The sequence below is a fragment of the Dyadobacter sp. HNCC25DJ184 genome (assembly GCF_056895215.1).
Window position 1 is genome coordinate 1 of sequence record NZ_JBXHAQ010000005.1, and the last position, 230,686, is coordinate 230,686.

Annotated in this window: 200 protein-coding genes and 1 tRNA gene (1 of these 201 cut by a window edge); 100 read left to right on the plus strand and 101 right to left on the minus strand. The window is 42.9% G+C overall.

From position 1 onward, the window contains the following. Nucleotides 1–424 precede the first annotated feature (424 nt). The 4 genes from dxs to mutL all read right to left on the minus strand — a co-directional run bounded on the left by dxs (nt 425) and on the right by mutL (nt 6,104). Complete coding sequence (gene dxs, locus AC1XUD_RS08820; RefSeq protein ID WP_483360613.1) at nt 425–2,353, minus strand: 1-deoxy-D-xylulose-5-phosphate synthase; 1,929 nt, start codon at nt 2,351–2,353, stop codon at nt 425–427. A gap of 89 nt (nt 2,354–2,442) precedes the next feature. Next, the gene (locus tag AC1XUD_RS08825; RefSeq protein ID WP_483360614.1) at nt 2,443–3,360 is read right to left on the minus strand and encodes a rhomboid family intramembrane serine protease; all 918 of its coding nucleotides are present in this window, start codon (nt 3,358–3,360) and stop codon (nt 2,443–2,445) included. A 10-nt stretch (nt 3,361–3,370) separates the two neighbouring features. Further along, complete coding sequence (locus AC1XUD_RS08830) at nt 3,371–4,156, minus strand: rhomboid family intramembrane serine protease (RefSeq protein ID WP_483360615.1); 786 nt, start codon at nt 4,154–4,156, stop codon at nt 3,371–3,373. A gap of 58 nt (nt 4,157–4,214) precedes the next feature. Beyond that, nucleotides 4,215–6,104 (minus strand): DNA mismatch repair endonuclease MutL, encoded by a 1,890-nt coding sequence (mutL, locus tag AC1XUD_RS08835; RefSeq protein WP_483360616.1) that lies wholly within the window; start codon nt 6,102–6,104, stop codon nt 4,215–4,217. A 231-nt stretch (nt 6,105–6,335) separates the two neighbouring features. On the opposite strand from mutL, the gene AC1XUD_RS08840 reads away from it, so the two are divergent. Beyond that, nucleotides 6,336–6,518, plus strand: coding sequence for a hypothetical protein (locus AC1XUD_RS08840; protein WP_483360617.1), 183 nt, complete (start codon nt 6,336–6,338; stop codon nt 6,516–6,518). Between the two features lie 75 nt (nt 6,519–6,593). Here AC1XUD_RS08840 and nagB read toward each other — a convergent pair whose 3' ends face one another. After that, complete coding sequence (gene nagB / locus AC1XUD_RS08845; protein WP_483360960.1) at nt 6,594–8,534, minus strand: glucosamine-6-phosphate deaminase; 1,941 nt, start codon at nt 8,532–8,534, stop codon at nt 6,594–6,596. A 393-nt stretch (nt 8,535–8,927) separates the two neighbouring features. On the opposite strand from nagB, the gene AC1XUD_RS08850 reads away from it, so the two are divergent. The 5 genes from AC1XUD_RS08850 to serS all read left to right on the plus strand — a co-directional run bounded on the left by AC1XUD_RS08850 (nt 8,928) and on the right by serS (nt 14,575). After that, nucleotides 8,928–10,232: a serine hydroxymethyltransferase gene (locus AC1XUD_RS08850; protein ID WP_483360618.1), complete on the plus strand. Its 1,305-nt coding sequence runs from the start codon at nt 8,928–8,930 to the stop codon at nt 10,230–10,232. 230 nt (nt 10,233–10,462) lie between these two features. Further along, nucleotides 10,463–11,164 carry a tetratricopeptide repeat protein gene (locus tag AC1XUD_RS08855; protein ID WP_483360619.1) on the plus strand — a complete coding sequence of 234 codons (702 nt, stop codon included), beginning with the start codon at nt 10,463–10,465 and terminating at the stop codon, nt 11,162–11,164. Between the two features lie 95 nt (nt 11,165–11,259). After that, nucleotides 11,260–11,751, plus strand: a complete 492-nt coding sequence (gene ribH, locus AC1XUD_RS08860) for a 6,7-dimethyl-8-ribityllumazine synthase (RefSeq protein ID WP_483360620.1) — start codon at nt 11,260–11,262, stop codon at nt 11,749–11,751. 64 nt (nt 11,752–11,815) lie between these two features. Next, nucleotides 11,816–13,174, plus strand: coding sequence for an aspartate kinase (locus AC1XUD_RS08865; protein WP_483360621.1), 1,359 nt, complete (start codon nt 11,816–11,818; stop codon nt 13,172–13,174). Nucleotides 13,175–13,282: 108 nt separating this feature from the next. Then, complete coding sequence (gene serS / locus AC1XUD_RS08870) at nt 13,283–14,575, plus strand: serine--tRNA ligase (protein ID WP_483360622.1); 1,293 nt, start codon at nt 13,283–13,285, stop codon at nt 14,573–14,575. 89 nt (nt 14,576–14,664) lie between these two features. Here the strand turns inward: serS and AC1XUD_RS08875 are convergent, their stop codons facing one another. The 3 genes from AC1XUD_RS08875 to AC1XUD_RS08885 all read right to left on the minus strand — a co-directional run bounded on the left by AC1XUD_RS08875 (nt 14,665) and on the right by AC1XUD_RS08885 (nt 18,552). Beyond that, on the minus strand, nt 14,665–15,975 hold the full coding sequence (locus AC1XUD_RS08875) for a MutS-related protein (protein WP_483360623.1): 1,311 nt from the start codon (nt 15,973–15,975) through the stop codon (nt 14,665–14,667). Between the two features lie 61 nt (nt 15,976–16,036). Next, on the minus strand, nt 16,037–17,284 hold the full coding sequence (locus AC1XUD_RS08880) for a hypothetical protein (protein WP_483360624.1): 1,248 nt from the start codon (nt 17,282–17,284) through the stop codon (nt 16,037–16,039). Next, nucleotides 17,281–18,552 (minus strand): hypothetical protein, encoded by a 1,272-nt coding sequence (locus tag AC1XUD_RS08885; protein WP_483360625.1) that lies wholly within the window; start codon nt 18,550–18,552, stop codon nt 17,281–17,283. Before AC1XUD_RS08885 ends, AC1XUD_RS08880 begins: the two co-directional genes overlap by 4 nt. A gap of 292 nt (nt 18,553–18,844) precedes the next feature. On the opposite strand from AC1XUD_RS08885, the gene AC1XUD_RS08890 reads away from it, so the two are divergent. Beyond that, entirely contained in the window at nt 18,845–19,984 is a 1,140-nt protein-coding gene (locus AC1XUD_RS08890; RefSeq protein WP_483360626.1) for an acyl-CoA dehydrogenase, read from the plus strand. 173 nt (nt 19,985–20,157) lie between these two features. Then, entirely contained in the window at nt 20,158–21,087 is a 930-nt protein-coding gene (locus AC1XUD_RS08895; RefSeq protein ID WP_483360627.1) for a helix-turn-helix domain-containing protein, read from the plus strand. A gap of 68 nt (nt 21,088–21,155) precedes the next feature. Here AC1XUD_RS08895 and AC1XUD_RS08900 read toward each other — a convergent pair whose 3' ends face one another. Next, nucleotides 21,156–21,593 carry a nuclear transport factor 2 family protein gene (locus tag AC1XUD_RS08900; protein ID WP_483360628.1) on the minus strand — a complete coding sequence of 146 codons (438 nt, stop codon included), beginning with the start codon at nt 21,591–21,593 and terminating at the stop codon, nt 21,156–21,158. Between the two features lie 189 nt (nt 21,594–21,782). On the opposite strand from AC1XUD_RS08900, the gene AC1XUD_RS08905 reads away from it, so the two are divergent. Beyond that, nucleotides 21,783–22,181, plus strand: coding sequence for a hypothetical protein (locus tag AC1XUD_RS08905; RefSeq protein WP_483360629.1), 399 nt, complete (start codon nt 21,783–21,785; stop codon nt 22,179–22,181). Nucleotides 22,182–22,186: 5 nt separating this feature from the next. Here AC1XUD_RS08905 and nadD read toward each other — a convergent pair whose 3' ends face one another. From nadD to AC1XUD_RS08940, 7 genes are all read right to left on the minus strand, one after another. Beyond that, nucleotides 22,187–22,759 carry a nicotinate (nicotinamide) nucleotide adenylyltransferase gene (gene nadD / locus AC1XUD_RS08910; protein WP_483360630.1) on the minus strand — a complete coding sequence of 191 codons (573 nt, stop codon included), beginning with the start codon at nt 22,757–22,759 and terminating at the stop codon, nt 22,187–22,189. A 126-nt stretch (nt 22,760–22,885) separates the two neighbouring features. Then, the gene (gmk, locus tag AC1XUD_RS08915) at nt 22,886–23,455 is read right to left on the minus strand and encodes a guanylate kinase (protein WP_483360631.1); all 570 of its coding nucleotides are present in this window, start codon (nt 23,453–23,455) and stop codon (nt 22,886–22,888) included. A gap of 10 nt (nt 23,456–23,465) precedes the next feature. Next, complete coding sequence (locus tag AC1XUD_RS08920; protein WP_483360632.1) at nt 23,466–23,756, minus strand: phosphohydrolase; 291 nt, start codon at nt 23,754–23,756, stop codon at nt 23,466–23,468. 81 nt (nt 23,757–23,837) lie between these two features. After that, a complete protein-coding gene (locus AC1XUD_RS08925; RefSeq protein ID WP_483360633.1) occupies nt 23,838–24,425 on the minus strand; it encodes a sigma-70 family RNA polymerase sigma factor in 588 nt (195 codons plus the stop codon). 207 nt (nt 24,426–24,632) lie between these two features. Next, complete coding sequence (locus AC1XUD_RS08930; protein WP_483360634.1) at nt 24,633–25,136, minus strand: hypothetical protein; 504 nt, start codon at nt 25,134–25,136, stop codon at nt 24,633–24,635. Further along, the gene (mreC, locus tag AC1XUD_RS08935; protein ID WP_483360635.1) at nt 25,133–25,972 is read right to left on the minus strand and encodes a rod shape-determining protein MreC; all 840 of its coding nucleotides are present in this window, start codon (nt 25,970–25,972) and stop codon (nt 25,133–25,135) included. Before mreC ends, AC1XUD_RS08930 begins: the two co-directional genes overlap by 4 nt. Before the next feature lie 65 nt (nt 25,973–26,037). After that, on the minus strand, nt 26,038–27,063 hold the full coding sequence (locus AC1XUD_RS08940) for a rod shape-determining protein (RefSeq protein ID WP_483360636.1): 1,026 nt from the start codon (nt 27,061–27,063) through the stop codon (nt 26,038–26,040). A gap of 175 nt (nt 27,064–27,238) precedes the next feature. Between AC1XUD_RS08940 and AC1XUD_RS08945 the strand changes: the two genes are divergently transcribed. From AC1XUD_RS08945 to AC1XUD_RS08955, 3 genes are read left to right on the plus strand one after another with little or no spacing between them, the layout of a single operon-like run. Next, nucleotides 27,239–28,744: a GH3 auxin-responsive promoter family protein gene (locus tag AC1XUD_RS08945; RefSeq protein ID WP_483360637.1), complete on the plus strand. Its 1,506-nt coding sequence runs from the start codon at nt 27,239–27,241 to the stop codon at nt 28,742–28,744. Nucleotides 28,745–28,755: 11 nt separating this feature from the next. Further along, the gene (locus AC1XUD_RS08950; protein WP_483360638.1) at nt 28,756–29,919 is read left to right on the plus strand and encodes a 1-deoxy-D-xylulose-5-phosphate reductoisomerase; all 1,164 of its coding nucleotides are present in this window, start codon (nt 28,756–28,758) and stop codon (nt 29,917–29,919) included. Next, the gene (locus AC1XUD_RS08955; RefSeq protein WP_483360639.1) at nt 29,920–30,369 is read left to right on the plus strand and encodes a hypothetical protein; all 450 of its coding nucleotides are present in this window, start codon (nt 29,920–29,922) and stop codon (nt 30,367–30,369) included. Between the two features lie 9 nt (nt 30,370–30,378). Here AC1XUD_RS08955 and AC1XUD_RS08960 read toward each other — a convergent pair whose 3' ends face one another. The 5 genes from AC1XUD_RS08960 to AC1XUD_RS08980 form a co-directional block, all read right to left on the minus strand. Beyond that, a complete protein-coding gene (locus AC1XUD_RS08960) occupies nt 30,379–31,143 on the minus strand; it encodes a glycosyltransferase family 2 protein (protein WP_483360640.1) in 765 nt (254 codons plus the stop codon). A gap of 57 nt (nt 31,144–31,200) precedes the next feature. Then, nucleotides 31,201–32,010 (minus strand): glycosyltransferase family 2 protein, encoded by an 810-nt coding sequence (locus AC1XUD_RS08965; protein ID WP_483360641.1) that lies wholly within the window; start codon nt 32,008–32,010, stop codon nt 31,201–31,203. Nucleotides 32,011–32,064: 54 nt separating this feature from the next. Next, nucleotides 32,065–32,883 carry a phytanoyl-CoA dioxygenase family protein gene (locus AC1XUD_RS08970; protein ID WP_483360642.1) on the minus strand — a complete coding sequence of 273 codons (819 nt, stop codon included), beginning with the start codon at nt 32,881–32,883 and terminating at the stop codon, nt 32,065–32,067. A gap of 210 nt (nt 32,884–33,093) precedes the next feature. After that, nucleotides 33,094–34,029: a hypothetical protein gene (locus AC1XUD_RS08975; protein ID WP_483360643.1), complete on the minus strand. Its 936-nt coding sequence runs from the start codon at nt 34,027–34,029 to the stop codon at nt 33,094–33,096. A gap of 152 nt (nt 34,030–34,181) precedes the next feature. After that, a complete protein-coding gene (locus AC1XUD_RS08980; protein ID WP_483360644.1) occupies nt 34,182–35,063 on the minus strand; it encodes a class I SAM-dependent methyltransferase in 882 nt (293 codons plus the stop codon). A gap of 210 nt (nt 35,064–35,273) precedes the next feature. Here AC1XUD_RS08980 and AC1XUD_RS08985 point away from each other — a divergent pair, with 210 nt between their 5' ends. Next, nucleotides 35,274–36,482 carry a M20 metallopeptidase family protein gene (locus AC1XUD_RS08985; protein WP_483360645.1) on the plus strand — a complete coding sequence of 403 codons (1,209 nt, stop codon included), beginning with the start codon at nt 35,274–35,276 and terminating at the stop codon, nt 36,480–36,482. On the opposite strand, the gene AC1XUD_RS08990 is transcribed toward AC1XUD_RS08985, so the two are convergent. Beyond that, nucleotides 36,445–37,203, minus strand: coding sequence for a polyprenol monophosphomannose synthase (locus tag AC1XUD_RS08990; RefSeq protein ID WP_483360646.1), 759 nt, complete (start codon nt 37,201–37,203; stop codon nt 36,445–36,447). The genes AC1XUD_RS08985 and AC1XUD_RS08990 overlap by 38 nt on opposite strands. A gap of 40 nt (nt 37,204–37,243) precedes the next feature. After that, nucleotides 37,244–37,564 (minus strand): DUF4296 domain-containing protein, encoded by a 321-nt coding sequence (locus tag AC1XUD_RS08995; RefSeq protein WP_483360647.1) that lies wholly within the window; start codon nt 37,562–37,564, stop codon nt 37,244–37,246. Between the two features lie 111 nt (nt 37,565–37,675). Between AC1XUD_RS08995 and AC1XUD_RS09000 the strand changes: the two genes are divergently transcribed. Genes AC1XUD_RS09000 through AC1XUD_RS09015 form a run of 4 tightly spaced genes read left to right on the plus strand, consistent with a single transcriptional unit; the run spans nt 37,676 to nt 41,121 of the window. After that, nucleotides 37,676–38,563 (plus strand): DUF58 domain-containing protein, encoded by an 888-nt coding sequence (locus tag AC1XUD_RS09000; protein WP_483360648.1) that lies wholly within the window; start codon nt 37,676–37,678, stop codon nt 38,561–38,563. Further along, complete coding sequence (locus AC1XUD_RS09005) at nt 38,560–39,519, plus strand: hypothetical protein (RefSeq protein WP_483360649.1); 960 nt, start codon at nt 38,560–38,562, stop codon at nt 39,517–39,519. Before AC1XUD_RS09000 ends, AC1XUD_RS09005 begins: the two co-directional genes overlap by 4 nt. Nucleotide 39,520: 1 nt before the next feature. Next, nucleotides 39,521–40,540, plus strand: a complete 1,020-nt coding sequence (locus tag AC1XUD_RS09010; RefSeq protein ID WP_483360650.1) for a VWA domain-containing protein — start codon at nt 39,521–39,523, stop codon at nt 40,538–40,540. Then, nucleotides 40,540–41,121 carry a ribonuclease HII gene (locus tag AC1XUD_RS09015; RefSeq protein ID WP_483360651.1) on the plus strand — a complete coding sequence of 194 codons (582 nt, stop codon included), beginning with the start codon at nt 40,540–40,542 and terminating at the stop codon, nt 41,119–41,121. The genes AC1XUD_RS09010 and AC1XUD_RS09015 overlap by 1 nt, the downstream gene beginning before the upstream one ends. 9 nt (nt 41,122–41,130) lie before the next feature. Here the strand turns inward: AC1XUD_RS09015 and AC1XUD_RS09020 are convergent, their stop codons facing one another. From AC1XUD_RS09020 to AC1XUD_RS09050, 7 genes are all read right to left on the minus strand, one after another. After that, nucleotides 41,131–41,646: a DUF2480 family protein gene (locus AC1XUD_RS09020; protein WP_483360652.1), complete on the minus strand. Its 516-nt coding sequence runs from the start codon at nt 41,644–41,646 to the stop codon at nt 41,131–41,133. Nucleotides 41,647–41,799: 153 nt separating this feature from the next. Next, nucleotides 41,800–42,492: a tRNA (adenosine(37)-N6)-threonylcarbamoyltransferase complex dimerization subunit type 1 TsaB gene (gene tsaB, locus AC1XUD_RS09025; protein ID WP_483360653.1), complete on the minus strand. Its 693-nt coding sequence runs from the start codon at nt 42,490–42,492 to the stop codon at nt 41,800–41,802. A gap of 48 nt (nt 42,493–42,540) precedes the next feature. Then, a complete protein-coding gene (locus tag AC1XUD_RS09030; protein WP_483360654.1) occupies nt 42,541–44,196 on the minus strand; it encodes a S41 family peptidase in 1,656 nt (551 codons plus the stop codon). Between the two features lie 6 nt (nt 44,197–44,202). Next, nucleotides 44,203–44,616: a ribonuclease P protein component gene (gene rnpA, locus AC1XUD_RS09035; RefSeq protein ID WP_483360655.1), complete on the minus strand. Its 414-nt coding sequence runs from the start codon at nt 44,614–44,616 to the stop codon at nt 44,203–44,205. Nucleotides 44,617–44,711: 95 nt separating this feature from the next. Beyond that, nucleotides 44,712–44,870: a 50S ribosomal protein L34 gene (rpmH, locus tag AC1XUD_RS09040; protein ID WP_215241093.1), complete on the minus strand. Its 159-nt coding sequence runs from the start codon at nt 44,868–44,870 to the stop codon at nt 44,712–44,714. 160 nt (nt 44,871–45,030) lie between these two features. Next, nucleotides 45,031–46,446, minus strand: coding sequence for a hypothetical protein (locus AC1XUD_RS09045; RefSeq protein ID WP_483360656.1), 1,416 nt, complete (start codon nt 46,444–46,446; stop codon nt 45,031–45,033). Nucleotides 46,447–47,108: 662 nt separating this feature from the next. Then, a tRNA-Met gene (locus AC1XUD_RS09050) sits at nt 47,109–47,181 on the minus strand. Between the two features lie 106 nt (nt 47,182–47,287). On the opposite strand from AC1XUD_RS09050, the gene AC1XUD_RS09055 reads away from it, so the two are divergent. The 4 genes from AC1XUD_RS09055 (at nt 47,288) to AC1XUD_RS09070 (ending at nt 52,295) form a co-directional block, all read left to right on the plus strand. After that, nucleotides 47,288–49,243, plus strand: a complete 1,956-nt coding sequence (locus AC1XUD_RS09055; RefSeq protein ID WP_483360657.1) for an LTA synthase family protein — start codon at nt 47,288–47,290, stop codon at nt 49,241–49,243. Between the two features lie 33 nt (nt 49,244–49,276). Then, nucleotides 49,277–50,212, plus strand: coding sequence for a GTPase Era (gene era, locus AC1XUD_RS09060; protein WP_483360658.1), 936 nt, complete (start codon nt 49,277–49,279; stop codon nt 50,210–50,212). Nucleotides 50,213–50,272: 60 nt separating this feature from the next. After that, nucleotides 50,273–51,583: a ribosome biogenesis GTPase Der gene (gene der / locus AC1XUD_RS09065; protein WP_483360659.1), complete on the plus strand. Its 1,311-nt coding sequence runs from the start codon at nt 50,273–50,275 to the stop codon at nt 51,581–51,583. 322 nt (nt 51,584–51,905) lie between these two features. Next, complete coding sequence (locus AC1XUD_RS09070) at nt 51,906–52,295, plus strand: hypothetical protein (protein ID WP_483360660.1); 390 nt, start codon at nt 51,906–51,908, stop codon at nt 52,293–52,295. A gap of 72 nt (nt 52,296–52,367) precedes the next feature. Here AC1XUD_RS09070 and AC1XUD_RS09075 read toward each other — a convergent pair whose 3' ends face one another. The 5 genes from AC1XUD_RS09075 to AC1XUD_RS09095 form a co-directional block, all read right to left on the minus strand. Then, nucleotides 52,368–53,204, minus strand: coding sequence for a fumarylacetoacetate hydrolase family protein (locus tag AC1XUD_RS09075; RefSeq protein ID WP_483360661.1), 837 nt, complete (start codon nt 53,202–53,204; stop codon nt 52,368–52,370). 127 nt (nt 53,205–53,331) lie between these two features. Then, a complete protein-coding gene (gene uvrA, locus AC1XUD_RS09080) occupies nt 53,332–56,190 on the minus strand; it encodes an excinuclease ABC subunit UvrA (protein WP_483360662.1) in 2,859 nt (952 codons plus the stop codon). Between the two features lie 96 nt (nt 56,191–56,286). Continuing rightward, nucleotides 56,287–57,768: a hypothetical protein gene (locus tag AC1XUD_RS09085; RefSeq protein WP_483360663.1), complete on the minus strand. Its 1,482-nt coding sequence runs from the start codon at nt 57,766–57,768 to the stop codon at nt 56,287–56,289. 45 nt (nt 57,769–57,813) lie between these two features. Then, complete coding sequence (locus AC1XUD_RS09090) at nt 57,814–58,602, minus strand: cysteine hydrolase family protein (protein ID WP_483360664.1); 789 nt, start codon at nt 58,600–58,602, stop codon at nt 57,814–57,816. A gap of 40 nt (nt 58,603–58,642) precedes the next feature. Then, nucleotides 58,643–59,194: a hypothetical protein gene (locus AC1XUD_RS09095; RefSeq protein WP_483360665.1), complete on the minus strand. Its 552-nt coding sequence runs from the start codon at nt 59,192–59,194 to the stop codon at nt 58,643–58,645. Between the two features lie 243 nt (nt 59,195–59,437). On the opposite strand from AC1XUD_RS09095, the gene AC1XUD_RS09100 reads away from it, so the two are divergent. The 3 genes from AC1XUD_RS09100 (at nt 59,438) to AC1XUD_RS09110 (ending at nt 62,445) form a co-directional block, all read left to right on the plus strand. Then, entirely contained in the window at nt 59,438–60,415 is a 978-nt protein-coding gene (locus tag AC1XUD_RS09100; protein ID WP_483360666.1) for a glycosyltransferase family 2 protein, read from the plus strand. Between the two features lie 11 nt (nt 60,416–60,426). Further along, a complete protein-coding gene (locus tag AC1XUD_RS09105; RefSeq protein WP_483360667.1) occupies nt 60,427–61,164 on the plus strand; it encodes a DUF5672 family protein in 738 nt (245 codons plus the stop codon). Nucleotides 61,165–61,254: 90 nt separating this feature from the next. Beyond that, complete coding sequence (locus AC1XUD_RS09110; RefSeq protein ID WP_483360668.1) at nt 61,255–62,445, plus strand: OmpA family protein; 1,191 nt, start codon at nt 61,255–61,257, stop codon at nt 62,443–62,445. Nucleotides 62,446–62,506: 61 nt separating this feature from the next. On the opposite strand, the gene tpiA is transcribed toward AC1XUD_RS09110, so the two are convergent. Then, nucleotides 62,507–63,268 (minus strand): triose-phosphate isomerase, encoded by a 762-nt coding sequence (gene tpiA / locus AC1XUD_RS09115; RefSeq protein ID WP_483360669.1) that lies wholly within the window; start codon nt 63,266–63,268, stop codon nt 62,507–62,509. A gap of 279 nt (nt 63,269–63,547) precedes the next feature. Between tpiA and AC1XUD_RS09120 the strand changes: the two genes are divergently transcribed. The 5 genes from AC1XUD_RS09120 to AC1XUD_RS09140 all read left to right on the plus strand — a co-directional run bounded on the left by AC1XUD_RS09120 (nt 63,548) and on the right by AC1XUD_RS09140 (nt 70,504). Beyond that, nucleotides 63,548–64,816: a pepsin/retropepsin-like aspartic protease family protein gene (locus AC1XUD_RS09120; RefSeq protein ID WP_483360670.1), complete on the plus strand. Its 1,269-nt coding sequence runs from the start codon at nt 63,548–63,550 to the stop codon at nt 64,814–64,816. A gap of 83 nt (nt 64,817–64,899) precedes the next feature. Beyond that, complete coding sequence (gene mnmC2, locus AC1XUD_RS09125) at nt 64,900–65,553, plus strand: tRNA (5-methylaminomethyl-2-thiouridine)(34)-methyltransferase MnmC2 (protein WP_483360671.1); 654 nt, start codon at nt 64,900–64,902, stop codon at nt 65,551–65,553. 18 nt (nt 65,554–65,571) lie between these two features. Then, entirely contained in the window at nt 65,572–66,153 is a 582-nt protein-coding gene (lpcA, locus tag AC1XUD_RS09130) for a D-sedoheptulose 7-phosphate isomerase (RefSeq protein ID WP_483360672.1), read from the plus strand. Between the two features lie 40 nt (nt 66,154–66,193). Then, nucleotides 66,194–66,631, plus strand: coding sequence for an NUDIX domain-containing protein (locus tag AC1XUD_RS09135; protein ID WP_483360673.1), 438 nt, complete (start codon nt 66,194–66,196; stop codon nt 66,629–66,631). A 90-nt stretch (nt 66,632–66,721) separates the two neighbouring features. Next, on the plus strand, nt 66,722–70,504 hold the full coding sequence (locus AC1XUD_RS09140) for a DEAD/DEAH box helicase (protein ID WP_483360674.1): 3,783 nt from the start codon (nt 66,722–66,724) through the stop codon (nt 70,502–70,504). Nucleotides 70,505–71,090: 586 nt separating this feature from the next. Here the strand turns inward: AC1XUD_RS09140 and AC1XUD_RS09145 are convergent. Beyond that, nucleotides 71,091–71,666: a 5-formyltetrahydrofolate cyclo-ligase gene (locus AC1XUD_RS09145; RefSeq protein WP_483360675.1), complete on the minus strand. Its 576-nt coding sequence runs from the start codon at nt 71,664–71,666 to the stop codon at nt 71,091–71,093. Between the two features lie 170 nt (nt 71,667–71,836). On the opposite strand from AC1XUD_RS09145, the gene AC1XUD_RS09150 reads away from it, so the two are divergent. From AC1XUD_RS09150 to AC1XUD_RS09165, 4 genes are all read left to right on the plus strand, one after another. Then, on the plus strand, nt 71,837–73,048 hold the full coding sequence (locus AC1XUD_RS09150; RefSeq protein WP_483360676.1) for an NADP-dependent isocitrate dehydrogenase: 1,212 nt from the start codon (nt 71,837–71,839) through the stop codon (nt 73,046–73,048). A gap of 179 nt (nt 73,049–73,227) precedes the next feature. After that, nucleotides 73,228–74,475, plus strand: a complete 1,248-nt coding sequence (locus AC1XUD_RS09155; protein ID WP_483360677.1) for a BamA/TamA family outer membrane protein — start codon at nt 73,228–73,230, stop codon at nt 74,473–74,475. A 169-nt stretch (nt 74,476–74,644) separates the two neighbouring features. After that, nucleotides 74,645–75,871: a pyridoxal phosphate-dependent aminotransferase gene (locus tag AC1XUD_RS09160; protein ID WP_483360678.1), complete on the plus strand. Its 1,227-nt coding sequence runs from the start codon at nt 74,645–74,647 to the stop codon at nt 75,869–75,871. A 158-nt stretch (nt 75,872–76,029) separates the two neighbouring features. Continuing rightward, nucleotides 76,030–77,091, plus strand: coding sequence for a 2Fe-2S iron-sulfur cluster-binding protein (locus AC1XUD_RS09165; protein ID WP_483360679.1), 1,062 nt, complete (start codon nt 76,030–76,032; stop codon nt 77,089–77,091). A gap of 68 nt (nt 77,092–77,159) precedes the next feature. Here AC1XUD_RS09165 and AC1XUD_RS09170 read toward each other — a convergent pair whose 3' ends face one another. The 6 genes from AC1XUD_RS09170 to AC1XUD_RS09195 form a co-directional block, all read right to left on the minus strand. Continuing rightward, nucleotides 77,160–79,031 carry a M56 family metallopeptidase gene (locus tag AC1XUD_RS09170; RefSeq protein WP_483360680.1) on the minus strand — a complete coding sequence of 624 codons (1,872 nt, stop codon included), beginning with the start codon at nt 79,029–79,031 and terminating at the stop codon, nt 77,160–77,162. A gap of 2 nt (nt 79,032–79,033) precedes the next feature. Then, entirely contained in the window at nt 79,034–79,408 is a 375-nt protein-coding gene (locus AC1XUD_RS09175; protein WP_483360681.1) for a BlaI/MecI/CopY family transcriptional regulator, read from the minus strand. Nucleotides 79,409–79,637: 229 nt separating this feature from the next. After that, nucleotides 79,638–80,762: a DNA polymerase III subunit beta gene (gene dnaN, locus AC1XUD_RS09180; protein WP_483360682.1), complete on the minus strand. Its 1,125-nt coding sequence runs from the start codon at nt 80,760–80,762 to the stop codon at nt 79,638–79,640. 106 nt (nt 80,763–80,868) lie between these two features. After that, nucleotides 80,869–82,524 carry a gliding motility-associated ABC transporter substrate-binding protein GldG gene (gene gldG / locus AC1XUD_RS09185; protein ID WP_483360683.1) on the minus strand — a complete coding sequence of 552 codons (1,656 nt, stop codon included), beginning with the start codon at nt 82,522–82,524 and terminating at the stop codon, nt 80,869–80,871. 61 nt (nt 82,525–82,585) lie between these two features. After that, nucleotides 82,586–83,482 carry a 3-keto-disaccharide hydrolase gene (locus AC1XUD_RS09190; protein WP_483360684.1) on the minus strand — a complete coding sequence of 299 codons (897 nt, stop codon included), beginning with the start codon at nt 83,480–83,482 and terminating at the stop codon, nt 82,586–82,588. A 122-nt stretch (nt 83,483–83,604) separates the two neighbouring features. After that, on the minus strand, nt 83,605–84,090 hold the full coding sequence (locus tag AC1XUD_RS09195) for a GAF domain-containing protein (RefSeq protein WP_483360685.1): 486 nt from the start codon (nt 84,088–84,090) through the stop codon (nt 83,605–83,607). Nucleotides 84,091–84,292: 202 nt separating this feature from the next. Between AC1XUD_RS09195 and purU the strand changes: the two genes are divergently transcribed. Beyond that, nucleotides 84,293–85,102: a formyltetrahydrofolate deformylase gene (purU, locus tag AC1XUD_RS09200; RefSeq protein ID WP_483360961.1), complete on the plus strand. Its 810-nt coding sequence runs from the start codon at nt 84,293–84,295 to the stop codon at nt 85,100–85,102. Between the two features lie 142 nt (nt 85,103–85,244). On the opposite strand, the gene AC1XUD_RS09205 is transcribed toward purU, so the two are convergent. The 13 genes from AC1XUD_RS09205 to ilvD all read right to left on the minus strand — a co-directional run bounded on the left by AC1XUD_RS09205 (nt 85,245) and on the right by ilvD (nt 100,190). Beyond that, nucleotides 85,245–86,399 carry a 2-isopropylmalate synthase gene (locus AC1XUD_RS09205; protein WP_483360686.1) on the minus strand — a complete coding sequence of 385 codons (1,155 nt, stop codon included), beginning with the start codon at nt 86,397–86,399 and terminating at the stop codon, nt 85,245–85,247. Nucleotides 86,400–86,666: 267 nt separating this feature from the next. After that, nucleotides 86,667–87,737: a 3-isopropylmalate dehydrogenase gene (leuB, locus tag AC1XUD_RS09210; protein WP_483360687.1), complete on the minus strand. Its 1,071-nt coding sequence runs from the start codon at nt 87,735–87,737 to the stop codon at nt 86,667–86,669. A gap of 16 nt (nt 87,738–87,753) precedes the next feature. Beyond that, nucleotides 87,754–89,316, minus strand: coding sequence for an alpha-isopropylmalate synthase regulatory domain-containing protein (locus AC1XUD_RS09215; RefSeq protein ID WP_483360688.1), 1,563 nt, complete (start codon nt 89,314–89,316; stop codon nt 87,754–87,756). 82 nt (nt 89,317–89,398) lie between these two features. Beyond that, nucleotides 89,399–89,995 (minus strand): 3-isopropylmalate dehydratase small subunit, encoded by a 597-nt coding sequence (gene leuD, locus AC1XUD_RS09220; protein WP_483360689.1) that lies wholly within the window; start codon nt 89,993–89,995, stop codon nt 89,399–89,401. Between the two features lie 105 nt (nt 89,996–90,100). Then, the gene (leuC, locus tag AC1XUD_RS09225) at nt 90,101–91,507 is read right to left on the minus strand and encodes a 3-isopropylmalate dehydratase large subunit (RefSeq protein WP_483360690.1); all 1,407 of its coding nucleotides are present in this window, start codon (nt 91,505–91,507) and stop codon (nt 90,101–90,103) included. A 433-nt stretch (nt 91,508–91,940) separates the two neighbouring features. Then, the gene (locus tag AC1XUD_RS09230) at nt 91,941–92,789 is read right to left on the minus strand and encodes an AraC family transcriptional regulator (protein ID WP_483360691.1); all 849 of its coding nucleotides are present in this window, start codon (nt 92,787–92,789) and stop codon (nt 91,941–91,943) included. Nucleotides 92,790–92,858: 69 nt separating this feature from the next. After that, a complete protein-coding gene (ilvA, locus tag AC1XUD_RS09235) occupies nt 92,859–94,127 on the minus strand; it encodes a threonine ammonia-lyase IlvA (RefSeq protein WP_483360692.1) in 1,269 nt (422 codons plus the stop codon). Nucleotides 94,128–94,221: 94 nt separating this feature from the next. Beyond that, the gene (gene ilvC / locus AC1XUD_RS09240) at nt 94,222–95,268 is read right to left on the minus strand and encodes a ketol-acid reductoisomerase (protein WP_483360693.1); all 1,047 of its coding nucleotides are present in this window, start codon (nt 95,266–95,268) and stop codon (nt 94,222–94,224) included. 179 nt (nt 95,269–95,447) lie between these two features. Further along, nucleotides 95,448–95,981 (minus strand): acetolactate synthase small subunit, encoded by a 534-nt coding sequence (ilvN, locus tag AC1XUD_RS09245; RefSeq protein ID WP_483360694.1) that lies wholly within the window; start codon nt 95,979–95,981, stop codon nt 95,448–95,450. A gap of 59 nt (nt 95,982–96,040) precedes the next feature. Continuing rightward, nucleotides 96,041–97,798 (minus strand): biosynthetic-type acetolactate synthase large subunit, encoded by a 1,758-nt coding sequence (gene ilvB / locus AC1XUD_RS09250; protein WP_483360695.1) that lies wholly within the window; start codon nt 97,796–97,798, stop codon nt 96,041–96,043. Between the two features lie 15 nt (nt 97,799–97,813). After that, nucleotides 97,814–98,278, minus strand: coding sequence for a DUF6036 family nucleotidyltransferase (locus tag AC1XUD_RS09255; RefSeq protein ID WP_483360696.1), 465 nt, complete (start codon nt 98,276–98,278; stop codon nt 97,814–97,816). Then, nucleotides 98,278–98,490 carry a hypothetical protein gene (locus AC1XUD_RS09260; protein WP_483360697.1) on the minus strand — a complete coding sequence of 71 codons (213 nt, stop codon included), beginning with the start codon at nt 98,488–98,490 and terminating at the stop codon, nt 98,278–98,280. Before AC1XUD_RS09260 ends, AC1XUD_RS09255 begins: the two co-directional genes overlap by 1 nt. Before the next feature lie 14 nt (nt 98,491–98,504). Then, entirely contained in the window at nt 98,505–100,190 is a 1,686-nt protein-coding gene (gene ilvD / locus AC1XUD_RS09265; protein WP_483360698.1) for a dihydroxy-acid dehydratase, read from the minus strand. Between the two features lie 326 nt (nt 100,191–100,516). On the opposite strand from ilvD, the gene murQ reads away from it, so the two are divergent. Both murQ and AC1XUD_RS09275 read left to right on the plus strand, forming a co-directional pair. After that, entirely contained in the window at nt 100,517–101,320 is an 804-nt protein-coding gene (gene murQ, locus AC1XUD_RS09270; RefSeq protein ID WP_483360699.1) for an N-acetylmuramic acid 6-phosphate etherase, read from the plus strand. A 200-nt stretch (nt 101,321–101,520) separates the two neighbouring features. Beyond that, nucleotides 101,521–101,958, plus strand: coding sequence for a hypothetical protein (locus tag AC1XUD_RS09275; RefSeq protein ID WP_483360700.1), 438 nt, complete (start codon nt 101,521–101,523; stop codon nt 101,956–101,958). Nucleotides 101,959–102,062: 104 nt separating this feature from the next. On the opposite strand, the gene AC1XUD_RS09280 is transcribed toward AC1XUD_RS09275, so the two are convergent. The 3 genes from AC1XUD_RS09280 to AC1XUD_RS09290 form a co-directional block, all read right to left on the minus strand. Continuing rightward, on the minus strand, nt 102,063–103,073 hold the full coding sequence (locus tag AC1XUD_RS09280; protein ID WP_483360701.1) for a quinone oxidoreductase family protein: 1,011 nt from the start codon (nt 103,071–103,073) through the stop codon (nt 102,063–102,065). Nucleotides 103,074–103,100: 27 nt separating this feature from the next. Continuing rightward, complete coding sequence (locus AC1XUD_RS09285) at nt 103,101–103,886, minus strand: NIPSNAP family protein (RefSeq protein ID WP_483360702.1); 786 nt, start codon at nt 103,884–103,886, stop codon at nt 103,101–103,103. A gap of 108 nt (nt 103,887–103,994) precedes the next feature. After that, nucleotides 103,995–105,023, minus strand: coding sequence for a PorP/SprF family type IX secretion system membrane protein (locus tag AC1XUD_RS09290; protein ID WP_483360703.1), 1,029 nt, complete (start codon nt 105,021–105,023; stop codon nt 103,995–103,997). Between the two features lie 283 nt (nt 105,024–105,306). Between AC1XUD_RS09290 and AC1XUD_RS09295 the strand changes: the two genes are divergently transcribed. The 3 genes from AC1XUD_RS09295 to AC1XUD_RS09305 all read left to right on the plus strand — a co-directional run bounded on the left by AC1XUD_RS09295 (nt 105,307) and on the right by AC1XUD_RS09305 (nt 109,840). Next, the gene (locus AC1XUD_RS09295; RefSeq protein ID WP_483360704.1) at nt 105,307–108,126 is read left to right on the plus strand and encodes a PKD domain-containing protein; all 2,820 of its coding nucleotides are present in this window, start codon (nt 105,307–105,309) and stop codon (nt 108,124–108,126) included. 76 nt (nt 108,127–108,202) lie between these two features. Then, nucleotides 108,203–109,228, plus strand: coding sequence for a Holliday junction branch migration DNA helicase RuvB (gene ruvB / locus AC1XUD_RS09300; protein WP_483360705.1), 1,026 nt, complete (start codon nt 108,203–108,205; stop codon nt 109,226–109,228). 177 nt (nt 109,229–109,405) lie between these two features. Continuing rightward, the gene (locus tag AC1XUD_RS09305) at nt 109,406–109,840 is read left to right on the plus strand and encodes a (deoxy)nucleoside triphosphate pyrophosphohydrolase (protein ID WP_483360706.1); all 435 of its coding nucleotides are present in this window, start codon (nt 109,406–109,408) and stop codon (nt 109,838–109,840) included. 9 nt (nt 109,841–109,849) lie between these two features. Here AC1XUD_RS09305 and AC1XUD_RS09310 read toward each other — a convergent pair whose 3' ends face one another. After that, a complete protein-coding gene (locus AC1XUD_RS09310) occupies nt 109,850–111,211 on the minus strand; it encodes a dihydroorotase (protein ID WP_483360707.1) in 1,362 nt (453 codons plus the stop codon). Between the two features lie 71 nt (nt 111,212–111,282). On the opposite strand from AC1XUD_RS09310, the gene AC1XUD_RS09315 reads away from it, so the two are divergent. Beyond that, nucleotides 111,283–111,975 (plus strand): ComF family protein, encoded by a 693-nt coding sequence (locus AC1XUD_RS09315; RefSeq protein WP_483360708.1) that lies wholly within the window; start codon nt 111,283–111,285, stop codon nt 111,973–111,975. 57 nt (nt 111,976–112,032) lie between these two features. Here AC1XUD_RS09315 and gldJ read toward each other — a convergent pair whose 3' ends face one another. Beyond that, nucleotides 112,033–113,280 carry a gliding motility lipoprotein GldJ gene (gldJ, locus tag AC1XUD_RS09320; protein ID WP_483360709.1) on the minus strand — a complete coding sequence of 416 codons (1,248 nt, stop codon included), beginning with the start codon at nt 113,278–113,280 and terminating at the stop codon, nt 112,033–112,035. A gap of 96 nt (nt 113,281–113,376) precedes the next feature. After that, nucleotides 113,377–116,724, minus strand: coding sequence for a transcription-repair coupling factor (mfd, locus tag AC1XUD_RS09325; RefSeq protein ID WP_483360710.1), 3,348 nt, complete (start codon nt 116,722–116,724; stop codon nt 113,377–113,379). A 199-nt stretch (nt 116,725–116,923) separates the two neighbouring features. Here mfd and pnuC point away from each other — a divergent pair, with 199 nt between their 5' ends. After that, the gene (pnuC, locus tag AC1XUD_RS09330) at nt 116,924–117,535 is read left to right on the plus strand and encodes a nicotinamide riboside transporter PnuC (protein WP_483360711.1); all 612 of its coding nucleotides are present in this window, start codon (nt 116,924–116,926) and stop codon (nt 117,533–117,535) included. 3 nt (nt 117,536–117,538) lie between these two features. On the opposite strand, the gene AC1XUD_RS09335 is transcribed toward pnuC, so the two are convergent. From AC1XUD_RS09335 to AC1XUD_RS09345, 3 genes are all read right to left on the minus strand, one after another. Continuing rightward, nucleotides 117,539–117,982, minus strand: a complete 444-nt coding sequence (locus tag AC1XUD_RS09335) for a barstar family protein (protein WP_483360712.1) — start codon at nt 117,980–117,982, stop codon at nt 117,539–117,541. A gap of 45 nt (nt 117,983–118,027) precedes the next feature. Next, nucleotides 118,028–118,438 (minus strand): ribonuclease domain-containing protein, encoded by a 411-nt coding sequence (locus AC1XUD_RS09340; RefSeq protein ID WP_483360713.1) that lies wholly within the window; start codon nt 118,436–118,438, stop codon nt 118,028–118,030. Between the two features lie 68 nt (nt 118,439–118,506). Continuing rightward, nucleotides 118,507–118,803, minus strand: a complete 297-nt coding sequence (locus AC1XUD_RS09345; protein ID WP_483360714.1) for a muconolactone Delta-isomerase family protein — start codon at nt 118,801–118,803, stop codon at nt 118,507–118,509. Nucleotides 118,804–119,085: 282 nt separating this feature from the next. On the opposite strand from AC1XUD_RS09345, the gene AC1XUD_RS09350 reads away from it, so the two are divergent. The 7 genes from AC1XUD_RS09350 to AC1XUD_RS09380 all read left to right on the plus strand — a co-directional run bounded on the left by AC1XUD_RS09350 (nt 119,086) and on the right by AC1XUD_RS09380 (nt 125,661). Then, nucleotides 119,086–119,655 (plus strand): RNA polymerase sigma factor, encoded by a 570-nt coding sequence (locus AC1XUD_RS09350; RefSeq protein WP_483360715.1) that lies wholly within the window; start codon nt 119,086–119,088, stop codon nt 119,653–119,655. Next, on the plus strand, nt 119,627–121,150 hold the full coding sequence (locus tag AC1XUD_RS09355; RefSeq protein WP_483360716.1) for an outer membrane beta-barrel protein: 1,524 nt from the start codon (nt 119,627–119,629) through the stop codon (nt 121,148–121,150). The genes AC1XUD_RS09350 and AC1XUD_RS09355 overlap by 29 nt, the downstream gene beginning before the upstream one ends. 41 nt (nt 121,151–121,191) lie before the next feature. Next, a complete protein-coding gene (locus tag AC1XUD_RS09360) occupies nt 121,192–122,427 on the plus strand; it encodes a serpin family protein (RefSeq protein WP_483360717.1) in 1,236 nt (411 codons plus the stop codon). A gap of 187 nt (nt 122,428–122,614) precedes the next feature. Next, nucleotides 122,615–123,916, plus strand: coding sequence for an LVIVD repeat-containing protein (locus AC1XUD_RS09365; protein WP_483360718.1), 1,302 nt, complete (start codon nt 122,615–122,617; stop codon nt 123,914–123,916). Between the two features lie 123 nt (nt 123,917–124,039). Continuing rightward, on the plus strand, nt 124,040–124,393 hold the full coding sequence (locus AC1XUD_RS09370) for a DUF6970 domain-containing protein (RefSeq protein WP_483360719.1): 354 nt from the start codon (nt 124,040–124,042) through the stop codon (nt 124,391–124,393). A 119-nt stretch (nt 124,394–124,512) separates the two neighbouring features. Further along, nucleotides 124,513–125,088, plus strand: a complete 576-nt coding sequence (locus tag AC1XUD_RS09375; RefSeq protein WP_483360720.1) for a hypothetical protein — start codon at nt 124,513–124,515, stop codon at nt 125,086–125,088. 111 nt (nt 125,089–125,199) lie between these two features. Further along, complete coding sequence (locus tag AC1XUD_RS09380; protein ID WP_483360721.1) at nt 125,200–125,661, plus strand: META domain-containing protein; 462 nt, start codon at nt 125,200–125,202, stop codon at nt 125,659–125,661. Here AC1XUD_RS09380 and AC1XUD_RS09385 read toward each other — a convergent pair. Together AC1XUD_RS09385 and AC1XUD_RS09390 are read right to left on the minus strand one after the other, a co-directional pair. After that, on the minus strand, nt 125,594–126,742 hold the full coding sequence (locus AC1XUD_RS09385; protein ID WP_483360722.1) for a glycosyltransferase family protein: 1,149 nt from the start codon (nt 126,740–126,742) through the stop codon (nt 125,594–125,596). The genes AC1XUD_RS09380 and AC1XUD_RS09385 overlap by 68 nt on opposite strands. A gap of 3 nt (nt 126,743–126,745) precedes the next feature. Next, nucleotides 126,746–127,609: a UDP-2,3-diacylglucosamine diphosphatase gene (locus AC1XUD_RS09390; RefSeq protein WP_483360723.1), complete on the minus strand. Its 864-nt coding sequence runs from the start codon at nt 127,607–127,609 to the stop codon at nt 126,746–126,748. Nucleotides 127,610–127,798: 189 nt separating this feature from the next. Between AC1XUD_RS09390 and AC1XUD_RS09395 the strand changes: the two genes are divergently transcribed. The 5 genes from AC1XUD_RS09395 to AC1XUD_RS09415 all read left to right on the plus strand — a co-directional run bounded on the left by AC1XUD_RS09395 (nt 127,799) and on the right by AC1XUD_RS09415 (nt 134,916). Then, on the plus strand, nt 127,799–129,253 hold the full coding sequence (locus AC1XUD_RS09395; protein WP_483360724.1) for an energy transducer TonB: 1,455 nt from the start codon (nt 127,799–127,801) through the stop codon (nt 129,251–129,253). A 131-nt stretch (nt 129,254–129,384) separates the two neighbouring features. Continuing rightward, entirely contained in the window at nt 129,385–130,248 is an 864-nt protein-coding gene (locus AC1XUD_RS09400; RefSeq protein WP_483360725.1) for an SPFH domain-containing protein, read from the plus strand. 1 nt (nt 130,249) lies between these two features. After that, nucleotides 130,250–130,417, plus strand: a complete 168-nt coding sequence (locus tag AC1XUD_RS09405) for a type II toxin-antitoxin system antitoxin (RefSeq protein WP_483360726.1) — start codon at nt 130,250–130,252, stop codon at nt 130,415–130,417. A gap of 135 nt (nt 130,418–130,552) precedes the next feature. Further along, entirely contained in the window at nt 130,553–132,736 is a 2,184-nt protein-coding gene (locus tag AC1XUD_RS09410; protein ID WP_483360727.1) for a S9 family peptidase, read from the plus strand. Between the two features lie 176 nt (nt 132,737–132,912). Further along, nucleotides 132,913–134,916: a T9SS type A sorting domain-containing protein gene (locus AC1XUD_RS09415; protein WP_483360728.1), complete on the plus strand. Its 2,004-nt coding sequence runs from the start codon at nt 132,913–132,915 to the stop codon at nt 134,914–134,916. Between the two features lie 16 nt (nt 134,917–134,932). On the opposite strand, the gene AC1XUD_RS09420 is transcribed toward AC1XUD_RS09415, so the two are convergent. After that, nucleotides 134,933–135,733, minus strand: a complete 801-nt coding sequence (locus tag AC1XUD_RS09420) for a hypothetical protein (protein ID WP_483360729.1) — start codon at nt 135,731–135,733, stop codon at nt 134,933–134,935. A 183-nt stretch (nt 135,734–135,916) separates the two neighbouring features. Here AC1XUD_RS09420 and AC1XUD_RS09425 point away from each other — a divergent pair, with 183 nt between their 5' ends. The 5 genes from AC1XUD_RS09425 to AC1XUD_RS09445 all read left to right on the plus strand — a co-directional run bounded on the left by AC1XUD_RS09425 (nt 135,917) and on the right by AC1XUD_RS09445 (nt 140,006). Then, nucleotides 135,917–136,306, plus strand: coding sequence for a hypothetical protein (locus AC1XUD_RS09425; RefSeq protein WP_483360730.1), 390 nt, complete (start codon nt 135,917–135,919; stop codon nt 136,304–136,306). Nucleotides 136,307–136,448: 142 nt separating this feature from the next. Then, nucleotides 136,449–136,586 (plus strand): hypothetical protein, encoded by a 138-nt coding sequence (locus AC1XUD_RS09430; RefSeq protein WP_483360731.1) that lies wholly within the window; start codon nt 136,449–136,451, stop codon nt 136,584–136,586. 292 nt (nt 136,587–136,878) lie between these two features. Continuing rightward, nucleotides 136,879–137,181, plus strand: a complete 303-nt coding sequence (locus AC1XUD_RS09435; protein WP_483360732.1) for a hypothetical protein — start codon at nt 136,879–136,881, stop codon at nt 137,179–137,181. 215 nt (nt 137,182–137,396) lie between these two features. Next, a complete protein-coding gene (locus AC1XUD_RS09440) occupies nt 137,397–139,109 on the plus strand; it encodes a hypothetical protein (RefSeq protein ID WP_483360733.1) in 1,713 nt (570 codons plus the stop codon). A 99-nt stretch (nt 139,110–139,208) separates the two neighbouring features. Then, nucleotides 139,209–140,006 (plus strand): class I SAM-dependent methyltransferase, encoded by a 798-nt coding sequence (locus tag AC1XUD_RS09445; RefSeq protein WP_483360734.1) that lies wholly within the window; start codon nt 139,209–139,211, stop codon nt 140,004–140,006. 61 nt (nt 140,007–140,067) lie between these two features. Here AC1XUD_RS09445 and AC1XUD_RS09450 read toward each other — a convergent pair whose 3' ends face one another. The 6 genes from AC1XUD_RS09450 to AC1XUD_RS09475 all read right to left on the minus strand — a co-directional run bounded on the left by AC1XUD_RS09450 (nt 140,068) and on the right by AC1XUD_RS09475 (nt 148,472). Then, nucleotides 140,068–141,597: a M28 family peptidase gene (locus tag AC1XUD_RS09450; protein ID WP_483360735.1), complete on the minus strand. Its 1,530-nt coding sequence runs from the start codon at nt 141,595–141,597 to the stop codon at nt 140,068–140,070. Nucleotides 141,598–141,658: 61 nt separating this feature from the next. After that, entirely contained in the window at nt 141,659–142,456 is a 798-nt protein-coding gene (locus AC1XUD_RS09455) for a class I SAM-dependent methyltransferase (RefSeq protein ID WP_483360736.1), read from the minus strand. A 45-nt stretch (nt 142,457–142,501) separates the two neighbouring features. Further along, the gene (locus AC1XUD_RS09460; protein ID WP_483360737.1) at nt 142,502–145,789 is read right to left on the minus strand and encodes a S41 family peptidase; all 3,288 of its coding nucleotides are present in this window, start codon (nt 145,787–145,789) and stop codon (nt 142,502–142,504) included. Nucleotides 145,790–145,931: 142 nt separating this feature from the next. After that, nucleotides 145,932–146,906 (minus strand): porphobilinogen synthase, encoded by a 975-nt coding sequence (hemB, locus tag AC1XUD_RS09465; RefSeq protein ID WP_483360738.1) that lies wholly within the window; start codon nt 146,904–146,906, stop codon nt 145,932–145,934. 258 nt (nt 146,907–147,164) lie between these two features. Next, nucleotides 147,165–147,659, minus strand: a complete 495-nt coding sequence (locus AC1XUD_RS09470) for a YdeI/OmpD-associated family protein (protein ID WP_483360739.1) — start codon at nt 147,657–147,659, stop codon at nt 147,165–147,167. Between the two features lie 126 nt (nt 147,660–147,785). Next, nucleotides 147,786–148,472: a response regulator transcription factor gene (locus tag AC1XUD_RS09475; RefSeq protein ID WP_483360740.1), complete on the minus strand. Its 687-nt coding sequence runs from the start codon at nt 148,470–148,472 to the stop codon at nt 147,786–147,788. Between the two features lie 256 nt (nt 148,473–148,728). Here AC1XUD_RS09475 and AC1XUD_RS09480 point away from each other — a divergent pair, with 256 nt between their 5' ends. The 3 genes from AC1XUD_RS09480 (at nt 148,729) to AC1XUD_RS09490 (ending at nt 151,708) form a co-directional block, all read left to right on the plus strand. Next, complete coding sequence (locus tag AC1XUD_RS09480) at nt 148,729–149,748, plus strand: alpha/beta hydrolase (protein ID WP_483360741.1); 1,020 nt, start codon at nt 148,729–148,731, stop codon at nt 149,746–149,748. A 91-nt stretch (nt 149,749–149,839) separates the two neighbouring features. Beyond that, nucleotides 149,840–150,661, plus strand: coding sequence for an enoyl-ACP reductase FabI (locus AC1XUD_RS09485; RefSeq protein WP_483360742.1), 822 nt, complete (start codon nt 149,840–149,842; stop codon nt 150,659–150,661). 267 nt (nt 150,662–150,928) lie between these two features. Further along, nucleotides 150,929–151,708 carry a hypothetical protein gene (locus AC1XUD_RS09490; protein ID WP_483360743.1) on the plus strand — a complete coding sequence of 260 codons (780 nt, stop codon included), beginning with the start codon at nt 150,929–150,931 and terminating at the stop codon, nt 151,706–151,708. Nucleotides 151,709–151,775: 67 nt separating this feature from the next. On the opposite strand, the gene AC1XUD_RS09495 is transcribed toward AC1XUD_RS09490, so the two are convergent. Then, nucleotides 151,776–153,317: a YifB family Mg chelatase-like AAA ATPase gene (locus AC1XUD_RS09495; RefSeq protein ID WP_483360744.1), complete on the minus strand. Its 1,542-nt coding sequence runs from the start codon at nt 153,315–153,317 to the stop codon at nt 151,776–151,778. A 161-nt stretch (nt 153,318–153,478) separates the two neighbouring features. Between AC1XUD_RS09495 and AC1XUD_RS09500 the strand changes: the two genes are divergently transcribed. Genes AC1XUD_RS09500 through AC1XUD_RS09510 form a run of 3 tightly spaced genes read left to right on the plus strand, consistent with a single transcriptional unit; the run spans nt 153,479 to nt 155,411 of the window. Continuing rightward, nucleotides 153,479–154,468, plus strand: coding sequence for an N-acetylmuramoyl-L-alanine amidase family protein (locus AC1XUD_RS09500; RefSeq protein ID WP_483360745.1), 990 nt, complete (start codon nt 153,479–153,481; stop codon nt 154,466–154,468). 31 nt (nt 154,469–154,499) lie between these two features. Continuing rightward, nucleotides 154,500–154,910 (plus strand): DUF1801 domain-containing protein, encoded by a 411-nt coding sequence (locus AC1XUD_RS09505; protein ID WP_483360746.1) that lies wholly within the window; start codon nt 154,500–154,502, stop codon nt 154,908–154,910. A gap of 33 nt (nt 154,911–154,943) precedes the next feature. Further along, complete coding sequence (locus AC1XUD_RS09510; protein WP_483360747.1) at nt 154,944–155,411, plus strand: SgcJ/EcaC family oxidoreductase; 468 nt, start codon at nt 154,944–154,946, stop codon at nt 155,409–155,411. Between the two features lie 109 nt (nt 155,412–155,520). Here the strand turns inward: AC1XUD_RS09510 and AC1XUD_RS09515 are convergent, their stop codons facing one another. Both AC1XUD_RS09515 and AC1XUD_RS09520 read right to left on the minus strand, forming a co-directional pair. Beyond that, nucleotides 155,521–156,369: a TIGR01459 family HAD-type hydrolase gene (locus AC1XUD_RS09515; RefSeq protein WP_483360748.1), complete on the minus strand. Its 849-nt coding sequence runs from the start codon at nt 156,367–156,369 to the stop codon at nt 155,521–155,523. 37 nt (nt 156,370–156,406) lie between these two features. Continuing rightward, nucleotides 156,407–157,447 carry a hypothetical protein gene (locus tag AC1XUD_RS09520; protein ID WP_483360749.1) on the minus strand — a complete coding sequence of 347 codons (1,041 nt, stop codon included), beginning with the start codon at nt 157,445–157,447 and terminating at the stop codon, nt 156,407–156,409. Nucleotides 157,448–157,708: 261 nt separating this feature from the next. Between AC1XUD_RS09520 and AC1XUD_RS09525 the strand changes: the two genes are divergently transcribed. Continuing rightward, the gene (locus tag AC1XUD_RS09525) at nt 157,709–158,689 is read left to right on the plus strand and encodes a 1-acyl-sn-glycerol-3-phosphate acyltransferase (RefSeq protein ID WP_483360750.1); all 981 of its coding nucleotides are present in this window, start codon (nt 157,709–157,711) and stop codon (nt 158,687–158,689) included. A 150-nt stretch (nt 158,690–158,839) separates the two neighbouring features. Here AC1XUD_RS09525 and AC1XUD_RS09530 read toward each other — a convergent pair whose 3' ends face one another. Further along, on the minus strand, nt 158,840–159,895 hold the full coding sequence (locus tag AC1XUD_RS09530; protein ID WP_483360751.1) for a VOC family protein: 1,056 nt from the start codon (nt 159,893–159,895) through the stop codon (nt 158,840–158,842). 155 nt (nt 159,896–160,050) lie between these two features. On the opposite strand from AC1XUD_RS09530, the gene AC1XUD_RS09535 reads away from it, so the two are divergent. The 5 genes from AC1XUD_RS09535 to AC1XUD_RS09555 all read left to right on the plus strand — a co-directional run bounded on the left by AC1XUD_RS09535 (nt 160,051) and on the right by AC1XUD_RS09555 (nt 163,878). Continuing rightward, on the plus strand, nt 160,051–160,479 hold the full coding sequence (locus tag AC1XUD_RS09535; RefSeq protein WP_483360752.1) for a thioredoxin family protein: 429 nt from the start codon (nt 160,051–160,053) through the stop codon (nt 160,477–160,479). A gap of 109 nt (nt 160,480–160,588) precedes the next feature. Beyond that, nucleotides 160,589–160,798 (plus strand): DUF4266 domain-containing protein, encoded by a 210-nt coding sequence (locus AC1XUD_RS09540; protein ID WP_483360753.1) that lies wholly within the window; start codon nt 160,589–160,591, stop codon nt 160,796–160,798. 5 nt (nt 160,799–160,803) lie between these two features. Next, complete coding sequence (locus AC1XUD_RS09545) at nt 160,804–162,027, plus strand: DUF3570 domain-containing protein (protein ID WP_483360754.1); 1,224 nt, start codon at nt 160,804–160,806, stop codon at nt 162,025–162,027. Between the two features lie 164 nt (nt 162,028–162,191). After that, a complete protein-coding gene (gene aroB, locus AC1XUD_RS09550; RefSeq protein WP_483360755.1) occupies nt 162,192–163,226 on the plus strand; it encodes a 3-dehydroquinate synthase in 1,035 nt (344 codons plus the stop codon). An 82-nt stretch (nt 163,227–163,308) separates the two neighbouring features. Further along, complete coding sequence (locus AC1XUD_RS09555; protein WP_483360756.1) at nt 163,309–163,878, plus strand: DUF4136 domain-containing protein; 570 nt, start codon at nt 163,309–163,311, stop codon at nt 163,876–163,878. A gap of 55 nt (nt 163,879–163,933) precedes the next feature. Here AC1XUD_RS09555 and mraY read toward each other — a convergent pair whose 3' ends face one another. Further along, nucleotides 163,934–165,148, minus strand: a complete 1,215-nt coding sequence (gene mraY, locus AC1XUD_RS09560; RefSeq protein ID WP_483360757.1) for a phospho-N-acetylmuramoyl-pentapeptide-transferase — start codon at nt 165,146–165,148, stop codon at nt 163,934–163,936. Nucleotides 165,149–165,344: 196 nt separating this feature from the next. Beyond that, nucleotides 165,345–166,601, minus strand: a complete 1,257-nt coding sequence (locus AC1XUD_RS09565) for a peroxiredoxin family protein (protein WP_483360758.1) — start codon at nt 166,599–166,601, stop codon at nt 165,345–165,347. Between the two features lie 139 nt (nt 166,602–166,740). On the opposite strand from AC1XUD_RS09565, the gene rsmH reads away from it, so the two are divergent. The 4 genes from rsmH (at nt 166,741) to AC1XUD_RS09585 (ending at nt 171,802) form a co-directional block, all read left to right on the plus strand. After that, on the plus strand, nt 166,741–167,655 hold the full coding sequence (gene rsmH, locus AC1XUD_RS09570; RefSeq protein WP_483360759.1) for a 16S rRNA (cytosine(1402)-N(4))-methyltransferase RsmH: 915 nt from the start codon (nt 166,741–166,743) through the stop codon (nt 167,653–167,655). Nucleotides 167,656–167,754: 99 nt separating this feature from the next. After that, complete coding sequence (locus AC1XUD_RS09575; RefSeq protein WP_483360760.1) at nt 167,755–168,165, plus strand: FtsL-like putative cell division protein; 411 nt, start codon at nt 167,755–167,757, stop codon at nt 168,163–168,165. A 10-nt stretch (nt 168,166–168,175) separates the two neighbouring features. After that, entirely contained in the window at nt 168,176–170,320 is a 2,145-nt protein-coding gene (locus AC1XUD_RS09580) for a penicillin-binding transpeptidase domain-containing protein (RefSeq protein ID WP_483360761.1), read from the plus strand. A gap of 12 nt (nt 170,321–170,332) precedes the next feature. Beyond that, on the plus strand, nt 170,333–171,802 hold the full coding sequence (locus AC1XUD_RS09585; RefSeq protein WP_483360762.1) for a UDP-N-acetylmuramoyl-L-alanyl-D-glutamate--2,6-diaminopimelate ligase: 1,470 nt from the start codon (nt 170,333–170,335) through the stop codon (nt 171,800–171,802). 73 nt (nt 171,803–171,875) lie between these two features. On the opposite strand, the gene AC1XUD_RS09590 is transcribed toward AC1XUD_RS09585, so the two are convergent. Beyond that, entirely contained in the window at nt 171,876–173,351 is a 1,476-nt protein-coding gene (locus AC1XUD_RS09590; protein WP_483360763.1) for a xylulokinase, read from the minus strand. A gap of 398 nt (nt 173,352–173,749) precedes the next feature. Here AC1XUD_RS09590 and AC1XUD_RS09595 point away from each other — a divergent pair, with 398 nt between their 5' ends. The 3 genes from AC1XUD_RS09595 (at nt 173,750) to AC1XUD_RS09605 (ending at nt 177,161) form a co-directional block, all read left to right on the plus strand. Beyond that, complete coding sequence (locus AC1XUD_RS09595; protein ID WP_483360764.1) at nt 173,750–175,213, plus strand: M28 family peptidase; 1,464 nt, start codon at nt 173,750–173,752, stop codon at nt 175,211–175,213. 138 nt (nt 175,214–175,351) lie between these two features. Next, nucleotides 175,352–176,161 (plus strand): 4-(cytidine 5'-diphospho)-2-C-methyl-D-erythritol kinase, encoded by an 810-nt coding sequence (locus tag AC1XUD_RS09600; protein ID WP_483360765.1) that lies wholly within the window; start codon nt 175,352–175,354, stop codon nt 176,159–176,161. A gap of 385 nt (nt 176,162–176,546) precedes the next feature. Next, nucleotides 176,547–177,161, plus strand: a complete 615-nt coding sequence (locus AC1XUD_RS09605; protein ID WP_483360766.1) for a cytochrome c oxidase subunit 3 — start codon at nt 176,547–176,549, stop codon at nt 177,159–177,161. On the opposite strand, the gene AC1XUD_RS09610 is transcribed toward AC1XUD_RS09605, so the two are convergent. Then, the gene (locus tag AC1XUD_RS09610) at nt 177,155–178,375 is read right to left on the minus strand and encodes a TCR/Tet family MFS transporter (RefSeq protein ID WP_483360962.1); all 1,221 of its coding nucleotides are present in this window, start codon (nt 178,373–178,375) and stop codon (nt 177,155–177,157) included. The genes AC1XUD_RS09605 and AC1XUD_RS09610 overlap by 7 nt on opposite strands. A 107-nt stretch (nt 178,376–178,482) precedes the next feature. On the opposite strand from AC1XUD_RS09610, the gene AC1XUD_RS09615 reads away from it, so the two are divergent. Both AC1XUD_RS09615 and AC1XUD_RS09620 read left to right on the plus strand, forming a co-directional pair. Beyond that, a complete protein-coding gene (locus AC1XUD_RS09615; protein WP_483360767.1) occupies nt 178,483–179,655 on the plus strand; it encodes a helix-turn-helix domain-containing protein in 1,173 nt (390 codons plus the stop codon). Nucleotides 179,656–179,762: 107 nt separating this feature from the next. Continuing rightward, nucleotides 179,763–180,941 carry an acyltransferase family protein gene (locus AC1XUD_RS09620; RefSeq protein ID WP_483360768.1) on the plus strand — a complete coding sequence of 393 codons (1,179 nt, stop codon included), beginning with the start codon at nt 179,763–179,765 and terminating at the stop codon, nt 180,939–180,941. 137 nt (nt 180,942–181,078) lie between these two features. On the opposite strand, the gene AC1XUD_RS09625 is transcribed toward AC1XUD_RS09620, so the two are convergent. From AC1XUD_RS09625 to AC1XUD_RS09660, 8 genes are all read right to left on the minus strand, one after another. Continuing rightward, entirely contained in the window at nt 181,079–182,671 is a 1,593-nt protein-coding gene (locus AC1XUD_RS09625) for an OmpA family protein (protein WP_483360769.1), read from the minus strand. A gap of 40 nt (nt 182,672–182,711) precedes the next feature. Beyond that, nucleotides 182,712–183,314, minus strand: coding sequence for an LOG family protein (locus tag AC1XUD_RS09630; protein ID WP_483360770.1), 603 nt, complete (start codon nt 183,312–183,314; stop codon nt 182,712–182,714). 132 nt (nt 183,315–183,446) lie between these two features. Then, on the minus strand, nt 183,447–184,829 hold the full coding sequence (locus AC1XUD_RS09635; protein ID WP_483360771.1) for a UDP-N-acetylmuramate--L-alanine ligase: 1,383 nt from the start codon (nt 184,827–184,829) through the stop codon (nt 183,447–183,449). A 134-nt stretch (nt 184,830–184,963) separates the two neighbouring features. Next, nucleotides 184,964–185,623 carry a bifunctional 4-hydroxy-2-oxoglutarate aldolase/2-dehydro-3-deoxy-phosphogluconate aldolase gene (locus AC1XUD_RS09640; protein ID WP_483360772.1) on the minus strand — a complete coding sequence of 220 codons (660 nt, stop codon included), beginning with the start codon at nt 185,621–185,623 and terminating at the stop codon, nt 184,964–184,966. Between the two features lie 182 nt (nt 185,624–185,805). Next, nucleotides 185,806–186,801 carry a PfkB family carbohydrate kinase gene (locus AC1XUD_RS09645; RefSeq protein WP_483360773.1) on the minus strand — a complete coding sequence of 332 codons (996 nt, stop codon included), beginning with the start codon at nt 186,799–186,801 and terminating at the stop codon, nt 185,806–185,808. A gap of 188 nt (nt 186,802–186,989) precedes the next feature. Then, nucleotides 186,990–188,411 (minus strand): glucuronate isomerase, encoded by a 1,422-nt coding sequence (uxaC, locus tag AC1XUD_RS09650; RefSeq protein ID WP_483360774.1) that lies wholly within the window; start codon nt 188,409–188,411, stop codon nt 186,990–186,992. A gap of 59 nt (nt 188,412–188,470) precedes the next feature. Then, nucleotides 188,471–189,664 (minus strand): mannonate dehydratase, encoded by a 1,194-nt coding sequence (gene uxuA, locus AC1XUD_RS09655; RefSeq protein ID WP_483360775.1) that lies wholly within the window; start codon nt 189,662–189,664, stop codon nt 188,471–188,473. 167 nt (nt 189,665–189,831) lie between these two features. Beyond that, nucleotides 189,832–190,443: an RNA polymerase sigma-70 factor gene (locus AC1XUD_RS09660; RefSeq protein ID WP_483360776.1), complete on the minus strand. Its 612-nt coding sequence runs from the start codon at nt 190,441–190,443 to the stop codon at nt 189,832–189,834. Nucleotides 190,444–190,722: 279 nt separating this feature from the next. On the opposite strand from AC1XUD_RS09660, the gene AC1XUD_RS09665 reads away from it, so the two are divergent. Next, a complete protein-coding gene (locus AC1XUD_RS09665; RefSeq protein ID WP_483360777.1) occupies nt 190,723–191,775 on the plus strand; it encodes a LacI family DNA-binding transcriptional regulator in 1,053 nt (350 codons plus the stop codon). On the opposite strand, the gene AC1XUD_RS09670 is transcribed toward AC1XUD_RS09665, so the two are convergent. Beyond that, complete coding sequence (locus tag AC1XUD_RS09670; protein WP_483360778.1) at nt 191,759–193,036, minus strand: DUF349 domain-containing protein; 1,278 nt, start codon at nt 193,034–193,036, stop codon at nt 191,759–191,761. The genes AC1XUD_RS09665 and AC1XUD_RS09670 overlap by 17 nt on opposite strands. A 70-nt stretch (nt 193,037–193,106) precedes the next feature. Between AC1XUD_RS09670 and ettA the strand changes: the two genes are divergently transcribed. Together ettA and AC1XUD_RS09680 are read left to right on the plus strand one after the other, a co-directional pair. After that, nucleotides 193,107–194,774 (plus strand): energy-dependent translational throttle protein EttA, encoded by a 1,668-nt coding sequence (gene ettA / locus AC1XUD_RS09675; RefSeq protein WP_483360779.1) that lies wholly within the window; start codon nt 193,107–193,109, stop codon nt 194,772–194,774. Nucleotides 194,775–195,337: 563 nt separating this feature from the next. Further along, nucleotides 195,338–197,620, plus strand: a complete 2,283-nt coding sequence (locus AC1XUD_RS09680; protein WP_483360780.1) for a T9SS type A sorting domain-containing protein — start codon at nt 195,338–195,340, stop codon at nt 197,618–197,620. 163 nt (nt 197,621–197,783) lie between these two features. Here the strand turns inward: AC1XUD_RS09680 and AC1XUD_RS09685 are convergent, their stop codons facing one another. Next, complete coding sequence (locus tag AC1XUD_RS09685) at nt 197,784–200,426, minus strand: valine--tRNA ligase (RefSeq protein ID WP_483360781.1); 2,643 nt, start codon at nt 200,424–200,426, stop codon at nt 197,784–197,786. A gap of 87 nt (nt 200,427–200,513) precedes the next feature. Then, a complete protein-coding gene (locus tag AC1XUD_RS09690; protein WP_483360782.1) occupies nt 200,514–202,310 on the minus strand; it encodes a sensor histidine kinase in 1,797 nt (598 codons plus the stop codon). Nucleotides 202,311–202,488: 178 nt separating this feature from the next. Between AC1XUD_RS09690 and AC1XUD_RS09695 the strand changes: the two genes are divergently transcribed. The 18 genes from AC1XUD_RS09695 to AC1XUD_RS09780 all read left to right on the plus strand — a co-directional run bounded on the left by AC1XUD_RS09695 (nt 202,489) and on the right by AC1XUD_RS09780 (nt 222,726). Further along, nucleotides 202,489–203,286, plus strand: a complete 798-nt coding sequence (locus AC1XUD_RS09695) for a T9SS type A sorting domain-containing protein (protein ID WP_483360783.1) — start codon at nt 202,489–202,491, stop codon at nt 203,284–203,286. 158 nt (nt 203,287–203,444) lie between these two features. Further along, nucleotides 203,445–204,011 carry an adenylate kinase gene (locus AC1XUD_RS09700; protein WP_483360784.1) on the plus strand — a complete coding sequence of 189 codons (567 nt, stop codon included), beginning with the start codon at nt 203,445–203,447 and terminating at the stop codon, nt 204,009–204,011. Between the two features lie 40 nt (nt 204,012–204,051). Then, nucleotides 204,052–205,041: a GTPase ObgE gene (obgE, locus tag AC1XUD_RS09705; protein ID WP_483360785.1), complete on the plus strand. Its 990-nt coding sequence runs from the start codon at nt 204,052–204,054 to the stop codon at nt 205,039–205,041. 198 nt (nt 205,042–205,239) lie between these two features. Continuing rightward, the gene (locus tag AC1XUD_RS09710; RefSeq protein WP_483360786.1) at nt 205,240–208,305 is read left to right on the plus strand and encodes a T9SS type A sorting domain-containing protein; all 3,066 of its coding nucleotides are present in this window, start codon (nt 205,240–205,242) and stop codon (nt 208,303–208,305) included. A gap of 152 nt (nt 208,306–208,457) precedes the next feature. Further along, the gene (locus AC1XUD_RS09715) at nt 208,458–210,581 is read left to right on the plus strand and encodes a T9SS type A sorting domain-containing protein (RefSeq protein ID WP_483360787.1); all 2,124 of its coding nucleotides are present in this window, start codon (nt 208,458–208,460) and stop codon (nt 210,579–210,581) included. Between the two features lie 193 nt (nt 210,582–210,774). Continuing rightward, nucleotides 210,775–211,149, plus strand: a complete 375-nt coding sequence (locus AC1XUD_RS09720) for an NADH-quinone oxidoreductase subunit A (RefSeq protein ID WP_483360788.1) — start codon at nt 210,775–210,777, stop codon at nt 211,147–211,149. Between the two features lie 30 nt (nt 211,150–211,179). Continuing rightward, a complete protein-coding gene (locus AC1XUD_RS09725; protein ID WP_483360789.1) occupies nt 211,180–211,722 on the plus strand; it encodes an NADH-quinone oxidoreductase subunit B in 543 nt (180 codons plus the stop codon). Between the two features lie 3 nt (nt 211,723–211,725). Next, nucleotides 211,726–212,226 (plus strand): NADH-quinone oxidoreductase subunit C, encoded by a 501-nt coding sequence (locus tag AC1XUD_RS09730; RefSeq protein WP_483360790.1) that lies wholly within the window; start codon nt 211,726–211,728, stop codon nt 212,224–212,226. Between the two features lie 22 nt (nt 212,227–212,248). After that, complete coding sequence (locus tag AC1XUD_RS09735; RefSeq protein WP_483360791.1) at nt 212,249–213,475, plus strand: NADH-quinone oxidoreductase subunit D; 1,227 nt, start codon at nt 212,249–212,251, stop codon at nt 213,473–213,475. A 71-nt stretch (nt 213,476–213,546) separates the two neighbouring features. Further along, complete coding sequence (gene nuoE / locus AC1XUD_RS09740; RefSeq protein WP_483360792.1) at nt 213,547–214,044, plus strand: NADH-quinone oxidoreductase subunit NuoE; 498 nt, start codon at nt 213,547–213,549, stop codon at nt 214,042–214,044. A 32-nt stretch (nt 214,045–214,076) separates the two neighbouring features. After that, entirely contained in the window at nt 214,077–215,417 is a 1,341-nt protein-coding gene (gene nuoF, locus AC1XUD_RS09745) for an NADH-quinone oxidoreductase subunit NuoF (RefSeq protein WP_483360793.1), read from the plus strand. Between the two features lie 92 nt (nt 215,418–215,509). Further along, complete coding sequence (locus tag AC1XUD_RS09750) at nt 215,510–216,625, plus strand: NADH-quinone oxidoreductase subunit G (protein ID WP_483360794.1); 1,116 nt, start codon at nt 215,510–215,512, stop codon at nt 216,623–216,625. A gap of 14 nt (nt 216,626–216,639) precedes the next feature. Next, on the plus strand, nt 216,640–217,719 hold the full coding sequence (gene nuoH, locus AC1XUD_RS09755; protein WP_483360795.1) for an NADH-quinone oxidoreductase subunit NuoH: 1,080 nt from the start codon (nt 216,640–216,642) through the stop codon (nt 217,717–217,719). Between the two features lie 107 nt (nt 217,720–217,826). Continuing rightward, nucleotides 217,827–218,420: a NuoI/complex I 23 kDa subunit family protein gene (locus AC1XUD_RS09760; protein ID WP_483360796.1), complete on the plus strand. Its 594-nt coding sequence runs from the start codon at nt 217,827–217,829 to the stop codon at nt 218,418–218,420. 38 nt (nt 218,421–218,458) lie between these two features. After that, the gene (locus AC1XUD_RS09765; protein WP_483360797.1) at nt 218,459–218,977 is read left to right on the plus strand and encodes an NADH-quinone oxidoreductase subunit J family protein; all 519 of its coding nucleotides are present in this window, start codon (nt 218,459–218,461) and stop codon (nt 218,975–218,977) included. A gap of 224 nt (nt 218,978–219,201) precedes the next feature. Continuing rightward, nucleotides 219,202–219,672 carry a MarR family winged helix-turn-helix transcriptional regulator gene (locus AC1XUD_RS09770; RefSeq protein WP_483360798.1) on the plus strand — a complete coding sequence of 157 codons (471 nt, stop codon included), beginning with the start codon at nt 219,202–219,204 and terminating at the stop codon, nt 219,670–219,672. A 23-nt stretch (nt 219,673–219,695) separates the two neighbouring features. Then, nucleotides 219,696–222,101, plus strand: a complete 2,406-nt coding sequence (locus AC1XUD_RS09775) for a 3-hydroxyacyl-CoA dehydrogenase/enoyl-CoA hydratase family protein (protein ID WP_483360799.1) — start codon at nt 219,696–219,698, stop codon at nt 222,099–222,101. A 181-nt stretch (nt 222,102–222,282) separates the two neighbouring features. Next, on the plus strand, nt 222,283–222,726 hold the full coding sequence (locus AC1XUD_RS09780; protein WP_483360800.1) for an RrF2 family transcriptional regulator: 444 nt from the start codon (nt 222,283–222,285) through the stop codon (nt 222,724–222,726). Here AC1XUD_RS09780 and AC1XUD_RS09785 read toward each other — a convergent pair. From AC1XUD_RS09785 to AC1XUD_RS09820, 8 genes are all read right to left on the minus strand, one after another. Further along, the gene (locus AC1XUD_RS09785; RefSeq protein WP_483360801.1) at nt 222,715–224,352 is read right to left on the minus strand and encodes a hypothetical protein; all 1,638 of its coding nucleotides are present in this window, start codon (nt 224,350–224,352) and stop codon (nt 222,715–222,717) included. The two genes, AC1XUD_RS09780 and AC1XUD_RS09785, sit on opposite strands and share 12 nt — an antisense overlap. A gap of 7 nt (nt 224,353–224,359) precedes the next feature. Beyond that, nucleotides 224,360–225,307 carry a glycosyltransferase gene (locus AC1XUD_RS09790; protein ID WP_483360802.1) on the minus strand — a complete coding sequence of 316 codons (948 nt, stop codon included), beginning with the start codon at nt 225,305–225,307 and terminating at the stop codon, nt 224,360–224,362. A 64-nt stretch (nt 225,308–225,371) separates the two neighbouring features. After that, nucleotides 225,372–226,448 (minus strand): NAD-dependent epimerase/dehydratase family protein, encoded by a 1,077-nt coding sequence (locus AC1XUD_RS09795; RefSeq protein WP_483360803.1) that lies wholly within the window; start codon nt 226,446–226,448, stop codon nt 225,372–225,374. A 297-nt stretch (nt 226,449–226,745) separates the two neighbouring features. Beyond that, the gene (locus AC1XUD_RS09800; protein WP_483360804.1) at nt 226,746–227,120 is read right to left on the minus strand and encodes a hypothetical protein; all 375 of its coding nucleotides are present in this window, start codon (nt 227,118–227,120) and stop codon (nt 226,746–226,748) included. A gap of 246 nt (nt 227,121–227,366) precedes the next feature. Continuing rightward, a complete protein-coding gene (locus AC1XUD_RS09805) occupies nt 227,367–227,705 on the minus strand; it encodes a PadR family transcriptional regulator (RefSeq protein ID WP_483360805.1) in 339 nt (112 codons plus the stop codon). 263 nt (nt 227,706–227,968) lie between these two features. Beyond that, complete coding sequence (locus AC1XUD_RS09810) at nt 227,969–228,877, minus strand: sugar phosphate isomerase/epimerase family protein (protein ID WP_483360806.1); 909 nt, start codon at nt 228,875–228,877, stop codon at nt 227,969–227,971. A 109-nt stretch (nt 228,878–228,986) separates the two neighbouring features. Then, nucleotides 228,987–230,465 carry a c-type cytochrome domain-containing protein gene (locus AC1XUD_RS09815; RefSeq protein ID WP_483360807.1) on the minus strand — a complete coding sequence of 493 codons (1,479 nt, stop codon included), beginning with the start codon at nt 230,463–230,465 and terminating at the stop codon, nt 228,987–228,989. A gap of 38 nt (nt 230,466–230,503) precedes the next feature. Further along, nucleotides 230,504–230,686: the 3' end of a DUF1501 domain-containing protein gene (locus AC1XUD_RS09820; RefSeq protein WP_483360808.1), read on the minus strand. 1,293 nt of this gene lie beyond the right edge of the window; 183 of the gene's 1,476 nt are visible here — the last part of the coding sequence; the start codon falls outside the window, past its right edge; its stop codon occupies nt 230,504–230,506.

Consider the following 230,686-nt stretch of genomic DNA (forward strand, 5'->3'; position numbering starts at 1 on the left):
GTATTTAGGATAACCTTATTGCTTAGACCTTCCGGTTATAAATCTCATTTTCATTTGAAATGGTCTCGATGGCATAGAAATAGAAGCTAAAAGAATTCTCGTACTAATTCATACGACCTCAATTGTCTTTCTAATAGAGCGATCTACCTTTGCATAGTACTCATGCCCAGTGGAAGTGCAAAAGTCACTCTAGCGCCAGAAATGGCGGGTTTATTTACGTGCTGGATTGGAGATTTGCTGTTTATAGCTTGTGTAATTGATGGTCTTAGATAGTTTGGATACGCTAAAGTTGCCTCTCCTGTCAGACTCTTGAAGGATTTTTTCGTCAGCTATTGTAGAAGGGAAATCAATACCTGAAAGACAGGAATTGACTAAATACAGGAAAGAAAAATAGCAGATGATTATTGTTAGCCGTCCTAATAGATTATTTTACCGCTGTAAAGGCAAGCATCGTTTCTACACAATTGACAATTCCGGCTACATCTAAGCCACATTCTTTGTATAGGTCAGAAGGTTCGCCGTGTTCGACGATCGTGTCTGGGACGCCCAAACGTTTGATCTGATTCGTAAAATCGTTGTCAGCCATAAATTCGAGCACTGCGGAGCCGAAACCGCCTTGTAATGACCCGTCCTCTATGGTGATAATCTTGTGATAAGAATTCAAGACATTTCTTAGCATGGTTTCGTCAATGGGCTTCGCGAAACGCATGTCATAGTGGCCAATTGATATCCCCTTCGATTCAAGCAGCGAAGTGGCCTTTTTTACGTGGTTTCCCAACGGGCCAAAGCTCAATATGGCTATATCCTCTCCTTCCCTAATCACACGTCCTGTACCCACTTTCACTTCATGAAATGGAGTTTTCCAGTTCGGCATCACACCGTTTCCACGAGGATATCTTATTGTGAAGGCAGATTTTCCTTCCTGAATTGTATTAGATTGAGCTGTATACAACAAGTTCCGGAACTCCGCCTCGTCCATTGGTGAGCTCACGATCATATTAGGAATGCATCTCATATACGAAATATCATACACGCCGTGATGCGTCGGACCATCCGCACCTACCAGCCCGGCTCTATCCAAACAGAAAATGACAGGCAATTCCTGGATGCAGACGTCGTGAATGACCTGATCATACGATCTCTGCATAAAGGTGGAATAGATATTACAATATACTGCAAACCCCCTTGTCGCCATTCCTGCGGAGAAAGTGACGGCATGTTGTTCAGCGATACCTACGTCAAAAGCCCGATCCGGCATTTTTTCCATCATGATATTGAGGGAGGACCCGGAAGGCATTGCAGGCGTAACACCAATAATTTTTTCGTTCTTTTCCGCTAGTTCTACGATCGTGTGACCAAATACGTCCTGAAACTTCGGAGCTTGCGGAACATCGTATACCTTCTTTTGAATCTCACCAGTTATTTTATCAAAAACTCCTGGCGAGTGCCATTTGGTCTGATCCTTTTCAGCGGGCCCATAGCCTTTTCCTTTCACCGTAAGGCAATGAAGCAGCTTTGGACCGGGAATATGCTTTAAATCGTTTAGAACCTCTGTTAAATGGCTTATATCGTTTCCATCAATAGGGCCGAAATAACGCAGCCCTAAGGATTCGAACAGATTACTTTGTCTCAGTAACGTGGCTTTCAGAACAGACTCAACTTTCGAAACCACTTCTTGCGCACTTTTACCGAAAGTGCTCAGTTTTCCAAGAATATTCCAAACCTCGTCCCGAACCTTGTTATAAGTTTGAGAAGTGGTGATATCTGTCAGGTATTCTTTCAGCGCACCTACATTTGGATCAATCGCCATACAATTGTCGTTCAAAACAATCAGAAGGTTTGAATCTGTAGCCCCGGCATGGTTCATTCCTTCGAACGCCATCCCGGCTGTCATGGCTCCATCGCCGATGATCGCAATATGTTGCCTTTGATAGTTTTTTTCAAGAGCAGATGCTACCGCCATCCCCAGCGCGGCTGAGATGGAAGTGGAAGAGTGCCCTACGCCAAAGGCATCGTATATACTCTCCTTTCTTTTTGGAAAGCCGGATAAACCACCGTAGGTACGGTTGGTATGAAAATCATCTCTCCTGCCTGATAATATTTTATGACCATATGCCTGATGACCCACATCCCATATCAATTGATCGTCGGGTGTATTGAAGACATAGTGAAGTGCTACGCTTAGTTCTACTACTCCTAAACTCGCGCCAAAATGACCACCATATACAGAGACATTGTCAATAATGAATTGTCTCAATTCGTTGCAAACCTGTGGCAACTGTGATCTATCCAGCTTTCTTAGATCAGCAGGTGAATCTATTTTTGCAAGCAGTTTTCCGGGGGATATCAGCATCTTAGTGTAGGCCTGTGAACATTCAGAATATCAAGTATTCGTTGAGCTTATGGATGCAAAATTAACGAAATTGAAATAGACTCTGCTATTTATTTTTGCTGACTGGCTCTGAACAACTTTTGCTTTTCTTCTTTGGTCAGGCTTTCGTAACCGGACTTCGAAATTTTGTCAAGAATTGTATCTATTTCGTTTTGGTCGAGGGCTTCAACAGAATTGGATGCGGATGTTGATGAATACACACTTGTGCTGCGGTAGACCTGTCTTTCTCTATATGTTACCTGCATGGTAGTTTTTTTTCTGAACAAACCACTCCAGCCATTCATAACAGCATATATAGGTCGTCCGAGATCTGTCCCGTTTTGCAAAAGTTTGATGAAAACATACCCAATCAATGCGCCACCTAAATGCGCCAGATTACCGCCCGCATTAGGGCCAACAACATCTGCAAGCGAGAGAACGATATAAAAGAGGGCGATAAATTTAATCCGGACCGGGCCAAGAAAAATGAGGTTAAATGTATAGTTTGGCAATAATGTGGAAGCACCAACCGCTACGGCAAAGGCCGCAGCCGATGCACCGTACAAATAAGATGATTCTACGACAGGACTGAAATAAGGGATTATATTGTAGATCAGCATGAATGTAAGTCCTCCCGCGATACCTCCAAGAAAATACAGAGCCACTACCCTTTTCGCACCCAGATATTCGTCTACCAACCGGCCAAACCAATATAAAAACAGCATATTGAATAAAATATGCAGTATATCAATGTGAATAAAGAAATTGGTCAACAAAGTCCAGGGCCTGACAATAAACCCTTGTGTGGATCCCGGTAAGAATAATTGATGAAGGGTTAGGTCGTATATGCCTGAGGCTTTGGAAAAAGTAAATATGATTTTTACTATAAGCAAAACCAAAAAAACGGCTACGTTGACCAAGATGATCTTAACAAGCGCATTATCTGACTTGGCAAATTCCCGTTTGATATCGTCTATTATATTGCTCATTTTTCAGCTCTCAGTAAAAATTTGACTTGTGTATTTTCCAATACCGAAGTAAAATATAGGCAAATAACATACCTCCAATGTGGGCAAAGTGAGCGACGTTATCTGTCTGTGCATTCTTTATTCCGGCGTACAATTCATAAAAACCATAAATCGCCACAAAGTATTTCGCCTTTATGGGAAATGGGAAAAATAAGAGGAAAAGTTCCGTGTTAGGGAATAATAACCCAAATGCCATTAAAATACCAAAAATAGCACCTGAAGCTCCTACCATCGGTATGGAAATCACGTAGTTATAATATCCTTGAACAAGGGAAATACTATTTTGAATATACTGAGAATCCTTTGGATTATCTTCAAATTGGTTTAAAAAATCGAGGCTAGCTGAATATAAAGCCTTCGCATGCTTGCTAAGTAAGTCAACCAGCCCGTCAGGTGTAGGATATTGTGTATAAATCGCTACGGCGTCCCTCAATTGAGAGTTCTCAAAATAGTCAATACCTGAGAAAAGAAGGCCTGCTCCTATACCTGTGAAAAAGTAAAAAAAGATAAATCGCTGAGAGCCCCACATTCTTTCCAGTAACGGACCAAACATGAACAATCCGAACATATTGCTCAATAAGTGCGAAAATCCACCGTGCAGGAACATATAGGTCACGAACTGATATGCGGCAAAGTCGGGCGATAGAGTAGATCTTAACGCAAACTTACTGCTTAGTGGTAGCACATATGAGTCAATCAGAAAAAACAGGACATTCAGTATTAGTAAGTTTCTGACAGCAGGAGTTATAGAAAGCATATTTTAATCGATATCAATAATTACAGATAATAACTGTTTGAGGTCCGTATTTGTTTCACTAGTTTTTGAAAATGGATGCAAGTTTATCCATCGTCAACAGAACAATAATGGCGTCACCACCAGGAGTTCGGTTTGGATCGGTTGAAGCAAACAACTGATTGATCAGCGTATGAATCTCTACCGTTGAAAGTTTCACAGTATATCGAACCGCAAAACGCCGGGCTAGTGACCTCGACAAGCTTTCTGGCTTGTTTAGTTTAAGGTCGGAATAACTTTGTTTAAGTTGCTCCAACAGCTCCTCAAAAAGATCCTGTTCACTTTCTTCCGGCAAGTCGGCGGGAATACCCCTTATCACCAACTGGTGTTGCCCGATTTCATCAAACTCAAATCCAAGACTGCGAATTTCTCTTTTTGTTTCGAAAACCAGTTGCATATCCGACGGTGTCAGCCGTATCGTCTTTGGGAATAACAGCTGCTGGCAAGCCCCGTTTCTGTTGGTCAGCATCTTACGATACCGTTCGTAGAGAATTCTCTCATATGCCGCTTTCTGGTCTATGAGCATAATTCCTTCCTTCACTTGTGAAAGAATATACCTGTTATGTAGCTGAAATAGAACGGCATCCACATCCGGCGCAACCACGACCTCGGAAGCCATCCTGTTCACCTTACTTGCGATGGTCCTTGATTGTTCCTGATAATGAGACGGTCTGGATACTGTCGACGTGTTCATTTCAAAAGCAACAAGCTCTTTGCTTCTGTCGTCAGCGGATTGCAATCCTTCAAAAAGCTTGTTCCAGTTGGTCAAATTTGATTTGGAAGATTCAGAAGGTGATTTTTTTGACTGTGCCGCCCAGTCGGGCATTACAGTTTTTGGTGTCAGATTTTGACCTGGCTCAGGAGATGAAGTATTTAAAAAATTTATATTATCTTCAAAATCAATGGATTGGGAGAGGTTATACACCCCGACAGCTTTTTTGACAGCAGCCAGAACAATTGCATATACCGATCTCTCGTCATCAAATTTGATTTCCGTTTTAGTCGGATGGATATTGATATCAATATGAGACGGGTCTATTTCGAGGAACAGTACATAAAAAGGGTGACTTCCCTCGGGTATTGTTCCGTCAAATGCGCTAATGACCGCGTGGTGCATATAGTTATGCTTGATATACCTGTCATTCACGAAGAAATATTGCTCCCCTCTCGTTTTTCTCGCAAACTCAGGCTTCCCGATATAACCACGAACCGTTACGTACGAAGTTTCCTCCTGGCAATAGGCGAGCTGTTCGCGGTAACTCTTGCCATAGATATCCACGATTCGACGCACCAGTTTCCCGGCAACGAGGTTAAAAACCTCCGTATCGTTATGGATCAGTGATAGGTTTACTTCGGGGTGGGCAAGTGCTATTCTTTGAAACTCATCCAGCACATGTCGCATCTCGACTGAGTTGGATTTCAGAAAGTTACGTCTTGCCGGAACGTTAAAAAAAAGATTTTTGATAGAAAAACTAGTGCCGTCCGGACAAGCCACAGCCTCCTGTGATTTGATTTCAGAGGCCTCAATTTTAATCAAAACGCCTAATTCGTCTTCCTGCCGTTTCGTTTTTAATTCCACCTGGGCCACAGCGGCAATAGATGCAAGTGCTTCTCCACGAAAACCCATCGATTTGATCTTGAACAAATCCTCAGATTTTCTTATCTTCGAAGTTGCGTGTCTTTCAAAAGATAATCGTGCATCGGTTTGGGACATACCCATTCCGTTGTCAATAATTTGAATCAGCGTTCGACCGGCTTCACGAAGTATAACCTGTATTTGTGTTGCTTTCGCATCAATAGAGTTTTCCAGCAACTCCTTCACAACGGAAGCAGGCCGCTGAACAACTTCCCCTGCTGCAATTTGGTTGGCAATTGAATCTGGTAATAACTGAATGATGTCGGAAGACGGCATAACCATAGTGTTAACGATACTATAACAAAATAACAAAATTTTTTTTACAGCTCTGGATATTTCGGTAGGTAGGAGTGGGCAGGCAGACTCTTTTGTCATCCTGTTGTTTGTAAAATAATATTATATATTGAAATTATATATAAATAAAAACGTTCTTAAAATAGAGTTGAAGTTTTAAAGTATTGATGATCAAAGAAGTGTGTTGTTAACCTTTAACCTACCACAAAAATTATGAAAGCTCCCTTGATGAAAAGATTCAACTATACCATGGCGTTACAGTGGTTTATCTTTCTCCCTGTGATTCTTCCCCTTTGCGTCGTGTTTGGAGCTGTCCAGGGCGTGGTGAACATGATAGAGAAAATGGCGCAACGGATGTGGACGGATATTGAACTGGGTAAAGGCAATTTGTCATAAGATATAGATCAGTAAAGATATAGAATGAAAAAAGGGCCAAATCAAGGCCCTTTTTTCATTCTTATAAGATTCAGGTTATAGCTTCCAACGTACGAATGCTTCCATCGCTTCGTAGTCTGCCAGACCCAGGCCATGATATAAAAGCGCAGTGCCACGGTTTCTTTCTTCTGCACGCTGCCAGAATTCACGGGCATCGTCTCCCTGGAATACCACACCATCCTTTTGCGATTGGTGCTTGAATATACCCTGGCGTTTTTTCAAAACCTGATCCGGGCTCATTGGCACAGCCATTTCGATTTCATATATATCCCACTCAGCCCATGCACCGCGGTACAACCATACCCAGCAATCTTTCATGAACTCTTTGTTTTTAGATCTTTCCAATGCTGCTTCGATGGCGTCCCAGCAAACTTTATGTGTTCCGTGTGGATCCGCAAAGTCGCCTGCTGCATATATCTGATGTGGTTGGATTTTTTCGATGAGATCTTCAACAATCTGAATATCAGCTTCCCCTATCGGTTTTTTCTGAACAGTACCGGTTTCGTAGAACGGCATGTCCAGGAAGTGAGCCTGCGAAGTTGGAATTCCTACAAATCGGCAGGTAGCCTTCGCTTCACCTCTTCTGATCAAACCTTTTACTTTCCGGATCTCCGGAGTATCTATTTCACTGTCTTTGGTATGGCGCAAGAAGTTTTTAGCATCTTGGAATAATTGCAGTGTTTCAGGGCTTTCTATACCGAATCCATTGTCGAAGTCAACAACGAAATCAATGAAGCGAAGTGCTTCGTCGTCGGCAACAGCGATATTACCAGATGTTTGATATGCAACGTGTACTTCGTGCCCCTGATCAACCAATCTTTGGAAAGTACCACCCATTGAAATGATATCGTCATCCGGGTGCGGACTAAAAATAAGTACGCGTTTTTTCGCTGGTTCTGCACGTTCGGGCCGATGGGTATCATCAGCATTTGGCTTTCCTCCCGGCCATCCGGTGATCGTATGCTGAAGTTGATTGAAGACGCTGATATTGATCTCGTATGACGAACCATATTGAGCAAGTAAGTCGCTCATACCGTTGTCGTTATAATCTTTGTCAGTCAGCTTAAGAATCGGTTTTTTGAGGTATTGCGATAAATGAGCAAGCGCTTTCTTGATCATTTTATTGTCCCAAACTACAGTATCAACAGCCCAAGGTGTTTTCACCCTCGTTAGTTCAGACGCAGCACTTTCATCCAAAACAAAAGAAACATTCGGATGAGCCTGAAGATATGAAGCGGGATTTAATTCTGTAACCCTTCCCTCAACGGCACTCAAAATCACCGGTGCTTTTCTTTCGCCCCAAGCCAAAAGAACAATACGACGTGCATTCAATATCGGTGCCACACCCATGGTAATGGCCTTACGAGGCACTTTGTGCAGCCCGCCAAATTCCATCGAAGCGGCAGCGCGCGTCGAATGATCAAGCGTGATAAGTCTTGTATGTGAATTGATCAAAGAACCCGGCTCATTGAAACCGATATGTCCGTTACCGCCAATTCCTAAAAGTTGGAAATCAAGGCCGCCAAGCGCATTGATTTTGTTTTCATATGAAGTACAGAAGTCTCTCAACAAATTTGGAGGCACCGTTCCGTCTGGCAAATAATAGTTCTCTTTTGGAATATCCACAAGGTCGAACAGCTGTTCTTTCATGAACCTGTGATAGCTGTGAATAGAATCAGGCTCCATCTGATAGTATTCGTCGAGGTTGAAGCTGATAACGTTCTTGAAGCTCAGTCCTTCTTCTCTGTGCATGCGTACGAGTTGAGCGTAGACAGTCTTTGGAGATGATCCCGTAGCAAGACCAAGGATACAAGGCTTACCTTCTTTTTGCTTTTGGCGAATCAGATCTGCAATTTCCTGAGCTACTGCGCCAGACGCTTCCTTTGAATTGGCGAAGATTTGGGTAGGAATTTTCTCGAAGGTAATCGGTTGACCAATTGTTCCGTTGGTACTCTGCGGACTATCTGTTATTTGCATGAGAATGGTTTGTGTATTAAGCACCTGCTGATCCATGTGTACAAAGTTGTTTTATCAAGAGTTTTCGAATTGCAACAAAATAAGAACCTTCCTTTAAAGCATTTTTACTTTACAAAGTATGGCAAAATATATCGATCGGGCAATATTATTTGTGAACTATCTTCGCTTTACAAAAGTACAATGAAAATCAACATTATTAAAAAAAATTAAAAAGAGTGTGCCCGAACACGCATAACATAAACGCAATATTAGCATAATTCCAGGCTCAATAACTCTGTTGTTTGAACTGAGGCAGGAATTTTAGTTGAAGTTACATTTTCATAACACGATAAATGCTTGTATTTTTGCGTTTTATTTAATTGAAACATCTTCTTTAATATTCCCGACAATCCCATGTCTACACTAACAAGCGTTGTACGTGACACAACTATCTTTGATCTTATCAATAGAGAAAAGTATCGACAAGAGTCTGGCATAGAGCTGATTGCGTCTGAAAACTTTACTTCTCAGCAAGTAATGGAGGCATCAGGTAGCGTGCTTACTAACAAATATGCCGAAGGACTTCCGGGAAAACGCTATTATGGCGGATGTGAAGTAGTTGATGAAATCGAGCAGATTGCAATTGACAGATTGAAGGAGCTTTTCGGAGCTACCTGGGCAAATGTTCAGCCGCACTCAGGTGCACAAGCTAATACAGCTGTATTTTTGGCTTGTTTGAATCCGGGCGATAAAATAATGGGTTTTAACCTTGCTCACGGAGGTCACTTGACCCATGGATCACCGGTTAATATTTCAGGAAAATATTTTCAACCGGTTTTTTATGGCGTGGAAGCAGAATCGGGTTTGATCGACTGGGATAAAGTAGAGGAAACGGCGGTAAAAGAAAAGCCGAAATTGCTGATTTGCGGTGCCTCCGCATATAGCCGTGACTGGGATTACGAGCGCCTTCGTGCAATTGCCGATCAGGTGGGTGCACTTTTGATGGCGGATATCTCTCACCCTGCGGGCTTAATAGCCAAAGGGCTTTTGAACGATCCGTTCGATCATTGCCATATCGTGACCACTACAACCCACAAAACCTTGCGTGGACCGCGTGGTGGTGTTATTATGATGCGCAATGATTTTGAAAACCCATTTGGAATCAAAACTCAGAAAGGTGCACTTAGAACCATGTCTTCATTGTTGGATTCAGGCGTATTCCCTGGAACTCAAGGTGGACCATTGGAGCATATCATCGCTGCAAAAGCAGTTGCTTTTGGCGAAGCGCTAAGCGAAGGATATTACAACTACGCAACTCAGGTTTCAAAAAATGCGCAGGCTATGGCTAAGGCATTTGTTGATAAAGGATATAAAATTATCTCAGGCGGAACAGATAACCATTTGATGTTGATCGATTTAAGAACCAAGAATGGTATCGAATCGGGTCTTACAGGAAAACTTGCAGAAAATACTTTGATCAAAGCGGATATCACTATCAATAAAAATATGGTACCGTTTGATGATAAATCACCAATGGTAACTTCTGGGATTCGTGTAGGGACAGCTGCGATGACAACCCGCGGTTTGCTTGAAACAGATATGGAGCGTATCGTTGATTTCGTTGACACGGTATTGATGAACCATGACAATGATTCTAAAATTCAGGGAATTAAAAGTGAAGTGAATAACTGGATGAAACAATATCCATTGTACTCGTAATCTGGATTTTTATCATATTTGCAGAAAAATGAAATAGCGCATCCGGTCATTCTGATGCGCTATTTCGTTTAAAATTTATACCTGTTTTGTTGGCGCGTATAGGCTGGAAGGGACAATGGCGATTTGTCCCGGTCTATTTTCTGTGAAAAGAAGATAAAGAATTGTGCTATAACTTGTTTTGACTTTACAAAGTTTTCATAACTTTGCACTCCAAAATCGAATTAATTGATATGAGCAAGAAAAACACGGATGCATCCGGGCTTGAAATAATTGAAAATCCGGAAGCGCTCGCAGGGCAGATTAGTAAAGCGGAAATTTTCTTTCTTAAAAACAGAAACCTGGTTTTAGGTTTTGCAGGAGCTGTTCTTTTTGCAGTAGCCGCTTACGGTGGATATCGCGTTTACATTGGCAGTCAGGAAGATAAGGCTCAGAATGCGCTTGCTGGCGTAGTTTATGATTTTGAAGCAGATTCATTGCAGAAAGCATTGAACGGAAGTGGAGGTAACGAAGGTCTTTTGGCAATTGCTGACGGATATAAAGGTACTGACGCAAGCAACCTCGCAAATTTCTACGCTGGTGTTGCATTGTTGAAACAAGGTAAATATGATGAGGCAATCAGCCACCTCGAATCTTTCAGTTCGTCTGATCTGTTGGTTGAAGCTCGTGCAAAAGCATTGGTTGGGGACGCATATCTTGAAAAAAATCAAGCTGCTGAAGCAATCACTTACTATAAGAAAGCTGCTGATTACGATAAAAATGAATTTTTTACACCAGTATATCTGATGAAACTTGCGTTGGCTCAGGAAAAGGCGAACCAGGCTGCGGATGCTGTGTCGACATATAAACGTATTGTGGACGAATTCCCACTTTCTTCGGAAGTGGTGAACGCCAAGAAATACATGGGATTATTAGAGGGACAGGTCGGCAAATAATGATTAATCATTGCTGTTCCCGAAAAGGATAAAGCCGACAAAGGCTTTATCCTTTTTTTGTTTTACGTTTTTAATAAGGTCTAAATCAAAGTAATATGTCAAGTGCAGACAAAAATCTAAGTATTTTTTCAACAGAAGGTCTTCCTGATATCAGTAACAGCAAGTTTGCGATTGTGGTGGCAGAATGGAATGAAGAGGTGACGGGTAAGCTGTTTGAAGGGGCATATCAGACCTTAATCAAATATGGCGCAAAACCGGAAAATATTGAAAAAGGGAATGTTCCTGGCAGTTTTGAATTAACACTTGGCGCTTATTGGTATGCTCAAAGAGCTGATATAGATGCAGTTATTGCATTGGGTGTTGTAATTCAAGGCGAAACAAAGCATAATGATTACATCAATCACGCTGTTGCTCAGGGAATTACAAATGTGAGTATTAAGACAAACAAGCCAGTCATTTTCGGAGTCTTGACACCTAACAATATGGAACAAGCGCTCGAAAGAGCAGGCGGTGTTCATGGAAACAAAGGTGACGAAGCTGCCATTACAGCTGTGAAAATGCTGGGTTTAAAATTAATAGCAGGCTAAGCTGAAAAAAGTCTTTCAGCCAACAGCTAAATTAAATCAGTTAACAACCATTAATTATCCTTTTATGCAAGTCTGGAAATTTGGCGGTACTTCGGTGGGAAAGCCTGAACGTATGCATTCAATCCGCGAACTCCTGAACAATGATGCCAATCGTAAAATTGTTGTATTATCAGCTTTATCGGGGTCAACTAATGCGCTTATTGCGATTGGTGAAGATGCAAAAGCGAATAATGACAGCGAGGCAACAGCGAAAATTGACGAGCTAAAAGCGCATTATGACGCTTTTATCGCGGAGCTATATTCTACCGAAACCGGACTTGCGAAAGGGAAGGAAGTGGTGGAAAGTGAATTCGGTTTCATCCGTTCTTTGGTAGGCATTAAGCCGTTTGCGCCAAAGCATGAAAAAGAATTGGTGGCTCAGGGTGAACTCTTGAGTACCAAAATGTTTCAGGAATACCTTGCAGAAAAAGGAGATAGCTCGGTATTGTTTCCTGCATTGGAGTTTATGCGAATAGACGCCGACGGAGAGCCGGAATTAAACAGTATTGAAGAGCGCCTGACAGCGATGTTGGCTCAGCATCCTGATACGCAGACTATCGTAACTCAAGGATTTATCTGCCGCAATCCGAGAGAAGAAGTTGATAATTTGAAACGTGGCGGATCTGACTATACTGCTTCATTGATCGGCGGAGCTATTACTGCGGATGAAATTCAGATATGGACGGATATCGACGGAATGCATAATAATGATCCACGGATTGTTAAGCGTACTTTCCCGATCAGAGAATTAACTTTCGAGGAAGCTGCTGAACTGGCTTACTTTGGGGCGAAAATTTTGCACCCAAGTACCATCACGCCGGCGAAATTGAGAGGTGTTCCTGTTCGTCTGAAAAATACGATGCAGCCGGAAGCTCCCGGCACATTGATAGCGAACTCTACCAGCGACCGTGAAATCAAGGCAATCGCTGCAAAAGACAATATTACGGCGATATATATCCATTCTACCCGTATGCTGAATGCTTACGGCTTCCTTCGTAGAGTATTTGAGATTTTCGAAAAATACAAAACGCCGGTGGATATGATCACTACCTCAGAAGTTTCAGTTTCTGTTACAATTGATAACTCAGAAAATCTGGAGGCGATCAGTGCTGAACTACGTGAGTTTGCTGATTTAGAAGAACATGACCGCGATCAGAATATCATTTGTGTGGTTGGAAATTTCAGTGCCGACAAAGAAGGGATTGCTTTGAAAGTGCTGGATGCGATGAAAAATATTCCTATACGAATGATTTCGTACGGAGCTTCAGAGCATAACCTTTCGCTTTTGGTTCACTCGAAGTACAAAGCAGAGGCTTTGAATGTTTTGAATGAGCGTTTGTTCTACTACGAAGACGCAATGAAGGACATTTTCACAGCTCCATAAATAAAACTGAGCTCAGGATTGGGAATGGTCCGATGTCATTTCAAATCGTTGACAGCTAATATCTCATTACTTAAATACGACTTGGGTTAGTAGCCAGGTTTTGACGAAATGTTACAAACAGCCTTCATACGCGAAAATAAAGACCTTGTTATCGCGGGACTGAATAAAAGAAATTATAAAGACGCCGAGCAGGCTGTGGACCTGGTCATTGAGCTGGATCGTGCCCGCCGCGAATTTCAGCAGGAGTTGGACGATGTATTGGCCGCGTCTAACGCCAAAGCCAAGGAAATCGGAGCTTTGATGAAGTCTGGACAGAAGGAGGAGGCAGAAACAGCGCGTGCCGAGACATTCGTTTTGAAGGAGCGCTCAAAATTATTGGAGGAAAAGCACAAGGAAGCGGAAGAAGCATTGCATAGTGAGCTTGTGAAACTACCAAATGTTCCAACTGAAAAGGTACCTGCAGGCCGCACAGCTGAGGACAATATCACTGTTTTGGAAAGCGGAATTAAACCTGAACTGCACGAGAGCGCTTTGCCTCACTGGGACCTGATCAAAAAGCTGGGACAAAACAATGCTCCGATCATTGATTTTGAACTTGGCAATAAAATTGCGGGGGCTGGTTTTCCGGTATATAAAGGAAAAGCGGCACGGCTTCAACGCGCTATGATCGCGTTCTTTTTGGACGAGGCAGCCAAAGCTGGGTATATGGAGATTCAACCGCCGATTGTTGTAAATGCAGATTCCGGATTTGGAACAGGACAACTTCCTGACAAAGAAGGCCAAATGTATCACGCAACTGTTGACGATCTGTATCTGATCCCGACTGCCGAGGTGCCTGTTACCAATTTATATCGAGATGTGATCGTCAACGAATCTGAACTTCCGATCAAGAATGTAGCATATACGCCTTGTTTTCGCCGTGAAGCAGGCAGCTGGGGAGCTCATGTTCGCGGGCTGAACCGTTTACACCAGTTTGACAAAGTGGAGATCGTACAGATCAATAAACCGGAGGATTCTTACAAAGCATTGGATCAGATGGTGGATCATGTGAAAGCGCTTTTGGAAAAACTGGAGCTTCCATATCGAATTCTGTTGCTTTGCGGGGGTGATATGGGGTTTACATCCGCTATCACTTACGATTTCGAGGTTTGGTCTGCCGGTCAAAAGCGTTGGTTGGAATGTAGTTCTGTTTCCAATTTTGAAACTTATCAGGCCAACCGACTGAAATTGAGATATAAGAATGCCGAGAAAAAAACCATCTTGCTGCATACCCTAAACGGTTCAGCACTGGCTCTGCCAAGAATCCTGGCCACATTGTTGGAAAACAATCAGCAGGAAGATGGAACGGTAAAAATCCCGGCGGTTTTGGTACCATATTGCGGTTTCGATATCATCGAATAAGATTTTTATTCTGACACAATTATAGGGCACCTTTGCGAAAGCGGAGGTGCTTTTTTGGTTGTGTGTCTTTGTGGAAATAGCATATCAGGCTAATAATTCAGGAATAAGGATTTTTCCAGAATCATCGTTCCTATTTTCTCTGAGGCAATTCCGTTTTCAATTCTGAAAGTATTTTCAAAGTCAAATCCAGTAATTTTTGTTTTGAAGCAACGAAAGGAAATGGTGTCGATAGCCAAGAGTTCCTGGAGCAACTCAAATAAATGGGTGGATATCAGAAATATAGAATCCGGATGCTTGCAAAAACCATTTAATACCAGTCGCGAACAATTTAAACCATCCTCGGTATTGGTCCCTCTGAAGAGCTCGTCGATAATTACAAAGCAATTTTCGCCTTTATTCACTGCTTCTGCAATATCCCTTATCCGCATTACCTCACTAAAAAAATGGCTGTGACCCAAACTCATATCATCTGACAACTGGATGGACGTAAATAACTTATTCAGAAAAGGAAGTTTCAGTTTTTGTGCAGGAACGGGCCATCCGAGATGAGCCAGGTAGACTACCATCCCGCAGTTTTTAAGAAAAGTGGTTTTGCCACTGGTATTTGCTCCTGTCAATATGCAAAGGTTATGGCCACTGTCCATCGACAAACTGTTGGATACTGCATTCATTATCAAAGGTTGCCAAAGTCCGTAGGCTTCAAACGCCCCATTATAATTGTCGAATTCAGGAAATATTAGGTTGTAAATTGTTGCTGTTTTGGCAATTGCGAAATACGCGTCAAAGCGATAATAGATATCTATAATTTCCCTGAAGGCCTTTCGGTGTTTAATTCGAAGATAATAGTCGAGGTAAAAGACACGGCTTTTAGATATTTTGTGGGGAACTACCTCGGTGAGCGATTTGACCGTTGATCTGGTGAAAAAAGATTGAATCTTTTCAATATCTGGTATTAGTCCCTCAGGCAAATTATCAAGATCATGATTATCGATCAATTTTCGAAAAGCTTGAAGAAACTGAATACTTGCCGATAAGCCGCTTTGAACTTTGGAGAATTCGGTGGGGTGCAACTGAGAAAATATCAACGAATCGATCCAGTGTTTAAAAACGTCCTGGGACATGGTATAACTGATAGACGAGCTATAATACAATTCGGCCGCAGCAATATATGAACGGGCAACCCCAATTTTCCATGTTGAAATGTCGCCTGCCAGAAGTTTAATGATATCCTGAAAGGCGGTAATTTCTGAGACAGATTTCAATGGTTTCTGAATCAGAATTTTCAGTGTATCCCGACCTCCCTGAGTGTGGGTATGATCAAAGAAACTGAGCATGCTGGCCTCACTCCGATCGGATAAGATATGTAATTCTTTAAGTGTGTGTGGTGCTACAGGATCCATCCTAGAGAAGTATTTTTCTCAAAGATATTGTGGTTGGGAAGACCGGGTGAGTTAAAAGATGTTAAAGATCAGCAGTATTTCTCTTCGGAAAAGCGAGCCAGATGAAGTATATCGTCAGTAAAACAATTGCTGTTTGCATTAAATAATCAATCAATAATTCAGACGAGGATACGATGTCTTTCGTAGTTAGATAACATGGCATACCAAGGCGCCACCAGTAAGATGGATGGATTACGCATAAAATATTGAATATCAGCAATAATGTAACCTGTGTCCAGCTCTTCCAATTGATAACAACGAAGATTAACGGAATCAGAAAAAGAAAGATATAATTGGAATATGCACTTTGTTGTACGATCATCATCGTAGCATAAATGACCACCCAAACTCGGGATATCATCAGCCGGAAATCCTCATTTCGAAGTCGCCACGTCGCCCATATGCCCAGGCCCAAAGAAGACAGCAGTCCAAGCCAGTTCCAAAACTTTTGCCCCACCCCAATAGTATTGTGAAAAAGCGGATTGATAATCGACGGGATATTAGGCGCACGAAGTGTTTGCGCTTCATCAAGCGGTTGCAAAAACTCCCAGCCGACCAGCCAATATAGTATTCCAAAAGAAGCGGCACCGATAAGCACCATCGGAATCAGAAACCTTATTTTCTCCTTTTCTAAAAAGAATAACGGAACCAATATCAAGACAAAAATGGCTTTTGTCATCAATAACCCGAAGGCAAGTACTATTGAATACAACGCAACCTTCAATGTTTTTTCGCGAACCAGATACGCAAGTACAACGAAAAGCCACATCCACACATCCTCCTGTGCCGCAACCACACAGAGAACTAGTGATCCAGGTAATAGCAAATAGATGAACGAGTAAAAAACAAGTTTTCCCGACGCGAAAAATGGCCGAAAAAAATGCCAGGAAACCCATAGTGCGACTCCGTCCATCACTGTCATCACGAATACGATCATCTTCGGACTATACCAAAGTTTAAGCCAGCTCCCGATGAAATAGGCGTAAAATGGTGAGTAGGGTGACCAGAAGTCTTTATAGACGATTTGCCCCATGGAAGCTTTACTTGCTTCGTCCCAAAATCCGTTAACGTCGGATGTCGGCTGGCTTCCAAGAACTATATATAGGGCAACAAATGGCAAAAGACGGGTCAATATCCAGCCAGCGGATATCATTAACTTCCAGTTTTGCGTTTCAAGCCATTCTGAAAGTTGATTTTTTTTCCAAAGCAGAACTAAAACCAAAAAAGTACTGAGCAGACTTATCGCCAGTTTTCCGTATACGACACTCATGCAAGTATAGGTTTAAGAGGACTTGTCACTTTAAGATATGCTTGTCGCACGATCCAGCAAAAACCCAGGAGATTCAGTATTTCAAGGCTATATTCCAGCAAGTTCATCGGGTCAGCGAACATAATAAACGATAAATATTTCGGTTGTCCGATCGACACCCAAACGAATGGCTGAACAACAGTAAGCCAGTTGATTAAAATCAAAATAATAAGGTGAGACCGCTTGCTGATTTCAAAACAAACGAAAAGCGCCGCCATCAGATAGCAAACGATATACGCTCCCATAGCACTCGCCTGGAAGATCATCATGGAGGCAAAACAGGTGACGAACAATGCCGGAAGAATTTCGTTAATATGGCGTTTCCGTCCAATGTAAGCTAGCGTGACAGGAACAAACAGGGTAAAAAGAAGTCCAACCCAGTTGAGCATCATGGATTTCTTTTCATCCACGTGAAAAACCAGTTCGATAAAAGGTCGGCTTACTGAAAACAGGTTTGGCGTCATGAGCTGTTCCGTATGCTGAATTGGCATCAAGAACAAATCGCCAATTTGCCAATATAGAAAACCAACTGCAGGTAATCCAATTGCTGCCATCGTTAGCAACATCTTAATCGGGCGATTGACAACGACCAGCAAAGCTGGTAACAAAAGAATGAACGTAACCTTAATCGTTAATAGAGCGATGGCATAGATTATTCCGATGCCAACCTCGTAATTTACCGGTTTTTTAATGGTATATCTCCATATTAAGAGGGCCGCACCCCAAAACCATACCTCTTCCTGGCCATCTACAAGGATATACATAAACGCAGCTGGCAGCAGGAAATACAATATCGCATATTGCAAAGCGCGTTCGGATTTGTTTTTCAACGTTTGATAAGTCAACCACAGAATTCCGGCTTCCATAAACACCATAAACAGCACAATGGCTTTGGAATCATGCCAAAACCAGACCGGCAGGCTAATGATATAGGCATATAGAGGTGCGTGGTAAGACCAGAAATCGCGATATACAAAACCTCCTTTTAGAGCAGCTTCGGCTTTGTAGAAGAAAAATGGGATATCGCCCCTGGGTGTTTCATTGAGAATTAAGAAAATGGCAATCCAGGGAATAATACGCAATACCAAAAAACCTGCTCCGAAAATTAGCTTGTCTATAGTTTGCTGCCATTTTTTAAAAAGTTCGGTACGACTCACTACCCAGAACGTCCCAATGGTAAGTGCGAGGTTGATAATCAGTTTGATATAAAAGACAATCAGAATAGACATAAGGAAAATATAACCTGATAACAGCGTGCCAAAGTGTGTGAAAGAATAGTAAAGTATATACCAGTTACCGAATTTATAATGTCGTCATTTGTCTAAGGCGGCTGGTTTTCAGTTTAGATGAGGAAATAAATTAGTCGCAAAACTAAGACAAGTTTCAATTAAAATGGTTACTGTCGATTAAGAATTGGCATATCCGATAATCGTATGCTTGCATACTTTTATTTAAATATCTATTTTGGTTACAAACGTTTCGTTCGGTTCAATGTTTTAACAATGATCAATATCTAGAAAAATGGATTTTAATTTGAGCGAAGAACATTTGGCTGTCAAACAAATCGCACACGATTTTGCGAGGACTGAATTACTTCCGGGAGTAATTGATCGCGACAAAAAAGAAGCTTTTGACAAGGTCCTGCTCCAGAGGATGGGAGAGCTCGGTCTCCTGGGTATTATGGTTTCACCCGAATATGGGGGCGCTGGAATGGACACGCTGGCCTACGTGATTGCTTTGGAAGAGGTTTCCAAGGTAGACGCTTCTGCAGGTGTAATTATGTCTGTAAATAATTCGCTTGTCTGCTGGGGTCTTGAAAAGTTTGGCACGAGCTATCAAAAGGAAAAGTATTTACGCCCACTTGCGACCGGGGAAATCATAGGAGCTTTCTGCCTGTCGGAGCCGGAAGCTGGTTCGGATGCAACCTCACAACGAACTACGGCGGTTGAAGACGAAGACCATTACATTCTGAATGGAACGAAAAACTGGATTACTAATGGAAATACATCCTCGGTTTGTCTCGTGATGGCCCAAACGCATCCTGAAAAGCAGTATAAGGGAATCAATGCCTTCATATTAGAAAAGGGAATTGCAGGTTTCGAAGTCGGTAAAAAGGAAGATAAGATGGGGATCAGGGCGTCTGATACGCACACGTTGATGTTCAGCGACGTGAAAGTTCCGAAAGAAAACAGAATCGGACCGGATGGATTTGGTTTTAAGTTTGCGATGGCAACGCTGGATGGAGGTAGAATTGGTATTGCCGCTCAGGCATTGGGTATCGCTGCGGGCGCGTACGATCTTGCGATAAAGTACTCAAAAGAACGTCAGACTTTCGGAAAACCGATTTCTGCGCACCAGGCAATTCAATTCAAATTGGTAGAAATGGCTACCAAAATTGAAGCTGCACGAAATCTGGTATACAAGGCGGCTTGCGTTAAAGACAGTGGGGAAGATTATGTTCAGGCGGCGGCCATGGCAAAATTATATGCTTCTGAGGTAGCCATGGAGGTAACAACGGAAGCCGTTCAGATTCACGGGGGTTATGGATACGTACGCGAATACCATGTCGAAAGAATGATGAGAGATGCAAAAATTACACAGATTTATGAAGGTACCTCAGAAATACAAAAACTCGTAATCGCCCGACAGTTGTTAAAATAGAGAGCTTTCGGGCCAAGATCTGTGTTTTATTTTATTGCCGGTGACAAAATCGGCTCAAAATATCATTTTTTTTGAAAATTTTGTCAATACAGACTTGTATTAGTTTTGTACAATTTATTAGATTTGTACAAAATTAGAATGAACGGCAGATAAGCCTTTAAATATATTCAAGCATGGAAGACTATAATAAGATTATTGAGTCGTTGGGTGTCAAATTTGTGAAGGCCCGTCATATCCGGATTTTGCAACCCATCACTATAAAAAATTTTTACGACGTACAGAACTCATTAACAATCCTGTATGACGGCGAGGTTTCTTTCGGAGGCGATGAGCTGCAAAAGGTAGAGGAAGGTGACATGCTTTTTATTCCAGGAGGAAAACACGCCACTGTAACCTATGGCAATATACAAACTGCCAAACAGGTTTCAAATGAGGAGTTTATGACTAACCGGGATAATTATATAGAAGCAGGGCATGATCCTGCTGTTATAGGCAAAATCCCTAACTCATTTGGCCTTATTTCTTTTGAAGCTAAAGTTTTTGATACAGTTAATTTCTTCACTTCTCTAGATGTTCCTCCTTTTCTGATCAAAAGAGACGACCAGATAGCTGCGACGATCAATCAGATATTGACGGAAGATATGCTGGATACGCCTGGTAAGGGACGTATAATCAAAATCAAAACGGAGGAAGTCGTAATTGAGATCATCCGTTATATCCTGAAAAACAAGTTGTTCGTTGAGCAGCTGGTGACCAACAGTACTTATTTCAAAGATCCTCGTTTGATCGATATTTTTGCATATATCAAAGATAATCTGGGAGGCGATCTTTCTAACAAGGTGTTGGCAAATGTTGCCAACGTTTCTGAAGACTATGTGGGTCAGTATTTCAAGATGCTTACCGGTATTAATCCACAGGACTATATCGAATATCAACGTATGGAGAAAGCAGTTGATTTGCTGAGAACTTCGAAAAAGAGCATCCGTGCGATCGGTTCGGATGTTGGTTACAAAGATACGGCTTATTTCTGCCGTCGTTTCAAGATGATGTTCGGAATTCCGGCGGGTAAAATGCGTCGCCGCGAATCACTTATGAATGTTTAGACACCAATTATATCAAGAAAAAGGAGCGGATTTCTTGTGAGATCCGCTCCGTTTATTTTAGGCCAATCTTATTTTACAGGTGTCAGCTGAACAGCGGCAACCTTCCAGATCCCCGCAGTTTTCGTGCAGATAGTCATAAAGGAGACTTCACCCATGAAAGAATTGTTTGCGATTGTTGCCGAGACATTCCACGAACCGGTTACGACCGACACATCCGTATAGTTTTTAACCTGCACGTTTGAGATCATTCCACTCTGGACTACCACGTAGCCTTCTGAAATGGCCTGAAGCAAGGTGCTTTTATCGACCGCCTTACCATCCATCCCAACGACGGAAAAATCCCCTGAAAGCAAGCCGTCGAGCGATTTGTCGTCTTCTTCCAGCAGACCGGCAAAAAATCTGCTATTACAGCTGGCTGCGTCAATAGGTTGTTGGATATTAGATTGTGAATAGCCTGCCAGACTCGTGAAGAGAAATAATAGGATGAATACTGATGTTTTTTTCATTGTTAACCGTGCTTCGTGTGTTGATTGGGTTTTACGTTTCAAACTTAGAATAAGGTTTTGTAACTTCAAATCTACCATTATAAACTTCTGATCAATAGTGAATTCAAAAATAGGTATACGTTGTGATATCTGTTTTTTAAACAATTTGCCATTCTGTGATTACTTTCGTGTCCATAAATCAAATTTAAAATGAACCGTATTCTTAGATTCTTCACTATATATCTGCCTTTCGTTGGTATTACACTGGTAGCCTGTTCGTCAGCACCTGATAAGCTTGGTAAACTGGACTTAAAGAAATGGCGGTCGGATCGTGGCGCTTGCAAAAATGAGAGAACCGCATTAGTTGCAGACTTCAAGGCAGAACAAGAGCAACTCTTAGGTAAATTTAGTGATGATATCGGCAAACTTCTGGGCCGACCGGATATAAACCAACTCGGCGATAGAAACCTGAAATTCTATGTCTATTTTTTAGAGAAAGGTCCACAATGCAACGATATCACAGGGAAGTCTGATGCCCAAAAAGTAATATTGAAATTCAACGCCGTTGGGCTTTTATCGGAAATAACTTTTCAGGAAAAGGCTTTGTGAAAAATCTATAAATAAAACTTCTTCAACCGAATTGTAGTCTCTACCTGCTCTGGCACGAGATACTTGATGGATTCTCCTTTTTTGATCTTGTTTCTTAGAAATGTCGCTGAGATATCGAGTAATGGAGCTTCGACGAATTTTACGGATTCGTGATTTTTAAAAGCGTGTACTTTTGAACCGGGTCTTGGATATACGTAAAGGCCAACATATTCAAGAATCTTATCATAATTTTTCCAGTTCGGGAATTGTGCCAGATTATCTTCCCCCATGATGAGCTTGAATTCGTGCTGCGGGAATTTTTCCTGGATCCGAACAAGGGTATCTATCGTATAGCTGGGCTTTGGCATATGGAACTCCACATCCGTCACTTTCAGTAAATTATTGTCTGAGATGGCACGTTGTACCAAGTCGTATCGGTCAAATTCGTGAAGCAGGCTGCTGCTCTTTTTAAAGGGATTTTGTGGACTTACGACAAACCATACCTGCTCGAGATCCGTAGCGGTTGCCATTGTATTGGCGATGATCAGGTGGCCAATGTGAATTGGGTTAAACGATCCAAAAAATAGGCCTATCTTCATTTAAATATGATAATGGTATTTATGAGAATGGTATGAAAATCCAAGCTCAATGCATCCAAAATTAATCATAACGACGAAAGACTTTAGCGTTACGATAAAAAACTATTCGAAATGAAAGGATAATGACTAAGATCCGATAAATTGAGTTACCAGTTCCTCTGCTTTTATTAAGGCTGGTTCCAGGTCGTCATTTAAAAGAACGACATCAAATTTGTCCTCAAAGCTTAGTTCGTAGCGAACCTTTCCAAGGCGGGTTTCCAGGGATTTTTCATCTTCGGTGCCTCTTCCACTTAGTCGGCGAATGATTTCTTCTTCCGTGGAGACTTTCACAAATACTGCAAGGGCCTGATCGCGGTAGGTTTCTTTGAGTTTTAAACCACCTTTTACGTCTACATCGAATAGCACCGTCTTTCCTTGGTCCCAAAGCCTCTGAATCTCTGATTTGAAGGTGCCGTAATAATTACCGGCATAGACTTCTTCCCATTCTGCAAACTCATTACTGCCGATTCTTTCCCGAAATTCTTTTTTGGGAATAAAATAATAATCTTTTCCATGAATCTCGTGGGCACGTTTTTCGCGTGTGGCCGCAGAAACAGAAAACGCTAATAGATCAGGAAATTTGTTTAGAAGGTGACGGACTACCGTCGTCTTTCCGGAACCGGAAGGAGCAGAGAAAATGATGAGCTTGCCTTTCACGCCAACTGGCTTAACTATTGATTTTTGAAACGATTGTTTTGAATATACTTTCAGGACAAGGCTTCTTTACGAGCTTAAAATTCAAGGAATCCTTAATGCACTTTTCAAGCTTGTAGGCTTCGATACATGGTATACATTTATCCATGTTTGCCCTAAAATGGTCCTTCTCAGCTTCCGTGGCTTCGTCATCCAAAATTGCCTGAATAATCTTCATACATTCGGCATGATGCTCGCAGGTCTGCTTCATTTGGAGGTTTGGCACTTCGTCCTTTACCGAAGGCGTATTCAAATTGTCATTCATCACAATATTAAAGTAAGATATTTGGTATAATAGCACGCTTGTACCCTATAACCGAATTGATTACAAAAAAAGTTTCATCGTTTAGGAATCATATCCCATGGAACTTGCATAACTTTTTAATTTTTCTTTCAACAAGTTACGTGCGCGGTGCAGTCTTGACCGAACTGTACCGATTGGTATATCCAAAATCTTAGCCATTTCCTCGTAAGTAAATCCTTCAATATCACACAAAATGATAACGGTCCGAAAGTCAACTGGCAAGGCATTCAAGGCGTTTGCCACTTCGTCTCCAATCAGTTCCTGAACGGCATCGGCACGTAAATCGACGGTATAGGTAGTATCAGAAGCTTCTTCAGAATTATAGGTAGTTTCAACTTCCTGATAATCAACTTTAGATGGTTCCTTGCTTTTTTTACGATAGTCGTTTATGAAACTGTTTTTCAGAATTCTGAAAAGCCAGGCCTTGGCGTTAGTACCGCGCTCGAAAGATGAAATAAAACGAAATGCTTTTAAATAAGTATCCTGCACTAAATCATTTGCATCGTCCTCATCCATGGTAAGGCGAAATGCAAAATTGTACATGGAGTCAATATGCGGCATGAATTCACGGTTGAAAACCTCATAACGGAGATCGTCTGCATATTCATGGGTCGTGAGTGTGTCTGACATGGCAACTAACATAGGAAAGCTGAATTTACAAAGATTAACAACAGCTCCAAATCGTTCAAAGTAAAATTTGACAAATGGCTATTGAAGCTGAATGAATGCCATCTTTTAACGGACAAGTTCAATACTTGCGAATTTGCCTTGTGACGCTAATTAATGTTTAAACATCAAATTTCAGACCAGCGCATTTTGTTGCGACAAATTGGCAGGTCATCTTTTGGAAAATAGTTCCAAAACCACAATGAAGACTAGCGTGAGAAGAGCACTGGCCCCAATACGGATCGCAGTGTAGAAAATCATATCCAGGTTGTTCATTTCCATCAGGAATAAAACCGAATGATGGATCAGGATGAGAGGGAATATATAGCTCAGAAATTGAATGAATCCCTGTCGGCGAATCCCGATATCCAATCGTTCCACTCCTCTGGAGACCATCAGATATTGTATTAAAAAAGGGCGCAAGTAGGCGATGAGCACCGATGCAGCTGCATGAATACCGAATGTATTGGAAAAAGTATCGACTGTAAGCCCGACAGCAAATCCTATCAACAACAGATACATCCGGTCGATTTCGGATGGCAGCAGCAGAATAGCCGCTATATACACAAAACAAAAAGCATAATTGAACAACACCACATTTCGCAAAAGAAAAATCTGCAGAACGAGGTATAGCAAAACCATCAGAGTGGACTGTATTGCTTCGCGTAAACTCATTTGGGTGTCTCTATTCTTTGTTTAAGTTTTTCCTGTTCCTCGAGCTGGTTATTTTTAACCACATATACGTACGAAAGATTTTGAAAGTCGGTGGCTAATCTTAAGGTAATATTGTAAAAAGTCTGATTCGGGTTGACCGTGACGCTTTCAACTTTTCCGACCATAATACCGGATGGGAATACAGAGTTTTGGTCAGAAGTAACGGCCGAGTCACCTTTGTAGACTTTCGTATATTTCGAAACGTCGACCAGGTCAATGACATCAGGATTTTTTCCGGACCATTTGGCATATCCAATTTCCTTGCTGCGTATCAGTTTGGACGAAACCATGAACTGGGAGTGCAAAATCGACGTAATCACCGAAAAGTGTTCCGAGCAAAACCGGACTTTCCCGACAACGCCTGTTGCAGAAATGACGCCCATTCCAGGTGTAATACCATCCAACGACCCTTTATCTATCGTAATGATATTGTTTGGATTGGTGGTTTCGTTATCTACTACCTTGGCGATCGTATAAGTGAATCTCGCAGCAAATGAAGAATCCGGAACGTACCCAGCCGGAGCATCAGCAGGTTTCTGCTGGCTCAGTTTGGCAACGATGGCGTGTAAGTGCGCATTCTCGTTGGCAAGGTGTGCATTCACTTCATTGAGCTGTGTATATTCCTTCGCAGATTTCGATACAGACAGCGTTTTTGCAACGTAATAGTTGGAGGTATTCAAATAAGTAGCTCCCCAGTAGTTATTATTGCGCACGACCATCCAGATACTGAGGATTTCCAGCAACACGAATACCAGAAAGAAGCGATTTCTGATAACGAAATCTACAAGTTGGAGCATGGGATTTTAGTGTTTCTCAACAGGATGCCGTTCTAAAAAAACAGCATCCTGGGAAAAATCTAGTACTAAGATATCAAAACAGGCTTATACAGCTCAAGATTTTTGAGCACTTCCCCTGTTCCTTTTACAACGGCCTTTAATGGATCGTCTGCAATATGAACCGGAAGTTTTGTTTTTTGTGCAATTCTACGGTCTAAACCGTGGATAAGCGCACCACCACCTGTAAGATAAATACCATTTTTGAAGATATCAGCAGAAAGTTCAGGCGGAGCAATTTCAAGCGCCTTCATAACACCTTCTTCAATTTTCGATATTGACTTGTCTAACGAGTAAGCTATTTCACTATACGTAACGCGTATTTCCTTAGGAATACCCGTCATCAAATCCCGTCCACGGATGAGGTAGTCATCCAACGGAACTTCTAATTCAGGGGAGGCAGATCCAATCGCCATTTTGATCAGCTCGGCAGAACGCTCACCAATCAAAAGGTTGTGTTCACGACGCATATAGTCTACGATATCTCGTGTGAAAACATCACCGGCGATTCTCACCGACTGCTCACAAACGATACCGGAAAGAGCGATAACCGCAATTTCCGTGGTTCCACCACCGATATCGACGATCATAACGCCATTTGGCTGAGTAATATCAATGCCGATACCAATAGCCGCAGCGATCGGTTCATGCACCATATATACCTCTTTTGCACCTGCGTGTTCACAAGAATCTTTAACCGCACGTTTCTCAACTTCAGTAATACCTGAAGGAATACATACGACCATACGGTGTGATGGGGTAAAGAAACGACTCCCGGTATCAATCATTTTGATCATACCACGGATCATCATTTCGGCAGCCGTAAAATCGGCGATAACTCCATCTTTCAAAGGACGAATTGTCTTGATATTTTCATTCGTCTTTTCGTGCATTTGCATCGCTGTGTGACCTATCGCAAGTACTTTGCCGGTGGTTTTATCCATGGCGATAATCGAAGGCTCATCAACAACTACAGTATCTTTGTGGATTATGAGTGTGTTCGCTGTACCAAGGTCAATAGCTATATCACTCGTTAAAAAATCAAATAATCCCATATATATATATTAAATATTTTTTAGCGTCCTAGTTTTCGGTGTGCAAAATTACAGATTATTGCCCACAAACAAAGGCATTTAGTAAATTTAGAAAAATGCTCATTGTAAACGCAGGAATCCGGCGGTTACGTATTCGAATGTAGAATTTATAAAACCTGTGTACCTTTGTTTTACTATGGGAATCAGATCATTTTTAAGCGAGCCGCTCGCGAAATTTATAGTAAAACAGCAGCAAGACTGGGTTCTGAAAAGTGAAGAAATTCAGGAAAAATGGCGTCAGAAACTGGTAAAGCAGGCGATGAACACCAAATTTGGTATTGACCACAATTTTAGCGATATCAAATCCTACACTGAATTCAAACGCGCTGTTCCGGTAACTGATTACGAAGGATTGAAAGGATATATAGCGGAGGTGAAGGAAGGTAAGGAAGATATCCTTTGGCCAGGCAAGCCATTGTACTTTGCCAAAACGTCGGGAACTACTTCGGGAACTAAATATATTCCAATTTCCAGGGATTCCATATCCAATCATATTGACTCAGCGCGGAACGCGATCCTGAATTATGTTGCGGAAACGGGCAAAGCTCAATTTCTGGATAACAAACTGATATTCTTATCCGGCAGCCCGATTTTGACTGAGACCGGTGGCGTGTTGACTGGCCGTTTGTCCGGAATTTCCACCCATCATGTGCCAGGCTATCTTAGAACGAATCAGTTGCCGAGCTACGAAACCAACTGCATAGAAGATTGGGAGACAAAAATCGAAAAGATCATCGACGAAACCATCGATCAGCGCATGTCGCTGATTTCAGGCATACCGCCGTGGGTTCAGATGTATTTTGATAGAATCATTGAAAGAACAGGTAAGCAAATCAAAGAGGTGTTTCCTGACTTTTCTTTATTTATATACGGAGGTGTAAATTTTGATCCATATCGTGCCAAATTATTTGAGTCAATCGGTAAGCCGGTAGACTCTATTGAACTATATCCAGCGTCAGAAGGATTTTTGGCCTATCAGGATTCACAGTATGAAGAGGGGCTTCTGTTGCTTTTGAATACGGGGATATTTTACGAGTTTATTCCGGTAGAAAACTATTTTGATGAAAATCCTGTACGTCTGTCAATCGGCGAGGTGGAAGTTGGTAAAAACTATGCGTTAGTTATCAATAGCAATGCCGGTTTGTGGGGATATTCGATTGGAGATACTGTGAAATTTGTTTCAACGAATCCATATCGAATTATTGTAACGGGGCGCATCAAACATTTCATTTCGGCATTTGGAGAACACGTGATTGGCGAGGAAATAGAAAAGGCGATGAAATTTGCGTTGGCAAAGCACCCCGAGGTGGAAATCACGGAGTTTACCGTCGCGCCGATGGTGAGTCCGCACGAAGGATTACCATATCATGAATGGTTAATTGAGTTTGGAAGCGAACCTGAGGATTTTAATACATTTGCCGCCGATCTGGATAGCCAGTTAATGAAGTTGAATACTTATTACGATGACCTGATAACAGGAAGCATTTTAAAGCCTTTGGTAATCACCAGCCTCAAAAAGAACGCATTTATAGACTATATGCGGAGTCAGGGAAAACTGGGAGGGCAAAATAAAGTACCGCGTCTATCCAACGACCGGAAAATTGCAGACGAGCTGGTGCAGATGAAAATTGCGGGTTTTTAATGAGAATTGATATGAGTAAAAAGGGAATTGCCATCTTAGGTTCTACCGGTTCCATCGGAACGCAGGCTCTGGACGTTATCGCGGCGAACATAGACCGGTTTTCAGTGGAAGTATTAACGGCACAAAACAACGCGGATCTGCTGATTGAGCAGGCGATTCAGTTTGTTCCGTCCGTAGTCGTGATTGGTAATGCCGACTTATTGAGTAAAGTAAGCCTTGCTCTGAACCATTTGCAGATTAAAGTTTATGCCGGATCGGAAGCCTTGAGCCGGGTCGTGGAGATGGATTCTGTAAATATGGTTTTGACCGCCATGGTTGGATATTCGGGGCTAATTCCTACGATCAGTGCCATCAATGCAGGTAAAGATATTGCCCTTGCTAATAAAGAAACGCTTGTGGTTGCAGGCGAACTCGTGACGGCCTTGGCAAAGGAAAAGGGAGTTCGTATATATCCTGTTGATTCAGAGCACTCTGCAATTTTTCAATGCCTTGCGGGAGAAGAACAAAATCCAATAGAGAAAATAATACTAACAGCTTCCGGCGGGCCCTTTCGGGGAAAAAGCCGGGAATTTCTGTCGACGGTAACACTTCAGCAAGCTTTAAAGCACCCAAATTGGAGTATGGGTGCAAAAATTACGATCGATTCAGCTACCTTGATGAACAAAGGGCTCGAGGTGATCGAAGCGAAATGGCTTTTTGATTTGACACCAGAACAAATTGACGTCATTGTCCATCCACAGAGCATCATTCACTCACTGGTTCAATTTCAGGATGGGAGTATCAAAGCGCAGTTGGGATTGCCGGATATGAAACTGCCTATTCAATATGCGCTCGGATATCCGGAGCGGCTACTGTCTGATTTCCCAAGATTTGATTTTATAAATTATCCGAACCTGACTTTTGAAAAACCGGATCTTGAAACGTTCAGAAATCTGGATATGGCATATGAGGCATTGAGAAAAGGAGGGAATGCGGCTTGTGTTTTAAATGCAGCCAATGAAATTGCAGTTGATGCGTTTCTAAAGGAGAGGATAGGTTTTCTGGAGATTTCAGACGTGATTATTGATTGCGTTGCTAAGATAACGTTCATAAAATCCCCGTCATTAGACGATTTTATTCATACCGACAAAGAGACCAGAAGGTTTGCGTCAGAAATTATTCAGGTCAAAATTTAAATGAAAAGTGAATTGTTAAAATATTTGTCGGTGGCATTGGCCAGCGCACTCAAGTTTTTCGGAGGTCCGATTACTGGTGTTGTTCTAAAATTGAATTGGGTGGAAACAGCCTTCTGTTCTGCGGCGGGCATGATGTTCTCAGTTTTTTTGCTAACCTATGTTGGGAAAGCAATCCAGAAGTACCTCGCTCAAAGGCGAAAAAGTGCTCCGAAACTTTTTAACAGAACAAACCGGTTGGCGGTGAGGATATGGAGAAAATTCGGAATAATAGGGATTGCGTTTCTTACACCTCCGTTATTCACGCCCATCTTCGGGCCAATTCTGGCGGTTGCCTTTAAGGTGCCAAGAGCATCCATCTTTCTTTGGATGTCTGTCAGCGCAGTGGCGTGGGGATTGGGGATATCCTATATCGCCCACAAGATGACCTTCGTGCAGGAATGGTTCAGGTAATCTGGTCGATTACCTGCTTACAACTTTCTTCGGTGCGTTAGATTTTTTCATGAAATCGCCTTGAGAAAAATATTTCTCAATGAGGCAGTACATCAGGATAAAGAAGTACCGGCTGCCCATCTCTTTGATTTTCAGCTTCGACTCACCATATTTCCGGTTTGTCCAGCTATTTGGTACCACCGCAAAGTTATATCCCCTTACCATCGCCTTCAATGGAAGCTCAATCGTCAGGTTGAAATGCGGTGCGAGAAATGGCTTAATACCTTCTATCGTTTCTCTTTTATATAACTTAAAAGCGTTCGTTGTGTCGTTGTATTTGATACCCATCACCATTTTTACAATGAAATTGGCGACCCGGTTAATCACTTTTTTCAAGGCAGGATAATCGATAACCTTACCGCCTTTTTCCCACCGTGATCCGAATACGCAGTCGTAATCGCCTTCCAGCATCTTGTTATAATATTTCACAAGATCTTCCGGATCGTCAGACATGTCGGCCATAAAAACCGCCACGCAGTCGCCGCTGAATCGTTCCAGCCCATACCTAACCGCATATCCAAAACCATTCGGGCCAGTATTCGTGTAATAAACAAGCTCAGGAATTTGTTCTGAAAGGCTCTGAAGTACCTTTAACGTACCATCTTTTGAATTGTCGTTGGTGACGCAAATCTCGTGAGGGATATTGTATTTTTTTAATGTGCCATGAAGAGAGGTGAGGGTGTGAGTAATAGACTCTTCTTCGTTATAGGCTGGTATTACGACGCTTAACTTCATTAGGGTTAATTAGTATAAAACATTACAAATTAAAGATTATTAATCTGAAACACCAATTTAGCCCTCCGCTAATTGGCGCGTATATCGTTCAATCGTTTCAGAAATAATACTGTCATACTTGTAGTCCAGCCAGTTATTGACGTTTTCAAACATCTCTTTCCGGTTCTTTAGAAATATTTTGTTGGTCTGCGCATGTACATTGCTTAAACCTGCACTGTGTTTTCTGTAAACTCCCATTACATCAGGGATATATCCGATTGGGCCTTGAGCAGCGAGCTGAATCATCAATGCCCAGTCACCGGCAGCGGCCTTTGCGTGCCAATCTGCGAAATCGTGGTTTTTAAAATGGTTTCGATACAACCAGCTGGCAGTAGCGAAAAACCATTTATCTTTTAGGATATCAGTAATATCTGAAATGAGTGGCTGGTTTGCATCATTGAAAGTATGCGACGGCGACCCGTCTTCATAAGTAACAAGGATGTTGTGATGACAAACGTAAAAATCCGGATGGCTGTCTAAAAAATCGACCTGCTTCTGGAGTTTATAGGGATCGGTCCAATAATCATCTCCCTCGCACATTGCAACATATTCGCCTTGGCAAGCCTTAACGATACCGAGCACATTGTTTCTGCCGGCAAATTCCTTCGGTTCGGCTGGCCCCTGATTTTCCGTATGTAGAAAGGCACGGATTCGACCCGGATTATTTTGAATATATCTTCGGATAATATCTGCATTGCCGTCCGTTGAACCATCATCGCCAATCACGATTTCAAAGGAGAAATTGGTTTTTTGGGCCAATGCTCCATCCAACATCTGCGCGATGTATTTTTCGTGATTATATGTGGGAACGCAAACAGATACCTTCATAAAAAAATGGGCATTGACCTTTGGAGCCAATGCCTGATAATGAGTTGATTAATTTCAGCTAAAAACCTCCTGTAACTGAGAAACCGTCGGGAACTCGGGCGTTACCAATTCCTTTTCTGGCTGATATATATAAGCCATCGGATACCCTCTTTCAATAAAAGTAGGCTCATCGAGGTTGTTATACCTTAATTGTACCGACCAGCGGATATTATTCGTGATATTATTTCCTGACTGGTGTATCAGAAACGCAGAAAAGACCAGAATATCACCGACGTTGAATTCAGTTTGAATAAATTCACTTTCGTTCAGATTTGCGGTGATTCCTCCCTGATATCCCGATGTGGAAGATTCCAGCAATCCGATCTTATGGCTTCCAGGAATAACCTGCAATGCGCCAATATCCGCACCGGCGTCCACCATTGGAAACCATATTACCGTACTGTCCAATGATCCCTGACCGGTCCGCCAGTCCTGATGCGCATCTAGTTTCCAATGTTTGCTTCCGTCTTTTGAAAGAAAACGGCTGTTAAATTGCATTGCTGGTCGAGCACCAATACTTGGGTTAGTCACTCCGATTTCGTGCAAAATTCCAGCGATTTGCGGATCAACTCCCAAACGGTGTAAAGAGAAAGAATGCTGAACGGTTTTTCCTGTACTTACAAATCCAGAAAAGTCCTTTTCGAAAAACTCGAACATGGCATTTTCGAACGCATCACGATCATCGATATCCACCGATTTGCCTGTAACTCTTTTAATTTGAACAGCGAAGATTTTACGAGCCTCGGTATAAATATTATTTACGACTTCTTTATCCAGAAAATTTCTCAGCAGAACAAAGCCTTCCTCGTAAAACTGTTTCCGTATTGCACTCATTGGTTTCTTGTTTTAAAATTGAACCTAAAAGGAATAATTTACTTTACTTTTTTCATCAAAAATATTCGCCAATCAGTAACGTCTTTATGATATTCATCAGCCGAAAACAGAATATGTTCCCGCTTCATCCAAGAGTCAATCGTACCAGGCTTTTCAAGGGTGACCAAACAATCGAATGACCATTTCCTGACAAAGCCCGCCAGCAATCATCTAGTCTTCCCAAATCGCATATCCAAACCCTGCTGCCCCGAATCCGTTACCATTATACAACAGATATTTTTTTCCATTGTGTTCATAACGATATGCGTAGTCAATCATTTGATAGTCAAAATCCTCCGGGTTTTCCGACTTCGCAATTCCTACCAGATTGTCTTTTCGTTCCCAGTTAGTACCGTCTGTCGACTCGGCATATCCCAGTCTGTAACTCTGGTTTCTGTCTGTCCGGTAGTCACGGGTATGGCGGTAAGAATAGAACATTTTATAAATGCCATCTTCTTTAAATACGCTCGGGCGACCTACAGCGTGAAGAAAATCGTCAAAATCGAGTGCCGGAATATCACTGATTTCCCAGTGGATACCGTCTTTCGAAATCGCTGACTGACCCCGGTAATATGGTTCAGGATATCCGTGAATGTACTCGCACTTATGTCCGGAAATATACCACATCCTCCAGGTGCCGTCTTCGTCTCGTAACACCGATGGCTGTGCAGCCCATAGTGGATTTTGGATGCTACGATCCATAATCGGTCCACGAAACATTTTTGTGAAAGTCAGTCCGCCATCATGGCTCACTGACAATCCCATGGATAGTCTGTAAGAATTATGCGTCCGGTTCCAGCCGGTATAGTACAACCATATGTCACCATTGGGCATATCTACAAACCAGGCGGGCATAGCGCCGGTTTCATCATATTCTCCCGGGCCACCCAGCTCAAGAACCGGCTTGTCATGGATATAAAGGATCTTTTTAGGATCGTCATAGTCCACATCAATAAATGTTGGTCTTGAATAACCTTCGTCGTCTCTGGATGAAAAATAGATCCGGAGAAAATCCTTATGTTTATATGCAAAAGGTACCTGAGCGTGAGATCTGCTGTGCGCCAGGCTTCCGTCTGGCTTATATATTACTCCTTGTTTTTTCCACATGGGTAGCTGCTGGCTATTAGCTTTTGGCGATCGGCTGTTAGTTTAACCTCCTCATTTCAAATCATTTCTGTCGAATGAAAAGCTAGTTATACTAATTAAGATATCGCAGTTGGTTATTCAAATTTATTTGTTAGGCCCAAAGTCCAACCGAATTAATCAACGGCTTTTTCGGCTCGAAGCTTCCAGTTGTCTACAAAGTCTTTTCCCGGCATTGGCAATTCGATATCGATTTCCGGCTCGGTTTCCGATACTCTGAATTCCATTACATAAAAGGCATTACCAAAAATGTAGTGCAATTTGAAATCGACAATATTAGCTGGTACATCTTCCAAAGGTACTTCTGCCCTGAAAAGCGGGTTTGCTTTCAATAGAGTTGCATATGATTCTTTATTTCTTAACCAAGGAGCAACGCTTTCGTCTCCAACGACCACCTTTCCTCCAGGACGAACAACGCGAGTCAATTCTGCAAATGCTCTTTTTCTTTCTGAGAAAGTATTGATTCCACCAAAATGAAAAACTGCATCGAAAGTATTGTCAGCAAAAGGAAGGTAAGATCCGTTTACCAACGAAAAATGAAGGTTGACGTCGCTTGACGACAGTTTTTCCTGCGCTCTTTTCAGCATATTAGGTGAAAGATCAGACAGAACAGCCGTTCCTCCCGGGCTCACCCGGTCGACAATCAAAGCAGAATCTTTTCCGGTTCCTGCTCCCACTTCGAGTGCTGTCATTCCCGGCTTCAGCTCCATTAAATCAATGAAAAACTTTCGGGTTGCTGCTTCGTCCGAGTGGTTCAAAGTTTCAAAAACCCATGAAACGCCTCTGTCATATCTTAAAACTGCCTGATCGTAAAGATGTTGTTCACGAGCGTCATCAGGAAGTAGCTCCTTGGGATAGAGCATGTTAACAATTCCCGTGTCTCCGATTTCATATATAGTGCCATCTTCACTGGTAAGCGTTTTGCCATCTGCGGCTATTGTAAGAGGGCCGCCTGTCAGAGGGCAGACTAACGCTTTAAGGAAATCCTGATATGTCATTTCGTGTTTGCTAAATTGATATATATCGTCAAAATTACTTTTTTTTCTTAAAGTACTTTCAATGTGGACAGGCTTATTAGGCAATGGTCACAGCATAGGGCTATAGATTTCTGGTTCAGTCAATAGCGTCGCGGGCGTATTTACTTTGTACCTTTGCACACTGATATTGAAGTGGATCATTCTGAAAAATCTAAAATATAGTATCAAATTATGTTTGAGTTGCAGGAAAAAATAAAGGCTCTCGCCAAGCAGCAATGGGCACATGTGGTAGCTAACAGACAGCATTTACACAAAAACCCGGAGTTGTCTTTTGAAGAATTTAAAACAGCGCGATTTGTAGCAGATGAATTGAAGGGGATGGGGCTGTCGCCTCAGGAAGGTGTTGCCGGAACCGGCGTTGTTGCGCTGATTGAAGGTAAAAACCCAATGAGCCGCATTATCGGACTGAGAGCAGATATGGATGCCCTGCCTATCCATGAAGCTAATAATGTTGCGTACAAATCTGTTAATGAGGGTGTTATGCACGCATGCGGTCACGATGTGCATACTTCTTCTTTACTTGGAACAGCCAATATACTTCGTCAACTTACTAATGATTTTGAAGGTACGATAAAGCTGGTTTTCCAACCAGCCGAGGAAAAAGCGCCAGGCGGAGCGTCGTTGATGATCAGAGAGGGTGTATTAGAAAACCCGAGACCGGCAAGTATGATCGGGCAACATGTTGCTCCCAACATTCCCGTAGGTAAAATCGGCTTCCGGGAGGGGATGTATATGGCCAGCACCGACGAACTTTATTTGACTGTAATTGGAAAAGGCGGGCACGCTGCGGCACCACATCAGCTCGTTGATCCGGTTTTGATGGCTTCACATATCATCGTTGCCCTTCAGCAGATTATCAGCAGAAATCGCAATCCGGCAAATCCAGCTGTTTTGTCTTTCGGAAGATTTATCGCCGATGGTGTGACGAATGTGATTCCCAATGAAGTGACGATTCAGGGCACATGGCGTTGCATGGACGAGGAATGGAGAGAGGATGGATTGAGAAGAATGAAAAAAATGGCAGAATCAATTGCTGAAGCAATGGGCGGTACCTGCGTTTTCGATGTGGTGAAAGGATATCCTTTTTTGAAAAACCATCCTGAATTGACGAGAAGGGTGAGAACCGCAGCGACCAGTTATATGGGCGAAGAAAACGTAGTTGACCTCGATTTGTGGATGGCTGGAGAAGATTTCGCCTTTTATTCTCAGGTGGTAGATTCGTGTTTTTACAGACTCGGTACCCGAAACGAACAAAGAGGCATCATTTCGGGTGTTCACACGCCGACCTTCGATATAGACGAGGCCGCTTTGGAAGTATCAACTGGCCTGATGAGCTGGATGGCTATTTCTGAACTTGCTGAGAAGGGATATACCGCTTAAACAAGCTTTGGATTTTTAGGCCGATCACACCAAGTATCGCCTCTTTGAATATACCCGCCGACATTTTGGAGGTTCCTTTCGTACGATCTGTAAAAATGATAGGGACTTCCACGATGTTGAACCCAAACTTCCAGGAATTGAATTTCATCTCGATCTGGAACGCATATCCGATAAATTTGATATTATCCAGATCCAGCGTTTTTAGCACCTTGCTTGTGTAGCAGACAAAGCCTGCGGTTGGATCCATAATTGGCATACCAGTAATCATCCGGACATAATATCCTGCAAAATAAGACATTAGTACCCTGTTTATAGGCCAGTTAACAACATTCACGCCGGTAATATACCTGCTTCCGATCGCGACATCATTGCCTTCCACCGCACATGCGTGATGCAGGCGGATTAAATCATCCGGTGGATGGGAGAAATCGGCGTCCATTTCAAAGACATACTCATAACCTCTTTCCAAGGCCCATTTAAAGCCATGAATATATGCTGTTCCAAGCCCTAGCTTGCCTTTCCTTTCTACCAAGTGAAGACGGCCTGGAAAATTCGGGATCAAATTCCTTACTACGTTGGCTGTTCCGTCTGGTGAACCATCGTCGATTATAAGAATATGTGTAGAAAATGATAAACCAAAAACCGCATGGATGATTGCGTTTATATTTTCAATCTCATTAAAGGTGGGTATTATGACAACACTGCTGCTTACTGGTCTCATTCAGTTAAAATATATATCATAGGCTAATTTATACCATAGCTTATAGCTTGATATTTTTCGTTTTTTCTCTTGCCTCCAGATTTTTGGTCACCTTATCGTAAATCTGTTTCATCTTTTTAGGCTCTTTTATATAATACGCATAGCTGCTGCTATATACCGCAGTGTCCACTTTGTATTTTTTCCAGATGTCGCTTTTCAGCTTGTCAAAAATCATAATTGACGAGTCGGTCGATTTGAGCTGGAGCCTGGTGACCCTCGATTCGGCGAGGTGAATATCGGCTAAAATTTTAGCCATCTTGTCTTGATCATAAGTACCTGCAGGTGCATTTTCTTCCTGAGAACAACCCCAAAGAGATATCATCAGTACTAAAACCGGGAAGAAGGGAAGACTGTATCGGCGACTAAATATCAAAATAGCTATATTTGTTTGCGTCTATATAGTCGCAAAGATGGATAATTTTTTTCAAAACCTATGTTTGAACGGTTTCTTGGGAAGTTGCGGAAGTATGAGATCAGGATGCGGAAAGCAGTCACAAGTGAGCGGCACGGCAATTTCCATTCCGTGTTCAAAGGATCGGGTCTGGAATTTGATGATTTGCGGCTATATCAATATGGAGATGATGTCAGAGCGATAGACTGGAACACTTCGGCAAAAGGCCACGGTACTTTTGTAAAGATATTTAAAGAAGACAAGGAGCAGACGGCGTTTTTTATGCTGGATGTCAGTGCTTCGCAGAAAGTGGGTGAACCGGGTTCCATGAAAATTGATGTTGCTAAGGAAATCTGTGGCGTATTGACGCTTTCCGCAATACAGGAAGCCACCAGGGTTGGTTTACTGTGTTTTTCGGATCGGAATGAACGCTATATGCGTCCGTCCGAAGGGATGAAGCACGGTTATCGGCTGCTGTCCGAACTTTATAAGCTGACACCATCTTCTTTGAAAACCAATATCTCAGAGGCGATTATGGTTTGCTTTAACGTATTAAAAAGAAGGAGCCTGGTCTTTATCATTTCTGATTTTATCGATCGCAACTACGAACCTAACCTCAAAGCACTTGCGATCAAACACGATTTGATCGTCATTCATTTATATGACTCGCGGGAGACCAATTTGCCGGGCTTGGGTATTATTCCGTTGTATGATGCTGAAACACAATCCACTTTTTGGGTAAATACTTCGTCCAAAAAATACAAAGAAGAAAACGTCAATCGTTTTCAGAAGCGAAGTGAGGAATTGCAACGACTCTGTATTCAAAACCGCGCGGACTATATTTCGATCAATACGCAGGAGGATTACGTTCCGGCCCTGATTCATTTGTTTAAAGTCAGAAGATATTCGAAGGGGTCCGCAGCAAAATGAAACAGCGAATAATAGGGCAGACGAACTTCATATCAGCACATATCTCGAGATCTGTGATCAAAGCATTTTTGACGATTGTTTTTTTTTCCACTATCTCAGAGGTCTGTTTTTCACAGAAAATAATTACCAAAGGAGAATTTTTGATTGACAGCATTGACGTAGGAAAACCTTTTTTTTACTCGCTGAGCGTCCTTCACAAGCCGACCGACGAAATTTTTTTCCCGGATACCAATTACAACTTCTCTCCTTTTCAGATCCTTTCGCAGAAAATATTTAATTCTTCTACCAGCGAAAAAGGTACATTAGACAGCGCGATATATCAGTTAATAAGTTTTGATGTTTCACCCAAGCAGGTGATCAAGGTTCCTGTTTTTGTTTTCGGGAGAGTTGATTGTACAGAAGTATGGACGGCAACCGATACCGTTTTTTTAAAAAACGATGATCTGCAGGTAATTAAAAATCAGAAAGAACTGGCGTACGATACCGTTCTTTTCCAGCTCGGAAGCGAGTTCAATTTTTCAAAACTGTTAGGTATTATCGCAATTGTAATTACCGTTGCAGGAAGTATATATTGGGTTTTTGGACGGGATATTTACAAACAATGGCAGCTGCTTAAATTACAGAGAAGGCATATAGAATATACCCGGTCATATAACAGGCTGCTTAGAAGTGCACGTGATAAGGGCAATATCAAAGACGCTGAAAAGGCAATTATCGTCTGGAAAAAATATTTGGAACGTTTAGAAAACAAACCTTTCGCTACTTACACAACCCGCGAAATTATGGACAATATGCCTGACGAGGAGTTGGCCGAGGCGTTAAAAAATATGGATGGTGTAATATACGGTCAGGCGAAATCAATGAAAATGGAAGGGTCGCTGGAAATGTTGAAAAAAGGAGCGACAAAAATTTATAAAAACAGACGCCGTCAGATTCTGGATCGGCCGATATCATAATATGGACCAATGGATATCTTTTAAATGGTTTGGATACGATGCGTTTAGCTCGTTTCAATGGGTATATCCATACTTTTTATATGCCATCCCCCTGGTGCCGCTGTTGTTTTGGTTAAGAGGCGCGCTGCATCGGAAAAGGAAGCAACGGCTGGTCATGACATATCATCCGTCCCAAAGCGGCTGGGAATGGCTGGCAATGTTGCGTTTTGTGCAGCCTTTTCTGGTTTGCGCGGGAATTATGTTGATCCTGGTATGTCTTGCCCGGCCCCAGGTTGTGTCGGAGCGAACGGATCGCTATTCAGAAGGTATTGATATCATGTTGCTGCTGGATATATCCGACTCGATGACAGAGAAAGATCTGAGTCCAAACCGACTGGAGGCTGCTAAAAAAGTAGCGCGTGATTTTATCAAAGGACGCCTGCAGGACAGGATTGGACTTATTATCTTTGCAGGAGAAGCTGTATCGTTGTGTCCGTTGACGGCAGATTACGAGTTGTTATATGGGTTTTTGGATGAGATTAAGCCTAATATGATCCCTATCGCCGGAACTGCAATCGGAAGTGCCCTGGCGGTGGCTGTTAATCGAATGAGAGATACTAAGGGCGAAAGTAAAGTCGCGATCCTGATCAGTGATGGTGACAATACCTCCGGAACCCTGGGACCGACCACGGCAGCCCAACTGGCGAAGGCTTTTGGAATAAAGATTTACGCCATTTCAGTGGGAGTACCGAAGGCTGCTTCGCGTTCGGATTCCACCGGTACAATAAACTCCTTTATGGATGAAGGAGAGTTGTTAAAAGTGGCGGGCATTGGAAATGGAAAGTTTTTCCGGGCCACGGAAAATAAGGCTCTGGGAAATGTTTTTCAGCAAATTGATCAGCTGGAAAAGATAAAATACAAAGACGTTATTTCGAGGGAAGTGACTGACTATTACAGGATTTACCTCTATTGGGCTGTTACTTTCTTTTTATTGGCACTCGCTACCAAAAGTACTTTTATGTCGAATATTCTTGAAGATTGATGTTAAGACCATTTTACAATCATAGCGTAATTGAGGCCGGGCTGGATGAGGTAGGAAGAGGGTGCCTGGCCGGACCTGTTGTGGCCGCTGCTGTAATTTTACCATCCGATTACAAACATGAATATCTGACTGACAGCAAACAACTTACAAAAGCACAGCGTGTTGAAGTTCAGAGAGATATATTACGTGAAGCCGTAAGCTGGGCCATTGCCGAAGTAGATAATGTTGAAATTGATAAAATCAATATCCTCAGGGCCAGCTTTTTGGCAATGCACCTGGCTGTGGATCGGCTTGTGACAAGACCGGAACACTTATTGGTCGATGGAAATCGCTTCGTGCCTTATCAAATGATCCCGCATACTTGCATTGTAAAAGGCGATAGCAAGTTTTTATCCATCGCTGCGGCGTCGGTTTTAGCCAAAAACTATCGTGACGAACTAATGGCAGACCTGGCTAAAATTCATCCGCATTATGGGTGGGAAGATAATGTCGGCTATCCAACCGCACGTCACCGAAAAGGTATCAGTACCCACGGAACCACGACCTATCATCGCCTTTCCTTTCGTTTGTTGAAAGAATAAGGTCAGACCCTACTGATTTTTCGGCTTTTTATAAACAGGAACTGTGCTGCAAGGCTCTCCGAACATGAGGCTTTGAACAACAGGTTTCAATAGCTTACTCACGGCCATATATGCAGACATCGGCACATCGACTTTACTGCAACCTTTTACAACGACTTTCTTACCTTCAAACTCAGATATATTCAATTGGCTGATTGCCTTATGGTAAAGCACATCTTCCAGGTTTTCAAGCGAGCCGAAAGCAATTTCGTTTGCGTACGGCTGCAGATGTGTGGCAAGTAACATATATGCCCAAGTCGGAATGATGGCGTCTTCGGAGCAAGTGATTGCTACATTCTTACCGGTATATTGAGTCCAGTCATGGGTTTTCAAAAAGTCGCGAAAATCCTTTTCCCGCAAAATCATTCCCTGAAAAAGATTGTCTTTCAAATCATATAAAACCCTTTCACCGGGATGATATAAATCTTCAAGATCCAATGAAACGATACCGCTGGTGGCAACTCTGTTAACTATTTCTGCTTCCATAATTTTTGAATATGAAGGGTTAACATGAAAATCGACAACAATGTTTTTGAGAGGAGCTCTCAGGTGTTAGCTTTTAGGGATTATTTTTTGGTAGTTGGCTTATTTTCAGCAGGTTGAATTGCAAAAATAATTGCCTGAAATAATTTTAATATCTCAGTTTGACAATGCTTTCTTTTTTGGAGCCGGGCTCATAAAGTCTTTCAGGTAATAGGGCTCGAATGACGCCAGATCTTCAAATTGTTGATTCGCAAAAGCTTTCTGGGCAAGTATGCCCACTGTTTTCGCTGACGGTTTGATATTTTCAGTTAAAAATACCGCCTGCGGTGATGTAAATAGCGATTGGCATTTATTCGATCCGTCGCCGAAGAATACTACTTTTTTAGTATTGAGTTCGTTTTCGAAAGAGTTTTCCTGAAGAATCAATGCTTCGGTTGGTTTTACCGTATCCCCGACAAAATCATATACAGCACAATACACTTCCATCCGTCGGGCGTCAATCATTGGGCAAAACAGGAAGTCTTCTGAAAAGAAACCTTTTACTTGTAAGTACATCGCTTCCAGCGTATTAATGGCAATAAGCGGTTTCGACAAAGCAAAACAAAGTCCTTTCGCTGTAGATACTGCTACCCGTAAGCCGGTATATGATCCCGGACCTTTCGCAACAGAGATCGCGTCGAGTTCAGGAAGGCTGAATCCGGAATTTGTAACAATGTTCTCGATTAGAGTCGTAAGCATGGCCGACGAAGATCTGTCCGTAAACAGATCATATCCAGCTACAAGTTCTGAGTGATGGTGAAGCGCTACGGAGCATCCTCTGGTAGAAGTATCAATGCTAAGAATCAGCATGTTATAAGATATAATAGCTGCCGGAAGAATTTTCTGGCAGCTATTCGGTTATTTTTTATTTTTTAAAATTTCGTTGTATCGGGCCGGATCTTTGAAGAGTGCCAGCGCGGACTTGACCTCCGGGTCTTCCTGGAATGAAGCCTCTCGCATACCTTTTTCAAGGTAATAATGCTTGATAATTTCTTCCTCCAATATGCTTTTAATCTCTGCTTTATGAAGTTGAAGATCGTTGTCTTTGTTATGTGTCAACTTTGATTTTAGCGCTTTAATCTGATCTTCAATTGCATCCAGCGATTTTTCCTTTTTGGCCGAGGCCTCCAAATCATTCAAATCCCGCTCAACCTGCGTTGTATAATCATACTCTTTACCTCCAAGCCATTTGATGAAAGCAGCATATTCCTGATCAGACAGATGAAATTCAGAGGCAGGTTTGATGCTAGTGTGCTCGAAGCGGTATTTCACTGCATAATCAAAAAAGAGGCGGTTGCGCCCCAGGCTTATCGCCAAAGGAGAAAACGTTTCTTTCTCAGTAACGATATCCGGCAGTATACCACCTCCGTCATAAACAACACGGCCGTTATGGGTTTTGAAAGCAGTCATCAGCGTGTCAGGAATTTTGCCCACACTACCGTCTTCATTTCTGTGGCTGTAATCAATTGCCTGAATGCATCTTCCGCTCGGAATATAATATTTGGCAGTGGTAATTTTCATTTTGGTATTATACGACAGATCGCGGGTGGTTTGAACCAAACCTTTCCCATAGGTTCTTTGACCAATCAAGACGCCACGGTCATAATCCTGAATTACGCCGGATACAATTTCTGCGGCAGAAGCACTCCTGTTGTTGGTCAAAACCACCATCGGAATTTCTGTATCCAATGCCGGACTGTTGGCAACATATGTTTTATTCCATTCAGTAACTTTACCTTTGGTTGATACGATTTCTTCTCCTTTTGCAACAAAGATATTGGAGATCTCTATCGCCATATTCAACAACCCGCCCGGATTATCCCGAAGATCAAGAATGACCGATTTCATCCCTTTTCCTTTCAATTCCTGAAAAGCATTTTGTACTTCACGGGAGGCGGTAGCTGTAAAATCCTTCAAATCAATATATCCTACATCTTCGCTGATCATGCCATAATAAGGGACGTTTGTAACCTTCACAATATCACGGTTCAAAGTGATTTCAACCGGTTTCGGAATTCCGTAGCGCTTGATCGTCAGCTTAACGTTTGTCTGGGTCTGGCCTTTTAGCAATTTTCCTGTATCAAAATCCTCACGGGTAGAAATATCCACGTCGTTAATCTTGAGAATTTCATCTCCCAATAACAGTCCCGCTTTTTGAGCTGGAGTATCCTCATATACCATCATCACCACATGCTTGCCGTCCGAAGAACTTACCATGGCACCAATGCCATTGTACTTTCCGGTCGTCATGGTCATATAATCCTCAATATCGTCTTCGGCGTAGTAGACAGTGTATGGATCAAGGGACCGAAGCATTTGGTCTATGCTGGTCTTAATCAACTGATTAGGGTTGATATCGTCTACGTAATACGCATTCAGCTCTTTAAAGAGCGTGGCATATATATCAAGGTTGCGGGCAATATCGAACAGCCGATCGTCCTGACGGAAAGAGACAAATGCCAGGCCTGCTACTACGGGAATAGCGAACCAAGCTGAGCGGATATACTTTTTCATCGAGTTTCAGGAATTAATACCGGATTGCGGGGCGGGAGGGAGTTTACTTAATCTTTTCAGGGATTGTCCCATTGCCTTTTCAATAACGCTGAAAGTACTGGTTTCTTTTGCAAGATACAAAAAAGCAATATAGGAGGGGCGAACCTCGGGAGGAGTAGAAAGTAAAACTTCTTTTTGCAGTCGGTAAGCTTCGCGGCAACGGCGGCGAATCAGATTACGGTCAACGGCTTTTTTGAAATTTTTTTTAGATACAGAGAAAAGTACCTGGGGGTATTCAGGAGGAGTTGGGGTATCGTATATATACAGTACCCTAAAAGGAAAGAGGTAGAACGTGTGCACTTCCGTACTACCTCTTTGAAACAGCCTGCCAATGAGCTTGGGGCTGCATAAACGTTCTTTTTTGCTAAAAGTTTGTTTCAAGGTTTTGGCGATAATATGTCTTCAAGTTTGAAAATATCTCACTTGTCTGACGTTGAGAGCAAAGCCCCCTTTATCTCAAAACAATCAAACTCGGCTTATTGCTTGTGACGTTTTTCGTCAGATACTGTCAATTTCCAACGTCCTTTTTTTCTGCGGCCCGCAACTACTTTGCGTCCGTTTGCAGTGGACATTCTCTCACGGAAACCGTGTTTATTTCTCCTCTTACGATTCGATGGTTGATACGTACGTTTCATCTTTATATCAATTTATTGCGCTATAAAATCTACTTTATCCAGAATTTGGGCTTGCAAAGGTAGGAAAAGAATATTGTTTTGTCAAAACCACTTTAAAAAAATATAGGAAAACAGATGATAATCAATGAGAAACCATCAATTTGGCTATTTTTTTAACAACTCATTTGTAAAAAAACTTCTTTTTGAAGTACCATTCTGCACATCCGTTATCATATTCTACTGATGCCCAGGCCGCATCTGTGATAACATTCGGGCTTAAAATGGTGTGCGGAATGTTCACAAGTTTGGGCACAAACACCTCACGTTCCTTCGCTGATAATACCATTTGGGTCCTGTTTTCCATCTCCTGATAATACCTTGCTGCTCTTCCGGTAGCGAGGTCGGAAATTGCTGAGCGAAAGTTAAAATTGCTCAGATATATACTCAGAAAATAGAGCCCGATCGCCCAGGAAAATATTCCCAGTCGTGGAATCGTGATCTGATGATATCTTTTGAGTATCCAAAAGGTAATTACAAAGATGTTGAACGTCCAGCCGAGTAAGGTCCAGAAAGTGATCAGTCCCTGTCCTCTCAGATTTGGCGGCTCAGCAATGGACCAGTAAGTTGGGAAATAAGTGATATACAAGCATCCGAAGAATATAAAGCATGACAGAAATGGGTGAATGTTGAGAAATCGCAATTTATCTTTCGGACTTAGTTTATAAAGTTGCGCTGCGATGGGCATCACTACGATCGCATAAATGAATAAAGTGGGTGCCATTTTTGCGAAATTATGAATTGCCCAAACCACGCTGTGTTGCAGTGAATAGATCAGGTTATATTTCAAAGGAGTTGGATATAACCCGGAATCTGCCCTAACGGCATTCCCCGGAGCGGTTACGGATAGAATACCTGCAGCCAGCGCTACAAGAAAGATGACCAGCTCGTGCGCAAGAAATTTCTTTTGAACAAAACTTCCGAACACGAAAAGCGCGCCTGTGAGCGACACCAGCCATACCAGTGAGTATTCGTTCATCCCGATGATAATTACCAGTGATATACAGATGATAGCGGTTTTAGCAGTCTCCTGACGATTGTAATTTTTAAAGAAATAGGAGAATAGATATAGGGTACATATATCGGCGATGGTATAGTAATATCCCGTATACCAGTAGAAATAGCCCGCTACGGTTGGGATTTCAGCAATAAATATAAACAGGAACAGAAATGCCACAAACAAGGGCTTCCAGCGGGGAAGCCAAGGTGACAGCACCGACGACATAAACGTATATGCTGCATGTCCATATGCAGCGAAAATGACAATAGGTAAAAGCTTATAGCCAATATAAGAGCCGTACGCCAGTGGCTGGGTAGCGGAAATTAAAGTCCCTACATATCTGCCAGACCAAGTATTCCAGTAATGTGCCTGATACTTCCAGTAGCCCATTTCAATCACAGCGAGCGCATGACAGTAATCATCAGTAGAGGGAAAAGCGTAAAATGATAGAAGGAGAAACGGTAATAGCAAGAGAAAAAGCGCAAAGAAAGCTGCTCTGAATTTTTGCTCGGGAGTTTCAAGCCACGTAAACATTTTCATTGTTTAATATAGGTTGTGTGAGTGTGAGATCTCCAAAACTATGAGAAATTTTGGAAGATTTGTGATTTGGGGGAGGAGAATGTGGTCAATAAGGGAATCGGAAATGTTCAATTTTCCAACCCGCAAGTTCTTTAAAACCGAACAAGTCACTTGTTAATGAGCCCTTCTTTTTGATGCGGTAAGAGGTGGAGTGGATTGCCCCTGACTACGTGTCTCGCTCGAACCAGCGACCTTTGGATTATGATCAAGACGCGCCGTCCGGAGTCGCTCTTGACCCGGGCGAGCTAGCAACCGGGCTAATAATGAAAAAAGCCACTCTTTAAAGTGGCTTTTTCTTCTTCCGAAGTAGCGGGAGCTGGACAGGATCGCCTGCCGCTCGAACCAGCGACCTTTGGATTATGATCAAAACGCGCAGTCCGGAGTCGCGCTCGACCCCGACGAGTTACCAACTGGGCTAATAACGAAAAAAGCCACTTTTTAAAGTGGCTTTTTTTTCTTCCGATGTAGCGGGAGCTGGACAGGATCGCCTGCCGCTCGAACCAGCGACCTTTGGATTATGATCAAGACGCGCCGTCCGGAGTCGCGCTCGACCCCAGCGAGTTGCCAACCGGGCTAATAACGAAAAAAGCCACTCGTTAAAGTGGCCTTTTCTTCTTCCGATGTAGCGGGAGCTGGACTCGAACCAGCGACCTTTGGGTTATGAGCCCAACGAGCTACCAACTGCTCCATCCCGCGGTGTTGTTGAATTGGAGTGCAAATATACAACGGTTATTAATTAATAAACAACTATTTTTGTGAAATATTTGAGAATGACCCCTCGGGCTGACACCGCTTTTGCTACATGAATTATGATTTAAGAACTTCCGGAACAGGAAAAAGTATCCATATAGTATTGATTTCCAGATTACTATGTATAATGTTTCTGTTCCTGATTTGCCGAGTACTATTTTACACTTTCAACAAAATTTATTTTCCCGGAATAGATTTACATGGTGCATGGAGGCTGTTCGTAGGCGGTTTACGCTTCGATACGTCGGCTGTTTTGTATACCAATATTCTCTATATCTTTTTGATGAGTATCCCTTTCACGTTTAAATACAGAAAGGGGTATCAGAAAGGATTGGATCTTTTATTTGTGTTTACCAACAGTGTCGCACTCCTCGCTAACTGTGCTGATTTTATATACTACCGCTTCACCATCAAAAGAACTACCTGGAGTGTCTTGAAGGAATTTTCCAACGAGCACAATATGCATTTGCTGGTTGGCGGCTTTATCGTTCGATACTGGTATGTGGTTCTGATATGGTTGGCCATGATTGCCGTTTTGATTCTGATTACTAAAAAAGTCGTAGTTGGAAGGAAGCCCGCTTATCAGCTTTGGCAGTTCTTTCTTGTGCATAGTGTACTGATGGCCGGTATCGTCTACCTTTTTATTGCCGGAGCCCGCGGAGGTTTTTTACATAGCACTCGCCCCATTACGCTGAGCAACGCGGGCGAATATGTAAAAAGGCCCAAGGAGATGTTTATTGCACTCAATACACCTTTCTGTATCTATCGCACGATTCGCTCACGGGACTATGAACGCGCAAATTACTATTCGGATCAAAAAGAAATGAGAACGGAGTTTAATCCGATACATCAACCGGATTCGCTGATTGCGCCTTTTAAACCAATGAATGTTGTGGTGCTCATTTGGGAGAGTTTTGGAAAAGAAATGGTGGGCGGATATAACCATGGTCTGGAAAACGGTACATATAAAGGATATACTCCGTTCGTGGACTCGTTGATGACGCAAAGCAAAGTTTTCTGGTATTCTTTTGCCAACGGAGCTAAGTCGATTGAGGCGATTCCCTCCGTGTTGACAAGCATACCCGGTATCAAAGAGCCATTTATCACAACACGATATACTGATAATACGCTGCCAAGTATGCCGAAAATGCTGGCAGAGAAAGGATATCATACTTCATTTTTCCATGGTGCGCCGAATGGTTCGATGGGTTTCCAGGCTTTTGTGAATTTGATTGGCGTTCAGCAATATTTTGGAAAAACGGAATATGCCAATGATAAGGATTACGACGGAATCTGGGGAATATGGGATGAGGAGTTTCTTCAATTTTGGGCAAAAAAGATGAATACTTTTCAACAGCCTTTCCAAAGCACGCTGTTTACAGTTTCCTCCCACGACCCATATAACCTGCCGGATCGTTACAAAAATAAATTTCCGAAGGGGGCGCTGCCGGTTTACGAAACGATGGGCTATTCAGACCACGCGCTGAAACGGTTTTTTGATATTGCGAAAAAGATGCCGTGGTATAAGAATACACTGTTTATCATCACTGCGGATCATGCGGCTACGCTGGCGCATTACCCTGAATATCAGACATCTGTAGGGAATTTTTCTATCCCCATCCTTTTCTTTTGCCCTTCGGATAGCACAATGAAGGGAATTGATCGTTCGAAGTTGGTTCAGCAAATAGATATTCTACCTTCGGTGATGGGGTATTTGAACTATGATAAACCCTACTTTGCCTTTGGTAAAAATGTATTTTCGAAGGACAGTAAAAACTACGCGGTTAACTATGATGGCGTATATCAATGGTACAATGGGCCTTACGTTTTGCAATTTGATGGACAGAAAGCCGTAGGTTTGTATAATTATCAGAAAGATAAGTTGCTAAAACAAAATCTCGCCGGCACGTTGCCACAAGTTCAGGCACCGATGGAAGCGGAGGTTAAAGCTTTTATCCAACAGTATGTGAACGGAATGCTGGACGACAAGCTGACAATAGGGAAATAGCAGACTGTTTATCAGTCTTAAAAATGAATAGAAATGGAAAATGAAGAAGTAGGTTCGGAGCTACAGGGTTCGGAATCAGTTAATTACAGGGCGGGGTTTGTGAGTATTATCGGGAAGCCGAATGTGGGCAAGTCAACTTTGATGAATGTTTTGGTAGGAGAGCGCATGTCAATTATTACCTCGAAGGCCCAGACAACCCGCCACCGTATTATGGGGATATTGAACGGTGAATTTGAAGGAAAACCGTTTCAATTGGTATACTCCGATACGCCTGGTGTCGTAAAACCGGCATATAAGCTGCACGATTCGATGATGACCTTTGTAAAAGGGTCTCTTGAAGACGCAGACGTGGTTTTATTTGTTACGGAAATTGGTGAGAAAGCTGCTGAGCATGAAGTACTTCCTTTATTGAGAAGAACGGACGCGCCAGTGATATTGGTTTTGAATAAAATTGACCTTTCCAACGAAGAAGAGGTTAACAAGAAAATAGCAGAATGGCAGGAAGCAATTCAACCAGCGGCGATCGTTCCAATCTCGGCGATGTTGAATGCTAACATTGCTACTTTATTCAATGAAACAGTTGGAAGGTTGCCGTTTCACCCGCCTTATTTCGCTGAGGATGAACTAACCGACAAGCCTGAGCGTTTCTTTGCTTCGGAAATTATCAGGGAAAAAATATTTCTGAACTATCGCCAGGAGATTCCATACAGCTCCGAAGTGGTCATTTCTGAATTCAAGGAAAAGGAAGATATTATCGTCATTCGTGCCGAAATATTGGTTGAGCGTAAAAGCCAGAAAGGAATAATTATCGGAGAAAAAGGAGAGATGTTGAAACGAGTAGGCACCCAGGCCCGCCACGATCTCGAAGCTTTTTTTGGTAAGAAAGTCTTTTTGGAACAACATGTAAAAGTAGAACCGGACTGGCGCAGCAAGGAAGACAAGCTGAGACAGTTTGGATACGAAGATTAATAAAATGAATGGAGGAGGGGAACAGTTTCTCTCCGGATCAATTAAAAGTTAAGCGTAAAAATGGCAAATATAATATCAATAGTTGGGCGCCCGAATGTTGGAAAATCCACGTTTTTTAACCGTCTGACAGAAAGCCGTAAGGCTATCATGGACAACCAGAGTGGAGTAACGCGGGATCGTCACTACGGATATGGTGAATGGACTGACCAGTATTTTACTGTGATCGATACAGGCGGATACGTGGTAGGTTCAGAGGATATTTTTGAAGGAGCTATCCGCGAACAAGTGGAGCTGGCAATCGAAGAATCGACAGTAGTTTTATTCATGGTTGACACCATGACAGGACTTACTGACCTTGATAAAGATTTCGCAAACGTACTTCGTCGTTTCAATAAACCGGTATTTCTGGTTGCCAATAAGGCAGAAACGACTGAAAGATATCAATCGGCAGGTGAGTTTTATGAGCTTGGGATGGGCGATGTCGTATATGCCATTTCGGCACAAACGGGCTTCGGAACGGGTGAGTTGCTGGATGAGGTGATCAAACATTTTGAAACGGCGGGAATTGAAGATCCGGAAGCTGGTATTCCAAGAATTGCGATTATGGGACGTCCAAACGTTGGGAAATCTTCTTTTCTTAATGTTTTGACCGGTTCTGAACGTAGTATCGTGACGAACATTGCAGGAACGACAAGAGACGCGATACACACGCATTATAATGCGTTCGGGATGAATTTCATTCTGACGGATACTGCAGGAATTCGCCGCAAATCTCGGGTTAAGGAAGATATTGAATACTATTCAACACTTCGTTCTATCAAAGCGATGGAAGAATCGGATGTCTGCATCATTCTATTGGACGCAACCCTCGGTTTGGAAGGTCAGGATCTGAATATCATCGGACAGGCTGATAAGGCGAAAAAAGGTATTGTAATCATGGTAAATAAGTGGGATCTTGTTGAAAAAGATTCCAAAACAGCAGATACCTACAAAAAACAGTTGCTGGAGCGCCTTGCGCCAATGAACTACATGCCCATCATTTTTGCTTCCGTAGTTGAAAAACAACGGATTCACCAGGTGATGGAGAAGGCAATGGAGGTATATGCGAACAAAACGAAGAAAATTACGACTTCAAAATTGAATGAGGTGATGCAGGCCGAGATCGAAAGATATCCGCCGCCGGCAGATCGTGGAAAGTATATCAATATCAAGTATATGATCCAGCTTCCGACGCCTTCGCCTACTTTCGTCTTCTTTAGTAGTAATCCAAAGCATGTGAAGGATCCATATCTGAGATATCTTGAAAACCGGATGAGGGAGAATTTCGATTTTTCCGGTGTTCCCATCACTATATTCTTCCGCGAGAAATAAGCGTGAAAAAAATTACCGAAACGTCGGCTGGAGTAATTCAGTCGGCGTTTTTTTGTTTCATCCGTCTGATTCGTCAGTTTGGTCACAAATTTCGACCATTTGATCATTTTTACTTTACCGATGCAACGTATTCGGATACTTTTGCATCTATCGATCAGTGAGAGGGAAAGTGGAAAAAGGGGTGAAAAAAAATTTTTCAAAAAAAATGTTAAAAACAAGGTACTATGTATTGCAAGATACCTAACAAAACATATATATTTGTACAGTCAATTAGTTACATAAATTATCAGGTCAGAATTTCTAACAATTGAAAGATATAGCCATGAGACTTTTAACCATCCTTCTTCTTTTCTTATTCGTAAGCTTCCAATCTGGAGCAACTGGATATTCTTACAATATGTTTGTTGCTCACAAAAAACTGCAGACTGTAAAAGAGTCGAAAAAAGCATGCACGAACGACGTGAAAACTAAAAAGCCGATGAAGATAGCGGTTGTTAAGGCAACACCTGCGACACAATCATTTACTAACCAGCTGTCTGATAAAATGGCAAAAATGGTAACTTTGAACGAGCGTATTATCGCTGAAGGCCCATCATTTCTTTTTGAATCGGAGGAAGAAACTGCTTCTAAGAGTGTAGTTTCGAAAGTATCAGTGATTGTTCAAAAGGCTTTTTACAGTATGATAGGATCGCAGATGATCGGAAAAGAATAGGGATATGACTTTGATAAATAAATAAAGGGCCGAAAGCGATGTGTTTTCGGCCCTTTTGTTGTTTATAGCGGCTCAGGCGACAGTATTAGTCAGTGTGCCGATAGGTTCAAGCGTTATATAAACAATATCTCCTGATTGAAGCGTAAAGTCTGATCCGGGAATAATACCGGTTCCAGTCATCAGGTAACAGCCCGTTGGGAAGGACATTTCCTTAAACAGATATTCCAGAAGTTCGCTGGGCGTGCGTTTCATCTGAGAAAGTGTGATTTCTCCATTGAAAACCTCTTGACCGTCTCTTATAATGGACAAATCGATAACGGTATCGGGAGACAATGCGTCTTCTGTCACATATAAACAGGGGCCAAGTGCTGCACTTCCAGTATAAGATTTAGCCTGCGGCAGATATAGCGGATTTTCACCTTCAATACTTCTGGAACTCATATCGTTTCCAATGGTATATCCGACGAGCTTTCCAGACGAGGTGGCAAATAAAGTTAGCTCAGGTTCCGGCACATCCCAAGTCGAGTCTTTACGGATTCGGACCAGCCCTTGATGACCAATGACCCGCCAGCCGGCCGATTTGAAAAACAATTCAGGACGTTCTGCACTATATACTCTGTCGTAGAAACTCCCACCACCTGCTTTTTCTGATTCTTCCATACGCGCGGTGCGGCTTCTGAAATATGTAACACCAGACGCCCATACTTCTTGGGAACCAATCGGAGCCAGAAGCTCAGGCATAGGAAACTCGTCCGAAAACGTGACAGGGATCAATTCTTTGATTTGGGCCCTGAGCCAGGCATATAGGTCGTCGCGATTTACAACCTCATCCCACGCAGACTCATGCAGGCGATATAGTATGTCTTCATTTTCCAGCAGGATTCCATGTTCCGTTTTGTATAATTTCATGGGTAGTTTCAATTAATGTTTCAAGATTTAGAAGTGCTTTTCGGCACCTCTATACTCTATAATCAATTACGAATGCAAACGGAATATGGGCTATTGTTTTCTACGAAATGCATGAATGGGCCTTGGGTCATATTTTCTCTTTCAAAAAATCTGCCGTATGGTTTCCTTCCAATTTCGCCATTTCTTCGGGAGTTCCTGCGAAGGTCAGATATCCGCCATCTTCACCGCCTTCAGGCCCCAGATCAATGATCCAGTCGGCGCATTTGATCACTTCCATATTGTGTTCGATGATGATGACGCTGTCGCCTTGTTCAACCAGCGCATTGATCGCTTTCAACAATTTTTTGATATCATGAAAATGAAGCCCCGTCGTTGGTTCATCAAAAATAAAGAGCGTTTTGCCTTTGTTAGAAGAACCTTTTCCTAAAAACGAAGCCAGCTTCACCCGCTGGGCCTCTCCGCCGGATAAGGTATTGGAAGATTGACCCAAACCAACATATCCCAATCCAACTTCCTGCAGCGGACTTAATTTTTCAACCAGTTTGGGTTCTGATTCTCTGAAAAACTCAATCGCCTCATCCACAGATAGATCCAGGATTTCTGCTACGTCTTTTCCGTTATATTTTACTTCCTGAATTTCTTGCTTAAATCTTTTCCCGTCACAGCCTTCACATTTCAGATATATATCAGCCATGAACTGCATTTCGATCTTCACCTGACCTTCACCCTGACAAATCTCACAGCGACCACCATCCACATTAAACGAAAAATGAGAAGGTTTGTAGCCACGACTTTTAGAAAGCGGAAGGTCCGACATCATTTGTCTGATGTGGTCATATGCCTTGATATATGTCACCGGGTTCGATCTTGACGATTTTCCAATCGGATTCTGGTCAATCATTTCAATTGCGGCTATGCGATCTATACTGCCCGACAACTGATCGAAACGTCCTACATCCTCACTGAATTCACCTTTAATACGCATTAAAGCCGGATATAGAATCTTCCTTATCAAAGTTGATTTTCCCGAGCCACTAACGCCGGTTACGACTGTGAGGTTGTTTAATGGGAATTTTACATCAATATCCTTAAGATTGTTTTCCCTCGCCCCGGAAATCTCTAAAAAATGCAGTGATTTCCTTCTAATCTGTGGAACAGGAATTGAATCCAGATCCAATAAAAAGTTAAGCGTATGGCTCTTATGATCGCTTGCTAGGAAACTGGCCCTTTTTTCAGGATCCAGCAATTCTTTCCAATTTCCCTGAAAAACAAGGGAACCTCCACCTATTCCGGCCTCTGGGCCAATATCTATAATCTGATCTGCCGCATGCATCACTTCTTCCTCGTGCTCTACTACAATAACAGTATTGCCTAAATCCCTCAAGGATTCCAATACTCCCACCAGTCTTTTCGTGTCTCTTGGATGCAAACCGATACTTGGTTCATCGAGAATATACATGGACCCAACAAGAGCGCTTCCCAATGATGTAGCTAATTTGATACGCTGAAATTCACCACCAGAAAGGCTATTCGTCAGGCGGTTTAAAGTCAGATATCCTAAACCAACTCGGCAAAGATATTCCAAACGAGTTTCAATTTCGGTTAATACGCGCTTACCGATTTGGCGATCATGCTCGCTGATATCCAGGGTTTTAAATAATTCAGACACGTCTTTAATCGGCATCAGCACCAGGTCTGTAATAGAATAACCCGCCACTTTTACATATGCAGCATCTTTACGCAGGCGTGAACCCCGGCAATCCGGACAAACGGTTCGGCCGCGAAAGCGGGAAAGCATGACGCGATATTGAATTTTATGCGTTTGCGCCTCCAGTTCGGCTATGAAATCGTTGATACCCTGAAAATACTGGTTTCCAGTCCAGATTAGAATTTGCTCCGCTTTAGTTAGATCCTTAAATGGACGATGAATTGGAAAATCGAATTTCGCGGCATTCCGAACGAGCGGAGTAAGCCACTCACTCATTTTTTCTGTTCTCCACGGCGCGATAGCACCTTCATATACCGAGAGATTTTTATCAGGGATAATCAGGTCAGGATCAATTCCCAGCACTTTTCCAAAACCTTCACATCGTTTGCAAGCACCATATGGGTTATTGAAACTGAATAAGTTAACCGACGGTTCTTCGAAAGTAATGCCGTCGAGTTCAAACTTATCTGAAAATTCTTTTCTTTCTCCACCAACCACTTCGACAATGCAAATCCCGTCTCCTTCGAAAAAAGCGGTTTGAACAGAATCTGAAAGGCGATATTGGGTGTCTTCGTCGTCTCTTTTTACGGCCGCGCGGTCAATCAGGATATATATTGGTTCTTTACCGTTACTTTCTGCTTGCGAACCTTCAAGCCAGTCTTCGATGGAGATGGTTTCCTGATTAAGTATAATTCGGTTGTAGCCTTTTGAAAGCAGGATTTTCATCTCTTCATTCAAAGAACGTCCTGGCGTAATTAATAGCGGTGCCAAAATCAAGACTCTGGTACCATCTTCGTGGCTCAACATAAAATTCACCACGTCAGACACGGAATCTTTTTTAACTGGCTGCCCGGATGTCGGTGAAAAAGTATGGCCGATCCTCGCAAACATTAATTTTAGATAATCGTAAATTTCTGTTGAAGTTCCGACCGTTGACCGCGGATTCCGGGTGTTTACTTTTTGCTCAATCGCTATGGCCGGGGATATACCCTTGATATACTCAACCTCCGGCTTTTCCATTCGACCTAAAAATTGGCGTGCGTAGCTGCTCAGACTTTCCACGTACATCCGCTGCCCCTCCGCAAAGAGCGTGTCAAATGCAAGAGACGACTTTCCCGAGCCTGATAGGCCGGTGATTACCACCATTTTGTTGCGGGGTATGGCAACGTCGATATTTTTGAGATTGTTGACTTTTGCTCCTTTGATCAGGATATATTGTTTGGGACTGAGCGTATCAAAATCCGATACGTCATTCCTAAGCACACTTATTTCGGCCATATGAACTTGATGTCGATTTTAAAGGCCACAAAAGAGCGGCCGTATCTGATGAGTAACCCAAAATTCATGTTTTTAGTTTGGGAATCCTAACACGTATTATGGTTCTAACCGACGTTTATGGGGGTGAATTATGCTTTTATATATAGCAAATCTGCCGTCAAAGAAATGAAGCTTGAAAAAAGGAATTGTTTTCTTGCCCGCCTTTGGATAGAAGGGTTCAGAACGGAAAAGGTAGTCCATCAGTATGAATTGTGCTCCATGGTTTTTTGCCCAGGTTGCAAACTTATCGGTGGTCATATTCTTTTTCCTGGATTCGATGATGTAGTTCTCGTTTGCCAATAAGCGTGGATACCGACTATATTCATTGTAGAAAAAAGTAAGAGGAACCAGCCCCACTTGCGTCGAATCAAGTTTAGGACGGAGATTTTGATAGGAAACCGGTAAATATTCCATCGACAGGTTTCTCTGAATAATTTGAATCGACCCATATATGCCAATCACGAAGTAAACGGCAATCAGCAGTTTGAGTGTCCGGTTGAAGCGCATATCCATTACAAATAATTCAAATATGAGCGCAAACATGAACGGCATGAAAAGAGGCATGTATAAAGCGCTGTTCGCTTTGGTAATAAACCAAAAAAGCAGGAATATCAGCAAAGAATATGTTCTTAATCCGAAAGGAATCTGACGCAGATTCGCTCGTTGCTTCCACAGAAAATGAACCAGCAATACTGAAAGCGCAATTTGTTCAGGTGAATGAAAAAATAACCGCGGATAAGTAGCAATCTGAATGAGTTTGGATTTAAATCCAAAAGCGTCTTGAGTTGCCGGATCGTTACGGAACTGATGCCACCACGCTTCAAATCCGTTTTCTACCAAAACAATATCCGTGAGATAAAAAAGACAAGTTGTTCCGCACACGAGCGTATATATGGCAAGATCCCGATATCTTTTCAGCAAAAGCAAAAGACCGAAACCGGCAAGGACATATATCACGCCGTTGAGATGGGCAAGAAAAGCAAGGCCAGCTAAGAGTCCGGCAAAAATGACCTGATATACCCTGACGTTTGATTTGTTCAGCAGTAAAAAAGAGCCGAAACCACAAGCAGCAAGAAGCATCTCCGGGCGATTTTCAAAACTCATTTTAATGAGTAGTCGATTGGCGAAAACCAGGATCAGTATTGTGATAAGGAGTTCCTGGCTTGAAACAGGTCTGCGGCTCTTGATATAGGAAATGATTTCAGCCACCATGATGACGAAGAAAATAAGTCCCATGAATTGTGGTATAGGTGCCTGAAATCCAAGAAAATGAGATAAAATTGCGCCGAGAACAATGAATAACTTGTGACTAACCAACAGCTGGTTTTCCCAGTTTGCAATCCCGCGGAAATATTCTGACCGAATAACACCTGTCTTTTCAAGCCAATAAGATTGTTCTGAAAACCATGCGTCGTCTCCGCCAGGAGGTCTGTGGTAATATGTAATAGCAGTCAGGCAGACAAAGAATATTAAAATCGCATAGCGTTTCGAAAGCGAAACATACTTCATAAGTTTTGTCAGGTCTGCGTAATCACTCAAAAGTAAGCAACTTTAAGCTTGGAGACAGTATATAATTACATGGTTTTAGTGGAGTTTTAGAATATCTGAAGTGATAAATTCGGCACGCTGCGCCGCCGCTGCCTCAAATATAGGATCTGCGAGGTATCCAAAATTGGTTACATCGGACATGCAATCGGTTAGTATTGTCAGCTTGGAAACTAGTTGTGGTGCATGTTCAAGAACTTGTTTTACACTCGTTGCAACACAGTGTGACCTTGCCTCACCCGTGACCAGTATTCGGTCATATCCTTCAAGTTGTTCAAGAAAGCCAGTATTTATTTGAGTGGTAATATCTGCTGCAATCGGGACCTGAGCCTTAAAAACGCCAAAATGTTCGGTCAGAGGATTTTGGCCTTTGATAATGGCAGTATAATCCTTATTATTTCTATGACACCAAAATAGTAATGCATTGGAAATTGTCTGGTCCAGGGCGGCACCTGGCGTGCCAATCAAACAATGCTCCGGCCAGATAAAATGTTTGAATTCACCTTGTTTCTCCAGTGTTTCGAGGTATGAGTTTACATATTCGGGATCATATCTTGGTCGGAATTTCCCTTTTGCAATTGCATCCGGCGTAATAAGTGTAAAAGGCGCAACAGTATATCCCTGAGCGTCTTCCCAAAAAAGTGGATGCGCAATATCCAAAACCTGATGGGTATCCAGTGTGACAAAAATGGCATCGATTGCTTCGGAGTGTTTGGTAATTAATGCAGCAATTCGTTCGACGTCATCAGGCGCTCCCGGCACAAAAAGAGAACCATTTGGATCGCAAAAATCATATTGGGCGTCAATGATGAGCAAGGCTGTTTTCATAACGGAAGGTTCTCGGTTAATGCAATTTTAAAATGAAGTTTCAAATCTCAATGCTTTCTGGTATCCCCAGCTGCTTTGCATATATTTTCGAACAAATTCTGTGAACATATTCCAGCATTTTATTGGTATCGGAAAGATAATCAACAAGATAATCTTCATTTAGCTTGCTCAAAGCGGTTAAAATTGTACTCGCTTTTTTGGCAATATACAGTGCGCAAGTGTCGGATCTTGATGAATATTTGGTCAGCATTTGTTCATGTTTTTCAATGAAGGTAAGCATCAGATATAGGTTGAGCTCAATTCCTCCCATTTTGTCTTTGGTCACTTTGACGTGGTAGCTGATATCGCCACTCAAATTCCGCATATCCATGAGTACCCAACCCGGAGTGTCCTGATTAAAACGCGATACCCTTTCGATACGCGACTTAATTTCTTCCTTTCTCTCATCAATCGTAGACGATTCCTCGATCAGTTCGAAATTCAGGCGGTCGACCAATGTCGAATCTTTGGCAACCAATCTGAGCAAAAGTTTATCTTTTTCCTTAACCGACATTTGGACGATTGCTTTTTTAAGATTTTCCGGAAGTGCCATTTAATATAAAGTTGGTATTAAGGTTCGAAGTTGTCTGACGGTGCAGTTTTTGTACTGACAAAATTATTAGATAGGCGGCAATATTCATTATTCGACAGACATCTTAAGAATGTTGTAGAGCAGTGTAAATGCATGTAACTGTGCGAAATAGTGACTGTGAAAATATACTTTACAGATTTAGAAATGCCGATATTTGCCAATAACTTGCGCTTAAAAAGCACTCATTAACTTTCAAAATAGAGTATGATTTCAGTAGCTATGTGCACGTTCAGCGGAGCCAGATATTTGCTCCAGCAGCTGGAAAGCATTGCTAGTCAGACGGTTCCGGTAGATGAAGTGGTAGTGTGTGACGATGGTTCCACAGACGACTCCATTCAAATACTAAAAGCATTTGCAGCAGAGTCAGGTATACCTTTCAGGATATTTCAAAATGAAGTGAATCTGGGGTCTACCCAAAACTTTGAAAAATGCCTCTCTCTTTGCGAAGGGGATATTATATTTCTCGCTGATCAGGACGATATATGGCGTGAGGACCGGGTAGAGAAGCAGGTCAATTTTTTGAATGAACATCCCGACAAAGATGCCGTTTTCTCTGATGCTATGATGATCGATGACAACTCTCAACCAATCGGTAAAACGATATGGGAGGAAATTGAATTCAATAAGTCGCTCAGAGACAAATGGTTGGACGGAAGGTCTCATGAGATACTCTATAATGGCTTTGTTGTAACGGGCGCAACGCTTGCAATCAGAAAAAGCTGTTTACCCAGATTGATGCCTTTTCCAACACATGTGCCCGATCTTATTCATGATGCATGGATAGCGATGGTGTTAAGTTTGGAGGAAAAAATATCCTTTATTCCGGAAAATTTAATTAGCTATCGTATCCATTCCCACCAGCAGGTTGGATTTGGCAGTAAGGTGGAATATGTGAGTATGAAGGATCGCATCCTGAGGGGCCGGCAGCAGAAATTGATTCCATTGGAGGAGAAAGCGCATAAATTGCATGAACTGTACCTTTTGCTCAGATCAATACCTTACGTTCCCAGAGAAAAGCTGATCAAATTATATCTTTCTCAAAAGCATTTTTACAAAAGAGCGACGCTTCCTGAAAACAGGATACTGAGAATAACGCCGATCGTTAGCCATGTTTTGAGGGGATATTACCGATTTAGCAGTAAAGATTGGTGGTTACCTGCCATTGGCGACCTTCTCGAATAAACCCCTGGACTGTGAAATCACTGGTAGCTGTTGTCATCCCAATATACAAGGCCGATTTAAGCGTATCCGAGGAAGTGTCTCTTCGTCAGTGTCTGGACGTATTGGGCGATTACCCGATCATTATCGTAAAGCCTGATTCTCTGGATATCAGTCCGATTATTTCCCGGTTCCCACAGATCAAACAGGTTTCGTTTGAGGACAGATATTTCACCGGCACGGATGCCTACAATGAGCTACTCGCGTCCAAATTTTTTTATCGGGCTTTCACAGATTACGAGTACATCCTGATTTATCAGCTGGACGCATATGTTTTTCGAAATGAGCTCGTTGCGTGGTGCAATAAAGGATATGACTATATAGGTGCACCTTCCATTCACCTGTCTGAATATGACAGACTTTCGGCGGACGAGTCAGAGGTATTTGCCAATGCACTTTCTTCACCTTCGACGCGGGTTGTATATAATGGTGGTTTGTCTTTAAGACGCATTTCAGCCATGCTTAGTTATTTAACTATTTACGATATTTTTTATCCTAAATGGAAAGGGAATGAAGATATGCTCTTCTCGCAGGAAGCCACCCGGCTCAAACCGATGAAGCTCTTTTTAAAACTTCCTCCCTGGAAGGAGGCGCTTTCTTTTGCCTTTGAAAAAAGCCCATCGGCTTCGTATATCATTAACAGCCAGAAGCTTCCATTTGCGTGTCACGCGTGGGAGCGCTATGATCCTGAATTTTGGAAAAAGTATTTCTGATCGACTTTAACAATTTTTAACAAACTATCGGAGCTATATCAGCGTTTCTTTTTCGTCTTTTGGAATTTTAAGATGTCATTAGAAATGAATATGAAAAGGATCAGCCTGGCAGTATCGATCATAGCCTTTTTTGCGCATACTGCTTTTGCTCAAGTTACCAGTACGCCCAAAGTTGAGGAGCAGTCCGCTCCTTATGTCAAGATAAAAAAGGTCGAGTTAACAAAGGAATTTACAGTTATCTATCTGCAATTTGTCGAAAATGGCAAGCCAACTCCGTTTGACCAATTCCCAGACCTTAAAATGCAAATGGGGGGCTCTACGATTTCATTAAATCCGGATACCCGGCTATACAAACCGGGAGACGTTAATACTAAATTCAAATTAATTAAAACGGAAAATATCCCAACGGATAGCCGCATGAAAGTCACTTCTGGAGAAAAGATAGACTTCGTTGCGTATTTTGAAAAACTACCTCACGGAATGGAAGTGTTTGATTTTTATGAAGGCAGGCCTACAAGCAAAATGGAACAGACCTGGAATTTTTATGGTGTGCATATTGATAACCCCAAGAACCCCACTGCTAAAAAGCAAGTACCTGTAAACCAGTCTCCAACAGCGAAAGAAAAACCGAAACCTGTAGTTGAGAAGGCGCCTGCAACTACTTCCGAGGCGGTATATGGCGTATTAAAAGGACAGGTTTTTGATGCAAAAACAAAAAAACCTATTGCTGCGGAAATTGAATATGTTGAGGCGAAAGATACGTTGCAGGTCGTTTCCAATTCGGGTAAGTATCGGATCGGGCTGGATTTGAAAGCGGCATACGACATCCGAGTAAATGCGAAGGGGTACTTTGGGGATGTTTATAGCATTAATCCCGCTGATTCGGCAGGGAAGGCCGATTTTGTTAACGATTTCTATCTGATTCCATTAAAAGTTGGAGAAAATATTGCTTTGCCAAATATCTATTTTGAAACCTCGCAATTTAAGCTTCTGCGGGAATCATATAGAGAACTTGATCGTCTGGCAAATCTGTTGAAGGAGAATAAGTCGATTAAAATAAAAGTGGAAGGTCACACTGATAATGTAGGTGATTTTGACAAAAACCTTGAACTTTCTACCAAAAGAGCAGAATCTGTAAAGGAATATCTGGTAAAAAGCGGGATCGACGACGACCGGATTGAAGTGCAAGGCTACGGATCCACACGACCATTGGTAAAAAGCGGAACCAGTGAACAACGCCAGAGTAATCGGCGCGTAGAGTTTGTCGTGACTCAGATGTAGACGAATGAGATTGATAAATAAAGAGCCCTGGCTTCATTTCGAATTCAGGGCTCTGTTATTTTTATCTTGCTTTGATAATGTTCGTAAACTCGCGGGACTTCAGAGAAGCGCCTCCTACAAGTCCACCATCTATATCCGGAGCTGCAAACAATTCGTCAGCCGTAGCTGCAGAAACGCTACCTCCGTACAAAATTGAAATTTCATCAGCCACAGACTCACCGTATTTCGAAGCGATGTGCTTGCGAAGTTCCAAATGCATTTCCTGCGCTTGTTCTGAGCTTGCTGTCAAACCAGTTCCAATTGCCCATATTGGCTCGTAGGCCACAATAACGTTAAGAATTTGTTCTTCCGAAAGATGGAACAAACTTTCAGTAAGCTGGTTTTTTACAAAACCGATATAATCCTCGTTCTGACGTTGGTCAAGAGACTCTCCGCAGCAGAAGATTGGAGATATGCCATTTGCAAGCGAGACATTGACTTTTTCAGCAAGCAGGGCATTGTCTTCATTAAAATACTGACGACGCTCACTATGACCGATCAGGACATACTTCACACCGATTGAAGCCAACATCGGAGCCGATATTTCTCCTGTAAAAGCGCCAGAGATTTTATCTGAAACATTTTGTGCTGCCACTGCAAAATTAGGAGCAGTTTCTATGTATTTCTGTATAGTAGTAAGGTAAATTGCCGGAGGACAAAGGATGATTTTTGCATCATTTGTGACCTCATCTTTGGCCATATTTACCAGCTCCGAAGTGAGTGCAACTGCCTCATCCAGAACCTTATTCATCTTCCAATTGCCTGCAACTATTTTTTTGCGCATGAGTTAATTTTTATTGTGAGAATTCATCGTTTGACGCAACAAAATTATCATAATTTCACTATATACCGTATTCTATATTTTATTGAAAAAAAAGTTAAAAAAATTTGGACATATAAAGAATTATTTGTGTTTAAATTAGTGTATAAGTATTAATTTTGACTTATGAAACCGTTTTTTAATAATCGGTTACTATATACGGAATGCGAAGGGTATGTTTGGCTTTAGAGCTTTGGGATGATGTAATTGTTACTAACAAAATTTAAAGAAAAGGAGGCCACTATGAAAACGTCTAAGTGGTTATTTGTAATTCTACTCACATTGGTATGCAGGGTTGCGTATGCAGGAGACAAAGACGTTCCTCCCGTTTCGGAGGAAAAGTATGGATATTTTTTAGACAAGAATAAAAAGACAGCCCGGATTCCTTTTGAGCTGCATTCCAATCTAATTCTACTTTACGTTAAAATCAACGATACTGATTCACTGCGATTTATTCTTGATACCGGAGTAAGTTCTATTATTATAACCGATCCGCTAGCACTGAAACCAGACAGGCTGCAGCTGACAAGAAAAGTGAAACTGTCGGGAGCTGGAGAGGGCAAGTCAATAGTGGCTCATGTGGCGATTGACAATAGTTTGTCCATGGGCAAGCTAAGAGCAGCACATCAGAATATTGTCGTGCTGGAGGAGGATTTTCTTCATTTGTCGGAATATGTTGGCGTGCCTATTCATGGAATTTTTGGATATGAAATCTTCAACAATTTTGTAACAACCATCGATTTCGCGAAGAAGGAGCTTGTTTTGATGCATCCTGATAAGTACAAATACAAGAAATCGCATGGTGAGAAGTATCCGCTTTTCATACAGGATACCAAACCCTTTACTGACGTAGTCACACTTTTTGCGGATGGTCGTGAACGCCCGATCCGGGTACTCATTGATACGGGAGCCGGACACGCGCTTCTTGTGAATAACAGTCCGAAGGAAACTTTACGTTTACCTGAGAAAGTAATCAGAGCGCAGTTGGGCAGGGGTATGAACGGAATCATTAATGGCAATTTAGGTCGTATCGAAAGGGTAAAGCTGGGAAAATACGAAATGGATAATATAGTCGCCTCGTTTCCTGACAGTGCAGGATTTGGTGGTAAGTTAGGGCCAAATGCCGATCGTCAGGGTAATATTGGTTGTGAGCTGCTCAGAAGGTTCAGGGTGACCATGAATTACAGTGATGGTTATATGGTGCTGAAGCCAATCAGAAGCCGGTTGAAGGAAAAATTTGAACACGATATGAGTGGAATGGAACTGCGCGCCGGAGGTTCTGACCTCAAATCTTACTACGTCAATCATATTGAATTAAATTCACCCGCAGCAAGGGCAGGCCTGTCAGAAGGCGATCAATTGTTATTTATCGACGACCGAGCCGCAGCAGACATTAATATCAGTGATATTTATAAAGTCATGCAGCGGGGTGATGGCCGGAATATCGATCTGCTTGTAAAAAGAAAGGGAGATATTTTCTTCACCCGACTTACGTTGAAAAGAATGATTTAGTTACTTTGCCAGCGATTTTGAATCCATAACGAACGGGCTATTGGCTAACCGCCGATAGCCCGTTACTATAAAATATATCTAATTTGGAACGCCTTATCACCACAGAAGACGGTTCACACTCTCTTTTTAGTCCAATATATAATCAGCAATATCATTCTCTGCAAGGCGCGTTGATGGAGTCATTGCATATCTATATTCACCTTGGAATGATACCACAGTTGGAGGAAAAACCAAGTTTACGGGTATTCGAGATGGGATTTGGCACGGGGCTGAATGCATATCTGGCCTGGAAAACGGCAGATGAATGTCAAAAGCAGGTTGAGTATACTTCGGTCGAAGCATTTCCCGTTTTAAGCGAGGAAGCTGAAAAGCTCAATTATGCGTCTAGTGTGGGCAAAAGTGGATTCATGGAACTGCATCATTGTTTGTGGTCTGAAGAAAATCAGCTTTCTCCTTTTTTCAGGTTCAGGAAGGAAAATACTACTTTGCAGGATGTGAAACTGGACGGGGCCTATGATGTCATATTTTATGACGCCTTTGATCCTCGTGCCCAACCTGAACTTTGGACAGAAGAAATTTTTGCCAAAATAGCGGCCCATACTCGTCCAGGCGGCGTATTAGTCACATATTCATCCAAAGGAATCGTGAAAAGGGCGTTGGCAGCAGCGGGGTTTGAAGTGAAAAGACATCCGGGACCCGGTAGGAAGACGCACGTTTTACGAGCCACAAAAATTTGATCATTTTTTAAAGTAAACATGAATTTAAGTAATCTCATCAGTGCTGAACTGGAAGAAGCGAAAAGTGTTCTTGATGCATTTTTAACAGACCCTGTTCAGATCAGTAAAATAGAGAATGCCGCAATATTGATGGCTGATGCTATCAAAAATGGCTCCAAGATCATTTCTGCCGGAAATGGAGGATCTCATTGTGACGCCATGCATTTTGCAGAAGAGCTTTCAGGAAGATACCGTAACAACCGAAAAGCATTGCCGGCCATCGCGATTTCCGACGTGAGCCATATCAGCTGTGTTGGTAACGACTATGGTTTTGACTATATTTTCTCAAGATTTATTGAAGGCTTAGGTAGTGCGGGAGATGTTTTCCTGGGTTTGACAACAAGCGGAAACTCCGCCAATATTGTCAACGCAGTGAATGCGGCCAGGGAAAAGGGCATGAAGGTTATCATTCTAACCGGCAAAGATGGCGGCAAACTCGCGGGGCAGGCCGATGTCGAAATTATAGTACCTCATTTTGGCTATGCCGACAGGATACAGGAGATTCACATTAAAGTAATTCATATTTTTATGTTATTGATCGAGAAGCTCGTTCTCGAATAGACGAAGGATTTTCCTGACTTATATTACACTTCTCATCGCTATGAATGTACGCCCGTCCGCAGTTATTGTCAGAGATCAGACCGTATTGACGCTTCGATACAGATACCAGTCGACAGATGTATATGCCCTCCCGGGCGGCAACCCTGATCCCGGGGAGAACGTGCGGGAAACGTTGGTGCGTGAGTTGAATGAAGAGCTTGGTATTCATGCTGAAATCGACGAACTGGTGGCTTGCGGGGAAGTAATATGGACTGAGATTAAGAAAGAGTGTCTTCATATGGTTTTTAAAGCAGAAACTGATGAAATTCCTGTTATAGATCCCAAAGAAACAACGGCGCTCGAAGTAGTGTGGCTACCCATTTCCGAGCTTGAAAATTATCTTCTTTATCCCAATATCGGGAAACAAATAAAAAAGTATTTAGACGCCTCTATACCAGTCGGCTACATTGGAGCCATTCAGCAGCCATATATCCGCTGATTCCATTTTTTTACCTTTATAATTTGCGCGGTTATTTCTGAAAAAGGGAAACATCCCGTACTTTTGCATTTTTTAAAGGCAATCGTGTAAATGGAAAACGAAAGGAAGGAGAAACTATCAAATTTCTTGATACGTCGGGCTGAAAAAGATGTTTTGTCAAGAGGTCGTTCTATTTACAGCAGCGGAGCATTAAAAGTTGCCAAGCTTGAATACCAGGGAACCGGAAATGCCGAGTTCAAGGTCAAAAGCGACTACTCTATTCAGTATTATCAGATCCAGATCAAGGATTTTCTCACCCCCAATATATCCGCAGTTTGTACCTGTCCTCATAATCAGGGCCTTTGCAAGCACCGTGTCGCAGCCATATTGTACATTTTGGACAAAATGCCGATCATCAAGCAGGTTGTTTTTGAAATGGAAAATACGGTCGTCGAACTTCCTGATCTTAAGGAATATCTGCTCCGAAACCTCGTATTGGATGAAACCTGGAATAATCGGGAAAAGATCAATCAGATAGAGGTATTATCAGCCAAGGACGGCGTTGCAAGCTGTACGGTTTCGGTCGATGACCAGCAATATGCGGTAACTTTCAATAGAGTGAAAGGCACTCGTCAACTGGAAACTTCCTGTTCCTGTAATCAGAAACTGTACGTTCCGCTCTGTGAGCATAAACTTGCCGCTTTGCTGAAGTTACGATACGATTTGGGGGAACGAGCGTTTGAAGTCATGCGAGATTTCACCGTTGAAAAGTCGAATCTTTTGCAGGAATATGGATATACGTTAGAAGATAATTTCAAAGATAAATTTGATTTCCGGATTGATGAACTGGGTGCGCTAACGCTGTTGCGGCTCGATCCGTCGATACAAAAAGTAGGAACTTTTCAGGACTGGGTTAGTCTGCGGGAGAAGATACTGCCCGAGAAATCAGAGATATATGAGGCATCAGTTCTGGATTCTGAGCAAGAAGAAGAAGATCGGATTACGCTGTTTTCTTTCTGGCCAAAGGGGATCGACAAACTGATGGATTTCGGTTTTGGAGTCTACTCCGCGAAATACAACGCTAAAACAGAGAAACTTACCAACATTAAAACCATTGCCGGAGGTACCGGACAGTACTATTCAGCTGACGATGTACCGGTTTTATCGGAAGCAGAGGCTAGACTGGTTAGAGTTTCAAGGACTCTGGAGGATGGTCTGCAGAAATTCTTGCGTAAAAAAGGATGGTCATATAATGCATATCTCAACGATACGGATGTGACGTTCCAGCAACGTGAGGATGCCAGAAATTACGTTGGAAAGATTATCAAAAAGATTTTCCAGGATTTAAGCGAAGACCGGATTTTCATAGCAGACGGTGATTATGTGACCAACAACAATCAGTTGGAGGAAGTGTCGCTTTGCCGTAAGCCTGTGAAATTGTTTTTCACATTGTCGGAGGATAAAGAGTTCATTTCCTTAACGCCGTATGTCGAAATTACGCCGGGAAATCCGCTCGAATTGCAGCTTGTCACTGCTTTTGACAGTTTTTGGTTAGGTTTATACCAAAACAAGACTTTGTTCAGATGGGGAGGAATGGAGGATGCCGAAATGGTGCAGTACCTCCGTCAGAATGGCTACAAAGTAAAGGTGAAGAAAGAATATGCCGAAAACTTCCTAACGGATTGGGTAGTACCAGTAACAAAGCATTTTGACGTTATATTCCAAACACGACATCTGACTCACGCGAAATCTTTGGAATTTGAAAAAGCAAAGATTTATCTGAGAGAAGACGATCATAACCTGCTCTTTATTCCTGCTTTTGTATATAAAGACGGCACAGATGGCACTTTAAAGGAATTCAACAATGACCGACGCGGCAACGAAATCGATTACGCTGACGGTCAGATTACAATATTGGAACGTGACGCCAAAAGGGAGGCTGAGATTTGGGATTGGGTGAGGTCGTTGCACGTGAATTTTCAGAATCAGGATTCACAATCGTTCTTTTACCTACCTTTTGATCAAATCATGAAAGGTGGCTGGTTGTATACTTTCTTCGAAACTGTCGAGGCGAAAGGATATGACTTGCTTGGGTTTACGGACCTGAAAAAAATGAAATTCAATCCAAACCGCGCGAAAATTCAGGTAAGAGCGTCGTCTGGAATCAACTGGTTTGATATTGACGCGGAAATCAGTTTTGGAGATCAGAGGGTTTCGTTGGCTGAGGCCAAGAAAGCGATCATGAAGAAACAAGACTACGTTCAGTTGAAAGACGGAACCTTGGGAATGTTGCCGGAAGAATGGATTCGAAAGCTGGAACCGGTTTTGAAATTCGGAAGTGTGAGTGGAGATCAGGTACATCTTTCAAAAATTCATTTTTCATTGATCGACGAACTCACTGAGGAATTGGCGAATGAGGAAATAGAGAAGGAGCTTTGGGAGAAGAAGCAAAAGCTAATGAACTTCAAACAAATCGAGAATGTACCGCTTCCGACTAATATCAAAGCAACGCTGAGACATTATCAGGAAGAAGGGTATAAATGGATTAATTTCCTCGATGAGTTCAAATGGGGCGGTTGCCTTGCCGACGATATGGGGCTTGGAAAAACGCTGCAGATATTGACATTCCTTCAACATCAGAAAAACGAAAAACCTGAGTCTACGAGTCTTGTCGTAGTTCCTACTACGCTGATTTTCAACTGGCAGGCTGAAGCAGAAAAATTCACGCCTGACTTGAAATTATATGTGCACAGGGGAATGACTCGCCGGAAGGATATCGAATTCTTTTCTCAATATGATATCATTCTCACAACATATGGGACTATGCGCAGCGATGTTGAGCTACTTCGGGAGTTTGAATTCAACTACATTGTTCTGGATGAGGCGCAGGCTATCAAAAACCCGGAATCGCTTACATCCAAGGCGTCCAGATTGTTGGTATCGAACAATCGTCTGACGATGACGGGAACGCCGGTTGAGAACAATACTTTTGACTTATATTCTCAATTTGAGTTTCTGAATCCTGGAATGTTGGGCAGCGCCGACTTCTTCAGAACGGAATATGCGACGCCGATTGACAAATATCAAGATAAAGAAAAGTCGGAGGAATTGCGCAGGCTGGTATATCCGTTCATGCTCAAACGAACGAAAGAGGAAGTTGCGACCGATTTGCCGGACAAAACGGAGACCATTTTGTTTTGTGAGATGGGTAAAAAGCAACGGAAGGTCTACAATATCTATCGCGAAAAATACAAAACTGAAATCGCCGAGAAATTGGCGACTGAGGGCTTAAACAAAAGCAGTTTCCTGATTTTGGAAGCGTTGCTAAGATTAAGGCAAATATGCGATTCGCCGGCATTGTTGGGCGGGAATCAGGACCACGGAAATGAATCTGCCAAGCTGGAAGAAATTGTTCGGGAGATTGAGGAAAATGCTTCTAATCATAAGATATTGATATTCAGCCAATTTTTGGGGATGCTTGATTTGATAAGACAGCATCTTGAAAAAGTGAATATTCCTTATGAATACCTGGACGGTCAAACGGTTGACCGTGCAAACCGCGTGAATCGATTCCAGAATGATAAAAATTGCAGGGTATTCCTGATGAGTTTGAAAGCCGGAGGCGTAGGGCTCAACCTTACAGAAGCCGACTATGTATATCTGGTCGATCCTTGGTGGAATCCGGCCGTAGAGCGACAAGCGATTGACAGAACCCACCGTATTGGGCAGGTTAAGAAAGTTTTTGCCTACAAGATGATCTGTAAGGATACGATCGAGGAGAAAATTCTTTTGTTACAACAGAGAAAACAAGACCTGGCCGAAGATTTGGTGGGTGGAGAATCCGGGTTTATAAAGAAATTAACTCAGGAAGATATAATGGCATTGTTCAATTAATATCAAATTGCCGATTGCCACGAAGGCACTAAGACACGAAATGGATTTTGTCCAATAGTTGATCTTAGTGTCTTTTTTCTGCTTCAGAATATGAGAAATAGATACGGCAGCTTTTTTAGGTAGAATTTTCGTCAACGGTAACCACTAAATGGTTTGTCGTCCCTGTCCATCGCCTGACAAAAAGATTTGTTAAGGATAAAAGATCTTAGGCTAACCTAGTTCTTTAAAAGAATTATATCTGATGCCAGAGGATAGCTAACTGTAGTAACTTGCGGAATTAATGCAAGAGAGTCCTTGGCGCTTGAAAGTTCTGCGCCGTTATCAACGAGTTTGCTCTTTTCAGACAAAGGTTTTTCAGAAGAGTTAAGTTGCTGTAAATCACGTTCTTGCGACTTTTTTTCGTACAGGCATAGTCCGAAAAGTACAAGGCAAATGAATAGAGCGGGTAAAGATTTCATAGCTAATAGGGCAATTATTTTCGGGGAATAGTTACAAATCTATTACATAGAGCACAATAAGTGTTGAAAAGTTGGAATGAAGATGAAAAAAAATTTATAAAAATAGTTTGAGTACAAGTAAAACTATTTTATATCCAGCTAAAATTCTGGGCGGGAGTGAGGCAGATATCCAAAGGAATATCATATAGATTTTTGTCTTCAATATCATTCACAGGCGGAAAGCAGGATAATCCGATTTTAAGAATATCAGTTTTGCATTGTGGTAAAAATCGGTCATAAAATCCACCGCCATATCCGACGCGATATCCATTTTTGTCAAACGCCAGCAAAGGAATTATAATCGCCGAAATGTCCGAAGGGCACAATTCGATTGCAGTGCCCGGGTCAGGTTCTGGAATACCCCACTTATTTTTAACTATCGTATCACCTTCCCGCAGGATATAGTGCTTCATTTCTGATGTACCTGGAACAATATATGGGCAGCAAACCGTCAATTTCTGAGACCAAATCCACTTGATTATGGGCCATGTATCTATTTCTACTGACTGTTCGCGAGTCAGATAGGTATGGGTCGTCTGGATATTCCGACTCCGAATCAACTCAATTGTTTTGTCAGTAAGAATCTGATCAAAAGCCTGTTTTTCCGGTATTGTTAGCTCGTTTCTTTTGTTTTGAAACAATCTTCGGAGAGCACTTTTGTTCATAATAAAAGTGGAAATTAATTGGCAGTGAAGGTAGTATAATGATTTCAAGGTTAAAAAAATATCTGGCAAATCATCTTTTTCACCACGTGTTTTTCACCACATTTTGAGTGATTGTTTGTACTTTCACGGTCTGATTCCAAAATGTTTAACTACTGTTTAGAAATAAAAACATGAGCAAAATTAAAGTTGCAAACCCAGTCGTAGAGCTTGACGGGGACGAAATGACCCGTATCATTTGGAAATTTATCAAGGAAAAATTGATATTGCCTTATCTGGATGTTGATGTAAAGTACTATGATCTTGGCGTTGAATACCGTGATGAAACTAATGATCAGGTAACTATTGATGCTGCTAACGCCATCAAGGAATATGGCGTTGGTATTAAATGTGCTACCATTACTCCCGACGAAGACCGGGTTAAGGAATTCAACCTTAAACAAATGTGGAAGTCGCCGAACGGAACAATTCGTAACATCCTGGATGGTACTGTATTCCGTGAACCAATCGTTATGGAGAATGTGCCAAGATTGGTTACAAACTGGACTGCCCCTATCATCGTAGGTCGTCACGCATTCGGAGATCAATACCGTGCAACTGATTTCGTTGTTCCTGGAAAAGGAAAATTGACTATTAAATTTGAAGGTGAAGACGGAAAAGTTATTGAGCACGAAGTATATCAGTTCCCGGGAGCTGGTGTAGCGATGGCTATGTACAATCTCGACGAGTCAATCCGTGGTTTTGCACGTTCATGCTTCAATGTGGCATTGGGCAAAGGATGGCCGCTATACCTTTCTACAAAAAATACGATTCTTAAAAAATACGACGGACGTTTCAAGGATATTTTCCAGGAAATTTACGATGCTGAATTTGCGGGCAAAGTTCACTACGAGCACCGTCTGATCGATGATATGGTTGCTTCTGCTCTTAAATGGGAAGGTAACTTCGTTTGGGCTTGTAAAAACTACGATGGAGACGTTCAGTCGGATACCGTTGCGCAAGGTTTCGGTTCCCTTGGTTTGATGACTTCAGTTTTGGTTACGCCTGATGGCAAAACTCTTGAAGCTGAGGCAGCACACGGAACTGTAACTCGCCATTATCGCGAGCACCAAAAAGGAAGACCAACTTCTACGAACCCGATCGCTTCTATCTTCGCTTGGACGCGTGGGCTTGAATTCCGCGGAAAATTGGATGGAAACCAGGAGTTGATCGACTTCTGCCAGACATTGGAAAAAGTTTGTATCGAAACTGTTGAAAGTGGTAAGATGACAAAAGATCTTGCAGTTTGTATTCACGGAAACAACGTGCAGCACGGCGAGCATTATCTTTACACTGAAGAATTCCTTGAGGCGATCAATACAAATCTTCAGGCTGCATTGGCATAATTGCGGTCGAATAAGAAATATAAGAGCCGGAATCTCGCAAGAGGTTCCGGTTTTTTTTGCAGCTTATTCAATAGGTCGTAGTGGGTTAGAAAATTGTTAGATTTAATTGAGGAATGTATAACTATCTACATTTGAGCTAATTTTGAAAGCCTGAAGTGGTACACTCAAAAAAAAGGCAGATGCCTCAAAAAAAGAAGAATCTCAAAGTATCGATTTGGCTGGTTGCTATTTTTATGGCGAGCTCAGGATTTGCTCAAGGTGTTTCAGACTCGCTGGGGGCGAGTAGTACGCTAAAATCATCGGTTGATACGACTACTAAAAAAACAGAAGAAAAGGATATCGTTGACGTAATCAGACAGTTACGGGGCAAAGAGCCGGATACTACAAAGAAGACTGAGCCGATCCAAGGTAAAGTACTTTACTCGGTAGTACCCGCAGTGGGATATACGCTGTCGACAGGATTTACTGGTATTTTAAGCGCCAATGCAGCTTTTTATCTCAGCAACCCCGCAACGACGAATATCTCAAGTGTTAGTTCCAGCTTCAATTATACGCAGTATAATCAGATAACCGTTCCGGTTTTGGCCAATATCTGGACGAAAGACAATGGCTTCAATATTGTCATCGACTGGCGTTACTTCAAGTATCCTCAGGACACCTACGGATTGGGAGGATACACTAATATTGAGGATGCAGATAAAATAGATTACAAACATATAAGATTGCATCAGTCAGTTCTGAAGCATCTGGGGAATTCTTTTTATGCCGGAATAGGCTATTTCCTGGACTACCGCTGGAAGATCAAAGAATATGGCAGCAACGCGGATGTCGAAAAGTATGGCCTGACAACCAGGTCGATGTCGTCCGGAATGATTGCTACTTTCTCATATGACAATCGGAAGAATTCGATTAATCCGGAGAAAGGTTTGTTTGCCAATATTCAGTACCGGCCAAATATGACCATTCTCGGAAGCAATACCAACTGGCAGTCGCTGACATTAGATGTACGCAGGTATGTAAAACTATCACCGCACAATAAAAACGTACTTGCCTTCTGGAGCTATACCTGGCTGACTTTAACTGGAAAGCCTCCATATCTTGATTTGCCAAGTACTGGTTGGGATCCGTTTAACAATACCGCTCGGGGGTATATCCAGGGAAGGTTCAGAAGTCCGAATATGCTTTATTTGGAAAGTGAGTATCGTTTTGGTGTCACAAGAAACGGGCTCATTGGCGGGGTGGTTTTTGCTAATGCGCAAAGTTTCAGTAACTGGCCTGGCGGTGGTTTTAGCAATGTGACACCTGCCGCCGGCCTCGGTCTTCGTGTCAAAGTGAATAAAAGATCGAGAACCAATATCGCCGTTGATTATGGTTTTGGAGTTAAAGGCTCCAGAGGATTGTTTGTAAATTTGGGGGAGGTATTTTGATCTGTTTTACCTAAAACCGTAAGTGAAAGTTTAATGCATGGGATTGTTCGAAGAAATTTTGAATATATGTAAAGATTTCAATATCAAACCTTCTGAAAAAACAGTACCTTTGCGGGCAATTTGTTGATACAGATCACAATATCCTTTCTTTAACTTAATTATTGTTGCAATGTCCGCAGTAGCAGAGCAAACCCGGTTGGAAACTAGGTTGGCCGACCGCATCAATGCCCTCGAAGAATCTTCGACGTTGGCGATGACAAAAATGGCACGTGAATTGGCTGCCCAAGGCCATAAAGTGATTAGTCTGAGCGTGGGTGAGCCAGACTTCAAGACGCCCGCACATATATGTGAGGCAGCCAAGAAGGCAATTGACGACGGATTTCATGGATATTCGCCAGTGGCAGGGTATCCTGATTTGAGAAAAGCGATAGCAGATAAGTTAAAGCGCGATAATAATATCGATTGGAAACCTGAGAATATTGTGGTTTCGACGGGAGCTAAGCATTCATTGGCTAATGTGATTCAGGTTTTGGTGAATCCAGGTGACGAAGTTTTGATTTTTGCTCCGTATTGGGTAAGCTACTCAGAAATGGTGAAGCTTGCTGAGGGAAAATCAGTAATCGTGGATGGTGCTTTCGAGAACGGGTTTAAAGTAACGGCCGCTCAACTTGAGGCTGCGATTACTCCTCGTACGAAAGTGGTGATGTACGCATCTCCCAACAATCCAACCGGTGCTGTTTATTCTGAAAAAGAGTTGAGAGAAATCGCAGCGGTTTTGGAAAAACATGAAGATATATATGTACTGGCTGACGAAATTTACGAGTATATCAACTTCACAGCAGAAGGACATTTCAGTATGGGTTCAATCCCTGCTCTGAAAGATCGTGTGATCACTGTGAATGGAGTTGCAAAGGGTTTTGCGATGACAGGATGGAGAATCGGATTTATTGGAGCGGCAAAATGGATCGCTGACGGCGTCGAAAAATTGCAGGGACAAGTCACTTCCGGAACAAACTCAATCGCCCAAAAAGCCGCAACTGCTGCGTTTAACGGCCCTTTGGAAGCAACTCGGGAAATGACAAAGGCATATGCGCGTCGTCGTGACCTTGTAGTTGGTCTTTTGAAAGAAATTCCGGGTTTCAAAGTGAACGTTCCGGATGGCGCATTTTATGCCTTCCCTGACGTAAGCTACTACTTCGGAAAATCGGACGGTGAAAACCTGATCAAAGATTCTGACGATTTTGCAAACTGGTTGCTTAACAAATCATATGTGTCGACAGTAGCTGGCTCAGGATTTGGAGCACCAAACTGTATCCGCATTTCAACTGCTGCTGCTGACGAAGCTTTGGCAGAAGCGGTGCAGCGCATCAAAGATGCGGTAGCAACCTTGAAATAATCAAGAGATATAGAATTGAAAGCCTCATGGTTGAATTTATTCCCATGAGGCTTTTGTTTTGTAAAAGTGTAGGAACATTATCTATTTGAGGATCATCAGAACAGTCTGTTCCATTTAAAAACTAACAGCTGATAGCTAATGGCTAACAGCTCAAATCCATGAGTAAGTACTATTTTCTAAAAATTAAGGAGATTGAAAAGGAAACGGAAGATGCGGTTACGATCCATTTCTGGCACCCTTTGAATGAAGTGATAAAATACCGCCCCGGGCAGTTTCTGACGCTTTTGATTCCGCAGGGAGATCAGAAAGTTCGAAGATCCTATTCCATGTCAAGTTCTCCATATACCGATGTGTCCATTGCCATTACCATCAAAAGAGTGCCTGGTGGTTTTGGATCAAACTATTTGCTGGATGAATTAAAAGTGGGTGATGTGATCGAGGCGATGGAACCAGCTGGAAATCTTCTCCCGATACAGGCTGATGATCAGACAAGACAGGTAGTATTCATCGGAGCCGGAAGCGGAATAACTCCTCTTTTCTCAATATTGAAGTCTGTCTTGATAGTTGAACCGGAAAGTGAAGTATTTTTAATATATGGGAGCCGAACAGAAGAAAGCATCATTTTCAATCCGAAATTAAATGTTCTGAAGGAGAAGTATGGAGAAAGGTTTCAGGTGGTTCATACATTGACCCAACCTTCCGAAAACTGGTCGGGGGAAACGGGCCGGTTGAATAAAAGCCATATTCTCAAAATAATGGAAAAGCTTCCAACACTTCATAAAAAGACTGCGGAGTATTACCTGTGTGGCCCTGACGATATGATGGAGGAGGCACACCGGGCATTGTCGATTTTAGCAGTTGCTGATACCCAAATCAGAAAGGAAAGTTTTTTGACAAGCACATCGTCTAAACCTGGAGAAGTGTCTTTGGAAGACAATTCATTGAAAACCAGAGAGATTACATTATTCTACGAGGGTGCAGAATACAAGCTTCCAGTAAAACCGCACGAAAGCGTACTGGAAGCAGCGCTGAATATGGATATCGATTTACCATATTCCTGTCAGGCGGGTATGTGTACTGCTTGTTTGGGTAGATGTGTTTCCGGAAAAGTGCATCTGGACGAGGAGGATGCGCTTTCGGAGGCGGAGTTGAAAGAGGGATTTATATTGACCTGCGTGACGCATCCAATGAGTGATGATGTTGTGATTGAAGTTGAATAAATAAGATCAATATATATCAAAAAGGGCTTCAAATCACGGAAGCCCTTTTTTTGATATATATATATACCCTATTTTTTAACAGGTGGAACCGGTGCCACAGGCGGAACTCCAGCTTTTGCTGGTTTTGGGGGTGCTGGAGCTGCACTGGGAGTGGCGGGCTTTGGCGGTTTTGGGGCTCTCGGTTTAGCTTTGGGACCTGGCGCAACAGCAGGTTCTGGCGGTGGTGCTATCCATTCGAACTTTTCGGCAATGTTTGCCTCAACTTCGATTTGTTCCTGAATTTCTTCCACAGAGTTCTGCACTTGCTCGATCTGTAATTTCAGGTTCTTCATTTCCTGGCTTTCTCTCAATTCCACAGCCTGCTTCCTTATTTGAGCAGCCTGAACATTAACTGCCTCAATTTGAGCTTCCTGATCTTTAATTTGAGATTCAAGCTGATCCATTTGTTTTTCCAACTCAGCTTCTGAAAGTTGTGGCTTTCCTTTTTTCGGATTATTATCCATCAAGGCCTGCCGCTGTTCCAGGATTTTGTTTCGGGAATCGAATACCTTATCTCTTTTCCAGTCAAGCTTCTGCATCTCACGGTCTAAGCGTTCCATCTGGAAGTTCTGAATTTCCATTTTCCGGTTAAGATCTTCCATTTGGCTATGAAGAGGCTCCATTTTTTCATGCAGCTTTTCCATTTTCTGGTGCTGCTCTTCCAGCTTTTTGCGGTTCACGGTGTCGGAAGAAAATGCGGCTAAGGCAAATTCTGAGTCAATATTAAAAGGCTCGGTAGGTGGTTCAATTTCGCTTTCGACGTCAACTTTAGGCTCAGACAATTCATCGTCATTGGTTTCAACAGATAATGTCTGGTCTTTTTGCTGGACTGTAGGTTTTGCCTTACGGGGTGTTGTGGTGTTTTGTTTTTGTCCTACCGCAAAAATGGAAAGACTAATAAATAACGGAACAAATAAGATTGAGGCCATCCAGTTTACTTTATAAGGGCTTTGTTTCGGATTTACACCTAACACACGGCTAATGCGGTGTAGAAGGTTTTTTTTAGATGCGAATGCCATCGCAAGTGTTGGAGAGGATTGCCATTCGGCGACTTTAACCAGTGCATGGGCATACGTCATCTTGTCCCCGCATACTGAAATCGCGATATCGTCACAGCAATGTTCTCTCTCCGTGCGGATTCTTTCTGATAACCACCATAAGGCCGGGTGGAAGAAAAAGACAACCTCCACAAACGACTGCAAAAGATTGACGAGATAATCATTTCGACGGATGTGCGCCAATTCATGCGAGAGAATAGCCTCTACCTGCGACATTGAAAACCCGGATAGCAAGCCAATCGGAAGGAGAATGACCGGCTTAAAGGCTCCAATTACAATGGGCGTCATCACTTTCGCCGTTTCGCGTAGCTCAACAGACTGGGAAATATTCAATTTGGCGACCAATACTCCAAAACGTACGAGCCATGTTCTATCTCTTATCGGAGAAGATTGAGAACGAAGAATTCTGGTATATACCCACGCACCTGCAAAACGTATCATCAACAATGAAGCGCCTATTAACCAGCATATTACAAGCTCGCTGATGTGCCCGGTTATCCAAATGTTCACCATCTTTCCGAATGAAACGGTTTGATGAATATCACGAACAGGTACCACCGTTGCAGTGGTTGAAATGGATTGGGATAATGAAAGTGAAGTACGAACGGGAGCAGGGGTCTGCATTAATTTATAAAACATAAATGTCCCGACAGATATCAAGACTTGAAGAAAAAGTAACCCCACGCCAATGTTATATCGGATGGACGCGTTTTTCTTGCCTGTGATTTGGAACAGGCAAACCGTAACCGCTGCGATAATAGTACCCTGCCAAAGGGAATGCACTAATGTCCAGCCGAAAGCAATAAAGGAAGCGTCAGAAAGTAGATCGAAAACGGGTCTCATGGCTATTGATTTTTTTCGAGTGAGTTAAGTAATTCTCTTATTTCATCCAATTCTTCTTTCGAAGTGGTATGATTACCCAGTGCCTGCATTACCATTTGTGCCGCCGAACCTTGAAAAGCAGTTTCCACTAATCGACCTAGAAGGTTATGCTGGGTTTCTTCTTTTCCAAGTAGGGCTACATAGATATGCGAGCGTCCTTGCTCCGTGCGATACAAAAGACCTTTGTCGTGCATAATTTGCATCAGTTTCAAGGTCGTAGTGTAACCAACATTTTTTGTTTCTGAGAATGATTCATGAACCTGGCGAACGGTGCTCGGTCCATGCTCCCATAAGTAGTTCAGGATCTCTAATTCGGATTCGGTGGGCTTGATATACATGGCAAACAGTTATAGTACGACGATCTTCGTATCAAAGGAATACGAAAACTATCGTAAATGCAAGATCCTTGTACGAATTTTTTCGTAATAAATGTTAAATGTTTGATTTATAGTATGTTGGGAATAGGGGCCACGCGAGAATAGTTGCCTAATCATATCTATCAAATATGTCCGGACACAAAAAAACCGGGCGGTAACGCCCGGTTTTTTGATTTTCAAAGTTGATATCCTAAACGTATGTATTCAGCATAACAGGCATTACCAACATCAATATATCTTCGTTTGCCTCCTGGTCTATCGGGATGATCAACCCGGCTCTGTTTGGTGCAGAAAGTTCGAAGGTAACGGTTTTGCTGCTTAGATTTCCCAATACTTCGATAAGGAATTTTGCGTTAAAACCAATCTCCATATCGTCCCCGTTATATTCGCACATCAGTCTTTCGTTTGCTTCGTTTGAATAATCCAAATCTTCGGCAGACACCACTAGGTCGTTCAATGACATTTTCAAACGCACTTGATGGGTGGTACGGTTTGAATAAATAGATATCCTTCTCAAAGAGCTCAGGATTTCCATTCTGTTAATCGTCAACGAATTCGGGTTGTTGGAAGGGATTGCGTTTTCGTAATCCGGGAATCTTTCGTCGATCAGACGGCAGATCATACGGATATTACCAAAGCTGAAAAACGCATTTGAACTTGTGAATTCTGCTTTCACAGGAACATCGTCAGCTGGTAGACATGATTTCAGCAAATTCAACGCTTTACGTTGAATGATCATTGAAGTATCAATATCAGACTTGATATCTGTTCTGCGGTATCTCACCAACCGGTGTCCGTCGGTTGCAACGAAAGTCGCGCTTTCAGCACCCATTTGAACGAAAACCCCCGTCATCGCCGGGCGAAGGTCGTCGGTGCTTGTAGCAAAAAGTGTATTCGCAATTGCTGCTCCCAAAGAAAGGGAAGATAGATCAACAGCTTGTCCGCGGTTTACAGAAGGTGTTTTTGGGAAATCGATCGGATTTTCCCCCGACAATTTATAGCGTCCGTTATCGGATATAATCTCCGTTCCGAAAGTCTCATTATTGACCTGAAGTGTAATTGGTTGTTCCGGAAGACCCCTTAAAGTATCTAGAAGGAGTTTGGCAGGAATAGCAATGGATCCCTTTTCAGCGGATTCGACTTCTATTTCCGTGATCATAACCGTTTGTAAATCAGATGCGGTCACCGTCAATTTGGTGCCTTCCAACGACAAAAGGAAATTCTCTAATATGGGTACAATCGGGTTCGTAGAAACGACACCATTTATAGCGGCGAGCTGTTTAAGCAGTACTGATGACGAAACGACAAACTTCATAATTCGTGACGTAAGTGTTTAGATATAAATAGATTATGTAAAGACAGACGGTGGAAAATCTGTTTTGTAGGATACAAAAGTAGGAAAAATTACCCGTAAAGCAGCCTTATCGGGCGAATTTTCGGCTTCTTAGATAATATCTTATACCTCCAAAAATGGCAATTACCAAAATAGGAAGCAAAATATTGAGTACCTGCCAAAATCTTTTGTTTTCCTGAATCTGTATTTTATCAAGTTCCCTCACAGCAATCTGTTTATTTCTGGCTGTGATCAAGCCGTTTGAATCGGTCAGGTAATCGAGAGCATGCAGTATAAAATCCTTATTTCCATAGGTATTACCTGTCAGTCGATCATAACCCAAAGGCAGCGGGGCATTTCTTTTGTAATCAAAATCATTGACTGCTATGTCACCGTCCGAACATATAATTACCTTGCCACCACTGCCACTTTCGACGAAAGATTTAGCGCGAGGATCGGATGAAAGGATCCGGTTTTGAAAAAGTGATTGAAACGAGCCTTCGATAAGTATAGAAGCCAGTTTTGCGCCACTTTTATATTCCTCTGGTGAGGGTTCTTTTTTTGCTTCGTTATATCCAACTAATGCAGGAGTGTTGAGGGTTTGAGTATATGGCGAGGTAAGGAGCAATGGCGTCTTTGAGAGTTCGTTATTACCTCCGACTGTATCAATCGAGCTCAAAAAGCGGGTATATACCGCGTTGATGTTTCTGGTAATGATATGATCACCAAAGTGATTTAACAAAGGGAAAAATCGCCACGGAAGGGGCTGCAAATTAGGCTTGTCGCCCATTGCGCCAACATTCAGCATAATTTTCGCACAATTCAGATCCTTAACGAGATTGGTGTTAACTCTCACGCCCCATTTGTAATACAAATCTTCCAGGTTTAGCATAAGTGGTTGAGCGTAAGTGCCTTCCATGCTGATACTGTCTACTTTGGAGCCATCGGTAAAGAATATAGCCTTTCCACCTTTGATTATATACTGATCAAATTTGTATTTGTCCGCGTCTGAAAATGCGCTATCAGGTTTTAAAACGAGTATAGCATCTAACCCGTCGTATGATTCCGGATTGTTGACATCCATGAAAATATCATAGCTCTGCTGAATGGTTGCGATGATATCACTCAGGCGCGCCGGCGATATTTTGGTATGACTGACGACAAGACCAACTTTTTTGCGTTCCTGCTGATTAAGGAGTTTGATGGCCGAGGCCAGTTCAAATTCAACGCCTTCATATGATTGATTCAATTGTTCTTCCGGAGTTGCGGTTTTATTCCCTTTCAACAATTGAACAGGTACAGATAAAGTATCCTGAGAAACGATCGCGCCGGGAAAAATAATTTTCTCGGTACGTTTTCCATCTTCATTGGCAAAAAGATTGGTTGGGATTAATCCTCGTTCGATGAGATTATTGTATTGCGTTTGTCGCTTTTCCTCACTGATTGCGTCGGAGGGATCAGTAAAAGTGTAAGTAAGTTTTCCGTTGGAATAGGATTTGAATTCTTCCAGTGTTTCTTTGGTCGCGGTTTCCAGTCGTTCAAAACCGGGCGGAAAATCTCCTGACAAATAGACGTTTACATGTACTTCCTTGTCAAGATTGGCAAGCATTTCCTTGGTGGCGTCGGAAATAGAATACCGTTTATCCTCTGTAATATCCCATCTGAAATACACGAACGAAGCCAGAATATTGAGCCCAATCAGTATTGCAGTCAATATTAAAATACGAACACCAGTTTTTTTCATGAACCTAAAACGCCTGTTTTCTTGCAAAAATATAAAACTAACAGGAGTTTATAACAGGGTGCTATTTTCTGTATTTACACGTTGCCCGGTCGTCGGCGACATAATATGATTTGTAGTTGATGGCTTTCGGATCCATACAGCCTTTGAGGTTCAAAACTTCGATATTGCGGAAGTCGATGGGGTGACTTTCTGCTTGAAGTGCAATATATCCTGAGCCCAGAGGGGTGCCGTCTTTTTTGATCCATTCTTCCTCGCTTCCAACTTTGCCGTCTTTGAAAGTATGGTTTTTTCCAACATAGCCACCGCCAATTTTGGGTTTTGTAAAAGTAAGAACCGTGTCGCCGCCGATGATATGATGCACGATTGAGTCGCCCAGTACAATGGCCTCTGCGTCAACCCATTGGTCTCCGTTGTAAGTTTTAGAAGTTGAGTTGATGCAATGAGCTTCTGCAAGTTTACCGTCAATATCAACTATAGTACCAGGAGTGCAAAGGTTTCCGGTTGTACGTTCTCCGGCGTTTAATCCGCCAAGAAACTGCATTTCCAGAGATATCGGGAAATCCTGATCGAGACCAAGGCTTGCTGCGGACTGAGAATGGAGCATTATACCGCTATTCCGAACATTCCATGAAGCACCTCCTGGAACCTGGTTGCCTGTGAAACGGTATTGAAGTTTGATTTTATAAAATGAAAATGGCGTTTGATAATACATATGACCATATTCAGTTGTGAATTTGTCATACTCTTTATAGTTGACACGGATCATACCATCTTCAACTATGAACGTGTTTTTGTAGTTATCGTTAAGTTTTCTTTCGGCAATTTTAATATCCCAACCCTTCAGATCTTTTCCGTTGAACAACGAAAGCCATTCTTCCTTAGAAGCCGATTGGGCGAAGAGTGATCCGGTTAAAACCAGAATAAAAGCAGCAGAAAGCAGAAGCGACTTGAAGTTCATTATGTGTTGGATAAATAGCGTTTACTTGCAAGGTAAAGGCAAATCCACATGCTATTTACTTCAAAAGCGATGGTTTTGAACGCTCTATATTGGCTGAAGGTGATTAAGTGAGAAGTTTAGGGCTATAATTTTCTTTCCAAAACCTTCAAAATGAGTGACAAACCATTTTGGTCGTCCTCGTTGAAATCATCCAATTGGTCGCTATCGACATCCAGAATCATGGCAACGGTTCCGTTTCTATGAAAAACGGGAAGTACAATTTCTGATCGGGAAGCTGAACTGCAAGCAATATGGCCAGGGAATTGGTCAACATCGGCAACAATAATGGTTTCCTGACGGGAATATACAGCACCACAAACGCCCTTGTGAAAAGGAATACGCGTGCAGGCAATCGGCCCCTGAAACGGCCCTAACACCAGTTCTCCCTCCTTCACAATATAAAAACCGACCCAGAAGAAGCCGAAAGCTTCTTTTAAAACCGCAGAAATGTTAGCCAGGTTGGCAATGAGATCACTTTCTGTACTTATTAGAGCTTCAATTTGAGGGAAAATGGTTTTGTAGATTTCTTTTCTGCCAACTCCCTTCGGTATGATTAATTCTTCGGCCATTGCATTGTTGATATAGTTGTAAAGTCAACAGGATTGGCATTGAAAAAGTTACGGACGTTGTGAAAATGTTAATCCCGAAAAACGACTTTTTGTAATTAGACGTGTAACTATTTGATATAAAATCTGATAAAATACGTTATTTCGCGTTCAACGTTTTTTGGAGGCTAACATATTAACAATGACCGAACGCCACATTCTTTTAATGGACGGCCCTGACCATAAGGGGCTGATATATCAGGTTACACGTATCTTATTTGAACACAATCAGAATATCATCCGTAACGATGAGTATGTGAGTCCGTCAGGCTATTTCTTTATGCGCACGGAATTTGACGGCGAGGCTGATATCTCAACCTTACTTCAAACTTTGAAAAAGGAACTGCCGGCCGGACTAAACCTGCGCATCAATCCAAATAAGAAAAAGGATATTGTGGTGATGGTTACCAAGGAACATCACTGTTTGGGCGAGATGTTGATCCGATATGCCTTTGATGAACTAGACGCTAATATATTGGCTGTCGTGAGTAATTATAATACGTTACAGCCACTGGTTGGGAAGTTCGGCATTCCTTTTCACTACATTTCGCACGAAAAGAAAACAAGGGAAGAACATGAAGAAGCGATACTAAGAACTTTGGATATTTATAGGCCAGAATATCTGGTTTTGGCCAAGTATATGCGGGTTGTTACTCCCGAATTCGTCAGCCACTTTCCTGACAGGATTATCAATATTCATCATTCTTTCTTGCCTGCATTTGTTGGAGCTAACCCTTACCGCCAAGCTTATGAACGAGGTGTAAAAATCATCGGGGCTACTGCCCATTTTGTAAATAACGATCTGGACGAAGGTCCGATCATTGCACAGGATGTAAAGGAAGTTGACCACCGACAGACGGCCGCCGACATGGCAACACTCGGAAGGGACACGGAAAAAGGAGTGCTTTCGAAGGCGTTAAAACTGGTTTTTAATGACCGGGTTTTTATTTATAATAACCGCACCATTGTCTTATAAAAATAGAAAAAAGCCCTTAGTCAGAATCACCGAGGGCTTTTTATAATCTGATGGATGTTATTGAATATGTAATGTTACAAATAAATCTTCAAAACATCAAATTCATTTTCAGGCGATTAACCTTTTCTAAGTGCTTTCTAATTTATACAGAAGCGAAGGCGCGAGTCAGTTCTACCAAATCCGCATCATTCACCTCTTTCTTAATATCGGCTACATCCAGGAAGCGGGTATATAACTCATCCACGGCTTCTTTTTCGTAAGAAAAACCTAACAATTCAAGTCTGTGTTTCAAAGCGTGGCGTCCGCTGCGGGCTGTCAAAACGATATCGGATTTGTCTACCCCCACATCTTGAGGATTCATGATCTCATAGTTAAGATTATGTTTCAGGAAGCCGTCCTGGTGAATACCGGATGAGTGGGCAAATGCATTACGACCCACGATCGCCTTATTCGCCTGAACGGGCATACGCATCATCTTAGAAACAAGCTGACTTGTCGGGTAAATGTACGGCGTATTGATACCCGTCTCCAATCCTAATTCTTTATGGACATTTATGGCCATTACCACTTCTTCAAGAGAAGTATTTCCCGCTCTTTCTCCTATTCCGTTGATCGTAACTTCCACCTGGCGTGCGCCTTGGCTTAGTCCTGCTATGGAATTGGCAGTTGCAAGACCCAAATCATTGTGACAATGGATGGATATGGTCGCTTTATGAATATTCTTAACGTGTTCGAAAATGTATTTGATCTTTCCGCCGTATTCGTCCGGAAGGCAATATCCGGTAGTATCGGGAATATTCACAACCGTCGCTCCTGCAGCGATCACGGATTCAACGAGTTGGGCAAGAAACACCAAGTCCGCACGGCCAGCATCTTCGCAGTAAAATTCAACATCTTCCACCTTGCTTTTTGCATATTTCGTTGCTGCAACGGCTCTTTCGATGATCTTTTCGCGGGTAGTGTTGAATTTATATTGAATATGGATATCGGACGAGCCTATACCTGTGTGGATGCGACCTCTTTTAGCATACTGCAACGCATCTGCAGCAGCATCTATATCGCCCACAACCGCCCTGGAAAGCGCACAAATGATAGGCTCTCTTACTGCCTTTGAAATTTCCACCACGGACCGGAAGTCGCCGGGGCTTGACACAGGAAAACCTGCTTCGAGGACATCTACTCCTAGCTTCTCGAGTTGTTTGGCTACAACGATTTTTTCATCCGTTGTTAACTGGCTGCCTGGAACTTGCTCGCCGTCTCGTAAAGTGGTATCGAAGATTTGAACTCTTTGACTCATGGGTATGATGGAATTGTAACTGGATTACTAATTTACAAATATTCAATAAATATAAAACCCTTTCTCGGATAGAGAAAGGGTTTCGTGCGACTCGAAGACATACCTTTCTCTCTTTCAGACAACCAGGAAGAGTCGTTGGGTAGGTTCAAAATCGAAAAATTTCATCGTTGGACTTTTTGCGAAATTTCGCTATGTGCGATTTTCTTCTGCAAAGAAAACACAAGTTTTGCTTCCAACAAATATTCTTTGGCAAAAACTTGAAAAAAATTAAATTCTTTTCAATAATTCTTCCCCGGCGGCTTCTGTGTTCAAAATCTTGTCAGCAGGAGTCGTACTGTCTGCGATATCTTTTGTTCTGTAACCGTCTTTCAACAATTTATCAACCGCTGCAATAATTGCGTCCGATTCTTCTTTTAATCCAAAAGAAATATCTAAAAGCAAAGCAGCAGAAAGTACCGAAGCCAATGGATTAGCGATACCTTTTCCTGTTATATCGTGAGCTGAACCGTGGATCGGCTCATAAACACCCGTTAGGTCACCAACAGAAGCCGAAGCCAGCATACCCATAGAACCAGCGATTTGACTTGCTTCGTCTGTAAGAATATCTCCAAATAAATTGGCTGTAACCACAACGTCAAAGCGACGTGGATCTTTGATCAACATCATTGCCGCTGAATCAACGAATTGGTGTTCAACTTCTACATCAGGATATTCCGGAGCGAGCGCCTGAATTACTTCTCTCCACAAACGACTGGTTTCTAGGACATTAGCTTTATCAACAGAGCACAATTTCTTGCCGCGTGTGCGTGCAGCTTCAAATGCTTTCCGTCCGATACGCTCAACTTCGTAGCGGCTATATTCCGCGATATCGTATGCAGTATTGTTATCGTTCTTGCGACCTTTTTCTCCAAAATAGATATCGCCCGTCAATTCACGGAAGAAAAGAATATCCGAACCTTTCAGAATTTCAGGTTTGATGGAAGATGCTCCTAACAATTCGTCGAAAAGTTTGATCGGGCGAAGGTTGGCATATAGTCCAAGCTCTTTCCGCATTTTCAAGAGACCCTGCTCAGGGCGTACCTTGGCAGAAGGATCGTTATCATATTTCGGGTGACCAACTGCTCCAAAAAGAACTGCATCAGACGCCTTCATTTTTGCAAGAGTTTCGTCGGGAAGCGGATTTCCAGTCGCTTCAATTGCTACGTGACCAATCAGTGCTTCGTCATATGTGAATTCGTGACCGAATTTTTCAGCAATTCGTTCAAGAACTTTTTTTCCAACAGCGGTAACTTCCTGTCCGATTCCGTCACCTGGGACAACTAGAATATGTTTTTTCATTATTGAATTTGAATAGTTATTTTCTTTTATGACTTTGGAGTGTGCCGCCCGTAAGCTTGTCTCCCAATATATTCAGCATTTTTTGCGTCGCCTTGATCGCAGATACAGTTTGATCTGAGTCTAATCCTCTTGTTTTTATTTCTTTGTCGAGAATCTTCCAGGTGATGATCGTTTCGCAAAGCGCATCGGTGTTTCCTCCAGGAGGGATACGAACTGCGTAGTCTATCAGTAATGGAAGCTGCATGCCGTGTTTTGCATATATCATTTTCAAAGCATTCATAAAAGCGTCATACTGACCATCTCCCTGAGCGCTTTCCTCATATACATTACCGTCCAACTGAATCTGCAACGTGGCAGATGGTTTCAGATTTCGGGCATGCGTAAGCACGTAGTTCAGAACGACAACTTTTTCTTCTATGCTGCTGCTGTCCAATACATCGGAAATGATATATGGAAGATCTTCCGGCGTAACGGCTTCTTTTCGATCGCCCAACTCAATAATTCGCTGAGTTACCAACTTCAGATCCTTATCCGAAAGCGTGATTCCTAAATCCCTAAGGTTATTCTCGATATTTGCTTTGCCAGAAGTTTTCCCCAGCGCATATAGTCGCTGACGACCGAAACGCTCAGGCATTAACTTGCTGAAATACAGGTTGTTCTTTTTGTCTCCGTCGGCATGAATACCGGCAGTTTGCGTAAAGACACTTTCACCGATTACCGGCTTATTTGCGGGAATTCTGATACCTGAAAATGATTCTACCAGCTTACTGATCGAGTACAAAGATTGCTCCACAACGGAAGTCGTAATTCCGGGCATGAAGTCCTTGATAACCGCGATGGTACTGGCTAAAGGTGCATTTCCCGCGCGTTCGCCCATACCATTTACGGTAAGATGAAGGCCTTTTGCTCCCGCACGAATCGCTTCCATTACGTTGGCGACGCTCAGGTCGTAGTCGTTGTGCGCGTGAAATTCAAAGTGATGCTCCGGATAGCGATCTACAATTGCCTTGGTATAAACGTAGGATTCCGCGGGAGTAAGAATACCCAGCGTGTCCGGTAGTAGTATACGCTTGATAGGAAGTGTGGCCAGGAAATCGACAGCGGCAAAAACGTAGTCGGGAGAATTTCGCATTCCATTGCTCCAGTCTTCCAGATATACGTTGCAATCAATTCCTTTTTCCTGAGCAAGTTCCACCACTTTTTTAATATCGGCAAAATGCTCCTCGGGAGTTTTTTTGAGCTGATGCGTTAGGTGATTTAAAGAACCCTTTGTTAAAAGGTTCATGACACGTGCACCGGCGTCGATCATCCAGTTGATGGAAGCTTCTCCGTCTACGAAAGTCAATATCTCAACCTTGTCAAGATATCCGTTTTCACGAGCCCAGGATGTGATTTTCTGTACAGCGTCAAATTCTCCCTGCGAAACGCGGGCAGAAGCAACTTCAATACGATCGACTTTTACCTCCTGAAGGAGATATCTGGCAATGGTTAATTTTTCAGAAGCAGAAAACGACACACCGCTGGTTTGTTCCCCATCACGGAGTGTCGTGTCCATTATTTCAATACGGCGGCTGTTCATAGAGGCTCTCGGCCATCAGCAATCGGCTGTCGGCATGGATCGGAAAGAGCCCGATTACCGACAGCCGATTGCCGACGGCCATTTAGTAAATTCTTGCGGCTTCAAACTTTTTGATATCTTCTTTCATGGCCTGTAGATAATCGATATCATCAAAGCCATTGGTCATATTATGTTTTTTATAACCGTTGATATCAAAAGATTCCTGCTCGCCGGTTGCCACGATCGTGATCGTTTGCTCGGGAAGATTTACTTCAAGCTCGGCATTTGGATCAGCTTCAATTGCCTGGAAGATTTTATCTAAAAATTCAGGACTAACTTGAACAGGTAATATACCTATGTTCAGAGAGTTACCTTTGAAAATGTCTGCAAAAAAGCTGGAAACTACGCAGCGGAAACCGTAATCGTAAATTGCCCATGCAGCATGCTCACGGCTCGATCCACTTCCGAAATTGTGACCGCCAACCAGAATTTTACCTTTGTAAATCGGGTTGTTCAACACGAAATCCTGTTTCGGGGAGTCGTCGCCGTTGTAGCGCCAGTCTCTGAAAAGATTATCTCCAAAACCTTCACGTTTTGTAGCTTTAAGGAAACGCGCCGGGATGATCTGATCCGTATCCACGTTCTCGATCGGCAAAGGAACTGCCGTACTTTTTAATATGGTGAATTTATCGTAAGCCATTTTGTTGAGCTGTTAGCGATTAGCTGTTAGCATTGAGTTTCTGTAACAGCATTTACTTTCAGCGTTTAAATTCTTAATTAATAATTTACTAACGGAACTTTATTACTAAGCCAACAATTCCCTTGGATCGGTAACTACCCCAGTTACCGCAGCTGCGGCTGCAACGAGCGGACTGGCCAAAAGCGTTCTTGCTCCCGGCCCCTGACGACCTTCGAAGTTACGGTTTGAGGTACTTACGGCATATTTCCCGGCAGGTACTTTATCGTCGTTCATAGCCAAACAAGCAGAACATCCTGGTTGACGCAGTTCAAAACCTGCTTCTGTCAAGATATCCAGAATTCCCTCTTCTTTGATTTGCGCTTCAACGATATGTGATCCCGGAACGATCCATGCAGTTACGTTATCAGCTTTCTTACGACCTTTTACGATCGATGCAAATGCACGGAAATCTTCGATACGACCGTTGGTACAGCTTCCGACAAATACATAATCTATTTTCTTGCCAAGCATTGATTCGTTCTCATGGAAACCCATGTAATTCAACGACTTGTCGTATGTAGCTTTCCCACCTTCAACTTGTTCAGCAGTAGGGATATTCAAAGAAATTCCCTGACCCATACCCGGATTGGTTCCGTAAGTGATCATCGGCTCGATATCCGCTGCGTCAAAAGTATATTCTTTGTCAAAAACAGCACCTTCGTCTGTTTTCAAAGTTTTCCAATATGCCAACGCTTTATCCCATTTCTCGCCTTTAGGAGCTTGTTCGCGACCATTGATATATGCGAAAGTGGTTTCGTCCGGAGCGATCATACCGCCACGTGCACCCATTTCGATACTCATGTTACAAACCGTCATACGGCCTTCCATGCTCATATTTTCAAAAACATCACCTGCATATTCAACAAAATATCCTGTTGCCCCTGCCGTAGTCAGTTTTGAAATGATATATAGTGTTACGTCTTTTGGCGTAACCGCTTTGCCCAATTTACCATTTACGTTTACACGCATTTTCTTTGGCTTAGGCTGCATAATACATTGTGAAGAAAGTACCATTTCAACCTCAGAAGTACCAATACCGAACGCAATCGCACCGAAAGCGCCATGTGTTGAAGTATGTGAATCACCACAAACGATGGTCATACCCGGAAGCGTGATACCATTTTCTGGCCCTACAACGTGAACGATACCATTTCTTGCATTGCCCAGACCCCAGTGAGAGATACCATATTTTGCAGAATTTTCTTCCAAAGCCTTCAACTGGTTAGCTGAAAGTGGATCCTGAACCGGCAAATGCTGATTGATGGTAGGGGTGTTGTGATCGGCCGTAGCGAAAGTGCGTTCCGGATAAATAACACCGATATTTCTACTTTCCAGTCCAAGGAAGGCAACCGGGCTGGTCACTTCGTGGATAAAATGACGGTCAATGAAAAAAACATCCGGGCCATCTTCAATTTTGCGAACTACGTGTGCATCCCACACCTTGTCGAATAACGTACTTGCTTGATTACTCATATTTTATCAATTAAAATTTCGCCTCTTCATTCTTCGGCAACATTGAGCCACAAAAGAAATGAGGCTACAAATTACCATAAAATAAAGGGAATAAGTATAACGGGAAACGTTCAAAAAATAGTGATTTTGGTTTTTTGAGGGTTGTTGGGCGGGAATTGGTATTTGGGCGAAGAAATGGAGAGTTAGTTAGCTTATCTGTGGAATATTAAGGAATCTCAAATAAGTAGGAAATATCAACCGTTTTTAAAGACTACCGCGCCATTTTGCCGTATTCGATTATTATTCCAAAAAGTTTGTAACTCATTTTTTTTAGAACTCCCTCATCGAAACTTTCCCTAGGGATTCCCTAATTATCGGCGCTTCGATTTGATAAAATCGATTCAGTAGAAATTCTTTTTCTTTTCTGTCCATTTAAGTTGCCTCGAAATTCTAGTCACCCCTGTTTCTTAGGAGTCACTCCAAACCGCTCCTTATATGTCTTTATAAAATGAGAAACGCTCTCGTATCCAATATCTGTACTTATCTCGGAAACATTTTTGGTACTGTTGCGGAGTAGGAAGTCAGCGTAGTCAAGGCGCTTGTTCTTGAGCCAGGCGGCTGGCGATGTATTGAATTCGTCCTGAAAGTCTCTTTTGAAAACGGATAGGCTTCTTCCCGATAGTCTGGCCAGCTCGGTAAGTGTCAAAGGTTTGAGATAATAGCTGTTCATCAAAAATGACAGGTCCACTTTTTCGCCTTTATAAAGGCTATACAATATCGCTCTTAATTGTTTGGAGCTATCCAGTTCCAGCAAATGAAGCAATAGCTCCTGGAATTTGAGTCGTAAGAAGTGGTTTTTTAATTCTGTCCTCGATCGGAAATATGGAAAGACAGAGTCAATGAATTTCTGGAAATTATCGTCGGATTTGAGGAGCAGAATCGGATTGGCGAGCACTGTTGTTGATTCTTCGGTATTAAAGAGCTCAGGATGAAGACCGACGAATTCTTTCAAAAGCTTTTCATCAAAAAAGAAAACCAAGCTTTTATATGACTCATTGATTGATTCCGACATAAGGTAAAAACCTCTCTGAACAAACAAGATATCACCTTTTTCAACATGTACTTCCTGAGTGGGGCTGGTGAATTTCTTTTCTCCTTCCAACACCACAATTACTGCATGTTCTTCAAAGAAAACATCATATTTCGATGGATATACTTCGTTACGATATGCCACAAAGGTCATATCCTGAATCTTCAGTGATTCAAATTCCTGAGAACTGATATCGGATGGAACGCGTAGCAATGGTTAATTCTCAGTTAGTGAAGCGTATTGTATTTCTTTTTTTCTTCGCAGAACAAACGGAGACCCTTCTTACACCAAAAACTGAAACAAATCAGGCTGATCGTTCAGATATTCATATGCGATTTTGCCTTCGTCCATTCTTTCAATCAAGGGCTGAAAATCTTCTCTGTTTTTGAGCTCGATACCAACTAAGGCCGGACCTTGTTCCCGGCTGGTTTTTTTGACATATTCGAACCTTGCGATATCGTCATTTGGGCCCAAAACATTCAAAAATTCACGGAAAGCACCCGAGCGTTGTGGAAAACGGATGATGAAATAGTGTTTCAGTCCTTCATAAAGCAGTGACCGTTCCTTAATTTCCTCAGTGCGGGTGATATCATTATTACCGCCGCTGATGAGCGCAACTACATTTTTGCCTTTGATTTGATCTTTTACAAAGTCCAACGCAGCCACTGTAAGGGCTCCGGCTGGTTCTGCAACGATCGCTTCTTCGTTATATAGCTGAAGAATCGTTGAACAAACTTTTCCTTCGGGTACCAGCAATACTTCATCCAGACTTTTACGGCAAACTTCAAAAGTGATATCTCCGGCACGACGAACAGCTGCGCCATCTACGAATTTGTCAATATTGTCTAATGTAACAACATGCCCCTCGGCTATCGATTTTTGCATTGTTGGCGAGCCAAGAGGCTCTATACCAATGAGTTTAGTATTAGGGGATAATTGCTTAAAAACGGTCGATATACCGGCAGCAAGTCCACCACCTCCAATTGCCATCAGTAAATAATCTATCCGAAAATTCGCGTCTTTGAATATCTCCAATCCCACAGTTCCTTGTCCTTCAATAACTTGAAGGTCGTCGAACGGGTGTACAAAGGTGGCGTTATTAGCAGTCTGATATTCAACAGAGGCGTGATATGCATCATCATAGGTGTCACCGATCAGGTGTACTTCAACCCATTCTTTTCCAAACAGGCGAACTTGTTTTACTTTTTGAGCGGGTGTAGTAGTTGGCATAAAAATCGCCCCTTTCACTTCCATTTGTCGACAGGCATATGCAACGCCCTGGGCATGATTTCCTGCGCTTGCACATACAATACCGCCTGCAAGAGCTTCCGGGCTCAGGCTCGCCATTTTGTTATATGCACCTCTGATCTTGTATGATCTTACGGTTTGCAGATCTTCTCTTTTAAGATAAATATTCGCCTCATATTGTTCTGACAAATGAGCGTTATATAGGATAGGAGTGTGATTTATAACTCCCCGAAGCCGCTCAGCTGCCAGAAAAATGTTGTCTAGCGTTGGTGTCGTCGGAGAATTATCAGCCGAATTTTTCATAGTAAAAAGAAAAAAGCCTTACGATTGATCGTAAAGGCTCAAATTTAGTAAGAAAGACTACGCGATATCACTCGCGTAGTCTTCTGAAATAATATTAGCTTCTTTCAGGACGAAGGCTACGTACAGTTGCACCAGCTCTCCACATTTCTGATTCGCGAAGTTCAGCCAATTCAGCTTCCAATTTCACGCGGTAGTCAGACTGTGAGTTACGAGTGATAGAAATTTTAGCTTGCTCGCCGCTTTTTACAGAATTGTAAAGTTGTTCGAAAACAGGCTTGGTTGCGTCGCGGAAAGGTTTCCACCAGTCAAGAGCACCACGCTGAGCAGTAGTCGAACAGTTTGCGTACATCCAGTCCATACCGTTTTCAGCAACAAGTGGCATCAACGACTGAGTCAATTCTTCCACTGTTTCGTTGAATGCTTCTGATGGAGAGTGTCCGTTGGTACGCAATACTTCATATTGAGCAGCAAAGATACCTTGAATAGCACCCATCAGAGTTCCACGCTCGCCAGTAAGGTCAGAAGTAACTTCACGGTAGAAATCAGTTTCGAACAGATATCCTGAACCAACACCGATACCCATAGCGATACATTTCTCACGAGCTTTACCCGTTGCATCCTGGAAGATAGCGAAAGAAGAGTTCAAGCCTTTTCCTTCTACGAACAAACGACGAAGAGAAGTACCTGATCCTTTTGGAGCTACAAGGTAAACATCCACGTCGGCAGGAGGAACGATACCAGTTTGGTCTTTATATGTTACACCGAAACCATGTGAGAAATACAATGATTTACCGGCAGTAAGGTGTTTCTTAACAGTTGGCCAAAGTTCGATCTGAGCAGCGTCAGAAAGAAGGTAGCAAATGATTGTTCCTTTTGCAAGCGCTTCTTCGATTTCAAAAAGCGTTTCGCCAGGTACCCAGCCGTCTGCAACAGCTTTATCCCAAGATGCACCACCTTGACGTTGTCCAACGATTACGTTGAAACCATTGTCACGCATGTTAAGGCTCTGGCCAGGGCCTTGTACGCCGTATCCGATTACAGCAATTGTTTCGGTTGAAAGTACTTCACGCGCTTTTTCAAGAGGAAACTCTTCACGGGTTACTACTTCTTCTTCGAGCCCGCCGAAATTTAATTTTGCCATTGATTATTGATTGGATGATTGATTACTATTAAATAAAAAACAATACTAAGTAAAATTTTGAAGCTGTTAGCCATTAGTTTTTAGTGATTAGTGTTGAAATAAACTTATAGTCAACTTGTTATTTGTTGTTGGGAAGATGACACTCAGCGCACTAAAAACTAACCCCTAATAGCTGCTCGCTACTGATAATATTCCCATTCAGCTTCAGGCAGGTAATCCACCAATGTCTGAGGCGATTTGCTCACCGCTACACGACCTGAGCGAACGAACTCAAGGATCCCGTGTGGTTTGATATAGTCAAAGAATTCAAATATCTCTTCCTCCGAGCCGGTTTTCTGAATAATGACATATGTCAGATGCCAGTATACCACCCATGCCTTATGCACTTTGTTGATCGTTTCGATATCGATTGGTTTTGCTCCAATCGGCGTTGATATCTTGAAAAGAGCGATTTCGTTGAAGGCGATATCATCATTCAGATATCCGAAAACAGCCAATACTTCAATAACCTTACGAATCTGACGAACCAACTTTTCAACTGCTTCTCTGGACTCGTGACGAATGACGATCGTGAAACGGGATATCCCTTTGCGCTCCGTTTCCGATACCGTCAGACTATCGATATTGATACGTCTTCGGGTCAGAATCGTCGTAATTTTATTTAATATCCCAATTGTATTTTCAGTGAAAACACAAATAGTGTAAGTTGTCATGATCTTATATTTTATAGTTTCAAATGTAAAATGATGGCTTAAGTCAATCAGTTTTACATTTACTCTAACCGGATATCTGCCACGCAAGCACCTGTTGGTACCATCGGGAATACGTTTTCTTCTTTTTCAACCAATACTTCCAAAAGATATGGTTTATCCGAAGCGAGCATTTTATCCAACGAATCGTTCAGATCTTCTCTCGCGCCACAGGTATGCCCATCGATACCAAAACCTCTCGCGATTGTGACAAAATCAGGGTTCTGAAGCTCCACAAACGAATAGCGTTTCTGGTGGAAAAGCTGCTGCCACTGCCGTACCATTCCCAAGAAATTGTTATTCAGGATGATAATTTTAACCGGCAAACCGCTCTGTGCAATCGTACCCAATTCCTGAATAGTCATCTGGAAACAACCATCGCCGATAATGGCTACAACTTCGCGATCCGGCGCACCAACTTTTGCTCCAAATGCCGCTGGTAAGGCATATCCCATTGTTCCTAAACCACCGGAAGTGATAAATGAACTTGGCTTTTTGAATTGATAGTAACGCGCTGTCATCATTTGGTGCTGACCCACATCGGCTACTATTACCGCTTCGCCTTTTGTTTTATTGGAAAGTGTACGAATCACTTCCGCCATTTTTATTTTTTCTGTAGTCGGTGCTAGTTCCGGTTGCGTGATCTTCTCATCTTCGATGACCTCGAACTTTTTGAACTCGTTTCTCCAGGCTTCATGACTGTTTTCATTGACAAGTGGAAGCAATGTTTCCAAAACTCTCTTAGCATCACCCACAACCGGAGCGTCCGCCTTCATAATTTTGTCGATTTCGGCCGGATCGATTTCGATATGGACCACTTTTGCCTGTTTGGCATAGCGGCTAAGATCCCCTGTTACACGGTCATCGAAACGCATTCCGACAGCAATGATCAGGTCGCACTGGTTGGTAAGTACGTTTGTACCGTAGTTACCGTGCATTCCCAACCAACCCACATAATTAGGATGATCCACTGATAGCGACGAAAGACCAAGCAGCGTTGAAGCCGCAGGAACGTCCGTTTTTTCAATGAATTTCAATAATTCTTGCTCTGCTCCTGAAATCCGAACGCCGTGCCCAAAGAAAAGGAATGGCTTTTTGGCTTCATTAATTAATTTGGCAGCCGCAGCGATCTGTTCAGGTTTTGCTCCCAAACGAGGTCGGTAACTGATCAGGCTTTCACATTTTTTATATGAAAACTCTTTTGTCATCAGTTTTTGCTGAGCATCCTTCGTGATATCGATTAATACTGGTCCCGGGCGTCCTGATTTTGCGATATAAAATGCCTTCGCAATGATCTCAGGAATTTCGTCCGCGCGTGTGACCTGGTAGTTCCATTTTGTGATCGGAATGGTTACGCCGATCACGTCTGTTTCCTGAAATGCATCAGTTCCGAGCAAATGAGACGCTACTTGTCCCACGATACAAACCATTGGTGTTGAGTCGATTATAGCATCAGCAATACCAGTTACCAGGTTAGTTGCACCAGGCCCGGAAGTAACCATACAAACACCAACCTCTCCAGTAATTCTCGCAAATCCTTCTGCCGCGTGTGCTGCACCCTGTTCGTGACGGACGAGGATATGATTGACCTGATCCTGATAGTCATAAATAGCGTCATACACTGGCATAATAGCTCCGCCCGGGTAACCAAAAATGGTTTCCACTCCTTCCGCAATCAGCGATTGGATAAGAGCATGAGATCCGTTTACAAGCTGAGGCTCTACCACCACCACTTGCTCGTTCAATTCGGATGTTGCTGTTTGTTTTTCGTTAAATTCCATGACTTTCGTTTTTATTTAGTCGGACGAATTTTCAAGATTTTCAATATCATTAATGTCTCTCGCTCTTCCCGCTGCTTTTTTTGCAGTGATTAGATCGTTATAATGAATCAACCTAACTGTTATATTTTCAACAATATGATTGGATGCGTTTTGGTTTGCGAATTCAAATTCCAATCCTTTAAGTTTTGTTATGATGTCAATGGAAACCGGAGGTCGACCAAAAGTAAAAACGTCAAAGTCTGGATTCGCCAAAAAATTGGTCTCGGTCATATCGAACAATGGCATCCCAAACCTTCGAAAAGCCCTGACGATTTTTGTGTAATTATCTTTTGACTTTCTAACCCAAATGTCCATATCTCCGGTCGTTCTGGTATATCCATGCAGGATAACCGAATAACCACCTACCAGAATATATTCAACGTTGTGTTCATTAAACGATCTCAAAAAATCCTGAAAATCATCATTGAATATATTTGCCATTACAAAACATGTTTTCTCATTGAAAACACAGTTTTATCCATTTTTGGAGGATTATTCAAATCAAATTGGAAAGCCACACTGTTCAGATAATTTGCCGCCTGCAATCTTTCACTCAAAGACTTAGGCTGATTTCTGGAATAGTATTTTTCCGTTTCTTCATGTGTTCCCGCATGAAAAACAGATCTGTCCAATTTGAATTGATTTCCTTCCATTCTTTTTCAAGTTATTACGCTTCGTCAGTCACGCAACCTTCACTGGCAGACTTCACCGTGCGGATATATCTGCCTAACATTCCTTTTGTAAAACGTGGCGCTGGCTGAACCCATACCGCTTTTCTTGCCGCCATCTCTTCATCAGATATATGGAGAATCAATTCGCGCGTATTTGCATCTATTGTAATTCTGTCTCCGTCTTTCACAAGGGCGATTGGTCCTCCGTCAAAAGCTTCCGGAGTGATATGGCCTACAACAAAACCGTGTGTACCTCCCGAGAAACGACCGTCGGTGATCAAAGCAATTTTGTCTCCTAATCCCGCTCCCATCACTGCCGAAGTTGGTTTTAGCATTTCCGACATACCTGGGCCTCCTTTTGGACCGGCATTACGGATAACCACCACGTGGCCTGCTTTAATTTCCCCTTTTGAAAGCATGGTAATGATTTCAGACTCATGCTCGCAAACTTTTGCTTCACCGTCGAAAGTCAAACCTTCTTTACCTGTTATTTTGGCTACCGAACCGGTTGGGGCAAGGTTACCATATAGTATTTGAATATGTCCCGTGCTTTTTATGGCTTTATCAACCGGAAACACGATTTTTTGAGTATCAAAATTAAGATCCGGAGCTTCCGCCAAATCTTCCGCTAATGTTCTGCCGGTTACTGTCAGACAGTCGCCATGAATCATGCCGAGAGAATGCAGATATTTCATCACTGCAGGAACCCCACCGATTTGCAGCAAATCTTCCATGAAGTATTTTCCACTTGGCTTGAGGTCGGCAATAAACGGAACACGGTTTGAGATTTCCTGAATTTCGTCCAGCGTTAAAGAAAGGCCTGCGGAACGGGCAATTGCCAGAAAGTGTAGCGTAGCATTGGTTGAACCTCCCAAAGCCATTACTAAAGTCAAAGCATTTTCAAGCGACTTTTTGGTAATGATTTCTTTTGGCGTGATGTTTAGCTCCAGCAATTTCTTCATCGCTGCACCAATTTTTTTACATTCCTCTTGTTTGCCTTCATGCGTAGCAGGATATGAGCTACTGAAAGGCAAACTTAATCCCATCGCCTCAATAGAAGCAGCCATTGTGTTGGCAGTATACATACCACCGCAAGCACCCTGACCTGGAATTGAATTTTGTATAACTCCCTTGAAATCTTCGTCAGAAATATTGTTGGCAAACTTTTTACCCAAAGCTTCGAAAGCAGAAACGATATCCAGTTTTTGACCTTTATAATGTCCTGAACGAATCGTTCCACCATATACCATAATCGCAGGGCGCTCCAAACGGGCCATTGCCATTACTGCTCCCGGCATATTCTTATCACAACCAACCACCGCAATTACACCATCATACCATTGTGCGGAAACAACTGTTTCGATAGAGTCAGCAATGATATCACGGCTTGGAAGAGAATATCTCATTCCATCATTTCCGTTTGTCATACCATCGGAAACACCGATTGTATTAAAAATAAGACCTACCATATCATTGGCAGTGATGCCTTGTTTCACATATACGGAAAGGCCGTTCAAGTGCATATTACAAGGATTGCCTTCATAGCCCGTACTGGCTATACCGATCTGTGGTTTGGCAAAATCTTCTTCTTTCAGCCCGATGCCGTAAAGCATAGCCTGAGCGGCAGGATTGGTTACTTCCTGGGTAAGGGTTTTAGAGAATCTGTTTAATTCGTTCGCCATGGTGATGTTTAAAAATAAAGCACCTCACTCAGTGCGGTGAGTGAGGTGCAAGTATATGACTACATCATCCCACTCACGCCTTTGGCGTGACTACCTTTAGGACTGGAATGAGAATAGTCGTTATCATAAATTCGAGCGTAAACTTTATTAGCAGCGAAATTTCGCTAAATGTTGATTGTTAGTACAAATTAGAAGGGTATCTTTTTATTTTCCAAATATTCGTCGAATTATTTGTTGATTATCTTCGATAAATACCAAATCTTTCTTAATTGAATGAAGGTTTGGGGAAAAGAATTAATTTTGATATCGAAAAATGACCATATTCTATGCTTACTACTGAATCGGAATCCTATTATAACAACCTCGAGAGAATGAGCGTTGGCGATATTCTCACCTCAATTAATAAGGAAGATAAAACGGTTCCCTTGGCTGTGGAGCGGTCACTTCCTCAGATTGAGGCACTTGTGGAGCAGATCGTCCCTAGGATGAAAGCGGGTGGGCGCTTGTTTTATATTGGTGCAGGAACCAGCGGGCGACTGGGTGTCGTAGATGCTTCTGAATGTCCGCCCACCTTCGGAGTTCCGTTTGACCTTGTAGTGGGCATTATCGCCGGGGGTGATAAAGCGATCAGAAAAGCAGTTGAAAATGCAGAGGATGACTGGAATCAAGCCTGGCTCGACCTTGTGCCATATAAGCTAAATACAAATGATACACTTATCGGAATAGCTGCTTCGGGCAGAACGCCATATGTAATTGGCGGATTGAATGAAGCGCAGAAAGCTGGCCTGTTGACTGGCTGTGTTGTATGCAACAGCGGATCTGCAGTTGCAGCGGCTGCGGAATTTCCGGTTGAAGTAGTTGTGGGCCCGGAATTTTTGACGGGCAGTACAAGAATGAAATCGGGCACTGCTCAGAAACTGGTGCTTAATATGATTTCAACTGCAGTGATGATCCGTTTAGGAAAAGTGAAAGGGAATAAAATGGTTGATATGCAGTTGACCAATGAAAAGTTGGTAGGCAGAGCCATTCATATGATCATCGACGAACTGGGCGTATCACCTGACGAAGCAGAATCGCTTTTGGAAGAACACGGTAGCGTAAGGAATGTGATTAATGCGGTGAGGAAGTAGCCTATCATGCCTGTTTGTAGCCGCAGTCGAAACACTGGCACGTCCTTCAAATCATTGCTGATACGAATGGGACATCATCCCTTTCGAGGAATTCATATATCTTCCTTGTGGCAAATTCAGCCTATTAACGTCTTAGCTTCAGAGTTATAGATAACTTATTGCTGTAGCTCGACCTATAGAACGATAAATATTCTAATCATATGGACGAAGTTCACGAGTCGTATGTTTTAAACTCAATGAAAAGCCAATATCGCGTTGAACTGTTGAGTTCGGAAAATGGGAAACAGTATGTTACGATTAATCAAAGAACCCAATCTAACCTCAGGTCGGATATTTTCAGTGAAGTAAAAATTCATCCAGATGTATTGGATGATTTCATTGATTCACTGCAAAAAATCCAGAAAAATATCGCTGAAACCGCTCCGAAGAAAACACGAACATATTTAGAAAGAAATAAGGGAGAAGTCATTTATAGATACTTAAATAAAAAATTGGAGCTGGAAGAACTTGCGGTCCAATTTCGCTGCTCCGTTGATGATATAAGGCTTTTCTTGGAAAAAGAAGGAATTCCTGTAATGACCAATAAAATGCCTTCTCCCAGCAAAAGAAGTTGGCGACGAAAACGACGAAGTAGTTAACAGCTTGCTTTTACCAGTTTATACAGGACGTGTAATGATCTCAACCTAATGTCCAGTTCCTGACAAAACCTGACCAAGTCATTCTATTCAAAATACCGCCTGATCTATATACCCAACACAATCTTCCCAAACTGCTGACCGGAGTCCATATATCTTAGTGCTTGCTCGGCTTCTTCAAGTGGAAATACTTTGTCAATTACGGGGACGATTTGCTTTTCTTCGACAAACCTGACCATATCTTCAAATTCCTTTTCAGTACCCATTGTAGTTCCCAGAATATTAAGTTGTTTGAAAAATATTTTGGCTGGAACAAGATCTGTGATGTTTCCGGTACCACCACCGTAAAAGCAAATTCGGGCGCCGGGTGCCGCGATATCAATTAGCTTTGAAAACCCTGAACCTCCTGCACTATCAATAATGACATTAAAATACCCCAGTTTAGTACCTCTCGCCTTTACCAACAGGTCGCGAAACCAGGTTGGATTTTTGTAGTTGATACCACCTTTTGCACCCAATTGAACTGCTTTGCTGATTTTTTCATCCGAACCTGATGTTACCCAAACTTCGGCGCCGGCAGCAACCGCCAGTTGAACGGCAACGAGCGCAACTCCCCCGCCGGCACCGGTTATCAGAACTTTATCGTTTGCTCTTAATTCGGATCTGGAAAACAATGCCCGCCACGCAGTCAGGCCAGCCATTGGTAGACAAGCGGCTTCTTCGAAACTCAGATGAGCTGGCTTGGGCACCAGATATTTGGATTCGATTTTTACGAATTCAGCAAATGTCCCGTTGTCGGGCATTCCCAAAATTTTGTGATCTTCGGAATAATGGGAAGTGCTATCTCCCCAATTGTGGGAAGGATTGATGATCACTTCCTTTCCAACCCATTCGCTTGAAACGCCTTCCCCAACTTCAGATACAACACCGGCTCCATCTGAGCCGACAATGAGCGGCGTTATAATTCGGGGATATAATCCTTTCTGGATCCAAACATCACGGTGGTTAAGAGAAGCAGCTCTCAGGTTGACGATTACTTCGCCTGCTCCTGGTTTTGGTTGCTCTACTTGCTGTATATGAAGAGGTTCGTGCAGTGTATGGAGAATGGCGGCTTTCATTGGATTGAAAATTAAGATACCACAGTATTAAATATCAGAGTATTCTGTTGGAAACAAAAAAAGCTGGATGTTTTTGGAAACATTGTTCTGATATTCCGGCATCACTTTCACCTTATTCCATTCCGGATCGTCGGTAAATGATTTCCAGTGCGCATCACGGGACGCTTTATCTGAAAAGGTGGTCAGATACATCAGGTTCGGCATAGTTTTTCCAGCAATTACTTCCCCGTAGAAAACAGGATTAAAGCCAAGACGGTCAAAAATTCCAACTTCATTTCCGTCGTTGAACATTTTTACTTTATTCCGGTAAATTTTTTCTGTGTGACTTTGATAACTTCTTAGCTCATATATCCGGTCTTTTTTCGGTGAATCCAGTTTCGGAAGTGCCAAATTCGGACGAAGTTCAAATGCCTGAAGTACAGTGCTTTCTATTCTTTGATAAGGAATATTGTTGTAAGCCGCGTCGATATAGTCCTTTCCATCAGCCAAATATTTCTGATCTTTTGCCAGTTTTTGAGGCAGAGAAAGAAGCTGATCCAGCGATTTCAAGGGTGTTAGTACATATATTAATTTACCCGCAGCTGTATCCGTGGCGACGGGTTTAAAAACACCGATCGTTTTAACTCCTGCACGGTGCATTGCCGGAATATAGGCGTCGCGAAGATAATTTTCTACACGAGTTTCCTGGTCACTGTTGGCGACGCGATACATTTTAATCTCGTAATATTCTCGCTTGGGAGGTGCTGAAAAAGCAGCAATAGTTAGTAATGCGAACACAAACGTCGCAAGTGGTCTGAAGGTATTGGCAGGCATGTAAAACATTTTTTAAGAGAAATTCGTAACTTCTCAATAAAGCGGCATATGGCACGACCTTACTCTACCTTTCAGGATTCTGTACTACTCGGTTGAAGTTTTAACCCGCTAGAATTTAGGGCAGGATAGCTGATGCTTTTGAGTTTTCGGCCTTTTAGGTTTTGAATTTAGGGGCTCGAAAATATAGGATAGTGATATTTCATGAGCACCGCCGCTGCCCGCTCCCAGCGTGGAAATGGTAAGGTCATAGCTATATCCGATCGAGAATTTGTCTTGCCGGAAACCTGCCAAAAATATCAACGACTCGTGATTGTTGATACTCTGCTCATATTTTTTGAAAGGAATACCACGATACCAGGCACCCAATACCAAAGGTTCGATTGTTACATATAAGCCTGCATCCAACTGATCGAATTTCCCCTGTTTTTTATATAGAATGGCAGGTGATATCGTTTTTTCCTTATTGATTTCGTTCCCCAAAAATGTATAACCGGCAAAAGGAATGCGCAAGCCTGCTTGAAGACTTGCTTTTACAGGGAGTCTTGCAGGATTATCGGAAAACGATTGATCCGGACGATTGAGGTGGTGGGCTGAGGCTCCAATCCAGTACCAATCAGAATACAGCATTCCGCCTGCAGAAAAATCTGCATAAAAAACATTCGGTCCGCCTACTCCAAACGGATCCTGAGTGGGTTGCCCGGTTAAGCCATTGTTGTCGTACTGGTCTCCGAATGTCAGACCGTAGTAATCAAGTGTTCTGGAGGCAATTCCGCCTTGAATTCCCAGTCTCAGAGATGTGGTTTCAGTAATTCCAATTTGATAAGAATATTGTAAACCAGCTTCTGTGGATTTCAAATTGCCCAATCCCTGGCTATCCATTGTAACCAGCACACCCAGCCCGCTATTGTAATTCGGGAGGAATACATCGGCTCCGAATGTGGTGGTAACAAAGTTTGCTGAAAGCGAAGGCCACTGATTTCGATAGTTGATAGTTGCACGCGGTGCAAGCGCACCACCTGCAAGAGCAGGGTTGAGATACAGCGGGTTAGCATAAAATTGTGAAAATTGTGGGTCTTGACTCCAACCTTTCACAGAGATTAATGTCAATATCAAAAGTGCGAGTATACGCTTTGTCATATAGTTCCTAAGTAAACGTCTCCTACATCCGTCTGAAAGCCAGAAACGGGGTTCAAAAATTAGCAATTATTTTCACAAATTATCGTCAAATTGCGTACTATTATTCAAGATACGGACATATTTTATGATTTTAGGTCACAAAATTTTAATGTGGAAATTTCGTTAGGATGATTGTGAAATATCCACATCTTATTTGACGGGATTAGGGGCGTTTGATTTAGTAACGAACATGAGTCAACATTATAATATAATCCAAAGGAATTTTTATTGGCTTTTGCTTCTTATGACGCTGGCAGGGAGACTTGCCAATGCTCAGACGCCTTTTTTAGTGTCCGGGCAATGTATGCAAAACCCGGACTGCCAGGCGGATTCTACCTCATTCAGGGATACCGTCAGCACTGCAACCGCCTGGCGGTGGACTTTTGGTGAAGGGACAGCCACTGACAACCGAAAGGCGCCGCAATATTCATATGCCTCGCCTGGTACGTACACGGTCACGCTTGCAAGAACATTGAAGAACGGTTCTGTCGAAAACGTTACTCAGAGTATACTCATCGGCGCATTACCTCCGGCATTTCAACAATGGAGAACTGATACTACAATTTGCCCTGGTGATACGATTACCCTGGATCCCTATCCCAATGGTGCGCCTGAAGGAGCAAAATATATATGGTATCCGAAGGGTGATACTACCCAAACGCTGCGAGTCGACAGTTCCGGTTGTTATTCGGTTGAAGTGATCATAGATGGTTGTAAAATACAAGATAGGATTAATGTCAAGATCTGTATGGAGCCGGCCGCACAGGAAGGTTCCAAATGGTACTTTGGAGGAAATGCAGGTCTTAATTTTTCGAGTTCACCACCGGCTCCTCTAACGGACGGAAAGGCCAATGCTCCGGAAGGGGTTTCGTCCATTGCCAATTCTAAAGGAGTACTACTCTTTTACTCGGATGGAGTCAAGATATACAATAAAGATCACGAGGAAATGACCTGTTTCGGGCTCGCCAATTGCGAGCCACTCAAGGGAGGGCCAAATTCCACGCAGTCGGTTCTTATTGTGCCGCAGCCGACTTGTAAAGGTTGCGAATACCTTTACAATGTATTCACAACATCGGATATCAATGGGCAGAAGTTGCTGACTGTGAGTGTTGTAGATATGCGGAGAAACAATGGAAAAGGGGCTATTATTGAGCAAAATACCACTTTACAACAACCGACAACGGAACGTATCGCTTCGGTTCGAAATGATCGTGATAGTACCTATTGGGTTGTAACTCACGATTATGGGACAAATCTTTTTCGGGTTTATCATGCTACCACAGGAGGACTTGTAGAATCAGGAACTTTCCCGTTGGGTATGGTTCAGGATACAACAACCGAAGCGGAAGGGTATATGAAATTTACGGCGGCGGATACGTTGACTGGAGAACGTACTTTGGCAGTGGTTGTACCAGGCCCACCAGAAAACCATGTGGAGCTGTTTAGTTTCAATGACTCTACTGGTGTTCTCACCTATAAAAAAACACTGGATTTAGGACCGGCTCCCCCCACGGCATATGGTGTTGAGTTTTCGCCAAGTGGTGAAAAGATGTATGTTACATTTCAGGGAAAGGATGGGACGAGCAGTTATTTAAAGCAATATGATCTCACATTGCCCGATTCGCTGATTGTTGAAACGGCGATTACGATCGACAGTTCTGCTACTGAAAAGTTTGGAGCGCTGCAGATTGCGTCGGATGGTAAGATATATATGGCCATTCAGGATAGCGAGTACCTCGCCGTCATCAATGAGCCTGAACGTGATTCTTATAGCACGATCGAGTATGAGCGGGAAGGGGCAAATCTTGGTGGTAAAAACAGTTCCCTTGGATTGCCCAATATGGTTCAGGATTTTACACAGGACGCCTCCGGGCCCGGCTTTGAAGCCGACGGGTTTTGTACCAATGAACCTACAACTTTTACTGCCAGTCCGATTTGTGACCCCAAGAAGGATACCTATCAGTGGGATTTTATGGGGGATGGCAATTTCTCGGCACCCACTCAGGAAACGACTGCGAAATTTACCTACACCAAAGCAGGTACTTATATGGTAGGTCTGAAGGCAAGCAATGAATGTACAGATACACTTATTATCCAAGAGGTTACGATATATGACACTCCCGCGGCCATTGATTTAGGGCCGGATAAAGATACCTGCGGTGCGTATGTTCCTTTGGATATCAAGGTACAGGCCGAGAATTATTTGTGGTTATATAGAGGAAGAGTGGTGAGCCGTCAGCAAAAGTATAATGCAACAGCAACCGGTAGATATATCGGCGTTGCATATAGCGATCCGGATGGAGATTGTTTCGTAGCCGACACTATTGAAATTACTTTGAGAAAACCGCCAGCCTTTGATATCGGGCAGGATACCACCCTTTGTCGCGACAGCTCAATTGTGCTGAGTGTGGAAAGTCAGAGATGGATTGAATTTGCGTGGAGTACTGGTGAAACCACAAGAGATATTACGGTAAGAAACCCCGGCTCATATTTTGTTGTCGTGAAGGACCGTAATGATTGTTACAATTCTGATACGCTTCTGGTGGGGGAAAGACCTTCACCGATATTGAATTTGCCACCAGAGTATATCATTTGTCTTCCAGATGGTAATTCCGTTATACTAGATGCCGGGGGAGTCGGTGATCTCGAATATGACTGGCCGGCTTCTGGTGATACTACAAGGACAATCACTGTAAATAAGGAGGGGACCTACACCGTGTTGGCCACCAATAGCGAGGGATGTGTTTCGCAAAAATCTACGGCGGTAATCGATAAATGTGAGCCAAGATTTTTTATTCCGGAAGCATTCACGCCGGATGGAGAAGGTAATAATGAAGTTTTAAACGTCTACGGAGCATATTTTACGAATTTCAATATGCGGGTTTACAGCAGATGGGGAGAAGTGATATTTGCTACTGACAGTGCAGAAAAGAGATGGGACGGAACATATAAGGGGTTAAAAGTGCAGCCGGGTGTATATGCATATGTCATCAGCTACGAGGCCCTGTATTTCCCGGAACGTGCACCAATTTTGAAAAGAGGCTCTATACTCTTGATTCGTTAATAGTTCGAAAATCACTAAAAAACGGTTATTTTTGGAGTTGTAAGGGTTTTCCCTTACCCAAATTAAACGTGTAAATATGCGCCAGGATTATATGACCGGAGATAAGGAGAAGCTTTCCAATACGGAAATGGAGGTAGAAAAGGCGCTCCGGCCATTGACTTTCGACGACTTTAGTGGACAGGATAAAATTCTTGAAAACCTTAAGATTTTCGTTCAGGCCGCCCGGCAACGAGGCGAAGCCCTGGATCATGTGCTACTTCATGGACCTCCGGGTTTAGGCAAAACAACCCTATCCAATATCATCGCAAACGAGCTCGGGTCGGGGATTAAAATTACGTCAGGTCCAGTACTGGATAAACCAAGTGATTTGGCTGGTTTGCTTACCAATTTGCAGGAGTTTGACGTCCTTTTTATTGATGAAATCCACCGCCTGAATCCGGTTGTGGAAGAATACTTGTACTCCGCAATGGAAGATTACAAGATCGATATCATGCTCGACAGCGGACCGAATGCCCGAAGTATTCAGATCGGTTTGAATCAGTTTACGCTGATTGGGGCCACCACCCGTGCCGGTATGCTCACTTCTCCGCTTAGGGCGAGATTTGGTATCAATTCCCGGCTGGAATACTATGACGCAGTATTGCTTACGAAGATATTAAAACGCTCGGCAGCTATATTGAATACTCCTATCGAAGACGACGCGGCTTATGAAATTGCACGCCGAAGCCGCGGAACTCCTCGTATTGCGAACAATCTGCTCAGGAGAACCCGCGACTTCGCTCAGGTAAAAGGCGACGGACGCATTACAATTCCAATTGCTGAAATGGCCTTGGCTGCGCTGGACGTGGATCAGAATGGGTTGGATGAGATGGATAATCGGATATTAAGTACGATTGTACATAAATTCAAAGGCGGACCGGTAGGCTTATCGACCATTGCAACTGCCTGCGGTGAAGAGGCTGAAACTATTGAAGAAGTTTATGAGCCTTTCCTTATTCAGGAAGGTTATATGAAACGTACTTCGCGTGGTCGTGAAGTTACTGAAAAAGCTTTCCGACATTTGGGAGTGATGCCCAGACATCGGTCGGGAGAGTTATTTTAAGGTTTCGATAATTACTTTTTATCGGCGATTTTTGACTTCTCGTCAACCGGGGAGTCAGAAATCGCTTTTTTATGAAAACCTGAGCAGAGAATATTGGCATATACTTTTGGTAACCAGCTTTATAATTGACTCAGATGTAGTACTTTTGCGGTTAATTAAGCGTTGACCCACCAACATATGATCGAGACCATAGTTTCTGTAAAGCTGATTGTGAGAGTTCCATGTGCTGTGATAGAACATAATGGTAAGGTCTTGGCTGCTCAAAGGAGAAGAGATTTCTCTTTCCCTCTGAAATGGGAATTTCCCGGAGGTAAACAGGAAGACAACGAAACCGACGAGGAAACCCTTTACCGGGAAATTAAAGAAGAGCTCGATGTCGAAATCGAGATATTGGATAGACTTCCTGAAACTCCAAAAGATCAGGGCTGGCGCGAGATCATTCTTGTCCCATTTGTTTGTCGCCTCAGATCGGAAAGAATAAGCCTTACAGAGCACGAACAGATACAATGGCTTGAGCCTTCGGAGTTATCTGACCTCGACTGGACGGAAGCGGATCTCGACGTAATCGAGAACTATAAAACCTACATGAAGTCTTACTCAACCTTGAGATGATAACTTTTGCTATCTGTTGAAATTGAGTCTTTTCCCATTCACAGATTCATCGAAAGTACCATTTTCGTAAGCAACGTGCCCCGACACGATAGTATGCGTTACTTTTGAATGGAAGTTGACACCTTCGAAAGGTGACCAACCACATTTAGAATATATATTTTCCGGAGAAACAGAGGTTTCTTTCTCTAAATCGACAAGCGCAAGATCAGCCCAGTAACCTTCGCGAATATATCCTCTATCAGAAATCTGGAAACAGTCTGCGACAGAGTGCGCCATTTTCTCAACAACTTTTTCGAATGAAATTTTTCCTTGTTTGACCAACTCAAGCATCACATTCAGCGAATGCTGCACAAGTGGCAAACCTGAGGGAGAGCTCCAGTAGGGTTGTGCTTTTTCTTCGATCGTGTGGGGAGCATGATCAGTTGCAATTACATCTATGCGATCATCCAGCAACGCTTGCAATATCTGCTCTTTATGGTGCGGAGCTTTGATAGCCGGATTGCATTTGATTTTATTACCTAGTGTACGATAATCTTCCGAATCAAACCAGAGATGGTGAACACAAGCTTCGGCGGTAACCAATTTCGGCTGACCGTCGGCCAGAACTATACTTCCGTTTTTGCGAAACCCCTTTTCGAAAAGTACAACCTCGTCGCCTGTTGATATATGTAGTATATGCAGTCTGGTACCATGCTTGTGAGCAAGCGCGCTCGCAAATGAAGAAGAAGTAAGACAAGCCTCTTCGTTCCGGATCAAAGCGTGAATATTATAAGGCACATTGTCCCCGTAGAGCTCTTTGAAGTATTCCATACGCTGTCTGACAGTCGGCTCGTCTTCGCAGTGCGTGGCGATGATACAAGGGGCATTCGCGAATAGCCTTTCCAATACGTCCGGTGCGTCAACCAGCATATTACCCGTGGAAGAGCCCATGAATATCTTAATACCACATACGTGCTGTTTGTCCGTCTTCATTACTTCCTCATAATTATCATTGGAAGCACCCATAAAAAATGAGTAGTTGGCAAGCGATGATCGTGAGGCGATTTGATACTTATCTTCCAGTAAGGATTGCGTTAGCGCGTTCGGAACAGTATTTGGCATTTCCATAAATGAGGTAGTACCGCCTGCAACAGCGGCACGTGCTTCCGTATGGATAGTAGCCTTATGCGTCAAGCCGGGCTCACGAAAGTGTACCTGATCGTCGATGATCCCAGGAATGAGATATTTTCCTTTGGCATCAATCACCTTATCTGCCGAGAGGCTTTGCAAATCCCTTCCTATCTTCTCAATGTGACCGTCACTTATAAGTACGTCAGATTCCTGAATGACATTTTCATTGACAGTACGGGCATTGAGGATAAGCATTTTCATAGACAAGCGGGAAAAGTTATGTCGCAAAGGTATTGACCCTTTTGATTTTTGCCTAAAAGAGCTGAATAAATATGAATCTAATTTCCATTTTTCAGGATTTCGTGGATCTGGTTTTTCCAAGGACTTGTGAGGCATGTGATGCCTCACTGATAGGAAACGAAATGCTGATATGCACGAGTTGTCGCATCAATCTGCCTCGTGCCAGCGATGAAAGCCTACATGCAGGAAAAGTGAATTTAAAATTTGTCCATTTTCCTGAAGTGATATCAACCAAAGCGTTCTTATCATTTAGTAAAAAAGGTAAAGTTCAAAAGCTTCTGCACGGAATCAAATATGAAGGCAGGAAGGAGACTGCCTTACTATTAGGGCAGATGTTTGGAGTGGAAATGGAAACAAATAGCAAGATTTCCACGTCAGCATTGATCGTATCTGTTCCCCTCCACCCCAAGAAATTGAAGAGCAGAGGGTATAATCAAAGCGATTTGATTGCGGAAGGGATATCCAAAGCGACAGGAATACCGTGGTCAGGAACGGTATTGAAAAGGATTAAAAATACAGAAACTCAGACTGGCAAAGGAAGAAATGAACGGCGGGAAAATGTCAAAGGGGTGTTTGAGTTGAACGAAGCTATATCCGAGAAGTGCATTATCATTGTCGACGATGTTTTGACGACTGGAGCTACTTTGGAAGAATGTATGGAAGTTTTGAAAGCGGCAGGATGTACATCATTTCATGTCAGAGCAATCGCTGTAGCGAATCATTGATATAACAAAAAAGGGTTGCCATTGAGGCAACCCTTTTTTGTTATATCAATTTTCTTATTACTTCTTTTTTCCAGTTTGGCCGGTAGCAATCATTGCACAACGGAAACCAACCATAGCAGTTGCAGAATCCTGATCCATGTAACGACGAGTTCCAGGAGATAGCCAGTAGGCTACGTCAGCCCACGATCCACCTTTATACACTCGTAGTTTATCATCAACCATAGAGTTACTGTTTTTGGTATCATAATTTTTAGCCTCATCCTGATATCCATTGCGACGGAATGAGTTAAGATCGTTTACATCGCTGTTTGACAAAGGACGGTAAACATCATATACCCACTCACTAACGTTACCTGCCATATCATACAGACCATTGTCGTTTGCAGGATATGACCGAATTTCCTGAGTGATGATAGCTCCATCGTTAGATTTACCTGCTATACCGGCATAATCACCAGGGCCACGTTTGAAGTTGGCAAGCATCGTTCCTTGTTTACGGCCACGAGGCTGACGCATTGTGGAACCATCCCAAGGGTAAATTCTTGAATTAGCCTGATTTTCATCAGCGTATTGAGTTCCGATCATTGCCATCGCAGCATATTCAAATTCTGCTTCGGTTGGAAGACGGTATGGCGGCATTACATATCCACTTTCAATAGTCATTTGAGGAGCAGCTGCTGCGACTTCAGCGTTCACTGCTTTTTTCTTCTTGCCGAATGAAAGCCCTTTTTTCTTGCCTGATGTAGAGCCTTTGCTATTGTTAGCCATCTGAACGGCAGATGTACGCCAAGCGCTGTAATCATTGGCTTGAACCCATGAAACTCCGACTACTGGATACAGACGGAAGCCAGGGTGGCGCAGATACATCGTTACATATGAGTCGTTAAATGACAACTCGTTGAACCATACAGTTGTATCAGGCAATGCTTTTGAATAAAACTCTTCTGACGAATCTTTCTGAACAGCGTTCAAATATTCAAGATAGTGAACATTTGCAACCTCTGTCTCATCCATATAAAAAGACTGGATACTTACAGTTCTCTTCGGGTTGTCACGTCTAATCATTACATCTTCTTCAAGTGAACCCATCGTGAAACGGCCACCTTCGATGTAAATCAAATCCGGACCTGCCGGCAATGCTTTGTATTGCTTCACCTGAAAACCATCTTTTCCATTGTAATCAAGACCAGTTTTTGAACTGGTTTTACCTGGTTTAAGGCTGGTTTCCTTTTTCTTGCTACACGCGGTAATTGCCAGTAATACAATCAGAATCAGCGCGATTGACCTGGTACCTGTCTTATACATGCAAATCATTGCTTTAAAGTGACTTTAATGGATGGTTTTTATAGTATGCGAATCCGCAAATTTATGAAATCAAATCAAATATTCCCTTAAAAATTGTCAAAGCGTCATTTCTGCCAATATCTTTTCCGCCTGCTCTATACTTTTCACATTTTCACATGTCAGGATCAACTTGCCTTTTTGATCTTTCAATGAGCTTTCTTTGGGATGTGTTTTAATAAAATCGATAACCTTGCCGAACTTCGAAGACTGAAAAAACTCATCGTTCTGCGAAGTAACGAAGTATCCTTTCAAGGTATTGCTCTTAAGCGTAAGTTTTTCCATATGAAGGCGTTCTGCCCCCCAACGGAGCCGAACTGTTTTCAAAAGATCCTCCACTACTCCGGGTATCGGACCGAAACGATCCATCACCTCTTTTTCAAACTTAGCCAGTTCTTCTTTCGTCTCAATATTGTCAAGACGCGTATATAACGAAAGTCTTTCTGAAATATTTTTTACATAATGATCAGGAATCAAAGTAGCAAAATCCGTTTCTATCTGGCAGTCAGGTAATAACTTGGCTGGCAATCCTAGCGATGTAGCAAAGAGATCTTTGAATTCATTGTTCTTCAATTCTGATACGGCTTCGTCCAGCATTTTGTGGTATAGCTCATATCCCAAGTCATTGACAAACCCACTTTGTTCTGCTCCTAACAAGTTACCCGCACCACGGATATCAAGATCCCGCATGGCCACTTTGAAACCGTCACCCAGCTCTGAAAACTCTTCAAGCGTCTGAAGCCTTTTCTTGGAATCGCTGGCCAATGTGGAAACTGATGGTGTCAACAGATAGCAGAAAGCTTTTCTGTTCGACCGGCCAACGCGCCCTCTCATCTGGTGGAGATCAGACATACCGAACATATGCGCTGAATTAATGATAATCGTATTGGCATTCGGAATATCAATTCCTGATTCAATGATATTGGTGGAAACCAGAATATCATATTCACCCTCAATGAAACTGACCATCACTTTTTCAAGTTTGTCGCCATCCATCTGGCCGTGAGCCACACCGATTTTTACATCAGGCACAAGTCGCATGATGATATTGGCAATGGATTCGATGTCATTAACCCGATTGTGTACAAAGAAAACCTGACCCCCCCGTTGCACTTCAAAGCTGATGGCGTCGCGGATAAATTCTTCACTGAATGAATGGACTTCGGTCGTTACTGGTTGCCGGTTTGGCGGCGGAGTGGCGATGACAGAAAGGTCCCGCGCGCCCATGAGGGAAAAGTGAAGAGTTCGTGGAATCGGTGTGGCAGTTAGCGTTAACACATCCACGTTGATTCTCATTTCTTTAAGCCGGTCTTTTGCCTTCACACCGAATTTTTGCTCTTCATCAACGATCAATAAGCCAAGATCCCTGAATTTCACATCCTTATTCAGAATCCGGTGTGTCCCTATAAGAATATCAATTTTCCCTTCCTCGGCCTGTTTCAACGTTTCCTTAATTTCCTTGGCAGACTTAAACCGGTTGATATATCCAACACGAGCGGGAAAATCTGCAAGTCGTTCGCTGAATGTCTTATAATGTTGCATGGCGAGAATGGTCGTTGGCACCAATACCGCAACCTGCTTACTGTCGCAAACGGCTTTGAAAGCTGCACGAATTGCGATTTCCGTTTTTCCAAACCCAACATCACCGCACACCAGGCGGTCCATTGGGTGTTCTTTCTCCATATCATCCTTCACATTGGCGGTCGCTGTCGCCTGATCCGGCGTATCTTCATATATAAAGGAAGATTCCAATTCGGCCTGCATATAGTTGTCAGGAGAAAACGGGAATCCCGGAGCCTGCCTTCTTTTGGCATAAAGTGATATTAACTCATGGGCAATATCCTTCAGCTGCTTCTTAACCCTGGATTTTTTAGCTTCCCATTCGCCGGAGCCTAGTTTGCTCATGGTAGGAGGTGTCCCCTCCTTGCCGGTATATTTGGCTATTTTATGAAGGTTGTGAACACTGACGTACAGCAGGTCATTGTCCCGATATATTAACCGGATCGCTTCCTGCTCTTTACCATTCACATCTTTTCGCTCTAAACCGGCAAACCGACCGATTCCGTAATCGACGTGGGTCACAAAATCTCCCGGATGAAGAGATTTTAACTCTTTTAGCGTGATCGCTTTCGACTTGCTGAATTTTTCCTTGAGTCGATATTTATGAAATCTGGCAAATATCTGGTGATCAGTATAGCAGGTGATTTTAAGATTTTCATCCACAAAACCCTCTTTCAGAGAGATATGCATCGGTCTGAATTTGATAAACGGATCCAGATCTTCGAATATCCTTTCGAGGCGATCGAGCTGTTTGGGTTGATCGGAGGTGATAATATTCACAAACCCTTTCGACTGATTTTCAGACAAATCGTCGAGCAATCTTTTGAAATCTTTGTTAAAAGACGGCTGTGGTTTGGATTGATATGGAAGCTTAGCCTCTGTCTTGAAATAAAAACGTCTTCCGAATTCAATCGTTTTAAATTGTTTGATCTGATTGAGAAAACCTCTTCTGGTTTCAAACAACTCGTTTGGATTGGATACGATCTGAATACCGCCGCTCGTAACTTCCTGTAAAGCCTTCTCAGCTTTTTCAAAGTTATTTTCAATGACTTCCAGCGTAAGCTCTGCGTCTTTAAACCAAAGGATGGTATTGTCGGGGAAAAAGCTGAGAAACGATTCGCGTGTTTCATGAATCAACTTTTGCTGAATATCCGGAACAACATTGATATGGTTCACACTTTCAATCGAAAGCTGGGTGTCCGGATCAAAGGATCGGATACTTTCCACTTCGTCACCAAAAAGTTCGATCCGGAAAGGATGTTCATTGGCAAATGAAAAAACGTCCAGAATCCCACCTCTGACCGAGAATTGCCCTGCCTCGAAGACGAAATCGGTGATCTCGAAACCATAACTATTCAGAAATTCGGTAAGAAATGACGGATCCAGCTTTTCTCCTACCTTGACAGGAAAAGTATTGGCAGAAAGCGATCTTTTGTTGATTACTTTTTCAAAAAGCGCCTCCGGATAGGTGACAATCTGAATCGGACCAGGTTTGGCCACGTTCAGTTTGTTCAGGATTTCGCCACGCATCAGCACGTTCGCGTTTTCTACTTCCTCATAATGATATGGTCGCTTGTAAGATGTGGGATAGAACAATACATCTGTTTTCCCCAACAAATTCTGAAGGTCATTCTGGAAGTACGCTGCCTCATCCCGATCACTGAGGATATATATAGATGGCTTCAATTTGGTTTGCTGAGCTGCGGCGCATACCACTGCGTCGAGGCTTCCGACCAAGCCTTTTATCTGAATATGAGCCGATTGGGGTTTGTCGGATTCAAATTCGGTAATAAATGTTTTAAGGTAGCTATCGCCTTTATATAGTGTTAAAAAATCTTTTACTTCCAATGCTTTTAAAGCTAAAGTTTATCAAAAATGCGGTGTTCGTATGGTTTGTGTAAAAACACAAAAAGCCGTTTCAGGAAATTTCCCGTCCGGCATAGATGATAACAAGAGTTTTTTTGCTTTTGTTTACCATAAATTCTGATTTACAAAGTTAACTGACTCAAATCGGTTTTACTTTTAAAAATATATCTTTTTAGCTGTAATGATCGATTGGCTTAATCATACCATATCCCTCGTAGGGCTGGTTACAACACCGCTTGAAATACTCGGTTTCATAACCGGTGCTATATGCGTTTACCTCAACACGAGGCAAAATGTTTTAGGCTGGTTTTTCGGGATTATCAATGCAATACTATATGCGGCCGTTTTCTGGCAGGTGAGGCTGTATGCCGATATGAGCTTGCAGGGGTACTATTTTGTAACGAGCATCTACGGTTGGTGGATGTGGCTATATGGTGGAGCAAATCATGATACCCTTCCGGTTACCAGAACACCGCGCAAATTGTATCCGGTTTTCACGGCCATATTCATCGTCATGACATTGCTTTGGGGATATTTACTTGGCCAATATACCAACGGAAGTATGACTTACGCCGACTCTGCGCTTACAGTCGCAAGCCTGATCGGACAGTGGATGATGGCGCGTAAGTATTTGGAAAACTGGCTCTTATGGATTGCCGCTGACGCCTGTTACGTTGCTATGTATTTTTATAAAGACCTTCACCTGACCGCAATTCTATACTTCGTTTTTCTGGTATTGGCAGCAATGGGGTATATTAGTTGGAAAAAAGATATCAAAGTCCTGACGACCTGAATCTTAGAATTCTCCAAAAGGAATTTCCTGTTCTTCCAAAATCCTTCTGATTCTGTCAGAGTCCTGAAATATGATTTTCAATTCTTTTTTATCACTTTCCTCGTCCTCTTCATCCATCCATTTCCAGTCTTCGGCAGTAGCATCCAGGATATCAATTACAGTCAGTACTTTTTCCTCATTTTTTTCTTTGCTAAGCCATTCGGCTGAGTTTTTAATGAAAATAACGACAGTGCTTTCTTCGATCCAGTCGAGGTCATTCAACATTTCGTCAAACGCGTCCAAATTTTGCCCTGACTCCTCAGGAAAAAGAAGTACTTCAGCTGATTGCGCGAAAAAATCTTTCAAAGAGCCGGATTTTTTACCGTCTATTTCGCCAATAAATGCATCGGGAAATGTGGTGCGGATATTAGCTCCTTCAGTGGCGATCAAAAAGTGTGTATTTTTCATAAATCAGGGAATCGGAGGTGCGTTTGATATGGGTCAACAAAGATATTATTTGATTTCAATAAATGAGTCATAATGATCGGGGGTATACCAGGCCTGATCAGAATCGCTTGTCACCAGACGTTCCTTTCCACGATTTTTTCCATGAATTTTCGGGTTAACGTCCCACTCTTTATATTTTATTTTCTTCCCATTTTGATCAAATATCGGCAGAAGCTTTTCGAAATTGCCAAATTTCCGGCCTCCTTCATATCCGTCCGGTGCCCGGTGATTTGTTCTGACATATTCTAGTACTTTGAGGACTTTCTGAGGAATTTGCTGGCGTTCAGATATCTTTGGTTTTCTCTCGTTAAGACTCGTGTATTCTGATTGCTGATCAGAGTTACATCCTGTGAAACAGAGTGATATCAACGAAAATAAAGAAACAAAATATAGAATTTTGGAGAAAATGGTCTTCATATTTTAAGTGTGAGGTATAAAAAACCTCGCCACTCAAAAGAGCGGCGAGGCTATAAATTTTGCAATTTTTAATTCAATGAAAACATGGGTAATCTGAGCGCCACCACATTATTGAACATTAGTTTGCTAATTTTCGGATCCATATACTCGATTAACGGAAACTCCGAAACTACAGACATCACTTCATACTCACTCTCCGCCTTTACCACACACCAAAGTTTTGAGTAATCGTCCGAAAGCGCATAAGACATGAGTCGTCCCTGTTCCATCAGCTCGTTAATTTTCTTTCTTTGAGCAGGTATCCTTGCTGTAAAATCTTCCGACATAACGGCCGGAAGCGTAATTTCGACCATATATTGACTCATGACACTGTAGGAGTTAGGTGAAAACTATTACCCTTTTTTTCCTTTTGACTGCATATAAAATGTTATGTCTCGCCTAATAGTTCCTTTGACGATCAAAGCATCATCGGCACAATCTAAGATTAATTTTCAAACGATTCCAACTAATACAGTGTTTTATTTGTCAGTAAAGTGTGACGCAAGCACGAGGAAGCCAAAAGATGTAACCGTAAGCGAGAAATCATGAACAAGAAAATCTTTTGGTATGAAAAAGTATGAACCGATCGAAGCACCCCTAAACTTCGGATGACCTTTAACGAACAGGAATTAGTAGCAGGCTGTAAACAGCGGAACCGTGCTGCTCAAAAACAATTATATGATGTTTTTGGGGGAAAGCTGTTTGCTATATGCCTCAGATACACTAAAAACCGGTCAGATGCGGAGGACGTTTTGCAGGAAGCATTCATTAAAATTTATGAATACATCCACACTTTCAGAAGCGATTCTCCCATCGAATTCTGGCTTAGAACCATAGTGGTAAATACGGCTCTCAATCATTTGAGGCAACAAAAGCACTGGAAAGAACTCGATGATATTGACTTACACGAAAATGGACTGACCGACCGGGAAACGACGCTAAGTGGTTTTCAGATGGATCAGCTTATGGAATTGATTCAGGAATTACCGCCGGGGTGCCAGGCTATTTTTAACCTGTATGCCATAGAGGGGTACCAACATAATGAAATAGCAGCCAAACTCGGAATATCGGAGGGAACGTCAAAATCGCAGTACGCAAGAGCAAGAGGAATTTTACAACAGAAATTAAATAAGGAAAATAAGTTAGATAATGGATCCGTCCAAAGAAAACAATTTTGAAGATCAGTGGAGAGCGCTCTTCAATGATGCTTCCGAAACACCGCCCAATTCTGTTTGGGCGCGGGTTGAGGCGCATCTTGATGAGGAGGAGGATAAAATTGTTCCGCTGATCTGGTGGCGCTCACGAAAACTTTGGTTAGCCGCTGCTTCTATTGCCGCTATATTAGTAACCGGTGGAGTATATCTCAACCAGCAATATTTCCATGCCTCCAAAGGAATCAGCAAGGTAGCGGTGCCAGCTTCCGATAGCGAAACGACCGTCGCCAGTGCCGAGCAAACAGCTATTACTAAAAGTGATTCTTCAAACAATCAGGGTAAGATAAGTAGCGAACCTTCGCCTGTAAATGATGGTGATAATCTCCCAAAAATACAGGAAAGGTTAGCGACTGCTTCTCCTCTAAGTGAACCAGGTTTGACTAAGGCAAAAGGAGATATCGCTGTTAGTTCTTCAGAGAAAACGAGAATAGCAAGTGCACGATCATTTTCAAAAACGCAGGTTGTGCAGGATGAAGAGATTGGTGATGTTATTGCCAGCAGAACGTTTGTTGAATCGAATATTCCTCCTGCCACCACAGCAAGCGCTTCGTCCGTGACAGATCAGATGCAGCTTTCGGAAGCCGGAAAAAGCATTGCGTTACTAACGCCTTCCGAAGTAGAGGAACTGGATGTTTATATGCAAAAGCGGTATGTATTCTTCAAGCCTCAGACTATCAAAGAGGAAAATATCGTCAAAAAGAATAAGGAATACTATGCAGCGTTGAGCTTCATGCCGGCGACATTTAATCCGGATTTGAAAGTGAGTGCTGCTCCTCAGAGTTTTACGACCGGTGCTTATGCTAACGTAAAGTCAACAAGTGGATCGAGCAAATCAGGAACTTCATATGCTTATCAGACCATGGGTGGTGTGAAGATATCGAAACACTGGTCGGTGGAGCTTGGGTTAAATTATTTGCAGGGAAATTCGACATATGAGGGGGGAGGATATTTGATAAGCGCAACATCTAACGGTCGGGCGTCCAATGTACTGGAGTCTGCATATGCTGATTTGTCGAATAAGAATAGTCAGGCAAATCCTGGCCCGACATACGGATTTTCAAGTGGTTTGAACAGCGTTTATGTGGACGTGTCAAAAGATATCCAGAACAATTACCGATTCCTGCAGATGCCATTGCAGGCCGGATATACGCTGAATCCGGAAGGCAAACTGAGCTATGGCCTGGTTGGTGGTTTGATGACCAATTTCTTTTTGAAAAACGAGCTCGAATCGGCCAATGGCTACACGATCACAACCAAAGCGGATGACGATGTCTACAAAAGCATCAATTTGGCGGCGACAACCGGTTTGCGTTTCAGCTATCGTTTCTCTCCGAAATGGAGAGCAAATCTGACAGGATCGTATCAGAAAGCATTGAATTCGACGCTGAAATCGAACAGCAGCCTGGATTCGCATCCGTACTTGTACGGGGTGTCGTGGGGAGTGAGATATACTTTTTAAGAGTGCATTTTAAGGTTGTTTAAAAAAATAATCTGTTAGCCATGAAATTGAACTTCAAACTGTTATCGGCAACTGTGCTACTTTCTGCCAGCGTTTTTTACAGCTGTTCGGATAGTGTTGTAGAAGCTGTCGACGAGGTGCAGCCCGTCGAAATTCCGGCAGCGATATCGAACGGGACGACTGAGTTTGCCATTAAATTTTTCTCAAACCTTTTGCAGAGTGAAAAGCCGGCAGATAACCTTTTCGTATCCCCGCTAAGCTTGCATATGGCGCTTGGAATGGTGCTTAACGGTGCTGACAGTCAGACCGAAACCGAGATTATGAATACCCTCGAAATGCAGGGGATATCCCTGGATGAGGTTAATAAATCATATAAAACCCTAATCGAACAGCTTCCGCAAGCTGACAGCAAAGTCAAATTGGGATTGGCCAATTCACTGTGGTATAACTCGGGTTTCACGGTTGAAACGGGATATCAGAACTCGTTGAAGGAAACTTTCAATGCGGATATAACCGGCTTGCCTTTTAATAATGAAGCAGTTGGTAAGATCAACAAATGGGCGAGTGATAAAACCAACGGCAAGATTGATAAAGTGCTTGATCAGCTGGATTCCGATTTGGTGATGATCCTGATGAACGCCCTTTATTTCAAAGGAGACTGGAGTAACAAATTCGATGTGAGCGATACGAAAGATACGCCATTCAAACTGGCGGATGGTTCGACCAAGACTGTGAAGATGATGTATGAGGAGGAGAATTTGGGTTATTTATCGAGTGAGAAATTTGATGCCGTTCAGTTGCCCTACGGAAACGGACAATTTAGCATGACGGTAATTGTTCCAAAAGGCGATAACGCCATTGATAAAGTGATGGCCGAAATACCCAATGGTGAGCTTAAAACCATTGTCGCAGGAGGTATTAGTGCCTCAAAAGTGGAAGTAGGATTACCCAGATTTACTTTGAAATACAATATCGAACTGAACTCGATCTTAAATAGTATGGGTATCAAAAGAGCTTTTGTGCCCACTGGGGAGTTCAAGAAAATTAATACTGCTGTTAACGATCTCGCCGTAGGTTTTGTAAAACAAGACGCTTACCTGGGCATAGACGAGAAAGGGACAGAGGCTGCTGCGGTGACGACAATAGGATTTACCACTACAAATTTGCCTGAAAAAAGATCAGTCATTGCGAATCGGCCATTTGGCTTGATTATCAGCGAGAAAACATCCAAAACGATATTGTTCATGGGTCGTATCATGAATCCGGATAGTAAATAGCGGCTGTGAACGCCAGTCGCTAAAAGGAAAAACGTCGGTCTCCGGCGTTTCGGGGTGCGTTATCGTCCGAAGGTTTTACTTTCGGACGATTTTGTTTTATAACCGTTACAACCTTTTTGGTTTCAATCGGGTCTTGGATTTGCAGGTGAAATTATATGATGATATTCCTAACAAAATCTATAAGCTCATGAAAACAAGATGTTTACAATTTTTGGTTTTGCTGGTCTCCACCGGATTTTGGGCGTGTAATGATCAATGTAAAGAAACCCGCGTCACCAGAACTTTTGTACCTGTTACCCGTTCGCTGAAAGAGCTTCGTACTGGCGTAAAAGCCGAGTCGGCCCGAGCCTTGCAACGGCCGGGAAAGATGTATGTAAAAGGAAGTTATCTTTTTATAAATGAAATAAAGGAAGGGATACACGTCATCGATAATAGCAATCCTGCAAGCCCACAGTTCATATCATTCATCAATATTCCAGGCAACGGTGATATATCCGTACGTGACAATATACTTTATGCCGATAGCTATTCGGATCTCGTTTCAATAGATATTTCGGATCCCGCACAACCCAAAGAATTAAATCGGATCAACGACGTATTCCAATGGGGACAGTTTGACGGTGCCAGTTGGAACTTGAACGCCTCTATTGGCGCCATTCAGGATAATGAGGTTACATATGTTACCGAGGTTGTGAACACGAATTGCGAACAAACTATATCCCCTACAAACTGGTGGCGGGCGGGTGTTGCCAGTTTTGCTGATATGGCCAGTTTCAGCGGTTTGGGAGTTAAATCGTCATCACCCGGTGGCACGAGCGGACAAGCTGGTTCTATGTCCAGATTTGCGCTGTATAGTAATTTCCTATATGCGGTCACTCAAAATAGTCTGCATCTTTTTGATGTAACAACTCCTTCAAAACCAACTGATTACTTATCGATTAATTTTGGATGGGGTATTGAAACCATTTTTCCATATCAGGACAAATTATTCATCGGCTCAAATACCGGAATGTTTATCTTCGATAACAGCAATCCCTCTGATCCGAAGCAACTCTCGTCTTTCCAGCATGGTCGTGCATGTGACCCGGTAGTGGTTCATGAGAATATTGCATATGTTACAATCCGGAGCGGAAATGCCTGCGCGGGATCACAAAATCAGCTGGATCTTGTGGACGTAAGCAACCCGACTGCACCGCAACTGATCAAAAGCTACCAAATGGAGAACCCGCATGGGCTAAGTGTTGATTTCCCAACTCTATATCTCTGCGAGGGAAGTGCCGGTTTAAAGGTTTTTGATGCTTCTGACAAGTATAAAATCGCCGATCATCAGTTAGCGCATTTTAAAAATATGGACGCCTTTGATGTCATTTCGATGGGTAAAAATTTGCTGGTTATTGGCAAAGATGGTTTTTATCAATACGATGCTTCGGATCCAAAGAATATCCGGTTTTTGAGTAAACTGGCGGTGAAGGCTAGTAATGTTGAATGAGAGAATGTTGGCTGAAACCGATTTGCAATCGGTTTATGATGGTTTCGCGTTTGTAACGCGAGAGTGGATTGCGAAGTCCTTTTATTTTTAGCAAAGATTTTAGAATTCATTAAGTGTATAGCTATGAGATGCTTATCATTCATTTTGCTCCTGGCATTTGCAAGTCTTTATAGTTGCGATAATTCCAAAATTGCCAAGGGAACGCCGGATTGTATATTGGAAAGGATTAAGCAACTCAAAGCAGCTCCCGTTTCCAATCCTCCTATGGAGATTTGGAAGTATCAATATCAGGGTCGAACGGTATACTATCTCCCACCGCAATGCTGTGATATCCCCAGCGTGCTTTTGGATGAAAATTGTAACCGGATCTGTTCACCGGACGGTGGTTTTGGAGGTGGGGGTGATGGCAAATGCAGCGATTTTTCCAAAACCCGCACGGACGGCGAGTTGATTTGGAAGGATGACAGAACGAAATAATTTTGAACAGTGCACGCAAAGCAAGATAAGTTAAGGCAACGCTGCTAAGTCGAAGAATTCCACTGAATCAGCCATATGACGGACACTAAAGCCTGAACGCTAAAAGCCAATAGCTAAAAATGAAAGACTTGATACTAATTGGAGTTTTATTTTTAACTTCTTATCTCGCGATAGCTCAGGAAGTTAAATACAAACCAAGATATACAAACCATACCGAGGCAGGTGGTCTGTTTGGGAGGGTGAAATATGATAACTTCGGATCGGACGTCTCGGAGAGCAAACAGAGCCTGACCCTTCAGACTTTTAATGGTATTCAGTTAAACCCTCGCCTTTCGGCAGGTTTGACACTAGGAATGGACTGGTATAAGGCGGCGCTCATAAATCCCATTTCGGCGGGAATGAGATATGACTTAACAAAAGGAAAATCGGCCAGGTTATTTACGACTTTGGATGCGGGATATGGTTTCGCGTGGTTTCATCAGGATAATGATGGATATAAAACAAAAGGTGGTCTGATGTTAAATCCAGGAATAGGAATGCGCTACGGAAAATTGGGCGGTACTAACTTTACGATGGTTTTATCGTACAAAAGACAAGTGGCGGATGTCGACGAACCATTGTTATGGAATCAGGTAGAACGATCCGAAAGCCGGGTTTACAACCGATTGGGGATCCGAATTGGAATGAGTTTTTAATTCAACCATCGTTAACACCCCGCAATTTTTGGAGATATGCAGAATAGCTCAACTACCTGATAATATGCCTGCCTTACTAATTACTAAAAGCTAATAGCCAACTGCTAAAAAATGAAACATTTCAAATCAATATGCCTGATAATAGCGATCTCGGCGTTATTTGCATTTCAATGCGATAATAAAAGAGATTGCTGCGTGCCACCCTTGTGCAGCGAAAAGTCCACTTTAACGGGAGTCTGGAAATTAAAAGGTTTTCAAAATCCGGATACTGGAAATATTCACGAAAATCCGGATCCAAAAAACAGAGGGGTTGTATTTACTTTTGCCGACGATGAAAAGACTGGTACCATCAGTGGCCATACGGTGGCAAACCAAGTTTCAGGAACTTATGAACTAAAAACCGGTTGCACGATTTCCTTTATAGCATTCGGAGGAACCAAAGTGGGTGAAGAAGGATGGAGTGCCCAAGCCTGGATTCCGAGTGGCAAAACGGGTTTTTATCAAATCATTGGAAATTCTCTGGTGCTTTATTTTGACGATGCCTCGAAGCGGATGATTTTTGAGAAGAATTAGTCGGCACCAGTGCTTCTATCTCCTGAAGAATAGTTTTGCGTCCTACATGATACCAGTTTCTGAATTTGGCAGACTGGTCTATGTGAGTTGGCAGATATTCAAGCAGCACCGATAAGTTGAAGGTTTGGGATGATATACCTGCACCGGATATGACACCGTCCAAAGCGTTGCAAGTCTGTTCAAAGTGATTCGGCACTGGAACCATCATCACCGGTTTTCCCAAATACAAAGCTTCACAAACGGACTCGAATCCGGCGGTCGTCACCAAAGCCTTGCACTTGGACAATGACTGCAAATATTTTTCACTATTGATCTGGTGGAAAGTAAGATTTTCGTCAAAAGTCGTCACCTCGGGCTGATTGGGATTATCCCAAAAGCATTGCAGCTCGACTTCCGGATGCCTGTTATGCCACTCAATAATCGACTCACTCAGACTATGGTGTGTCATATATACGAGCAGGAAATTTCCAGCTGATGACCTTAACAACTGAATTTCCTCTCTTAATAATGGTGGCACAACCACAACACCATTAGCCGAATTATTTGCAAAACGGCGGAAGGAAAGAGCCAATTTGGTAGCACTTCGCCAAGATGTAAGCCGTGAATTAAAATTAATAAGTGCCTGATCCAGCCTGCTTTTCGGTGGAAATGTGAAATCAGGGTGCAACAGCAGATATTGATGTGCAACGCTGACAACCGGGACACGATGGGAGTATATATTTAATAAGCCACCGAAAAGCTCGTAAAAGTTGACAATCAGATCAGGCTGTTTTTCCTTGATCACGCTGTGCACATATTGCAAGCTCTTGATATACTTATAGCAATGTGTCAGGTGGGTAAATATGGTTTTCTTCAAATTAATACCCCGCCCGCCCGCATTGTAAATGATATTGGGCGCAGCAAATTCTCTCACAGGAGCGCCAATTTGTTCTTTAAAAAACGATGGAATTTTTCTATCCGGAGATTTTCCGACCAGAACCTCTATCACCTCATGCGAACCTTCTTCCAGAATTTGCTTCAAAGCAATGGCCTGTGTCAAATGCCCGCGACCTTCTCCCTGAACCAGAAAGATAATTCTCATATATCAACCCAGTCGGGTATTAGGTTTTGGCGGAATCGGACTGAAAGCAACCTGCTTTTCTATATATCTGTAATCGTCGCGAAAAGGGGGCTCGTCGACAGAAATGTCTTTATTCTGACTGATGCTTTGATTATAATAAAGGAGGCTCCAGTTCCCGTCAAAATCTTCCACAAGGGCACTCAATGTCTCGACCCAATCGCCCGAATTCATATACATAACACCATCGATTTCACGGATGGCTGGATGGTGTATATGCCCGCAGATGACCCCGTCGCAGCCGCGTGAGCGCGCAAGCTCTGTCAGTTTCTCCTCAAAATCAGTCATATAGCTTACTGCAGACTTAACCGATTGCTTGATCTTTTGAGAAAGAGAATAATATGGCAGACCTCTCCAAGCCCGGTAGTTGTTGTAAAATTTATTCACCCAAAGTAAAAAAGTATATCCGATATCGCCTAAATAAGCAAGCCATTTCAGGTGGGTCGTAATGGAGTCAAAGACATCGCCATGCGTAACGTAAAAACGCTGGCTGCCTGATTTAAGGATATAGTCAGTGCGGATTTGGAAATGCTTGCCCAACCGAAGCGGCAAAATCTGATCCAGAAAGTCGTCGTGATTACCCCTTAGGTAAATAACCTTGGTATCATTTTGCTCGATCATTTTCAATACGCGCTTGAAGAACATCGTGTGCTTTCGTTTCCAAACGCCGTATTTTTTGAGTTGCCACCCATCGATAATATCTCCGTTGAGGATCAATTTTTTGCAGGAATAGCTTTTCAGAAAAGCAGTGACCTCTTCCGCCTTCGAACCACTGGTGCCCAGGTGTAGATCCGATATGACGATGGTCTTGAAATGAGTTTTAGCTTGCATGATACAAATTTTCTCATTTCATATTAACCTAGTATTATTTGCAGATTATCAATAGGTTAAGTTGTAGAAATAATGGGAGGCGGGCCATTGAAAGTTCGTAAAAGAAGCAAAATTCCGTCAAAGGTTGTAATATTACTTTATTCAAAATGGTCTGTTAAGTCAATTTCAAAAACCACTCATCAACTCAATATGAAACCGATACTATTTCTATTTTTCCTTTTTTCCACGCCGATTTTTGCGCAACAAGTTTATCAGCCAAATGAAGTTGATACCAAGGCAGAGCCTTCAGGGGGAAATATGGCCTGGATGCAGTTTATTAATGCCAACATTGAGGTGCCCTTCCGGCGTCAGATATCCGGGATCGACAGCAAGGTTGTGATCAGGGGAATAGTAGAACCGGATGGCTCGATGAATAACTTGTCGGTACTTCGCGGAGTGGACGCAGAGTGCGACGCAGAAGCACTAAGAATATTGAAGCTTTACAAAGCATGGAAGCCCGCCAAGTTGGGAGAAACCAAGGTAAGGCAGGAGCAGGTTGTATTGATACCTTTAAAACTCGCTCCATTGACGGGTTTCGACACCTCGCTACATGCTTTTGTCGATTATTTTGATGAAAAGTTTATTCTGACAAACGACATGAAGGCCGCCGCTTTCCGACGGGTCCTTCCTGTTGACTCGAGCGGTACGATGCTGGCAGACGTGGTATATGAAATGAAGAACGGCAAAAAATGGAAAAATCGGTATACTGTTCCTTTGCAGAAAAAGGACACAACTTACATACCTTCTGTGAATGGATCGACCAACGAACCGGTCCGCGCTCTCCATGTTTATGCCAAAGATGAAAATGGAGCTAATTATGGGTTCAGCTCAATTAAAATGCAGGATGCGACGCCGTTGGCATATGCTGTTTATGATATCGGGAATAAGATGATACTTGAGAAAAAACATGATATTTCTGGCCTCGTCAGAAGCGTTTCCGTCTTTAACGATAGTACTTATAAGGAATTGGGTTTTTACGAAAATGGCCTGGTGATGTATCAACGGGAAGTACCAATTCCGCAGCAAGCCAAGACATCAAAGAACATCCGATGGATTGCTTGCTGGAGCTCAGACGGAAATCAATTACTGAAGGAAGGAAATGGATATTGGAGGATTCCAGCCCGCGTGGATGGAAAAGACATTTTCATGGAAGAGGGCGGTGTCACAAATGGAAAGAAAAACGGCATATGGACCGCGAAGGCGGCAGATAGCACGATTTACTATCGTGAAGTTTATGAAGCGGATGTGTTAAAAGAGGGATATGTCATGCAGAACGGCCAAAGGATCACATACTCTAAACCAACGATATATCCTGAATTTGAGGGGGGTATAAATCAATTTTACCGATTCCTGGCGTCCAATATACACTATCCGGTGGGTGCGCTTCGGCGCGGTGCCGCGGGTGGCCGTGTGGTAGTGTCGTTTACAGTTTGTGAGGATGGAAGCCTGTGCGACTACGAAGTGTTGGAAGGCGCAGGTTCAGGTTTTGAAAAGGAAGCAGTGAGGGTAGTTAAAAAATCGAGTGGGAAGTGGGTGCCCGGTATGTTACGTGGACAAAAAGTGAGAGTAAAATATCGACTGCCTATCAATTTTGCCCGTCAATAATTTTGACTGCCACCATTTGTCAATCCCCCGCGCCATTCATCGGTTCGGGGGATTTTTTGTAACAAAAAATAAGGAAAATGTTACATAGCATGATAATATTGTGATATCAATTTAATATCACATCCAAAACTATGAATGAGAGAGAATTACGTTCGATATCAGGTTATCTGCTTCTGGCAATCGGCCTGCTGATGTTGTTTGGAGGTCCTGTTTACATCATTATTACAGGACAACCCCTGGTTGGAATTCCCATCGCAATAATTGGTTTCGTTGTGCTGATCGGTTTGACGGTGATCAATCCAAATGAATCTGTGGTGACGACGTTTTTTGGAGATTATATGGGAACGATGAAACAAACAGGTTTACGCTGGGTGAATCCTCTTTTTCGCAGAAAGAAAATGACCTTGCGGGCGCGTAACCTCAATGGTCAGAAGTTAAAAGTGAATGACAAACTAGGGAACCCGATCGAGATTGCAGCGGTGGTGGTATGGCGTGTGGGAGATACGGCCAAAGCATCTTTTGAGGTAGATGATTATGTGAAATATGTAGAAATTCAGTCGGAAGCGGCGGTGCGCCACTTGGCGGGAATATATGCTTACGATAGCATGGAAGACGATAATAGTGCAATAAACGAAGTAACGCTGCGAGACGGTAGTGGTAAGATCAACGAAATGCTGGAGGGAGAATTGACAGAGAGATTGAGCCGTGCAGGTATCGATATTCTGGAGGCAAGGATTAGTCATTTGGCTTATGCTCAGGAGATTGCGGGTGCGATGCTGCAAAGACAGCAAGCTTCTGCCGTAGTCGCTGCGCGACGCCAGATTGTAAATGGAGCAGTTGGAATGGTGGAAATGGCATTGGCACAATTATCCGAAAAGGGAATCGTCACACTCGACGAGGAACGGAAAGCGGCTATGGTAAGTAACCTTTTGGTAGTGCTTTGCGGCGAAAAGGCAGCCACCCCGGTGATTAATGCGGGCACTCTATATCCCTGATATGGCTGAGAAAAAATCTTTTGTATTACGCGTGAATCCTGATATGCTCAAGGAACTGGAAACCTGGGCACAGCAGGATTTCCGTAGTTTGAACGGGCAGATTGAATACCTGTTGAGCGAGGCATTGAAAAAACGCAAGTCAGGAAAACGAAAGGAGTTAGACGATTAGAATGAATCGGTAATTGCAGAACGATAGTACGATGTTACGCCTGTTTCGGTCAACGGGAAATCGGATTTTGGAATTCTATATATTAACATTGTATTTATTTTATTGGTCCACCAAATTCAATTCCTGAAATTTTTCATGAAATTCTTACTCAAATTAGGGTTCCTTCTACTTCTTTCCTTTCAGATTTTTGCCCAAATTCCTTCCAATTTTCAGTGGCTTTCCGACGGCTCAGGCTATCGTGATGTAGAACAGGGCGAAATTGTTCAGGTTACTTTACCAGCTGAACAGCAGAAAGTTATCGTTTCAAAAGCAATGTTGACGCCAAGTGGTGCATCAGCATCTTTGCCTGTCAGAAGTTATACCATGACCAGTGCTGGTGATAAGGTATTGATTTACACTAATACCAAACGTGTGTGGAGATATGATACCCGCGGCGATTACTGGGTTTTGGATTTGAATACCAAGGTTTTAAAGCAACTTGGTACAAAACTTCCGGCTTCTTCGTTGATGTTTGCCAAGTTTTCACCTGATGGGAGCAAGGTAGCATATGTGAGCAAGCACAACCTATATTCTGAAGATTTACAGAGCGGCCAGGTAACCCAGTTGACAAAAGACGGAACTGATCGAATCATTAACGGTACTTTCGACTGGGCATATGAAGAAGAATTCGATTGTCGCGACGGTTTTCGCTGGAGCCCGGATAGCAAGTCGGTTGCATATTGGCAGCTGGATGCTCGTAAAATCCGTAACTTCCTGATGATCAATAATACAGATTCTATCTATTCTTTCAATATCCCGGTTGAATATCCAAAAGTGGGCGAAACGCCTTCTCCTTACAAGATTGGAGTAGTGGCTGCAAGTGGAGGGGAAACCAAATGGATGAGTATCCCGGGTGATCCGCAAAATACCTATTTGCCAAGAATGGAGTGGTCGGGGCAACCGGGAGAATTGGTTGCGCAACAATTGAACAGAAAACAAAACCAGAGCACTTTATATTATATTAATGCTGCGACGGGCACTGCAACTCCTTTTTATACAGAATCGGATGATGCGTGGATCGATATCAAAAGCCGCTGGGAAGATGACCCGATGGGCTGGGATTGGATCAATGGTGGCAAAGAGTTTTTGTGGGTAAGCGAAAAAGACGGTTGGAGACATACCTATCGCATAAGTCGTGATGGTAAAAAGGAAACTTTGGTGACTGTAGGTAACTATGATATGATTTCCCCTGTCAGAATTGACGAGAAAAATAATGCATACTATTTTATCGCGTCGCCTGACAATGCCACACAGAGCTACTTGTACAAAGCGTCGTTGGACGGAAAAGGAGCTCCAGTGCGTCTTTCACCGGTGAGCCAAACAGGTTCACACAGTTATGAGATCAGTCCGAATGGGAAATTTGCAAGCCACCGTTTTTCAAATGCTAAAACTGTTCCGTTGACCGAATGGATCGCCTTGCCTTCGCATAAGGCGCTGAATGCAGAAAATTCTATTGAAAAGCACAGCAGCAAAATCAACGCGGCAGGTGAGAACATCGAGTTTTTCAAAATCAAAACTGCAGAAGGTGTGGAAGTAGATGGCTGGATGGTGAAGCCAACCAATTTTGACGCAACCAAAAAATACCCGATCGTATATATGGTATATGGTGAGCCAGCAGGCAGCACTGTTAAAGACACCTATGGAACCGGTCGCAACCGACTTTATGACGGCAGCATGGCGAACGACGGATATATCTACGCTTCAATTGACAATCGCGGAACTCCGTCGCCAAAAGGACGTGCGTGGCGTAAGGCTATTTACCGTGGAATCGGACAAATTAATATCCGTGATATGGCTGGTGCTGCAACAGCAATGTTTGCCAAATATCCGTTTATTGATACATCCCGCGTGGCTGTTCACGGATGGAGTGGTGGCGGTTCATCGACGTTGAACCTTTTGTTCCAATACCCTAAAATATTTAAAACCGGTATAGCTGTTGCAGCTGTTGGAAACCAGTTGACTTACGACAATATCTACCAGGAACGTTATATGGGTGTGCCACAGGAAAGCCGGGAGGACTTTGTAAAAGGATCTCCCGTAACACACGCACAAAACCTGGTAGGAAATCTGTTATATATCCACGGAACAGGCGATGACAACGTTCATTACCAAAACGCAGAGATGCTGTTGAACCAGTTGATAAAATATAATAAGGTATTCCAGTTTATGGCATATCCAAACCGTTCGCACAGCATTTCGGAAGGCGAAGGCACAAGCCGGCACTTGAGAACGCTTTGTACAGAATATCTCAAAAGAAATTGCCCTCCGGGAGGAAGGTAACAGGTATTTAAAAAATAAACTATTACGATCCCGAAGCGTCTGAACAGGATGCTTCGGGATTTGTTTTTTGTAAGTTTATAGCGCATCAAACTATCATGACGAAGATGACCAGATGAAACCAATCAGTAATTTTTCGTCTTACACTTTTACCAATTTTCGTCTTCGGACAATATCAGATGCGAACCTCGACTCGATTTTCCCTTGTAATATTCTTCCTATTAGTTTCCAGCTATGCGATCGCGCAGGACTATGGCCCTTTTCATTTCGACCAGTTACCCGCAGACCAACAGCTTTTTGCCAGGAGAGAAAATAATCTCGGCGAAATAACGGTCGCCGGGCGGGTACACTCATCGGAATTCAAAGCCATTTCGGTTGTAAAATTGCGAAGCAATATCATCAATGGATATCAGAAGGCTAGCCTGACATATGGCAATGGAAACGATGCGACATTCAATTTCAAAACGCTGATCAAGGCTGAGTTGGCTGAATATACATTGGCAATTTATGGTCTAAAATCAGATCGTGATTCAGTACTGATCGTGCATCGCGACAATCTGGTTGCAGGGGATTTTTATCTCATATATGGCCAATCGAATGCCGTGGCGTGGGAAGTAGATTATCAATATCGCAATGAGTTTTGCAGGTCTTACGGGGTTATTCCTCAAAGCGGCCAGAATTGGGGTCTTGCCAATTCAATCATTCCAAGATCGGGTACATTTGGTATTGAATTTCAAAAGCAGATAGCGGAAAAATATCATATTCCCACTTGTGTGATCAACGGTGCATTGTCAGGTGCTTCCATAGACTTTCTGACTCAGCGGACAGAGGGAAATCATGCTGATGAGGGCAATGCATACGGCCGCACGCTGCATTTGGCTCAGCAATCTGGTTTGTTGCCGTGGCTCAAAGCTATTATATACTGGCAGGGAGAAACAGAGGCGGCGTCCAATGATCCGCTAACCTGGGCACCGTCGTTTGACAAATTGATTGGGCAATGGAAAGAGGATTACCCGATGCTTGAAAAGATATATTTGTTTCAACTTCCACTTTTCGGAGGCTCACATTACGAGGATCGAGTTGGAGTTTTGCGGGAGCAGCAGCGGACAATGAATCTTAAATATCCCATTGTCCAACCGTATGGTGTATTGGGGGCTCCCGGGTGGAATGGATTTCATTATGGAGAGGTCGAGGGGTATCTGAAAGTTGGCCAGGAACTGGCCGAGATGGCGGGCTATTTTCACTATGGCGAAAAGGAAAAAATTACATCACCGAGCTTCCAGAATGCCTTTTATTCCAATGCGAAACACGATGAAATCACAATTGTTTTTGAGGACTATCAGGAAATGGTTTTCCCGAATGACACCATAGCAGACAATATAGAAGGTACCGTTCCCGCACAGTCAGTTTATTCCCTCAAAGATTTCTTTTTGGTGGACGATTCCTGGCAAAAAGTGAAGGCGGCAAGAGCAGAAGGCAACAGGGTAATTGTCACGCTGAAAGAGGCGGGACAACATACGCATATCAAATATCTGCCATCGGTTTATCCGTATGTTGGCCTTCCAACCGCACCCTGGATTTATATCGGCCCATTTTTGAAAAATACAAGGGGATTTCGCGCTATGGCTTTCCATCACAACTACATATATCCTTTTGAAGACTTGGAGGAAATAAAAATTGTAGTGAATGATGCAGATAATCAGGTGAATATCAGTTGGAACAAATTGAGTAACGTCAACGGATATATACTTGATATTATTGATCGTAAAGATTCAGCGGCGAGGCACGAGGTTATAAAAGTCGCAAAAGATATCTCCAAATATGTTTACAGCGGAGCGAAAAAAGGAGTCAACAATACTTACCGGATTCGGGCTTACACGGATCATGCCGAAACGAATATCTCCTCTGTCGATTTTATCAAAAGTGGAGAGGATGCAAAGGATCCTGAAAATTGGAAAATCTATCCAAATCCCGCGTTTGACCATATTACCGTCGAATCCCAAAACGACAAAATAAATGGGATTGAAGTTATTAATGCAAGAGGTGTGATTGTGAGAAAAGAAGCATATTCAGGTCAGCTTACCGCGGATGTTGACCTCACAAAATTGCCGTTCGGGAATTATTTTTTGAGGATAAGCGCTGGCGATAAGCAGACCGTACAGCAGATTATCATTGCAAAATAATCTGCTGTATTCTCAATCATATGATAGCAGCAAGCTGACCTATCGGTAACGAATCCTTTAACTTGGTAGTTACAACTCCCAGCAGTGCAGTTCCAAGAGTACTAGCCAACATGCTGATTTCTTTGTTATTATCTTTTTGTTTGATCGCAATACCTGTTAGTGCTGCAATAATGGTAAGCAGATAGTAAGGGTCGTTTAGTTTGTTTGATACCCATAAGCTAATCCCAGTCGTTACTGGTAATGCACCCAAGGTCCAGTTTTTTGCTTTTTCTCCTTTTGTGGCGTACCCAGCTTCCTGCACCAGCGTCGTTGCGCTTATCGCACTCGCGGCGGTTAACCAGCCCGTATACAGACTAACTGATTTTTGGATTATATTTTCCGCACCTTCAACTTCAGTACTTCCAATTTCCAGTGCTTTGTGCAAACCAATCGCCGCGGGAAGCATACTGATGGTTGTGATTGCAGCTCCGATTCTACTTTTCTTATCAGACGATGCGAAGAAATATCCGAATATAGCCGTCAGGATATAGTTTAATCTGAGCCAGGGCTGAGCTTTGCGATATCGCGGATTATCCAATTGCGAGGGCAGTGCCTGATGGACGGCAAGCGCAATTGTGCCGGCATATATCACACCCCAAACGATGCCAAATGTTTCGTTTGCCGGAGTGACCAGATTTCGGTCGACTTTTCGTTGTCTTTTACTTCCCAAATCGGTCTGAATTCCGTTTTTTGGCCGGCTACTGAAAAGGTAAGTTCCGACAATTCCTCCCAATATAATGGCCGCGGTTACATATCGGCCAGCTTTTGAATCCTTCATGTTCGTAATTTTTAAGGTAATTGATCACCTACTAAAATGTTAAAATACCATACCAAGCATAATTGTATATCAAGGATTGAAGAAGATAAAGCTATAACCATCTGACCATTAGGTATTATTAAGATTTACGACTAAAATTGTAAGTGCTTTTCCCCAAATGACGGAGAACAACTTCCTAATCAAATGACTAGACTCCAGACTGACAGATTCAAACTTCCAATATACAATTGGTTGCTATTGCTGTTTCTGTCGATCGGAGCTTCATTTATTGAAGGAAATCGCGAAAGTTACATTGCTCCGATTGAGGCCGTCGATATCGGCATCCGTAGTTTTGACAGGCCCAAAATTGAGTTTGCGTACGTTGAAACGAGGAGTAGCGTTTATCATAATTGGGAAAAGCAGAACAATGCGGCCTGGATATCTCTACTTTCAGATCATCATACTGACCAAGCGATCGTTTGTATTAAATCTCAGATGTCATTAAGTGAGCGTGTTATTACAGTAGGTATCGCGCATTTAACTCAAATCAAGCCTCGCAACTTTTCAGAAAGCTTCTCTGATTTCCTTTCCTGAGCAGAATTTCTTCTGCTATATCTGAATTTTTTCAGAAATCCGGAGCACTTGTCTGCTCTTAATTCCCTTTTTCATTTCCCGCGAAATGAGATATGGGCATGTTTTATCTATTGATTTCAGGAAAATGAATATACAAACCATAATGCCAGTACTCATCAAATGGGTCAGGCGGATAGCACTTGCTTACATGTTGGGTTTTGCAAATGTATTAAACCAGGAAACCAAGATGCCTGATGATACATTCTTTAAAATTGAGCAAACTTCCGAAGATGAAAACTGAGGGATATTTTAGTAACCAGTTATATCCTTAATCTTGCTAAAATATAATTTATAGAGTATATATACTTGTTGTAAAGCTATTATACGTGTTTTTAAAAAGGCGTCTTTTAACGCTAAAATTTGAAGTATTGAGCGTTTAAATTTACTAAAACATATTTCAAGGGAAAGACAAATTCAAGAAGAGGTACAGTTAGGCCAATGCGTATTTGTTGGAAAAATATAATTTCTTGATTGCCATACCGACCAAGTATGATTGTGAACAATTTATCTAATCAGTATTAAAAAACATCGTTATGGCAAATGTAACAAGTTACAGTATCCTCGTTTATGGCGGACCAGACGGATACCAAACCAACAGATCTCAGATTCAATTGATGAATGGTAATACAGTGGTCGCCTGGCTGCGTTTCAACGATCCGGGTATGGCTTTCGAAGCAGATTCCATGCTGAGTGATATTATTCGAATGCACCTTCCAACCTCTATGTTCCAAAGCGTGCTTGATATTTTGAGAAATGAGAAACCGTTAAATATATACTTTGCCCAAAATCGCGGCTTTTTTGGAACAAGCACCGAGCCTATTGGCGAAGGCGAATAGTGAAGTTGAACGAGGGACACTCTGTGTGTAAAGTGTTGTATATGAGTCGGAATTGAAAAAGTTATTTTTCAGTTCCGACTTTATTTTTGTGATTTTAAAATTTCGAGAATTCTGTTATCGGCTGTTTTACACCATTTTCAAATACCTGTATCGGTTAAATTCTGTATTAGAATAAACAGGCAAGGGGCTTTTGTAAAGAAACTCAAACGGTTATCATGAATAGGAGGGATTTTGTAAAAATTGGCAGTCTTGTTTCCATTGTTTCGGTAAGCTCATTTGATGCTATTGCTGGTCTGAACGACAATCCATCACCTCCCGCATGGTTAAAACCTTTAATAAAAAAAGCTGACGAGGCCGTTATTTCCCTGATGGCACTGCAGGTTTCAGATCCTTCCGACAAAAATTATGGAGGCATAAAAGACGGCACAGATATCCTGAATCCGCACAGCACCGCGGCTTTGATCCAGTATGGTTCGTGCGCTGTTTTTGGAAATCCTTCCGGTGAATATGATACCTCGAAAGTCTTGTCGGCCATGGGCGCGGCTGCCTCATATCTCACTCGTATTCAGCACAGTGATGGTACGATCGATTTACTGTCGACCAACTTCCATTCTACTCCTGATACCGGATTTATTGTGAAACGGCTGGCCAACGCGTATGAACTTCTGGTCAAATCAAAAGTGGAAAACGTGGATATTGTCCTGACTCCGCTTAAACAATTTTTATTGAAAGGCGGCGAGGCGTTGATTGCCGGGGGCATTCATACTCCAAATCACAGATGGGTAGTCTCCGCCGCATTGGCAAGGTTGTATGCACTTTGGCCGGATGAGCGATATAAAAAGAGAGCGGAACAGTGGTTAGGCGAGCATATAGATGTCGACAGCGATGGGCAATATAATGAGAAAAGCACGCTCATATACTCGCCTTTGACCGACCGGCTGTTAATCACCATTGCACGCGATTTTAAGAAACCCGAATTGTTGGCGATCGTTCGCAAAAATCTGAGCATGACGGAATATTATGTTCATCCCAATGGAGAGGTGGTCACTGATGCATCTGGCAGACAGGATAAAGCGTTAGTCGGAACGATGGAGGGATACTATTTCTCATATCGATATCTCGCGATAATGGATAAAAGTGCCGAGTACAGTGGAATGTGCAAGCTGATCGAAACGACTGCTTTTGATAAACTAGCCGGATATCTAGATTACTTGCTGAACAGTCCTGAATTATGGAAGGAACTTCCGCCAGCTTCGAGTCCTCCTGAAAATTACGTGAAGTCTTTTCCGAACTCGGGTCTGGTTCGGATCCGCAGAAACAATTGGGATAGCACAATTATTGCTATGAATCCGGTTTGGTGCACTTTCATGAACGGAAATGCCGTGCTGCAGGGCATCCGGCTGGCTTCCTCATTTTTTGGTAAAGGTCAGTTTGTGACTGAAAAGGTTGAACAAAAGGGAAATCAGTGGATTTTGATCCAGAAGTTGGAAGGGCCTTATTATCAACCAATTGCTAAGAATTTGATTGTTCCGGATGGAGATTGGAATAAAATGCCGAGAGATAAACGGCCGCAAAGTGAGGTTCAAATCCTTACTGCACAAATCATCATTGAGGAAAGACCAAAAGGGCTAAATATCAGTATCTCGATGGAAGGAACAGAGGGAGTGCCGGTGGCCCTGGAGTTTTTCTTCCGGAGTGGCGGGCAATTTTCTGGTCCGATAAAGGCGGGAACCAACGATAATCAATGGCTTTTGCCGTCGGGAATGGGTAAATATAGTTTTGGAAAAGATAGCATATCATTTGGTCCGGGGCAGGCTTTGCATAAAAATATTGCGTTGCGCGGTGCATTGCCAGCGGTCGACGCACCGACTGTTTTCATGACGGGATTTACACCTTTCAAACAATCTGTTGATATTCTGGCAGAATAATTTGAGTTTGTCACCCCTTGATAACTAGGAGTTTGCGACTTATATGGCAATTATTTATTTATATATTGTGAAAATTTAATCCGTCAAACAAACTACGTTATGAGTAATTCCAACAATGATTTTTTGCTTTATCTGGGAGTTTTGAAGAGAATTACTCATACAATGACATTAGGCTTGCTTTCATCTGATAGCCGCGAAAAACTGCTCGCTTTATATAATCATAACCATAAGGGCCAAACCGACGCGGTAGTCATTCCCGAAGATCCATATATCATTCCAAAAACAGATATATTCGAATTGCTGGATCTTAATCTTGCTGAATATGAGGGAGTTTACGAATGTGGATTTGGGCACACAACGGAATTTGAGTTGAAAGTAATCAGCAATCTGGTGAAGAAATGGAATCCGAAAAGGATTTTTGAAATAGGAACTTTTCAAGGAAGAACGACTCTGAATATGGCCATGAATAGTGGCGATAATACGGAAATAATTACGCTGGATTTGCCTGCTAATCAGCTGAGTTCGACGCAAATGGAAATAGAGGCGGAAGAGGTAATGTATGTTGATAAGCAGGTTTCCGGAGAGCGTTTTATCAATCATCCATTAAAAAGAAAAATCAAACAAGTATTTGGCGACTCCGCCAATTTTGATTTCTCTCCTTATAAAAATTCTGTAGATTTTGCCTTCATCGACGGCTCTCATGCATATGACTATGTATTGAACGACAGCGAAAAAGTATTGTCCATCATGAGGCCTGGCGGCATCATTCTGTGGCATGACTATACCAACTGGGACGGTGTTCTTTCTGCGATGAACAAGCTATATACCTCCGACAACAGGTTCAAAAACATCCGGCATATCGGAGGGACCAGCATAACGGTAATGCAGGTTGAATAAAATCAAAAAAGTCAGCCAGATACTATTTTGATCTTTAGTATCTGACTGATAATCAATCACATCAATTCCCGTATAATGCCTTTGCGGCGTCTTCATATTTGTCTCCTGCTGACCATTTTGGTGAAGTTGCCATATTGGCAATAAGGCGTGCTGCGTAGGTATATGCCTGCGAGAATTTCAAGAGATAGTTAAAGTCAATCGTCTCCGGATTGTCGGAAGCCTGGTGGTAATATTTCATGATATCACCGCTGAATTCCTTAAAGCCGGGAGTAAATGTTGGAGCCGGAATACCTTTCTTCGCAAAACTTACATTATCCGATCTGTCAAACAAACCCTGTTCCGGTGAAGGATCTGCAAATATGCCTAATCCAAATGCTTTGGCAGCGGTTTCAATTTCCAGTCTCGCGCCGGTCCTTTCCAATCCCATCACGGAAACGATGGTCGTATCGTTGTATCCCGCGCCGTCCGAATTGATATTAAAAATGCATTTGTTTAGAGGGAGCATCGGGTGCGCCGCATAATACTGACTTCCTAACAGACCCATTTCTTCGCCGGTTAAAGCAACGATCAATACGGATCGCTTTGGCGGTACTTTCGAAAATGATTCTGCCGCAGCGAGCAAGGCCACGATGCCCATGGCATTGTCGCGGGCTCCGTTGAATATAGAATCTTCCGGGGTATATGCTTGCCCACCCTGCTTACCTACGCCTACATGGTCAAAATGGGCGGTCAGCAGTATATACTGATCTTTCAACTTTGGATCAGATCCCTCGACAAGACCGACTACATTACTGCTCGAAATGATATACGCTGGCCGTCCGCTCGTGGTAAACTGAACCTCTTTGGCGCCACGAAGTGCTCTGGTCAGATTTGCTTCTTTTCCATTCACCCATGCATGTGGAAGGGTGGATTTTTCGGCAGATTCGGTAGCCAGCGCTGTTTTTTCGCCAAGAAAATTCTTGGTTACAATATTCCACGGTATAGGTGCGCTAAAAAGTTCTATCACTGCAACAGCACCTTTGCTTTGGGCAATTTTCCTTTTTTCTGTGGAAGTATTGATGATTTCTCTTGGGGTTTGTACATCTGGCGTTCCGCTTTGAACCAAAACAATTTTCCCTTTGACATCCAATCCTTTATAATCATCCCAATTTTTGTCGGCATTTTCCAGACCAAAACCAGCATACACTATTTCGGCGTGAATATCAGTCGGGCCTCCATTCATCAATAACCAGTCTCTCCCGAGCGTCATAGTCTCCGCATCCGCTTTGATTTCTCCCGAGACAGTTGCCCCCATTTTTTCCAGAGGTACGGCTTGAAAATAGCCATTATTAACGGATGCGGTGCTGTTCAACGGTTTTATTCCCAGTTTTCGGAATTGCTCGGCGATATACCTGGCGGCGACCGCATTTCCCGGATCACCTGTCCGGCGACCGGCTAATTCATCCGCAGCAAGAAATCGCATATGGGCTTCTGTCTCGGATTTTTGAATCGTAAATTCCGGAAAGGGAGCTTTCTTTTTTTGGGCATCGGCGGGAAAATGCAGTGCCATTCCCGCAGCCACAATGGAGGTGAGTAGTAAATTATTTTTCATACTTCTTTTATATCAGCAGGTTATAAGAGTGAATCATTATAGGGTCAATAAGCTTTCAATGTTATTTGTGACCAGAAACAGCACTCAGGTGCATTTTCATAGACAATGCCTTATGCTGCATCCACTCGTCATATTCTTCAATCGCTTTCAAACGCCCGGCTTCGTCGATATATCCGTCGTCCACCAGCTGTTTGCCTCTGGTTTCCGCAACTTTCTTCCAGATACTGATTTCTTCGATGAATTCGGTTGCGCCTTTTTGGCTGCGTTCTGACAGATCTTCAACGGTGATATTCTTCAATCCCAGCCTTTCAAACATTGCGGGAATGTGATCGGCAATGGCATTGTCCATACCCGAATCTTGACGCCACTTTAAAAAAGCATTATAAAAAATCTGCATACTCTGGGGCACCTCGGGTGTCCATTCGATTTTGGTATGATTGTAATCCAGAACAGTCAATGTGCCATCGTCTCTCAACAGATTATACATTTTTCCTAAAACTTCTTCAGGATTAGCGAGCCATTGAAGCACACGAGCCGCAGACGCCACATCGAAAGGTTTGGTCGTCGTGTAAGTATTGATATCTGCCAGTTCAAAGCTTAGATTCGGGATATTCGAATAGGTTTCAGTGGCCAATTTGATTAAATGTTCGCTCGGATCAATACCCTTAACCGACCCAGTTTTGCCAACCAGATCGGCGATACCATGCGTGATAGCACCAGACCCGCAACCCATATCCAATACAGAATCGCCAGCTTTCACAATCTCCAACAGGTTTCTGTTTGCATTATGCACGGACCGTCTGGCCAATACCGAATGCGTTCCCTTTGGCATTTTTGCCTTTTCTGATGCCGTTGACATATGCTTTACTTTTTAAAAAAGGGTTTATTAATTCAAAATGGATAATTACTTGCCCGATTTATTTGGAAAGGGGGGGATGGCAGGCACGCCTTTCGGTCCGGGCTCAGTAAGTTTCTTTTTGAGCTCGTCAATGGCACGATCCAATTGGGTATCGTTTCCAAGGTATTCCTGATGCGGGTCGTTCACAACTTCAATATCGGGACTAACGCCTTCACCTTCAATAATGAACTTTGAGCCATCGGCAGCGAAATGGGCAAATTCTGGTTTTCGCAAGTCGCTTCCATCAATGAATGGCAACGAGCCACGGATCCCGACAACCCCGCCCCAGGTACGTTGCCCGATTAAAGGGCCGATACCATAAAATTTGAACTGGTATGGGAAAAGGTCACCATCCGACGCCGAATATTGGTCAACCAAACACACTTTTGGACCAACTTGCGCATCGGGTTTGATGGACGATGATTTGCTGTTTCGCATCATTGTCCCAAGGCCAGGCACGCGGCGCAAACGTTCAATGATCATTGGAGAAACATTGCCACCACCGTTTCCACGGTCATCGATGATCAATGCTTCCTTGTCCAGTTGCGGATAGAAATATCTGGCAAACTGATTTAAACCTACCGGCCCCATATCCGGAATGTGAACGTAACCAATTTTCCCTCCCGACGCTTTGCTTACACGGGCAATATTGTCCTGTACCCATTCGTGGTAATATAGCTCCGCTTCGTCAGCAATCGGTTTTACATATATCTTCTTCGCTCCTTTTTCGGAAGCAGTGCTGTTAACAGTCAGCTCAACAATCTGATCTGCTTTGCCAATTAAACCTTCATATAAGTTGGTGAAATTCTTGACATCGTTACCGCCGATTTTGATAATAAAATCACCGACTTTGACATCCGCTCCAGGTGTACGCAAAGGCGAAACCAGCGATTTGTTCCAGCTTTGGCCTGACAGGATTTTATCGATTCGGTAATATCCACTCTTATCGCGGCTGAAAGTAGCACCCAACAGACCCATCTTAACGCGCTCAATTTCAGGGCGGTCTCCCGGGTTGGTATATGCGTGGCCAATATTAAGTTCGCCGATCATTTCTCCGATCAGGTAAGTCAAATCGTTGCGATGGTTTACGTATGGAAGCAATACAGCATATTTGTCATGCATCGCTTTCCAATCTACACCATGCATATTCGGATCGTAAAAGTAATCCCGCATCTGCCTCCAACTTTCATCAAATACCTGCTTCCACTCTGCTCTGAGGTCGGTTTTGACCCTCAACCCATCAAGATTTAATTTGTTTTTCGGTTCAATCTGACCGCTATACAGGTTTTCAATATACCAATCGGCCATTTTTTTGAACAAGATCTTTTTCCCGTCGCTACTCACAACATATCCGTCAAAGTCACCGACTTCGCTTTCTTTTTTATCTTCCAGGCTGTAAAAACGGAAAGCTCTTTTCTTATTCGCGGAACCCGAAGTATAGTATATACCCTCTTGTGAAGGTACGAGGCGGTTGTAAAAGCCAGCCGGTACGGGCAGACTTTCGATACGGTCGGCGAGGCCTTCCTCGTCCACTTTGACCAGCTTGCTATCTGGTTCTTTAGCTGGTTCTGGTTTTGCGTCTTTCTTTTTTGCGTCAGATGCCGGTTTTTTGGTAGTCGAGGTGGTATCTGATTTTATCGCAACTTCATCATTTTCTATCTGGAAAGATGATTTGGCATCTTTCGATAGCCTTACCACATAAATCTTGTCCATATCCACATATGCGTGGTTCCATTCCGTATTGGAATAGGTTGGGTTAAAATCGCGGGAGGAAACGAAATAGAGCAATTTTCCGTCCGGACTAAATGCCGGTTGTGCGCTGTTATACCAGTTATCGGTAACTGCTACAGACTTTTTATTATCAATATTAAATAGCCTGATGATATCAAACTGACGGGCTTTCCCGGGCTCGGTATATGCGATCCATTTGCTGTCAGGTGCGAATACATAGTCGTCTATTTCCCGGAAATCGTTGTGAACGATCATCGTTTTGCTCCCGTTCACAACATCTACGTAAAATAAATCCTGGTTTCTGTCACCCAGCAAAAGATATTTGCTGTCCGGACTCCAAACCGGATTGAATTTATAACTGCCCCCACCTTTTGTCAATTGTTTTGCAGGTTCAGACCCGTCTTGTTTTTGGACATATAGCTCATCCTCGCCAGTCCGGTCAGAAACGAAGCTAATCCATTTGCCATCGGGGCTCCACTCCACATTCCGGTCGTGAACACCGCTGCTTTGTGTAAGATTCCGCGTTACGCCGCTATTGCCGGGAACAGTGAAAACATCACCACGAGCGCCAAAGGCAGCCCTTTTTCCATCGGGAGCAATGGCATAACTGTCAATGAATTTGGAGGCATCGATCAGTTTATCACGACCTGAAGAAAAATCCTCGGAGATATTGATATTCAGCTTGTCTGCTTTTCCGGTTGCAATGTTAAATAAGTAGATATATCCGCCATTTTCAAAAACAATTGCGTCAGTTCCCAAAGATGGAAACTTACAGTCAAATTCCTTAAAATCAGTTAGTTTCTTCGTTTGTTTAGACTGTGTGTCATATTCAAAAAGATTCATCGTCCGGTCTCGGTCGCTCAGGAAATAAACCTTTGTTTTGTAATACATCGGGAAAATATCCTGCGCCGGATTGTTGGTCACGTTTTCGCTTGCGCCGGTTTTGGTATCATAGATCCAAACGTCGTCTGCCATTCCACCTTTGTAATATTTCCAGGTTCTGAATTCACGGAAAACGCGGTTCATCGCGATTTTAGAACCGTCTTCATTATAGCTAAGCCACCCAGCAACGCTAAACGGCAATTCCTGAGGCAAATCTCCCGATACTGGTGCCAGATATAGTTTTCCTTTAAACGGATTGAATGACTTTGCCCTACCGCGGTATATCACATTTTTGTCGTCGTTGCTCCAACCCATCACGACGTTATTCGGACCCATCCGGTCTGCCACATCATCTCTTCCCAAGGTTGCGGTATAAGAAATGCGCTTTGGTTCTCCGCCGGTTGCAGGCATCAGAAAAACTTCGGTATTTCCGTCATATTGGCCTGTAAAAGCAATTTGTTTCCCATCATGGCTAAACTTTGGGAAGGTTTCATATCCTGGATGGCTGGTAATTTTCCTGGCAGTTCCGCCTTCCTTACCGACGCTATATAAGTCGCCGGCATATGAAAAAACAACCTGACTGCCATGCATGGCAGGAAAGCGCAGCAGACGGGTTTCCTGTGCAAAGGTCGGAGCTTGAATTAAACTGGTAAGCAGGAGTGCGGATAGCAGGTTTTTCATAAAATGATCGAGCCAATAGGTTTAGTGCGAACAGGAACGGCAATGATTTTTACCCATTTTTAAAAGAAAAAACTCCGGCGTCGTGATATATACGCACCGGAGTTCAAAAATAGAAAATAATGACGGTTATAAGCGATATCAATTATTTACCGTTGAGAATTACTGCAGCTTCTTTGGCAAAATAGGTCAATATACATTTCGCACCGGCGCGGCGGATACTCAACAGGATCTCCATCATCGCTCGCTGGCCATCTACCCAGCCGTTTTGTTCGGCGGCTTTTACCATTGCATATTCTCCGGAAACGTTATATGCGGCGATAGGTATATCGAAATTGTCGTTCAGTAATTTGATGATATCCAGATAAGAAAGAGCGGGTTTAACCATCAGCATATCAGCACCTTCTTCAAAATCCAGCATCCCTTCAATCAATGCTTCGCGACTGTTGGCAGTATTCATTTGGTAGGTTTTCTTGTCGCCAAATTTGGGAGCGGATTCTAGTGCGTCGCGGAACGGCCCATAAAATGCGCTGGCATATTTGGCGGTATATGACATGATACTTACGTCTTCCAAATGGTTGTCGTCCAGCAGGTTGCGGATATATCCGATACGCCCGTCCATCATATCACTAGGTCCTAGAATATCCGCACCAGCTTTTGCCTGTGCGACAGCCATTTTACCTAAAATTTCAAGAGTTGCATCATTGAGAATCTTCCCGTTTTCGACCAGTCCGTCGTGTCCGTCTGAACTATAAGGATCCATTGCTACGTCGGTCATAATCACCAGCTCCGGATATTGATTTTTTACGGCCGAGATTGCCTTCAGATAAAATGTATCTTCCTTATAGCTTTCTGTTGCCGTCTTGTCCTTTTTTGCTTCTGGATAATTTGGGAAAAGATCAATAGCCCTGATTCCCAGATCAGTAACTTCTTTCAATTCTTCTAATAATGTATCGATGGAATATCGGTATATCCCCGGCATCGACTTGATTTCTACCTTTTGAGAGATCCCTTCCTGGACAAACATGGGGAATATGAAGTCGGATACCTGAAGAGTCGTTTCCTGAACAAGGTCGCGTATCGCGGAAGATTTTCTATTGCGTCGTGGTCTGCGTAGCATTTGGAACAAAATTAACTATTGGCACATGGCCGGAATAATACTTTTAGAACAACAAAGCAAGATCAGAAATGTTTTCAAAACAAGCGTTTATTTTCTGGGGCACGTTTAAACGCGGAGTACGCGGAGGGTTGCGCAGAGCGCGCGGAGGCTTTTTATTTTATTCTAAATCACGATATTGATATGGTTACTGGGGTATTAGGTTTTGGCAGCAATGATAAAATGAGCCATCACTAACACCTAAATGCCAACAGCTCCTGTTCACTTCACATTCATAAAATCCCCGAATTTCTCTTTACCTTCTTTCAATTTCTTGATGTTTTCAATGATCCGGACGGAGCGTTCAATCCTGAGTTGAGTGCTTTTTAAATTATTGATGTAGATCAGGATATACCTTTGCTTTCCGGGCGCCAGATTTTGAAATCTTCTGTTTCCTTCTTCATCCTGTTGCAAAACTTCGGCGAATTCGCCGGGCATTTCTACCCCAAACTCACTGGTATCGGGTTTTAGAGATACCTGGACCGTATCTCCTTCTTTAAGTTTGAGCTTTTTCAACTTGGGTGAGGCGATGGATATATAGCCGCTGCCATTGCCATGCGCAACCATACCGCATTGCCACGAAAGTGTATCATTGGCGGTGCATATCAACCGGATTTTCAGCCCGCCTAATTGAGCAACAACATAGGCCGGAATGGCTAAATAATAGCCCGACAAATGTTCAAGCTTGTGAATTTCAGTGTCGAAAACAATCTCCATTGCTTATATAGTCATGAATGGTCAGGAAATGGTCATTCATTGGTCAAATTACCGAAGCGTTTGCCTGAAAGAACTAGTCCGATAATGTGCTGGATCTGAACCGACAGCTGAACGTCGATCGCCAATTTATCCTACCATTAATTTAAAACCCTCTCCATGCAAGTTCATGATTTGAATAGAAGGATCCTCCCGCAGGAATTTTCGGAGTTTGGTAATATAGACATCCATACTTCTTGCATTGAAGTATGAGTCGTCGCCCCAGATGGTTTTTAGTGCAAAGCTGCGACTAATAGGCTGGTTGATATTCTGGCAAAATAATAGAAGCAATTCCGACTCTTTGCTCGTCAATCGCGCTGATTTTCCGTCGTTGTTGAGTTGCTGGTGCGCGTAATCAAAAGTCAGTTTACCGATCTGAAATATTTTGGACTCTTCGGTATTTTCCGGCTGCTTCCTGTATCTGCGCAATATGGCTTCGATTCGCAATAGCAATTCTTCCCGATCAAAAGGCTTGGTAACATAATCGTCTGCTCCGACGCGAAAACCCTGCATGGTATCTTCCTTCATCGACTTGGCTGTCAAGAAGATAATCGGAACATCGCGCCCGCTCATTCGTACTTCCTTTGCCAGTGAAAAGCCGTCTTTACGGGGCATCATGACGTCGAAAATGCACAAGTCGTATGTATTGTCGACAAAGCTCTGCCATCCTTTCACTCCATCGGTGGCGAGGTCGGTCGGGTATCCTTTATCGGTTAAATATTCCTGAAGAAGCGTGCCGAGGTTGTTATCATCTTCGACGAGCAGTAAATTGGCCATTGGCGTTAGGTTGTACCGGTTGATCTATGGTCTATGACGCTATATCCAAAGAGTTAGTTGCAATATGCTTTTTCCTTGCCTACTTTGATTTACATTAGTAGCCTATACGATTAATTTTCAAGTAGAATTTCGTAAAAGTGGCTTACAATTGTTTCTGACAGTAAGAATGAAAGGCAACAAGACAATTAGAAAAGGTATATTCAAAGCTTAAAACTACTCAACTTTCAACATCGAAAATTTTTAAGGCTCTTAAATTATGTTAAAAATCGTGTTATGGTTACTGGTTTTCTTCGCGGTATTGGTAGTTACCTATTTGGCTGGCCCGCGTGTTCCTGAGGCAATATTTGATCCCGCGTTACCGGAAGTTACTCAGAATCTGCCTCTTCTTGAAAAAGAAATCCAACAGACCGAACTGTCAACAAAAGGGCTGAAAAAAGATAACGAAGCCAGAATTGTATGGGCTGACAGCCTAAAAAAGAATAAAACGCCATACAGTATCGTGTATATCCACGGGTTTGGGGCAAGTGGAGCCGAGGGTGATCCTATTCACCGCGATATTGCCAAACGATATGGAGCCAATTTGTACATCGCGAGGCTTCAGGACGCCGGAATCAGCGATCCTAATGCTTTTGAAAACCTTACGCCAGAGAGCTTCATGGAAGGCGCGAGCAAAGCGCTGGCTATAGGTGAGGCGATCGGGGATTCGGTAATAGTGATGGGTACTTCCGCCGGTGGATTACTGACCGTATATCTTGCATCGGTTCATCCGGAAATCAAGGGAATTGTACTTTATTCACCTTGTATGAAAGTAGCGACACCCGCCATGAACCTCATTACCGGTCCTTGGGGTAAAGAAATATTGAAAGGTATTCTGGGCGAACGCCGCACTCCTGTGGACGCCGACCCGATTGTCGCCAATTACTGGCTGCAGAGTTATAGCAGCAAGGGATTGATCGTTTTACAGCAGACGATCAACGCAGTTGCGCGGCCGGAGGTATATAGCAGAGTCAAAATGCCGGTGTTCCTGGGTTACTATTATAAAAACGAAAAAGAACAGGATCAGACAGTGTCAGTGGCGGCAATGCAGGAAATGTTTCCGTTACTGGGCACTCCCCCGCAATTGAAAACAGAAAAGGCATTTCCCAACGCTGGCGACCACGTGATTGCTTCCTGGTTAAGATCTCGGGACGTAAAAGGAGTATATCAGGCGACAGATGTTTTTTTTAAAGAAAAACTTAAACTTCAACCGGTTGGCCCTGAGCCCACATCGCTTTGATTTGAGCAGAAAAGCGTAGAATAAGAGATTAAAAATGCTTTACTTTGCCGCCTTGAAAAGACAATATCGAAATTAACCAATTATAAAAACCATGGCTTACGGTTTATTAAAAGGAAAAAGAGGAATCATATCGGGTGCTTTGGACGAAAACTCCATCGCATGGAAAATAGCTTTAAAAGCAAAAGAGGAAGGCGCAATCTTTACGCTCACCAACGCACCAATTGCGATGAGAATGGGCGCTATTAATGATTTGGCGAAACAATGTGATGCGCAGATCATCCCGGCAGATGCAACTTCCGTTGAAGATATAGAAAAACTTTTTTCTCAGTCGACCGAGATTCTTGGTGGCAAAATTGATTTCGTGTTGCACTCAATCGGTATGTCCCTTAACGTTCGCAAGAGCAAGGAATATGGCGATCTGAATTATGACTGGATGCAAAAAGGACTCGATATCTCAGCGATTTCGTTACATAAATTTTTGCAAGTAGCTGAGAAACAGGATGCTTTGAGCGAATGGGCTTCAGTAGTTGCACTTTCATATATCGCGGCACAAAGAACTTATTCTTTCTACGGAGATATGGCTGAAGCAAAAGCAATGTTGGAAAGCATCGCCCGTAGCTACGGATATCGTTATGGTAAATTGAAAAACGTGCGTGTTAATACGATCTCACAATCTCCGACTAAAACAAAAGCAGGTTCTGGAATCGACGGATTCGACGCATTCTATGACTTTGCTCAAAAGATGAGTCCTCTGGGAAATGCTACGGCAGAAGATTGCGCGAACTACGCAATTTCACTTTTCTCTGATTTAACAAGATATGTAACCATGCAAAATCTATATCACGACGGCGGATATTCGTCGACTGGTATCTCCGAAGAGCTCGTTCAAATGATTCAACAGCAAAATCAATAAGCGCTGTCGACGTTATCGTATATTGATACAATCCCTTTAAGTCATTGTGATTTAGAGGGATTTTTCTTTGTGAATAAAATTATTTGGGATAATCGTTCGTTTGGCGTGGTATGGTATTTATGAACATACTAGTTTCGTAGAAAAATTTGTAAAATCCCGGGAAGCACAAACCCAGGAAGCATGGAATGAGCCATTAGGAATCATCGATAAAAATCGAAAGTTGTTTTGGGCAAATTCCAGAGGATCATAAAAATATTATAGAAACACATGAAATCTCGGATAAGAACTGGCTTTTATTCATTTATCATATTATCAGCATTCTTGTTTGCCTGCGGAGGCGAGAAAGAGACGCAAGCCGTGCCTGACGCGCCCGTAACCACGCTGATATTTCTGGACAAAACGCAAAGCGTTAATGTCAACAAAGCATATGTTGCTGACAAATATCGTCAGGCGTTGACTGATATTATCCAGAACAATATGAAGAACAAAGGCGATAAGCTCGAAGTATATTTTATCCATGAAAATACCTCGAAGGCAAAGGCACTTTCCCTGACCGTAAGAAGTGAAAAAGATAATCTGGAAGGTACAAATGCCACAGATCGTGAGGGAATTGAAACAGCATATGATCTTTCTCTTCAAAAGGAAAAAAGTATTTTTTTGAGACAGGCAATGCTTAAACTGAATCAGCAAAATACGGGCGCATCTAACTTGTCGACGGATATATGGGCAAGTTTACCGGTGATCGCGAAAGCTGGCGAAGCAGGATCGCAAGTAAAGGTTTATTATTTCAGTGATATGATCGAAAGCGTAAAAGGGGCTGATCGCCGCGACTTCCATACCAACCCGCCTATAAGCGACGAGCAGGCTGAGGCAGACGCCAAAATAGACATGAAGAAATTACAGCAATACGCAATCGGTTCACCACAGGTAACAATAGTATCACCTTTCGAACCAACAGCTTCAACCAAAGAAAACAACCCGCACGTGACGCATTACTGGCAGACGTTGTTTCAGGAATTGGGTGGGGTTACTGTGGAGGAGATGTAGGAGAGCCATCAAAATAGCAACTCAGTGGCCCGGCTTTCGGGCCATTTTGCTTGACGAAAGAAGGGTTTCACCCCGCCCAACTCTCCCGATCCAAACTCCGGTATTGTATCGCTTCCGCAAGGTGTTCGATTTTAATATCCTCGCTGTCAGCCAGATCGGCGATGGTTCTTGAGACTTTTAAGATACGGTCATATGCTCGTGCCGATAGCCCAAGTCGATCCATGGCTTTCCGGAGCAGGGCTTTTCCGGCTTCGTTGATCACGCAAATCTCTTTCACAAGCTCTGGCGGCATCATAGCGTTGGAGTATATCTCTTTTTTGTCTGTAAACCGTTCGGTTTGCTTTAAACGCGCCGCGATTACCCGCTCGCGAATGGCTGCGCTGCTCTCGGATTTTCGGGTGGATGATATCTGATCAAAAGAAACCGGCGTGACTTCAACATGCAGATCGATGCGATCCAGCAGAGGACCGCTGATTTTGTTAAGGTATTTTTGAACTACCCCGGGGCCGCAGACACATTCTTTTTCGGGGTGATTATAATATCCGCACGGACAAGGATTCATACTTGCAATCAGCATAAAATTAGCCGGAAATTCCACGGCCATTCGTGCTCTCGATATACTAACCTTCCGCTCTTCCAGCGGTTGCCGCATCACCTCCAGAACAGTTCGTTTAAACTCCGGAAGTTCATCTAAAAACAACACGCCATTGTGTGCAAGGGATATCTCACCGGGCTGCGGAAAACTTCCGCCACCGACCAATGCCGCGTCGCTGATCGAATGGTGCGGTGCTCGGAAGGGTCGGTGAGATACCAGATTTGCTCTTGCACCGAGCTTCCCGGCTACCGAATGGATCTTGGTGGTTTCCAGTGCTTCGGGTAAACTCAAAGGAGGAAGTATGCCGGGAATCCTTTTCGCCAGCATGGTCTTTCCTGCACCCGGGGGGCCGATCATGATGGCATTATGGCCACCGGCGGCTGCAATTTCAAGCGCTCGTTTTATATTTTCCTGACCTTGAACATGCTCAAAATCAGCTTCGTAGACGTTTTGAGATGAAAAGAAAATATCCCGGGTATCTATTACCACCGGCTGGATTTCGTTCTTACCCTCGAAAAAACCAATCGCATCCGCCAGCGTTTCTACCGGAATTATATCAATATTGTTAACTATTGCCGCTTCCTGTGCGTTTTCGGCAGGGAGTACAAAGCCCTTAAAACCTTTTTTTCGGGCTTCAATTGCAATAGGTAACACACCTTTGATCGGGCGAAGGGTACCGTCCAGCGACAATTCGCCGAGAATGATGTAGTCGGAAAGATTTTTTTGCGAAGACAATTGATCGGAAGACTCCAATATGCAAAGCGCGATGGGCAAGTCATATGCCGAACCCTCTTTTCGGATATCAGCCGGAGCCAGGTTCACCACCATTTTCTGGCGGGGCATTTTGTAGTTAAAATATTTAAGCGAGGCTTCCACTCTTTGCTGACTTTCCCGCACTGCACTATCAGCCAGCCCCACCATAAAAAATCCAAGTCCCTGCGTAACAGTTACTTCAACGGTAATCATTGAGGCATTCACGCCGTAAACGGCACTTCCAAAGGTCTTAGCTAGCATGTTGATGAAGATGTGAAATCCGAATTCAGTTATTTTCTTATTTCATGAATATTTGTCAAAAATAGCAGGAAATTAAACAAAAGGATATTCTTCTGAGTAAATGCCGTTGGATACCTGTATTTTAGGATTACTTACTCCATACTATTTCAGCCAATACCGTCATGCTTAAATTATTCTCACTGATTTTTTTACTGCTTTTAAATACCATTACATTTTCCAGAAATTTAGATAATGTACTGACAAACAAAGTGATATGCATAGATCCGGGGCATGGAGGTACAGCTGCAACAGATCATTATCGGGTTGGGAAGGCTGGTGAAAGAGAGGAATGGATCAATCTGCGTGTCGGACTATTATTGAAAGGAATGCTGGAAGAAAAAGGTGTCAAAGTGGTGATGACGAGAACGGAAGACAAATTTGTTCCGCTTCTTGATCGGGCCAAAATTGCAGTGGATAACAAGTCTGATTTGTTTGTTTCCATACATCATAATGCAACGGCAGATTCCTCGGTCAATTTTCCGATTATATACTTTCATGGCAATGCATCAGAAAATGTAGCGAGTGTTGATATGGGCAAGCTGCTGGCGAATTATTTGCAAAAACTGATGTATAAGTCAAAAACCAATATAAGTCTGGTTTCGGATTACACTGTTTTTGCGGAATCGGGGGCGTCTGTGTTGAGGAATACTTATGGAATTCCGGCGATTCTGGCCGAAGCGTCTTTTTTTACAAATTTAGAAGAAGAGCAAAAATTAAAGATAGAGGAGCACAATGTGGACGAAGCCAAAGCATACACAATGGCGATTGAAGAATTTTTTAAAAAACCGGTTGGAAAAATAGCAGCAAAGAACTCAATCTTGCCAGTGATCCCACCCTTTAAAGTATTTCAGGAAGCAGAAAGGATGACGCCTGTGGCAAAAAAATGGCATCAGGACTTTCTGGAAGGCAAGAAATTAGTATCAAAAAGAGATACGGCGGCACTTCATCAGGCATATGATTTACTCACCCGCTCGGCGCGTTCTTTTCCCGATTCTTATGTGGCCGCTCAATGTCACGAATACAGATCCGAAATTTTGAAATCGTTTGGTAAACCGGTGGAAGCGGGGCAGGAGGCACAGCGGAGGAGAGAATATTATGTAATAGTGAAGTGAGGTACTTAATTTCTGAAATTTATCGGCAAAAATGGCAAAGGCAAAACTAAATGATACTGAAAAGGTAACCGAACTGATCCAAAAACTTGAAAAGCCATTTGGTGATTTGGTGGAAATTGTCCGGCAGGTTATCCTAACCTCCGACCACGAAATTGGTGAGCAGATCAAATGGAATTCACCTGCTTTTTATTATACAGGAGAAATGAAACCCTTTGATCCAAAGGAATATAAGCGGGATATTGTGGTGATGAATCTTCGGAATAACAAAATTTTACTCATTTTCCCAACTGGTGCGGTAATCAACGATACGATGGGGATTTTGGAAGGCAGTTATCAAGACGGACGGCGGATGGTTACGATATCAGATATGGAAGACATGAAATCCAAAGAAGCGGGACTACGAGCGGTTATCCAACAGTGGATAAGTTTGGTGGACAAGTAAAAGTTATCAACAATCAGAAGCTAAAATAATTATATGAGGATAAAATGCACAGGAATTCTGAGGTTGTTATTCATATTGTCGGCACATTTTAGCTTTGGACAAGCGAATCAGAAAGGCTACGAAAAGGACGTAGCCGCAGTGATCAACCAATATAGTCTGGCAAGAGAAAAACAGGATACGCTGTTGTTGAAGAGCATATTAACAGACGATATCGACCAGCTGGTATCTTCCGGCGAATGGCGCTTGGGAGTTGGCACAGCTGTAAAAGGAATGATACAAAGTTCGAAAACAAATGAGGGAGCACGAACAATTATGGTGGAAAAGATGCGTGCATTGAGCAAAGACGTAGTTATTGCCGATGCACGATATGAAATTAAAAGCCCGGCTGGAAGCCCAGCTGGAGAAATCCGGAAAATGTGGAGCACATTCTTGGTAGTCAGAAAGGATAAAAAATGGAAAATTTCTGCCATAAGGAATATGGCTCCAAAGCCTGGTCCATGACAGAAATTTATGCATTATTTTGCCACTAAGTCACAAAGAAACCAGGACTAAAGTATTGATTTTGTGCCTTGGAGTCTTTGTGGCAATATCATATTAATGCAGTACCGATTTACTCCACAACAGCCGATACTGAAATATAGGTCGGAATAATACCAGCAGCACGAATGCGCACTTCGGCATCTTCTGCCTGCGTGTTTCCTGTCAGTACCAAAGCAGTATCAAGCCCGAATTTATTACCGCCGAGGATATCCGTATGCAGCGTATCACCCACCATCAAAATGTTTCTTTTGCTGACATTCGGGTAGTCGCGGATATGTTGATATGCAAATATAAACATTTGAGGATCAGGCTTTCCGAACCGGATAAATTGTCTGCCGATGGTATCTTCCACCATTTTGGCCAAAGCACCAACTGCAATCGAAAGCCTGCTTTTGGAAGCTGGATAGGTTTTATCAGTATTCGCTACGATAACGGGAATATTACGTCTACGCAGTAAATTTAAAGTTTTCGTGAGATCAGTATTCCAGTCAAATCCTTCATCATCCAGGAAAACAAGCGCCTGAATATCTTTTGAATCGTCCAGATCGAGGTCACGGATAGATACCGTGTGAATATCGGGCGTCTCGATATATTTTGCAGAGTTTTCGGTGCCAACGTAAGCCACAAGTCCTTCCCTGACTTTCAGATCCAGATATTCCCTCGCGAGCATACCGGAGGAGATGATACGATCAGGTGTTACGTCGTCAATTCCCAGTTTTACATAAGATTGCGAAAGTTGCTCCGGGCCGCGAGACGCATCGTTGGTCACCACATAAAAGTCCTTTCCCGTTTCTCTCAAGTAAGCAAATGTTTTATCAATACCCGGAATCAACCCGTTGTAGGTTTTTAGAACCCCAAAGGCATCGAAGAATATGACGTCGTATTTAGAAAGAACTGACTTGAAATTATCGAGAATCATAATTGGTGAGAATTGGTAGTTCGTATTATTTGGGATATTATAGGTTCAAAGCCCTTAAAATTTTTGAGGCGTCGAATCCGTCTATTGATGGGAAGTAGATCTCATATGCCTCTTTTTGAAGCTTTGCTGAATAGGTGCGATGGAAAAAATATTTGCCGTATTTGATCACATAATTTAATATAAAGAAGCGGTATGCCTCTTTAATGAAGAGTACTTCACGTTCCGTTAGTGGATATACTTTGTGATATTCCTGCAAAAATATCATAAAACGATCCTCCGTAAGTGTGCTCATCAGGTAGCTAAAAACTGTCCTGTCTCCAACATTTGAAACGACACGGCTAAAAAAATAGAAATCCATTATCCGTGTTGAAACCCTGAACCAGTCATAATCCCATCTGGAATAAAGTTTCATGTCGTCCGTAACTGAGAAATTTCCAATATTCCAGTCTACAAACACCGGCATCAAATCAAAAGAACTGACATTGAGCCGCTGGATATTCTTCATGAAAATATCACATTGCTTTTTCAGGATATTGATTTTGCCTCGGTGCTCAAACTGTCCGGTATCAGTTTCCAGAATGTCAAGCAAATGCTGAATATCGGTTCGCAGGTTTTTAGACGATTTCGGTACCGACTTCCCAACTCTGAAGCACGCCTGATGAAACTTGGCCATTTGCTGGCCAAATCCACGAATATGGTGTTCGTCCAGCCGGCGAGGCATCCTGTTCATGGCCCTGATCGGATTATAAAAAACGACCCATGTATCTATAAAATCCTCCTGATACCGATAGGTAAAAACCTGGTTATTCTTGACAAGGGATTTTGCCAAAACATTTTCAAAAGGATAAAGCAGGTTATTGGATACCGCATGGATAATTCGGTGGTCTTCCTTAAAGTGCTCATACTTACCGAAATATGAGAGTTTTGCAACCACCTGATCGTCGTTATCCAGCGTAACCCGAAAGACGTGGTTCGTGGATACCCGAGCACTGATATCCTCAACAGATTTTACCTTAATAGAGTCGTCAAAGGCTTCCCAGGCCTTCCTGATAATTGCTGGATAATCTTTTATACGCATTAGAAAACTGCAAAGAATTGTCTGACGAACCTTAGGCGGGCTCCTGCCGTGTTTGAACCATAAAGGTAAGCAGATAAATTTAACCTAGGTCGAATCAGACTTTGTTGTATAATAAATGTAACGCTATTTCTATAAACGGAAGACATACAGTTGCGTTAAACTACTTGTTGCATGCTTCCCGATTCCTAATCAGCGGGGTTTGAAAATTGAATATATTTTCAACTTTTAATTTAATTTTACGTAAAAATTATACCCGACATTTTGTTCTACGCATTTTCACGTTTTTTGATCCGGCTGGCCCTGCCTATTTATCTAAAAAGGCTTATTGTCATAAATTTCAAAGGATTGCCCGAAAAGTCGCCGCTTCTGATCGCTTCCAATCATGCGGGGTCCTTTTTCGACGCGTTGGTTATCGGGTCTATTCTCAAAAAACCAATTCATACACTTACTCGTGGGGACGTTTTCAAAAAGCCGGCTGTTGCTTTCTGGCTTCGACAAATCAATCTCATACCTGTGTTCAGGGGCTCAGAGGGGCGACAATATGTTAAAAATCATGATGTTACCGCGCAAGAAAGCCACGATGCTCTGTTGAAAGGCGGCTCAGTGGTTGTCTTTTCGGAAGGTATATGTGTTCAGGAATGGAACCTGAGGCCACTTGGGAAAGGTACGGCAAGAATGGCACATCAGATATGGTTCGGAGCGGGAGCGCTATCCGATATGCAGGTAATTCCAACGGGTATGAACTATGAAAATTTTCGTGGTCCCGGCAAGCGTGTTATGCTGAGGTTTGGGAAAGGAATTCACCATTCTGAAATCAATACGGATCCGGAGGATTATGAAAAATGGCTTCGCGAGTTTAATGACCTTCTGGATTCACGCATGAAACAGGAGATTCTTCATATTCCTGCAGATACCCCTGCCAACGAAAGGCAAAAAATTCTGGACAATTTCTTCGGAGGGCAAGCCGATTGGGGTGGGTCAAATTTCCTGGCCAGAGGTCTCGGCTGGTTCGGGCGATTGATTCACTGGCCACTATATTCATTTTTAAAGAACAAAATTGCAAAAGTGACTGCAAGAACCGTTTTCTACGATTCAGCTCTTTTTGGGTTACTGGTCTATATATATCCGTTATTTGTCTCACTGATTGCTTTAATTCTCACATTTACAGTGTGTTGGCAGGTAGGCCTTGCCACTTTTGTTGCACTTCCTGCTTTGGCCTGGTTTGGAGGGAATTACAGGTGAGCTGTCAGACTGAATTGGCGAGATCTCTGTCTGTTTGAAATAAAGAAAATTGTAGAAATCATGTTTTAAAACCAAAAGCCTGCAGAAAGATCTATCTCTCCGCAGGCTTTTTTGATATCAACCAGGCCAAACCGTTTACCCTTCAACTATTTATCCCTTCACCCGATTCAACCCCATCGCCTTCAACATCCAGTCTGGAAGCGGTTTTTGATGTTTGCGTTTTTGAATATCTAAAAACCAGCCTATTTTTTTCAGAACCGGCACTTTATGAGTTTCTACCAGCTCGATTAACGTTCCGTCAGGATCTTCAAGGTAAGCGAAACGACCAGCCGCAGATTCCATTCCGAAGGAAGATTCGCTGTCAACCGTGAAAGGATATCCCTGCGATTGCAGCTTATCTTTCAATGTTGGCATATCAATCGTGTCGAAACATAAGTGTATATATCCACAATCACCCCAGTAACGGTTTTCAAAAAGTTTTTTCGGAGTACGATCCAGTGCTTGAAGGAGCTCTATCTGAGTGTCACCCAGTAATTTAGAGAATGCACCATATGGTGTGAATTTCTTCCGAAGCAATACTCTCCTATATTTTTGGCCGGAAATGGAAGTTGGTAAATCCTGAAACTCTCCGGTTTTATCATAAACAATATCCATTGGGCCCAGCAAATTCATATAAAACGGAATGGCCTTATCCATATCTGAAACGCCGACAATCACTCCCGCAACGCCACCGATCGCATGGCCGGTTTTTTGGAACCAGGTATTGTCAGAAGTGACCTGAAATATATTGCCGTAGGGGTCATATCCCCAAAAACCTTCACCCTCGGGAAGTTTGGTTACTTGTCCCACGGCTTCCTTTGAATTTGATTTCACCCATTCGTGCGCTTTGCGCACATCAGGCGCTTTGAATCGGATTGCATTGATACCAAGGTCGCCCAATTCCATTTTGAAATTGAGAGGCTGAGAAACCCTGCTTGTAAACGACCATATCTCCAGTCCACCGCCACCAGCCATATTGAGTACCAAAGCCGCTTGCCGGGACTGCACTTTCCCTCCTGTATATGGCGTCATCAACGGAGCATCCGCTTTTTCGTCAAAAACGGGCACGTCGAAACCAAGTACTTTTCTATACCACGCCCAAGCTTCCGGCACGTTTTGAACGCCAATACCTATTTGCTGAATTCCCGATATCAGTGGATTACTCATCAATGAATGGTTAAATGTTTATTAACTGGTAGTTAAAAATTAAAATCAAGGCGCAATTTTACGAAAATAATAAAGAAATTGGACGCCGGTAAACCTGATTGTTTGTAACAATATTGGAGAAGAAATGTGAGTTGTCTAGTATATTTTGTAACACTATGATCATATCTATTTTGACGCTGATGCTGAATTTGATCTCATTGAATCCGCAGAGTCAGACCACCGAGACCATTATCACACACACAGAAGTTGTTCCGAAGAGAAAGCTGATCGTCTTTTCGGGCTCCGACTGGTGCAAAAACTGCATCAGGTTTAAGGAAGAGGTGTTGTCGAGCGAAGTCTTCAAAGACTTTGCCAAAGATCATATCGAAATTATCACCGCCGATTTCCCGCAACGCACAAAACTTTCAAAAGAAACCATAGCAAGAAATGAGGCTTTGGCTGAAAAATTTAACCCTCAGGGGGAATTTCCGAGGCTGGTATTGCTATCGCCGAATGGAGAAGAGGGTAAAGTAATCCCGTTTACAAGCAATCTGAACGCCACTGAATTCGTCGGAGAACTCCGTGATTTTATACAGGAAGATTAGGGGAAAGCTTGATGTTTGTCAGTATATCTAACGATATCTCATTGAAAATTAGGAAGCTACGTGTAGCTTCAGACAAGGTATTTATACTCCGCAGACTTATCAATTGAATATGCCTGGAAAAATTTTCATCGTCGGCGTGATCCTCGGACTGGTTTCCTGTCGGCCGGTGAAACCATATCAAATGGTGTATATCAATGATTCAGAAATGCAGATGAGCGGTAGTTCCGGGAAAAAGTTTGAGCAGTACAGCGAAAGTATCCGGGAGGGCGCTACGCCTGCAACGGCTGCGAAGTCGAGTGGTGGTTGCGGATGTAATTGACGATCATGAAGAAAAAACTACTGACTGCTGCTGTTCTGTGTTTTGCCTTGATGCAAAAAGCTAAGTCGCAGGATAGTTTATATCAAAAAAAGTTGGTTTCGAAAACTGATATTGAGCTGATATATTCTCAATACTTGCAGGACGGAAATAATTCCGCCGTAACAGGGGGCAAAGGCACCGAAAATCTGAAAGTCTTCGCTCCATCACTCAAGGTTTCACATAATTTTAGGGATTATAATACCATAAATTTTGTCGGAGGGGTTGATGCAATAACTTCTGCCTCTACGGATAAGATCGACTATGTGATGTCTTCCGCTTCAAAAAAGGATTTGAGATCTTATTTTAATCTGAATTATGATCGGCAGCTGAAGAAAAAGGATATTACGATCGGAGTTGGATCAGGCATGTCCATTGAGTCAGATTATCTTTCCATTCCAGTTTTTTTAGCGGGCCAATATATCACGCCGTCAAAAATGTCCACTTTTAACTTCGGAGTTCAGGCGTATTTTGATGATTTGCGTTGGGGGCGATTAAATGAAGATTACCATCGACCGGTTGAACTGGTATATCCCATCGAACTTCGGGATACTGCCTGGTTTGATATCTATCGGCGGACTTCATTAAATTTTAAATTTGGTTGGACGCAGGTGGTTAACAAACGACTGATTGCGGGTATATATCCCGAATTCACTTACCAGAGAGGATTATTGTCGACACCTTTTCATCGGGTATATTTCAGAGACGGTCCGTTGCGAGTTGAAAATCTTCCGCGGGAGCGTTATAAGTTTCCGGTTAGTTTTAAAGTAAATTATTTTTTGGGAAGTCGTACCGTTCTCCGGTTTGACTACGGGTTTTATTGGGATAGTTTTGGTGTTCAGGGGAATAGTGCAGCGCTTGAGGCCGCCTTCAAAATAACGCCAGGTTTTGCGATTACACCGTTTGCCCGAATATACGGGCAGTCTGCTGCCAGGTATTTTAATCAATATAAAACGCATTCTGTCTCCGAAATCTTTTATACTTCTGATTACGACCTTTCACAGTTCACCAGCTACAAAGTTGGAATGAACTTAAGGTTTATACCAGTTCACGCTAGAGGCGCAGCTTTTGGAGAGGTCAGCGTCAGGTATAGCTACTACTACAGGTCCAATGGACTTGACGCTCATATTGTAACACTTTCGATGAGATTTCACCGCGAAAAGTATCGTTCTGGCTTTGGGAAGAGGCAATAAAGTCTTTACGAACAAATAAATTTGATTTCCGGATCGTCGGGAGGCACTTAATTATTATTATATTTAAACTGCCATTTGCGAAATTTTATTTTAATTTTTTTACAAACGCATCCATTTTAAGATCGGTACCGTATATGTACTGAGCTTAGTTTCAATTGATAAGAATGAATCAATCTGTAATTATTGCCCCGGTTTCGGAAAGTTTAAAAGCGTATCTCACTTCATCAAGTTATTCAGACATCATAGTTATTGCAGATACCAATACCAAAAAGCATTGTTATCCATTGTTGAAAGATATCCTGCCTAAACACAGGGTGATCACAATCAAAAGTGGAGAAGAGCATAAAACCTTGGAAACTTGCCAGCATATCTGGGCTGAAATGACGAAGTGGGAGTTGGACAGACATGCATTGGTAGTCAATATCGGAGGGGGAGTGATCGGGGATATGGGTGGTTTTTGCGCGTCAGTATACAAGCGGGGAATTGATTTTATCCAGATGCCAACGACGCTTTTGTCTCAGGTAGATGCCAGTGTGGGAGGTAAGCTGGGAATTGATTTTCAAGGATTTAAAAATCATTTAGGTGTTTTTAAGCTTCCCGAAAGTGTTTTGATTGATCCGGAATTTTTGAAAACGCTTTCTGAAAGAGAATTGAGATCGGGTTTTGCAGAGGTTATCAAGCATTGTTTGATCGCCGATGGAGAAAAGTGGAAAGCGATAAGCAGTGTAGATTTTGAAAATCAGAAATGGGCTGATTTGATCGCGCATTCTGTGAAAATAAAAAGTTGGGTAGTAGAACAGGATCCGACAGAAAAAGGACTTAGAAAAATATTGAATTTCGGGCATACGCTTGGTCATGCTGTGGAGACACATTTTTTGTCTAAGCCTAAGGGACAGAGACTGTTACATGGAGAGGCGATTGCGGTTGGCATGATTATGGAGAGTTACCTCTCGTTCCGCAGAAAATTGATTTCAGAAGAGTTGCTTGGGGAGATTGAGGAATTTATTTTTGCAACATATGGCAAGGTAAAAATAGGTCATGATGAAGTGGATGCGATCATTAATCTTACTCGTCAGGATAAAAAGAATAAAGGCAGTGAAGTACGGTTTTCGCTCATTAAGGGTGCCGGAGAGTGTTCATTTGATATTGTAGTAAATGCAGCGGAAATGCGAAAAGCAATAGCCTACTATATAGCATAGTCAAATATGTAGTGGGCTAAGAGTGATTTTGAAAGTTTCAGAACGATTTAAATCTATTATCTCACCCCATAATTTGAATGCTATGCGTAGATTGATTTTACCAATTGCTACCTTGTTTGTTGTGCTGATTGTGTCAGGATGTTCAGGGGGCCGGAAGGTCTTTGTGGAACATGATTACAGTTATGAAACCAACTTTAAAGATTATTCTTCCTATACCTTCCTGGAATGTGAAAGAGACACGAACAATCTTTGTACCGAGATTTATGAGGCTATAAGGCGTCAAATGCAAGTAAGGGGGTATAAACTTACTGCCGAAAAACCCACACTTTTGGTCAATTATGGTATATTCTATGATAACCTCAGGTATCAAGGATATATGCAGCCGGTGATAAAAAACTGGGTGGACACTGAAAACGATTCATTCCGTTACGAACCAATCAAATACGCGCTGGATAAGGGAACTCTGATCGTGTCATTAATTGATGCAGAAAGCGATCAGGTGGTTTGGAGGGGATATGCCTCTGGAATTTTCAAAGGAAGCGAGGGGTCGAATAACCACTATCGAAGTGTCGTTCGCAGAATATTTGATCAATATCCGCTCTTTGCAAAAGGGTATGACCCGAGAAGGTATACCGAGCAGGTGGGTAGGTAAAAAAATATAATAAAAGGGGTAGTCAGCGAATCAATTTGCTGGCTACCCTTTTTATTTATCGAAGTTTGAGCGTAACCAAGGTCATAATCGCGAGGATAATACCTACAATCCAGAATCTTGTTACAATTTTAGCTTCATGAATTCCCTTCTTCTGGTAGTGGTGATGAAGCGGGGACATCAAGAATACGCGTCGCCCTTCTCCATATTTTCTTTTGGTATACTTAAAGTAGCTGACCTGTATTATGACGGACATATTTTCTACAATGAAAATACCGCACATTACCGGAATAAGCCATTCTTTTCTGATCGCCAATGCAGTTACGGCAATTACGCCACCAAGCATCAAACTTCCTGTGTCGCCCATAAAAACCTGGGCGGGATAGGCATTATACCATAAGAACCCGACACAGGCCCCGATAAAGGCCGCGCAGAATATAACCAGCTCTCCCGAGTTCGGGATATACATGATATTCAGATATTGGGAGAATTTGGTATTACCGGATAAATAGGCGAGAACCCCCAAAGTAAGTGCGATAATACCCGAAACTCCTGCCGCAAGTCCGTCGATTCCGTCGGTAATATTAGCTCCGTTGGATATCGCCGTGACGAAGAAAATGGCAACAATAGTATAAATGACCCAGGTATATTCCTCTGGTAACCAGCCAAATAACAGCGTTTTATAGTCAAACTCGCTATTCTTGAAAAAAGGAATCGTGGTTACGGTAGGATGAATGATATCGGTATATTTCTGAACCTCTCCCAAATTGGAGCTGATCACAGGTTTGTCATAAATACGAATCCGAACGTGGTCGTTGACAGACAGGGTAATACCCACAATCAGACCCAATCCCACTTGGCCGACAATTTTAAACCGGCCGGCGAGGCCGTCTTTGTTATTCTTAAATTTCTTGAGATAATCATCGATAAAACCGATTAATCCCGTCCATACTGCCGTAGTGATCAACAAAACGATATAAACGTTGCTGAGTTTGGCGAACAATAACACAGGGATGAGTAATGAAGCCAGAATGATAAAGCCTCCCATTGTCGGAGTGCCGGCTTTTTCAAGTTGGCCGGCCAGTCCGAGGTCACGGATGGACTCGCCCATTTGTTTTTTTCGAAGTAAATTAATGATGGATTTTCCGTAAGTCGCCGCGATAAAAAGAGAGAGTACGGTGGCACCCAGTGCACGAAAAGAGATATACTGAAATACCCCGGCACCAGGGAAGTTAAACTGTTTGTCGAGAAATTCGAAGAGATAATATAGCATGCACTAAGTTATTGGGATGACGAGTGCAAAAATGCCTTTTTTCAAGCACCGAACAAAAGGCAGGAGGTTATTTTGTTTTTAAAATCTCTTGAATAATCAAGAAAATGGACGAAAAATTTAAACTGCAATATCATAAAAGCTGCCTCCCGAAGAAAAGCAGCTTTTCAGTTCTCTCAAACACATTGATTTCTAAAACCTATATCCCTTTCTCGTCAATCAGCCCATCCGTCAAAGCGGTGAATTCTTTGATAAACTCGTCGTAAAATTTGCCAGTACCGGGGCCGGAGAAGCCTGTGTGAATCTCACGAACTTTTCCTTTTCTGTCGATAAAAATAGTTGTCGGATATGACATCACTTTGTTAAGCATCGGCAATGCTTCTGCCGTTCCGGTGTCGGTGTTAGTTCCAGCCAAAACGACCGGATATTCAATGCCCAGCCTTGCAATCATTTTCTTAATTTTAGGATTGGATATGGCGGGGTCAGCCGATTTTTCAAAAGACAAACCGATAATTTCGACTCCCCTTTGTTTGTTTTTCTTGTACCAGGGCTGAAGAAAATTGGTTTCATCCATACAGTTCGGACACCACGATCCCATAATCTGGAGGATCACAACTTTGTCTTTATACCGCGCATCGTCAAGAGAAACGACTTTACCATCAGTATCAGTAAATTTGAAATTTACGGCATCATATCCCGGCTTTAAGAAAGTTAGTTTAGTGGCGTCGGGCAATTTAGCATCCGGATTTCTTTTCGCATTCCAGGTTTTATATGCGGCAAGTCCGCTCCACAATGATCCTTTCAATGATCCATCTGGCTGTATGGCCGCTTTGAATAACATCGCATTGGAACCGTCGAAAGTAGATAAGTACAGGCTATCGCCGTTCAGGCTTCCTGTAAGGAATCGATAGTCGCCCGTTGGTGTAAGGAAAGACCCTTTTACATCGCTTCCATTCTGAACAAAATTTCCGACGGCCAGCGACGTAGCTCCGGTGCTTTCGTTTTTAAACTCCACATCGAATTTCCCGTCCACACTTTTTGTCGTTTTGGCAACGCCTTTTGGAAAAAACTTGTAATTCTTGCCAAACTCGGCATTAAACGGAATACCCCCAACAGCCTTGTTATCTTTAAAACGGTAATATGTTCCGCTCAGTTTATTTGCTGAATTCAACTTCGCAACGATCTCGGCGTCAAACATCCGCATTGGGATATGGAGGGAGTCTTTCTCAAAATAGACCGTATCCATCTTCAGTTTTTCTTCACCATTAAGCACAAAAGCCGAATATGTTTTGCTGTCTGGATTGCTTTTGATCTCAAGAATAATAGGAAGTGCTTGCCCGTCGCGGTGGATTGTTGCGCGCCATATTCCATTTTGAACGGCGGCAGGCGGTTGAGATTTTGCAGACGAAATGTTTTGGGAAAATGCTAAAAGCATCAGGCAAAGTAAGAATCTCATAAAATACTGGTTTAAACCTTCTGTAATAGGAATGAGAAAATTAAATAGGATATACAGCCAAAATCCTACCATTGAAAATCATTAAGTTTGTAACTGCCTTATGGCAAAGAATAGTTCCGCATTTTATTGCTTTTAGCGTATGGATTTGAAGTCAAGCTACCATGAGCCGGTCATGTTAACTGAGTGTCTGGAAGGACTTAACATCCGGCCCGATGGTATTTATGTAGATGTGACGTTTGGTGGCGGAGGCCATTCCAGGGCGATTTTAGACAAGCTGGATACTGGGAAATTGATCGCGTTTGATCAGGACGCAGACGCTGCGAAAAATGCCGAAGCACTCAACCATGATGGTAAACTTGTTTTTGTCGCTGCAAATTTCCGGCATATCAAAAGATATCTGAAATTATATAAATTCGAAAAGGTTGACGGCATATTGGCTGACTTAGGAGTTTCTTCCCACCAGATCAATACGCCGGAACGTGGTTTTTCGACTCGTTTTGACGCAGACCTCGATATGCGAATGAATCAGGGGATTGAAAAAACGGCCAAGGAAATAGTCAACAATTTTTCGGCAGCCAACCTTCAGAAGATTTTCGGAATGTATGGCGAGGTGCAGAATGCCAAAACTTTGGCGGAAGCAATTTTTTCAGCACGACATAACAGCAGTATCGAAACTGTAAATGACCTGAAGCAGATCCTGCTGAAATTTGCCCCGCGTCACCGTGAAAACAAATATTTTGCCCAGGTTTTTCAGGCACTTAGGATTGAGGTGAACGATGAACTTAAAGTTCTAGAGGAATTCCTGATGCAGGTTCCGGAAGTTTTGAATCCGGGTGGACGATTGGTGGTGATGTCATATCACTCGCTGGAAGACAGGCTGGTGAAGAACTTTATCCAAAAAGGAAAATTTGGCGGCGAGGTAGAAAAAGACTTTTATGGAAACGAGATCAAGCCGCTCAAGGGGGTTACCCGAAAGCCGGTTGAAGCTACCAAAGAGGAAATCGAACGTAACCCGCGTGCCAGAAGTGCGAAATTGAGAATTGCAGAAAAATGAAACTGGTCAATATATGATGCCCGGAATGTGATCGTTACATGAGAGCAAAGCACCCAGTCAGCATTACGTATTTCTTAACGGATTAAATGATATTTGAGTATGGCCGAGAATCGACGTAGACCAAAACCAAAGGTTCCCAAACCCCCAAAGCCGAAGCGAAAGTACAGCCTTTTCAACTGGTTGAACCGCTTTTTTCCTTTGGACAAAATTTTTGGGGAAAAGGAGCCTGGGAAGGAAGAGCGGGTTCCTGTCAAATACTTTTACTATGTGGGTTGGGTCGTTACGCTGCTTGTGATATATGAATGGATTGGTTTTCAGTCGGAACAGTATGTGCGGAATAGTATCAAATTGAAAAAAGAGGTCGGTGACCTTCGTGCTGAATATACTTCGATCCATGCAGACTATATGAAGAGCGGGCTTCAGTCGGTGGTAATAGAAAAAGCGAAAGTGAGCGGACTGGAAGAAAATTTGACTCCTCCCAAAAAAATAATTATCAAAAAGGACGATTAGCGATTCTTCGATGAAAGGAGATACAGATAGTGGATTAAATAATAAAAAAGCACTGATCAACAGAGCCTGGCATTTTGGTGCCCTGCTCTTCGTTTTGGCCATTGCGATTTTTGCCAAATTGATCCGTGTGCAATATTATGACACTTTTAAAGGGAAAACCTGGGAAGAATATTCAGTCAAAAATGACCTGAAACTGGATACCATTCCGGCAATGAGGGGGAATATTTATGCAAATGATAACAAGCTGCTGGCGACTTCTTTGCCCTACTATTTTGTAGGATTGGATACCAAGGTTGCCGACTCTGCCTATTTTTTCAGCAATGTCGAATTGCTCGCCAATCTGCTCGCCAAACATTTTGGAGAAAATACGGTGGAAGGATATCGCAACAAGATCATGCGGTATCGCAACAGTAAAAATAAACGATATCTCCGCCTGAAAGGCAAGGTTGTCAGCCATTTGGAAAGAGAGCAGATTAAGGAATGGCCGTTTTTTACTAAAGAGAAAAAAGGCGGAGGTGGGAAATTTGAAACGATATATAAGCGGTACAAGCCCTTCAGTCCAATGGCCGACCGGACGATCGGTGGCACAGATCCTAAAACGGGACGAGGATATATCGGTATCGAGGCAAGTTTTGAAAAGCAGTTGGAAGGCAAGTCGGGTATTGGCTGGATAGAAATGGTGGAGGGCGGACTTAAAATTCCCGTGGGAAATGCCCTGAATGTACAGCCAGAGCCTGGATTGGATATCTATACCACACTTGATATGGATTTTCAGGATATGGCTGAAATCGCGCTCCGTCGGAAATTGACGGAAATGGATGCGGATTTCGGCTCTGTTGTCGTAATGGAAATTGCAACTGGAGAAATTCGTGTGATGGCCAATTTGACCAAACGCCCTGACGGCAAATACGAGGAGATATTCAATTACGCGCTTGCCGGAAGCAATGACCCGGGCTCCACTTTCAAGCTCGTTACGATGATGGCGTTGCTGGAGGAGACCAAGATGAATCCCGATCAGGTGACGGTCAATACAGGGTCTGGCGCATATAGATTTAGAAGTAATATCATTCGTGATGCGCACCGCGGCGGGTTTGGAACGATAACGGCGTCAGAAGTTTTGGAAAAGTCTTCAAACATCGGGATCGTTATGCTGATGCAACGATATTTTGCCAACAAACCTGATAAGTATCTTTCATATCTCCGGAAATTTCACGTGACGGACCCGACCGGAATTCATATGAAAGGCGAGAAATATCCTTTAATGCGTGATCGCACTTCGAAATTGTGGAGCAACTATTCGATGTACTATATGGCGCACGGATATGAATCACAAATGACTCCTTTGCAGACGCTGGCGTTTTATAATGCCGTTGCCAATGACGGCTATTGGGTTCGGCCGATGATCGTGAAAGAGATCAGAAACGGGGATCAGGTGGTTGATAAAATCCCGCCATATGTGGAAGAGAAGCCGATTTGCTCGCCGGAAACGGTTCGGAAGCTGAAGAAAATGTTGGAAGGTGTGGTTAATAAGGGACTCGCCAAGAATATTAAATCGGAGCTATATGCCATTGCCGGGAAAACCGGAACCGCCCGGAAGCTGATTAACGGGCAATATGCCGAAGGGAAAAACTACACGTCATTCGCAGGATATTTTCCGGCCGACAAACCTAAGTATAGCTGTATTGTGATCGTGGATAATCCGAAAAGTACGGGAGCAGATTATACCCGATATGCAGGAAGCGTCGCTGCCCCAGTGTTTAAGGAGATGGCTGACAGGATATATGCATATGATATTGCGATTCAGAAACCAGTGAAAGATTCGGTTCGGAAAGAAACGGAGGGTATACGGTTTGCCGGACGCACCAGTGACCTGAAAGTGATCGGTGAAGAGCTCAACCTTGCAGAAGTCCCGGAGGGAAATGAATATGTCGCCGGGTCCCTGAGGCCGAATAGTAAGGCAACCTGGAAATCAAAAAGCGTAGGCAATCGCGACGTTCCGGATTTGTTAGGATTCACAATGCGGGACGCTCTTTTTATTCTGGAAAACAAAGGTTTCAGAGTCACTTTTAAGGGTTCCGGAAAAGTGGTGGAGCAATCACTTCCGCCGGGCACCAATAAGTCCGGAATCAAAAGCATATTCTTAACATTACAGTAATTCGCAATTCAAATGACAAATCAGCCCCAGGCTTTAAGCCAGCTGCTCAGCGGAATTTCAGATCTTACGATCACCGGACCTTCCGAAACTGAGATCAAAAGTATTATTCTCGATTCAAGAAAAGTAATGCCAGGAAGCTTGTTCGTAGCCGTTCGGGGTACTCAAACTGATGGTCATCAATATATTCCAATTGCAATTGAACTCGGTGCTTCGGCCATCCTTTGCGAGGAACTTCCTTCGGATATAAAAGAAAGTATTTCTTACATCGTAGCGCCTGACTCAGCGGAAGCTATGGGTCATATCGCGGCTGCTTTTCATGGCCATCCTTCTAAAAAACTTACCCTGATCGGAATAACGGGAACCAATGGGAAGACTTCGGTAGCTACATTTTTATTCCAGCTTTTTCGTGCGTTGGGATATCGTTCGGGGCTGGTTTCCACTGTCCAGAATCAGATAGAGGATGAGGTGATTCCGTCAACTCATACTACTCCCGATGCCATTGCGCTCAATGCTTTGCTTGCCCAAATGGTGGCAAAAGGTTGTTCTAATGCTTTTATGGAAGTAAGTTCTCATTCCGTAGCCCAGCATCGGATTACCGGGTTGAAATTTTCCGGGGGAATATTCACGAATATTACCCACGATCATCTTGATTTTCACAAGACATTTGACAACTATATCAAGGCAAAAAAGGGCTTTTTCGATCAACTTCCAAAATCGGCATTCGCGCTTGTGAATATAGACGATCGTCGAGGTGCGGTTATGGTACAAAATACCAAGGCCAAGATCGAAACTTATTCACTTCAAACTCTGGCGAGTTTTAATGGGAAGGTGATATCTGACACCCTGGCGGGGATGCATATGGATATCAACAATAAAGAAGTCTGGTTTAGAGTAATCGGGCGTTTTAATGCCTACAACTTATTGTCTGTATATGGTGCTGCGGTGTTGATGGGTGAGGATCCTGAAGCTGTTTTGACTGAGCTCTCTAACCTTAAAAGCCCTCCGGGTAGATTTGAACAGTTCCACTCCCCAAACAATATCGTGGGAATTGTGGATTATGCACATACACCCGATGCGCTGGAAAACGTATTGGAAACGATTACGCACCTCCGGCATGGTAATGAAAAAGTAATTACGGTTGTCGGTTGTGGCGGAAACAGAGACGCCGAAAAACGGCCTAAAATGGCAGCAATAGCTTGTCAGTATAGCAATCGCGTCATTCTGACTTCCGATAATCCCCGTTATGAAGATCCGATGGATATTCTAGAGCAAATGCAAAAAGGAGTACCACCGTTGGATTACAAAAAAACAATTACAATTCCAGACCGGAAGGAAGCCATACTAAAAGCGTGTGCTGAGGCTAATCCCGAGGATATAATTCTGATCGCGGGAAAAGGCCACGAAAATTATCAGGAAATAAAAGGCGTTAAGCACCATTTTGACGACAAAGAGATATTGATGGAGATCTTTGCGGGTCTTTAAAGGCTGTCACATAAAATAGGGGCTCCTGTTCTTCTTGAATCGGAGCCCCTATTTTATGTGACAGAGATATCAATTATTCTGTCAAAGCTGATTTCCAGCGAGTATATGCCTCTTTTGTAGCTTCCGAATCAGCATCCGGCTCGATGGTTTTCAAGGCAGTTAATCCAACAAAAGCTTCTTCACGGGATTTGTAATATCCCAGTCCGAAACCGGCAGCACGAGCAGCTCCCTGAGCCCCGTCCGTATTGTAAAGTTCTACTGTTGCCCCTGAAACGTTGGCAAAAGTTTGCCGGAAAATGGGGCTCAGGAACATATTCGCTTCCCCGGCGCGGATATTTTTAAGACCAACACCCACAGTTTCCATGATTTCCATTCCATAATATAGCGCAAAAACAATTCCTTCTTGAGCAGCACGCAAGAAGTGACTGGTATTGTGGCGACTGAACTGCAAACCTTTAAATGTCGCTCCCGGATCCTGGTTTTCCAACATACGCTCGGCTCCGTTTCCGAAAGGAAAACAAAGCAAGCCATCCGAACCAACCGGTGCTTGACCCGCCAGCTCATTCATTGCAGGATATGATATATCGCCTTGCAGCAGTGAATTTCTAAGCCAACCGTTCAAACTCCCTGTTCCGTTTACACATAAAAGCACTCCATATCGATCTGATGATGCAATAGGATTCACATGCAGGAATGTATTCACGCGCGATTTCGGATCAAACTTAATCTGATCACTAACACCATATACAACACCGGATGTCCCTGCGGTAGCTGCCACTTCTCCCGGCTCCAACACATTCAGTGAAAAAGCATTATTTGGCTGGTCACCAGCGCGGTAGGTGATAGGTGTTCCTGGTTTTAAACCTAATTCAGCAGCAGCGGACGAAGTCAGATTGCCTTGCACCGAGAAAGTAGGCAATACCTCTGGTAAAAGTTCTTCTGAAAATCCGAAATGATCAAGCAAGAACTTCGCAGGTTTTCCGTTCACGAAATCCCAGAATATACCTTCGGACAAACCGGACGGCGTGGTAACAATTTCGTCTGTCATCCGCGCAGCCAGATAGTCCCCCGGCAACATAAACTTGTGAACTTTGGCATACACCTCAGGTTCATTTTGCTTCACCCAGGCCAGCTTAGATGCTGTAAAATTGCCCGGAGAATTTAATAAATGTGGAAGCACATATTCTTGACCAAGCGTTTCCATGGCCTTATTGCCAATTTCAACAGCACGGCTGTCACACCAGATAATGGAAGGCCGGAGCACATTCATGTCCTTATCCACGACCACCAGTCCGTGCATTTGGTAAGATATCCCAATGGCGCCTACTTCTTCGGCCGGTATACCCGAATTGGTCATTACTGTTTTGGCAGCTTTGCAGGCGTTCTCCCACCAAAGCTCAGGTTGCTGCTCAGCAAATCCGGATTTGGGCGAAGCGATCGCCATTTCCTTTTCCGGAAAGAATGCAGAAGCTACCGACTGGCCGGTTTCTGCATGAAGTAAACACGCTTTTACTGATGAACTGCCTAAATCAAAGCCGAGGAAATACATATTTAATGAGTTGTTAGCGATTAATTTTTAGTCTTTGGAGCTATAATCAACTGGCTATCAAAATATCAGAGCAATATGATTGACGTTAGAACCAGAGAAGAATACCTCATTATTTTTGGAAGGACACTGTCCAACAGGATACAAATTTGAACAAAATATCTGTTCTTTGCTTACTTTTAAGTGTTATAATTACACTTAATAATACCAAGTTGTATGAACGGTCATTACATTCCTTTGAACTTGTGTAAATTTGAAAAATCTTTTGTCAGGTAATGTATATTTTGGAATCAATTTGGAGTCTAATTTGTGTTACTAGCAATTGGGTCAAGATGTTCGAAGGCATTTCAACCAATCGTCTCAGGAATTTGCGAAATTATACTGTTTGTTAAAAGGGTGCTATGAAAAGAAATTTACTGCTTGTCGGAGCTGGTCTGTTGGTTTTTGCTTGTGTCGGTTTTCGAGGTGAAAAAAACGCGTGGGATAAAACTTTTTCCCGAATTGATAATGAGGTAAGAAAGCACAGCAAGGCCTACGAAACGCTGGAAAGTGCGACAAAACAAATCGGGCATCGGCTAACTGGTAGTGCTAATGGGCAAAAAGCAGAGGACTATGCTTATAATTTATTAAAAGGATATGGCTTTACGGACGTGGCTTTCCAACCGTTCGAGGTAGAATCCTGGATGAGGGACACGGTGACGTTGAGCGTGGCACCTTCAAGTAGCGATAATTTTAGAGATATTCAGGTTGTGTCCCTTGCTCACTCCCCGGTGGACGCAAATTTGCAAGGCCAGATCGTGGATGTTGGCAATGGATTGGAGGAAGATTTTGAATTGGCAAAAGCAAAAGTAAAGGGCAAAATTGTGCTTGCCAATATCGGTTTAGTGGACGCGAAGGGTAAGAAAAATCTTCACCGTTCGGAAAAAACAGCGCTGGCCATCAAATATGGTGCGAATGGAATCATCATGGTAAATGGAGCGCCGGGAAAAATTCTTTTGACAGGAACAGCGTCGGTAACAGGTGCAATCATCTCAATTCCAGCAGTTTGTATCTCCAATGACAGCGGCAGCGAACTGCGTAAATGGTTGAAGGAAGAAGGACCTTTGGAGGCACAGATAAGCATGCATAATACTTCCAGAAGCATTAAGGCGCGCAACGTCATCGCGACTATTAAAGGAAAATCAGACGAAAAAGTAATTATAGGAGGCCATTTGGATTCGTGGGATCTGGCGACTGGAGCAATTGATAATGGTATTGGTTCTTTTGCCGTGATGGATATAGCAAGGACATTTAAGAAATTAAAAGTCAGACCGGAAAGAACGATTCAGTTTGTCCTTTTTATGGGCGAGGAACAAGGGCTTTTGGGCTCGAAGTTTTTCGTAAGCGAGTTGAAAAGAACAGGTGATATCAACAAGGTGGCGTATATGATGAACCTCGATATGACCAATGATCCACAGGGTGTGAATATGTTTGGAAGAGAAGAAATGGACCCGTTTTTTAAAGAAGTAGGTCTTTCAGTTCAAAAAGCTTTTCCGGCATATAAAAATCAATCGGCAAATCGCGCGGGCTTACACAGTGATCATCAGCCGTTTATGTTGGAAGGTATACCTATCGCCGGCTTGTCTGGCCATCTCGATCCAAACGTGCTACAATGCTACCACGCCGATTGCGACGACTTTTCATTGGTTGACAAACCGCAGTTAGAGAATACAGTTAGAGTGGGAGCCATGTATTTATATGCTTTGGCCAACGCCGGGAATATTGCCGTTAGAAAGTTGAATGACACAAAAACCCGAGATTTTCTTATTTCACAAGGCCTTAAACCTGAGCTCGTTATAGGTCAGGAATGGCGATGGACAGAATGATCAAGGACAGATATTGATATTAACAAGAACGGCTGTCTCACAAAAATGAGGCGGTCGTTCTTGTTAATTGGAGCGAAAAGTTTCACCTGAGCCGTCACTCACTCATTCTCTCATTCAAAATTCAACCATTAATACGGCATGATCGTTTTCCCGAACGCTAAGATTAACATAGGCCTCAATATTGTTGAAAAGAGGGCGGACGGATTTCATAACATCGAATCCTGTTTCTATCCCGTTGGCTGGAGCGATGCACTTGAATTGATGCCAGCCAAACATTTCTCTTTTCAATCATCGGGTATACCGGTTCCAGGAGATACGGCTCATAATCTGTGCATTAAAGCATATGATATGATTGCGGAAGATTATCAGATCGGCGCCGTTGATATGCATTTGTTAAAAGGTATTCCCATTGGCGCAGGCTTGGGCGGCGGATCTGCTGATGGTGCATTTGCCATCAAAGCGATCAATCAATTATTTAATCTGGATATTTCTTTTGAAAAACAACTGGCATATGCACGTAGATTAGGCAGTGACTGTGCTTTCTTTATCAAGAACGAACCAGTATATTGTTTTTCCAAAGGCGATCATTTTGAGCAAGTTACCTTAGATTTGTCCGGCAGATGGATTGTGCTGGTTAATCCGCAGTTACATATTTCGACAGCAGAAGCATACGGAGGAGTTGTTCCGACCAAAAGTGAAAATGATTTGCGGGAGTTAGTAATCCGACCTGTTCAAGAGTGGAAGGAATATATAAAAAATGATTTTGAGTCGAGTTTGTTTCTAAAATATCCGGTTTTGCCGACTCTAAAACATGAATTGTATGCACAGGGAGCAGTATATGCCTCAATGACAGGGTCAGGTTCGACAGTTTACGGAATATTTGAAAAAGAGACGGACTTGTCAGCGATGTTTGGGGAATATTCTATGTGGCAGGGTTTTTTAGCATAAATTTTACTTCCCGGTATGTTAAAAGTGCCTTTCAACACGTTATATTCACTTAAAACTTTTGCAAACTGTAAAAATTTGATAAACAAGCGGATTTATAGAAGGATTGACTAAAACAAACCCTCTGTTACTAAATCTAATTGATGCATTGTATTTAGAAACAAGCCTCTAGCGTAATCCGGGTAGTTGGGAAAAAGGATACCTTCCAGGGATTTTATCTGGAATAAGAATGCCTGAGCGACTAGAATATTATGAAGGAAAGGTATGAACTGTAGGATTAATATGAAGGATCGTTTGATTTATGAAATTTTTGAATCTGAGATAGTGGTTTTTGTTGTTTCTGCTCTTGGACATTACGGCGATAAATAATCTCAAAAATATTGGAATAATGGGCCCCAAACACACAACCAAATCGCAGGAAAATATTTTCACGAAACGCCGTGAACCGTTTGGTTTTATGCTTTGGCTGGGTGTCGGGGGCAGTTGTCTTTTGTTTTTGGGTATCTTCTCAATATATCTTTTTCGTTCCGAACACCTGATAGGAAATTATGCACTTCTTCCTGATGTGTTTTGGTTGAGTACTTTGGTGATTCTCTTTAGCAGCATTACGCTCCATGAATGCAATCTTGCATTTGCTCAGGAGCGGTTTTTCCATTATAGATTATTTTTAGGAACCACATTTTCGCTAGGCCTGATTTTTATCATGCTTCAAACCAGTGGTTGGCTGGAGTTAATGGAAAGCTGGGCTTATACTAAATCGAATACTTCAACAGGTCTGGTTTACTTGCTTACAGGTCTTCATCTGCTCCATATTCTGGGGGGTATTATTTATCTGGGCATTATTTTCCGTAGAGCGGTGAAAAACCGGAGCTACATCGACTCGTTTGTATATAGTGTCAACGCGCCTAACCGATTGAGATTGAAGCTGGTAACCCGGTACTGGCATTTTGTGGATGTCCTTTGGCTGGTTATATTTCTGTTTCTTGTGATTCTATATCACTGATTTCCAATTGTTTTGTTCAAGCTTCTTCGTGCAAGAAAAGTGCTGATCAGCGTTAACACCGCTGCCAGAAGCATAGGTGAGCCCGGGAAGTAAAAGTCGGAGCCGGGTATTGTGCTGGCAGCGAAAAGGTTGGTCATCAAGGGAGGGCCAATAATTGCTGTAAGACTTTGTAAGCTCGTGAGTGCTCCCTGCAATTCTCCTTGTTCGTTTGCTGCGACCTGGGTTGAAATGATACCTTGAATTGACGGTCCTGCGATACTTCCCAGGATATAAGGTATCATAAAAATGTACATCATCCATCCTTTCGTTGCAAAAGCATATAATCCGAAACCGATGGCATATAACAGCAATCCAATATACACCCCTCGCCGTTGGCCCAATTTTGGTAATATCAGGCGAATCAGATATCCCTGAATGATGGCACTCAGAAGCCCGACGGCACCGAGTGAGTACCCGATTTGCGCTTCATTCCAGCCAAATTTTTCAATGACGTAAAATGACCAATTGCTTTGAACGGCATGGACAGCAATATAGACCAGACCAAGCGATGCGACCAAACCATATATAACAGGATACCTTTGCAGACTCCGTAAAGACCCGATTGGGTTGGCCCTTTTCCAGTCAAATTTTCGCCTGTTTTCTGTGGCGAGAGATTCAGGTAAAATAAAGTAGCCATATAACCAGTTGAGCAAGGAAAGCGCCGCTGCGGCCATAAACGGAACCCGCGAACCATATTGTCCGAGTAATCCGCCGATAACAGGGCCGATGATAAACCCTAAACCAAATGCAGCTCCCAGTAAACCGAAATTTTGAGCCCTCTTTTCAGGCGTAGAAATATCTGCGATGTAAGCAGCACCTGTGGTGAAACTAGCACCCATAAATCCTGCAATAATTCTGCCCACATATATCCAGCCGAGTGTGGGTGCGAAGGCCAGAAAGATATAGTCAATTCCGAATCCGAATAATGATGCGAGCAAAACAGGACGGCGTCCGAATTGATCACTGAGTCCGCCGACTACGGGTGCGAATATGAATTGGGTAAAAGCATATGCAAAAAGAAGCCATCCGCCATCTCGCGAGGCCTGACTGATGCTGTCACCGGTTAATTCGCTGATGAGTTTTGGCATGACGGGAATAATAATTCCAAGGCCAATAACGTCGATTAACAGCGTGATAAAAATAAAACCGAGCGCGGGTGTCTTTTTCAAGTTTATCCTGTTTCTGATGGTTTGTAAAAATACGTTTTAATTGCTTCCGTCAATCCATGTCTTTGGCCTTGAAACCTATTTTGTATCTTTGGCTATATTCATTCCTGTCGTTAATGCCACCCATTCCTCCTATCCGGGCCGATTTTTTTTCGTTTGCAATTCTTCTCGGAGCATTGCAGGGGATTCTTTTAGGCTTCTTTTTCCTGAGACATTATAAAAAAAATCAACCCAATCAGGTTTTTCTGGGTCTACTTATGCTAAGCATGTCGGTGCTTATGATCGACGTATGGCTCGGATATACCAACTATATGTTTTACACCCTGTGGCTGGTTGACTCCACAGAGCCGCTCAACTTCGTAATGGCTCCGCTGACCTATTTATTTGTGAGAACTGGTCTGTCCTATCCCTTTGAACGTAAAGATTGGCTCCATTTTCTACCGTTTGCAATCTATCTGATCTACATGTGCCTGCTGATATATCCTCAGGGTATGGCATTTGAATACAATTCTAATATTGGGGCTTTCCATCCTGAAATGGCTCGCCTGCCGAGCGACACTTACGGCGATAAGTGGATGTTTTTTCTGAAAGAGCACCTGCATATCATCATGTTGCTGAGTATGGCTGGATATAGCATTGCACTCTACATCTTGCTCAGGAAAAAATTTGCAGAAGCTTCGCTGCCTTTTACATCCAATCAAAACTCCAAACTGGCTTGGTACCGAAAATCTTTTTTCGAGCTCATTTTTTTAATCGTTGCCTTACTGATCGTACGGCTCACCTTTGCACATGATTTGGGCGATCATATTATAGTTTCGTTCTTAGCGATCGTAATATATCTGACGAGTTACAGGGTTGTAAAAGACACCCTTGAACATAATAAACAAGCTGCAATTGAGCCAAGGGAAAGCAGAAAGTATGAGAAATCTTCATTGACCAAGGAAATTCAGGATCATACTTTGGAGAGGTTTAATAGGATCATGATGGGAGAAAAACCGTATCTGGACAGTTCCTTCAGCCTTCCCGGACTGGCAAAACAACTTGGAGTGAGCACACATCATTTGTCGCAGATTCTTAATGAAGAAATCGGTGGAGGATTTTTTGATATCACCGCGTCTTACCGGATTGCAGAAGCTCAGAAGTTATTGCTTTCAGAACAAAACAATCATCTCAAGATCGAAGAAATTGCTGAGAAAGTGGGTTATAATTCTAAATCGGCATTCAATACAGCTTTCCGGAAAATTACGGGGCAAACCCCTTCAGAATATCGAAAAACCAATCTGATATAATTTAAAGGCATGTTCTGTCCGATCAGATAGAACGTTTACCTTATAAAAACGTACGTAGAGAGGCATATAGCCCGGCTACTTTTGCGACATACTAAAACGCATATGTCGTGAAAAACTACAACGAATTAACTCAACGCCGTTATGACCTGGACTGGCTTCGTGTCCTGGCATTTTGCCTCCTTATCTTCTTCCATGTCGGGATGTTTTTCAATACCTGGGGCTGGCATATCAAAAACAACGCAGTAAATCATGCCATTGAATATCCCATGCGGTTTCTCCATCAATGGCGCATGGCACTTCTCTTTATGATTTCAGGAGCAGGGGTTTATTTTTCGCTGGGTGGCCGATCGGGAGGTAAATTTTTAGGCGAAAGATTTATAAGAATTTTTATTCCGTTATTAGTTGGGATGTTTATCATAGTTCCTCCCCAAATTTATCTGGAACGCCTTACGCAAGGTCAAACCTTTTCTTACTTGCAATTCTATCGCTCCGTTTTTGAGTTTGTGCCATATCCGAAGGGCAGTTTCAGTTGGCACCACTTATGGTATCTCGCCTATATTTTCACTTACTCCGTACTAGCTTTGCCTCTTTTACTTTTTATCAAGAACAGCCCAAAACTAACAAACTGGCTGGCAGATATTTTCGCGAGTCCGATCGTTTTGATCGCTGTACCTGTTATGTGGCATGTTTTAGGGAATGCATGGCTCGAAGAACGTTTTCCTGACACCAACAATCTGACGCGCGACTGGAACAACCACTTCCATTCATTTTCCCTTTTTATCACCGGTTTTATTCTTTGTACGCAACCCCGGTTTTGGGAAACACTCAAAAAATGGAGAAAGCTGAATTTGGGAATTTGGATATGCATTTCCATCGTTCTGTATGCTTTTTATTGGGGGCACGATAGGGATTTTCCGGAGTGGTCGATTCAAATTTATAGGGTTATTAAGGTCATGAACGCTTGGTGTATTTTGCTAAGCATATTTGGATATGCCTATGTCTATCTACAGTATTCAAATCCGTTTTTGAAATATGCCAATGAGGCAGTCTACCCGTTCTATATTTTACATCAAACAGTGATCATAATTCTTGCATATCCGATTATCAACGCAAACTGGCCGGTGTGGCTCAAGTTTTGCTATTTGTGTATCGCTACTTTTTTGATATGTCTTGGGCTGTATGAGGTGGTAATCAGGCGTAACAATATGCTCAGGTTTGCATTTGGATTAAAACCTTTGCAAAAAAAGAAAGACAAAACAGAGGAGTTGCAAACCTCTCAGATTTGAATTTATACAACGGAATCACCACGTATTGACAAACCCTGTCAAAAGTTGATATTCAGTCATATACAGAAATGAATTTCCCTGACAATGAATGAGTTGGTGTCCCTGAAGATTTCCTGACAAAACCTGAGAACGCGAGTCTACTTCTTGACAATTTTGAACTCCACACGCCGGTTAAGCTGTTGACCTTCCGGCGTGTCATTTGTTGAGACAGGCTTGGTTTCTCCATATCCCTTGCTGGTGATACGGTCGGGCTGGATGCCTTTGCTGATCAGATATTCGCGAACGGAATCCGCTCTGTCCTGAGAAAGTTTCAAGTTAAATTCATCACCACCCGTATTGTCGGTATGCCCGCCCAGTTCAATTTCGAGGGTTTTGCTTTCTGTCATCGTAATCGCGATCCTGTTCAATTCCGGATAAGATTCTTTGCTGAGCGTTGACTTTCCGGTTGCGAAGAAAATGTTGTTTAACCTCACAATCTGCCCTTCCTCTATCGGGATCAGTTTCAGGGATTTATTAGCAATCTCTTTATTTCCGTTGCCATTTTTACCATTGCCTCCGATACCTGTTGTGTCGGTCAAATCCACGGTTTCACTCTCTGCGATGAAGTTTGGAGAAACTGCGCGCATACTATATTTCTGTCCATACGGAAGTACGATCTTATATTCCCCTGTGGTAGGGTTGGTAGTGGCTGAGCCGACTTCTTCGCCATCTTCGAGATTTTCATATATAATGGTTGCTTCCACTGGTTTACCAGTTTTGGAGTCTATCACTTTTCCACTGATCATGACAACTGGATCAGGCACTGGAACTGCCACGATCGGCGAAGTGGCAGTGTCGCCGGCTGCTGGTTTCGGATGCAGGTCATATCGTACGATATCACCCTTACCCTCCGTATCTTTAAATGAAACCAAATAGGCGAAATCACCCAAGGCAGAAATGGAGTAATATGCATCGTATCCGTCGGAATTGATCGCAGGACCAAGATTTACAGGTCTGCTCCAACGTGTCCATGTTTTATCAATTCGTTTACTATAATAAATATCGTTGCTGCCCTGACCGCCTTTTCTGTCGCTGGAAAAATAAATCGTAACCCCGTCGGCTGCTAAAAAGGGTGTGGTTTCGGTAAATTCTTCAGTGTTGATTTCCTTACCTAAGTTTTTTGGCTTACTCCAGCTACCATTTTTTTGCTTAAAACTTACATACAGATCGTCCACTTTGCTGTTTTTCTTTTCGCTGAAAGACATCAAAAGTACTTTGCCATCGTTGGAAAGGTATCCACAGTCAAACTGGCCTTTGCTTAATTTGCTATATGCCGGAATATCGATACGGTTTGGAGCGGACCAGCCTCTGGCAGTTTTCTTACTGGTAGAAAACCCGCGGGTTTCATATACGCCATTTTTCCAATCCCCTTTGATCAACAGCGTGTTACCGTCTGGCGTAATGCTGTATAGACTGTTGTAATCTTCTTTATTGAGCGGAGATGGAAGTCTTCTGGCCACCGTCCATTTATCATTCCGGAGCTCAGAATACCAGATATCCTGACTTCCTTTTGGCCCATGCGTATTCTGTGGATGACTTATTCGTGAAAAGTATAAAGTCTTGCCGTCCGGTGAAATGATCGGGGCGATTTCATTGTACTCTGAATTGACGGATTTGCCCAAATTTTCCAGCTGCGACCACGCTGTCTGACATGAAATAAAACAGGCCGAAATAAGTAGTAAAAACCGCATTTTATAAGTTAGAAGTATATTGAGCTACCAATTATGGGAACTATTGATTCTCGTTGTCAACGTATAACGATAAATCGAGAGGCTTATTCTTTTCATGAGTGTCAGAAAAATCCTGCATTTTATTAACGAGTGCTTCAATATCGGAATCCACCAGCAACAAATTTCGGTTATTCGCATGCAGAAAGCCTTCTTCAACCATTTTATCCAATTGCAACAGTAGGTAATCGTAAAAGCCGTTGATATTCAGCAAACCGATTGGTCCATCGAATATCTTCAACTGCGACCAGGTTAATATCTCGAAAAGCTCATCAAAAGTGCCATATCCACCCGGCAAAGCAATCACCCCATCAGAAACGGATACCATTTTCGATTTGCGTTCATGCATGGTTTCTACAAAGTGAAGCTCCGTGACGGTCTTATGGGCAACTTCCAGCTTGGCAAGGAAGTTCGGAATAATGCCCGTTACCTTGCCGCCATTCTGAAGTGAGCCGTCGGCAACCTGGCCCATCAGGCCCATATTGCCACCGCCATATATCACCGTTATGTCTTTTTGCGCCAAGTGTTTGCCCAGCGCATATGCGCTCTCTTTATAAACCGGATTTTTGCCAGGATTTGACCCGCAGTATACAACAATCGATTTCATTCAAAACAGATTTGATTACTCTAAAGCTAAATTTTTCACGTCAATATCGGGTCGAGCGAAAGATGATGGTTGCGACAAAGGCTCAAAGAAACGATACTTATGTTAGCCCTGCTTTGGCCGGAACCATTAATTTCACGCTAATATATGCTGACTTAATTCTTGTAAGTTAATACCTCCAAAAGTACCGGAGCTCATTAATAATAAGTTTGAATCTTTCCATTCCTTCTCCTTCAAGAATTCTTCCAGCTTTTGAGCATCGGTGAAAACATTCAGATCCTCACGTTTAAATGCTGTTTTGATATCTTCCTCAGTGATTGGTTCCAATCTTTTTTGTTCCAAAGTATGAGGATTGAAGTATACCACTGCGACATCAGCACCATTCAATTTCCGGCGATATTGTTTCAAAAAATCTTTGTTCAGACTGCTGAAAGTATGCAGCTCTGCAACGGCAATTAGCTTACGATCAGGAAATTGTTCTTTTACAGCGCTCGTGGTCGCTTCTACCTTCGAAGGTGCGTGGGCAAAATCACGATATATGTTTACGGACTCATTTTTACCCAACAGCTCTAATCTTTTCGCGGCACCTTTGAACGATTGTATAGCAGCGTAAAATTCAGTATCGGTAATACCCAGTCTTTCGCAGACGGCTTTCGCTCCGCTGATGTTTTTCATATTGTGTTCACCAAAAACCAGTAACGGAATGTCTCCGTCGCGGTCGGTGATCAACACGGTTTTTCCATCTTCAATTTTTGACGGATGAGCCACATATGGAATTGCAGCCACATCAGCCCGTCCTTTCTGACCGATCACATCGAGCATATTATCTGTTTCGTCAAAAATGATCGCACCTGCTTTTGGAATAGAATCAGCCAAAAGCTCAAATTGTTTTACATATGATTCCCAGGTTGGAAACACGTTGAAGTGATCCCAGGCGATACCGCTAATCAGAGCGATATGGGGCTGATAATGCATAAATTTGGGCGTTCTGTCTAATGGAGAAGTGAAATATTCATCACCTTCAACCACGATGACCGGGGCGTTGTCTGAAAGCTTGACCATATTATCAAATCCTTCCAATTGTGCACCCACCAGATAGTCAAAAAGTCTGTCGTTTTGTTTCAAAACATGCAAGATCATCGACGTAACGGTGGTTTTTCCGTGACTTCCCGCCACAACAACACGTTGCTTGTTCTGGCTGTGTTCAAATATATATTCGGGATATGAATAAACTTTTATACCTAATTCTTTTGCTTTTGCAAGTTCGGGATTGTCGACCCGGGCGTGCATGCCCAGGATAACCGCATCAAGATCAGAAGTCACTTTTTCAGGAAACCAGCCCATTTCGGTAGGTAACAATTGATGGTTTGCAAGCCGACTCGACGATGGTTCGTATATCTCGTCGTCTGAACCTGTAATTTGAAAACCTTTTGATTGTAGTTCGATGGCAAGGTTATGCATCACGCTACCACCGATTGATATGAAATGTATTTTTTTCTTTTCTGAAGTCTGGCTCATGCTAATATCACTAAACTGTTTGGGAGCGAAGTTAGCAAGTTTTGAAATGCTGGCAAGTAATGCAGCGTGTGCGAATTTTAAATATATGGAAGAGCCGGAATTTACACCGGCTCACTTCCTTCAATTACTTATGCTCATGCCTTCGATCGAAAAGCTTTCACAAGAGCAATACTTTCAGCTATTTTTTTGGATATCCAGTCAAAATCGCCAGCTTCAATAACTTCTTTTGGAAAAAGATTGGAGCCGAGTCCCACGGCATATGCGCCTGCGCCAAACCACTCGTTGATGCTTTCAGTCGTTGGAGAAACACCGCCCGTTACCATTATTTTCACATCGGGCATAGGCCCTTTAATGGCTTTTACAAATTTAGAGCCCATCACGTCTCCGGGGAAAAGCTTCACTACTTCCGCACCTGCTTGTCTGGCGTTATAAATTTCTGTGAGCGTCGTAACTCCGGGTACCCAGGGAATACCAGCTTTGATACATGCTGCACCCACTTCAGGGTTTAAACAAGGAGTAACGATATAGTCTGTTCCCGCGTCGATAAACTTTTGAGCTGTTGCTGCATCATATATGGTACCAATTCCAAAACCCATATCCGGGAAATTTTCTTTAACATATTTGTACAGCTCTACAAAAACCGAATAAGCACTTTCTCCCCGATTGGTAAATTCAAAAACCCTAGCGCCACCATCATAACTTGCCTTCACAACCTTTTTGGCGATTTCAATATCGGGCGTATAGTACAACGGCAGAATGCCTATTTCATGCAAAAGCTCTAATGATCGGTTCATGTTGTTATATAATAGGTTTAAGGTGTCACCAAAGCAACAAAGGCAATAAACTAAGTGCGAATGTCTCAATGATACGTTTTGGTGAACTTGATATTTTTCTTAAAAATCTTTGAGTGACCTTTTGATGTGTTAAAATTTGCGTCCTTGGCCGATTGCTGAAAGTCGACTGCCGAAAGCCTATCTCACCTTTTAATCCGCCCGGAAGTTTCTCCCTGACGAATCGCTTCCACTTCTGCAATGGTTGATATAAGTGCATCGCCCTCAATTGTATGTTTCAAAGCAGACGCCGCAACACCAAATTCAAGTGCCTTCTGCTGATCGTCAAATGATATAAGACCATGAATAAGGCCGGCAATAAATGCGTCGCCTCCGCCTACGCGGTCCACGATCGGATTTATTTCAATATCCTCTGTTTCTAACAACTCATTTCCGTTCCATAAAAGTGCCCGAAGGAGGTTGTGAGATGCGCTGATAGAAGTTCGTTTCGTATCAACAATCGTTTTAACCTGCGGGAATTCCTTTTGGAAATTCCTGCAGGATTCTACAAAATCAGCACCGCCGATGCCGAATATTTCTGATATATTTTCACGGTTCGCGATTACGATATCCGTTCCTGCGGTCAATTCAGGAAGAATTTCAGATGGTTTTTTACCGTATTTCCACAAATTGGCACGGTAGAAAATATCCCCGGAAACCGTCAGTCCATGTTTACGAGCGGTTTTAATTCCCTCTAAAAGCGTGTCTGCTGCTCCCTGAGATAAAGCTGGCGTGATACCCGCCCAGTGAAACCACTTTGCATCTTTCAAAATTTCATCCCAGTTGATATCGCCTGGAGCGATATCTGCCAGCGAAGAATTCGCACGGTCATATACGATTTGACTACCTCGTAACGCCGCCCCCATTTCCAGAAAATAGACCGCCATCCGCGGGCCACCATATACAATATGTGAAGTGTCAACACCGTGAAAATGAAGGTATTGTGACGCAGCTCTTCCGATGGGCGAATCCGGGAATCGCGTTACATGTGCAGTGTGATGACCCCAATATGCCAATGCGCTCGTGACGTTTGCTTCACCTCCTGCATAAGTTACATTTAATTGACGTGCTTGTTCGAAACGCGAAAAACCTGGGGTGGAAAGTCTCATCAAGACTTCTCCAAAAGATACAATATGAGCCATGTTCAGGAATAAGCCGGCGACAATTACCTTTTGCTAATCGCGTCCGGCGATTAATAAATACGAAATATCAATTCAAAAATAAGGGAATAGAAATTAAAATAGCCCGTAACAAATGTTTGGGCTATTTTAATTTGCTAAAAAGGCACTTGAAAATGATCTTACTTTAAGAACCAGCAAATGATATCAGGTCATTTGAACCCGAAATAGTTTTTGGCGTTGTGATAAGAAATATCCGAAACCAGCTTGCCAAGCCATGGAATATCGTTTGGCAACTCACCATTTTCAACGTCTGTACCGATTAAGTTGCAAAGGATTCGACGGAAATATTCGTGGCGCGGATAGGATAGGAAACTTCGGGAATCGGTAAGCATTCCTACAAAACGGCTTAATAGACCCATATTTGACAATGCATTCATCTGGCGCTCCATGCCGTCTTTCTGATCCAGGAACCACCATCCGGATCCGAATTGCATTTTCCCGGCTACTGTTCCGTCATTATAATTTCCGGTCATCGTTGCCAAGACCTCGTTGTCTGATGGATTCAGGTTGTATAATATGGTTTTTGCCAGCTGATCGGTTGAATCCAGTTTATTCAGGAATCGTGAAAGATTGGTAGCCTGGCTATAATCTCCTATTGAATCCCAGCCCGTATCGGGGCCGAGCTCACGGAGCATTCTTTCATTGTTATTTCTCAGCGCCCCCAGGTGAAATTGCTGCGTCCAGCCTTTGCTATGATCCAATTTGGCAAGATCATATAGCGCTGCAGATTTGAAGGCAGTTCTCTCTTCAACTGAGGTCGCAAGACCTTGCAGTGTTTTCGAAAAAGCAGACTTGGCTAATTCTTCATCATACGTCGCGTATATGTGCTCTAGTCCATGATCGGAAAGCTTTCCCCCCATCGAGGCAAAGAAATCGTGACGACTTCCCAAAGCAGCTAAAAGCGAATCGTAGCTGTCAATTTTAATATTCGTAATACTTGCCAGCTTGTCAATATATGCCTTGAAATCTGCTGGACTATCGATCAGCAACATGGCTTTATCAGGTCTGAAAGTCGGTAAAACTTTGATATCAAACCCGCTGTCCGCGATAAGTTTATGATTTTCCAGCAGATCGGTCGGATCGTCGGTTGTACATACCACCTCCACTTTCATCTTTTTGAGCAAAGCTCTGACTGTAAAATCCGAACCTTTTAGTTTGACGTTACATTCGTCATATATCTCCTTTGCGGTATCTTTATTGAGCAGGATGTCTATATCAAAATAGCGCAACAATTCCAGGTGAGTCCAGTGATATAGCGGGTTACGCATGGTATATGGTACCGTCGCAGCCCATTGTTCAAATTTCTCCCAATCGCTGGCATTTCCTGTACAGTAACGCTCATTGATACCATTGGCCCGCATCGCACGCCATTTATAGTGATCTCCGTAAAGCCATATCTGGGTCAGATTTTCGAAACTTTTGTCTTCGGCAATCTGGTCTGGCGGAAGGTGACAGTGGTAGTCTATGATCGGCATTTCTTTGGCATAATTGTGATACAATATGCGCGCCGTTTCAGATCTCAGGAGAAAATCCTCATCTATAAATGTTCGTTGTGCTGTTACTGTTGTCATCGCGATTGATATGGACTGGCACGTTCCTGCATGGAAAGAACATGGCGAATTTTAATACTTTATAAATTTAAACTTCTTTCAATTCCGTATTCCAAACCTCTCAGTTCCGCCAATCCGCGTAGACGCCCTATGGCAGTATATCCCGGATTTGTACGTTTCGTTGCAGAAAGGTCATCCAGCATACGATGGCCGTGATCAGGACGGAACGGCATTCTCAGATCCGTACGTCCTTCCTCTTTTCTTCTGTTTTGTTCCAGAACTAGTTCCTTCATGACATTGAACATATCCACATCTCCATCCAGATGATCGGCTTCGTAGAAACTTCCGTCGTGCTCTCTTTTTGTTGCGCGCAAATGGATAAAGTGGATCCGATCTCCAAGTCGGGATACCATACCGGCCAGATCATTATCCGGCCTGACACCGTAAGAGCCCGTACAAAAGCATATGCCATTGGCTTGCTTGTCATATGCCTGCAAAAGTTGGGAGGCGTCTTCTTCTGTGCTGACAACTCTTGGCAATCCTAAAATTGGATAGGGCGGATCGTCCGGGTGTATGGCGAGCCTCACGCCGTTTTCTTCTGCCACCGGGCCAATTGCCTGGATAAAATGATAGAGATTGGTTCGCAATTCCAGGTCGCCGACATGCTTGTATGTAGCCAGTACTTCGCGGAATTCTTCGATGGTAAAGCTTTCTTCCGAACCAGGCAATCCTGCAATTATATTCCGGACAAGCTTGTTAACCGCCTCACTTGAAGCATTATCGAGCCATTTTTGAGCATCGTTTTTTTGTTGTGTGGTATAGAGCGAACCTGCTTCCGGTCTTTTCAGCAATAAAAGATCAAACGCAACAAACTCGGTGAAGTCGAATCGAAGACCGGTCGATCCATCTTTCATGGGCGAGTCCAGATCAGTACGTGTCCAATCCAGAATGGGCATGAAATTATAGCAAACCGTATCAATACCTGCCTTACCAAGGTTCGCCAAAGACTGCTGGTAATTAGCAATATACTTCAGGTAATCACCCGACCGCGTCTTGATACTCTCGTGAACCGGAACACTTTCAACTACTGACCATGTAAGCCCGGCTTCTTCAATGATTTTTTTTCTCTTGAGAATCTCTTCTGTCTCCCAAATTTGTCCATTGGGGATATGGTGCAAGGCTGTAACTATTCCTGTTGCGCCAGCCTGTTTAATATCTGCTAGCGAAACCGGATCATTCGGTCCAAACCATCGCCATGTTTGTTCTAAGGGCATATTTTTTATTTGGCTGTCGGCAATTGGCTGTCGGCTGTCAGGCCCAAATTACAATGGGGGATTGGCAACCTTTGACCATTGGCTTTCAGTGGTTAAGTTTAAATCGTAAAATTATCAGAATTTCGTCAGGAGGCGTTTCGATTGCCGAAAGCCGACTGCCGAAGTTACTACGCAACCAGCCTGTGCTCAGGAACTCTTTCTCTTAGCACTTTCAATGCACGGCTCATTTGCGTTTCTACAGTTTTTACGGATATTTCCAGCTTTTCAGCGATATCCCTATATCTGAGACCTTCCTCGCGACTTAACCTGAAAATGAGTTGGCATTGGCGTGGCAAATCTTTGATACACCCTTCTATATGGTTGTAAATCTCGTTGAAAGTCATTTCTTCCATCGGAGAAAAATGATCGGCATGGGACATGTTCCATTGTACCGAATCCAGGGATTCACGCTCATATTGCCGGTGAACTTTCAATTTCAGATAATCCAAAGCCTGATTCCGCACGGCTCTGTAAATATAGGCCTGAAATGAAGTATGTACTTCTATTTGCTCCCGGTTTTTCCATAGCTTGATAAAGACATCGGATACTACTTCCTCTGCTATTTCTTTCGTAACCACAACCCTCATCGCGTAGTTGCATAGCGCATGATAGTGTTTCGTAAACAATTCACGAAAAGCCAGGTAGTCGCCCGTTGCAACAACACGACCAAATAAATTTTCTAAAACACTTTTCTGATTTGGAGCGCACGAAAGTGAGGGAGTAGTAAACTTCGTTTCCATAGAGGTAAGATAGGTTAAGAATAGAAATTTTCCTGGATTGGCAGCCATTTGTATCACGGTACTTGTGCCGATCTTTGAGTCTAGTTTAGCATAGATTTATCGACAATTCAAAAAATAATCTTGAAAAAGAACAATATTTTTACGCAACCGTTCCCGAAACCGTTCCCGTTTTTACGCAACTTTACGAAACCGGATATTTTTCTGAATATTTCGAAACAAATTTAGATTAGTGTAATTTTAAGAAATATTATAAGTCCTGTACTATTCCCAGATGCGTTCATGAAGAGAGCAACGGTTACAATAAAAGAAATCGCCCGCCAGCTTAATATTAGTAAATCGACTGTGTCGAGGGCGTTACGGGATAGCTCGGAAATAGGTGCAGAAACAAAGCGGAAAGTGGTGGAATTGGCAGAAGCACTTAACTATTCGCCAAACCCGATCGCGTTAAGTCTACTGAAAAACCGGACGCAAACCATTGGCGTTATTGTGCCCGATATAGCGAACCGTTTTTACTCTTCCGTGATCGGCGGGGTTGAGGATATTGCGTATAGCAGAGGATATCATACGATGATTTACCAGAGCCACGAAGAACTGGAGAGGGAGCGGGCAATTACGAAACATATAGCCCAGAGGAGGGTTGATGGATTAGTGGTGGCTATATCAAGTCAATCGATTGATACCAGTCATTTCAGTGACTTGCAGGAGCAAGAGATTCCGGTTGTGTATTTTGACAGGGTCAGCGAATCAATGAACAGCCACAAGGTACGTGTGGATGATTTTAAAGGTGCGTTTGAAGCAACTGAACATTTGATCCGGCAGGGCTGCCGTAAAATTGCGCATATCGCAGGGCCGCAACAGGTTTCGATATCAACAAATCGGCTCGAAGGATATCTGGCGGCTTTGCAGAAGTATAATATCGAATATAAAGAGGAGTGGGTTCTGCATACAAAGATCACGCAGTCAGGGGGCACCCAGCGCACTTATCAGCTGATGGCGTTAAAAGACAGACCAGATGCTATTTTTGGAGCCAGTGAACGGATTACGATGGGAATTCACTTCGCTTTACGGCAATTAGGATATCGTATGCCCGACGATGTAGCCGTTGTTGGTTTTTGTGATCTGGCGATGGCGACCCTCATGGATCCTCCGGTAACTTCCGTTACGCAACCTTCTTTTGAAATGGGCCAACAGGCGACAAATCTGCTTTTGGATTTGATTGAAAGTAAAAACACCCCGGCTTCTTTCGAAACCAGGGTGCTGCAATCTAATTTGATTATTAAGCAGTCGTCGCTCAGGTCTGGACAACGGGCTGAAACTAGCTTATTGATTTAAGTTTTCTTTCAAACTCCGAAAGGATCCTTTCCTTCATCGCCACTTTTCTTTTCTGAATATTGATACGTCCAACAGCCGGTTTATCCAGATCAGGGTTACCAGTTGCTGTACGGTCAAACTCAAGAATTGCGAATTCAAGGTCACTCTTCTCGCGTTTTGCAAGCCATTCCAGCTCGCGATATTTTGTTCTCAATTGTTCTTCTTCGCTCTTCAGGTCAAATGCAGGATATTTTCTGCTGATCACACGGGCCAGGTAGCTAAGTTCGAATATTTTGTCGCAAACCATTCTGAAACGTTCTGCAACATCCTTATCCACAAGCTTATATGGAATTTTTATCTCCTTCCACTTGCTCAACAATACCTTGGCTTCGTTGGACGCTGATATGATATCTTTCTGACGGAGTAATTGTTCTGCAGTCTGAAGCAGTTTTTGTTGCTCAAGCACCCGCGGGTCAACGCGTACTTTTGGTTCAATTCCTTTGGCCAGGTTGTATTTGTCATAAAACAATTTCAGAAAGTGCCGATAAGCCTTGTTGACCTTGAAAAAGCGTTTCGGAGGCACTTCTCCAACACCATTCCAAAGGTTTCTGACCTCCTTCGCCTTCTGATAAGCATCATCCAGGTCGCGGGAATAGCTCAGCGTTTTGGTGATCTTGATAAGTCTTTCGTACTCATCAAGTCGCGCCTGGTTCACACGGTTTTGCTCGTCGAAGAAGTCACGGCGACGTTGGAAGAAAGTATCCAGAATATTCTGGAATGTATTTTCGACCTCGTCCTGATACTCTTTTTCAACCGGCCCCGTTCTTATCCATTTAGCTTTAATTTCCTGAATCTGATCCGTGGCTGCAGCGTAGTCTTCAATCGCTGCCGCAGCCTTAACGTCTTCAATCAGTGCCCGTTTGATCTCGAGGTTTTTTAGTTGGTTTACTTCAATCAACCCTTTCAGGTACTCCTCTTTTTCTTCCAGTCGACGGAGTAGAGGAACAAAATTTCCGAGCGCATCGAAGCCCTTCAATTTACGTTGCAGCTGGATAAGCTTGGTCAAATAGGAGCCTTTATTAAGGGCCTCGTCTATCTCACTTTCCAGCTGATCCACCTTGTTGAGCACAATATTGAAGCGGTTTTTGAAATAATCAATTGCTTCCTGCTCTGTTCTTTTTACTTCTCCAATCTGCCTGTCCGGATTATCCAGATAACCTTTTAAAAATACTTTGCTGTCTTTAACATAGCCGTATTCATCATTCAACGTGGCATTTTCCATTATTTCAATTTTTATCTGCTAAGTGTAGGGAATATATAACGATATTTGTTACGCACAAATTAACTAAAAAATGAGTAACGAAACCATAATTTTCTCAATGTCGGGAGTTAACAAAATCATCCCCCCAAACCGACATATTATCAAAAACATTTATTTATCTTTTTTTTATGGTGCTAAAATAGGAGTTCTTGGCTTAAACGGCTCAGGAAAATCAACACTTTTACGAATTATTGCTGGAATCGACAAAGATATTCAGGGGCAGGTAGCGTTTTCACCGGGATACTCGGTGGGTATGCTGGAACAGGAGCCTCAGCTCGATCAGACCAAGACAGTTCGGGAAGTGGTGGAAGAAGGTGTGCAGGAAGTTGTTGATTTATTGAAGGAATTTGATGAAATCAATGAAGCCTTCGGTGCGGAAGATGCCGACTTTGACAAGCTGTTGGAAAGGCAGGGAGAGGTTCAGGAAAAGCTGGATGCTTTTGATGCCTGGAATCTTGACAACCGATTGGAAATTGCGATGGATGCTTTGAGATGCCCCCCATCTGATGCCATTATTTCCACCCTTTCAGGAGGTGAAAAACGTCGTGTAGCGTTGTGCCGCCTACTGCTTCGTCAGCCTGATGTCCTATTATTAGATGAGCCAACAAACCATTTGGATGCGGAGTCAGTACTTTGGCTGGAAGAGCATTTGAGACAATATAAAGGAACTGTAATTGCAGTGACTCACGACAGGTACTTTCTGGACAACGTGGCCGGCTGGATTCTGGAACTCGACAGAGGCGAGGGTATACCTTGGAAAGGAAATTATTCTTCATGGCTTGAACAGAAACAAGAGCGATTGAAGAAAGAGGAGAAAACAGAGTCGAAGAGACAAAAAACGCTTCAACGCGAGTTGGAATGGGTTCGTCTATCTCCGAAGGCGCGTCAGGCTAAATCCAAAGCGCGTTTGGGAGCATATGAAAAACTGCTTGGCGAAGAAGGAAGAGAGAAAGAAGACAAATTGGAAATCTTTATCCCTGCAGGACCTCGTTTGGGGAATAAAGTAATTGAAGCACATGGTGTTTCGATGGCTTTTGGAGATCGCCTTCTATATGAGAACCTTAATTTTGCATTGCCTCCAGCTGGTATAGTGGGCATTATCGGGCCGAACGGTGCAGGTAAAACCACACTTTTTAAATTGATTACAGGCCAATTGAAGCCAGTAAGTGGACACTTTGATGTGGGCGAGACGGTTCAATTAGCATATGTTGATCAGGAGCATGACAATCTGGATCCGGCAAAGACGGTATATCAAAGCATATCCGACGGAAACGATTGGGTAATGCTGGGAGGTAAACAGTCAAACGCCCGGGCATATGTTAGTCGTTTCAACTTCGGTGGTGGCGATCAGGAGAAGAAGGTGGGAACGCTTTCGGGCGGAGAGAGAAACCGGGTTCACCTGGCAATGACTCTGAAGGAGGGAGGTAATTTGTTGCTTCTTGATGAGCCAACCAATGATTTGGATGTCAATACATTAAGGGCTTTGGAGGAAGGTCTGGAGAACTTTGCTGGATGCGCCGTAATCATTTCCCACGACCGGTGGTTCCTTGACAGGGTTGCAACGCATATTCTTGCTTTCGAAGGAGACTCACAGGTATACTGGTTTGAAGGTAACTTTTCGGAGTACGAAGAGAACCGCAAAAAACGCCTGGGAACGGAGGCAACTCCAACCAGAATCAAGTACAAAAAATTGGCTTAGTATAGCAAGTTTTAACACGGGAGGGGCGTTTGTCTCTCCCGTTTTTTTATATTTAAATACCAACTCTTCTTATTTTTCATGAAAGAATATTTTCCATCCTCTCTTTTTTGAAATGCTTGCTCAGGAGGGACCAATGCCTAAATTTTTGAAGTAACCGACTACGATAAGGCTTGGTTTTACGGTTTTTTCATAGATCATAACGGACACATATGCATGCCAAATAGTCGGCGGGAATTGAAAATTTTCCAGAATATGGATCGGCAGGTTAATAGTGTTTATCCCTTAAAGAGTTGTGCTGTGAATGGAAGCTCCTGTAAGAATGATGCTCTGTTTTCCTTACAGGCGATATACCCATTGTTTGGCGTAAGCTAAAAAATGTCAGGTTTTATATTGCTTTTATAATTTTTTTTATAATCTTGGTCAAAATCGGTACGGCGACTGTGTAAAATGATTATTAAAAATTACATATTTGCTGTCCGTCGACACGTGCACAACCCTCCGACCCTAAAATATCAACGCTTTTGTAAACCTCGCTCCTGACGTTGCAGGGGCTAAAACGTTGTATGAACAGGAAAACTTTACTGAGAGAGAAAACGGGCTTCCGTTTGTGGAGAGAGACCAAGATCACAATCCCATTCTTTTATTTGCTATTTATTTTACCCTTGTTTTGTGCCCCTGCCTGGGCGCAGCGAGAGATTATACTCAATACGACAGGCTATGGTTTCGATCGAACGACGGCCAACGGCATCGCACCAGGTCCATGGGAGTATATTCAGAAATTTAACAATCTCAAATATAATGGAGCTGACGCCAGTCCGACAGCCATTAGATTCCATATCCAGTGGGAGCAGTATGAACCAACATTAGGAGCATATCAGCGAGAAAAGCTGGTTAAGGCAGTTCAAACGATCCTGGCGCTAAGCCCGACGATGAAAATTGCCTTACATTTTCCATATATGCGCCAGGGTTTTTGGAACGACACCTACATATCAACAGATGACATCGCTCAGACCCAGGACGGTTCTTATGTAAGAACAAACATTGCATATACGAACCCCTCGATGTACTCGGATCTCACTAAGCAGCGATTCCTTGCATTTGTAGACGATGTGTTGGCACAACTTCCTGCTTACTACTCGCGGATGTTGTATGTAGAGATGGGCAACGGCTCCACCGAAGAATATTACATGCCCCAGTTGACGAAAAATAATGCAGAATATGTGGGTATGTACGAAGGGAAAGCCCAAACAGCCTGGCGTCAGGAATTTCTATCGCTACGATTTCCCGGGCAAAGTCAGGTTACATGGGGAAGGTATACCTATGAAAAACAAACGGCGCCACTGCCTAGTAATGTGGACTGGAATTCGGAAATAGGCCGGGATTTTCACCGTTTTGCGTCGTGGGGTTTGCTGCGATTCTATAAGAATTTTTACGACCTGGTTAAAGCCCGAAGCTCATCGATCAAGGTTTTGTACTTTATTTCGGATTTTGGCTCCTGGCAAGGGAATGTGAAACATCTGCATAATAGCACTATCCCGCTTGCAATGGATCTTAGCGATGGTGTTTATTCTTCCGACGGTTCTGATCAATATGATCTCTGGAGAAAAATCGCTGCAATTGATATTCTGAAAGGCTCGGATAATAGTAAAATTGTCGGGATAGAATTCGATCCGACTGATTTGGGACAGCCTTCTGGCGGAACTGGAATCAATGAAGCATATGCGGTTGACTGGTTTGCACGAGCTTTTAAACATGGCGCAGAGTATGTGCACCTCGCTATGCATTTTCAGGATGTGGAAATCGCCCAGCTTGCGAAAGCGATGGCGACCAGCAAAGCTACTTATGTGACATCATCATATGTGCCGCCTGCCCGTAGTGCTTCGGTCGCTGTTAATATTTTTCCAAATGTTTTCACCGGCAACTATTTGTTTCAAAAATGGAGTGACTTATCAGGCGCTAACTGGGCAGTAAGTGATACCAAACCCATCTCGATCAAGATGACAGATTATGGCTATTGGGAAAATGTGTGGCGAGCATCAAATTACTTGCCATGCAACTATACCGTTACGGCCAGCTTATCGGAGGCTACCGTCGCTCCCGGAACACCTGTGACTTTGTCAGCAAACTGTGAGGGCAGGGAATGTGACCAAACGGTTTATACCTGGAGTGGGACGGGAATTCCTAACACGACAGCGCCTAAGGTTAATTTAACTGCACCCACACACGAAGGTGTATACAACTACTCCACGTCAGTATATCGCAGCGGATGTATTACTAAAACGAGGATTGCCACGCTGACTGTCAATAATAGTTTGCCTGTAACGCTTGTCAATTTTAGCGGTAAGGCGGTGGAAAATTACGTTTCACTATCATGGGAGACTTCTGCCGAGACTAATAGTGACAACTTTGAAATTCAGCGAAGTAACGACGGGAAAAATTGGTCGGTATTGGGAAGTATACTTGCCGCAGGTGATAAGCACGGGACATCTAAATATGAAACGAAGGATTATGCCCCATTATCAGGATCTAACCTGTACAGACTCAAAATGATTGATAAAGATGGGACGTATGGTTTTAGCACGATTATCAATGTTTCATTTGGACAGGAGGCTCGATTTGCGGTATACCCAAATCCGGTGGTTGATAAGCTGGCTTTCTCGGGGAGCGATTGGGAAAAGGTATCGAAATTCGAGATATCAAACAGTGAAGGACGCCTGATTTTGCAATCGGGAAAACTTGCTGCCAATGAAGTGAATGTCCAAAATCTTGCGACGGGCACGTATCTTGTAAAAGTTGTCTACTCAGATGGCAGCCAGGAAAGTACGAAGTTCATAAAAGCACAGTAACCATATCATAAAAAAAGCCTGACACATATCCGCGCCAGGCTGAGTAATCACTAAAAATTTCGGAAGGCCAACTTCCTGTCAAATCCGACTTTTCAAACAGGAGCATTTCCTGTCAAGAGCCTTCCATTGCATGACCGTTACAGCCAAAACCTGCCTGCCCGCTTCACGCCAACCGCGCCAACGCCTCTTTCAACGTGACAATCTTTGCTTCTGCGTCAGCTTGTTTCTGACGCTCCTTGGCTACGATATCTCCTTTTGCATTCGCCACAAATCGCTCGTTCGAAAGCTTGGCAGTAACGGAAGCCAAAAATCCTTCTGTGTATTTAAGTTCGTTCAGGATATTCTCCTTTTCTTCTTCTACATCAATCTCATCAAGGAGATTAACAAAAAGCTCGTCTGAGTGAATCCTGAAAGATATACCTTCTCCTTCTTCCTCCAAATATTGAAGTTTATCCACATTCGCCAACTTTGTCAACAACAGCTCAATATTTTGATATAGCTCTTTATTATCTGTTTTTACGGAAAGAGGAAGCACCGTCTTTGGACTGATTCCCTTGCTGTTACGGATATTCCGAATTGCAGAAACAGCTTCGAAAAGGATATCGAAATTGTTGAGGATTTGCTGATCAAATGCGGCTGCTGCAGGATATTCTGCTATACATATCGAGTCGTTTGCTGCACGCTCATGTATGTTTTGCCAGATTTCTTCGCTGATAAAAGGCATAAACGGATGAGCCAACCGCATCAATTTATCAAAGAATCCAAGAGTTGCGTCGAAGGTTTTCTGATCGATCGGCGCTTCATATGCTGGCTTGATCATCTCAAGATATTGAGCGCAGAAGTCGTCCCATATTAAGTTATAAACAACATTGAGCGCGTCGGAAATCCGGAATTTTGAAAAATGATCATGAACTTCAGCCAACTTCTGATTGATCTTATTTTCAAACCACTGTACTGCCAGGTCAGAACCAGAATTCGGCGTCAATGTTGAATCAACTGTCCAACCTTTAACCAGACGGAACGCATTCCATATTTTGTTACAGAAGTTTCGTCCCTGCTCAATTAATTTATCATCATACGGCAGGTCGTTCCCAGCTTGCGAGCTGAACAACATACCAGTACGGATACTGTCGGCACCATATTTTTCGATCAGATCGATTGGATCGGGTGAATTTCCAAGAGACTTGGACATTTTACGTCCCTGCTTGTCCCGTACAATTCCGGTCAGATATACATTTTTAAAAGGATAGGTCCCTTTATATTCATACCCGGCGATGATCATCCTTGCTACCCAGAAGAATAAAATTTCCGGAGCAGTAACTAAATCATTGGTTGGATAATAGTAATTGATATCAACATTTTCAGGTTCCTTGATGCCATTGAAAACGGATATTGGCCATAGCCATGAAGAGAACCAGGTGTCCAGTACATCCGGATCCTGCTCGATATCTTCTTCTGTCAGCGCGAAAAGTTGATATTCGTGCTGGGCTTTTCTTAAAGCTTCTCTTTTATTTTTTGCAACAATTAAAGTACCGTCTTTCAGATAAAAGGCCGGAATCCGGTGTCCCCACCAAAGTTGGCGGCTGATATTCCAGTCGCGCACATTTTCCATCCAATGGCGATAAGTATTCTTAAATTTGGCAGGAATCAGTTGAACTGTATCGTTCATCACATTTTCCAACGCAGGCTGACTTACCCGCGCCATTTTCAAGAACCATTGTTCAGACAATCTCGGTTCGATAACTGAGTCCGTTCTTTCCGAATGCCCAACGTTGGATTTATATTCTTCAACTTTTACCAGACTTCCTGCTTCGTCCAAAAGTTTGATAATCTTCTTTCTTGCGATAAAACGGTCTTCGCCGATTAATATCTGCGCCTTTTCGTTCAGAGTACCATCTTCGTTCAACAAATCAATAATCGGCAGGTTGTGTTTTTTGCCGAGTTCATAATCGTTCGTGTCGTGTGCAGGCGTCACTTTCAAACACCCTGTTCCAAAATCCATCTCAACATAGTCGTCTGCTATAATCGGGATAGCGCGATTGATAAGTGGAATACCAACTTTCTTACCGATCAAGTGCTGATAACGCTCATCCGCAGGATTTACACAAATCGCCACGTCAGCCATAATGGTTTCAGGACGAGTGGTAGCTATGGTAACACTTTGACCTTCAATGGGTTTTCCATCTTCATCCACAAGGTTATATTGGAGGTATACCAATTTCTGGTTTACCTCTTTCATAATCACCTCTTCATCAGAAACGGTAGTTTTAGCCTGGGGATCCCAGTTTACCATTCGGTGGCCCCGGTATATATCTCCCTTGTTATATAGGTCAATGAAAACGTCGATAACGGAATCGTACAAATCAGGTTCCATCGTAAAACGTGTTCTGTCCCAGTCGCACGAGGCTCCCAGTTTTCGAAGTTGTTTCAGGATAATACCGCCATATTTATGCGTCCATTCCCAGCAATATTCTAAAAACTCATCCCGGCTCAAATCCTTTTTCTGAATCCCTCTCTCCTTCAACATCGCCACCACTTTAGCTTCAGTCGCAATCGAAGCGTGATCCGTTCCCGGTACCCAACATGCTTCTTTGCCCTCCATTCGAGCTTTTCTGATAAGAATATCCTGAATGGTATTATTCAGCATATGGCCCATATGCAGAACTCCCGTTACATTGGGCGGAGGAATTACAATCGTATATGGCTCCTTATCAGGATTAGGTGTTGATTTGAAGTACTTATTTTCGATCCAGTAGGAATACCATTTATCCTCTAATTCCTGAGGGGCATAAGTTTTGGAAATCATTGTAGTAGCTGAAAATTTCGCTTGGTTAGGCGTTATTGCCTGAAAAAGTCGGCAAGTTAGGGTTTCAGGCGCAAATTTTCTAACATATTAAACTTCGTGAACGATTGGAAACCAGACTGTAAATGTGCTTCCCTCTCCCAATTTGCTGTCCACACCGATAGTGCCCTGATGCGCTTCCACCATTTTTTTTACATAACTCAACCCAAGTCCAAAGCCTTTGACATCATGTACATTGCCAGTCGGGACGCGGTAAAAAGTATCGAAGATTTTTTGTTGCTGCTCTTTGGTCATTCCGATACCCTTATCAGCGACAGCGATTTCGATACCTCCGATCACATTTCTTGTAGTGATTTTAAGGGAAAGATGCTCTGAAGAATATTTAATCGCATTATCGATGAGATTGCTGATGATGTTGGATATATGCAGTTCATCGCCGTGGATTACTTCATTTTCCGCCTCCAGTTCCAATTCCACCGTACCGTTTTTTTGTTCAATCTGCATATTCTGGCTGCTGAGCGCCTTCATAATCTGATCATGAATTTCGACATCCGTCATTTTCAATTTTACCTCACCCTTGTCAAGCAGCGCCATCTGAAGGACCTTTTCAACATGAGCCGCGAGCCGCTTATTCTCTTCTTTTATAATACCCAGATACTTGTTAAGCCGGGGGGCGGAGTTCGTTTGGGAATTTTCAACAGCCATTTCAGTCGCCAACGCTATAGTAGAAATCGGCGTTTTAAACTCATGGGTCATATTGTTAATAAAGTCATTCTTTATATCTGACAACTTCTTTTGTCTTAATATAGTCACCACGGCCATATAGAAACACGCCATTACCACAAGAATCAATATCCCCGAACCGCCGAACATTACGCTCATGTTGCTCAGTATATAGCTCTCTCTTTCAGGGAAATATACATAAAGGAGATTTTTACCCTGAGTTGTTTCATTCGGAAATAAGGAAACTTTGAATGAATTGGCCTGCCATTTGGTGTAGTTCATCGGTGCCGATGCGAAAACAAAATTGTTGCCGGCATTTTCCTGCACGGCAAACTCATATTGCAGCGCAATACCATTCTCATTCAGCTCTTTTCTCAATAATGTGTCCAGCAAAAAGCGATTCACACGCTCCTGAATGGGTCTTTTGGTATACATCAAATCCTTCATCACATCCCGAAGCAAATCTACCCGATCTAGTTGAGCGGATGCACGGAAGTTCTTAGAACCATCTTTATCGTTTGCTATCCGCGCTTTTCTGTTTTGAGGAATCGCCGTATTTGCTTTTGGAGGTTTACCGGGAACCGCTAATCTCTGATCAGATTGTCCATTGATAGTAAAAGCCTGATTCATGGCGTTTCCCAGCTTTTTTTCATCATCCATGCGCCGTCTTACAAATTCGTCCATTCCGGCGGCACCAAACTGCTGGGCTTGAAAAAATTCATCGATTATCTGTTGCTGGTAATCGGCCATAATCCGAAAGTTCGGGCTTAATACATCCGTTGGCACCGATTCTGTGCTTATCTGAAAGTGTATGACGTCTCCATTCGGCTCAATATATGCCTCAAACTTGGGAGCCCCTTTCATTTCCGGAGCGGCTGTCTTTACAACTCCTTTGCTGGGTTTGAGCGGGAGCTTGCGAAGTTGGGTAATGCGTTCAAGACGATCTCTTTTTTGCTCATTTTCAATGCGTTGCTGCAGAAGGTACATCATTTCCTGCTTTTCGAGCTGATGTACAACTTTCTGAACTGACTCCGCCACCTTATGGTCAAACTGATCGTTCCGTATAAAAATCGCCTCCCTGATCCAATACCACTGAAAACCGATCAACCCGATCAGCGCCAGGCACATGAGGCCAACAATTATCTGAATTTTACGCTTTGTCATAATTTTTATTCTTCCGATGCAACGGCACGTGGACATTCATCGTCATTCGAACTGCAAACAAATTTAAACTTAATCTGAACCGGCATAAACTCTTTTAACAAAATTTAACAGCGGCTCATTTTCAATAACTTATTTATTTGTAACAATTCGCAGTTCCAAAATTTAACCAAAAACTGATATGAAACGATTAACACTTAAGGCGGCTGCTTTTTCTGCTTTGCTCATCATGGCAACAGCCACTTGCAACGTGACTTTTGCTCAGAGTAAGGATAAGGATTCTGAAAAATCCAACATAAAAATCAGGGTAATCGAAGATGATAATGGCAAAATCCGGAACATTCAAAAGGACTATACTTTGCCAAAGATGTCTGACAGCGAACGTAAAATTTTTGTTGATAAGGTACTGGATTCAATAGGTACTGATGATAAAAAACGTCGGTCTGTTTCAGTAACGGTAGACGACCTGGGTCGCGGGTCTTCGGTTAATAAAAGCAAAAGAGTCACGATTAATGATGATGGCGACAGCCACGTATTTGCCTATCGGAACGATAATGAAAACGATTTTGACTTCGATTTTAAGTTTGATACGGAGGAGCTGAAAAGGAATATGCGGAATTTGGAACGTGACATTAAGCCTAAGATAAATATGATGATGAAGGATGTGGAAGGCTGGGGCGACCGTATGGGTAACTTCGTTTATGAAGATAAAAAAGCATCCTCAATACGGGGGCTAAATGCATATGCCAATAATCCGGACAATGGCATTATTAATCTTCGCTTTCAAACTGCCGGGAAGGGAGATGTAATGATCGAAGTGACCGACGCAAAGGGTAAGGAAGTTGCAAAAAAGGAAATCAAAGATTTTGACGGAGAGTATGTAGGCCAGGTCGATTTGAAGAAAAACACGAAGGGTACACTCTTCGTGAAAGTTGTGCAAAACGAAGATGGTGCTGTAAAAAGAATCGTGCTGCCGTAATAGATATTGCTTTTCATTTTAGAAATCCCCTGGCTTTTAATAGGTAAGGGGATTTTTTTGTAACAAATTTTTCAGGCGGTATAGTTAAGCATGGATTAAGAATTGTAAATTTGCGGGAAATCAAATATCGAACAGCGACATCCAATTTACTAAATCACATGCTCAATCTAATTCTGTTTGGCCCTCCTGGAGCAGGGAAAGGTACTCAAAGTGAAAAAATAATAGCAAAATACAAGCTGGTACACCTTTCAACAGGTGATCTTTTAAGGTCGGAAATACAAGCTGGGTCGGAGTTGGGGTTGAGGGCTAAAACATTGATGGATCAAGGGATCCTGGTTCCGGATGAAGTGGTGATTGGCATGATTGAGAATAAGCTGAACGAAAACAGCAGTGCAGCAGGGTTTATATTCGACGGTTTTCCAAGAACAGTAAAACAAGCGGAGGCGCTAGATACTCTTTTGTCGAAATATGACGAGGAAATCACGGTTATGCTGGCATTGGTTGTTGAAGACGACGAGTTATTGAAACGCCTTTTAAACAGAGGTAAAACTTCAGGAAGACCTGACGATCAGAATGAAGAATTGATCAGCAAAAGGATTCACGAATACAATACAAAGACAACGCCGGTTGCTCACTATTATCAGGAAAAAGGCAAATATGTGTCAATACCGGGTATTGGCGAGATAGACGCCATTTTTGGGGCAATTACAGAAGCGATTGACTAATACACACATGCGGTAAATTTTGGAACACTTAAACTAAGAAATGGCATCCTCGAATTTTATTGATTACGTAAAAATAAACGCAAAATCCGGTGCAGGTGGTGCAGGTTCAATGCACTTTCGCCGGGAAAAGCACGTTGAAAAAGGCGGACCGGATGGTGGAGATGGTGGAAGAGGTGGCCACGTAATCTTGAGAGGTAATACACAGCTTTGGACGTTATTACACCTTAAATATACAAAGCACGTTAAAGCTTTCGACGGTAAAGGTGGAGAAGGCGGACGCAGAACTGGGGCTGAAGGAAAGGATATTATTCTCGAAGTGCCTCTGGGAACAACTGCCAAATTAGCCGAAACGGGAGAAGAATTATTTGAAATTACGGAAGACGGCCAGGAGGTAATCTTACTTCGTGGCGGTCGTGGTGGTATGGGTAATGATCATTTCAAATCGCCTACAAACCAAACTCCGCAACATGCCCAGCCAGGAGAACCTGCAAAGGAAGCCTGGTTTATATTGGAATTGAAAGTATTGGCAGACGTTGGTCTCGTTGGTTTTCCAAACGCAGGTAAATCAACTTTGTTATCTGTCTTGTCTGCGGCTAAACCTGAAATTGCGGACTATCCTTTCACCACGCTGACACCCAATCTGGGGGTAGTATCATATCGTGATTACAAATCTTTTGTAATGGCTGATATACCTGGTATTATTGAGGGCGCTTCGCAAGGAAAAGGCTTAGGGCTCAGGTTTCTTCGCCATATTGAAAGAAATTCGATTTTGTTATTCCTGGTGCCAGCCACCTGCGAAGATATTGATGCCGAATATCAAACCCTGCTCAACGAATTACAACTTTACAATCCCTCCCTACTTGAAAAGAACCGTATTCTTGCGGTTTCGAAAAAAGACGTTCTCACGGATGAAGAATGGACTGAGCTGAAAGCAACAGCTCCAAAGGACATTCCGATGTTGCCAATTTCTGCGGTAACGCAGGAAGGAATAGAGCAATTGAAAGACTCAATTTGGAATTTACTAACTTAAACAAACTTCCGTTAGATAAATTATTTTGACGGAGACAACCTTTTGATGCATTTTAGTTGTCTCCTTAAGTGATTTACTAGTCTTAGGATTGCCATGATGTCGAAAATTCGATCTTTAAGTAGAGCGCTATGTTTTGTTGTGCTCTGCTCACACACTTTATTTGCGCAGTTAAGTATTGATTACCCAACGGACAGAGTTGTGTTTCAAAGGGATAACAATAATAATGCGACCATTAATATTTCCGGGAATTATTCCCGACAACTGGACAGGGTAGAGGCGAAAATTACTGCAATTAACGAGGGGTCTTCTACCGACTGGCAAATCATTCAAAATAATGTTCAGGGCGGATTTTACTCCGGCAGCATTTCCGCCAAAGGTGGCTGGTACCGTTTAGAGGTACGTGGCATCATTGCAGATCAGGTGGTGAGTAGTAATCCTGTAGACCACGTTGGAGTCGGCGAAGTTTTCATTATTGCAGGGCAGTCCAATGCCCAGGGTTTTCAGAATCGCGGTGCGCAGGGCGCATCAGACGACCGGGTTAGCTGCGTAGACTACAACAATACGTATAATTATAACGACACAGGGTTGCCTTATCCGAATTTCCGGCATGTAGACAACAATTCAAATATTGCTCCCAGAGGCCAATCTGCCTGGGCCTGGGGAAGATTGGGCGATTTGCTCGCTGCAAGGCTCAAGGTCCCGATTCTTTTCTACAATGCTGCTTTCGAAGGGACTAGAATCAGTTCCTGGCGTGAAAGTATTAATGGAACTACGTATTCTCCTTACAATTTTGAGCCGTATTTGCCGAGCGGAATACCGTATATAAATTTAAGGTGGGTAATGCAGTATTATGTACCCATAACAGGTGTGCGGGCGGTACTTTGGGAACAGGGAGAATCGGACAATCAATTTGGTACTTCTACAGATGATTATGCAAATGATCTGCGAACGATCATTGAAGCGAATAGAAATGAAAGCGGAAAGAATCTGGCATGGATGGTTTCGTTAACTTCTTATAATTTAGGAAGGACATATGCTCCGGTAATCGAGGGTCAGCAAAGAGTGATTAATAATGTACCAGGTGTTTTTACTGGCCCCAATACAGATGTAATTCAGATTCCGAGAATTGATGGTGAAAGAGTACACTTTCAAAATGAGGGGCTCACGCAACTTGGCGAGGCTTGGTTTTATCAAATGAATGATAATTTCTTTGCGCAATCGCAACCATATGGTCCAACGGCGCCGGTAAATGTTAGAATCGGTTGTGTTGGTAATTATGCTGTCAGCATCACCGCTGACCAATCAGGGTATACTTCAATGCAGTGGTCTAACGGCCAGGGTGGGAACAGTATTACGGTTGGTAACGGAAGCTATACTGTCACCGCCAGGGATGACAAAGGCAATTATATATACTCACCTCAAATAAAGATAAACGAAGCCATCCAACCGGCTAAGTCAATTATCAGCCTCGAGGGCAGCAATCCCGTTTGTATTGGAAATACGGCGACCTTGGTTTCCAGCGTAACTGATAATATTGTTTGGAATACCGGATCGACTTCTTCCAGAATCGGCGTTACAACCGGAGGAGATTATTTTGTTAAAACTAAAAGTGTATACGGTTGTGAGACGAACTCAGACAACTATGGAGTTTCAGTTCTGAATTCGCCACTTCCACCAAAGCCGGCCATTACAGCCTCCGGAGCCACCACATTTTGTGATGGAGGCGTGGTAAAACTCACTTCCAATTCCGCTTTGAAAAATGTGTGGTCCAATGGACAGGTCAATCCCAGCATAGATGTCCGGTCTTCCGGAGATTTTCGTGTTCGGGCGCTTGATAATGTAGGATGCTACTCGCCTGAATCGGAGCCGATTACTGTAAAAGTTAATGCGCTTCCAGGCAAACCGCAAATTTCACTAAGTCGTGGAACTACCATGTGTGAGGGAGATCAGCTGACCATCAGTTCCAATTATGACACAGGTAATATCTGGAGCAATGCGGCTACTTCCAAATCTATTGTGGTAAGTACAGAAGGTAAATTTTCGGTCATTCAAAAAGATAATAATGGCTGTGAATCTGTAAGATCAGATGAAATCTCAACTAAAATAAACCCTTTACCAGCTACTCCAACTATTACGAATCAACGTCCAACGACCTTCTGCGAACGAGATTATACCATTCTTACTAGCAGCGAGGCGTACAGTTATGTTTGGAGCAATGGGTCGACGAACCGAACTGTCGAAACACACGAAAGTGGAGATTATACAATTTCAGCAAAGGATGCAAATGGTTGTGTTTCGAGGCCTTCAGCGGTTGTCAAAGTCATTAAGAATCCGTTGCCGCCAACACCAGTCATCACAGCATCCGGACCGACCACCTTTTGTGCTGATTTGAATGTGAGCCTGACAGCTCCGGACGCAAGTGCATATGTTTGGAGTAATGGCGCAACCTCGAAAACAATTTTGGTTACAAAGGCAGGAACGTTCAAAGTGACGACAATAAATGAATTTCAATGTATTTCAGACCCAAGTAATTCAGTAAGCACCCAAACGTTAGCTTTGCCTGAGTCTCCGACTATATCCGCGTTAGGGTCAACTACATTTTGTGATGGAAATTCAGTTCAGCTCGAGGCAAAAGGCGGAGCGCTTTTTTACTGGAGCGACGGTCAGCAGGGTACTTTAATTGACGCAAAGAAATCAGGTAACTATCAGGTCAAAGCCAAGGACATATATGGTTGTTTTTCGCCTTTTTCGCCAGTTATTGCAGTTGATGTAAAGCCCCAGCCAACGATTCCGATCATTAAAAAAGTTGGTGCATATAGTCTGATGGCAGAGAACAACATCAACGCAGGCGACCATGTTTGGCGGAGGAATGGAGTGGATTTAACTCAAACCAGCACAACAATTAAAGTGGTAAGTTCAGGTACTTTTATTGTAAATAACTCCGTTACATATAGTGCCAGTTTAACCTGTTTGTCAGACTTTTCCGAGCCTTTTGTATTCTATCCTGAGGCAGATAGTGATGGTATGGTCGTCTTTCCAAACCCGGTGAGAAACGGCATAATCAATGTTGAGACTGTCCAGAATCTGATCAACGCAACAGTTCAGATTATTGACGCAAACGGAATTATACACAAGAGCTATAAGGTTCAGAAGTTCGAGAGCCAGAAAACATTTGATATATCAGACTTGAACGCAGGGGTATTTTTTGTCAGGATAACGTCGGCCGCCTTTAACGGCACTAAAAAAATTGCGGTGGTGAACTAAGTTAGGGGGGAAGAATAATATCTTGAAAAAAGTGGAATAGTTATATTATAGCTCAAATAATGTTTTAAATTTGTCCCCTTATATCTATACATAACACAACTAAACAACGCCTTGCTTGATAAAGTAAGGTTTTTTATACGGTTCCATCTCTAATGTGCAAAAATTTACTTAATCAGATAATTCGAAAGGCCTTCTTATTTGTATCCATTTTACCCATAAGTGCTTACTCGCAAGTAGACATCACCTCTCCATCTCCACGGGCTGTCTATCAGCAGGATATTACCGGTAAGCGAGACGTTCCCATAAGTGGTAAATTTAGTATTCCGGTAGACAAAATAGAGGCAAGAGGGGTACCTGTCCTTTTAGGGCAAGGTGAAGAAACTCCATGGCGGGATCTTGATGTAGCACCTGAGAAAGGGGTCTTTTCTGGAAATATTTCTTTAAAAGGAGGCTGGTATACGATTGAAATCAGAGCGACATCCAACGGTAACGTCGTGGGTCGCGATATTTTGGAGAGGCTAGGCGTTGGAGAAGTTTTCTTAATTGCCGGACAGTCCAATGCTCAGGGTCTTCACAAATATCCTGGTCCTTCTGCAAGCGATGACAGAGTTGTATATGTGTCGAATTATAGCAATGATGTTCAGGATCTATTAACTGATCCACCCGCGCCTCAATTTTCCAGAGTCACTTCAGACCTTGGATTTATGGCCCCACGTGGCCAGGGTGCCTGGTGCTGGGGGCTATTGGGTGACATGCTCGTTGCAAAACTGGGTGTTCCAATTTTATTTATTAATACTGCCTGGGAAGGCACTTCAAGTGAGAACTGGGCAAAAAGTGCTCAGGGATTACCTACCAACAATATGTATGGAGGATTTACTTATAATGCGGGTATGCCATACGCCAATCTTCGTATAGCCGCAAAAAACTATGCTAATCAATATGGTGTAAGGGGAATATTATGGATGCAGGGAGAGACTGATGGCTTATTTAGAACTCCTGCTACCCAGTATCGTGACAACCTTCAAACGGTTATGAATATTTTGGGAAGCGATACAGGCAAAAGAATTACCTGGGTAATTGCCAGAACTTCAAGAACTGCGAAGGATAGCAATACGCCATCATCCACGAATCCTGAGATCATTGCAGCTCAAAATTCCGTTATTGATGCAAGTTTCAACCCTACGTATCCAGGCCCTGAAACCGATCCACTTGATCCTGAGAGATCGCCAGATCATACGCACTTTAATGGAGCGTCTTTGACACTTTTAGCCACTGCCTGGTATAACTCTCTGGACGCAAATTTTTTCTCAAGAGTCCCTCCGGTAGCTCCTGCGGCTGTTCCGGAAATAGCTGCTACATGTGTTACAGCTAATAACGCGGTAACGATTACACTGCCTGGCGGATATGCTTCGTATCAATGGAGCAATGGCGCTACAGGTCAGTCAATAACTGTCACTCAAGCTGGGGCATACAGAGCTACGGTTAAGGATAACTTCGGCAATTCCATATTAAGTCCAATAGTGACTTTGGAAAATAATGCCCTTCCAGTTACGCCACAAATCGTTCAGCAGGGCCAGCAACAAGCCTGTGCTGATTCTTCGTTTACTTTTTCTGTAAATGGCGAAAATGATATATATAACTGGTTTAAGGATGGAGGCACAACTCCGGTAGCTACCGGTTCAAGTGTGAAGATTTCAGAAAGTGGTAGCTATTATGTACGTCGGGAAAATATATTTGGCTGTAAATCGGCTAATTCCACGAATTCTTCGCTGACTATTCAACCCAAAATTTCAAAGCCACTGATCACGTCAGCAGGACCGTTTAGTATAACAGCATCTATAGATCAACCAGGATTAAATGAGCAATATGTCTGGCAACGACCTGGAATAGAGGGAGATACGATTGCCAATGTAATCAAGGTTATGAAATCGGGCGATTATACTGCCCAGGCAAAAGCCACTTTCACTATCGGAAATAATTCCATAGTATGTTATTCCGACACATCCACGCGTGAATTCAAAACCAACGAAAGTAATGACGTTGTGATTTATCCGAATCCAAGTCAGGAAGCATACATCTACATTGAGTCGCGTGATCCGATCAAGGACGCCAAAGTGACGATGTACGACCTTTTTGGTAGAATACTATCGGTTCAAAGCATTCCGTCTCTGAACAGTCGATTCCAGATCAATGTGTCCGATCTGCCAACCGGGAAATATATCCTGAGAGTGGTAGGGGCGACTGACACACTTACGAAGCAAATCGTTATTAAATAAGTATCATATTGGTTTCATGCTAAATAAGCCCTGCCTTGGTAGGGCTTATTTAGCATGAAACTAATTAGGTAAAAGAAAAACCAAAGAATTTGATTGATAAACTTGCAGCTACTAACTTTGAAAGACTGAGAAATTGTAGCTCTTTTAATCAATTTATGGCTACATTTAATATTCCAAGCCAAAGTTTGTCTATATGAAAAGTACATATCTTCCTTCAGACTATTTGCCCATTTTGGTGCAGTTCCTGTTGGCAGCTGGTTTTATAGGGGGAACGATGATCGTTACCCACCTCATTGGACCAAGCAGAAAAAGTAAGAAAAAGGACGACCCCTTTGAATGTGGTATTGAATCAGTAGGCGATGCCCGCGCGCCGATTTCCGTGAAGTATTTTCTCGTGGCGATTTTGTTTGTGTTGTTTGATGTGGAAGTAATATTCATGTATCCCTGGGCAGTAAACTTCAAAGGGCTAGGCATGTTTGGGTTTCTTGAAATGATTGTATTCATGGCTCTTTTGCTTTCAGGTTTCTATTATATCATCAAGAAAGGTGTATTGAACTGGGAGGAGTAAGAATCGTTGAGTATTTCAACTATGGCAAATATGAAAGAAGTAACAATAGCTGAAGCTCCTGCGGGGCACAGCGGTTCTGGTTTTTTTGCAACTTCATTTGATGAAGTTATAGGCTTAGCGCGTAGTTATTCACTATGGCCTTTGCCTTTTGCAACTTCATGTTGTGGTATCGAGTTCATGGCCACCATGGGTGCGCATTATGATATATCCAGGTTTGGTTCTGAAAGGCCGAGCTTTTCACCTCGTCAGGCAGATTTGCTGATGGTGATGGGGACCATTGCCAAGAAAATGGCGCCTGTTGTGAAGCAGGTATACCTTCAGATGGCAGAACCAAGATGGGTACTTGCCGTTGGTGCGTGTGCTTCGAGTGGAGGTATATTTGATACCTACAGCGTTTTGCAAGGTATCGACAGAATTATCCCGGTGGACGTATATGTACCTGGCTGCCCGCCAAGACCGGAACAAATCATTGACGGATTGATGCAAATTCAATATCTCGCTCAGAACGAGAAACTTCGTCGGAGAAATACCGACGAATATCAGGAATTACTGGCTTCTTATAATATACAATAATCTATGCTTAGCAATCAGGAAGTAGCGGAAGAATTATTGGGGAAATTTGGAGATCAGGTTTTTAATTTCGAAGAGCCTTATGCTCTGTTAACGCTTTCGACAACGCGTGAAGAGATCATACCGGTTCTGGATTTTCTGAAATCGCACAAGAATTTCCAAATCAATTTCCTTACAGATTTGACAGGTATTCATTTTCCGGATAATGCGGGAGGAGAATTTATGGTGGTATATCACCTTCACAGTTTTATACACAATTTCCGTGTTCGGATAAAGGTTTCAATTCCGGAGGCGGATATCCATATACCAACAGCAACAGGGCTGTATGAATGTGCCAACTGGATGGAGCGTGAAACATACGATTTCTATGGAATATTGTTCGACGGGCATCCGAATCTCAAACGAATTTTGAATATTGAAGAAATGGATTATTTCCCGATGCGAAGAGAATATCCGCTCGAAGATGCAACCAGAGAGGATAAAATTGACGCACTGTTCGGTAGATAAATTTATTGATAAGATTTAGGTTATGGCAGATATTGAATTATTACCTCATAAAGTCCCGGCTAATGCGGAATTGCCAGAGTTGGTTGAAGAGTTAACAACTCTTAACCTAGGCCCGACTCACCCTGCCACGCACGGAATTTTTCAGAACATCCTGAAAATGGATGGAGAGAAGATCGTTTCCGGCGAACAAACCATTGGCTATATTCACAGGGCATTTGAAAAAATAGCCGAAAGACGACCGTTCTATCAGATTACAACCCTGACGGACCGGATGAACTACTGCTCGTCTCCGATCAACAATTTCGGATGGCATATGACAGTTGAAAAGTTGCTTCAGGTAGAAGTTCCAAAAAGAGCTCAGTATATCAGAGTTATCATGATGGAGCTTGCCCGTATTTCTGACCATATTATCTGTAATAGTATCCTCGGTGTTGACTGCGGAGCTTTCACAGGCTTTTTATATGTGATGCAGAAACGAGAGGAGATTTACGAGATATATGAGGAAATGTGCGGAGCGCGCCTGACGACTAATATGGGTCGTGTAGGAGGGATGGAAAGAGATCTTTCCAGCACTGCAATTCGCAAAATAAAAGAGTTTATCAAGAGCTTCCCGGCCGTTCTGAAAGAGCTTGAAAAGCTGTTGAACAGAAACAGGATATTCATGGACCGCACCATCGGATGCGGGCCAATTTCTCTTGAAAGAGCTTTATCATATGGTTTTACAGGGCCCAATCTGAGGGCCGCAGGTCTCGATTATGATGTAAGGGTGATGAATCCGTATTCTTCATACGAAGACTTTGATTTCATTATTCCGGTAGGTCAGCATGGGGATACCTATGACCGCTATATGGTAAGAAATGAGGAAATGTGGCAAAGCCTCAAAATTGTGGAACAGGCAGTGAACAACCTGCCTGAAGGTCCATATTACGCCGATGCTCCTGAATTCTACCTTCCTCCAAAACAGGAAGTATATAGAAACATGGAGGCGTTGATTTACCATTTCAAAATAGTGATGGGGGAAATCGATGCACCGGCTGGTGAGGTTTATCATGCAGTGGAAGGCGGTAATGGAGAGTTAGGTTTTTACCTGGTGAGCGACGGCGGGAGAACTCCATATCGTCTGCATTTCCGGAGACCAAGTTTTATTTATTACCAGGCATATCCTGAAATGTGTAAAGGAAGCAGCTTGTCTGATGCCATATTAACGATGAGTAGCATGAATGTTATCGCGGGAGAACTCGACGCGTAACATTCTTACTTATATTGATTTGACGGATATGATCTGTCAGAATATTACAAAAATTCAAGTTTAGAAGAACCATGACCGATACTCCAAACTCAGTTGCATTTACTCCAGAGCGACTTGTCAAGGTTAATGAAATTATAGCACGATATCCGGAAGGCCGACAGAAATCGGCCTTATTGCCGATTTTGCACGTGGCCCAGGAACAATGGGGTTGGGTAAGCAGCGAGGTGATGGATTATGTTGCGGATATCCTAAGTATCAAACCGGTTGAAGTATATGAAGTGGCTACTTTTTATACAATGTACCATCTGGAGCCGGTTGGAAAGCATGTGATAGAATACTGTCGTACAGGTCCATGCTGCCTGATGGGAGCAGATGACGTGTACGGTCATTTGAAGAAGAAACTAGGAATCGAAACCGGACAAACTACCGAAGATGGGCTGTTCACCTTGAAAGAAGTTGAATGTCTGGCCGCATGCGGATGGGGGCCGGTTTTTCAGATTCGGGAAAAATATTACATGAACCTGACCAACGAAAAGGTCGACGAAATTATTGATGAACTTAGCAAATAGGTCATACCGCCTTGCTAAATACTAATCCTCAAATGGCGAAGAAAATATTAACAGAATATATCAACGTCCCTGGTATTGAAACCTTCGATGTTTATCGGAAACAAGGAGGATATACTGCTGTAGAGAAAGTGCTGAAAACCATGACGCCAGACGAGGTTGTGGAAGAGGCGAAGAAATCGGGTGTGAGAGGAAGAGGTGGTGCAGGTTTCCCGATGGGGATGAAATGGGGCTTTTTGGCCAAGCCGGAAGGTGTACCACGTTATCTCGTTTGCAATGCGGATGAGTCGGAGCCGGGAACTTTCAAAGATCACTATTTGATGAAAACGATTCCTCACCTGTTGGTGGAGGGGATGATCGTTTCCAGTTTCGCATTGGGAGCTAACAAATCTTTCATATATGTGAGAGGGGAGTTGATGTATGTGATCCGCATTCTTGAAAAAGCAATTGAGGAAGCCAAAGCAAAAGGGTTTCTTGGTAAAAATATATTAGGAACAGGATACGACCTGGAACTGGTTGTTCAGTCGGGTGGTGGTGCATATATATGTGGAGAGGAAACCGCCCTGTTGGAATCTTTGGAGGGAAAACGTGGAAATCCGCGTAACAAACCTCCTTTCCCTGCTGTAAAAGGTCTATATCAATCACCAACGGTTGTTAATAATGTTGAGTCCATTGCAAATATGCCCTGGATCATTAACAATGGCGGTGATGCATATGCAGGAATCGGAATTGGAAGAAGTACTGGTACCAAATTGATTTCCGCATCAGGTCATATTCAAAAGCCTGGCGTTTATGAAATTGAGTTGGGATTAAGTGTGGAAGAATTCATGATGTCGGATGAGTATTGTGGAGGTATCAGAAAAGGACACCACCTGAAAGCACTCGTTGCGGGCGGATCGTCAGTTCCTATTCTTCCTGCTAATCTGATTATGAAAACAGCCAACGGCGAGGATCGCCTGATGAGCTATGAGTCATTGTCAGACGGTGGCTTTGCAACAGGAACCATGCTTGGTTCGGGAGGTTTTATCGTATTTGACGAAACCGCTTGTATTGTAAAAAACACCTGGAATTTCTCAAGATTCTATCACCACGAGTCTTGCGGACAGTGTAGCCCGTGCCGTGAAGGTACAGGCTGGATGGAAAAAGTATTGCACCGGATTGAACATGGGCATGGCAATATGCATGATGTCGATCTTTTGGTAGATATATCTAAGAAAATTGAGGGTAATACCATTTGTCCTTTGGGAGATGCGGCTGCATGGCCTGTTGCCAGCGCCATCAGGCACTTCCGTGACGAGTTCGTATGGCATATCACGAACCCAACCGAAGCTACGGCACCGGGTGCGGTATATATGGGTGATATGGCACTGGTGTGATCCGGCCGAGGTAAAGTGTTGATATAAAAAGATTTAGAAAATACATTGCGACCTGAGTGGTCGGTCTGTTAAGGATATATATTATTACGGGCATGGAAGAAACAAAACCACAGTTAATAAAAATCACTTTCGATGGTATAGAGGTGGAAGTGGAACCTGGCACGACCATTATGCAGGCGGCGAGAAAGATTGCGGAGGCTGATGAAAGCCAGGCGGGTCTTGTTCCCCCGGCAATGTGCTACTACAAGCCGCTGCCCACGTCGGGAGGTAAGTGTCGTGCATGTCTTGTAAGAGTTTCTCAGGGATCGGCTAAAGATCCTCGCCCGATGCCAAAATTGGTTCCTTCGTGTATAACTCAGGCTCAGGATGGTATGGTGGTCGAAAACACCACGAACCCTTCGGTGTTGGAGGAGCGGAAAGGAATCGTCGAGTTTCTATTGATCAATCACCCGCTTGACTGCCCGATTTGCGATCAGGCTGGAGAGTGTCACTTGCAGGACTTTGCTTTTGAACATGGTTCTGCAAAAACAAGATATGAGGAAGAGCGCCGTACTTTCGAAAAAGAAGATATAGGTCCTTATGTTCAGCTTCATATGACACGTTGTATCTTGTGTTACAGATGCGTGTTCACTGCTGATCAAATCACCAATAAACGCGAGCATGGTGTCATGTATCGCGGAGATACTGCAGAAATCAGTACATATATCCAGAAGAGCATAGATAATGACTTCTCTGGTAATATTATTGATGTTTGTCCGGTAGGAGCGCTTACTGATAAAACTTACCGTTTCAAAAACCGGGTATGGTTCTCGAAACCGGAAGACGCACACTGCGATTGCGACAAATGCTCAGGTAAAGTCATTTTGTGGTATCGGGGCGATGAAGTAATTCGCGTGACGGCCAGAAAGAATACATGGGGCGAGGTGACTGAGTTTATTTGCAACAAATGTCGTTTCGAACGTAAAAAAACGAGCGACTGGGTATTGGAAGGGCCGACAAAAGTGAAACGCAGCTCAGTTATTTCTGCCAATAAGTATCGTGCAGATCTAATTAAAAAGCCAGACTTTGCGCTAAAATTGGCGGCTACGCAGTTCAAAGAGATTGATGATACCCGCCCATATGTAACGGATGAAGAAACCATCCGTCAGCAAAGTATTGAGAATAACGATAAGGCGAACCACAGGTCGCTCCTGATTCAGAATAACTAATTTGATTACCGAAAATGGAATTAATACCATTTATAATTAAGACTGTAACGATCCTGGTCGTTTTTGTGATCACGTTGCTTATTGCGATGTATTCGACCTGGGGCGAACGCAAGGTTGCTGGTTTTATGCAGGACAGAATGGGCCCTAACCGAGCGGGACCAGGAGGATTATTGCAACCATTGGCAGATGCAGGAAAAATGTTCTTTAAAGAGGACTTTATACCAGCTTTGGCAAGTAAAGGTTTATTTATTGCCGGACCTAGTTTGGCGATGTTGACAGCATTACTGGCTAGTGCGGTTATTCCTTTTGGAAGTACAATCCGGTTCAAAGGAGTTGAAGTGCCGTTGCAGGGAGTTGAATCAAACATTGGAATTTTATACGTTTTTGGTGTTGTAGCGCTGGGGGTATATGGAATTATGGTGGGAGGCTGGGCTTCCAACAATAAGTTCTCCCTTCTTGGAGCGATCCGGGCGGCATCACAGAATATCAGTTACGAAGTTGCAATGGGTCTCTCGTTAATCGCCATATTAATGATGAGCGGTTCTTTATCTCTTGGAGAAATAGTAGCACAACAACATGGTGGCAACTGGAATATCTTTTACCAGCCACTGGGCTTTATCATCTTCATTACCTGTTCTTTTGCGGAATGTAATCGCGTACCGTTTGACCTTCCCGAATGTGAAACGGAGCTTGTTGGTGGATATCATACCGAATACGGTAGTATGAAGCTGGGTTTTTATCTGTTTGCAGAGTATATCAACATGTTCATTTCGTCGGCTATTATATCTGTTTTGTTTTTTGGAGGCTATAATTATCCGGGAATGGATTGGGTATATGCAAAACTGACTTCGTCATTTGGAACCCAATTAGGTCATAATATAGCGACCCTGATAGGAAGTGCGGTATTCCTTGGTAAAGCGTTGTTCTTCATATTTTTCTACATGTGGGTTCGCTGGACATTGCCAAGGTTCCGATATGATCAGTTGATGAACCTGGGGTGGAAAAAACTGATACCTTTGGCGGTTCTGAATATTATGATCACTGCCATGGGTGTGTTGTTTATAAAGCCATTCATTACGTCTTTATTAAACTAATACTCATTTCGGGAAGCGGTATCCGGGGTTTGGATATCGGTAAGAATGATTACTAAAATGAATAATCCGGAACTTGAGTTTCGCATTGATATAAAACATTCGTTGCCATGCAATTGACAAATCGCTCAAAGCAAGTAAGCAATAAGGAAATGACCTTTGCAGAAAAGGTTTATTTGCCGGCTATCGCCACAGGGCTTGCTATTACGATAAAGCACTTTTTTGCCAAAAAGGTAACCATAGAATATCCGGAGGTAAAAAGATATCTTGGGCCGGTTTTCCGTGGAAGGCATATCCTTAAAAGAGATGAGCAGGGAAGAGAGCGTTGCACAGCCTGTGGGCTTTGCGCTGTGGCTTGTCCTGCTGAGGCTATTTCAATGGTTGCTGCTGAACGGGAAAAGGGAGAGGAGAAACTATATCGCGAAGAGAAATATGCGGCAGTGTATGAAGTCAATATGCTTCGCTGTATTTTCTGTGGATTGTGTGAGGAAGCTTGTCCTAAGCAGGCGGTTTATTTGAGACACGATGAATTCGTACCTGTGTTTCACGATCGCGATCAGGTGATTTGGGGAAAAGACTTGCTGGTAGAAGATATGAACAGCAGATATACCCGCGAGGCATGGACAAAAGAAGAAGCTCTGGCACTGGATAACAAAAGAGCTAACGGCGAAGTGACCAATGTTGTCCCTCGTGCAGTACCCTGAACCGCATATTAACTGCAAGATTTTTTTATTTTGAGCATATGAATCCGACACTTTCCTTTTTTTATTTTTTGTCCGCACTGACCATTTTAAGTGCATTAATGGTGGTTATAGCACGTAACCCAATTCATAGTGTACTTTACTTGATCCTCACATTTTTCACCTTGTCGGGGCACTATATCTTGTTGAATGCGCAGTTTTTGGCAGCGGTTAATATCATTGTATATGCCGGGGCAATCATGGTTCTATTCCTTTTTGTGATCATGTTTTTAAATATGAAACAAGACCACGAAGAAGCCAAAACCAACCTGACCAAAATAGCTGCGACTATCGTTGGCGGTACAATATTCGTTATCCTTTTTGGTGCATATCGTAAATCTGCGATACCGGGAGCGAATCCATATGAGTTTGATTCACAGGTAGGTATGATCGAGAATTTGGGTCATTTGCTCTTCCGTGAATACCTTCTGCCGTTTGAGCTTATTTCAATATTACTTCTGGTAGCCATGGTTGGCGCTGTGATGCTGGGTAAACGGGAAGTAGGGGAGAGACATTTTTAGAAAATCGTTGAATCAGGCTAAAATTCAAGGTTTCGGTTCAACACATATATTTTAGTAAGTCTGCTTTTCTCATTTTTGGGAAGGGCAGACTTTTTCATTAGATACCATCCCCATTTTTGTTTCGGATCCAGGCTTTTCATAATTTGAAAATAGTATGCTTGCATAATATTCATGTCTTTTGTTAAATTTGTCTGAGCCGAGAATGTCACTTACGGGAGGTACTGATGCGCAAAGAAAAAACGATTGATTTTCAGATTAAAAGGGCCTGGCATTCAATTTCCAGAATGTACAACACATATGCCTCCAGGTACGATATTACCATGGCAGTAGGCTACGTGTTACTCAATATCGATCTTGAAAATGGAACGCCGGCAACCAAAATTGCTCCGCTATTAGGAATGGAGCCCCGGAGTTTGGTCCGTATGTTAAAGAATATGGAAGAGCGGGGACTGATCACCAGAGAAATATATAAAGGCGACAAAAGATTTGTAAGAATAGTATTGACTGACCTTGGCAGAGAAAAAAGGGAGCTGTCGCGGGAGGGAGTGATCGTGTTCAACAACATGATGCGGGAGAAAATCCCTTTGGACAAGCTGGCCGTATTTTTTGAAGTAGTAAATGAAATCACAAGACTGGTGGAGGATGAAAACGTTAAGCTGAAAGCTGGTGATTTAAACGAAGACATCTTACCATAAGTTAGAAACTAAAACCTTAAATAATGAATCGTTCAATTCGTAAAGTAGCTGTATTGGGATCTGGCATTATGGGATCTCGCATAGCATGTCATTTTGCCAATATAGGTGTTGAGGTTTTATTGCTGGATATCGTACCTGCCGAACCGAATGAATTGGAAAAGAGCAAAGGGCTGACGACCGCAAGTCCAGTTGTCAGGAATAGAATTGTCACCACTTCATTTCAGAATACGCTTAAAGCCACGCCTGCATCACTATATAACGCGGCAGATGCATCACGAATCAGACTCGGTAATTTCGATGATAACCTTGCCGATATCAAAAACTACGACTGGATAATCGAGGTTGTTGTTGAGCGACTGGATATTAAAAGGGCTTTATATGAAAAAGTGGATCAATTAAGGAAGCCGGGAACACTCATTACTTCCAATACTTCCGGGATACCGATCCACCTCATGGCTGAAGGAAGAAGTGAAGATTTTAAAAAGAATTTCTGCGGAACTCACTTTTTCAATCCACCCAGGTATCTGAAGTTATTGGAAATCATTCCAACCGCGGATACAGATCAGAGCATTGTTGATTTCCTGATGCACTATGGTGATTTGTATTTGGGTAAAACTACTGTTTTATGCAAAGACACTCCGGGATTCATTGCCAATAGGTTAGGGATATATGCCCTGATTCAGACGATTCGGGCTGCTGAGGAGATGAATTTGTCGGTCGATGAGGTAGATAAATTGACTGGACCTGTGATAGGAAGGCCGAAGTCGGGCACTTACCGGCTTTCGGATGTAGTAGGTTTGGATACGACGGTTCATGTCGCTCGTAATTTGTATGAATCGGGAGCGGAAACAGATGAGTCTCGGGAAGGATTTGCGCTCCCAGCTGTGATGCAGAAATTATATGATAACAAGTGGTTGGGAGATAAATCCGGACAGGGTTTTTATAAAAAAATAAAAGACGAAAAAGGTAAGTCCGTCATTTTGGCGCTTGACTTTAAATCGCTGGAATATGTGCCTTCGGGAAAAGTAAAATTTGATACTCTTGAAGCAACCAAAGCGATCTCGGAAGTGCCAAAGCGTTTCGCTGTACTGCTGAAAGGAAAGGACAAGGCAGGGGCGTTTTATAGGAAAACGTTTTCTGATATATTTAAATATGCCTCTTTCCGAATTCCGGAAATCTCAGATGAATTATATCGTATAGATCAGGCAATCTGCGCCGGTTTTGGCTGGCAGGTTGGTTTGTTCGAAACGTGGGACGCCATGGGTGTCGAGAATATGATTCAGATAATGGAGAGTGAGGGGTTCAAGCCTGCGCCATGGGTGTATGAGATGATTTCTTCAGGTAACGGCGCTTTCTACAAACTAGAGAACGGAAGTAAGTTTTACTACGATATCAATACAAAATCTTACAAGAAAATACCTGGTCAGGATTCATTTATTATCCTGAGCAATCTTACCGACAAAATCGTTTGGAGAAATGCCGGAGCCAATGTATACGATCTGGGCGACGGAATCCTGAATCTTGAGTTCAAGTCGAAGATGAATACGATGGGTTCTGAAGTGATCGAGGGGATTAATAAGGCGATCAGTCTGGCTGAAAAGGATTTTCAAGGGCTTGTCGTCGGAAACGATTCAAACGATGCATATTCCGCAGGAGCGAATCTGGCCATGCTCTTTATGTTCGCCATCGAGCAGGACTTCGATGAAATTAATTTGGTAATCGCCCAGTTTCAGCAAACGATGATGCGGGCTCGATATTCGTCTATTCCGGTCGTAACTGCACCACATTCTTTGGCTTTGGGTGGGGGCTGTGAATTAAACCTCCATGCCGATAAGATTGTTGCCCATGCCGAAACATATATTGGTCTGGTAGAATTTGGAGTCGGGCTGATACCGGCTGGGGGAGGAACCAAAGAAATGGCACTCCGTTGTTCGGATATGTACCAAACTGGCGACCCTGAGCTAAATATTTTACAAAATGCTTTCATGAATATCGCTCAGGCAAAAGTATCAACTTCGGCTGCTGAGGCATATGCAATGAACTATCTTCAGGATAAAGACCAGATTGTTCTTAATCGGAGCAGGTTAATTGCGGAAGCTAAACAAGCGGCTATCAGTTTGGCCGAAAGTGGATATACTCAGCCCAAGCAGCGCTCGGATATTAAAGTTCAGGGTAAAACCGGGATGGCGTTATTCATGGCAGGTATATCGCAAATGAGAATGGCCAATTATATATCCGATCATGACGCCAAGATTGCCAATAAGCTGGCATATGTGATCAATGGCGGTGATTTAAGCTACCCGCAACTGGTGACTGAACAATACCTACTGGATTTGGAGCGAGAAGCATTTCTTTCCTTATGTGGAGAGCGTAAAACACTGGAGCGGATGCAGGGCTTGCTAAATGGTGGAAAGCCTCCCAGAAATTAATTTATGGTATATTATGTTAATAGGGTTTGTGGTGTTCATCAACTGGCAAGGGAAGAAAAATTATATATGTCTGACGGGAAGCATCTCATTGAAATTGGTGGCATAAGTTATTCGGTGGCGAAACATTAATACTACTTCTCATATTTACACAAGACGAGTTTAGAAATCAGAACGAACTAAAATGATCTCAAAAAAAGCGAAATACGCGCTGAAAGCATTAAAAGTGTTGGCTGAACAATATGGTCATGGGCCGGTGCTGATCTCATATATTGCTGAGAAAGAGAAGATTCCTAAAAAGTTTCTCGAAGCAATCCTTTTGGATTTGAGAAATAATGGTGTTTTACAAAGTCAGAAAGGAAAAGGAGGTGGATATCTTTTACGCGTACCTCCTGCGGAAGTCAGTTTTTCAAAGGTGCTGCGTATTATCGACGGACCGATAGCACCGGCGCTGTGTGTTTCGTTGCTTTTTTATGGAAAATGTGATGACTGTCGCGACGAAGAAACGTGTAGTCTGCGAGTTGTCTTGGAAAAATGGCGAGACGCAAATCTTGCGGTTTTAGATAAAACTACGTTGAATGACCTTTTGCTAGTCGATGCAGCCGCAACCACCCTCCTAACGCCGTAGAGCGCGGAGGTCATTTCTTAGATACAACTTCACATCATCCGGGCTCTCAACGAGGGTATAATTCTGCGAGACATATTTGTACAATTCCGGATAGCTGCCTAAGCCTTGTGTAGCTTTGTCCTGCGCCCATAGACTGTTTTTTCCAACAGCATCCAAAACAACCGCCGGCTTATTGTCGATAAGGTTGGCCAAATATCGTTGGAGATAAACTTCTTGCAATGGGTGTTTGAATATGGAGCGAATGCTGTGGTTCTCCGCCACGCCCTGCGGCATTTGCGTTTCTACATAGTATTGACAATTCCAACCCCATACTACGAGATATTCACCTGCTTTAGCATATTTTTTGATCGCAATAGCGACTTCGCTGAAGGGAATATTTCTGTTATTTTTCTCGTCTGACGGATATATATTGATGGGCTCTCCAAATTTGAGTTTCTGAAATGCCTGAAATCCACCGAGAGCTGACAGCGATATAAGACAAAATGCAAGAAGAATTGTCGGATTTTCCCTGTAACGGTTGAGCCAGTTAGCAAAAATGACAGCAAGAGGAACTATCATGAAGAGCCAGTAATGGAGATATCCTGAGCCAGTTCTGGATATCGCAAGTAGCGTAAAGACAATCCAAATCAAAGGAAATATAAAGAACGATCCTTTGTTTTCTTGCTTATTCTTTTGGAGAATAGAGACGAGTAAAAGAAAAAACAGTTGAGGTAAAACATACACCAAAACTGAAGGAGAATGAAATAATCCGTCCGGCAAGGCCATTAAATTACCCCACCACGATGTCTTATCTCCATATTGAAAATTCGCAATGATATAAAATTGGAAAAAATCTGAAGTGACTCCGCCGAAGTAAAGAAGCAGCAGAATTACAAGCAAGGTTGAAATGCCGCCCAGAATAAAACTAACAGCACCTCGCGCATCCTTTTTTTGAAACCATAACAGATATAAAACCCACAATACCAGAATTGCGACCATGGGCAACGTCTGTAATTTACCGAAAGGAAGAAGAGCAATCAGCGACCCAATGAAAAATGGAATAGTAGGAGTCGTCAAACGCTTTGTGCCACAGATGGAAATCAGGAGTAATATGATTGCCATAAGCGAGATCGGAATATGCTCACTTGAAAAATGGACAAAATCATTCTGTTGAACAAACGCAAAAAACAACGTCATTGGGAATGTAACAGCCATCGCAATGGATATGCCAAACCAGTTTCGTATTGCGAAGTAAAAAGCTGCTATTGTGATCGCTACAAGTACAATGGCGGCAGTATGCGCCGATGTATAATCAAAAACGCCTCGAAAATAGGATGGAATCAGCAGAAAATAGCTACCTAGCGGTCCGCCTGTTGTTCCATCAACTGACCTCCAGAATATCGGATCCTTTGCCAAAGTCATGGCCTGCGTCAGCATCTGGCTTTCGTCCGGGTTCAATTCACGGTTAAAAAGCAAGACAGGCATCCGCATCATGAACAACAGAACTGTGCTTAATAGCAAATAAATTCTTTCAGCAATAGACGGTATGATGAATGATTTGGCATAAACAAGTAGGCAAATCCCAAGACCAATGATATAGCCGAGGAACCAGTATATTATCGGATGGGCGTCAAATTGAATGCTCATGACTATATCAGCTAACGGTCTCTATCTTGTCAACAAATGCTTTATAGTTCTTGACAGGAATAAAGTGTCTTTGCGTGCGATATTGAAGAACCATGAATACGAGAAAAAGGGAGATTAGAAATGATTGCAACATCAGAATCACCAGTGTACTTCCTAATGTGGAAGCCCAACCGGGAGTGGCATTTCCGATCAATTTCAAAAAAGCAATAACAAAAATGAACGCGATCGCCAATGCTGACATCACAATCGAAAATATGAGAATCCGGACAGCTGTGGTATCAATCATTACGGAAATCGCACTCAGACCATGAAGAATCAGCGAAACAAAATTCATTTTACTGTCTCCAGCTAATCGTTTTGCCCGGTTTGTGAGCACCGAACTGTAGGGAATTCGTGATCGAATCACTCCCCCGGGGTAATTATTCCATATTTCGGACACACGGACCAGGTTCTGGAGACGTCGTTGAGGAATAATGCTAAAATTCCCAAATTTGATGACCTTCCCCGTTAAAAGCGTGAAAACAAACTTGTAGATTAGGTAAGAAAGCTGAAATACTAGGCCCTCAGTTCGTTTATTACGTTCAGCAAAAATGATTTTTCCAGGCTCTTCGCGAAGCTTTTTCACGAGTGCATTAATATCTGAAGGTGCGTCCTCGCCATCTGCATCCATCACAATCACGTTGTCACAAGGGATGTTTTCGGCCACATAAGACAGGCCAATGGTAATGGCTTTTTGATGACCCAGATTTCTGAAAAGGCTCAGAACCTTAACTTCTTTGCCGTGGAATAGCGTAAATGGTTCTTCTCGATCCCGGGAAGAACAGTCGTCGACTATTAAAATGGAAGTATTTTCGATAATTTCCGGCATTAAATCTTCATTGATCTTTTGGATCAAAAGGTTTAATGCCTCCCAGTCATTGAATTGCGGAATTATAATGACGTAGCTTTCAGGCATATAGGGGAATGTGTGCAGGAGTTTTGTGCAAGTTCACTCTTGCACAAAACTCCGGGAAGTGTGATCAGACTGTTTTGCTTGCCAAACGGGAGGCGATGCCGTCGTGAATCTGAGTAAGTGTCTCAACCAGACCATATTCCCAATTCCAACCAGGATAGTGAGATTTAAACTTGTTAAGATCGCTTACATACCATATATGATCCCCGATACGGTTCGTTTCCGAATATGAGTATGAAAGTTTGTTACCAGTAATTTTCTCACACAGAGTAATAGCTTCCAGCATCGAGCAGTTTGCAAAACGCCCGCCTCCTGCATTGTAAACTTCTCCCGGGCGAGGGTTTTGATAAAAATGCCAGAACATATTTACCAGGTCATGGCTGTGGATATTGTCACGAACCTGCTTGCCCTTATATCCAAAAATGGTGTAGTGATTTCCTGTGATTGCACATTTCATCAGGTAAGCCAGAAAGCCGTGAAGCTGAGCACCTGAATGGTTGGGTCCGGTAAGACAGCCGCCACGGAAAACACCAGTTTTCATGCCGAAGTATTTACCATATTCCTGCACCATGATATCAGCTGCAACTTTTGAGGCACCAAATACCGAGTGTTTAGTATGGTCTATGCTGTGATTTTCGTCAATACCATTTTTAAAATATGCATGGTTTTCGTCGATTTCCCAACGTGTTTCAAGCTCAACTAATGGCAAGTAATTTGGATTATCACCATATACCTTATTGGTTGAAGTAAAAATGAAAACGGCATCGGGCGTATGCAAACGCGTCATTTCCAGCATATTCAAAGTGCCTACTGCATTTACACCAAAATCAGTGAATGGTTCTTTCGCTGCCCAGTCATGGCTTGGCTGAGCTGCCGCGTGAACGATCATTTTGATATCAGTGCCATATTCTTTAAAAATCGGTTCAAGCTGGCTTACTTCGCGTATATCCGCAGCATAATGTTTGTAATTACTAAAAGCCTCCTGAATTCTGTTTTTATTCCAGTCAGTATTGCCGTCTGCGCCAAAGAAGTATTCTCTTAAATTATTGTCTATTCCTATTACAAGGTCAAATTTTTCAGAAAGAAATGCGACAGATTCACTGCCGATCAGACCGGCCGAGCCTGTTACTAATGCTATGTTCATGAAGGTATTTTTATATTGTTATAGCTGGATATATGTATACGCCCACTGACGCACGAAGTAACAAAGTAAATCAAACAAGGTAATTTAAGCAAATTAGCCTACTATAAAGGAGTAAACGGTAAAATTGATCCCGCAATTGTAAATTTTTTTAAAGGGATTGAAACAGGTTGACTGTTTTGTTTTTTCATCCGGCGAACGAAACTGGAAGAGTATTCCCCTGACATTCAAAAAAAGAGGCCGTTTTTAGACAGCCTCTTCGCATTGCACACCGCAATTATTCGAATTTCTAGAAGAAAATCACTTCTTGGCTTCCTTAACCGCAGTTACAGGGAAGTCTCCATATTGAGATGAGACTGTTCCCGTCAGAGTATCGCCTTTTTGAAGAAGGGAGTATTTGATCAGACCGCCCTGGAAATCCATGGCGAAAATGACCGAGTCCTGTTTTACGGTGAGATCCTTCATTTCCGTTTTTTCAGTATCTCCCACAAACCCAATGGTCTTACTGTCCTTCTGCTCAAAAGTGAAAAATCCCCATTCATATTCGGGTGGAACATCGCTGATCCTGTATTTCCATAAGCCAACTAATTCACCAGCCGTTACCGCTCTGTGTGCGGCTGTTGATAGGACGCCGGCCACAATCATCATCATTAAGAAGTACCTTGTTTTCATCATTGCAATAGAAAGGATTAAATGTTTCGAAGTGATCAACTCTTTGTTTCCTAAATTTATGCAAATCCGCTTACCGTACAATCTTTAATATTTAGATACTGGTTGTTTTAAAAATTATTTAATGCAGGCATTCTGATTCCAACAACTCGCGCAGGTCTTCTTCTATATCTTAACAGGTGTTTTCCGGGTGCAGCAGCGTGAGCAAGTTTTGTATCCACTTGGGCGGTATAACAGTTGCCGACTACCCGTTCATATCCCACTTAGTTTTAGTGCGTTTGGAGGAACCAGCTGCCAAAGATTTTGCCTCACCTCTTGTATCTCGCTCAAAGCACGACTACCCAATGCGGTGACGCTGAATATCCGTTTTCTGCGTCCGCCTCTCTCTGTTGTGGCTCCCCCCAATGCTGACTTTACAAAGCCTTTCTCTTCAAGCCGTATCAGCGTGTTATGAACAGTTCCAAATGTTACGCTTCGCCCGGTGTGCTCTTCCAAAGCCTGACTGATCGTGACGCCATATCCTTCGCCGTCCAGAATGGCGACCATCAGTAAAACGACTTCTTCAAATTCCCCCAAATAAGTACGGCGCATATTCAGATCTTATTAGTTTACATTTTCTCGTACAAATGTGTGTCACTTTTAGAAAGGTGCTTCGGTTGGCTGTAAACAGCAATTAAAGGTAGTTTTTGATTAAAATATCGTCCAGAAAAGAACGAGGACTGTCCGATATCGGACAATTTAAACGAAATGGGAATTGGTACTAGCCAGAATTTCGGCTTTAAGTGCAGATATTTCAATAATCCTCTACCCGCTTCGCAAGGCAAAGGGCGGATAGAGGGTTATTGGGGCTTTTTTTATTGTCGTAGATAACGTCCGCGAAGTAATTTCATCATATGAACGTTGATGCCCCATTGATCTGCCAATGGTTGGTTGGTATATGGCAATGTCGGCAAGTAATTTGGTGGGCCAAATTCGGTCAGGAACGTCATAACTTCACCGTTTTTGACTTTTCTCGTCACCACTTCGTCCCACCATGCAAAGTGTGCTTTGACAGTACTTTCCCATTCAGGCGCACGAGGGTCATTTACCTGCGGGCCTTCGGCATGTCCGATTCTGGCGTGGATATGGTTGGCTCGGGAAAGCGCAAGGGCGACTGTTTCTTTTTGGTCTTCCAACAAACTTTCGTGGACATTGCACCAGTGTGATATATCAAGCGTAATCTTTAAATCAGGATTTTTTTCCATGAAATTCCTTGCGATATGTGCAGCAAAAAGCATTCTGCCCCGGTGGGTTTCATGATATATGGGTACTCCTGATTTTGCACTTGCCTCAATGGTATGATCGATAATGGCCTTGTTTTGGTCGTAACTATAAAAATCCTTTCCGCTGTGGCAGTTGATATAGAGTGGTTTACGATCAAACAGCGTAGTCGCTTCGTCAATCGCTTTTTTAAACGAGGCGAGATGGGCAGTATAGGCAGTTTCCCCTGATCCGCAGAGATATCCAACTTCCAGATCGTACTTTTTCAGGGCTGCAAAGAGTTCTTTACGTTTCTCCGGATCGCCCTGCCACCACATTTCTATTCCGTCATATCCTTCTTTTTTTATTGCTGCGCAAAACTCGTCGGTACTGCCTTCGAAGCCCCAGTTGGTGCCCAGAATTTTAAGAGATTCTTTATTGGCAAACTGATATGGGGCGGGGGAGTTTTCGGTAATATCTTTCATAGTGGAAAGGATGGTCGTGCCGGTTATAGCTGAACTCATAAAACTTCGTCGGTTCATTTAGCTTTTAGCTGTTAGCGATTAGTGTTTAGTTGGGACTCGTCGTTTTTAATCACCTCGGGCGCATGTATATCACACACTCCCTTAATTTCTATTTCCGTTTTTCAGTAATCAAAGTATCCACTCTGGCAAAGATCGCTGCCGAAGCGGAGTCCAGGCCGCCAACGATCTTGACATTCGGATGTGCTTTCCGAAGTTCTGCCGCCCCAGTTTCTGATACACCGGATTCCCAGACATACACAGACTTCAGATTTTTGGATCCTAAGATATTTTTCAAACCTGTATCTGTAACTTTGGTATCGACCACGTTGAGATATTCTAGTCTTGATAAACCTTTCAAAGGCAGCAGGCCAGCGTCGGTAATAAGCGTATGTTCGATATGAAGCTTATTAAGGTTTTTTAGTTTGGAAATTTCTTTCATCCCCTGATCCGAGATTTTTGTTTTACCTACTTTAAGCCAAACGATCTGATCAGCCAGCGGAAGTAGTAAAGCAACTTGTTTATCGTCAAAATTTGGAGCGTTTACCGCACTCACTTCCAATAAGTTCTTATCTGCGGAAAGGCGATTTACTATCAGGCCAGCGTTTTTAAGCCCTTCAATCAACTTGGCATCCGGCTGCGAAACCGTCAATCCATCTAAAACAGACGCGGCGGCTGTTCCACCTTCATTCTGCGGGCCGGAAAGTTTGGCCAATGCAGGTTTAAGCTGGTCAGGAGCTTTCAGCTCAGATACCTTTTTGTCGGCCGGTGCTCCTTGATCGATCCACCAGGAAATAAGCGAGACCTGATCTGAGGAAAGCTGGGGTTTGCCTTTCGGAGGCATATGGTCGTCATCGCCTTCGGGCAACAGGCACCTCTTAATCATATCACTTTCGGCACCTTTCCCGGCAACAAAAGCAGGTCCGTTTTTTCCGCCTTTCGCGATTAACGCGAGTTCATCTAACCGTAAATCTCCTTTTTGCTTGGAGGCATTATGGCACTGGGTACATTTATTTTTTAAAATAGGTTGTACAATATCCTGATATACAACGGCTTCATCGATATTAGCAATGGGTTTTATTTCGGTAGATTCCTGTTCCAAAGGAGGCATTCCTGCTATGCTCCGAAAAGGCTCCGGGGTATATTGAGTCAAGAATTCTTCCCCATGTGTCAACGAGCCTCCATCGTGCCCGGCAGATAAAAGAAAAACAGTTGCCAGCGCAAAAGAAGGGAGATAGAGTAAGGGAGCAAACGGGATTTTATCTGAAAAATCGGATTTGGCCAGCCACGCTACCCACGCAAATGCTGCGACACCAATACCGGCCCATTGGTGATCCTCCAGCAATTCTGCATCATATCCTCCTCCCAACGAGAGCAGGTACCCCGCAATACAGGCAAAGGTGGCTCCAACCGCCGCCCAAAACAGGATAAAACTGATGGTGGATTCCGAAACGCCAATTTTACCGGTTCGTCTCCCGATTTCCAGAAGTACCGCGATAAGCAGAAAACCAATGGGTAGGTGAACGATAAGCGGGTGAAAACGGCCGATAAAAAATGCCCAGCTGGAGGCTTGCAATAAAATAAAACCCATATGAAACAGTTATGCGGAGAACTTTATTAATATGTATATCAGGCTACAACCTGGTTTATGACTTTGCCCTCGGTGTCAGTCAGCCGGAAATTTCTTCCCTGGAACGGATAGGTGAATTTTTCATGGTTAAAACCCATCAGATGCAGGATTGTTGCCTGAAGATCGTGAACATGAACGCGATCTTTTACACCGTAATAGCCTATATCGTCAGTTTCTCCATG

Excerpts from the sequence above, each read along its gene's own strand:
- AC1XUD_RS09170 (WP_483360680.1), bottom strand. The coding sequence starts at position 79,031 with ATGAGACCCGTTTTCGATCTACTTTCTGACGCTTCCTTTATTGCTTTC.
- AC1XUD_RS09135 (WP_483360673.1), top strand. The coding sequence starts at position 66,194 with ATGAATGTACGCCCGTCCGCAGTTATTGTCAGAGATCAGACCGTATTG.
- AC1XUD_RS09495 (WP_483360744.1), bottom strand. The coding sequence starts at position 153,317 with ATGCTAGCTAAGACCTTTGGAAGTGCCGTTTACGGCGTGAATGCCTCA.
- uvrA (WP_483360662.1), bottom strand. The coding sequence starts at position 56,190 with ATGGCCGAAATAAGTGTGCTTAGGAATGACGTATCGGATTTTGATACG.
- der (WP_483360659.1), top strand. The coding sequence starts at position 50,273 with ATGGCAAATATAATATCAATAGTTGGGCGCCCGAATGTTGGAAAATCC.
- AC1XUD_RS09575 (WP_483360760.1), top strand. The coding sequence starts at position 167,755 with ATGGCCGAGAATCGACGTAGACCAAAACCAAAGGTTCCCAAACCCCCA.
- AC1XUD_RS09070 (WP_483360660.1), top strand. The coding sequence starts at position 51,906 with ATGAGACTTTTAACCATCCTTCTTCTTTTCTTATTCGTAAGCTTCCAA.
- AC1XUD_RS09515 (WP_483360748.1), bottom strand. The coding sequence starts at position 156,369 with ATGATTCTCGATAATTTCAAGTCAGTTCTTTCTAAATACGACGTCATA.
- AC1XUD_RS09190 (WP_483360684.1), bottom strand. The coding sequence starts at position 83,482 with ATGAACTTCAAGTCGCTTCTGCTTTCTGCTGCTTTTATTCTGGTTTTA.
- AC1XUD_RS09475 (WP_483360740.1), bottom strand. The coding sequence starts at position 148,472 with ATGGCCAATTTACTGCTCGTCGAAGATGATAACAACCTCGGCACGCTT.
- AC1XUD_RS09360 (WP_483360717.1), top strand. The coding sequence starts at position 121,192 with ATGAAATTGAACTTCAAACTGTTATCGGCAACTGTGCTACTTTCTGCC.
- AC1XUD_RS09010 (WP_483360650.1), top strand. The coding sequence starts at position 39,521 with ATGGACCAATGGATATCTTTTAAATGGTTTGGATACGATGCGTTTAGC.
- AC1XUD_RS08900 (WP_483360628.1), bottom strand. The coding sequence starts at position 21,593 with ATGAAAAAAACATCAGTATTCATCCTATTATTTCTCTTCACGAGTCTG.
- tpiA (WP_483360669.1), bottom strand. The coding sequence starts at position 63,268 with ATGCGCAAAAAAATAGTTGCAGGCAATTGGAAGATGAATAAGGTTCTG.
- AC1XUD_RS08920 (WP_483360632.1), bottom strand. The coding sequence starts at position 23,756 with ATGAATGACAATTTGAATACGCCTTCGGTAAAGGACGAAGTGCCAAAC.
- AC1XUD_RS09805 (WP_483360805.1), bottom strand. The coding sequence starts at position 227,705 with ATGCGCCGTACTTATTTGGGGGAATTTGAAGAAGTCGTTTTACTGATG.
- AC1XUD_RS09810 (WP_483360806.1), bottom strand. The coding sequence starts at position 228,877 with ATGAGTTCAGCTATAACCGGCACGACCATCCTTTCCACTATGAAAGAT.
- AC1XUD_RS08865 (WP_483360621.1), top strand. The coding sequence starts at position 11,816 with ATGCAAGTCTGGAAATTTGGCGGTACTTCGGTGGGAAAGCCTGAACGT.
- gldG (WP_483360683.1), bottom strand. The coding sequence starts at position 82,524 with ATGAAAAAAACTGGTGTTCGTATTTTAATATTGACTGCAATACTGATT.
- era (WP_483360658.1), top strand. The coding sequence starts at position 49,277 with ATGGAAAATGAAGAAGTAGGTTCGGAGCTACAGGGTTCGGAATCAGTT.
- AC1XUD_RS09015 (WP_483360651.1), top strand. The coding sequence starts at position 40,540 with ATGTTAAGACCATTTTACAATCATAGCGTAATTGAGGCCGGGCTGGAT.
- ilvA (WP_483360692.1), bottom strand. The coding sequence starts at position 94,127 with ATGAAAAATTCGGCTGATAATTCTCCGACGACACCAACGCTAGACAAC.
- AC1XUD_RS09260 (WP_483360697.1), bottom strand. The coding sequence starts at position 98,490 with ATGGAAGGAAATCAATTCAAATTGGACAGATCTGTTTTTCATGCGGGA.
- AC1XUD_RS09660 (WP_483360776.1), bottom strand. The coding sequence starts at position 190,443 with ATGGAAACGAAGTTTACTACTCCCTCACTTTCGTGCGCTCCAAATCAG.
- AC1XUD_RS08850 (WP_483360618.1), top strand. The coding sequence starts at position 8,928 with ATGTCTACACTAACAAGCGTTGTACGTGACACAACTATCTTTGATCTT.
- AC1XUD_RS09780 (WP_483360800.1), top strand. The coding sequence starts at position 222,283 with ATGATCTCAAAAAAAGCGAAATACGCGCTGAAAGCATTAAAAGTGTTG.
- ilvN (WP_483360694.1), bottom strand. The coding sequence starts at position 95,981 with ATGACAACTTACACTATTTGTGTTTTCACTGAAAATACAATTGGGATA.
- AC1XUD_RS09770 (WP_483360798.1), top strand. The coding sequence starts at position 219,202 with ATGCGCAAAGAAAAAACGATTGATTTTCAGATTAAAAGGGCCTGGCAT.
- AC1XUD_RS09425 (WP_483360730.1), top strand. The coding sequence starts at position 135,917 with ATGACTAGACTCCAGACTGACAGATTCAAACTTCCAATATACAATTGG.
- AC1XUD_RS09700 (WP_483360784.1), top strand. The coding sequence starts at position 203,445 with ATGCTCAATCTAATTCTGTTTGGCCCTCCTGGAGCAGGGAAAGGTACT.
- AC1XUD_RS09580 (WP_483360761.1), top strand. The coding sequence starts at position 168,176 with ATGAAAGGAGATACAGATAGTGGATTAAATAATAAAAAAGCACTGATC.
- uxaC (WP_483360774.1), bottom strand. The coding sequence starts at position 188,411 with ATGACAACAGTAACAGCACAACGAACATTTATAGATGAGGATTTTCTC.
- rsmH (WP_483360759.1), top strand. The coding sequence starts at position 166,741 with ATGGATTTGAAGTCAAGCTACCATGAGCCGGTCATGTTAACTGAGTGT.
- AC1XUD_RS09720 (WP_483360788.1), top strand. The coding sequence starts at position 210,775 with ATGAAAAGTACATATCTTCCTTCAGACTATTTGCCCATTTTGGTGCAG.
- AC1XUD_RS09485 (WP_483360742.1), top strand. The coding sequence starts at position 149,840 with ATGGCTTACGGTTTATTAAAAGGAAAAAGAGGAATCATATCGGGTGCT.
- AC1XUD_RS09430 (WP_483360731.1), top strand. The coding sequence starts at position 136,449 with ATGCCAGTACTCATCAAATGGGTCAGGCGGATAGCACTTGCTTACATG.
- AC1XUD_RS09355 (WP_483360716.1), top strand. The coding sequence starts at position 119,627 with ATGGATCCGTCCAAAGAAAACAATTTTGAAGATCAGTGGAGAGCGCTC.
- AC1XUD_RS09420 (WP_483360729.1), bottom strand. The coding sequence starts at position 135,733 with ATGAAGGATTCAAAAGCTGGCCGATATGTAACCGCGGCCATTATATTG.
- hemB (WP_483360738.1), bottom strand. The coding sequence starts at position 146,906 with ATGCTACGCAGACCACGACGCAATAGAAAATCTTCCGCGATACGCGAC.
- AC1XUD_RS09680 (WP_483360780.1), top strand. The coding sequence starts at position 195,338 with ATGAACAGGAAAACTTTACTGAGAGAGAAAACGGGCTTCCGTTTGTGG.
- AC1XUD_RS08880 (WP_483360624.1), bottom strand. The coding sequence starts at position 17,284 with ATGAGTGTCGTATACGGAAAACTGGCGATAAGTCTGCTCAGTACTTTT.
- AC1XUD_RS09555 (WP_483360756.1), top strand. The coding sequence starts at position 163,309 with ATGCGTAGATTGATTTTACCAATTGCTACCTTGTTTGTTGTGCTGATT.
- AC1XUD_RS09120 (WP_483360670.1), top strand. The coding sequence starts at position 63,548 with ATGAAAACGTCTAAGTGGTTATTTGTAATTCTACTCACATTGGTATGC.
- nuoH (WP_483360795.1), top strand. The coding sequence starts at position 216,640 with ATGGAATTAATACCATTTATAATTAAGACTGTAACGATCCTGGTCGTT.
- AC1XUD_RS08965 (WP_483360641.1), bottom strand. The coding sequence starts at position 32,010 with ATGAAGGTATCTGTTTGCGTTCCCACATATAATCACGAAAAATACATC.
- AC1XUD_RS08995 (WP_483360647.1), bottom strand. The coding sequence starts at position 37,564 with ATGATATCTCTTTGGGGTTGTTCTCAGGAAGAAAATGCACCTGCAGGT.
- mreC (WP_483360635.1), bottom strand. The coding sequence starts at position 25,972 with ATGCTCCAACTTGTAGATTTCGTTATCAGAAATCGCTTCTTTCTGGTA.
- AC1XUD_RS09075 (WP_483360661.1), bottom strand. The coding sequence starts at position 53,204 with ATGAAATTATACAAAACGGAACATGGAATCCTGCTGGAAAATGAAGAC.
- dnaN (WP_483360682.1), bottom strand. The coding sequence starts at position 80,762 with ATGAAGTTTGTCGTTTCGTCATCAGTACTGCTTAAACAGCTCGCCGCT.
- leuB (WP_483360687.1), bottom strand. The coding sequence starts at position 87,737 with ATGAAAAAACATATTCTAGTTGTCCCAGGTGACGGAATCGGACAGGAA.
- AC1XUD_RS09030 (WP_483360654.1), bottom strand. The coding sequence starts at position 44,196 with ATGAAAAAGTATATCCGCTCAGCTTGGTTCGCTATTCCCGTAGTAGCA.
- AC1XUD_RS09460 (WP_483360737.1), bottom strand. The coding sequence starts at position 145,789 with ATGAAAAACCTGCTATCCGCACTCCTGCTTACCAGTTTAATTCAAGCT.
- AC1XUD_RS09285 (WP_483360702.1), bottom strand. The coding sequence starts at position 103,886 with ATGCCTGCCAATACCTTCAGACCACTTGCGACGTTTGTGTTCGCATTA.
- AC1XUD_RS08885 (WP_483360625.1), bottom strand. The coding sequence starts at position 18,552 with ATGTCTATTCTGATTGTCTTTTATATCAAACTGATTATCAACCTCGCA.
- AC1XUD_RS09445 (WP_483360734.1), top strand. The coding sequence starts at position 139,209 with ATGAGTAATTCCAACAATGATTTTTTGCTTTATCTGGGAGTTTTGAAG.
- AC1XUD_RS08855 (WP_483360619.1), top strand. The coding sequence starts at position 10,463 with ATGAGCAAGAAAAACACGGATGCATCCGGGCTTGAAATAATTGAAAAT.
- AC1XUD_RS09635 (WP_483360771.1), bottom strand. The coding sequence starts at position 184,829 with ATGAGCCAGACTTCAGAAAAGAAAAAAATACATTTCATATCAATCGGT.
- AC1XUD_RS09775 (WP_483360799.1), top strand. The coding sequence starts at position 219,696 with ATGAATCGTTCAATTCGTAAAGTAGCTGTATTGGGATCTGGCATTATG.
- AC1XUD_RS09785 (WP_483360801.1), bottom strand. The coding sequence starts at position 224,352 with ATGAGCATTCAATTTGACGCCCATCCGATAATATACTGGTTCCTCGGC.
- AC1XUD_RS09415 (WP_483360728.1), top strand. The coding sequence starts at position 132,913 with ATGCGAACCTCGACTCGATTTTCCCTTGTAATATTCTTCCTATTAGTT.
- AC1XUD_RS09695 (WP_483360783.1), top strand. The coding sequence starts at position 202,489 with ATGAAACGATTAACACTTAAGGCGGCTGCTTTTTCTGCTTTGCTCATC.
- AC1XUD_RS09670 (WP_483360778.1), bottom strand. The coding sequence starts at position 193,036 with ATGGAAAATGCCACGTTGAATGATGAATACGGCTATGTTAAAGACAGC.
- AC1XUD_RS09160 (WP_483360678.1), top strand. The coding sequence starts at position 74,645 with ATGTCCGCAGTAGCAGAGCAAACCCGGTTGGAAACTAGGTTGGCCGAC.
- AC1XUD_RS08985 (WP_483360645.1), top strand. The coding sequence starts at position 35,274 with ATGTTTGAGTTGCAGGAAAAAATAAAGGCTCTCGCCAAGCAGCAATGG.
- AC1XUD_RS08975 (WP_483360643.1), bottom strand. The coding sequence starts at position 34,029 with ATGTGGAAAAAACAAGGAGTAATATATAAGCCAGACGGAAGCCTGGCG.
- AC1XUD_RS09480 (WP_483360741.1), top strand. The coding sequence starts at position 148,729 with ATGTTAAAAATCGTGTTATGGTTACTGGTTTTCTTCGCGGTATTGGTA.
- AC1XUD_RS09765 (WP_483360797.1), top strand. The coding sequence starts at position 218,459 with ATGAATCCGACACTTTCCTTTTTTTATTTTTTGTCCGCACTGACCATT.
- AC1XUD_RS09315 (WP_483360708.1), top strand. The coding sequence starts at position 111,283 with ATGAATCTAATTTCCATTTTTCAGGATTTCGTGGATCTGGTTTTTCCA.
- leuC (WP_483360690.1), bottom strand. The coding sequence starts at position 91,507 with ATGAGTAATCAAGCAAGTACGTTATTCGACAAGGTGTGGGATGCACAC.
- AC1XUD_RS09295 (WP_483360704.1), top strand. The coding sequence starts at position 105,307 with ATGACGCTGGCAGGGAGACTTGCCAATGCTCAGACGCCTTTTTTAGTG.
- AC1XUD_RS09520 (WP_483360749.1), bottom strand. The coding sequence starts at position 157,447 with ATGCGTATAAAAGATTATCCAGCAATTATCAGGAAGGCCTGGGAAGCC.
- AC1XUD_RS09690 (WP_483360782.1), bottom strand. The coding sequence starts at position 202,310 with ATGACAAAGCGTAAAATTCAGATAATTGTTGGCCTCATGTGCCTGGCG.
- AC1XUD_RS08875 (WP_483360623.1), bottom strand. The coding sequence starts at position 15,975 with ATGGATCCTGTAGCACCACACACACTTAAAGAATTACATATCTTATCC.
- ilvC (WP_483360693.1), bottom strand. The coding sequence starts at position 95,268 with ATGGCAAAATTAAATTTCGGCGGGCTCGAAGAAGAAGTAGTAACCCGT.
- AC1XUD_RS09100 (WP_483360666.1), top strand. The coding sequence starts at position 59,438 with ATGATTTCAGTAGCTATGTGCACGTTCAGCGGAGCCAGATATTTGCTC.
- AC1XUD_RS09005 (WP_483360649.1), top strand. The coding sequence starts at position 38,560 with ATGAAACAGCGAATAATAGGGCAGACGAACTTCATATCAGCACATATC.
- AC1XUD_RS09540 (WP_483360753.1), top strand. The coding sequence starts at position 160,589 with ATGCCTGGAAAAATTTTCATCGTCGGCGTGATCCTCGGACTGGTTTCC.
- AC1XUD_RS09400 (WP_483360725.1), top strand. The coding sequence starts at position 129,385 with ATGAATGAGAGAGAATTACGTTCGATATCAGGTTATCTGCTTCTGGCA.
- AC1XUD_RS09205 (WP_483360686.1), bottom strand. The coding sequence starts at position 86,399 with ATGAGTCAAAGAGTTCAAATCTTCGATACCACTTTACGAGACGGCGAG.
- leuD (WP_483360689.1), bottom strand. The coding sequence starts at position 89,995 with ATGGCTTACGATAAATTCACCATATTAAAAAGTACGGCAGTTCCTTTG.
- mutL (WP_483360616.1), bottom strand. The coding sequence starts at position 6,104 with ATGCCGTCTTCCGACATCATTCAGTTATTACCAGATTCAATTGCCAAC.
- AC1XUD_RS09335 (WP_483360712.1), bottom strand. The coding sequence starts at position 117,982 with ATGAAAAATACACACTTTTTGATCGCCACTGAAGGAGCTAATATCCGC.
- AC1XUD_RS09255 (WP_483360696.1), bottom strand. The coding sequence starts at position 98,278 with ATGGCAAATATATTCAATGATGATTTTCAGGATTTTTTGAGATCGTTT.
- obgE (WP_483360785.1), top strand. The coding sequence starts at position 204,052 with ATGGCATCCTCGAATTTTATTGATTACGTAAAAATAAACGCAAAATCC.
- AC1XUD_RS09600 (WP_483360765.1), top strand. The coding sequence starts at position 175,352 with ATGATCGTTTTCCCGAACGCTAAGATTAACATAGGCCTCAATATTGTT.
- AC1XUD_RS09345 (WP_483360714.1), bottom strand. The coding sequence starts at position 118,803 with ATGAGTCAATATATGGTCGAAATTACGCTTCCGGCCGTTATGTCGGAA.
- nuoF (WP_483360793.1), top strand. The coding sequence starts at position 214,077 with ATGGCGAAGAAAATATTAACAGAATATATCAACGTCCCTGGTATTGAA.
- AC1XUD_RS09000 (WP_483360648.1), top strand. The coding sequence starts at position 37,676 with ATGTTTGAACGGTTTCTTGGGAAGTTGCGGAAGTATGAGATCAGGATG.
- AC1XUD_RS09280 (WP_483360701.1), bottom strand. The coding sequence starts at position 103,073 with ATGAAAGCCGCCATTCTCCATACACTGCACGAACCTCTTCATATACAG.
- AC1XUD_RS09795 (WP_483360803.1), bottom strand. The coding sequence starts at position 226,448 with ATGAACATAGCATTAGTAACAGGCTCGGCCGGTCTGATCGGCAGTGAA.
- AC1XUD_RS09735 (WP_483360791.1), top strand. The coding sequence starts at position 212,249 with ATGGCAGATATTGAATTATTACCTCATAAAGTCCCGGCTAATGCGGAA.
- AC1XUD_RS09565 (WP_483360758.1), bottom strand. The coding sequence starts at position 166,601 with ATGAGATTCTTACTTTGCCTGATGCTTTTAGCATTTTCCCAAAACATT.
- AC1XUD_RS09470 (WP_483360739.1), bottom strand. The coding sequence starts at position 147,659 with ATGGAGATTGTTTTCGACACTGAAATTCACAAGCTTGAACATTTGTCG.
- AC1XUD_RS09140 (WP_483360674.1), top strand. The coding sequence starts at position 66,722 with ATGGAAAACGAAAGGAAGGAGAAACTATCAAATTTCTTGATACGTCGG.
- AC1XUD_RS09510 (WP_483360747.1), top strand. The coding sequence starts at position 154,944 with ATGAGGATAAAATGCACAGGAATTCTGAGGTTGTTATTCATATTGTCG.
- mraY (WP_483360757.1), bottom strand. The coding sequence starts at position 165,148 with ATGCTATATTATCTCTTCGAATTTCTCGACAAACAGTTTAACTTCCCT.
- AC1XUD_RS09730 (WP_483360790.1), top strand. The coding sequence starts at position 211,726 with ATGCTTAGCAATCAGGAAGTAGCGGAAGAATTATTGGGGAAATTTGGA.
- AC1XUD_RS08830 (WP_483360615.1), bottom strand. The coding sequence starts at position 4,156 with ATGCTTTCTATAACTCCTGCTGTCAGAAACTTACTAATACTGAATGTC.
- AC1XUD_RS09640 (WP_483360772.1), bottom strand. The coding sequence starts at position 185,623 with ATGAACCGATCATTAGAGCTTTTGCATGAAATAGGCATTCTGCCGTTG.
- AC1XUD_RS09370 (WP_483360719.1), top strand. The coding sequence starts at position 124,040 with ATGAGATGCTTATCATTCATTTTGCTCCTGGCATTTGCAAGTCTTTAT.
- AC1XUD_RS09055 (WP_483360657.1), top strand. The coding sequence starts at position 47,288 with ATGAATTATGATTTAAGAACTTCCGGAACAGGAAAAAGTATCCATATA.
- AC1XUD_RS09605 (WP_483360766.1), top strand. The coding sequence starts at position 176,547 with ATGGGCCCCAAACACACAACCAAATCGCAGGAAAATATTTTCACGAAA.
- AC1XUD_RS09435 (WP_483360732.1), top strand. The coding sequence starts at position 136,879 with ATGGCAAATGTAACAAGTTACAGTATCCTCGTTTATGGCGGACCAGAC.
- AC1XUD_RS09450 (WP_483360735.1), bottom strand. The coding sequence starts at position 141,597 with ATGAAAAATAATTTACTACTCACCTCCATTGTGGCTGCGGGAATGGCA.
- AC1XUD_RS09380 (WP_483360721.1), top strand. The coding sequence starts at position 125,200 with ATGAAACATTTCAAATCAATATGCCTGATAATAGCGATCTCGGCGTTA.
- AC1XUD_RS09290 (WP_483360703.1), bottom strand. The coding sequence starts at position 105,023 with ATGACAAAGCGTATACTCGCACTTTTGATATTGACATTAATCTCTGTG.
- AC1XUD_RS09150 (WP_483360676.1), top strand. The coding sequence starts at position 71,837 with ATGAGCAAAATTAAAGTTGCAAACCCAGTCGTAGAGCTTGACGGGGAC.
- AC1XUD_RS09800 (WP_483360804.1), bottom strand. The coding sequence starts at position 227,120 with ATGATGAAAACAAGGTACTTCTTAATGATGATGATTGTGGCCGGCGTC.
- AC1XUD_RS08940 (WP_483360636.1), bottom strand. The coding sequence starts at position 27,063 with ATGGGATTATTTGATTTTTTAACGAGTGATATAGCTATTGACCTTGGT.
- AC1XUD_RS09815 (WP_483360807.1), bottom strand. The coding sequence starts at position 230,465 with ATGGGTTTTATTTTATTGCAAGCCTCCAGCTGGGCATTTTTTATCGGC.
- AC1XUD_RS09195 (WP_483360685.1), bottom strand. The coding sequence starts at position 84,090 with ATGGCCGAAGAATTAATCATACCGAAGGGAGTTGGCAGAAAAGAAATC.
- AC1XUD_RS08925 (WP_483360633.1), bottom strand. The coding sequence starts at position 24,425 with ATGTCAGACACACTCACGACCCATGAATATGCAGACGATCTCCGTTAT.
- AC1XUD_RS09045 (WP_483360656.1), bottom strand. The coding sequence starts at position 46,446 with ATGAAAATGTTTACGTGGCTTGAAACTCCCGAGCAAAAATTCAGAGCA.
- AC1XUD_RS09390 (WP_483360723.1), bottom strand. The coding sequence starts at position 127,609 with ATGCAAGCTAAAACTCATTTCAAGACCATCGTCATATCGGATCTACAC.
- AC1XUD_RS09145 (WP_483360675.1), bottom strand. The coding sequence starts at position 71,666 with ATGAACAAAAGTGCTCTCCGAAGATTGTTTCAAAACAAAAGAAACGAG.
- AC1XUD_RS09505 (WP_483360746.1), top strand. The coding sequence starts at position 154,500 with ATGGCAAAGGCAAAACTAAATGATACTGAAAAGGTAACCGAACTGATC.
- AC1XUD_RS08980 (WP_483360644.1), bottom strand. The coding sequence starts at position 35,063 with ATGACATATCAGGATTTCCTTAAAGCGTTAGTCTGCCCTCTGACAGGC.
- AC1XUD_RS08990 (WP_483360646.1), bottom strand. The coding sequence starts at position 37,203 with ATGAGACCAGTAAGCAGCAGTGTTGTCATAATACCCACCTTTAATGAG.
- dxs (WP_483360613.1), bottom strand. The coding sequence starts at position 2,353 with ATGCTGATATCCCCCGGAAAACTGCTTGCAAAAATAGATTCACCTGCT.
- AC1XUD_RS09110 (WP_483360668.1), top strand. The coding sequence starts at position 61,255 with ATGAAAAGGATCAGCCTGGCAGTATCGATCATAGCCTTTTTTGCGCAT.
- AC1XUD_RS08945 (WP_483360637.1), top strand. The coding sequence starts at position 27,239 with ATGGGAATCAGATCATTTTTAAGCGAGCCGCTCGCGAAATTTATAGTA.
- AC1XUD_RS09020 (WP_483360652.1), bottom strand. The coding sequence starts at position 41,646 with ATGGAAGCAGAAATAGTTAACAGAGTTGCCACCAGCGGTATCGTTTCA.
- aroB (WP_483360755.1), top strand. The coding sequence starts at position 162,192 with ATGAATCAATCTGTAATTATTGCCCCGGTTTCGGAAAGTTTAAAAGCG.
- purU (WP_483360961.1), top strand. The coding sequence starts at position 84,293 with ATGGACGGCCCTGACCATAAGGGGCTGATATATCAGGTTACACGTATC.
- AC1XUD_RS09385 (WP_483360722.1), bottom strand. The coding sequence starts at position 126,742 with ATGAGAATTATCTTTCTGGTTCAGGGAGAAGGTCGCGGGCATTTGACA.
- ilvD (WP_483360698.1), bottom strand. The coding sequence starts at position 100,190 with ATGGCGAACGAATTAAACAGATTCTCTAAAACCCTTACCCAGGAAGTA.
- rpmH (WP_215241093.1), bottom strand. The coding sequence starts at position 44,870 with ATGAAACGTACGTATCAACCATCGAATCGTAAGAGGAGAAATAAACAC.
- AC1XUD_RS09645 (WP_483360773.1), bottom strand. The coding sequence starts at position 186,801 with ATGGCTCATATTGTATCTTTTGGAGAAGTCTTGATGAGACTTTCCACC.
- AC1XUD_RS08895 (WP_483360627.1), top strand. The coding sequence starts at position 20,158 with ATGGAAGACTATAATAAGATTATTGAGTCGTTGGGTGTCAAATTTGTG.
- AC1XUD_RS09535 (WP_483360752.1), top strand. The coding sequence starts at position 160,051 with ATGATCATATCTATTTTGACGCTGATGCTGAATTTGATCTCATTGAAT.
- ettA (WP_483360779.1), top strand. The coding sequence starts at position 193,107 with ATGAGTAACGAAACCATAATTTTCTCAATGTCGGGAGTTAACAAAATC.
- ribH (WP_483360620.1), top strand. The coding sequence starts at position 11,260 with ATGTCAAGTGCAGACAAAAATCTAAGTATTTTTTCAACAGAAGGTCTT.
- serS (WP_483360622.1), top strand. The coding sequence starts at position 13,283 with ATGTTACAAACAGCCTTCATACGCGAAAATAAAGACCTTGTTATCGCG.
- lpcA (WP_483360672.1), top strand. The coding sequence starts at position 65,572 with ATGAATTTAAGTAATCTCATCAGTGCTGAACTGGAAGAAGCGAAAAGT.
- AC1XUD_RS08890 (WP_483360626.1), top strand. The coding sequence starts at position 18,845 with ATGGATTTTAATTTGAGCGAAGAACATTTGGCTGTCAAACAAATCGCA.
- AC1XUD_RS09725 (WP_483360789.1), top strand. The coding sequence starts at position 211,180 with ATGAAAGAAGTAACAATAGCTGAAGCTCCTGCGGGGCACAGCGGTTCT.
- AC1XUD_RS09685 (WP_483360781.1), bottom strand. The coding sequence starts at position 200,426 with ATGATTTCCAAAACTTATGCCCCTCAGGAATTAGAGGATAAATGGTAT.
- AC1XUD_RS09585 (WP_483360762.1), top strand. The coding sequence starts at position 170,333 with ATGACAAATCAGCCCCAGGCTTTAAGCCAGCTGCTCAGCGGAATTTCA.
- AC1XUD_RS09440 (WP_483360733.1), top strand. The coding sequence starts at position 137,397 with ATGAATAGGAGGGATTTTGTAAAAATTGGCAGTCTTGTTTCCATTGTT.
- nagB (WP_483360960.1), bottom strand. The coding sequence starts at position 8,534 with ATGCAAATAACAGATAGTCCGCAGAGTACCAACGGAACAATTGGTCAA.
- AC1XUD_RS09410 (WP_483360727.1), top strand. The coding sequence starts at position 130,553 with ATGAAATTCTTACTCAAATTAGGGTTCCTTCTACTTCTTTCCTTTCAG.
- AC1XUD_RS09490 (WP_483360743.1), top strand. The coding sequence starts at position 150,929 with ATGAAATCTCGGATAAGAACTGGCTTTTATTCATTTATCATATTATCA.
- ruvB (WP_483360705.1), top strand. The coding sequence starts at position 108,203 with ATGCGCCAGGATTATATGACCGGAGATAAGGAGAAGCTTTCCAATACG.
- gldJ (WP_483360709.1), bottom strand. The coding sequence starts at position 113,280 with ATGTATAAGACAGGTACCAGGTCAATCGCGCTGATTCTGATTGTATTA.
- AC1XUD_RS09790 (WP_483360802.1), bottom strand. The coding sequence starts at position 225,307 with ATGCCTGAAAGCTACGTCATTATAATTCCGCAATTCAATGACTGGGAG.
- uxuA (WP_483360775.1), bottom strand. The coding sequence starts at position 189,664 with ATGCCCTTAGAACAAACATGGCGATGGTTTGGACCGAATGATCCGGTT.
- AC1XUD_RS09275 (WP_483360700.1), top strand. The coding sequence starts at position 101,521 with ATGGACGAAGTTCACGAGTCGTATGTTTTAAACTCAATGAAAAGCCAA.
- ilvB (WP_483360695.1), bottom strand. The coding sequence starts at position 97,798 with ATGGAATTTAACGAAAAACAAACAGCAACATCCGAATTGAACGAGCAA.
- AC1XUD_RS09615 (WP_483360767.1), top strand. The coding sequence starts at position 178,483 with ATGCCACCCATTCCTCCTATCCGGGCCGATTTTTTTTCGTTTGCAATT.
- AC1XUD_RS09310 (WP_483360707.1), bottom strand. The coding sequence starts at position 111,211 with ATGAAAATGCTTATCCTCAATGCCCGTACTGTCAATGAAAATGTCATT.
- nuoE (WP_483360792.1), top strand. The coding sequence starts at position 213,547 with ATGACCGATACTCCAAACTCAGTTGCATTTACTCCAGAGCGACTTGTC.
- tsaB (WP_483360653.1), bottom strand. The coding sequence starts at position 42,492 with ATGCTGATTCTTAGCATTGATACTTCTACCAGAGGATGCTCCGTAGCG.
- AC1XUD_RS09630 (WP_483360770.1), bottom strand. The coding sequence starts at position 183,314 with ATGAAATCGATTGTTGTATACTGCGGGTCAAATCCTGGCAAAAATCCG.
- pnuC (WP_483360711.1), top strand. The coding sequence starts at position 116,924 with ATGATCGATTGGCTTAATCATACCATATCCCTCGTAGGGCTGGTTACA.
- AC1XUD_RS08840 (WP_483360617.1), top strand. The coding sequence starts at position 6,336 with ATGAAAGCTCCCTTGATGAAAAGATTCAACTATACCATGGCGTTACAG.
- AC1XUD_RS09590 (WP_483360763.1), bottom strand. The coding sequence starts at position 173,351 with ATGTATTTCCTCGGCTTTGATTTAGGCAGTTCATCAGTAAAAGCGTGT.
- AC1XUD_RS09545 (WP_483360754.1), top strand. The coding sequence starts at position 160,804 with ATGAAGAAAAAACTACTGACTGCTGCTGTTCTGTGTTTTGCCTTGATG.
- AC1XUD_RS09095 (WP_483360665.1), bottom strand. The coding sequence starts at position 59,194 with ATGGCACTTCCGGAAAATCTTAAAAAAGCAATCGTCCAAATGTCGGTT.
- AC1XUD_RS09595 (WP_483360764.1), top strand. The coding sequence starts at position 173,750 with ATGAAAAGAAATTTACTGCTTGTCGGAGCTGGTCTGTTGGTTTTTGCT.
- AC1XUD_RS08970 (WP_483360642.1), bottom strand. The coding sequence starts at position 32,883 with ATGAGTGCAATACGGAAACAGTTTTACGAGGAAGGCTTTGTTCTGCTG.
- AC1XUD_RS08825 (WP_483360614.1), bottom strand. The coding sequence starts at position 3,360 with ATGAGCAATATAATAGACGATATCAAACGGGAATTTGCCAAGTCAGAT.
- AC1XUD_RS09395 (WP_483360724.1), top strand. The coding sequence starts at position 127,799 with ATGAAACCGATACTATTTCTATTTTTCCTTTTTTCCACGCCGATTTTT.
- murQ (WP_483360699.1), top strand. The coding sequence starts at position 100,517 with ATGCTTACTACTGAATCGGAATCCTATTATAACAACCTCGAGAGAATG.
- AC1XUD_RS09530 (WP_483360751.1), bottom strand. The coding sequence starts at position 159,895 with ATGAGTAATCCACTGATATCGGGAATTCAGCAAATAGGTATTGGCGTT.
- AC1XUD_RS09405 (WP_483360726.1), top strand. The coding sequence starts at position 130,250 with ATGGCTGAGAAAAAATCTTTTGTATTACGCGTGAATCCTGATATGCTC.
- AC1XUD_RS09625 (WP_483360769.1), bottom strand. The coding sequence starts at position 182,671 with ATGCGGTTTTTACTACTTATTTCGGCCTGTTTTATTTCATGTCAGACA.
- AC1XUD_RS09155 (WP_483360677.1), top strand. The coding sequence starts at position 73,228 with ATGCCTCAAAAAAAGAAGAATCTCAAAGTATCGATTTGGCTGGTTGCT.
- AC1XUD_RS08950 (WP_483360638.1), top strand. The coding sequence starts at position 28,756 with ATGAGTAAAAAGGGAATTGCCATCTTAGGTTCTACCGGTTCCATCGGA.
- AC1XUD_RS09165 (WP_483360679.1), top strand. The coding sequence starts at position 76,030 with ATGAGTAAGTACTATTTTCTAAAAATTAAGGAGATTGAAAAGGAAACG.
- AC1XUD_RS09340 (WP_483360713.1), bottom strand. The coding sequence starts at position 118,438 with ATGAAGACCATTTTCTCCAAAATTCTATATTTTGTTTCTTTATTTTCG.
- AC1XUD_RS09500 (WP_483360745.1), top strand. The coding sequence starts at position 153,479 with ATGCTTAAATTATTCTCACTGATTTTTTTACTGCTTTTAAATACCATT.
- AC1XUD_RS09375 (WP_483360720.1), top strand. The coding sequence starts at position 124,513 with ATGAAAGACTTGATACTAATTGGAGTTTTATTTTTAACTTCTTATCTC.
- AC1XUD_RS09760 (WP_483360796.1), top strand. The coding sequence starts at position 217,827 with ATGCAATTGACAAATCGCTCAAAGCAAGTAAGCAATAAGGAAATGACC.
- AC1XUD_RS09665 (WP_483360777.1), top strand. The coding sequence starts at position 190,723 with ATGAAGAGAGCAACGGTTACAATAAAAGAAATCGCCCGCCAGCTTAAT.
- AC1XUD_RS08905 (WP_483360629.1), top strand. The coding sequence starts at position 21,783 with ATGAACCGTATTCTTAGATTCTTCACTATATATCTGCCTTTCGTTGGT.
- AC1XUD_RS09215 (WP_483360688.1), bottom strand. The coding sequence starts at position 89,316 with ATGAACAGCCGCCGTATTGAAATAATGGACACGACACTCCGTGATGGG.
- AC1XUD_RS09365 (WP_483360718.1), top strand. The coding sequence starts at position 122,615 with ATGAAAACAAGATGTTTACAATTTTTGGTTTTGCTGGTCTCCACCGGA.
- AC1XUD_RS09715 (WP_483360787.1), top strand. The coding sequence starts at position 208,458 with ATGTGCAAAAATTTACTTAATCAGATAATTCGAAAGGCCTTCTTATTT.
- AC1XUD_RS09305 (WP_483360706.1), top strand. The coding sequence starts at position 109,406 with ATGATCGAGACCATAGTTTCTGTAAAGCTGATTGTGAGAGTTCCATGT.
- AC1XUD_RS09455 (WP_483360736.1), bottom strand. The coding sequence starts at position 142,456 with ATGTCAACGGCATCAGAAAAGGCAAAAATGCCAAAGGGAACGCATTCG.
- nadD (WP_483360630.1), bottom strand. The coding sequence starts at position 22,759 with ATGAAGATAGGCCTATTTTTTGGATCGTTTAACCCAATTCACATTGGC.
- AC1XUD_RS09350 (WP_483360715.1), top strand. The coding sequence starts at position 119,086 with ATGACCTTTAACGAACAGGAATTAGTAGCAGGCTGTAAACAGCGGAAC.
- AC1XUD_RS09090 (WP_483360664.1), bottom strand. The coding sequence starts at position 58,602 with ATGAAAACAGCCTTGCTCATCATTGACGCCCAATATGATTTTTGCGAT.
- AC1XUD_RS09750 (WP_483360794.1), top strand. The coding sequence starts at position 215,510 with ATGGAAGAAACAAAACCACAGTTAATAAAAATCACTTTCGATGGTATA.
- AC1XUD_RS08955 (WP_483360639.1), top strand. The coding sequence starts at position 29,920 with ATGAAAAGTGAATTGTTAAAATATTTGTCGGTGGCATTGGCCAGCGCA.
- AC1XUD_RS08930 (WP_483360634.1), bottom strand. The coding sequence starts at position 25,136 with ATGAGTTTACGCGAAGCAATACAGTCCACTCTGATGGTTTTGCTATAC.
- AC1XUD_RS09175 (WP_483360681.1), bottom strand. The coding sequence starts at position 79,408 with ATGTATATCAAGCCCACCGAATCCGAATTAGAGATCCTGAACTACTTA.
- AC1XUD_RS08960 (WP_483360640.1), bottom strand. The coding sequence starts at position 31,143 with ATGAAGTTAAGCGTCGTAATACCAGCCTATAACGAAGAAGAGTCTATT.